The organism is Hymenobacter caeli, from assembly GCF_013294115.1.
GTDB lineage: Bacteria > Bacteroidota > Bacteroidia > Cytophagales > Hymenobacteraceae > Hymenobacter > Hymenobacter caeli.
In genome coordinates this window covers 112,864-341,472 of the sequence record NZ_JABSNP010000003.1, presented here as the reverse complement: position 1 = coordinate 341,472, position 228,609 = coordinate 112,864, and the positions used below count along the sequence as shown (strand labels likewise).

Annotated in this window: 194 protein-coding genes, 5 tRNA genes and 1 riboswitch (1 of these 200 only partly in view); of the genes, 73 read left to right on the top strand and 126 right to left on the bottom strand. The window is 64.3% G+C overall.

Features of this window, described 5'->3' with window-relative positions:
- Both HNP98_RS04950 and HNP98_RS04945 read left to right on the top strand, forming a co-directional pair.
- Nucleotides 1-210, top strand: partial view of a GNAT family N-acetyltransferase gene (locus HNP98_RS04950; protein ID WP_217425651.1) — the 3' portion only. It extends 327 nt beyond the left edge of the window; the window shows 210 of its 537 coding nt (coding positions 328-537); its start codon lies beyond the left edge, outside the window; the stop codon is at nt 208-210.
- Nucleotides 211-221: 11 nt separating this feature from the next.
- Nucleotides 222-1,169, top strand: coding sequence for a Ppx/GppA phosphatase family protein (locus tag HNP98_RS04945; RefSeq protein WP_173808923.1), 948 nt, complete (start codon nt 222-224; stop codon nt 1,167-1,169).
- A gap of 151 nt (nt 1,170-1,320) precedes the next feature.
- Here HNP98_RS04945 and HNP98_RS04940 read toward each other — a convergent pair whose 3' ends face one another.
- Nucleotides 1,321-2,406 (bottom strand): zinc-binding metallopeptidase family protein, encoded by a 1,086-nt coding sequence (locus tag HNP98_RS04940; RefSeq protein WP_173808922.1) that lies wholly within the window; start codon nt 2,404-2,406, stop codon nt 1,321-1,323.
- Nucleotides 2,407-2,685: 279 nt separating this feature from the next.
- Between HNP98_RS04940 and HNP98_RS04935 the strand changes: the two genes are divergently transcribed.
- The 3 genes from HNP98_RS04935 (at nt 2,686) to HNP98_RS04925 (ending at nt 6,325) form a co-directional block, all read left to right on the top strand.
- Nucleotides 2,686-4,152 carry a circularly permuted type 2 ATP-grasp protein gene (locus HNP98_RS04935; protein ID WP_173808921.1) on the top strand — a complete coding sequence of 489 codons (1,467 nt, stop codon included), beginning with the start codon at nt 2,686-2,688 and terminating at the stop codon, nt 4,150-4,152.
- Nucleotides 4,153-4,246: 94 nt separating this feature from the next.
- Entirely contained in the window at nt 4,247-5,182 is a 936-nt protein-coding gene (locus tag HNP98_RS04930) for an alpha-E domain-containing protein (protein ID WP_173808920.1), read from the top strand.
- 168 nt (nt 5,183-5,350) lie between these two features.
- Complete coding sequence (locus HNP98_RS04925) at nt 5,351-6,325, top strand: transglutaminase family protein (RefSeq protein WP_173808919.1); 975 nt, start codon at nt 5,351-5,353, stop codon at nt 6,323-6,325.
- A gap of 122 nt (nt 6,326-6,447) precedes the next feature.
- Here HNP98_RS04925 and HNP98_RS04920 read toward each other — a convergent pair whose 3' ends face one another.
- Entirely contained in the window at nt 6,448-7,809 is a 1,362-nt protein-coding gene (locus HNP98_RS04920; RefSeq protein ID WP_173808918.1) for a TonB family protein, read from the bottom strand.
- Nucleotides 7,806-8,237: a BlaI/MecI/CopY family transcriptional regulator gene (locus HNP98_RS04915; protein ID WP_173808917.1), complete on the bottom strand. Its 432-nt coding sequence runs from the start codon at nt 8,235-8,237 to the stop codon at nt 7,806-7,808. Before HNP98_RS04915 ends, HNP98_RS04920 begins: the two co-directional genes overlap by 4 nt.
- A 251-nt stretch (nt 8,238-8,488) precedes the next feature.
- Here HNP98_RS04915 and HNP98_RS04910 point away from each other — a divergent pair, with 251 nt between their 5' ends.
- Nucleotides 8,489-9,553: an Ldh family oxidoreductase gene (locus tag HNP98_RS04910; RefSeq protein ID WP_173808916.1), complete on the top strand. Its 1,065-nt coding sequence runs from the start codon at nt 8,489-8,491 to the stop codon at nt 9,551-9,553.
- Nucleotides 9,554-9,632: 79 nt separating this feature from the next.
- Here HNP98_RS04910 and HNP98_RS04905 read toward each other — a convergent pair whose 3' ends face one another.
- From HNP98_RS04905 to HNP98_RS04870, 8 genes are all read right to left on the bottom strand, one after another.
- Nucleotides 9,633-10,475, bottom strand: coding sequence for a murein L,D-transpeptidase catalytic domain family protein (locus HNP98_RS04905; protein WP_173808915.1), 843 nt, complete (start codon nt 10,473-10,475; stop codon nt 9,633-9,635).
- Nucleotides 10,476-10,648: 173 nt separating this feature from the next.
- Nucleotides 10,649-11,518, bottom strand: a complete 870-nt coding sequence (locus HNP98_RS04900; protein ID WP_173808914.1) for a murein L,D-transpeptidase catalytic domain family protein — start codon at nt 11,516-11,518, stop codon at nt 10,649-10,651.
- Between the two features lie 102 nt (nt 11,519-11,620).
- Nucleotides 11,621-11,917: a hypothetical protein gene (locus HNP98_RS04895; protein ID WP_173808913.1), complete on the bottom strand. Its 297-nt coding sequence runs from the start codon at nt 11,915-11,917 to the stop codon at nt 11,621-11,623.
- A gap of 94 nt (nt 11,918-12,011) precedes the next feature.
- Nucleotides 12,012-14,333, bottom strand: coding sequence for a TonB-dependent receptor (locus HNP98_RS04890; protein WP_173808912.1), 2,322 nt, complete (start codon nt 14,331-14,333; stop codon nt 12,012-12,014).
- A gap of 136 nt (nt 14,334-14,469) precedes the next feature.
- Nucleotides 14,470-14,865 (bottom strand): hypothetical protein, encoded by a 396-nt coding sequence (locus HNP98_RS04885; protein ID WP_173808911.1) that lies wholly within the window; start codon nt 14,863-14,865, stop codon nt 14,470-14,472.
- A 188-nt stretch (nt 14,866-15,053) separates the two neighbouring features.
- Nucleotides 15,054-15,722: a HupE/UreJ family protein gene (locus tag HNP98_RS04880; RefSeq protein WP_173808910.1), complete on the bottom strand. Its 669-nt coding sequence runs from the start codon at nt 15,720-15,722 to the stop codon at nt 15,054-15,056.
- A 12-nt stretch (nt 15,723-15,734) separates the two neighbouring features.
- A complete protein-coding gene (locus HNP98_RS22320; RefSeq protein WP_173808909.1) occupies nt 15,735-17,063 on the bottom strand; it encodes a tetratricopeptide repeat protein in 1,329 nt (442 codons plus the stop codon).
- A 185-nt stretch (nt 17,064-17,248) separates the two neighbouring features.
- Nucleotides 17,249-19,435 (bottom strand): DUF4331 family protein, encoded by a 2,187-nt coding sequence (locus HNP98_RS04870; RefSeq protein WP_173808908.1) that lies wholly within the window; start codon nt 19,433-19,435, stop codon nt 17,249-17,251.
- A gap of 381 nt (nt 19,436-19,816) precedes the next feature.
- Between HNP98_RS04870 and hscA the strand changes: the two genes are divergently transcribed.
- Nucleotides 19,817-21,691, top strand: a complete 1,875-nt coding sequence (hscA, locus tag HNP98_RS04865) for a Fe-S protein assembly chaperone HscA (protein ID WP_173808907.1) — start codon at nt 19,817-19,819, stop codon at nt 21,689-21,691.
- 105 nt (nt 21,692-21,796) lie between these two features.
- Nucleotides 21,797-23,011 carry an anhydro-N-acetylmuramic acid kinase gene (locus tag HNP98_RS04860; RefSeq protein ID WP_173808906.1) on the top strand — a complete coding sequence of 405 codons (1,215 nt, stop codon included), beginning with the start codon at nt 21,797-21,799 and terminating at the stop codon, nt 23,009-23,011.
- 356 nt (nt 23,012-23,367) lie between these two features.
- Here HNP98_RS04860 and HNP98_RS04855 read toward each other — a convergent pair whose 3' ends face one another.
- The 57 genes from HNP98_RS04855 to HNP98_RS04575 all read right to left on the bottom strand — a co-directional run bounded on the left by HNP98_RS04855 (nt 23,368) and on the right by HNP98_RS04575 (nt 67,472).
- Nucleotides 23,368-23,688 carry a hypothetical protein gene (locus HNP98_RS04855; RefSeq protein WP_173808905.1) on the bottom strand — a complete coding sequence of 107 codons (321 nt, stop codon included), beginning with the start codon at nt 23,686-23,688 and terminating at the stop codon, nt 23,368-23,370.
- A gap of 128 nt (nt 23,689-23,816) precedes the next feature.
- Entirely contained in the window at nt 23,817-24,443 is a 627-nt protein-coding gene (locus HNP98_RS04850) for a response regulator transcription factor (RefSeq protein ID WP_173808904.1), read from the bottom strand.
- A 39-nt stretch (nt 24,444-24,482) separates the two neighbouring features.
- Nucleotides 24,483-24,767 (bottom strand): ATP-binding protein, encoded by a 285-nt coding sequence (locus HNP98_RS04845; RefSeq protein ID WP_173808903.1) that lies wholly within the window; start codon nt 24,765-24,767, stop codon nt 24,483-24,485.
- Between the two features lie 597 nt (nt 24,768-25,364).
- Entirely contained in the window at nt 25,365-25,814 is a 450-nt protein-coding gene (locus HNP98_RS04840; RefSeq protein WP_173808902.1) for a hypothetical protein, read from the bottom strand.
- The gene (locus tag HNP98_RS04835; protein ID WP_173808901.1) at nt 25,811-26,131 is read right to left on the bottom strand and encodes an FtsB family cell division protein; all 321 of its coding nucleotides are present in this window, start codon (nt 26,129-26,131) and stop codon (nt 25,811-25,813) included. Before HNP98_RS04835 ends, HNP98_RS04840 begins: the two co-directional genes overlap by 4 nt.
- Nucleotides 26,132-26,227: 96 nt before the next feature.
- Nucleotides 26,228-27,499: a phosphopyruvate hydratase gene (gene eno / locus HNP98_RS04830; RefSeq protein ID WP_173808900.1), complete on the bottom strand. Its 1,272-nt coding sequence runs from the start codon at nt 27,497-27,499 to the stop codon at nt 26,228-26,230.
- Nucleotides 27,500-27,653: 154 nt separating this feature from the next.
- Nucleotides 27,654-28,439 carry a LytR/AlgR family response regulator transcription factor gene (locus HNP98_RS04825; RefSeq protein ID WP_173808899.1) on the bottom strand — a complete coding sequence of 262 codons (786 nt, stop codon included), beginning with the start codon at nt 28,437-28,439 and terminating at the stop codon, nt 27,654-27,656.
- Entirely contained in the window at nt 28,436-29,476 is a 1,041-nt protein-coding gene (locus HNP98_RS04820; protein ID WP_173808898.1) for a sensor histidine kinase, read from the bottom strand. The genes HNP98_RS04825 and HNP98_RS04820 overlap by 4 nt, the downstream gene beginning before the upstream one ends.
- 92 nt (nt 29,477-29,568) lie before the next feature.
- Nucleotides 29,569-30,861 carry an erythromycin esterase family protein gene (locus HNP98_RS22185; protein ID WP_173808897.1) on the bottom strand — a complete coding sequence of 431 codons (1,293 nt, stop codon included), beginning with the start codon at nt 30,859-30,861 and terminating at the stop codon, nt 29,569-29,571.
- 206 nt (nt 30,862-31,067) lie between these two features.
- Nucleotides 31,068-31,667 carry a 50S ribosomal protein L17 gene (rplQ, locus tag HNP98_RS04810; protein WP_173808896.1) on the bottom strand — a complete coding sequence of 200 codons (600 nt, stop codon included), beginning with the start codon at nt 31,665-31,667 and terminating at the stop codon, nt 31,068-31,070.
- Between the two features lie 183 nt (nt 31,668-31,850).
- Entirely contained in the window at nt 31,851-32,840 is a 990-nt protein-coding gene (locus HNP98_RS04805; RefSeq protein WP_173808895.1) for a DNA-directed RNA polymerase subunit alpha, read from the bottom strand.
- Nucleotides 32,841-32,935: 95 nt separating this feature from the next.
- Complete coding sequence (gene rpsD / locus HNP98_RS04800) at nt 32,936-33,541, bottom strand: 30S ribosomal protein S4 (protein ID WP_173808894.1); 606 nt, start codon at nt 33,539-33,541, stop codon at nt 32,936-32,938.
- A 26-nt stretch (nt 33,542-33,567) separates the two neighbouring features.
- Nucleotides 33,568-33,960: a 30S ribosomal protein S11 gene (gene rpsK / locus HNP98_RS04795; protein WP_035567868.1), complete on the bottom strand. Its 393-nt coding sequence runs from the start codon at nt 33,958-33,960 to the stop codon at nt 33,568-33,570.
- 87 nt (nt 33,961-34,047) lie between these two features.
- Nucleotides 34,048-34,425, bottom strand: a complete 378-nt coding sequence (gene rpsM, locus HNP98_RS04790; RefSeq protein ID WP_046246596.1) for a 30S ribosomal protein S13 — start codon at nt 34,423-34,425, stop codon at nt 34,048-34,050.
- Between the two features lie 102 nt (nt 34,426-34,527).
- The gene (rpmJ, locus tag HNP98_RS04785; RefSeq protein ID WP_044016053.1) at nt 34,528-34,644 is read right to left on the bottom strand and encodes a 50S ribosomal protein L36; all 117 of its coding nucleotides are present in this window, start codon (nt 34,642-34,644) and stop codon (nt 34,528-34,530) included.
- Between the two features lie 7 nt (nt 34,645-34,651).
- Nucleotides 34,652-34,870 carry a translation initiation factor IF-1 gene (gene infA, locus HNP98_RS04780; RefSeq protein ID WP_035567874.1) on the bottom strand — a complete coding sequence of 73 codons (219 nt, stop codon included), beginning with the start codon at nt 34,868-34,870 and terminating at the stop codon, nt 34,652-34,654.
- A 6-nt stretch (nt 34,871-34,876) separates the two neighbouring features.
- A complete protein-coding gene (gene map, locus HNP98_RS04775) occupies nt 34,877-35,659 on the bottom strand; it encodes a type I methionyl aminopeptidase (RefSeq protein WP_173808893.1) in 783 nt (260 codons plus the stop codon).
- Nucleotides 35,660-35,668: 9 nt separating this feature from the next.
- Nucleotides 35,669-36,985, bottom strand: a complete 1,317-nt coding sequence (gene secY, locus HNP98_RS04770) for a preprotein translocase subunit SecY (RefSeq protein WP_173808892.1) — start codon at nt 36,983-36,985, stop codon at nt 35,669-35,671.
- A gap of 16 nt (nt 36,986-37,001) precedes the next feature.
- A complete protein-coding gene (gene rplO, locus HNP98_RS04765; protein WP_173808891.1) occupies nt 37,002-37,448 on the bottom strand; it encodes a 50S ribosomal protein L15 in 447 nt (148 codons plus the stop codon).
- Between the two features lie 13 nt (nt 37,449-37,461).
- The gene (rpmD, locus tag HNP98_RS04760) at nt 37,462-37,641 is read right to left on the bottom strand and encodes a 50S ribosomal protein L30 (protein WP_173808890.1); all 180 of its coding nucleotides are present in this window, start codon (nt 37,639-37,641) and stop codon (nt 37,462-37,464) included.
- Between the two features lie 6 nt (nt 37,642-37,647).
- Nucleotides 37,648-38,139: a 30S ribosomal protein S5 gene (rpsE, locus tag HNP98_RS04755; protein ID WP_070744285.1), complete on the bottom strand. Its 492-nt coding sequence runs from the start codon at nt 38,137-38,139 to the stop codon at nt 37,648-37,650.
- A gap of 90 nt (nt 38,140-38,229) precedes the next feature.
- A complete protein-coding gene (rplR, locus tag HNP98_RS04750; RefSeq protein ID WP_068236383.1) occupies nt 38,230-38,580 on the bottom strand; it encodes a 50S ribosomal protein L18 in 351 nt (116 codons plus the stop codon).
- Between the two features lie 9 nt (nt 38,581-38,589).
- Nucleotides 38,590-39,144 (bottom strand): 50S ribosomal protein L6, encoded by a 555-nt coding sequence (rplF, locus tag HNP98_RS04745; RefSeq protein WP_173808889.1) that lies wholly within the window; start codon nt 39,142-39,144, stop codon nt 38,590-38,592.
- Between the two features lie 27 nt (nt 39,145-39,171).
- Nucleotides 39,172-39,570: a 30S ribosomal protein S8 gene (gene rpsH / locus HNP98_RS04740; RefSeq protein WP_068236389.1), complete on the bottom strand. Its 399-nt coding sequence runs from the start codon at nt 39,568-39,570 to the stop codon at nt 39,172-39,174.
- A gap of 322 nt (nt 39,571-39,892) precedes the next feature.
- On the bottom strand, nt 39,893-40,162 hold the full coding sequence (rpsN, locus tag HNP98_RS04735; protein ID WP_035567891.1) for a 30S ribosomal protein S14: 270 nt from the start codon (nt 40,160-40,162) through the stop codon (nt 39,893-39,895).
- A gap of 12 nt (nt 40,163-40,174) precedes the next feature.
- A complete protein-coding gene (gene rplE, locus HNP98_RS04730; RefSeq protein WP_173808888.1) occupies nt 40,175-40,729 on the bottom strand; it encodes a 50S ribosomal protein L5 in 555 nt (184 codons plus the stop codon).
- 15 nt (nt 40,730-40,744) lie between these two features.
- Nucleotides 40,745-41,044 (bottom strand): 50S ribosomal protein L24, encoded by a 300-nt coding sequence (rplX, locus tag HNP98_RS04725; protein ID WP_173808887.1) that lies wholly within the window; start codon nt 41,042-41,044, stop codon nt 40,745-40,747.
- A gap of 3 nt (nt 41,045-41,047) precedes the next feature.
- Nucleotides 41,048-41,416, bottom strand: coding sequence for a 50S ribosomal protein L14 (rplN, locus tag HNP98_RS04720; protein WP_046246583.1), 369 nt, complete (start codon nt 41,414-41,416; stop codon nt 41,048-41,050).
- 9 nt (nt 41,417-41,425) lie between these two features.
- On the bottom strand, nt 41,426-41,725 hold the full coding sequence (gene rpsQ / locus HNP98_RS04715; protein ID WP_173808886.1) for a 30S ribosomal protein S17: 300 nt from the start codon (nt 41,723-41,725) through the stop codon (nt 41,426-41,428).
- A complete protein-coding gene (rpmC, locus tag HNP98_RS04710; protein ID WP_173808885.1) occupies nt 41,725-41,940 on the bottom strand; it encodes a 50S ribosomal protein L29 in 216 nt (71 codons plus the stop codon). The genes rpsQ and rpmC overlap by 1 nt, the downstream gene beginning before the upstream one ends.
- Before the next feature lies 1 nt (nt 41,941).
- Nucleotides 41,942-42,370: a 50S ribosomal protein L16 gene (rplP, locus tag HNP98_RS04705; RefSeq protein ID WP_068236399.1), complete on the bottom strand. Its 429-nt coding sequence runs from the start codon at nt 42,368-42,370 to the stop codon at nt 41,942-41,944.
- A 117-nt stretch (nt 42,371-42,487) separates the two neighbouring features.
- Nucleotides 42,488-43,369, bottom strand: coding sequence for a 30S ribosomal protein S3 (gene rpsC, locus HNP98_RS04700; protein ID WP_217425650.1), 882 nt, complete (start codon nt 43,367-43,369; stop codon nt 42,488-42,490).
- Between the two features lie 5 nt (nt 43,370-43,374).
- A complete protein-coding gene (rplV, locus tag HNP98_RS04695) occupies nt 43,375-43,797 on the bottom strand; it encodes a 50S ribosomal protein L22 (protein ID WP_173808884.1) in 423 nt (140 codons plus the stop codon).
- A gap of 1 nt (nt 43,798) precedes the next feature.
- Entirely contained in the window at nt 43,799-44,077 is a 279-nt protein-coding gene (gene rpsS, locus HNP98_RS04690; protein ID WP_068191730.1) for a 30S ribosomal protein S19, read from the bottom strand.
- Between the two features lie 3 nt (nt 44,078-44,080).
- Complete coding sequence (rplB, locus tag HNP98_RS04685; RefSeq protein ID WP_173808883.1) at nt 44,081-44,908, bottom strand: 50S ribosomal protein L2; 828 nt, start codon at nt 44,906-44,908, stop codon at nt 44,081-44,083.
- Nucleotides 44,909-44,941: 33 nt separating this feature from the next.
- Nucleotides 44,942-45,229 (bottom strand): 50S ribosomal protein L23, encoded by a 288-nt coding sequence (gene rplW, locus HNP98_RS04680; protein WP_068236408.1) that lies wholly within the window; start codon nt 45,227-45,229, stop codon nt 44,942-44,944.
- On the bottom strand, nt 45,229-45,867 hold the full coding sequence (rplD, locus tag HNP98_RS04675) for a 50S ribosomal protein L4 (RefSeq protein WP_173808882.1): 639 nt from the start codon (nt 45,865-45,867) through the stop codon (nt 45,229-45,231). The genes rplW and rplD overlap by 1 nt, the downstream gene beginning before the upstream one ends.
- Nucleotides 45,868-45,879: 12 nt before the next feature.
- Complete coding sequence (gene rplC, locus HNP98_RS04670; RefSeq protein ID WP_173808881.1) at nt 45,880-46,500, bottom strand: 50S ribosomal protein L3; 621 nt, start codon at nt 46,498-46,500, stop codon at nt 45,880-45,882.
- A 239-nt stretch (nt 46,501-46,739) separates the two neighbouring features.
- On the bottom strand, nt 46,740-47,045 hold the full coding sequence (rpsJ, locus tag HNP98_RS04665) for a 30S ribosomal protein S10 (protein WP_035567915.1): 306 nt from the start codon (nt 47,043-47,045) through the stop codon (nt 46,740-46,742).
- A 49-nt stretch (nt 47,046-47,094) separates the two neighbouring features.
- Nucleotides 47,095-49,233, bottom strand: a complete 2,139-nt coding sequence (gene fusA / locus HNP98_RS04660; protein WP_173808880.1) for an elongation factor G — start codon at nt 49,231-49,233, stop codon at nt 47,095-47,097.
- 109 nt (nt 49,234-49,342) lie between these two features.
- Nucleotides 49,343-49,810: a 30S ribosomal protein S7 gene (rpsG, locus tag HNP98_RS04655; protein WP_035567919.1), complete on the bottom strand. Its 468-nt coding sequence runs from the start codon at nt 49,808-49,810 to the stop codon at nt 49,343-49,345.
- Between the two features lie 99 nt (nt 49,811-49,909).
- A complete protein-coding gene (rpsL, locus tag HNP98_RS04650) occupies nt 49,910-50,341 on the bottom strand; it encodes a 30S ribosomal protein S12 (RefSeq protein ID WP_068236417.1) in 432 nt (143 codons plus the stop codon).
- A 116-nt stretch (nt 50,342-50,457) separates the two neighbouring features.
- Nucleotides 50,458-50,778 (bottom strand): DUF3467 domain-containing protein, encoded by a 321-nt coding sequence (locus tag HNP98_RS04645; RefSeq protein WP_173808879.1) that lies wholly within the window; start codon nt 50,776-50,778, stop codon nt 50,458-50,460.
- 109 nt (nt 50,779-50,887) lie between these two features.
- Nucleotides 50,888-55,240, bottom strand: a complete 4,353-nt coding sequence (rpoC, locus tag HNP98_RS04640; protein ID WP_173808878.1) for a DNA-directed RNA polymerase subunit beta' — start codon at nt 55,238-55,240, stop codon at nt 50,888-50,890.
- Nucleotides 55,241-55,551: 311 nt separating this feature from the next.
- A complete protein-coding gene (gene rpoB, locus HNP98_RS04635; protein ID WP_173808989.1) occupies nt 55,552-59,454 on the bottom strand; it encodes a DNA-directed RNA polymerase subunit beta in 3,903 nt (1,300 codons plus the stop codon).
- A 255-nt stretch (nt 59,455-59,709) separates the two neighbouring features.
- Nucleotides 59,710-60,090 carry a 50S ribosomal protein L7/L12 gene (gene rplL / locus HNP98_RS04630; RefSeq protein ID WP_173808877.1) on the bottom strand — a complete coding sequence of 127 codons (381 nt, stop codon included), beginning with the start codon at nt 60,088-60,090 and terminating at the stop codon, nt 59,710-59,712.
- Nucleotides 60,091-60,157: 67 nt separating this feature from the next.
- On the bottom strand, nt 60,158-60,712 hold the full coding sequence (gene rplJ / locus HNP98_RS04625) for a 50S ribosomal protein L10 (protein ID WP_173808876.1): 555 nt from the start codon (nt 60,710-60,712) through the stop codon (nt 60,158-60,160).
- 15 nt (nt 60,713-60,727) lie between these two features.
- A complete protein-coding gene (gene rplA, locus HNP98_RS04620) occupies nt 60,728-61,426 on the bottom strand; it encodes a 50S ribosomal protein L1 (protein ID WP_173808875.1) in 699 nt (232 codons plus the stop codon).
- A gap of 18 nt (nt 61,427-61,444) precedes the next feature.
- Nucleotides 61,445-61,888 (bottom strand): 50S ribosomal protein L11, encoded by a 444-nt coding sequence (gene rplK, locus HNP98_RS04615; RefSeq protein WP_070744219.1) that lies wholly within the window; start codon nt 61,886-61,888, stop codon nt 61,445-61,447.
- A 117-nt stretch (nt 61,889-62,005) separates the two neighbouring features.
- The gene (nusG, locus tag HNP98_RS04610) at nt 62,006-62,569 is read right to left on the bottom strand and encodes a transcription termination/antitermination protein NusG (protein ID WP_173808874.1); all 564 of its coding nucleotides are present in this window, start codon (nt 62,567-62,569) and stop codon (nt 62,006-62,008) included.
- A gap of 13 nt (nt 62,570-62,582) precedes the next feature.
- Nucleotides 62,583-62,777, bottom strand: coding sequence for a preprotein translocase subunit SecE (secE, locus tag HNP98_RS04605; RefSeq protein ID WP_173808873.1), 195 nt, complete (start codon nt 62,775-62,777; stop codon nt 62,583-62,585).
- 62 nt (nt 62,778-62,839) lie between these two features.
- Nucleotides 62,840-62,910 (bottom strand) — tRNA-Trp (locus HNP98_RS04600).
- 117 nt (nt 62,911-63,027) lie between these two features.
- Nucleotides 63,028-64,218, bottom strand: a complete 1,191-nt coding sequence (gene tuf / locus HNP98_RS04595) for an elongation factor Tu (RefSeq protein WP_173808872.1) — start codon at nt 64,216-64,218, stop codon at nt 63,028-63,030.
- 161 nt (nt 64,219-64,379) lie between these two features.
- Nucleotides 64,380-64,451 (bottom strand) — tRNA-Thr (locus HNP98_RS04590).
- Nucleotides 64,452-64,543: 92 nt separating this feature from the next.
- Nucleotides 64,544-64,616 (bottom strand) — tRNA-Gly (locus tag HNP98_RS04585).
- A gap of 21 nt (nt 64,617-64,637) precedes the next feature.
- Nucleotides 64,638-64,717, bottom strand: a tRNA-Tyr gene (locus HNP98_RS04580).
- Nucleotides 64,718-64,886: 169 nt separating this feature from the next.
- Nucleotides 64,887-67,472, bottom strand: a complete 2,586-nt coding sequence (locus tag HNP98_RS04575; RefSeq protein WP_173808871.1) for a M1 family metallopeptidase — start codon at nt 67,470-67,472, stop codon at nt 64,887-64,889.
- A 97-nt stretch (nt 67,473-67,569) separates the two neighbouring features.
- Here HNP98_RS04575 and HNP98_RS04570 point away from each other — a divergent pair, with 97 nt between their 5' ends.
- From HNP98_RS04570 to frr, 4 genes are all read left to right on the top strand, one after another.
- Entirely contained in the window at nt 67,570-68,073 is a 504-nt protein-coding gene (locus tag HNP98_RS04570; RefSeq protein WP_173808870.1) for a biotin/lipoyl-containing protein, read from the top strand.
- Nucleotides 68,074-68,115: 42 nt separating this feature from the next.
- Nucleotides 68,116-68,370, top strand: coding sequence for a hypothetical protein (locus tag HNP98_RS04565; RefSeq protein ID WP_173808869.1), 255 nt, complete (start codon nt 68,116-68,118; stop codon nt 68,368-68,370).
- 40 nt (nt 68,371-68,410) lie between these two features.
- Nucleotides 68,411-69,214 carry a UMP kinase gene (pyrH, locus tag HNP98_RS04560; RefSeq protein WP_173808868.1) on the top strand — a complete coding sequence of 268 codons (804 nt, stop codon included), beginning with the start codon at nt 68,411-68,413 and terminating at the stop codon, nt 69,212-69,214.
- Nucleotides 69,215-69,311: 97 nt separating this feature from the next.
- Nucleotides 69,312-69,875, top strand: coding sequence for a ribosome recycling factor (gene frr, locus HNP98_RS04555; protein WP_173808867.1), 564 nt, complete (start codon nt 69,312-69,314; stop codon nt 69,873-69,875).
- Nucleotides 69,876-69,970: 95 nt separating this feature from the next.
- Here the strand turns inward: frr and nadD are convergent, their stop codons facing one another.
- From nadD to pnuC, 7 genes are all read right to left on the bottom strand, one after another.
- A complete protein-coding gene (nadD, locus tag HNP98_RS04550; RefSeq protein WP_173808866.1) occupies nt 69,971-70,531 on the bottom strand; it encodes a nicotinate (nicotinamide) nucleotide adenylyltransferase in 561 nt (186 codons plus the stop codon).
- The gene (gene gmk / locus HNP98_RS04545) at nt 70,528-71,112 is read right to left on the bottom strand and encodes a guanylate kinase (RefSeq protein WP_173808865.1); all 585 of its coding nucleotides are present in this window, start codon (nt 71,110-71,112) and stop codon (nt 70,528-70,530) included. The genes nadD and gmk overlap by 4 nt, the downstream gene beginning before the upstream one ends.
- Before the next feature lie 19 nt (nt 71,113-71,131).
- On the bottom strand, nt 71,132-71,428 hold the full coding sequence (locus HNP98_RS04540; protein WP_173808864.1) for a hypothetical protein: 297 nt from the start codon (nt 71,426-71,428) through the stop codon (nt 71,132-71,134).
- A 42-nt stretch (nt 71,429-71,470) separates the two neighbouring features.
- Nucleotides 71,471-72,115, bottom strand: a complete 645-nt coding sequence (locus HNP98_RS04535; RefSeq protein ID WP_173808863.1) for a sigma-70 family RNA polymerase sigma factor — start codon at nt 72,113-72,115, stop codon at nt 71,471-71,473.
- Between the two features lie 297 nt (nt 72,116-72,412).
- Nucleotides 72,413-73,450 carry a glycosyltransferase family 9 protein gene (locus tag HNP98_RS04530; protein ID WP_173808862.1) on the bottom strand — a complete coding sequence of 346 codons (1,038 nt, stop codon included), beginning with the start codon at nt 73,448-73,450 and terminating at the stop codon, nt 72,413-72,415.
- Complete coding sequence (locus HNP98_RS04525) at nt 73,447-74,211, bottom strand: glycosyltransferase family 2 protein (protein ID WP_173808861.1); 765 nt, start codon at nt 74,209-74,211, stop codon at nt 73,447-73,449. Before HNP98_RS04525 ends, HNP98_RS04530 begins: the two co-directional genes overlap by 4 nt.
- 91 nt (nt 74,212-74,302) lie before the next feature.
- Nucleotides 74,303-74,974, bottom strand: coding sequence for a nicotinamide riboside transporter PnuC (gene pnuC / locus HNP98_RS04520; RefSeq protein ID WP_173808860.1), 672 nt, complete (start codon nt 74,972-74,974; stop codon nt 74,303-74,305).
- 106 nt (nt 74,975-75,080) lie between these two features.
- On the opposite strand from pnuC, the gene HNP98_RS04515 reads away from it, so the two are divergent.
- Nucleotides 75,081-75,950, top strand: a complete 870-nt coding sequence (locus HNP98_RS04515) for an SDR family oxidoreductase (RefSeq protein ID WP_173808859.1) — start codon at nt 75,081-75,083, stop codon at nt 75,948-75,950.
- A 76-nt stretch (nt 75,951-76,026) separates the two neighbouring features.
- Here HNP98_RS04515 and ahcY read toward each other — a convergent pair whose 3' ends face one another.
- Nucleotides 76,027-77,346 (bottom strand): adenosylhomocysteinase, encoded by a 1,320-nt coding sequence (gene ahcY, locus HNP98_RS04510; protein ID WP_173808858.1) that lies wholly within the window; start codon nt 77,344-77,346, stop codon nt 76,027-76,029.
- A 101-nt stretch (nt 77,347-77,447) separates the two neighbouring features.
- Here ahcY and HNP98_RS04505 point away from each other — a divergent pair, with 101 nt between their 5' ends.
- From HNP98_RS04505 to metK, 3 genes are all read left to right on the top strand, one after another.
- Nucleotides 77,448-78,053 carry a hypothetical protein gene (locus tag HNP98_RS04505; RefSeq protein WP_173808857.1) on the top strand — a complete coding sequence of 202 codons (606 nt, stop codon included), beginning with the start codon at nt 77,448-77,450 and terminating at the stop codon, nt 78,051-78,053.
- A 68-nt stretch (nt 78,054-78,121) separates the two neighbouring features.
- On the top strand, nt 78,122-79,366 hold the full coding sequence (locus HNP98_RS04500; protein ID WP_173808856.1) for a class I SAM-dependent methyltransferase: 1,245 nt from the start codon (nt 78,122-78,124) through the stop codon (nt 79,364-79,366).
- A gap of 78 nt (nt 79,367-79,444) precedes the next feature.
- On the top strand, nt 79,445-80,707 hold the full coding sequence (gene metK / locus HNP98_RS04495; protein WP_173808855.1) for a methionine adenosyltransferase: 1,263 nt from the start codon (nt 79,445-79,447) through the stop codon (nt 80,705-80,707).
- Between the two features lie 81 nt (nt 80,708-80,788).
- On the opposite strand, the gene hpf is transcribed toward metK, so the two are convergent.
- From hpf to HNP98_RS04475, 4 genes are all read right to left on the bottom strand, one after another.
- Nucleotides 80,789-81,094, bottom strand: a complete 306-nt coding sequence (hpf, locus tag HNP98_RS04490) for a ribosome hibernation-promoting factor, HPF/YfiA family (protein ID WP_173808854.1) — start codon at nt 81,092-81,094, stop codon at nt 80,789-80,791.
- Between the two features lie 46 nt (nt 81,095-81,140).
- Nucleotides 81,141-82,019, bottom strand: coding sequence for a tyrosine-type recombinase/integrase (locus HNP98_RS04485; protein ID WP_173808853.1), 879 nt, complete (start codon nt 82,017-82,019; stop codon nt 81,141-81,143).
- 155 nt (nt 82,020-82,174) lie between these two features.
- Nucleotides 82,175-82,369: a 30S ribosomal protein S21 gene (rpsU, locus tag HNP98_RS04480; RefSeq protein WP_068236499.1), complete on the bottom strand. Its 195-nt coding sequence runs from the start codon at nt 82,367-82,369 to the stop codon at nt 82,175-82,177.
- A gap of 97 nt (nt 82,370-82,466) precedes the next feature.
- Entirely contained in the window at nt 82,467-83,606 is a 1,140-nt protein-coding gene (locus tag HNP98_RS04475) for an acyl-CoA dehydrogenase family protein (RefSeq protein ID WP_173808852.1), read from the bottom strand.
- Nucleotides 83,607-83,859: 253 nt separating this feature from the next.
- On the opposite strand from HNP98_RS04475, the gene HNP98_RS04470 reads away from it, so the two are divergent.
- The 6 genes from HNP98_RS04470 to HNP98_RS04445 all read left to right on the top strand — a co-directional run bounded on the left by HNP98_RS04470 (nt 83,860) and on the right by HNP98_RS04445 (nt 91,647).
- Nucleotides 83,860-84,753, top strand: coding sequence for a polysaccharide biosynthesis/export family protein (locus HNP98_RS04470; RefSeq protein WP_173808851.1), 894 nt, complete (start codon nt 83,860-83,862; stop codon nt 84,751-84,753).
- Between the two features lie 79 nt (nt 84,754-84,832).
- On the top strand, nt 84,833-87,325 hold the full coding sequence (locus HNP98_RS04465) for a polysaccharide biosynthesis tyrosine autokinase (protein WP_173808850.1): 2,493 nt from the start codon (nt 84,833-84,835) through the stop codon (nt 87,323-87,325).
- Nucleotides 87,326-87,342: 17 nt separating this feature from the next.
- Nucleotides 87,343-88,125, top strand: a complete 783-nt coding sequence (locus HNP98_RS04460; protein WP_173808849.1) for a tyrosine-protein phosphatase — start codon at nt 87,343-87,345, stop codon at nt 88,123-88,125.
- Nucleotides 88,126-88,129: 4 nt separating this feature from the next.
- Nucleotides 88,130-89,131, top strand: a complete 1,002-nt coding sequence (locus HNP98_RS04455; RefSeq protein WP_173808848.1) for an NAD-dependent epimerase/dehydratase family protein — start codon at nt 88,130-88,132, stop codon at nt 89,129-89,131.
- 178 nt (nt 89,132-89,309) lie between these two features.
- On the top strand, nt 89,310-90,707 hold the full coding sequence (locus HNP98_RS04450) for a tetratricopeptide repeat protein (protein WP_173808847.1): 1,398 nt from the start codon (nt 89,310-89,312) through the stop codon (nt 90,705-90,707).
- Nucleotides 90,708-90,816: 109 nt separating this feature from the next.
- On the top strand, nt 90,817-91,647 hold the full coding sequence (locus HNP98_RS04445) for a phosphosulfolactate synthase (protein WP_173808846.1): 831 nt from the start codon (nt 90,817-90,819) through the stop codon (nt 91,645-91,647).
- Between the two features lie 68 nt (nt 91,648-91,715).
- Here the strand turns inward: HNP98_RS04445 and HNP98_RS22315 are convergent, their stop codons facing one another.
- The gene (locus tag HNP98_RS22315; RefSeq protein ID WP_173808845.1) at nt 91,716-93,818 is read right to left on the bottom strand and encodes a T9SS type A sorting domain-containing protein; all 2,103 of its coding nucleotides are present in this window, start codon (nt 93,816-93,818) and stop codon (nt 91,716-91,718) included.
- Nucleotides 93,819-94,886: 1,068 nt separating this feature from the next.
- Here HNP98_RS22315 and HNP98_RS04435 point away from each other — a divergent pair.
- The 8 genes from HNP98_RS04435 (at nt 94,887) to HNP98_RS04400 (ending at nt 104,127) form a co-directional block, all read left to right on the top strand.
- On the top strand, nt 94,887-95,549 hold the full coding sequence (locus HNP98_RS04435; protein ID WP_173808844.1) for a DedA family protein: 663 nt from the start codon (nt 94,887-94,889) through the stop codon (nt 95,547-95,549).
- Nucleotides 95,550-95,592: 43 nt separating this feature from the next.
- Nucleotides 95,593-96,339 (top strand): shikimate dehydrogenase family protein, encoded by a 747-nt coding sequence (locus HNP98_RS04430; protein WP_173808843.1) that lies wholly within the window; start codon nt 95,593-95,595, stop codon nt 96,337-96,339.
- 387 nt (nt 96,340-96,726) lie between these two features.
- The gene (locus tag HNP98_RS04425) at nt 96,727-97,356 is read left to right on the top strand and encodes an RNA polymerase sigma factor (RefSeq protein ID WP_317171042.1); all 630 of its coding nucleotides are present in this window, start codon (nt 96,727-96,729) and stop codon (nt 97,354-97,356) included.
- A complete protein-coding gene (locus HNP98_RS04420; RefSeq protein ID WP_173808842.1) occupies nt 97,346-99,073 on the top strand; it encodes a hypothetical protein in 1,728 nt (575 codons plus the stop codon). Before HNP98_RS04425 ends, HNP98_RS04420 begins: the two co-directional genes overlap by 11 nt.
- Nucleotides 99,074-99,134: 61 nt before the next feature.
- The gene (locus HNP98_RS04415; protein WP_173808841.1) at nt 99,135-100,109 is read left to right on the top strand and encodes a hypothetical protein; all 975 of its coding nucleotides are present in this window, start codon (nt 99,135-99,137) and stop codon (nt 100,107-100,109) included.
- Between the two features lie 47 nt (nt 100,110-100,156).
- The gene (locus HNP98_RS04410) at nt 100,157-100,522 is read left to right on the top strand and encodes a DUF6970 domain-containing protein (protein WP_173808840.1); all 366 of its coding nucleotides are present in this window, start codon (nt 100,157-100,159) and stop codon (nt 100,520-100,522) included.
- An 83-nt stretch (nt 100,523-100,605) separates the two neighbouring features.
- Nucleotides 100,606-102,651, top strand: coding sequence for an excinuclease ABC subunit UvrB (gene uvrB, locus HNP98_RS04405; RefSeq protein WP_173808839.1), 2,046 nt, complete (start codon nt 100,606-100,608; stop codon nt 102,649-102,651).
- Between the two features lie 105 nt (nt 102,652-102,756).
- Complete coding sequence (locus tag HNP98_RS04400; protein ID WP_173808838.1) at nt 102,757-104,127, top strand: sigma-54-dependent transcriptional regulator; 1,371 nt, start codon at nt 102,757-102,759, stop codon at nt 104,125-104,127.
- Nucleotides 104,128-104,144: 17 nt separating this feature from the next.
- Here the strand turns inward: HNP98_RS04400 and kdpC (HNP98_RS04395) are convergent, their stop codons facing one another.
- From kdpC (HNP98_RS04395) to HNP98_RS22535, 4 genes are all read right to left on the bottom strand, one after another.
- Nucleotides 104,145-104,711: a potassium-transporting ATPase subunit KdpC gene (gene kdpC, locus HNP98_RS04395; RefSeq protein WP_173808837.1), complete on the bottom strand. Its 567-nt coding sequence runs from the start codon at nt 104,709-104,711 to the stop codon at nt 104,145-104,147.
- A gap of 208 nt (nt 104,712-104,919) precedes the next feature.
- On the bottom strand, nt 104,920-106,638 hold the full coding sequence (kdpA, locus tag HNP98_RS04390; RefSeq protein ID WP_173808836.1) for a potassium-transporting ATPase subunit KdpA: 1,719 nt from the start codon (nt 106,636-106,638) through the stop codon (nt 104,920-104,922).
- 25 nt (nt 106,639-106,663) lie between these two features.
- The gene (locus HNP98_RS04385) at nt 106,664-106,975 is read right to left on the bottom strand and encodes a hypothetical protein (protein ID WP_173808835.1); all 312 of its coding nucleotides are present in this window, start codon (nt 106,973-106,975) and stop codon (nt 106,664-106,666) included.
- 416 nt (nt 106,976-107,391) lie between these two features.
- Nucleotides 107,392-107,796: a hypothetical protein gene (locus tag HNP98_RS22535; RefSeq protein ID WP_246274967.1), complete on the bottom strand. Its 405-nt coding sequence runs from the start codon at nt 107,794-107,796 to the stop codon at nt 107,392-107,394.
- 2 nt (nt 107,797-107,798) lie between these two features.
- Here HNP98_RS22535 and kdpA (HNP98_RS04375) point away from each other — a divergent pair, with 2 nt between their 5' ends.
- From kdpA (HNP98_RS04375) to HNP98_RS04345, 7 genes are all read left to right on the top strand, one after another.
- On the top strand, nt 107,799-109,499 hold the full coding sequence (gene kdpA, locus HNP98_RS04375) for a potassium-transporting ATPase subunit KdpA (RefSeq protein WP_173808834.1): 1,701 nt from the start codon (nt 107,799-107,801) through the stop codon (nt 109,497-109,499).
- A gap of 106 nt (nt 109,500-109,605) precedes the next feature.
- Nucleotides 109,606-111,648, top strand: a complete 2,043-nt coding sequence (kdpB, locus tag HNP98_RS04370; protein ID WP_173808833.1) for a potassium-transporting ATPase subunit KdpB — start codon at nt 109,606-109,608, stop codon at nt 111,646-111,648.
- A gap of 162 nt (nt 111,649-111,810) precedes the next feature.
- A complete protein-coding gene (kdpC, locus tag HNP98_RS04365; RefSeq protein WP_173808832.1) occupies nt 111,811-112,377 on the top strand; it encodes a potassium-transporting ATPase subunit KdpC in 567 nt (188 codons plus the stop codon).
- A 126-nt stretch (nt 112,378-112,503) separates the two neighbouring features.
- On the top strand, nt 112,504-113,649 hold the full coding sequence (locus HNP98_RS04360; RefSeq protein ID WP_173808831.1) for a porin: 1,146 nt from the start codon (nt 112,504-112,506) through the stop codon (nt 113,647-113,649).
- Between the two features lie 310 nt (nt 113,650-113,959).
- Complete coding sequence (locus HNP98_RS04355; protein ID WP_173808830.1) at nt 113,960-115,927, top strand: KUP/HAK/KT family potassium transporter; 1,968 nt, start codon at nt 113,960-113,962, stop codon at nt 115,925-115,927.
- Nucleotides 115,928-116,100: 173 nt separating this feature from the next.
- Nucleotides 116,101-117,279: a sensor protein KdpD gene (locus tag HNP98_RS04350; RefSeq protein WP_173808829.1), complete on the top strand. Its 1,179-nt coding sequence runs from the start codon at nt 116,101-116,103 to the stop codon at nt 117,277-117,279.
- 102 nt (nt 117,280-117,381) lie between these two features.
- A complete protein-coding gene (locus HNP98_RS04345) occupies nt 117,382-119,142 on the top strand; it encodes a HAMP domain-containing sensor histidine kinase (RefSeq protein WP_173808828.1) in 1,761 nt (586 codons plus the stop codon).
- 196 nt (nt 119,143-119,338) lie between these two features.
- Here the strand turns inward: HNP98_RS04345 and HNP98_RS04340 are convergent, their stop codons facing one another.
- A complete protein-coding gene (locus HNP98_RS04340) occupies nt 119,339-120,043 on the bottom strand; it encodes an outer membrane beta-barrel protein (protein ID WP_173808827.1) in 705 nt (234 codons plus the stop codon).
- A 298-nt stretch (nt 120,044-120,341) separates the two neighbouring features.
- Between HNP98_RS04340 and HNP98_RS04335 the strand changes: the two genes are divergently transcribed.
- From HNP98_RS04335 to HNP98_RS04325, 3 genes are all read left to right on the top strand, one after another.
- Nucleotides 120,342-122,387, top strand: coding sequence for a KUP/HAK/KT family potassium transporter (locus HNP98_RS04335; protein ID WP_173808826.1), 2,046 nt, complete (start codon nt 120,342-120,344; stop codon nt 122,385-122,387).
- A 134-nt stretch (nt 122,388-122,521) separates the two neighbouring features.
- The gene (locus tag HNP98_RS04330; protein ID WP_173808825.1) at nt 122,522-123,844 is read left to right on the top strand and encodes a DASH family cryptochrome; all 1,323 of its coding nucleotides are present in this window, start codon (nt 122,522-122,524) and stop codon (nt 123,842-123,844) included.
- 104 nt (nt 123,845-123,948) lie between these two features.
- Nucleotides 123,949-124,980 carry a glycosyl hydrolase gene (locus HNP98_RS04325; RefSeq protein ID WP_173808824.1) on the top strand — a complete coding sequence of 344 codons (1,032 nt, stop codon included), beginning with the start codon at nt 123,949-123,951 and terminating at the stop codon, nt 124,978-124,980.
- Nucleotides 124,981-125,190: 210 nt separating this feature from the next.
- Here HNP98_RS04325 and HNP98_RS04320 read toward each other — a convergent pair whose 3' ends face one another.
- On the bottom strand, nt 125,191-127,521 hold the full coding sequence (locus HNP98_RS04320) for a sensor histidine kinase (RefSeq protein ID WP_173808823.1): 2,331 nt from the start codon (nt 127,519-127,521) through the stop codon (nt 125,191-125,193).
- Between the two features lie 101 nt (nt 127,522-127,622).
- Nucleotides 127,623-130,664, bottom strand: a complete 3,042-nt coding sequence (locus HNP98_RS04315) for a CheR family methyltransferase (RefSeq protein ID WP_173808822.1) — start codon at nt 130,662-130,664, stop codon at nt 127,623-127,625.
- 160 nt (nt 130,665-130,824) lie between these two features.
- Here HNP98_RS04315 and HNP98_RS04310 point away from each other — a divergent pair, with 160 nt between their 5' ends.
- Nucleotides 130,825-131,841, top strand: coding sequence for a chemotaxis protein CheB (locus HNP98_RS04310; protein ID WP_173808821.1), 1,017 nt, complete (start codon nt 130,825-130,827; stop codon nt 131,839-131,841).
- Between the two features lie 26 nt (nt 131,842-131,867).
- Here HNP98_RS04310 and HNP98_RS04305 read toward each other — a convergent pair whose 3' ends face one another.
- Complete coding sequence (locus tag HNP98_RS04305) at nt 131,868-134,519, bottom strand: PAS domain-containing protein (protein WP_173808820.1); 2,652 nt, start codon at nt 134,517-134,519, stop codon at nt 131,868-131,870.
- Between the two features lie 163 nt (nt 134,520-134,682).
- Here HNP98_RS04305 and HNP98_RS04300 point away from each other — a divergent pair, with 163 nt between their 5' ends.
- Together HNP98_RS04300 and HNP98_RS04295 are read left to right on the top strand one after the other, a co-directional pair.
- Complete coding sequence (locus tag HNP98_RS04300; protein ID WP_173808819.1) at nt 134,683-134,988, top strand: hypothetical protein; 306 nt, start codon at nt 134,683-134,685, stop codon at nt 134,986-134,988.
- 231 nt (nt 134,989-135,219) lie between these two features.
- Nucleotides 135,220-135,834: a DUF4468 domain-containing protein gene (locus HNP98_RS04295; protein ID WP_173808818.1), complete on the top strand. Its 615-nt coding sequence runs from the start codon at nt 135,220-135,222 to the stop codon at nt 135,832-135,834.
- 128 nt (nt 135,835-135,962) lie between these two features.
- On the opposite strand, the gene HNP98_RS04290 is transcribed toward HNP98_RS04295, so the two are convergent.
- Nucleotides 135,963-136,035: transfer RNA gene (locus HNP98_RS04290), tRNA-Gly, on the bottom strand.
- 96 nt (nt 136,036-136,131) lie between these two features.
- Between HNP98_RS04290 and HNP98_RS04285 the strand changes: the two genes are divergently transcribed.
- Genes HNP98_RS04285 through HNP98_RS04275 form a run of 3 tightly spaced genes read left to right on the top strand, consistent with a single transcriptional unit; the run spans nt 136,132 to nt 138,106 of the window.
- Nucleotides 136,132-136,404: a hypothetical protein gene (locus HNP98_RS04285; protein ID WP_173808817.1), complete on the top strand. Its 273-nt coding sequence runs from the start codon at nt 136,132-136,134 to the stop codon at nt 136,402-136,404.
- Nucleotides 136,405-136,453: 49 nt separating this feature from the next.
- The gene (locus HNP98_RS04280; protein ID WP_173808816.1) at nt 136,454-136,999 is read left to right on the top strand and encodes a GNAT family N-acetyltransferase; all 546 of its coding nucleotides are present in this window, start codon (nt 136,454-136,456) and stop codon (nt 136,997-136,999) included.
- Nucleotides 137,000-137,056: 57 nt separating this feature from the next.
- On the top strand, nt 137,057-138,106 hold the full coding sequence (locus HNP98_RS04275; RefSeq protein ID WP_173808815.1) for a hypothetical protein: 1,050 nt from the start codon (nt 137,057-137,059) through the stop codon (nt 138,104-138,106).
- Between the two features lie 150 nt (nt 138,107-138,256).
- Here HNP98_RS04275 and HNP98_RS04270 read toward each other — a convergent pair whose 3' ends face one another.
- The 3 genes from HNP98_RS04270 to HNP98_RS04260 all read right to left on the bottom strand — a co-directional run bounded on the left by HNP98_RS04270 (nt 138,257) and on the right by HNP98_RS04260 (nt 143,116).
- A complete protein-coding gene (locus HNP98_RS04270; RefSeq protein WP_173808814.1) occupies nt 138,257-139,075 on the bottom strand; it encodes a class I SAM-dependent methyltransferase in 819 nt (272 codons plus the stop codon).
- A 140-nt stretch (nt 139,076-139,215) separates the two neighbouring features.
- Nucleotides 139,216-141,411 carry a B12-binding domain-containing radical SAM protein gene (locus HNP98_RS04265; protein WP_173808813.1) on the bottom strand — a complete coding sequence of 732 codons (2,196 nt, stop codon included), beginning with the start codon at nt 141,409-141,411 and terminating at the stop codon, nt 139,216-139,218.
- Between the two features lie 238 nt (nt 141,412-141,649).
- Entirely contained in the window at nt 141,650-143,116 is a 1,467-nt protein-coding gene (locus HNP98_RS04260; RefSeq protein ID WP_173808812.1) for a hypothetical protein, read from the bottom strand.
- A 198-nt stretch (nt 143,117-143,314) separates the two neighbouring features.
- Here HNP98_RS04260 and HNP98_RS04255 point away from each other — a divergent pair, with 198 nt between their 5' ends.
- A complete protein-coding gene (locus HNP98_RS04255) occupies nt 143,315-143,656 on the top strand; it encodes a four-helix bundle copper-binding protein (protein ID WP_173808811.1) in 342 nt (113 codons plus the stop codon).
- Between the two features lie 208 nt (nt 143,657-143,864).
- On the opposite strand, the gene HNP98_RS04250 is transcribed toward HNP98_RS04255, so the two are convergent.
- The 3 genes from HNP98_RS04250 to HNP98_RS04240 all read right to left on the bottom strand — a co-directional run bounded on the left by HNP98_RS04250 (nt 143,865) and on the right by HNP98_RS04240 (nt 145,499).
- Entirely contained in the window at nt 143,865-144,434 is a 570-nt protein-coding gene (locus tag HNP98_RS04250) for a helix-turn-helix domain-containing protein (protein WP_173808810.1), read from the bottom strand.
- Nucleotides 144,435-144,438: 4 nt separating this feature from the next.
- On the bottom strand, nt 144,439-144,783 hold the full coding sequence (locus HNP98_RS04245; RefSeq protein WP_173808809.1) for a hypothetical protein: 345 nt from the start codon (nt 144,781-144,783) through the stop codon (nt 144,439-144,441).
- Nucleotides 144,784-144,905: 122 nt separating this feature from the next.
- Entirely contained in the window at nt 144,906-145,499 is a 594-nt protein-coding gene (locus HNP98_RS04240; protein WP_173808808.1) for a thioredoxin family protein, read from the bottom strand.
- Between the two features lie 217 nt (nt 145,500-145,716).
- Between HNP98_RS04240 and HNP98_RS04235 the strand changes: the two genes are divergently transcribed.
- Nucleotides 145,717-145,986, top strand: coding sequence for a hypothetical protein (locus HNP98_RS04235; RefSeq protein ID WP_173808807.1), 270 nt, complete (start codon nt 145,717-145,719; stop codon nt 145,984-145,986).
- 122 nt (nt 145,987-146,108) lie between these two features.
- Here HNP98_RS04235 and HNP98_RS04230 read toward each other — a convergent pair whose 3' ends face one another.
- On the bottom strand, nt 146,109-146,972 hold the full coding sequence (locus HNP98_RS04230) for a transporter (protein ID WP_173808806.1): 864 nt from the start codon (nt 146,970-146,972) through the stop codon (nt 146,109-146,111).
- A gap of 253 nt (nt 146,973-147,225) precedes the next feature.
- Nucleotides 147,226-148,593: an Nramp family divalent metal transporter gene (locus tag HNP98_RS04225; protein WP_380266612.1), complete on the bottom strand. Its 1,368-nt coding sequence runs from the start codon at nt 148,591-148,593 to the stop codon at nt 147,226-147,228.
- Between the two features lie 164 nt (nt 148,594-148,757).
- Between HNP98_RS04225 and HNP98_RS04220 the strand changes: the two genes are divergently transcribed.
- Nucleotides 148,758-149,744: a cation diffusion facilitator family transporter gene (locus HNP98_RS04220; RefSeq protein WP_173808805.1), complete on the top strand. Its 987-nt coding sequence runs from the start codon at nt 148,758-148,760 to the stop codon at nt 149,742-149,744.
- Between the two features lie 130 nt (nt 149,745-149,874).
- A complete protein-coding gene (locus HNP98_RS04215; protein ID WP_173808804.1) occupies nt 149,875-150,537 on the top strand; it encodes a hypothetical protein in 663 nt (220 codons plus the stop codon).
- Nucleotides 150,538-150,617: 80 nt separating this feature from the next.
- Here HNP98_RS04215 and HNP98_RS04210 read toward each other — a convergent pair whose 3' ends face one another.
- The 3 genes from HNP98_RS04210 to HNP98_RS04200 all read right to left on the bottom strand — a co-directional run bounded on the left by HNP98_RS04210 (nt 150,618) and on the right by HNP98_RS04200 (nt 154,003).
- Nucleotides 150,618-152,006: a PQQ-dependent sugar dehydrogenase gene (locus HNP98_RS04210; RefSeq protein ID WP_173808803.1), complete on the bottom strand. Its 1,389-nt coding sequence runs from the start codon at nt 152,004-152,006 to the stop codon at nt 150,618-150,620.
- 249 nt (nt 152,007-152,255) lie between these two features.
- Nucleotides 152,256-152,858, bottom strand: coding sequence for a DNA-3-methyladenine glycosylase (locus tag HNP98_RS04205; protein ID WP_173808802.1), 603 nt, complete (start codon nt 152,856-152,858; stop codon nt 152,256-152,258).
- A gap of 149 nt (nt 152,859-153,007) precedes the next feature.
- On the bottom strand, nt 153,008-154,003 hold the full coding sequence (locus HNP98_RS04200) for an aspartate-semialdehyde dehydrogenase (protein ID WP_173808801.1): 996 nt from the start codon (nt 154,001-154,003) through the stop codon (nt 153,008-153,010).
- Nucleotides 154,004-154,133: 130 nt separating this feature from the next.
- On the opposite strand from HNP98_RS04200, the gene HNP98_RS04195 reads away from it, so the two are divergent.
- The gene (locus HNP98_RS04195) at nt 154,134-156,695 is read left to right on the top strand and encodes a lamin tail domain-containing protein (protein ID WP_173808800.1); all 2,562 of its coding nucleotides are present in this window, start codon (nt 154,134-154,136) and stop codon (nt 156,693-156,695) included.
- Between the two features lie 169 nt (nt 156,696-156,864).
- Here HNP98_RS04195 and HNP98_RS04190 read toward each other — a convergent pair whose 3' ends face one another.
- Nucleotides 156,865-157,350: a peptide deformylase gene (locus HNP98_RS04190; RefSeq protein ID WP_173808799.1), complete on the bottom strand. Its 486-nt coding sequence runs from the start codon at nt 157,348-157,350 to the stop codon at nt 156,865-156,867.
- 177 nt (nt 157,351-157,527) lie between these two features.
- On the opposite strand from HNP98_RS04190, the gene HNP98_RS04185 reads away from it, so the two are divergent.
- Nucleotides 157,528-159,132: a DUF1800 domain-containing protein gene (locus tag HNP98_RS04185; protein WP_173808798.1), complete on the top strand. Its 1,605-nt coding sequence runs from the start codon at nt 157,528-157,530 to the stop codon at nt 159,130-159,132.
- Nucleotides 159,133-159,321: 189 nt separating this feature from the next.
- Complete coding sequence (locus tag HNP98_RS04180) at nt 159,322-160,536, top strand: DUF1501 domain-containing protein (RefSeq protein WP_173808797.1); 1,215 nt, start codon at nt 159,322-159,324, stop codon at nt 160,534-160,536.
- Between the two features lie 91 nt (nt 160,537-160,627).
- On the opposite strand, the gene HNP98_RS04175 is transcribed toward HNP98_RS04180, so the two are convergent.
- From HNP98_RS04175 to HNP98_RS04155, 5 genes are all read right to left on the bottom strand, one after another.
- The gene (locus HNP98_RS04175; RefSeq protein WP_173808796.1) at nt 160,628-161,419 is read right to left on the bottom strand and encodes an SDR family oxidoreductase; all 792 of its coding nucleotides are present in this window, start codon (nt 161,417-161,419) and stop codon (nt 160,628-160,630) included.
- Between the two features lie 13 nt (nt 161,420-161,432).
- Nucleotides 161,433-161,801, bottom strand: coding sequence for a cupin domain-containing protein (locus HNP98_RS04170; protein ID WP_173808795.1), 369 nt, complete (start codon nt 161,799-161,801; stop codon nt 161,433-161,435).
- A 112-nt stretch (nt 161,802-161,913) separates the two neighbouring features.
- On the bottom strand, nt 161,914-162,765 hold the full coding sequence (locus HNP98_RS04165; protein ID WP_246274966.1) for a hypothetical protein: 852 nt from the start codon (nt 162,763-162,765) through the stop codon (nt 161,914-161,916).
- Between the two features lie 141 nt (nt 162,766-162,906).
- Nucleotides 162,907-163,980 carry a glycosyltransferase family 61 protein gene (locus HNP98_RS04160; protein WP_173808794.1) on the bottom strand — a complete coding sequence of 358 codons (1,074 nt, stop codon included), beginning with the start codon at nt 163,978-163,980 and terminating at the stop codon, nt 162,907-162,909.
- A gap of 493 nt (nt 163,981-164,473) precedes the next feature.
- Nucleotides 164,474-165,634 (bottom strand): glycosyltransferase family 61 protein, encoded by a 1,161-nt coding sequence (locus tag HNP98_RS04155; protein WP_173808793.1) that lies wholly within the window; start codon nt 165,632-165,634, stop codon nt 164,474-164,476.
- Nucleotides 165,635-166,135: 501 nt separating this feature from the next.
- Here HNP98_RS04155 and HNP98_RS21505 point away from each other — a divergent pair.
- On the top strand, nt 166,136-166,672 hold the full coding sequence (locus HNP98_RS21505) for a TonB family protein (protein WP_217425648.1): 537 nt from the start codon (nt 166,136-166,138) through the stop codon (nt 166,670-166,672).
- Here the strand turns inward: HNP98_RS21505 and HNP98_RS04145 are convergent, their stop codons facing one another.
- A complete protein-coding gene (locus HNP98_RS04145) occupies nt 166,673-167,443 on the bottom strand; it encodes an alpha/beta fold hydrolase (RefSeq protein ID WP_173808792.1) in 771 nt (256 codons plus the stop codon). It lies immediately after the preceding gene.
- Nucleotides 167,444-167,700: 257 nt separating this feature from the next.
- Between HNP98_RS04145 and HNP98_RS04140 the strand changes: the two genes are divergently transcribed.
- Nucleotides 167,701-169,239: an aldehyde dehydrogenase family protein gene (locus tag HNP98_RS04140; RefSeq protein ID WP_173808791.1), complete on the top strand. Its 1,539-nt coding sequence runs from the start codon at nt 167,701-167,703 to the stop codon at nt 169,237-169,239.
- Between the two features lie 145 nt (nt 169,240-169,384).
- Nucleotides 169,385-170,554, top strand: coding sequence for a Gfo/Idh/MocA family protein (locus HNP98_RS04135; RefSeq protein WP_173808790.1), 1,170 nt, complete (start codon nt 169,385-169,387; stop codon nt 170,552-170,554).
- 8 nt (nt 170,555-170,562) lie between these two features.
- Here HNP98_RS04135 and HNP98_RS04130 read toward each other — a convergent pair whose 3' ends face one another.
- Both HNP98_RS04130 and HNP98_RS04125 read right to left on the bottom strand, forming a co-directional pair.
- Nucleotides 170,563-171,132 (bottom strand): DUF4136 domain-containing protein, encoded by a 570-nt coding sequence (locus HNP98_RS04130; RefSeq protein WP_173808789.1) that lies wholly within the window; start codon nt 171,130-171,132, stop codon nt 170,563-170,565.
- A gap of 157 nt (nt 171,133-171,289) precedes the next feature.
- On the bottom strand, nt 171,290-172,153 hold the full coding sequence (locus HNP98_RS04125) for an aldo/keto reductase (protein ID WP_173808788.1): 864 nt from the start codon (nt 172,151-172,153) through the stop codon (nt 171,290-171,292).
- Between the two features lie 166 nt (nt 172,154-172,319).
- Here HNP98_RS04125 and darT point away from each other — a divergent pair, with 166 nt between their 5' ends.
- Both darT and darG read left to right on the top strand, forming a co-directional pair.
- Complete coding sequence (gene darT, locus HNP98_RS04120; RefSeq protein ID WP_173808787.1) at nt 172,320-172,958, top strand: type II toxin-antitoxin system toxin DNA ADP-ribosyl transferase DarT; 639 nt, start codon at nt 172,320-172,322, stop codon at nt 172,956-172,958.
- Nucleotides 172,958-174,010, top strand: coding sequence for a type II toxin-antitoxin system antitoxin DNA ADP-ribosyl glycohydrolase DarG (gene darG / locus HNP98_RS04115; RefSeq protein WP_173808786.1), 1,053 nt, complete (start codon nt 172,958-172,960; stop codon nt 174,008-174,010). The genes darT and darG overlap by 1 nt, the downstream gene beginning before the upstream one ends.
- A 57-nt stretch (nt 174,011-174,067) precedes the next feature.
- On the opposite strand, the gene dxs is transcribed toward darG, so the two are convergent.
- Complete coding sequence (gene dxs / locus HNP98_RS04110) at nt 174,068-176,008, bottom strand: 1-deoxy-D-xylulose-5-phosphate synthase (protein ID WP_173808785.1); 1,941 nt, start codon at nt 176,006-176,008, stop codon at nt 174,068-174,070.
- A 338-nt stretch (nt 176,009-176,346) separates the two neighbouring features.
- Here dxs and HNP98_RS04105 point away from each other — a divergent pair, with 338 nt between their 5' ends.
- Together HNP98_RS04105 and HNP98_RS04100 are read left to right on the top strand one after the other, a co-directional pair.
- Nucleotides 176,347-179,394: a TonB-dependent receptor domain-containing protein gene (locus tag HNP98_RS04105; protein ID WP_173808784.1), complete on the top strand. Its 3,048-nt coding sequence runs from the start codon at nt 176,347-176,349 to the stop codon at nt 179,392-179,394.
- A 180-nt stretch (nt 179,395-179,574) separates the two neighbouring features.
- A complete protein-coding gene (locus HNP98_RS04100; RefSeq protein ID WP_173808783.1) occupies nt 179,575-180,666 on the top strand; it encodes a lysylphosphatidylglycerol synthase transmembrane domain-containing protein in 1,092 nt (363 codons plus the stop codon).
- On the opposite strand, the gene HNP98_RS22180 is transcribed toward HNP98_RS04100, so the two are convergent.
- Together HNP98_RS22180 and HNP98_RS04090 are read right to left on the bottom strand one after the other, a co-directional pair.
- On the bottom strand, nt 180,653-183,268 hold the full coding sequence (locus HNP98_RS22180) for an erythromycin esterase family protein (protein WP_173808782.1): 2,616 nt from the start codon (nt 183,266-183,268) through the stop codon (nt 180,653-180,655). The two genes, HNP98_RS04100 and HNP98_RS22180, sit on opposite strands and share 14 nt — an antisense overlap.
- Nucleotides 183,269-183,414: 146 nt before the next feature.
- Complete coding sequence (locus tag HNP98_RS04090) at nt 183,415-183,834, bottom strand: hypothetical protein (RefSeq protein ID WP_173808781.1); 420 nt, start codon at nt 183,832-183,834, stop codon at nt 183,415-183,417.
- Nucleotides 183,835-184,023: 189 nt separating this feature from the next.
- On the opposite strand from HNP98_RS04090, the gene HNP98_RS04085 reads away from it, so the two are divergent.
- From HNP98_RS04085 to HNP98_RS04060, 6 genes are all read left to right on the top strand, one after another.
- Complete coding sequence (locus HNP98_RS04085; protein WP_246274965.1) at nt 184,024-184,290, top strand: LysM peptidoglycan-binding domain-containing protein; 267 nt, start codon at nt 184,024-184,026, stop codon at nt 184,288-184,290.
- Nucleotides 184,291-184,444: 154 nt separating this feature from the next.
- Nucleotides 184,445-184,559: riboswitch (SAM riboswitch) on the top strand.
- A gap of 333 nt (nt 184,560-184,892) precedes the next feature.
- Nucleotides 184,893-186,275, top strand: coding sequence for an O-acetylhomoserine aminocarboxypropyltransferase/cysteine synthase family protein (locus HNP98_RS04080; protein ID WP_173808779.1), 1,383 nt, complete (start codon nt 184,893-184,895; stop codon nt 186,273-186,275).
- Nucleotides 186,276-186,374: 99 nt separating this feature from the next.
- The gene (locus HNP98_RS04075; RefSeq protein ID WP_173808778.1) at nt 186,375-187,406 is read left to right on the top strand and encodes a homoserine O-acetyltransferase family protein; all 1,032 of its coding nucleotides are present in this window, start codon (nt 186,375-186,377) and stop codon (nt 187,404-187,406) included.
- Nucleotides 187,407-187,503: 97 nt separating this feature from the next.
- Nucleotides 187,504-188,529: an aliphatic sulfonate ABC transporter substrate-binding protein gene (locus HNP98_RS04070; protein ID WP_173808777.1), complete on the top strand. Its 1,026-nt coding sequence runs from the start codon at nt 187,504-187,506 to the stop codon at nt 188,527-188,529.
- Nucleotides 188,530-188,573: 44 nt separating this feature from the next.
- Nucleotides 188,574-189,431, top strand: coding sequence for an ABC transporter permease (locus HNP98_RS04065; RefSeq protein ID WP_173808776.1), 858 nt, complete (start codon nt 188,574-188,576; stop codon nt 189,429-189,431).
- A gap of 1 nt (nt 189,432) precedes the next feature.
- A complete protein-coding gene (locus HNP98_RS04060) occupies nt 189,433-190,161 on the top strand; it encodes an ABC transporter ATP-binding protein (protein ID WP_173808775.1) in 729 nt (242 codons plus the stop codon).
- Between the two features lie 142 nt (nt 190,162-190,303).
- On the opposite strand, the gene HNP98_RS04055 is transcribed toward HNP98_RS04060, so the two are convergent.
- Together HNP98_RS04055 and HNP98_RS04050 are read right to left on the bottom strand one after the other, a co-directional pair.
- Nucleotides 190,304-191,272, bottom strand: a complete 969-nt coding sequence (locus HNP98_RS04055) for a threonine dehydratase (RefSeq protein WP_173808774.1) — start codon at nt 191,270-191,272, stop codon at nt 190,304-190,306.
- Nucleotides 191,273-191,683: 411 nt separating this feature from the next.
- On the bottom strand, nt 191,684-192,910 hold the full coding sequence (locus HNP98_RS04050) for a carboxylesterase family protein (protein WP_173808773.1): 1,227 nt from the start codon (nt 192,908-192,910) through the stop codon (nt 191,684-191,686).
- Nucleotides 192,911-193,112: 202 nt separating this feature from the next.
- Between HNP98_RS04050 and HNP98_RS04045 the strand changes: the two genes are divergently transcribed.
- Both HNP98_RS04045 and HNP98_RS04040 read left to right on the top strand, forming a co-directional pair.
- Entirely contained in the window at nt 193,113-194,015 is a 903-nt protein-coding gene (locus HNP98_RS04045) for a S66 peptidase family protein (RefSeq protein WP_173808772.1), read from the top strand.
- A gap of 63 nt (nt 194,016-194,078) precedes the next feature.
- Complete coding sequence (locus tag HNP98_RS04040) at nt 194,079-195,050, top strand: hypothetical protein (RefSeq protein ID WP_173808771.1); 972 nt, start codon at nt 194,079-194,081, stop codon at nt 195,048-195,050.
- A 34-nt stretch (nt 195,051-195,084) separates the two neighbouring features.
- Here HNP98_RS04040 and HNP98_RS04035 read toward each other — a convergent pair whose 3' ends face one another.
- The 3 genes from HNP98_RS04035 to HNP98_RS04025 form a co-directional block, all read right to left on the bottom strand.
- Nucleotides 195,085-196,107 (bottom strand): M28 family peptidase, encoded by a 1,023-nt coding sequence (locus tag HNP98_RS04035; protein ID WP_173808770.1) that lies wholly within the window; start codon nt 196,105-196,107, stop codon nt 195,085-195,087.
- 102 nt (nt 196,108-196,209) lie between these two features.
- Entirely contained in the window at nt 196,210-197,769 is a 1,560-nt protein-coding gene (gene cysS, locus HNP98_RS04030; RefSeq protein ID WP_173808769.1) for a cysteine--tRNA ligase, read from the bottom strand.
- Nucleotides 197,770-197,964: 195 nt separating this feature from the next.
- On the bottom strand, nt 197,965-199,182 hold the full coding sequence (locus HNP98_RS04025; RefSeq protein ID WP_173808768.1) for an endonuclease/exonuclease/phosphatase family protein: 1,218 nt from the start codon (nt 199,180-199,182) through the stop codon (nt 197,965-197,967).
- 219 nt (nt 199,183-199,401) lie between these two features.
- Here HNP98_RS04025 and HNP98_RS04020 point away from each other — a divergent pair, with 219 nt between their 5' ends.
- From HNP98_RS04020 to HNP98_RS04010, 3 genes are all read left to right on the top strand, one after another.
- On the top strand, nt 199,402-202,926 hold the full coding sequence (locus tag HNP98_RS04020) for a DUF7948 domain-containing protein (RefSeq protein ID WP_173808767.1): 3,525 nt from the start codon (nt 199,402-199,404) through the stop codon (nt 202,924-202,926).
- A 50-nt stretch (nt 202,927-202,976) separates the two neighbouring features.
- Nucleotides 202,977-203,741, top strand: a complete 765-nt coding sequence (locus HNP98_RS04015; RefSeq protein ID WP_173808766.1) for a creatininase family protein — start codon at nt 202,977-202,979, stop codon at nt 203,739-203,741.
- A 153-nt stretch (nt 203,742-203,894) separates the two neighbouring features.
- Nucleotides 203,895-207,452: a DUF7948 domain-containing protein gene (locus HNP98_RS04010; protein WP_173808765.1), complete on the top strand. Its 3,558-nt coding sequence runs from the start codon at nt 203,895-203,897 to the stop codon at nt 207,450-207,452.
- Between the two features lie 11 nt (nt 207,453-207,463).
- Here HNP98_RS04010 and HNP98_RS04005 read toward each other — a convergent pair whose 3' ends face one another.
- The 4 genes from HNP98_RS04005 to HNP98_RS03990 all read right to left on the bottom strand — a co-directional run bounded on the left by HNP98_RS04005 (nt 207,464) and on the right by HNP98_RS03990 (nt 217,024).
- On the bottom strand, nt 207,464-208,726 hold the full coding sequence (locus HNP98_RS04005; RefSeq protein ID WP_173808764.1) for a glycosyltransferase: 1,263 nt from the start codon (nt 208,724-208,726) through the stop codon (nt 207,464-207,466).
- Between the two features lie 190 nt (nt 208,727-208,916).
- A complete protein-coding gene (locus HNP98_RS04000) occupies nt 208,917-212,333 on the bottom strand; it encodes a TonB-dependent receptor (protein WP_173808763.1) in 3,417 nt (1,138 codons plus the stop codon).
- 229 nt (nt 212,334-212,562) lie between these two features.
- Nucleotides 212,563-214,125 carry a hypothetical protein gene (locus HNP98_RS03995; protein ID WP_173808762.1) on the bottom strand — a complete coding sequence of 521 codons (1,563 nt, stop codon included), beginning with the start codon at nt 214,123-214,125 and terminating at the stop codon, nt 212,563-212,565.
- A gap of 46 nt (nt 214,126-214,171) precedes the next feature.
- Nucleotides 214,172-217,024: a TonB-dependent receptor gene (locus HNP98_RS03990; protein ID WP_173808761.1), complete on the bottom strand. Its 2,853-nt coding sequence runs from the start codon at nt 217,022-217,024 to the stop codon at nt 214,172-214,174.
- 216 nt (nt 217,025-217,240) lie between these two features.
- On the opposite strand from HNP98_RS03990, the gene HNP98_RS03985 reads away from it, so the two are divergent.
- The gene (locus HNP98_RS03985; RefSeq protein ID WP_173808760.1) at nt 217,241-218,140 is read left to right on the top strand and encodes a YicC/YloC family endoribonuclease; all 900 of its coding nucleotides are present in this window, start codon (nt 217,241-217,243) and stop codon (nt 218,138-218,140) included.
- 387 nt (nt 218,141-218,527) lie between these two features.
- Entirely contained in the window at nt 218,528-219,043 is a 516-nt protein-coding gene (locus HNP98_RS03980; RefSeq protein WP_173808759.1) for a hypothetical protein, read from the top strand.
- Between the two features lie 112 nt (nt 219,044-219,155).
- Here HNP98_RS03980 and HNP98_RS03975 read toward each other — a convergent pair whose 3' ends face one another.
- The 4 genes from HNP98_RS03975 to ruvA all read right to left on the bottom strand — a co-directional run bounded on the left by HNP98_RS03975 (nt 219,156) and on the right by ruvA (nt 228,495).
- Entirely contained in the window at nt 219,156-219,572 is a 417-nt protein-coding gene (locus HNP98_RS03975) for a VanZ family protein (protein ID WP_317171041.1), read from the bottom strand.
- A 14-nt stretch (nt 219,573-219,586) separates the two neighbouring features.
- The gene (gene gcvH, locus HNP98_RS03970) at nt 219,587-219,967 is read right to left on the bottom strand and encodes a glycine cleavage system protein GcvH (RefSeq protein WP_173808758.1); all 381 of its coding nucleotides are present in this window, start codon (nt 219,965-219,967) and stop codon (nt 219,587-219,589) included.
- A gap of 182 nt (nt 219,968-220,149) precedes the next feature.
- Entirely contained in the window at nt 220,150-227,736 is a 7,587-nt protein-coding gene (gene sov, locus HNP98_RS03965) for a T9SS outer membrane translocon Sov/SprA (protein WP_173808757.1), read from the bottom strand.
- 153 nt (nt 227,737-227,889) lie between these two features.
- A complete protein-coding gene (gene ruvA, locus HNP98_RS03960) occupies nt 227,890-228,495 on the bottom strand; it encodes a Holliday junction branch migration protein RuvA (protein WP_173808756.1) in 606 nt (201 codons plus the stop codon).
- Nucleotides 228,496-228,609 lie beyond the last annotated feature (114 nt).

Sequence of the window (228,609 nt, the reverse complement as noted above, 5' to 3'; positions counted from 1 at the left end):
TGGGCGCGGCGCGGCGTGGGGCGGGCCCTTATCGGGGTGTGCGAGGCGGCGGCGGGCGCAGCGGGCTTCCGAAGTTTGGCGCTGGCCGCAACCTTGCCCGGCGAACCGCTGTACGGGGCCCTGGGCTACGCCGCCGGGGCGCGCTCCTTCATTCATTTTCCCGACGGGGAGCAGCTGGCCATTATCCAGATGCACAAAACGCTTACGTGAATCCCTTCCCCATGCACGCCCACCCCACCCGTCTCGCCCTCATCGACATGGGCACCAATACGTTTCACTTGCTGATTGTGGAGCTGCCCGCCGCGCCCGGCCAGCCGCCGCACGAGCTGCTGCGCACCAAGGCCGGCGTGCGCCTGGGCGAGGGCGGCATTAGTAAGGGCGAAATTGCGCCCGAGGCCTACGCCCGGGCCCTGCACACGCTGGCCGGCTTCAAGGAAGAAATGGAATTGCACGGCGTGACGCAGGTGCGGGCCACGGCCACCAGCGCCATGCGCGTGGCCCGCAACGGCCCCGCGCTGGTGCGCGACATCTCCGAGCAGTTCGGCATTGAGGTAGAGGTGATTGCCGGCGGGCGCGAGGCCGAGCTGATTTGGAAAGGCGTGCGCCAGGCCGTGCCGCTGGGCCCCGAGCGGCAGCTGATTATGGACATCGGCGGCGGCTCGGTGGAGTTCATCATCGCCAACGACCACGAGATTTTCTGGAAGCAGAGCTTCGAGATTGGGGCCCAGCGCCTGCTCGATTACTACTTCCCCGACCCCAGCGGCATCATCCTGGCCGGGGCCGTGGCCGGCGAGCAGGAGGCGCTGGGCCGGCAGCTGGCCCCGCTGGTGGCCGCCGTGCAGGCGCTGAAGCCGGTGGGCCTGGTGGGCGCATCGGGCAGCTTCGACAGCCTGGCCGACATGCAGCTCGGCCGCCTGCGCGCCGAAAAAGAGCTGCCGCCCTGCACCGAACTGGCCCTGGGCAGCTTCCAGCACAGCTACGCCCAGCTGCTCAGCCTGAACCACGCCGAGCGGCTGGCGCTGCCCGGCATCCTGCCCATGCGGGCCGACATGCTGGTGGTGGCCGCCGTGCTCATCGATTGGGTGCTGGGCATCAGCGGCATCACCCGCATCCGCACCTCAGCTTTCGCCTTGAAGGAAGGCCTGCTGGCGGAGATGCTGGCGGCGTAAACCTCACGAGACCCCCGCGGGGCGGGCCCCTCTCCTGCGGAGAGGGGTGCGTTCAATATGCCCGTTCAATTCACAACGGTCAGGTGCTGGCACTCCTCTCCGCAGGAGAGGGGCCCGCCCCGCGGGGGTCTCGTGAGGTTGCCCCGGGGCCCTACGCCGGCTTCGCCGCCCGGCACACCTTGTGGATGAAGGCCAGCTTGGGCACCACGGCCGGACCGATGACGAACGGGTACGGGTCGGGCTGGCCCATGCTGCGGTTGAGGCTGTTCATGGCGAAGGTGAGGGGCAGCCAGGCGGCCATGATGGGCTCGAAATCAACTTCTAAGTACGGGTCGGGGATGGTGGCGCGCAGGTGCTGGTCGGGGTCCACGCCGCGCGGGGCCACGCGCAAGCCGTAGGCGTGGGCCGTTTCCAGGGTGTCCATGATGTGCAGGTAGTGGGCCCAGGTTTCGGCCCAGTCTTCCCAGGGGTGGGTGGTGGCGTAGGCGCTGATGTGGGTCGCCATCCAGTCGGGCGGGGGGCCTTGGGCGTAGTGCTTTTTCAGGGCCTTGGCGTAGTCCTGCCGGTCGTCGCCAAACAGCTGGCGGCACTCCTTGAGGAAGGGCGTGTGGTCGATGAGGCGGTCCCAGTAGTAGTGGCCCACCTCGTGGCGGAAGTGGCCGAGCAGCGTGCGGTACAGCTCGTCCATCGACTTGCGGGCCATTTCGCGCTCGATGTCGTCGGCCTCGGCGATGTTGATGGTGATGAGGCCGTTGTCGTGGCCGGTGAGAATTTTTTCGCCGGGCTCGGGGCCCTCGTCGGCCTTGAAGTCGAACCAGAGGCCGGTTTTGGGCGCTACGTGCTTGCTCACCACGGGCAGGCCCAGGCGCAGCAGGCTGAACACCAGGCGGTGCTTGGCCACCTCCAGGCGCTGCCAGCGGCCCAGGTACTCGGGCTGGCTCAGGTCGGGGATGGTGCGGTTGAGGGCGCAGGCCGCGCAGAACGGCGTGGGGCTGCCCAGCGGCACCAGCCAGTTGCAGGCGTGGTAGCCGTGGTTGGCGCAGTAGGTGTAGCCGGGGGCCTTGGGCGGCGCGCCGTAGAGGTGCACCGCGCCCTCGGTGGGGGCCCCGGGCGTGGCCACCAGCGGCTCCAGGGCCAGCTTTTCGGCCTGGAAGCCCAGCGGGTAGTGGCACTTTTCGCAGCGGTTGTTTTCGAGGTAGAGCAGCTGGCCGCAGTGGCGGCAGGTGAAGAGCTTCATGACGAACGGGAAAAGGCGCGGCGGGCCGCGCGTAAAACCGACTGCGCTTACGGTTTTGCGCCGGGGCCCGCCGGGCACGGCGGCATTTTCTCGGGTTTTATTTTCCCAAGCTGGGCCGTCGTTTGGGGGGCCGCGGCCGCAATTATTACATCCTTTCCCGACTAGACCCACTTTATTTTGGGGCCCCGTGGCGAATTACTGGCCCCGCGTCGCTAGTTTGCCCCGCCGCTGGGGCCCCTTTGGCCCGGCGCGCTTGCTTTACCTAACCTCGCTCCGCTTATGTCGGCCAACGCGCTTCTTCGCTCTTACCAGGAACAGGCCCACGTGTGGGACGAGATGTTCAGCGCCGGGGGCATCCGGCCCGAATACCGGCAGTTTGTGGCCGCCCTGGCCAACCTCGAAGGCCAGGAAATGACCCGCAAAGACGAGCTGGCCAAGAAGCTCTTCATGAGCCAGGGCATCACCTTCACGGTGTACAGCGACGGCGAGGGCATCGAGAAAATCTTCCCCTTCGACATCATTCCGCGCATCATCAAGCACGCCGAGTGGACGACCATTGAGGCCGGCATTAAGCAGCGGCTCAAGGCGTTGAACATTTTTCTGAAGGACATTTACCACCAGCAGTTTATCATCAAGGACGGCATTATTCCGGCGGCGCTGGTGTACTCGTGCCCGCAGTTTCTGCGCGAGATGGTAAACGTGCACGTGCCCCACGACGTGTACACCCACGTGGCCGGCGTGGACCTGATCCGCGACCACGACGGCGAGTTTTACGTGCTGGAGGACAACCTGCGCACGCCCTCGGGCGTGTCGTACATGCTCGAAAACCGGAGCATCACCTACCGCATTTTCCCCGACCTGCTGCCTAAGAATAACGTGCAGCCGGTGAAGGACTACCCCGACCTGCTGCTGCGCAACCTGCTGGCCCTGGCCGACCGCCAGGTGAGCGAGCCCACGGTGGTGCTGCTCTCGCCGGGTATTTTCAACTCGGCGTACTTCGAGCACAGCACGCTGGCCCGCCTCATGGGCATCAGCCTGGTGGAGGGGCGCGACCTGCTGGTGCACAACCACTTCGTGTACATGAAAACCACCAAGGGCCTGGCCCGGGTGGACGTCATTTACCGGCGCGTGGACGACGAGTTCCTCGACCCGCTGGTGTTCCGGCCCGACAGCACCCTGGGCGTGCCGGGCCTGTACTGGGCCCACCGCAAGGGCAACGTGGCCATCGTGAACGCCATGGGCAACGGCGTGGCCGACGACAAGGCCGTGTACTGCTACGTGCCCGACATGATCCGCTACTACCTCAACGAAGAGCCGATTCTCAAGAACGTGCCCACCCACCAGCTGGCCGACGCCGAGGCACGCCAGCACGTGTTCGAGCGCATGGACCGCATGGTGATTAAGCGCACCAACGAGAGCGGCGGCTACGGCATGCTCATCGGCAGCGCGGCCACCGAGGAGCAGATGGACGACTTCCGCCGGGCCATCACCGCCGACCCGCGCAGCTTCATCGCCCAGCCCATCATCAGCCTCTCGGCCACGCCCTGCTACATCAACGGCACCCTCCAGCCCCGGCGCGTGGACCTGCGCCCCTACGCCCTGTGCGGCCCCTCGGGCATCGACATCGTGTCCGGCGGCCTCACCCGCGTGGCCCTGCGCGAAGGCTCGCTGGTGGTGAACTCCTCGCAAGGCGGCGGCAGCAAAGACACCTGGGTGCTGGGGCCCGCTTCCGAAGCTGTTAGCTGACAGCTATTAGCTATTGGCTTTCCTTTCAATGCCATTGAACCACCAATTTTGAATAGCTAACAGCCAACAGCTAATAGCTAACAGCTAATCAAATATGCTAAGCCGCGTTGCCGAAACCATTTACTGGCTGGCCCGCTACATGGAGCGCACGCAAACCATGTTGCAGGTCGTCCGCATCCACTACATCGCCAAGCAGGACGAGCAGCACTACCCCGGGTGGCAGGCGCTGCTACACAACTACGGCGACCTGAGCGACGAGGAAATCGAGGCCGTGGCGCCCTTCACGGCGCGGGTGCTGCACCACTTGCTGCTGGATAAGGGCAACGGGGCCTCGGCGTTCAACGCCATCGGGCAGGGGCGCGAAAACGCGCGCGCCGTGCAGGACCACATCAGCAAAGAGGTGTGGCAGAGCCTGAACGACTTTTACCACGTCATCCGCCAGCCCGAGGTGGCCCAGCAGATTCTGGCCGACGACCCCGTGTCGGGCATCGACGCGCTGCTGCGCCAGAACGTGCTGTACGTGGGCACGGTGCAGAACGCCATGCCGCGCGACGAGGGCTACACGTTCCTGAACATGGGCAAGTACCTGGAGCGGGCCCTGCAAACGGTGGCCATCTTGCAGCTGCACCGCGCCGCCCTGGTGCCCGACGCCGCCGAGGCCGCCGGGGGCCCCCAGGTGCGCTACCTGCTGCTGAGCCTCTACGGCTACGAGCAGTACGTGAAGACCTACAAGGGCCAGTTCAGCCCGGCCCACGCGCTGCACTTTGCGGTGCACGACGTCGATTTTCCGCACTCGCTGGCCTACGCCCTGGGCCAGCTCGTGCGCTTCGGCGAGCGGCTGCAAGGGCGCACCGTGCCCGAGCACTACGAGCAGGTGCGCTTCCTGCTGGGCAAGGTGAAAACCGACGTCGAATACCACCGCTTCGCCCCCGACGACGCGCCCGGCCTCGACGCCTTTTTGCAGCAGACCCGCCAGGAATTGCTCGCCGTGGCCGACGCCTTCGGCACGTATTACTTTGGACATTCTTGAGCCGTTAGCTATTAGCCGTTGGCTGTTAGCTTTTGTTCTACAGGAATTTAAGCCGTTTGCCTACTTGTTGCTAATCATTACGAAAAGCCTCCGTTTCATCTTCCAGGCGAAGTCAGCTGGCTATAAAAAAGCTAACAGCTAACAGCCAAAAGCTAACAGCTAAAAAGAATGCCTTCCTATAAAATCAAGCACCTGACGCGCTACGCCTACGGGGCCCCCGTGACCGACTGTACCAACCAGCTCATGATTTACCCGCTGGCCGACGACCGGCTGGAGGTGAAGAGCCAGGAGGTGGCCGTGACCGGCAGCCCCGACGTGGCCCTGTTCACCGATTACTTTGGCAACCAGGTGGGCGTGTTTTCGCTGGTGGCCCCCCACGCCGAGCTGCGCATCGAGTCGAACGTGGCCGTGGTGACGCACGCCATCCAGTTTCCGATGGACGAGGCCGACGCCCCCACCCAGTGGCGGCACCTGGCCGAGGTGGCCCACGAGGCGGCGTTCATCGACTTCCTGCACGTGGACAACCCGGCGCTGCAAACTGAAATCCGGGGGGCCCTGGTGGGCGTGGTGGACCTGAACGACAAGCCGCTGAAGAACGCGCTGGTGCTCTCGGAGTACGTGAACGAGCACTTCCAGTACGAGAAGGGCGTGACGAGCGTGGAAACCCCAACCGAGGAAATCTGGCGGCTGCGGGCCGGCGTCTGCCAGGATTTCACGCACCTGCTGCTGTTTCTGCTGCGCATGCACGGCATCCCGGCGCGCTACGTGAGCGGCTACGTGTGCCCCAAGGACGAGGGGGTGCGCGGCAGCGGGGCCACCCACGCCTGGGTCGAGGCCTACATCCCGTTCTACGGCTGGCTGGGGCTGGATTCGACCAACAACTGCATCGTGAACGACGGGCACGTGCGCATGGCCATCGGCCGCCACTTCGCCGACTGCACCCCCGTGAAGGGCACCTACAAGGGCACCGGGGCCCACACGCTGGAAGTATCCGTGCACATCGAAAACGGCCACCCCCTGCCCACCGACGCCTTCCCCGAGATGCCCGTGTACGTGCAGCAGGCCCCCTTGCCCAAAATCGCCGTCAACTCCTACCGCAAGTACACCGACTGGGAACAGCAACAGCAACAACAGCAGCAATAGGGCCCCCAGCCCGCCCCACAGTTATCCACAAAAGCAATGTGGATAACTGGATAACTCCTTAAAAACCGGGCCCCGGCGCTGCACAGCGCCGGGGCCCGGTTGGTTTTCGCAAAGCTGTTAGCCTATGGCTGCCTTGCGAATTGGACGGGGACGGTGAAAGCCACGTTCACCGGCTTGCCGCCTTGGTGGCCGGGCACGAAGGTTGGCAACTTAGCAACGGCCGCCACCACGGCCGCGTCGTAGGCTGGCCCTAGGCCCTTCGCGATTCTGGGTTCTACCACGGTGCCGTCTTTGGACACGACGAAGGTTACGAATACCCGACCATCTTTCTGGTCGGCCGCAGCAAGCGTTGGGTACTGTATACTTTTTTGGATGGCTTCTACAATGGCCGCATTACCGCCCCCACCGGGCAAGTGTGGCATTTCCTCTACGAATACGTAAACCTTCGAGCCATCCTTCAATTGGTTCATTTGCGCTGATGATTCCGACGAAGCGATGGGCGGCGGAGGTGGCGGGGGCGGGGCTAAGGCCCCGTTGTTGGGTTGGGTATCGGCGGCCGGCTGGCAGGCTACGGCCAACAGGCCCGCCACGACGGGCAGGGCTAGCCACTGCTTCCAGCGGCGCACGGGATGGGACGATTTTAACATAGCAATGCGGTTGAGGGTGAGGGAATGGGTGAAGGAATGCAGCAGCGGCAGCGGGGTTTCGGGCAGCGTGAAGCGGCGGGTGGCCAGCCGGGCCAGCAGCGTGGCGTAGGCCGTGGGCCCGGGCCCGGGCCCCGGGGCAGCGGGCGCGGCGGCGGTTTCGGCCAGGGCGGCGCGGTCGGCCAGCAACTCGTGGGTGAGGGCCAGGGCCCGCACCAGCGGGTAGATGAAGGGGTTGAACCAGAGCAGGGCGCGCCAGCTTTCCAGCCAAAGCACGTCGTAGGTGTGGCCCTGGCGCACGTGGGCCGCCTCGTGGGCCAGCACCTGGGCGGCCTCGGCGGGCACGAGGGCGGCCGTGTCGTCCCAAAAAATGGTGCGGCCGAACGAGCTGGTGGGCAGCCGGCCGCCCGTATTAGCCAGCGCGTAGCCCGGCCCGGCGGTGCGGGCCAGGTGGCGCGTGGCCCGGTGCAGCTGCATCAGCCGCCACGCCAAGCGGCCCAGGCCTACCGCCACACCGGCCACGTACAGCCAGACCAGCGGCGACACCCCGCCCCACTCGGCCGCCCAGCCGCTGGCCTGCACGTGCAGCGTGGGCAGCACGAACGAGGGCCCCGCCCCAGCTGCTGCGGCCCCCGGGGCCCCCGCAGCCGCGGCACCGCCCAGCCACCCCAGCGTGGGGCGCGGCAGCAACGGCAGCCCGGCCGCCAGCAGCGGCGCCAGCAGCAGGAACACGCGGTTGTAGCCGAAGCAGCGCTCGGCGCGCAGGGCCCCGCGGTACAGGGCCCAGGCCGCGCCCAGTCCCAGCATGGAGCCCAGCATCCAGGTCAGCAAGTCGTTCATGGCTGCGGGGTTTTGGAGGTGGCGGGGGCATCCGGGGCGGCGGGCGCGTCGTCGTCGGGGCCCCCGGCCTGGGCCTGGCGGAGCAGCGCGTCGAGGGCGGCGGCGTCGAGGTTTTCCTCCTGGGCAAAAAAGGAGAGCAGCCGGCTGAACGAGCCGCCGAAGTGCCCGCCCAGCAGCTTGCGCAGCGAAAAGCGGCGGTAATCGTCCTGCCCCACCAGGGCATGGTAGCGGTGCGTGCGCCCAAAGGCCTCGTAGCCCACGAAGCCCTTCTGCTCCAGAATGCGCACGATGGTGGACACCGTGGTGATGGCCGGCGCCGGGGCCGGCAGGGCCCCCTGCACGTCCTTGACGTAGCTGGGGCCCTCGCGCCAGAGGATGTGCATTACCTGCTCCTCGGCGCGGGTAAGTTCGGGAAAGGTGGGGTTCATCGGCAACACAAAAGAGTATGGCCTCAAATATCAACTAAATTCTTAGTTCATCAACTATAAAATTAGTTATTAAATGTAAAACACTGTCTGCTAAGCATTATATTTTCTTGCGCACCTTCCCGTGGGCAGGCTCCCGAGGCTTTTGTGGGGCACAGACCAAGGCAATAAGCCAGCATTTAACAGCACTGGGCCGGGAAGCACAGTCTCTCGGGGGCCCCTACCAAGCCTCCCCCCGCCTTTACCTTTGCGCCATGCCCACCTTCGCCTACAACGAGCTCTTTGCCTTTACAGAAAGCGTGTTCCAAGCCATCGGCTGCCCTGAGGCCGACGCCACGCTGGCCACCGAAACCCTGCTGGCCGCCGACCTGCGGGGCGTCGATTCGCACGGCGTGGCCCGGCTGGTGGGCTACGTGCGCCTCTGGGAGGCCGGCCGCATCAACGCCGCGCCCCGCGTGGCCGTCACCTACGAAACGCCCAGCACCGCCGTGGTGGACGGCGACGGCGGCCTGGGCCTGGTGGTGGGGCCCCGGGCCATGCGCGTGGCCATCGAAAAGGCCCAGCAGGTGGGCACCGGCTGGGTGTCGGTGAAGAACTCCAACCACTTCGGAATAGCAGGCTACCACGCCATGCTGCCCCTGGCCCACGACATGATCGGGGTGGCCATGACCAACGCCTCGCCCCTGGTGGCCCCCACGTATTCGCTCGATCGGCTGCTGGGCACCAACCCCATTGCCGTGGCCGTACCCGCCGGCGAGCAGCCCGATTTCGTGCTCGACATGGCCACCACCACCGCCGCCAACGGCAAGCTCGAAATTGCCCAGCGCAAGGGCCTGCCCCTGCCCGAGGGCTGGGCCCAAACCGCCGACGGCCGCCCCAGCACCGACGCCAACGCCGTGAAGGACGGCGGGGCCCTGCTGCCGCTGGGCGGGGCCACCGGCTCGCACAAGGGCTACGGCCTGGGCGCGGTGGTCGACATCTTTTCCGCCGTGCTCAGCGGGGCCAACTACGGGCCCTGGGTGCCGCCGTTCGTGGCCTTTTTGCAGCCCTCGGCCAACCCCGTGGGCCAGGGCCTGGGCCACTTCTTCGGAGCCCTGCGCGTCGATGCCTTCCGGCCCGCCGACGAGTTCAAGGCCCACATGGACAACTGGATAACTACTTTCCGCCAGGCCCGCGCCGTGGCGGGCCAGCACGTCCTCATCCCCGGCGACCCGGAGCGCGAAACCGCCGCCCACCGCTTGCTCGACGGTATCCCCCTGCTCGACGCCGTGGTGCAGGACCTGCAAGGCGTGGGGGCCAAGTTCGGCGTGCAGCTGTAGCCCACCGGCCTACGCCCAACGCAAAGGGGGCCCGGCGCAATGTGCGCCGGGCCCCCTTTTTCATTTAAAATCGGCTTGGTTAAGAAGCCGACGGCCCAGCCGTCGTCAGCGCCTGCACGGCCACGTGCTGGTCCAGAAATTTCGACGAGTAGCCGGCGTCCGACTTGTGGATGAACAGGCAGGTGCCGCCGTTCACGGCGGCGATGATTTGCGCGTACTGGTCCATCGGCAGGGCGGGACAGCCGAGGCTGCGGCCCAGGCGGCCGTTTGCTTTGATGAACTCCTCGCTCACGTAGTCGGCCCCGTGCATCACCACCGCGCGGGCGGCGGCGTTGGTGTTGAAGCCTTCGTCGAGGCCCGCGAGGCGCAGCGAATGGCCGTGCTTGCCCTGGTATTCGCGGCCCGTCACGTAGAAGCCCAGGCTGCTCATGTTGCTGGCGTCGGTGTTGGAAAAGGCCGTGGCCTGGTTCTCGCCCGAGTTGTGGCCGTGGGCCACCAGCGTGTGGAACAGCACTTGATGGCTGGCCAAATCCACCACCCACAGGCGCTTCTCGGTGCTGGGCAGGTCGAAATCCACCACGGTCAGCAGCTGCTTATCGGTGGCCAAGCGGTTGGTTTGCTTTAAGTTGAGGTAACCGGTCATGGCTTTCTCGAACACGTCGAACCTGAGGCCCTGGGCCCCGGGCCCTAGGGCATCGTAGGACTCGTGCAGCTTAGCGTTGAACAGCAGGGCTTTGGTGGGCGCGGCCGCCGCCCGGGGGGGGGCGAAATGGGCACTGCCCGCCAACGACTGGCTTACCGGAGCTGCGATGGGCGTGGCCAGGAAAAGGGCCGCCACAAAAGGCAGCGCCCGCCGAAAAGCCCGCTTGGTACGCCGCTGGCCCCGCTGGCGCTGCACAACACTAATCTGGTGCTTATCCATAGAATACGGCAATTAATTGAATAGCAAGCGTGAACAGCGGGTAAGTTGGGCCAATCTAATCGATTCGCCCGCCGCAAGTACGCCGAAACCTACGCAAAAATTGTGTTGGTGGAGCGACATAAACGTCAAAGTTCGGCGAAAGGATTCCCCTTGGCCCGCGGCGGCCCGGCGCATCAGCCCCAGCCGCGGGCCAGAAACCGCCGCCCCGCCGCCACCCCGTCGAGCCAGCGCGAGTGCAGGCCCGGGCCGCTGAGCAGCAGCGTGGTGCCGCCCTGCACCGTGCCGATGATGGCCTTGTACTGTGCGGGCGGCAGGGCCGGGCAGCCCCGGCTGTAGCCCAGGTGGCCGTGCTCGCGCACGTAGGCGGGGCTGGCGTAGTCGGCGGCGTGCAGCACCACGTAGCGGTTGTAGGCGTTGGCGTTTTCGCCCTTGTCGAGCCCTTCGAGCCGCCGCGAGTAGCCGTGGACGCCGTCGTAGCTGCCGGCCGTGCGGTAGAAGCCCAGCGAGGTGCAGGCCGACTGCTCTAAGTTGGAGAAGCGCCGGGCCCGCAGGTGGCCCGAGCCCTCGCCGTGGGCCACCAGGCTGCGGTGCAGCACGCGGGCATTTTTCAGGTCGAGCACCCACAGCCGCTCGGTGGTGTTGGGCAGGTCCATGTCGGCCACGGCCAGCAGGCCGGCGCGGAAGCTGGGGTCGGTGCGGCGCAGCGTGAGGTAGCCCACACAGGCCTGCTCCAGCACGGCGGGGCGCAGGCTGGCGGCGGCGGGGCCCAGGGCGGCGTGCAGCCGGGCAATGGCGCGGCGCAGGGTGTCGGGCACGTCGGCCAGCCCGGGCACGGGCGTAAGCACCAGCGAATCAGGCAGCGACGCAATTGGTGGCCAGGCCACCAGCGGCGGGGTCGGTTGCACCAGGGCCACCGGGCGGGCCGCCACGGCCGGCCCTACCGCCGCCCCCACGACCGGCGGCGCGGCTTGGTGCTGGCAGCCACTGGCCCCGGCCAGCAGCCCCCCCGCGAGGCCCGACAATAAAAAAAACTTGCGCATCATGCCCCTAAAGTAGCACCAGAACCAATTTTCGTCCCGGCCCAGGCATAAAAAAACCGGCCTGCCCAGGCCGGTTTTTTTAGGGTTGCCCGCGGGCCGCGCGGCTTAGTCGGCCCGCTTGCGCTGGATCTGGCGGCTGTTCTGGTTCAGCTCGCGGTTGATTTGGCGGTGTTCCTGGCCGGTAAGGCGGCCGCCGTTGGCGGCCCGCTCGGCGTGGGCCTGGGCCCGGATGCCCCGGTCTTGGGCCCGCAGGGTGCGGGCCTGGCGGCCGGTGAGCTGGCCGTCGGCGCGGCCGGCGGCGATGCGGTTGCGCTGATTATCAACGCGCTGGGCAACGGGGGCCTGGGCATGGGCGGCGCTGCACCACAGGCCGCCAGCGAGCAACAACAGATATTTTTTCATGCGTGAAAGAGGACAGTGGGTGGATTTCGGCGGTTGGATGCGGGACCCAAGGCCGGGTTTAACGGCCGGCCTAAAATCTCGGCCCGGCTCCCATCTAGAAAAAGATGCTGGCGTTGGCCCGCAGGTTGAAGGGGGTGCCCGGCGTGAAGGTTCGGTCGGTGACGGGGGCCATTTCGCCGCGCAGCTGGGTTTCGGTGGCGTACTGGGCCTCGTTCCAGTCCACGTCGAGCAGGTTTTGCACCGTGAGGCCGAACTGGTAGCGCGGCCGGGTGTAGGCCAGCACCGCGTCGACCACGAAGTAGGGCAGGGCCCGCACGGTGTTGTCCTCGTTGGCCGGGCGGCCGCCGAGGTAGCGGTAGCGCAGGCTCCCGCTCAGCCCGTTGGGCTGCTTGTAGGTAATGCCCGCGATGCTGGTGAAGACGGGGCCCAGCGGCACGTAGTTCTCGCCCGCCGGGGCGTCGAGCAGGCGGGCGTGGCTGTAGTTGCCGTCGAAATCCAGGAACAGGCGGCGGCTGAGCTGGTAGCGGGCCGAAAGGTCGAAGCCGAAGCGCTGGGTGGGCCCCACGCTCTCGGTGGTGCCCTCGTCGCCGGAATACACCAGCTCGTCCTGCAAGCGCAGGTACCAGAAGGCCGCGTTCACCACCAGGTCGGGCACGGGCTTGAAGGTGCTGCCCACCTCGGCCCCCGTGGCGCGGGGCAGCGCCTGGGCGGGGTTAATGCCGCGCACCACGCCGCGGGCGTCGTTGGAATGAAAGCCCAGCCCCGAGCGCAGAAACAGCTGCACGGCGGGCGAGGCTTGGTAGTAGAAGTTAAGCTTGGGCGACACGCGGGCCGCGTTCACGCGCCCCCGCAACGGCCCGAACGCCCCGGTTGAATCGGCAATCTGCCCCCGAAAGTCGAACACGAACAGGTCGGCCCGCACGGCGGCGTTCACCGTCAGGCGGTCGGTCAGCTCCAGGGTTTCGTCCAGGTAGGCATTCACGTTTTGCTCGTGCAGGCGGCCCAGGTCAACGGTATCCGTGACGGCGCGCTGGGTGGCGTGGCGCAGCCCCAGGCCCGAATCGTCGAGGCGGGTACCCAGGCCGAAGGTGGTGTGCAGGTTGCGGGTGCCGACGCGGTTGTCGCGGTCGTAGGTGCCGGTGTAGCCGTAGAGGTTGCGGCCCGTATCGGTCTGGTTAATCTCATCGCCGCCCACCGGGTTGTCCTTGTAAAAGGTGAAGTTGGAAAACAGGCTGAAGTTGTAGCGGGTGTAGTACACCTGCTGGCGCAGCACCGCGTCGTGGGGCAGGGCGGTGGTGAGCACGGCGTAGGCGTTGGCGCGGTTGGTGCGGCCGCCCTCGCTGGGGTCGATGCTGCCGAAGCGCGAAATGAGGCCCTCTTCCACGGCCCGGGTAGGAATTTCGCCGCTGGCGTTCCAGTTCGAGGTGAAGTACGAGCCGAACAGCGTCAGCGACGTTTTATCGGTGAGCTGCCCCGTGTACTTGGCCATGCCATTGAAGCGCTTGAAGCACTGGTCGTTCACAAACGGCGACGCGCTGTAGTAGTACTCGCTGGCCACGTAGGCATTTTCCGGCTTCTTGCTCAGCAGGTGGTGGCCGCCCAGCAGGTCGAGCATCACCAGGGCCCGGTAGGTATTGTACGAGCCGGCTTCTACTTTAACCTGGCTGTGGTCGAGGCCGGTTTTGGTGAGGAACTCGCCCGCGCCGGCCGTGGCCAGGTCGCCGAAGCGGGCCGTGTAGGGCCCCTTGTACACCTTCAGCGCTTCCACCGTTTCGGGTATCACGAAGTGGAAATCGGCGTAGCCCTGGCCGTGGGCCTGGCTCACCATGTTCACCGGCAGGCCGTCCACGCTCACGGCGAAGTCGGTGCCGTGGTCGGCGTCGAAGCCGCGCAGGAAGATTTGCTCGGCCTTGCCGCCGCCCGCGTGCTGGGCGATGAACAGGCCCGGCACCAGCCGCAGCAGGTCCTGGCCCGAGTTGATGGGCCGCAGCGTCTGGTCGATGTGGGTGATGGCGGCCAGGTTCTGGTTGAGGTCGCGCGGCTGGCTCACCGTCACCTCCGACAGGCTCAGCGAAGTGGCCGCCAGGGCCACCTCCACGCCCTGCGTTTCGCCGGCCACCAGCGTCACCGGCTGGTTGGTGGCCCGGCTGCCCAAGGCCCCCACCCGCAGGCTGTAGGTGCCGGCCGCCAGGTTGGACAGCCGGAACTGGCCCAGCGCGTCGGTGGCCGTGCCGCCGGGCTGGCCCACCAAGCCCACGCTGGCCCCCGCCAGCGGCTGGCCCGAGAGCGAATCCGTGACGGTGCCGCGCAGCGCGGCGGGCCGTTGGGCGGCCACCGGGCCCGCCCCCAGCAGCGCCCACAGGAGTACCAGCGGCCCGCTGGCCGCGAAAAATTTCCGTAAATAACCGAGTGTCATAACGCCGGAGAAAGGACGCCGGCCGGGCGCAAACAGCCCACGGGCGGCGTCGGGTGAGGAAAAAGTAAGGGCGGGGGCCCGCCAGCGCAATGGCCGGGGCCCCCAGCGCGTCCGTTAGCGGACGCGCGTCTCCTACTCATCCCCCGCGGGGCGGCTGGTATTCCCGGCGCTCAAACCCGGCCATTTCTGCCCCGGGCTTCCCCGCGGCCACCCGCGCCGGGTAGGCCCCCGGGGCCCGTGGGCCCCGGGCCAGCGCCTCGCCCAGGGCGCAGTGCACGTCGAGCCCTTTGAGCTGGGCCAGAAAGTGCAGGCCCGTGCCCGCGGGCCATTTCACCCGGGCCGTGGCCTGGTCGCCGTTGCACTGCTCGAAGCAGTCGAGGTGCAGGTAGTTGCGCTGCTGGCACTCGGGGCTGTGCACGTATGGGTGCGCCGCCGAAAAGCGCGGCACCTCCGGCCGGCTCGCCACGAGCCCCGCCCCCACCACCAAAAGGTAGTTGGCCAGCAGCAGCACGGCGAGGAGGGCGCGGAGCATGGGTTGAGGGGCTTGGTTGTTGGTGCTTGGTTGGTGGGGCTGGAGGACCTTAGGTCGTCATGCTGAGCGTAGTCGAAGCATCTCTACCGCTCACTAATCATGGGTTGCTGCTGTGGGAGAGATGCTTCGACTACGCTCAGCATGGCGACCTTCTTATTCTGTTGGTCGGGCATCAATAACCAAAAAAATCAAGTAAAAAACACGCGCTGCACCGTCCAGAAGGCAGCCACCAGGCCGATGGCGGCCGACACCGGCACCACCACCCGGGCGTGGTACCAGGGCTTGCCGGCGGCCCAGCGGCCAATGAGGGCCCAGGCCAGCAAAATCACGGTCACCTGGCCCAGCTCCACGCCCACGTTGAAGGAAATGAGCGAGCCGAAGTAGGCGGTGCGCGGCAGCCCCAGCCCCGTGAGGGCGCTGGCGAAGCCCAGCCCGTGCACCAGCCCGAACCCGAACACCACCGCCAGCCGCCACGGATTCAGCTTGCGGCTGACGATGTTCTCGATGGCCACGAACAGGATGGACAGCGCGATGACCGGCTCCACGATGGCCGACGGCGGCCGCACGAACCCGTACATGGCCAGCCCCAGCGTGATGGAGTGCGCCACCGTGAAGGCCGTGGCCTGCCAGAGCACCGGCCGCAGCCGCGGCTCCAGAATGTAGAGGCTGAGCACGAACAGGATGTGGTCGAGCCCGAGCGGCAAAATGTGGGTGTAGCCCAGCTGCAAGTACGTCCAGAACACCGCCGTGCGCGAGAGCTTGCTCAGGTCGGCGTCGATGACGTGGGCCGCGGCCGGCAGGGCCAGCAGCAACAGCGGCAGCAAGGGCAACAGGCGGCGGGCGGCGGGCGGGCGCATGGCGGCGGGGTCCTAGCGTTGGGCCAGGAGCTTTTCGCCCTCGGCGCTCACCTCGGGGTTGAGGTAGGGCGCGGTCTTCAGGGATTTTTCGAGCAAGGCGTGGCCCTCGGCGGCCTGGCCGCTCTTTATCAGGATGAGGCCGGCGCGGGCCAGCAGCACGGGGTTTTGGGAGCCGGTGCGGCGGGCCACTTTCATGTACTTGGCCGCGTCGGCGTACTCGCCGCGCTTGTAGTACACCCAGGCCAGGGTCTCGTTCACGTCGATGTTGTCGGGGCGGCGGGCGTACTCGATTTTGGCGTGCTCCAAGGCCTTGTCCAGCTCGTTGGTTTTAAGATAGGCGTAGGCCAGCTCGCGGTCGGCGTAGTGGCCCACGGCCTCGTTGCTGTTGGCCTGCTGGGCCGCGCTGGCCAGCATGTCGATGGATTCTTTGGCCATCTCGTTGGCCTCGTCGGGCTGGTTGTTCAGGCGGTACAAGTCCACCAGCTCGTCGGTGAAGGCGTAGTCCTTCACCTCGGCCCGCGCCTGGCGGAAGTCCTTGATGGCGGTGGCGTAGTCGTGGCGGGCGGCGGCCACCCGGCCCAGGCCGGCCGTGGCGTAGGCGTAGCCGGGGCGGTCGGCCAGCGCGTGCTGGTAGCAGGCCTCGGCGCGGGGCAAGTCGCCGCTCACCTCGTAGAGGTGGCCCAGGGCCACGCGGGTCCACTCGGTTTGCTCCATGCCGTCGAGGCCGGCCTTCACGGCGATGTCCATCGCCTGGATGGCCCCGGGCACGTCGCCCCGAATCTCGCGCAGGTAGCTCACCCGGGCGTAGGCCCCCAGGTCGGGGCGCACCTGGTTCATCTTGTCGGCCATCTGCACGGCCTCGTCGTAGTGGCCCAGCTCCACGTTGGCGTCCGTCAGCAGGCCGTACACGAAGCCGCTGTTGGGGTTGATTTCCTGGGCCTGCTGGGCCAGCGCCAGCCCCTGCGAGAAGTGGTGCTGGGTGAGGCTGATGGAAGCCTTGCAGGCCAGGGCCTCAAAGTTTTCGGGCTCGGCGGCCAGCACGTCGTCGAGCAGTTCCACGGCGGCGGCGTCGTAGTAGGGGTGGTCGCCGGTCACGCGACCTTCCTGCATGTAGGCCTGGGCCAGCAGCAGGCGGCTTTTCTGGTCCTTGGGGTTTTGGCGCAGCTTGGCCAGCAGGCCCTGGATGGCCCCCTTGGTGTTCAGCCACTCGCCGCCCAGCGCCAGGGTGCCGCGCCGCTCCTTCAGGTTGGGCAGGCGCAGCTCGGGCTTCTTGAAGACATAAATGGCCGCCACGAGGGCCCCGAATGCCAGCAGTAAAATGGGGTAGAGGTATTTTCTCACGGGATTGGAGCAGGAAATAGCGCGGCAGCCAGCACTAAAGCAGAACGGCTTGACGCTGCAAGTTGGCAACGATTGTGGCGATTAACATGAAGCCAGCAAAGCCCACGGGGCCGGGCCGTACCAAGAAAAAGCCGCCGTTGGGCCCCGCGGGGCCCAACGGCGGCTTTGGTTATTCCTATACGAACTTATTGGTGTACCAGATTGATGGACTGCAACAACGTTTTGCCGCTGTAGAGCGTGGCGATGTACATGCCCGGGGCCAGCTTGGCGCTGGGCTTCCACTGCACGTCGTGCGCGCCGAGGCCGTAGGCTTTGGACTCGACCACCGTGCCCACTTTGCGGCCGGTGTTGTCGTACACCACAATGCTGAGCGTGGCGGCGTTGTTCAGCTCGAAGTGGAAAGTGGTGTTGTCCACGAACGGGTTGGGGTAGGCCTGCGCCACGGCCAGGTTGGGCGACAAGCCCAGGCCCGACGGGCCGCGCTGGGCCAGGGCCACGCGCTGGGCGGTGGTGCCGCTCCAGGGCGTCTGCACGTAGGGGAAGGCCACCCGGAAGGTCGTGTCGTTCTTCTCGATGTTGGTGGTGAAGCCCAGCACGCCGCCCAACTGGGCCGTAACGGGGCTGGGCGAGGTGCCCACGGTGTAGTCGTCGTACCACAGGCCAATGGCGGCCAGCACGGCCCCGCCCACGGCTTGCAGCTCGATGCGGGTCACGTCGTCCTCCAGGCGGCGGCCGTTGGGGAAGCCGTCCATGTTCGGAATGAGCTGGTAGGCGTTGCTGGCGTTGAAGCGGGGGTCCGTCAGGCCGAGCACGGCGGCTTTAATCAGGCCCTCCGAATCGAAGTCAGCCGAGGTGCGCGAGGTGGGCGGCACGGCCATGTTCAGGCGCAGCATGTCGCCGAACGTGGGCAGGAAGTTGTTGATGAACGGCTTACCAGCGGTGAGCGGGTTGCCGCCGGTTTTGCCGGTGGCCAGCTGGTACGGAATCAGGTTGGGTACGCCGGTGTGGAAGATGGGCAGGATGTCCACCGAGCGGGGCTGCGCGGCCTGGAGCAGGTATTTGCCAAAGGCGGTGCTGTCGAGGGCCGTGCCGGTCACCGCCGCGCTGCCCTTGAGCGGGTACAGGCCCGGGGCCCCGTTGCGGAAGTCAAACCCGCCCGCCAGGCCCGAGGACGCCGGAAACAGGCCGGCCAGGGACTTGGTCTGGATGCGCAGCGGCGCGAAGCCGGGTACGGCCTGCCCGTAGTAAGTCTGGCCGGCGGGCTTGGGCGCGGCCCCGTTGGCGGGCACGTCGTCGGCCATGTACAGGCCCAGCTCGGGGTTTTTGGCCCCGGCGTCGTACTGCGCCACCTGGCCGTAGGGGTTGCCGGCGTTCCAGCCGTCCTTCAGGCCGACGGCCTGCACCACTTCGTTGTTGAGGGGCATGCCCAGGCGCGACACCTGCACGTAGTTGCCCGATTCCACGCGGGTACCGTCGGCGTTGATGGTGCGCATCGAGAGGCGGCTGGCCGAAGCCCACACGCCGATGGTGTAGGGCGAAATCGGCGAGGCCGCCGTGGTGCCCGCGGCCGGCGTGCCGGCCAGGACGTCGGTGGTGGCGGTCAGGGCGGGCGTGCCGGCCTTGGCCAGCATGGCCACCGGAATCTGCATCACGATGGAGTGCACGTTTTTGCGGGCCAGGCCGTCGCGGGCCGCCGTTTTGGAGCGGATGCCGCCCAGGTCGAAAATGCTGCCCAGGTCGGTGAAGAAGGCGTCGTCGGTCGGCCCGCAGAACACCTTCATGCCGTTGCCGGTCTCAATGGTGCTTTCGGCGTAGCTCTGGTAGTTGGTTTTGCCCAGGCCGGCCCCGTTGGTGATGGACGTGGGCCCGATGTTGGGGGCCGGCACCACCCCGGCCGCGATGAGCGTGGTGGGCGTGCCGCCGTTGAGAATCTGCTCCAGCTTATAAACGGTCTTCAGATTTTCCTTGCCCAGCCGCACCCGGAAAAACGTGGTCGGGTCTTCGTTGGTGCGGGTGAAGGTGAACCGGTACGTGATGTCGTCGCCGGTGGTGGCGGTGTTGTTCTTGACGTGAATCTCGTAGCGGATGTTCTCGCCGAACGAATTGAAGTTGGGCCCGCCCTGGGGCAGCTCGAACGGGATGTAGTTGGCCACAATCGTGACCGTGGCGTTGCCGTCGTTGGCCGCCGCGTCGGGCGAGCGGAAGGCGTAGAGGTCGGTGTTGTCGGCCAGCGGGTCGTCGGCAATCAGCGGGGCCTCGCGGTGGCTGGAGGCTTCGAGGGGGGCGTGGCCGCCGCTGCCCAGCAGCAAGCCGCCGGCAGCGGCCGCAACTGCCGTGAGCAGCAGCGCGGGGCGCGTTAGATTTTTTTTCATAAAAAAGTGAGGTAGAGGTGAAGAATGAGAAACAGGATTAAAAATTGAAAAAATATAACCAGGCAAACGATTGCCCCTGCTGATAACCAAGGCGTTAGCATTAGTTATCTTCCAGGCAAACATACGACAATGACAACTTTTAGGACGTACTTACCAATGTGAATAAATCTAGGCATTATTCAATATAATGGGCCAGTGTGCGCTGTGCGGCATTTGGCCATGCAAAAAAATAATACAATTCGCTGTTTTGGGCCGCGCGGGGGGCCGGCGCGCCCCTTCCCGGGCTGCCGGGGCCCGGCGTACTTTTGTGGGCTGCTCCGCAACGGGCGGCCTTGCTTCCTCGCCCTTATTCGCGCCGCCTCCGCCGCGGCCCCTTGCCTTATGGCCAAAGTTGCCATCAACCTCGCCACCGGGGCCCTCCAGCAGGAGGAGCTTATCGTCGGCATCGACCTGGGCACCACCAACAGCCTGGTGGCCTACGTGCACCCCGAAACCCGCCAGCCGCTGGCCATCAACGACCTGGGCCGCGGCACCGTTGTGCCCTCGGTGGTGCACTTCCCCGCCGACGGCAGCGCCCCCGTGGTGGGCACCGACGCCCAGGAATTCCTGCTCACGGACCCGCAACGCACCATTTATTCGGTGAAGCGCCTGCTGGGCAAAAGCTACCGCGACCTGGGCCCCCAGGCCGGCCAGCTCGGCTACCGGGTGATTGACGACAACGCCGAGGGCCTGGTGAAAATCCGCGTCGAGGACCGGTTTTACTCGCCCATCGAGCTGTCGGCCGCCATCCTGCGCGAGCTGCGGGCCCGCGCCGAGCACGCCCTCAAAACGCCCGTCCACCGCGCCGTCATCACCGTGCCGGCGTACTTCAACGACTCGCAGCGCCAGGCCACGCGCGACGCCGGCCGCCTGGCGGGCCTGGAGGTGCTGCGCATTGTGAACGAGCCCACCGCCGCGGCCCTGGCCTACGGCATCGGCCTGAGTCCCGACGAGGAGAAAACCGTGGCCGTGTACGACCTCGGCGGCGGCACCTTCGACGTGAGCATTTTGCGCATCCAGCAGGGCATTTTTGAGGTGCTGAGCACCAACGGCGACACCTACCTGGGCGGCGACGACTTCGACCGCGCCATTGCCGGGCACTGGCAGGCCACGGCCGGCCTGCCCGCCGCCTTCGCCACCGACCCGCCCCTGCAACAGCAGCTGCGCCTGGCCGCCGAAATGGCCAAGCGCTACCTCAGCCAGCACGACGACTTCGCGACCCAGCTCACCGACGCCGCCGGCGCGGTGCTGCCGGTCACGCTCACCAAGGCACGGTTCAACGACCTGGTGGGGCCCCTGGTGGCGCGCACCATCGCCGCCTGCCGCCAAGCCGTGGATGATGCCAAGCTGGACGTGGGGGCCCTGGACGCCGTGCTGCTGGTGGGCGGCTCGACCCGCGTGCCGCTGGTGTACGACGAGGTATCGAAATTCTTCGGCCAGCCGGCCAATAATTCGCTGAACCCCGACGAGGTGGTGGCGCTGGGCGCGGCCATCCAGGCCGACATCCTGGCCGGCAACCGGCGCGACGTGCTGCTGCTCGACGTGACGCCGCTCACGCTGGGCATCGAAACGCTGGGGGGCCTGCTCGACCCGATTATTCCGCGCAACTCAAAAATTCCGACCAAAGCCGGCCGCCAGTACACTACTAGTATAGACGGGCAGGTGAACCTGAAAATCGGCGTCTACCAGGGCGAGCGGGACCAGGTGAGCCAGAACCGCAAGCTGGGCGAGTTCGTGCTGAGCGGCATCCCGGCCATGCCCGCCGGCCTGCCCAAGGTGGACGTGAACTTCCTGCTGAACGCCGACGGCATCCTGCAAGTAGAAGCCATCGAGCTGCGCTCGAACACCCGCCAGCAAGTCGAAATCAAGCCCCAGTACGGCCTCACCGACGACCAGGTGGAACAGATGCTGTTGGACTCGTTGCTGAACGCCAAGGACGACGTGGCCGCCCGCCTCCTCATCGAAGCCCGCACCGCCGCCGAGCAGCTGCTCTACCAAGTCGGTAATTTCACTAAAAAGAACGGCGTGCACCTCACCGAAGACGAGTTGACCGCCACCGGGGCCCAGGTGCAGCGCGTGCGCGACGCGCTGGCCGGCACCGAACGCGACCCCATCCTCAAAAGCATGGACGAGCTGGACGAGTTGACGCGCCCCTACGCCGAGCGGGTGATGAACATTTCCATCCAGCAGGCCATGGCCGGCAAGAAGATTGGATAAAGACCGCAGTAGCGGGCAGACACGGCGCTTTCAAGCCCAACGCTAAAGTACATTCCGGCACAAAACTGTTTTTGTACTGGAATATTGGTTCTTAAAGGCGCAAGAATGAACGCAGCCATTGCCCGCCTCCACGAAATGGCCCAGCGGCCCAGCCGCCGCATCGTGGGGCTGATGTCGGGCACCTCGCTCGACGGGCTCGACGTGGCGCTGTGCCGCCTCACGGGCCACGGCGCGGCCACGCAATTGGCGCTGGAGCACTTTGCCACGGTGCCTTACGACGATGACGTGCGCCGCCGCATCCGGCAGGTGTTTGCCCGCGGGCAAGTTAGCCTCGAATATTTGACTTTGCTAAACCCCTGGCTCGGCCGCCTACACGCCCGCCAGTTACTCAATTGCTTGCGCACCTGGCAGGTGGCCCCGGCCGATGTGGACCTCGTGGCCAGCCACGGCCAGACCGTGTACCACGCGCCCGCCCATCAGCACCAGCAGGCCGATTTCGCGGGCCTGAGCGCCACCTTGCAGCTCGGCGACGGCGACCACCTGGCCCAAGGCACGGGCATCATCACCGTGAGCGACTTCCGGCAGAAGCACCTGGCGGCCGGCGGCGAAGGGGCCCCGCTGGCTACTTACGGCGACTATTTGCTGCTAAGCAGTTCCGCCGAGGAACGGCTGCTACTCAACCTGGGCGGCATGGCCAACTTCACGTACCTGCCCCGTGCCGGGGCCGACGCCCGCGCCGCCTTCAGCACCGACACGGGCCCCGGCAACACCCTGCTCGACGCCGCCGTGCGGGCCCACCGCCCGGGGCTGGCCTACGACGAAGACGGCCGCCTGGCCCGGGCCGGCCGCGCGCACCCCGGCCTACTGGGGGCCCTGCTCGACCACCCGTTTTTTACCGCCCCGTTGCCTAAAACCACGGGCCCCGAGCTGTTCAGCCCCGCCTACCTGGCCGCCGCCCAGGCCCAATCCGGCACCGCCGCCCTGGGCCTGGAAGACCTCCTGGCCACGCTAGTGGAGTTAAGCGCCGCCGGGGTGGCGCGGGCCGTGCGGCAGGTAGTCGCGCCCGGGGCCCCGCTGCCGGCTGTGTACACCAGCGGCGGTGGGGTGCACAACCCGGCGCTGCTGGGGGCCCTGGGCCGCCATTTGCCGGGAGCGGCCTTCGCCAGCACGGCCGTTTTGGGCGTGCCGCCCGACGCCAAAGAGGCCATTTTGTTCGCGGTACTAGCCAACGAAGCGGTGGCGGGCCAGCCGGTGGAGCTGGGGGCCGGGCGGCAGCGCGTACCGGCCGTCACGATGGGTAAAATCTCCTGGCCTGGGTAGCGTACCCGAGTTAAGGCTGCGGGGCCGGGGCCGGCGCAGGGGTCTCGGGCGCAGGAACGGGCGGCGCGAGAACCACGGGCGAAAGAGCCTCCACACGGTAGCGAGAATCGGCAATGGCGCCTGGGGTTCACGTAAGCGTTGTTGGTGCCGCCGTAGTTACTATGGGCCATGCCCAGCCAGCCCCTGGCCGCGGCCGGCCCGCGGCCCAGCGGCAGGCACACGGGGGCCCAGCTCCGGCAAGAATGATAGTTTTTTCTCAGCAGCGGCAGGGATAGAACGCCCGGGGCCCAGGGGAACAGGTGGGAACGGAGGCACCGCGCGGGCCCGCCGGACGGCAGGTCAAGCCGGGCAGCCGGTCAAGCGCAGGGGTTTACGGGCAGCAAGATGGGTGGCGCGGCCTGTTCGGCCGGCCCATCGCCGCCCAGCAGCACGGCCATGCGGACGCCGGCCGGCCCGGTGGTGGACACGCCGCCCATGCACAACGGCCCCGTGCCGGACCAAGTCCGGTACAAGCCATCGCTGGTGCCAGTGGCCGTGCCCACGGCCCGCAGCCGGCCAGCAACGCCGGCCGAGGCAGTTTCCCAAGTGGGCGTGCGGGACTGCCACGCCCAAGAGAAAACCGGCAATTCCCGCCTGGCCACCAGCCCTGCGGGAAAATGAGTAAGTTGTTGCTTCATAGGTAGTAGAAGAAAAATTATATCCCAACGCCCTGGCCAGGTCAACGCCTTGGGATGCACAAATATTCCTTTATTTATCGTAATCCACAATACCTACACTTAGGTAATTTTTCGGTCACTCCGCCCCTTTACAACCCATACTCATTGGCTGAGTGCACCAGTTCGGCCAAGCCATGCACGCCCAACTTTTGCATCAGGTTGCGGCGGTGGGTGCTCACAGTGAATTCGGCCAGCGAGAGCCGGTCGGCGATAACGCGGGTGGAGAGGCCTTCGCGCACCAAGCCTGCCATTTCACGCTCGCGGGCCGAGAGCTGGTGCAAGCGCAGCAGCACGTCGGCCGCCGGGCCACTGGCCCGCGGCCGCAGGTGGGCTGGAAAAACCACCTGTCCTGCGTGCACGGCCCGGATGGCGGCCAGCAGAGCGTCGGCCTCGGCCGACTTGTCGAGGAAGCCCTGGGCCCCCGCCGCTGCCACCTGCGCCACCAGCCCCGGCGAAGTGGCGCTGCTGAACACCAGCACCCGCAGCGCCGGCCACCCGCGGCGCAGGCGCGGCAGCAGGGCCAGCCCGTCGTGGGGCGGCGGCAGGTGCAGGGCGAGCAGCAGCACGTCGGCGGGTGGCGCGGGCACTTGCGCCAGCAAGGCCGCCCCGCTCGCAAACTGCCCCACCACGGCCAAATCGGGCTCTTGCCCGAACAGCGCGGCCAAGCCCCGCGTCAGGGCCGGGTGGTCGTCCACGAGTATCAAACGGCAAAGCATAAATGCGAAGTATTTATTAATCAGCAATAAACACCGTAATTATTTAGCACTGATTACTCCTTCGCCCTTAAGATATCGGCAGCTCGACACGAACAACCGCACCCTGGCCGGGCCGGCTATTGACCACCACCTGGCCGCGCAGGTAGCCGGCGCGGGCCTGTACGCCGCGCGGGCCCAGCCGCGGGCCGGGGGCGGGCCCTCGGCATCGAAGCCACGGCCGTCGTCCCACACGGTAAGGCGCAGGCTGGCGGGCTGGCGCAGCACTTCCACCCACACGTGGCGGGCCTGGGCGTGGCGGATGGCATTGTGCAGCAGCTCGGCCACGATGCGGGAGGCGGCGGAAGCGCCCCGTGAGCAGCCCGCTCAGCGCAACCACTTCCAGGGCCGGGCCCCAGGCGAGGAAGTTGGGGTTCATTGGGTGGATGTTGACCAGGCCGGTGTGGTTAAACAAAACACTCGCCGGTGCCAAAAAAGAAGCTGTAAGTGAAAGCTTAAAGCGCCGCCGCGCGGCCACCGTGCCCAGCAGCAGGCCCCCGCCCACAGCGCCCCCGCCCGTGCCCCGTGCCAGCCTGAGCGTAAGCATCGGGGCAATAAGCAAAATAATGCCCGAAAGGCGCGTCGTTCTTGTAGCGCAGAAACAGCGTATCGGCAGCGGGGGCCGGCGCAGGTGGGCCACCCGCTGCCAGCACCGCTGGCAGCAGCCACAACCAGCCAAGCAGCAAGGCACCGCGCATGGGGCAGGAAAGTCAAACGATGGTAAGCCTCCCCTGCAATACAGAATTATTGTAAGGTGTCTGAATGGATAGACAGGTTTCTGCCCCCTGCCAGCGGGCTGCTGCCCGGGGCCTTGCAAAAATCGACGACCGGATTTCCCCAATAATTTGTAGGTGAAACACCTTTTCTCTGGTACCCCTCCCCTACCTACCGGGGCCGCCGCACCACCACGCCGAACCCCAGCGGCCGGGTAGCCAGCGAGTCCCGAAACGTGACGTCGAGCAGCACGTGGGGCCCCGGCCCGGCCGAATCGGCGGCAAACCGGAACTGGTAGAACAACAGCGCGGGCTGCCCCTCGGGCAAGCGCCAGCCCAGCTTGTACAACTCGATGGCGAGGCCCCAGCGCCGGGCCTGCGCCCGCAGCGCCGCTACCTGGGCCACCACTTGCGGGGCCGACAGCACCGCCCCGGGGGCCAATGCGGCGCGGGTCGCACCGGGCGGGCGGATCAACGCTTGCCGCAGAAATTTACGGGCCAAGTGGGCTTGCGGGGGCCGCCGCGCCCGCAGGGGCAGGAACGCTCCGGGCATCCGGGCAGCCACGCCGCTCACAAAAAAGGCGGCCACCGCTACGGCCGCCGCCTTCAAAAACCACTTCACTTGCCTTCGGCGTCCTCGGGCACCATGATGAACAGGTCCTCGCCGGGGCGCTTCATCAGGTATTTCTCGCGGGCAAATTTTTCGAGCAGCGCGGGGCTACTCATCAGCTCGGCGCGGTCCTTCTTCACCGTCTCGATGTTGTCGAGGTAGTACTGCTTCTCGCTCACCAGGTCCTGGTATTTGCGGTAGATGTCCACCTGCTTGCCGATGTCGTTGGCATCAAACACCAGCATCCACACCACAAACGCCCCGCCCACAAGAAAATAAAAGCTGCGCACCACCCGCAGCACGGGCACCAGAAACCGGGGTATTTTCATGATCAATTTGCCGCTTAACGGGTCCTAAAGCTACGCAAAAGCCCCCGCTGTTTGGCACGGCGGGGGCTTATCAATTAACAGCCATAACAAGCAAATCTACATTTTGCGGCCGGGGAAATAGGCGATTTCGCCCAGTTCTTCCTCTATGCGCAGCAGTTGGTTGTACTTGGCCATGCGGTCGGAGCGCGAGGCCGAGCCGGTTTTGATTTGGCCGGTGTTCAGGGCCACGGCCAGGTCGGCGATGGTGCTGTCCTCGGTTTCGCCCGAGCGGTGGCTCATGATGGACTTGTAGCCGTTGCGGCGGCCCAGGCTCACGGCGTCAATCGTTTCGGTGAGGGTACCGATCTGGTTCACTTTGATGAGGATGGCGTTGGCAATGTGCTCGTCGATGCCCTTCTGGATACGCTCCACGTTGGTCACGAACAGGTCGTCGCCCACGAGCTGGATTTTCTTGCCCAGCTGCTCGCTCACCAGCTTCCAGCCGGTCCAGTCGTCTTCGGCCAGGCCGTCTTCGAGGCTGATAATCGGGTATTTGTTGGCCCAGTCGGCCCAGTAGCTCACCATCTGCGCGGGCGTCAGCTTGTCGCCGGTGCTCTTTTTGAAGTGGTAGTGGCCGTCCTCAAAGAACTCCGACGCGGCGGGGTCGAGGGCAATCATCACCTGCTCGCCGGGCTTGTAGCCGGCCTGCTCAATGGCTTGCAGCACAATCTGGATGGCCTCCTCGTTGCTCTGAATGTCGGGGGCAAAGCCGCCCTCGTCGCCCACGTTGGTGCTGTAGCCCTTTTTCTTCAGCACCGTTTTGAGGGTGTGGAAGATGTCGGTGCCCCAGCGCAACGCCTCGCTGAACGAGCTGGCGCCCACGGGCATCACCATAAACTCCTGGAAGTCAATCTTGTTGTCGGCGTGCGAGCCGCCGTTGAGGATATTCATCATCGGCACGGGCAGGGTGGTGGCGCCCACGCCGCCCACGTAGCGGTACAGCGGCATGCCGGCGTCCTGGGCGGCGGCGCGGGCCGCGGCCAGGCTCACGCCCAGGATGGCGTTGGCCCCGAGGTTGCCCTTGTTGGGGGTGCCGTCGAGCTCGATCATAATTTTGTCGATCAGGCCCTGCTCGTACACCGAGAAGCCCACCAGCTCTTCGGCCAGCGTGGTATTCACGTTTTCCACCGCTTTAAGCACGCCCTTGCCTTGGTACATGGCTTTGTCGCCGTCGCGCAGCTCCACGGCTTCGTGCACGCCGGTGCTGGCCCCGCTGGGCACGGCGGCGCGGCCCGTGGCCCCGCTGTCGGTGGTCACGTCCACTTCGATGGTGGGGTTGCCGCGCGAATCGAAAATCTGGCGGGCGTGAATTTGCGAAATGATGCTCATTAAAATGAGGTTTGGTTGGGGAGAAAGTTTCCAAAAACCCGCCCCGGTGGCCCCAATGCCCGCCGCGGCGCGTTGTGGCGGCAAGGTACTCATTCCGCTTTTAGCTCCCCACTGGGGCCCCACGCAACACGGTAAAATAATACGCGCCGGGCCTCTACCCTTCCAGCCACCGCCGGAACTCGGGCGTTTGGGCCGCGCTGGTGGTGAGCACCGCCGCGGGCTGGGTGCGCAGCTGCACCGCCAGCCGGTTGTTGAAGTAGGCCTCCACGCGCGCCACGAAGGCAATGTTGACCAGCTCGGAGCGGTTGAGGCGGCCGAAGTGGGCGGGGTCGAGCTGGCGCTCCACCTCGGCCAGGGTGCCGGCCAGCGGGTAGCGCGCGCCGGCCGCGTCCACGGCGAAGGCCACGCCCGCGTCGGCCTGCACGTAGGCCACCTCGGCCACGGGCAGCACGTAGAGGCCGTTGCACATCCGCACCGAAAACCGCTGCTTGTATTGGGGCCCCGGCGGCGGGTGCAGCGCCTGGGCCAGCGCGCGCAGCACCTCGGGGCTCAGCGTGGGGGCCCCGGCGCTGGCGCTGGGGCCACCGGCCAGCAGCTGGTACTTGTCCAGGGCTTCCCGAAACTGGGCGTAGTCGAACGGTTTGAGCAGGTAGGCAATGCCATTGCCCCGGAACGCGGGCAGCAGAAACTGGTCGTAGGCGGTGGTAAAAATGACCGGACACGTCACCCGAAACTGCTCGTAGAGCCCAAACACGTTGCCATCGAGCAACTCGATGTCGGAGAAAATCAGGTCCGGCATGGGGTGCGTTTCCAGCCAGGCCAGCGCCTTGGCCACGCTCCGTAGCACGGGCGGGGCCGGCGGGGCCAGCCCGGCGCGGACCAGAAAATCCACCGTTTGGCGGGCGGCCAACTCCTCGTCTTCCAGAATCAGGATGTTCATCGGGCAGCGGGCTTGGGGGGCCCCGGGGCCAGCGCCACCAGCGGCACGGCCACGGCAAAGGTGGCAGCGGTGGCCATCACGGCGATTTCCTGGCCGGCCAGCAGCCGGTACCGCTCGCGCAGGTTGGCCAGCCCCGTGCCCAGCGAATCGACGGCCGTGCGCTTGGGCCGGCGTGGGTGGGATACACTTAGGGCCCCAGCGGCGGCCCCGATGGTGATGCGCAGCGGGTCGTCGTCGTCGCCGGCGTTGTGCTTGATGGCGTTTTCGACCAGCAGCTGCACCGTGCCCGGCACCACCAGCAGCCGGTGCAGCTCGGCCGCCGCGGGCAGCTCCTGCCGAAATTCGTAGGCCGCCCCGAAGCGGTGGCGCAGCAGGTAAATGTATTCGTCCACGAATTGCAACTCCTCGGCCAGCGTCACAAAGTCGTCGTCCTTGTGGCGAATCAAAAAACGGTAGAGCGCGGCGAAGCGGGTCAGGTACTCGTGGGCCTCGGCCGGGTCGTGCTGGATGAGGCCCCGCAGCACGTTGAGGTTGTTGAACAGAAAGTGCGGGTCAATCTGGGCCTTGAGGTAGCGCAGCTCGCTCTCTGTTTGGGCCTGCCGCAGCTGCAACACCTTTTGCTGCGCCTCGAAGTAGCGCTTGCCGGTCAGCAGCACCGCCAGCAGGCCGTAGCTTTTGGCGTGGGCCACGGCCCCGAGCACCAGCCACGCCCCCGACAGTGGCGCCGCGTGCCCCAGCAGGGCCCCGTAGACGCTGACGTAAGCCCAGCCGCTCAGCCCCAAAAACAGGGGCAGTAGTGCCAGGCCCAGCCAGTGCCGCCGGTTCAGGAACAGCGGCAGCAGCCCGCCTACCAGCAGGCCCACCGTGGCCGTATCCAGCAGCACCGTGGCCCCCACCACCGGCAGCGTCCGGGCCCAGCCCCAGCCAGTATCGGCCCCGTACTGCACCAGCAGGATGGGCCCCACCACGAGCCAGTAGGCGGCCACCAGCCCCAGGTCCGAGCGCGAAAGCCGCGGCGCAGCAGGAAAAGCATTCATGCGAAACGGGTTGTTAATAGTGGCCAAGGTAGCTGGCGGCCAGCCTGGGGCCCCCAGCTAAGTTCGTGCACTAAGCCGGCGCAGCAGCTGTGCTACTGGCCGCGGCTGGTTACCGCCGCTTCTGGGGGCCCCAGCGGCGTCACGGGGCCCGAGCCGCGCACCAGCACCAGGTACTGCACGTAAGCCGTGGCCGGCAGCTCGGGGCGGAATTGCATCTGCTGCTCCAGCGGCATGCCCGGTGCGTAGCGCAGCTGAATGGGCTGGCGGGTAGCAGTGGCCCCCGGCGCGTCGAGCCGCACCAGCGTAGTGCTGCCCGGCGCGGTGCGCTGCTTCAGGTCGGCCAGGCCAGTTACCGTTACTAGGGGCCCGTCGTGGTTAAATTTGTCGGTGACGGTGTACGGCTGCCCCGCTGCCTGCCAGGGCCCCGGCAGGCCGTCCGTCGGGTACAGCATCCGGCACTCGCTGAATACGCACAGCACCGATACCACCTTGTCGTGCATCGGCAGCGCACGCTGCCGGATGCGGGCCGCCAAGTCCGAAAAGCCATTTTGCAGCGGGCTTTGCAGCACGTGGCCCAGGCCCCACATTCCGTATAGCTTCTCGTGGGCCAGCCGCTTCGTCTGCACCAGCGCCTGGAAATTGACAAAAATGTTGTCCTCCCGCCGCCCCGCCCGTAGGTCGTAGGCCGCATTCGCCAGCGCGTGGCGTAGGTCATCGCACCTAGCTTCGGGCCCCACACCGGCCAGCGCCCGCCGCGCCACCCCCATTAGCCCCGGGGCCCCCGGTTGCCGCAGCACCGCCACCACCGAATCGATGCGGCTGCGCGCCCCCGGCGCCAGCGGTGCCGTGCGCAGCAGCACCGCGAGGTAGTCAGCCGCCAGGGGCAAGTCCTGCAACGCATCGAGCCCAACGAACCGGATGCGCCGCGCCGCCGGCAGCGTCTGGTTCAAGGCCCTGATGCGTTGGATTTTCTGGTAGAACTCCTGGTTGGCCCACTGCGCCCGGCCGGCTACCCAACTCCTGAACACTAGCCGCAGGGTGCTGTCCTGACCCGTACGCAGGTACTCGTTCAGGTAATAGGCCTTGGCGCAATCCACTTCCGCCACGTAGGTGCGCACCCCTGCCCGGGCGTTCAGGTACTTCAGCAATGCAAAATCAAGCGCTTGGGGCCCCCGCACCCCGTGCGCCTCGCCCAGCAAAAATAACTGATTATCATAAAACACTTTATCAAACAGCGCAAACTTCTCCTTGCCCGCCTCAATGGTTTCCAGCGGTGCTCCGGCAAATACGGATTCCGCCGCAGCAGTTTGCACCCAGGCCCCTGGGGCCCCCGGTAGCAGCACGGCCCAAAGCAAGAGGTAACGCAGAAGCAAAATGACTTTCATAACGCAAAGCGGCCTAGCCGCGCAGAGTGTGATTGAATGCTTCAAAGCACGCCTACCCCGCCGCCGGCCCCGCCGCATAGTCCGCCAACCCACCGAAAATTCCGTTGAGCTGCCGCAAAAATCCCACGAGCTTCCTCGCCCAAAACCCAACAAAAAAAGGGATGCCCCGCGAGGGGCATCCCTTTTCAAAATCAAACCTCGAAAGCTTACGCGTCGGCCTTAGCCTCGTCGCGGCTCTCGCCATCCTTCACCGTTTCGGTGGGGGTATCTTCCGGGGCCGACTGCTGCACAGTAGCGTCAGGAGCTACGGCTTCGCCCGTCACTTCGGTAGCCGAAGTCACGGCAGCATCGCCGGCAACCGGCGCGGTACCACCCGAGCGGCGGCGCGACCGACGCGTCGTGGTAGCCTTCTCAGCACCGGCATTCTTGGCTTCAAGTAAGGTTTCGTTGTAGTCAACCAACTCAATTACGCACATTTCAGCGTTGTCGCCGAGCCGCGAATCGCTCAGTTTAATAATGCGGGTGTAGCCACCAGGACGGTTGGCAATCTTGCCAGCTACTTCACCAAATAGCTCCTTGATAGCTTCTTTTTCTTGCAATTGAGCAAACACCATCCGGCGCGAATGCGTCGTATCCTCTTTTGATTTGGTGAGCAGCGGCTCTACGTACTGGCGCAAGGCCTTAGCCTTGGCTACCGTCGTGGTTACGCGCTTGTGCAGGATAAGCGATGTAGCCATGTTCGATAACATCGCATGGCGATGGGCGGTAGTCCGGCCCAAATGGTTAATCTTTTTTCCGTGTCGCATGGGACTGAAAAGTAAATGTGCGCTTGCGGGCAACGACCACGGCGGGTCAAAACCTCATTAGAACCGCTGCCCCTCGGGCGCACTGGTCAAAAATGTAAAAAATCTGTAAAAAAGAAATGTGGAGGCGAAAGCTACGGTTGGTGACAAGCACGTCTCCACATTCTTACATCTCCACATCAACTGCTAGTCTTCCTCGAGCCGGTACTTGCTCAAGTCCATCCCGAACTCCAGACCGCGCTCTTCCACCAAATTCTCCAACTCGGTGAGGCTCTTCTTACCGAAATTGCGAAACTTCATCATATCCGCAATTTCTAAAGTCACTAGCTCGCCCATCGTCTTGATATCAGCAGCTTTGAGGCAGTTCTTGGCGCGCACACTCAACTCCATGTCTTCCAACGGGGTCTTCAGCATTTTGCGCATCTGCATGGTTTCCTCGTCAATGGGCTCGTCTTCCACCACGCGGGCGCCTACGGTAGCCATTGTGCTGTCCGAAAACAGCATAAAGTGTTGAATCAGGATATTGGCTGCTCCTTTCAGAGCTTCTTCCGGATGAATGGAACCGTCGGTCTGAATCTCCAGGATGAGCTTCTCGTAGTCGGTCTTTTGCTCTACCCGAGTATTTTCGATGCTGTATTTCACGTTCTTAATAGGCGTGTAAATAGCATCAATGGCAATTTGGCCAAATACGTGGTCAGTTTGCTTATTCTCGTCGGCCGGCACATAACCGCGACCCCGGTTGATGGTCAGCTCAAATTCCAGCTCTTTGCTGGGGTCCACGTGGCAAATCACGTGGTCCGGGTTCAGCACCTGGAAGCCACTGGCAAACTTGCTAATGTCTGCTCCCGAAAAAGTATCTTGGCCTTTCACGCGCACCGTAATTTTATCCGGAATGGCATCGCTCACTTTCTTGAGGCGCACCATTTTTAGGTTCAGGATGATTTCGGACATATCCTCAATCACCCCTTCAATCGTCGAAAACTCGTGCAGCACACTATTGGTGCGCACCGACGTGATGGCAAACCCCTCCAGCGACGACAGCAGGATGCGGCGCAGCGCGTTACCAATGGTCACGCCGTAGCCCTTCTCGAGCGGTTTAAATTCAAACGTCCCGGTGAAGTCGTCGGATTTCTCCATTACTACTTTCTCCGGCATCTGAAAAGCTAAGATTGACATAGATGAGGCGTTAAAAACGATTTAAAATGAGGAATGCATTACGCACGAATGCGGCCCGGCGATTTGCCAGGCCGCACCCAGTTGGCGCAGTGCAATTACTTCGAATACAACTCGACTATGAGCTGCTCCGTGATTTTCTCCGGAATCAACTCGCGCGACGGCGCATTTATAAATTTGCCAGCCAACTCTTTGCCGTCCCACTCTAGCCACGAGAACTGGCGCGAGTTGCGAACCGACAAGCTTGTAGTAATAGCTTCGAGCGATTTTGACTTCTCGCGTACAGCCACAATGTCGCCAGGCCGCAGGTGGTACGAAGGGATATTAACCACTTCGCCGTTCACCGTGATGTGCTTGTGGCCCACCAACTGGCGAGCAGCGCGGCGCGTTGAAGCAATACCCAACCGATATACTGTGTTATCGAGGCGGCCTTCCAGCAACGCCAACAAGTTGTCGCCAGTGATGCCGGGCAGCGAAGCCGCTTTATGGAACAAGTTCTCGAATTGTTTTTCGAGCATTCCGTACATGTACTTCACTTTCTGCTTCTCCATCAACTGCACAGCATATTCCGACTGCTTCTTACGGCGGCCGCGGCCGTGCTGGCCTGGAGGGTAATTTTTCTTGTTGAGTGCCTTGTCCGGGCCGAAAATCGGCTCGGCGAAGCGACGGGCAATCTTGGACGTGGGGCCGGTATAACGTGCCATGTTAGGATAAAATCAGGGGTGAATAATCAGACGCGACGGCGCTTGGGCGGGCGGCAGCCGTTGTGCGGCAGCGGCGTTACGTCGCGGATGGTCGTCACCTCGATGCCCACGTTACCCAGGGCGCGGATGGCCGACTCACGGCCCGAACCCGGGCCTTTCACAAACACTTCGGCTTTGCGCATACCCAGGTCGTGGGCCACTTTGCCGCAGTCACTCATAGCCATTTGGGCGGCATACGGTGTGTTCTTCTTTGAGCCACGGAAGCCCATTTTGCCGGCCGAAGCCCACGAAATTACTTGTCCGTTGTTGTTAGTGATGGAGATGATGATGTTGTTGAACGAGGCACGGATATGCACCTGTCCAACCTGCTCCACCACGACAACGCGCTTCTTAGCTTTGTCTTTTCTTTTTTGTGCCATTTGGTTATCGCGAAAAATGCAGGAGGTGTTGGGACTGGCAGCCTAGGTACGTTACCCGCGGCCACTAGCACCGATTCCCACTAGAGTTTATTTAGTTGCCTTCTTCTTGCCGGCCACCGTCTTGCGCTTGCCCTTGCGGGTGCGCGAATTATTCTTGGTGCGCTGGCCGCGCACCGGCAGGCCCTTGCGGTGCCGCAAGCCCCGGTAGCAACCAATGTCCATCAAACGCTTGATGTTGGTGGTCACCTCCGAGCGCAACACGCCTTCGGTCTTGTGCTCAGCAGCAATAATGGCGCGGATGGCCCCCGACTCCTCATCGGTCCAGTCCTTCACCTTCTTGTTGATGTCGACCCCAGCTTTCACCAGAATTTTCTGGGAGTTGCTCCGGCCAATGCCGAAGATGTAAGTCAGGGCGATTTCGCCGCGCTTGTTGTCCGGGATGTCTACCCCTGCGATACGAGCCATGTGGTTTAGTTATGTATTTGCGGACGGAAACCCGGCAGCAACTTGGAAGGCAGCCACCGCAGTGGCCAGTACCCAAGGCTCCGGGATTCTTAAAAATGTTTTTTAACCCTGACGCTGTTTGTAGCGAGGGTTCTTCTTATTGATGACGTACAGCTTGCCATTGCGGCGGACAAGTTTGCAGTCCACGCTGCGCTTTTTCACCGAGGTCTTGACTTTCATGACGGGGTTATTTGTAACGGTATTTAATTCGGCCCTTCGACAAATCGTAGGGTGACATTTCGAGCTTCACTTTATCCCCCGGCAGAATTTTAATATAGTGCATCCGCATCTTACCCGAAATGTGGGCAATCAACTGGTGACCGTTTTCCAACTCCACGCGAAACATGGCGTTGGAAAGGGCTTCGAGGATGGTACCGTCCTGCTCAATAGAGGCTTGTTTTGCCATAAAGGGCTACTGCAATGCTTTTTCGATGTATTCAAAAGACGTGAGAATCTCCGCCTTATCCTTTCTAACAACAACGGTGTGCTCAAAGTGCGCCGAGGGTTTGCGGTCCTTGGTGCGAATCGTCCACCCATCCGCTTCCTGCACCACATCCTTCTTGCCCAAGTTTACCATCGGCTCAATGGCCAATACTAAACCCGTTTGCAGCAGCGGACCGGCTCCCCGCTTGCCATAATTCGGTACTTCAGGTTTCTCGTGCAACTTAGCGCCTACGCCGTGTCCCACCAACTCCCGAACCACACCGTAGCCCAAGGGCCCCACATGGTTCTGAATGGCATAGCTAATGTCACCAACACGGTTGCCGCTCACCGCTTTCTCAATCCCTTTGTACAGGCTTGCTTTGGTTTCTCGCAACAGAACCAGTATTTCCGGGGACACCTCCCCGATTGGGTAAGTGTAAGCACTATCGGCGTGGTATCCGTTAAGAAAGACACCACAGTCAACCGACAAAATATCACCATTTCGCAACGGCTCATCCGTAGCGAAGCCGTGCACCACCACCGAATTAGGTGAAAGGCACAGGCTAAAGGGAAACTTATTGTAGCCTTTGAAAGAAGGGATGCCACCGTGGTCCCGGATAAACTCCTCGGCCCGCTGGTCAAGCTGCCGGGTAGTTGCTCCTTCTTTTACCAGACCCGCTACTTCCCCGTGAGCCTTAGCCAACACCTGCGCGCTAGCACGGATAAGATCAATTTCTTCTTCTGTTTTATATTGAATACTACCGCTTGCCATGATAACCGCTTACGAGGCCAAGGCCACGTTTTGCGACCGTCCCCGCACCCGGCCCGATTTCATCATGCCATCGTAGTGCTGCATCAGTAGGTAGCTCTGCACTTGGTTTACCGTATCCAGTACTACGCCTACCATAATGATGAGTGATGTACCACCGTAGAACGCTGAGAATGGACGAGTGACGCCCAACAACAATGCGATAGCCGGGAAAATGGCGATGGCTGCAAGTGCAATAGCGCCTGGCAATGTAATGCGGGTCAGAATCTCATCAATAAATTCCGAAGTATCGCGGCCCGGCTTGACGCCCGGCACAAAACCACCACTACGTTTCAAGTCATCGGCAATTTGATTAGGATTGACGCTGATTGCCGTGTAGAAATAGGTAAACACAACGATCAGAATTCCAAACGTTAAGTTGTATTGCCAAGAGGTGTAGTCCGAAAACTTGACTCCAATATAGCTGGCAAGGTCACTCTTATTTTGCCAAACAGAGGCAGCGATTGCCGGCACGAACATCAACGATTGAGCGAAGATGATGGGCATTACGCCAGCAGCATTTACTTTCAACGGGATAAACTGGCGCTGCGCATCAAGCTGTGTAGTACCACCTACTTGCTTGGCGTACTGCACTGCGATACGGCGAACAGCCTGCGTCAAGACGATTACGGCCATCACAACCAGGAAAAGCACAACCAGTTCCAGCAGAAATATCAACGACTTATTCACTCCCTTTGCAGCTGCCTCCCCGATGATGGCACCAGGTAGCCGTGACACGATGCCAATCATGATAATCATGGATATACCATTGCCAATCCCCTTATCGGTGATCTTCTCACCGAGCCACATACAAAACAACGTTCCCGCCGTGATGATAAGCATAGTCGAAATTGTGAAGAACGTGCCTGGATTGGTAATGGCCTCCGCGTTAATGGTGGCGATAAAACCAACCGATTGAGCCAGTACAATGGGTATCGTGAGGATACGAGTGTACTGGTTTATCTTCTTGCGACCTGATTCACCTTCCTTCTGTAGCTTCTGGAAATAGGGTACTGCAATTGTTAACAACTGCAGAACAATACTGGCCGAGATATAGGGCATGATGCCCAGCGCGAAAATGGAAGCATGACTAAAAGCGCCGCCAAGCAACGTGTCAAGAATGCCAAACAAGCCTGCCGCTCCCGTCTTCAAACGGGTTGGGTCAACGCCTGGCAGCACCACGTAAGAGCCCAGACGATAGATAGCAATGAAAAAAAGCGTATTGAGGATTCGCGTACGCAAATCCTCAATCGCAAAGATGTTTTTTATCGCGTTGATAAACTTATTCATTGCTTTTGATTGAGCTTTAGAGCGTTACCGCTTTGCCGCCCGCCTTTTCAATGGCTTCAATAGCCGATTTAGAAAAAGCGTGAGCATGAACCTCTAGAGCACTGGTGACTTCACCACGGCCCAGAACTTTGATTTTCGCGTTCTTCGACACCAACCCGTTAGCCACAAAATAAGCAGCGTCCAAGACAGTGGCCGACGTGCTTTCAACTAACGAGGCCAATACGTCTAAGTTGATGGCTTTGTACTCGATGCGGTTGATGTTGGTGAAGCCAAACTTGGGTACCCGACGTTGCAGGGGCATCTGGCCACCTTCAAATCCCGATTTGCGCTTGTAGCCTGAACGTGACTTGGCACCTTTGTGCCCTCGGGTCGACGTACCGCCACGGGTCGAGCCTTCTCCCCGACCAATTCGCTTTTGGTTCTTGGTAGAGCCAACGGCAGGTTTTAGATTACTAAGATTCATAACGTTCGGAGAACTACAGTTCGGTTACTTGCACCAAATGCTGCACACTTTTCACCATGCCCAAAATGGCTGGATTGGATTCGTGCTCAGCAGTGCTATTCATTTTGCCCAAGCCCAATGACTTCACGGTGCGCTTCTGACGCTCGGGGCGGTCAATGACGCTGCGCACGAGCTTTACTTGAATTTGTGCCATCGTCGATTAACCGTTGAATACGCGGGACAATGAAATACCACGTGCCTGCGCAATTTGCAGCGGGTCACGCATTTTAGCCAAAGCGTCAAAGGTAGCTTTCACCACGTTGTGGGGATTCGACGAACCCTTCGACTTAGCCAATACATCTTTGATGCCGGCGCTCTCAAACACAGCACGCATGGCACCACCGGCAATTACGCCGGTACCAGCAGCAGCCGGCTGCACCAGCACAAAACCACCGCTGTACTTGCCCTGCATCACGTGAGGCACGGTGTGCTTATACATCGGTACCTTCACCAGGTTCTTTTTAGCATCGTCAATGCCTTTGGCAATGGCGTCGGTTACTTCGTTAGCTTTACCAAGGCCATAGCCCACGGTGCCATTGCCATCGCCCACCACCACAATGGCAGAGAAGCTAAAGCGACGACCACCTTTCACTACTTTAGCGACGCGGTTTATGGCGACAACTTTTTCTTTGAAATCGGAGTCCGGGCCCATGCGGCTCGCTTCTTTGTTGCGGTCCCGGTCATTGCTGCGTTGACGGTCTCCGCCAGGACGATTATTGTCGCGTTCTTGCGCCATGATACTTTAGAAATTGAGGCCGCCTTCGCGGGCTCCTTCTGCCAATGATTTTACGCGGCCGTGATACAAGTAGCCTGAGCGGTCGAACACCACTTTCGAGATACCTTTCTCCTGAGCTACCACCGCCAACTGCCGGCCAACGGCAGCGGCCAGGGCCACGCCATTACCGCCTTCGGCAGTTACCTGTTTCGACGAAGCCGAAGCCAAGGTGCGGCCAGCCGTGTCGTCAATAATCTGAGCGTAGATTCCCGTGTTGCTACGGAATACCGACAACCGTGGTCGCTCGGACGTGCCAGCCACCTTGGTGCGGATGATGCGCTGGATCCGCTTTCTGCGGGTTGCTTTGTCAAAAGCCATGATGCGAAATTATTTAGAGGCTGTCTTACCAGCTTTACGACGGATAATCTCGCCCACGAAGCGCACGCCTTTGCCCTTATAGGGCTCAACCTTGCGCAGGGAACGAATCTTGGCAGCCACTTGGCCTAAAAGCTGGTTGTCGATGCTCGTAAGCGTCACAATTGGGTTTTTACCTTTTTCGGTGACGGCCGTAGCAGTCACTTCTTTCGGCAGGGCGATGTACACGTTGTGCGAGTAGCCGAGGGCCAACTCCAGCGTAGTACCAGCCAACGTGGCTTTGTAGCCCACGCCCACCAACTCAAGTTGCTTGGTGAAGCCGTTGCTTACACCGAGTACCATGTTGTTAATAAGGGAACGGTATAGGCCGTGCATTGCCTTATGACGCTTCTGCTCAGTGGGGCGGGTCACGGTGAGGGTACCGTCTTCAACGGCAACGGCAATGTCGCGGTCCACTTGCGTGGTCAGCGAACCCTTGGGGCCCTTTACCGTCACCGCGTTGTCTTTATCGACCGAAATAGCGACCCCGGTGGGAACAGCAATCGGCAGTTTACCAATACGTGACATAGTTCTATTAGCTATACAGGTTACTAATTAGTACACGAAGCACAGTACCTCGCCACCCACGTTTTCAGTTTTGGCTTCCTTTTCCGTCATCACGCCCTTAGAAGTCGAGATAATGGCGATGCCCAAACCGCTGAGCACCCGCGGTAGGTTATCGGCCGCAACGTACTGACGCAAACCAGGCGTCGAAACGCGCTGAAGCTTGGTGATGGCCGGAGCCTTGGTAGTCGGGTTATACTTAAGCGCGATTTTAATCGTGCCCTGTACTGCCGCGTCATCAAACCGGTAGCTCTGAATGTACCCTTTGTGATAGAGCACCTTCGTAATTTCCTTTTTGATATTGCTGGCCGGGATTTCTACCACCCGGTGGTTCGCCTTGATGGCGTTGCGCACCCGGGTCAGGTAGTCGGCGATAGGGTCAGTGTTCATTGAATGCTAGATGCGGCCGCTTTTTTCGGAGCGCAAAGATAAGAAAATTTCGCTGGGCTCCCGGTAGGACCAACGAAATTTCGGTTAAGACTACTTGGCTTGCCCGGCGACGGTGCAGCCAATGGTTTCTTTCGGCAACCTGCCAAAGGATTTGGGGCCTTCCCCAACTTTTCGGAGTGCAAAGGTAGTAGAAGTGCAGGACTTATGCAAAATTAAATCAAAAACAGTTGAACTGCTTTCTTGCCCGATTTAAATCAAAATTCCCAAGCTAACGCCTCAAAAAGGCCTTAGCTTGGGAACCGATGAATATCATTGACTGGTACTACCAACTCGACTTGGTTACACCAGGAATTTTCCCGGCGAGAGCCATTTCACGGAAACGCACGCGGCTAATGCCAAACTTGCGCATGTAGCCTCGGGGGCGACCGTCAATCATATCGCGGTTGTGCAGGCGCACGGGTGAAGCGTTTTTAGGTAGCTTGTCGAGACCTTCATAGTCGCCGGCAGCTTTAAGAGCCTTACGCTTCTCGGCGTAACGGGCCACGGTGGCAATGCGCTTGCGCTCCCGTGCTTTAATGGATTCTTTAGCCATGATGTCGGAAGATTAAGCTTCTTTTTTAGCGTTGGCGAACGGCATCCCGAATGCTTTGAGCAACTCATAGCTCTGCTCATCGTTCTCGGCGGTGGTCACGAAGGTGATATCCATGCCCGAGATGCTCTTGATTTTATCAATCGAAATTTCGGGGAAGATGATTTGCTCCTTCACGCCTAGCGTGTAGTTGCCGCGGCCATCAAAGCCTTTGTCATTAATGCCTTTAAAGTCGCGCACACGGGGTAGAGCCACCGTCAGCAGACGGTCCATGAACTCATACATCCGCTCACCGCGCAGGGTCACTTTTGCGCCGATAGGCATGCCTTCGCGAAGCTTAAAGTTCGACACCGAACGCTTGGCGATAGTTGGAACCGCTTTCTGACCAGTAATGGTCGTCAACTCTTCCACGCCGTTGTCCACGAGCTTCTTGTCAGCAACCGCCGCGCCAATGCCGCGGTTGATGCAGATTTTGGAGATGCGAGGTACCTGCATGATGCTCTTAAACTGGAATTTCTCCTGGAGCGCCGGTACTACCTCTTTTTGATATATATCTTTCAGTCGGGCCATGATACGAGGGGCTGATTAGGCCTTTTTCGTGGCCGATGCGCTCTTACGCACCCGCTCACCGGTTTTGGGGTCAATAGCCTGCACGTTACTTACGTGCATGGGCGCCTCCATCTTGGTGATGCCGCCCTGGGGCGACTTGGCGCTCGGCTTGTTGTGCTTGGTCACCAGGTTGAGGCCGTCCACGATTACGCGCTGGGTCACCCGATTCACCGATTTGATAACACCGGTTTTACCGCGCTCATCGCCGGCAATCACTTTAACGGTGTCGCCTGACTTCACATGCAGCTTGACGGGCAATTCTTTGTTAATAGCCATGGCTTACAGTACTTCAGGGGCCAGCGATACGATTTTCATAAACTGGCGTTCGCGCAACTCGCGGGCCACCGGCCCGAAGATGCGCGTGCCGCGCGGCTCGTCGTTATTGTTGAGCAACACGGCGGCATTGTCGTCGAAGCGGATATAGCTACCGTCTTTGCGGCGCACTTCCTTCTTCGTACGTACCACCACTGCTTTGCTCACGGTACCTTTCTTGGCGTTGCCGGAAGGAATAGCCGACTTTATGGCTACCACAATCTTATCGCCAACGCTGGCGTATTTCTTGCCCGTGCCACCCAGAACGCGGATGCAGAGCACTTCCTTGGCACCGCTGTTGTCGGCCACCGTCAGGCGGGATTCTTGCTGGATCATCGGTCTGGGTTATTTAGCGCGTTCAATGATTTCGACCAAGCGCCACCGCTTGATCTTACTCAGCGGACGGGTGCTCATGATGCGCACCGTATCGCCTTCGCCACACTCATTCTTCTCGTCGTGAGCGTGAAATTTGGTGGTCTTGGTCACAAACTTCCCGTACTTGGGGTGTTTCTGCTTTTCAACCACGGCTACCGTGATGGATTTTTCCATCTTACTGCTGGTCACTTTACCGACAATTTCCTTGCGCGCATTGCGGTCAGATGCGGGGTCGTGGGCCGGCAACAGTTTCTCTTGAGTTGGTTCCATTATTGAGCGGGGTTAATGGCCTGCTCGTTATTGCGGCGAGTCTGCTCGGTGAGCAAACGGGCAACATTTTTGCGGCTAGCCTTCAGACGGGAAGGATTTTCGAGCGGCGAGATGGCGTGGGCGAAACGCAATTGCTGGCCTTGGGCACGCTCGGTTTTAATTTGCTCTTTCAGCGCATCAGCGGAAAGGCCTTTGAGGTCGGTCTTGTTTTTCATGTTAGGCAGCGGCTTCAACGTAATCGCGGCGCACCACGAAGGTCGTCCGAACGGGCAGCTTCTGGGAAGCCAAACGGAGCGACTCCTTCGCTACTTCCAGCGTCACGCCATCCGATTCAAACATAATCTGACCTGGTTTTACACAGGCCACCCAATACTCCGGCGAGCCCTTACCCTTGCCCATCCGCACTTCAGCGGGTTTCTTGGTAATCGGCTTGTCGGGGAAAATGCGAATCCATACTTGCCCTTCGCGTTTCATGGCGCGAGTCATGGCAATACGGGCTGCCTCAATCTGGCGAGCCGTAATCCAAGACGTTTCCAGCGACTTGATAGCGAACGAACCGAAGTCGATGGAGCTGCCGCGGTAGGCTAGGCCAGTCACGCGACCCTTTTGCATCTTGCGATACTTGGTCCTTTTCGGTTGTAACATGAGAAATTAAATAAGAAAGAGAATACTAGAGAATTGCGGACCATCTCCGCAAAAACCTGTTTTGGGATGCTAGACCACGGGACCTAACATTCCGAAACAGTCTTTTAGTTTGCGGGACTAACGACGGGGCCCCCGACCAGCACCACCGCCTTGGGCGGGGCCATTGCGACGGGGGCCGTTGCTATCGCTACGGCCTGCACCACCAGCAGGAGCGCCACCAGCGGCGTTGCCGCCACGGTCACCACCACGGTCGCGGCGCGGGCCACGATCACCACCACGGTCACCGCGCTCACCGCGCGGGCCGCGGTCATCGCGGCGCCCGCCGACATCGCCGCCGGGGTTAGTCTGCTGCTGGTTCGGCGACAAATCGGGCTTGCCGAACACCTCACCGCGCATCACCCACACTTTAATACCTATTTTGCCATACACTGTCTGAGCTTCTGACAAAGCATAGTCAATATCAGCACGCAGGGTGTGCAGCGGCGTGCGGCCCTCTTTGTATTGCTCCGAGCGGGCAATTTCAGCGCCACCCAAACGGCCACCGCACTGAATCTTAATACCTTCAGCCCCAACCCGCATAGCGGCCTGGATGGACATCTTCATGGCGCGACGGAACGAAATACGAGCGGCCAACTGCTGGGCGATACTCTCGCCCACCAACTTAGCATCCAACTCAGGACGCTTAATCTCAAAGATGTTGATCTGAACATCCTTATTGGTGATTTGCTTCAGTTCGTCCTTGATTTTATCAACTTCCTGGCCGCCTTTGCCGATCACCACACCCGGACGTGCCGTGTTGATGGTGATGGTGATACGCTTGAGGGTGCGCTCAATCACAATGCGGCTGATGCCACCTTTCTGAATGCGGGCGTTGATGTACTTGCGGATTTTCTCGTCCTCCACCAATTTTTCGGCGAAGTCCTTGCCGCCATACCAGTTCGAGTCCCAGCCTTTGATGACTCCTAGACGGAAGCCAACCGGATTTACTTTCTGTCCCATATGATTTATGAGTTGGCCTCGGCCTGATTTTCAGTGGTGGCGGAATTGGCGGCTTGCGCTTGGGCGGCTTTGCTGCCAGCCTTTTCAATCATCGTGTCGATTTTCAACGTCACATGGTTGCTACGCTTACGGATGCGGTGGCCCCGGCCTTGGGGGGCGGGACGCAGGCGCTTCAGCTGCCGACCTTCATCAACGAAGATTTCGCTGATGTAGAGGTTGGCCTCTTCGATACGCTGATCTTCGTTGTGCTGCTGCCAGTTGGCCAAGGCCGAGAGGAGCAGTTTCTCAATCTTCTCGGCACCGCTGTTGGCTTCAAAGCGGAGCAGGCCAAGAGCCCGTGTCACTTTCTGGCCGCGGACCAAGTTGGCTACCAAGCGCATCTTGCGCGGCGAGGTAGGCACATTGCGGAGTTTTGCTACTGCTTCCATCTTAGCGCTTGCCTTTATCTTTTTTGGCGACGTGACCACGGAAGTTGCGTGTCGGGGCGAATTCACCCAGCTTGTGCCCTACCATGTTCTCGGTCACATACACCGGGATGAACTTATTGCCGTTGTGAACAGCGAAGGTGTGGCCCACGAAATCCGGCGAAATCATCGAGCGGCGTGACCAAGTCTTCACCACTGATTTTTTACCGGCCGTTTCGAGTGCCGTGACTTTCTTTTCCAGCCGGAAGTCAATGTACGGCCCTTTTTTGAGTGAACGTGCCATATATTACTTCTTGCCTTTGCGGCTCACAATCAGGTTCTCCGAATACTTATTTTTGTCGCGGGTCTTGTAGCCCTTGGCCAGCAGGCCGTTACGGCTGCGCGGATGGCCACCCGACGATTTACCTTCGCCACCACCCATGGGGTGATCAACGGGGTTCATAGCTACGCCACGAACGCGAGGACGACGACCAGCCCAACGATTCCGACCAGCTTTGCCCATCCGGACGTTCATGTGGTCACCATTCGAAACGGTGCCCACGGTAGCCATGCAGGTCACGAGCACCATGCGCATCTCGCCCGAAGGCAATTTCAGCGTGGCGTAACGCTCTTCGCGGGCCACAATCTGCGCGTAAGTACCGGCCGAGCGGGCCATGGCCGCGCCTTGACCGGGCTGCAATTCGATATTGTGAACAATGGTACCGAGAGGAATCTCGCGCAGCGGCAATGTATTGCCAACTTCGGGAGCGACGCCGGGGCCCGAAACCACCTGCGTACCAACCGTGAGGCCGGCCGGCGCAATGATGTAGCGCTTCTCACCGTCAGCGTAGCCGAGCAGCGCGATGCGGGCGGTGCGGTTAGGGTCGTACTCAATAGTCTTCACCGTGGCGGGCACACCAGCCTTGTCACGCTTGAAGTCCACGATACGGTACTGGGTTTTGTGTCCCCCGCCGATATAGCGGTTCGACATCTTGCCGGAAGAGTTCCGGCCACCCGATTTCTTGAGGGAAGTCATCAGCGACTTCTCCGGAGTTGACGTCGTTAGCTCGTCAAACGCCGGTGCAACGCGGAAGCGCTGCCCTGGGGTTGTGGGTCTGAGTTTTTTAAGTGCCATTACTAGCTAGTTGTGCTTTTGCGGCGGATAATGCTACAGGTTACCGTAGAAGTCGATGATGTCGCCTTCTTTAACGGTTACAATGGCTTTCTTGCCGTGAGCCCGACGGCCCGTGGCCTGTCCACTGCGGGTAGCCTTCGACTTCATTTTGCCAATAGTGCGCATCGTGTTGATGTCGGTCACCGTCACACCATATAGGGCCTCGATGTCCTTCTTGATTTGCACTTTATTAGCGGTGCGCTCCACCTCGAAGGTGTAGCGGCCTTTCTCGTTCAGGCCCGTGGCCTTCTCAGTTACGATCGGACGTTTCAGCGTGCTCATTATTCAGCGGTGCTATAGAGTTGAATCAACGAAGCCATACCGTCTTCCGAAATCAAGAGCGTATCCGTGTTCAGCAAGTCGTGGGTGTTGAGACCAACCGGCGTCGACACTTTTACTTTCTGCAGGTTACGGGCGCTGAGGATAACGTTTTTATTCACTTCAGCAGTGACGAGCATCGTCTTCTTGCCGTTGTTCAGCTTGAGGCCGGCCATGATGGCAACAAAATCCTTGGTGCGAGGAGCGTCCATGGCAATGTTTTCCACGAGGGAAATTTTACCATCTTTAGCCAGGCTTGATAGGGCCGAGAGACGGGCCACGCGCTTGGTCTTTTTGTTAAGCTTGAAGTTGTAGTCACGGGGCTGCGGGCCGAACATCCGGCCGCCGCCTACGAACACACCCGACTTCATGCTGCCGGCGCGGGCACCGCCCGTGCCCTTTTGCTTCTTGAGTTTCTTCGTGGTGCCGTGCACCTCGTTGCGCTGCTTGGACTTGTGCGTACCCTGGCGCTGGTTGGCCAAGTACTGCTTTACGTCCAGGTACATCACATGCTCATTGATGTCGAGCCCGAAAATGGCGTCGGACAGCGTAACCTTGCGGCCGGTGTCTTCGCCTTTGATGCTATATACTGCGAGTTCCATTGCTGCGTCGGGTTATTTCTCCAGGACCACGTAAGAATTCTTGGCACCGGGTATCGAACCGCTCACCAGAATCAGATTCTTGTCGGCCACCACGCGCATCACCTTCAGATTTTGAATTTTGACGCGGTCGTTGCCCATGCGGCCACCCATGCGCATCCCTTTGAATACGCGCGAAGGCCACGAGCACGCCCCGATAGAACCGGGGTGACGCAGGCGGTTGTGCTGGCCGTGGGTCTGGCCACCAACACCTTGAAAGTTGTAGCGTTTCACTACGCCCTGAAAGCCTTTGCCTTTGGATGTACCAACTACATCAATGAATTCGCCTTCTGCGAAGAGCGAAGCATCAATGGTATTGCCAGCAGCGTAGGTCGATTCCGCATCTAGACGGAATTCAACCAGTTTTTTCTTGGGGGTGGTACCGGCTTTAGCGAAGTGACCGGCCAGGGCCTTTGTCGTATTTTTCGCTTTTTTCTCGCCGTACCCAATCTGAACGGCGGTGTAGCCGTCGTTAGCGATAGTCTTAACCTGCGTCACTACGCACGGACCCGCTTCGATGAGCGTGCAGGGAATATTTTTCCCGTCCGGAGTGAAGAGGCTTGTCATACCGATTTTCTTACCGATGATGCCAGGCATTCTGTGAAGATTTATGTACACAAAAAGAAAACGGCCGAGTGCCGTTTTCGCTAAGGGAGTGCAAAGATAGAATTAAAGTCGGTATTTTCCCAATCTGGTGTACAAATAATTTCCAAATGAGGCACTTAGCTTTTAGTGGTCGCCTTCAGTTGATACGATATTGAACGTTAATCCCAGCAAAAAGCCCCGCCGCGACGAATCACAACGGGGCTTTTGGTTTAACACAATGAGTCCGGTCCTCAGACTTTGATTTCTACATCAACGCCGCTAGGCAGTTCCAGCTTCATTAGGGCATCCACGGTCTTCGACGAAGTCGAAAAGATGTCCACGAGACGCTTGTAGGTGCAGAGCTGGAATTGCTCCCGGCTCTTCTTATTTACGTGGGGCGAGCGCAGTACGGTGAACTTCTCCTTTTGCGTAGGCAACGGAATTGGACCGCTAACGATGGCACCGGTGGCCTTTACGGCTTTCACGATTTTCTCAGCCGATTTGTCTACGAGGTTGTGGTCGTAAGACTTGAGTTTGATGCGAATTTTCTGGTTCATTGGGGTTTTGGTCCGATTGACCAAGTTAGTGACCGGTATTAGGGGGATATTATTTGGAACCTTTTACTTTAGCAATAATGGCTTCGGCCATATTGCTGGGTACTTGCTCGTAGTGAGAGAACGTAAGCGACGCCGAAGCACGACCCGACGAAATGGTACGCAACGCCGTTACATAGCCGAAAAGCTCCGACAGTGGCACGTCAGCTTTAATCAGTTGGGCACCACCTTTAGTATCCATACCTTTCATCAGGCCGCGACGACGGTTCAAGTCACCGGTTACCGGGCCGGTGTATTCGTCGGGGCAAACCACTTCCACGCTCATGATAGGCTCGAGCAATTTCGGACCAGCCTGCCGAGCAGCTTCGCGGAAACCACCACGAGCAGCCAATTCAAACGACAATGCGTCCGAGTCAACATCGTGGAAAGAGCCGTGGTAAAGACGCACTTTCATGCCTTCAATTGGGAAACCAGCCAAAGGTCCCTGTTTCATAGCTTCTTCAAAGCCCTTTTGGATCGGGGCGATGAATTCACGCGGAATAACACCGCCTACAATGGCGTTGTCAAATTCAAAACCAGGCTTTTCCGGTTCAGTTTCCTTCGGACCAAGTTCAAACACGATGTCACCGAACTTACCGCGGCCACCAGTTTGCTTCTTGTACGTCTCGCGGTGGTCAACCTTCTTAGTAAGAATCTCTTTGTAAGCCACCTGCGGGGCCCCCTGGTTAATTTCCACTTTGAACTCGCGACGCATCCGGTCGATGATGATCTCAAGGTGTAGTTCACCCATACCACGCAACACCGTTTGGCCCGTCTCTGGGTCGGTGTTTACTTTCAGTGTGGGGTCTTCCTCAATGAGCTTGGCAATGGCCATGCCCATCTTATCTACGTCAGCTTGCGTCTTCGGCTCGATAGCGTAGCCTATTACCGGTTCAGGGAAGCTCATCGACTCAAGGACGATGGGGTACTTCTCTTCGCTCAGCGTGTCACCTGTTTTAATGTCTTTAAAGCCAACACCGGCAGCAATGTCACCCGCTTGGATCTTATCGATGGGGTTCTGCTTGTTGGAGTGCATCTGCATCAAACGCGAGATACGCTCCTTCTTACCAGTACGGTTATTCAACACGTAGGAACCTGCATCCAATACGCCGCTGTAGCAGCGGAAGAAGCACAGGCGACCAACAAATGGGTCAGTAGCAATTTTGAAAGCTAGCGCAGTGAACGGCTCCGAATTATCAGGGTGGCGCTCAATCTCAGCTCCAGTATCGGGGTCGGTGCCCATGATAGCGGGCATGTCCAAAGGCGACGGCAGGTAGGCCATTACAGCATCTAGCATAGTCTGTACGCCTTTGTTCTTGAAAGCCGAGCCACACATCACGGGCGAGAACTTCATGTCGATAACCGCTTTGCGGATAACAACCATCATTTCCTCACGGGTGATAGTGTCGGGGTCGTCGAAGAATTTTTCCATCAATGCGTCGTCGTATTCAGCAACGCTCTCAACAAGCTTCTGACGCCACTCAGCTACGGTTTCCACCAAATCTTCGGGCACAGGAATTTCGCTGTACGACTTGCCTTCGGTGGCGTCGTCCCACACAATGGCTTTACCGGTCAACAGGTCTACAGCGCCACGGAAGGTATCTTCCGCACCGATTGGAATTTGCAATGGCACTGGATTAGCGCCAAGCTTGTCCTTTATTTCGGCAACGGCCTTGAAGAAGTCAGCCCCCGCACGGTCCATCTTATTGACGAAGCAAATGCGCGGCACTTTGTACTTATCAGCTTGACGCCACACCGTTTCTGATTGTGGTTCAACGCCCGATACAGCGCAGAACAAGGCCACGGCCCCATCAAGCACGCGAAGCGAGCGTTCCACTTCCACCGTGAAATCCACGTGGCCGGGGGTATCAATCAGGTTAATTTTATACTGGTGCGTATCAGCAATGGGTTCACCTTTGATGTCGGTCGGGTAATTCCAAAAAGTGGTGGTGGCAGCCGACGTAATCGTAATGCCCCGCTCCTGCTCCTGTTCCATCCAGTCCATTGTGGCGGCACCATCGTGCACTTCCCCAATTTTGTGGGTTTTCCCGGTATAGTACAGAATACGCTCCGAAGTCGTGGTCTTACCGGCGTCGATGTGCGCCATAATCCCGATGTTGCGAAGGTACTGAAGTTCTTTATTGACGGCCATGATTGGGTTAGGATCTTAGATACTTGGGGCCTTAGGTTCTCGGCTTTTTAACAGAGCAATCCGTCAAATAAATCCGAGACCCTAAGACCCCAACTACCTACCAACTAATTTAGAATCGGAAGTGCGAGAAAGCCTTGTTGGCTTCCGCCATGCGGTGCGTGTCGTCTTTTTTCTTGACGGCGGCCCCTTCGCCTTTGGCAGCGGCGATGATTTCACCGGCCAACTTATCCTTCATAGTCTTCTCGCCGCGTCGGCGAGCGTACTGAATCATCCACTTGGCACCTACCGAAATGCGACGGTCGGCACGCACTTCAATCGGCACCTGGAAAGTAGCACCGCCCACGCGGCGGCTTTTCACCTCCACGGTCGGCATCACGTTGTTCAGGGCTTTGCGCCACATTTCGAGGCCACTCTCCTTAGTGCGCTGCTCCACGAGGTCGCAGGCATCGTAGAAAATGGTGTACGCCAGGTTTTTCTTCCCGTCGTACATCATGTAGTTCACGAAACGCGTCACCAGCGTCTCTTTGTATTTGGGATCGGGAAGCAGGATGCGCTTCTTCGGTTTCGACTTTCTCATTGGGATTTTTGGTATTGGGTAGCCGGTAGTCAGCAATCGGAATCAGGGGCTGACCCACAAGGTCCGACTGCTGACTACCAACCACCGACTACTCAATCACTATTTCTTCTTGCCGGGTGCAGCCTTACCACCTTTGCCGGCGGCTGCGGCGGGCTGGCCGGGCTTTGGCCGCTTGGCTCCGTACTTTGAACGACGCTGCGTACGGCCGCTTACCCCAGCAGTGTCGAGGGCACCACGGATGATGTGGTAACGAACGCCTGGCAAGTCTTTTACCCGGCCTCCGCGAATGAGCACGATGCTGTGCTCTTGGAGGTTGTGGCCTTCACCGGGGATGTATGCGTTTACTTCCTTACCGTTGGTAAGGCGCACACGGGCCACTTTGCGCATAGCCGAGTTCGGCTTCTTAGGCGTGGTGGTGTACACACGGGTGCATACGCCCCGACGCTGCGGGCACGAATCAAGCGCGGGCGACTTCGACTTTGTAGTCAAAGCTTCACGGCCTTTCCGTACTAATTGGTTGATGGTTGGCATTTAGCGAGTGATTAGCAGGAGCCGTTTGCTCCCAATTTTTTGGCTTGCAAAGGTAAGTTTTTTTCCTCGCAATAGCAAACGCAATGAAGGAGTTAATACTAAATAGGGGCCTCGGCTCACGCCTCCCCAACCGCGCCGCCGAAGCTTATCGGGTAGTTGGGACTGTCGCTGTGCACCTTAATCTGACCAAAAGACTGTTCGTAGCGCTCCACATTTTCGTTCAGGGCCGCCAGCAAGCGCTTGGCGTGTTCGGGCGTTACTACGATGCGCGACTTCACCTTGGCTTTCGGCATTCCCGGCATCATGCGGATGAAGTCAATCACGAACTCGCTATTGCTGTGCGCAATCAATGCCAGGTTGGCGTATTCTCCTTCCGCCATTGCTTCGGAAAGTTCGATGTTGATGCCGTTAGGGTCGGAATTTTGGTCGGGCTGCATACGAGTCTTTTAATAGCTAGGGCGTTCCCTTGCGGATGGTTTATATAAATAACGCAAAAAGCCGACCAGCTCACGCCGGTCGGCTTTTCTCATGCCACTTAGGACCACATTATTCGGCCACGGTTTCCCGCTTGCCGGCCCGCGAAGGGCGTTTAGCGGGCGTGGCTTCCTCGGCTGCCTTAGCGGCTTGCTGGGCCTCCATCTCGTCCTTGGTTTGCACCAGCTGGCGGGTGTATTCCAGCAAGCCGGTACCGGCCGGAATGAGGTGGCCAACGATTACGTTTTCCTTCAGGCCCAACAGCTCGTCGGCCTTGCCACGGATGGCAGCTTCCGAGAGAACCTTGGTGGTCTCCTGGAACGAAGCTGCCGAGATGAACGACTGCGTACCCAACGAGGCCTGCGTAATGCCTTGCAACGTGGGACGCGATACGGAAGGCTGGGCCTCGCGCACCTGCACCAGCTGCATGTCGCGGCGCTTCAAGCTGCTGTTCTCGTCGCGCAGGCGGCGGGCCGTCACAATCTGGCCAGCCTTAAGGGCCGGCGAATCGCCGGGCTCCGTCACCACCTTCATGTCGATGATGGTGTCGTTTTCCTCCATGAACAGGATTTTGTTGATTACCTGGTTCTCGAGGAACGACGTATCACCGGCATCCAGAATCACAACTTTCTGCATCATCTGGCGGACGACCACCTCGATGTGCTTGTCGTTGATTTTAACGCCCTGCAAGCGATACACTTCCTGAATCTCGTTCACGAGGTACTCCTGCACGGCCCCGGGGCCCTGAATGCTTAGGATGTCCGAAGGCGTAATTGCCCCGTCTGACAGCGGCATGCCGGCACGGATAAAGTCGTTGTCCTGCACCAAAATGTGCTTCGACAGCGGCACCATGTACTTCTTCTTCACGCCGTCTTTCGACTCGACAAATATTTCGCGGTTGCCACGCTTCACCGAGCCGTAGGTCACCACGCCGTCGATTTCCGAGACTACAGCGGGGTTCGATGGATTACGGGCCTCAAATAGTTCCACTACGCGCGGCAGACCACCGGTGATATCGCGGGTTTTGCCCACCATGCGCGGAATCTTGGCCAGAATGTCACCGGCTTTAATTTTCGCGTTGTTCTCGATGTTGATGTGCGAACCTACAGGCAGGCTGTAAGCCCGTTGCGCGTCAGCATCGGCCTTTTTGCCACCCTTAATGATAATAGACGGGTTCTGGGCTTTGTCCTTGCTTTCGATAACCACCTTCTCGCGGTGGCCCGTCTGCTCGTCCGACTCCTCGCGGTAGGTGATGCCCTCCGTGATGGCGTCGTATTGCGCGGTACCGTCAAACTCGGCCAGAATAACGGCATTGTAAGGATCCCAAGTACACAACTCGTGACCTTTCTCCACTTGCTGGCCTTCCTTCACGAGCAGGATGGAACCGTAAGGCACGTGGTTCGAAAGCAACACTTTGCCTGTACCGGTTTCCAGCACCCGGATTTCCCCCGAGCGGCCCATCACCACTTGGCCTTTCACGCCTTCAGTGGTGAGGGTATCCACGGTGCGGATATCCTCAAATTCAACCACCCCAGCAAACTTTGCCTTAATGCCGGCTTCAACGGCAATGTTCGAAGCGGTACCGCCCACATGGAAGGTACGCAGCGTGAGCTGGGTACCGGGCTCGCCAATAGACTGAGCTGCGATAACGCCTACTGCCTCGCCGCGCTGGACCATACGGCCCGACGACAAGTTGCGGCCGTAGCACTTGCCGCAAATGCCGCGCTTTGACTCACAGGTCAGCACCGAGCGGATTTCCACTGATTCAATGCTGGTCTGGTCGATGCGACGGGTGATTTCCTCGGTGATTTCACTGCCGGCAACCAGAATCATCTCATCGGTCCGTGGGTCCACGATGTCATGCACAGCCACCCGGCCAAGGATGCGCTCCGACAGTGGCTCCACGACGTCTTCATTGTCTTTCAGCGAGAAGGTCTCGATGCCCCGCAGGGTACCGCAGTCGCTTTGAGTCACAATTACGTCCTGTGCTACGTCGTGCAGACGACGGGTCAGGTAGCCGGCATCAGCCGTCTTCATAGCCGTGTCAGCCAAGCCTTTACGAGCACCGTGCGTCGAGATAAAGTACTCGATTACGTCCAAGCCTTCTTTGAAGTTAGACAGAATCGGGTTCTCGATGATTTCGCCTACAGAACCTTGCAGCGACTTTTGGGGCTTGGCCATCAGGCCACGCATCCCGCCGAGCTGGCGAATCTGCTCGCGCGAGCCGCGGGCCCCCGAGTGCATCATCATGTAAATGGAGTTGAAGCCTTGATTCTCCTTCTCCAGGCGGCCCATCAGGGTCTCCGTAATCTGGTTGTTGATGCGCGTCCAGATGTCAATAACTTGGTTGTAACGCTCGTTATTAGTGATCAGACCCATCTGGTAGTTCTGCGTCACCGCGGCCACGTCGGCCTGGGCTTGCGCAATCAACTCGTCTTTTTCCTTAGGAATGTTGATGTCCCCAAGGCCCATGCTCAGGCCGCCTTTGTATGCCGACTGAAAGCCAAGGGTTTTAATATCGTCCAGGAACTGCGCCGTGCGGGCCATGCCCGTGCGCTTGAACACCAGCGAAATAATTTGCTGGAGCTTCTTCTTGGTTAGCAGCTCATCCACAAAGCCTACTTCAGTAGGCACCAATTGGTTGAACAGCACGCGGCCAGCTACCGTCTCAATGACTTTGGTTACTAAGTCGTCGTTCTCGTCGCGGATCTCAGTACGCACCTTGATGAAGGCGTGCTTCGAAAGCTGGCCTTCGTTCAGGGCAATTACTACCTCCTCGTCCGAATAAAACACGCGGCCTTCGCCCTGGATTTTCTCGTCGTCGGTGCTGCGCTTGCCCTTTGTCACGTAGTACAGTCCGAGCACCATGTCCTGCGAAGGCACCGCGATGGGGGCCCCGTTGGCAGGGTTCAGGATGTTGTGCGAAGCCAGCATCAGCATGGAAGCCTCCAGAATGGCGGCCGGGCCCAGGGGCACGTGCACCGCCATCTGGTCGCCGTCAAAGTCGGCGTTGAAAGCCGTACACACCAGCGGGTGCAGCTGGATGGCCTTGCCTTCGATGAGGCGCGGCTGGAACGCCTGGATGCCCAAGCGGTGCAGCGTAGGGGCCCGGTTGAGGAGCACGGGGTGGCCTTTCAGCACGTTCTCCAGGATGTCCCAAACAACGGCGTCCTTGCGGTCCACAATTTTCTTGGCCGATTTCACCGTCTTCACAATACCGCGCTCAATGAGCTTGCGGATAATGAATGGCTTGAACAATTCGGCCGCCATATTTTTGGGCAGGCCGCACTCGTGCAGTTTCAACTCGGGGCCCACTACGATAACCGAGCGGCCCGAATAGTCCACTCGCTTGCCGAGCAGGTTCTGACGGAAGCGGCCCTGCTTGCCTTTAAGCATGTCGGACAGCGACTTCAGGGCCCGGTTGCCTTCGGCACGCACGGCATTCACTTTACGCGAGTTGTCGAAGAGCGAGTCCACGGCCTCCTGTAGCATCCGCTTCTCGTTCCGCAGAATCACTTCCGGAGCCTTGATTTCAATCAGGCGCTTGAGGCGGTTGTTGCGGATGATGACGCGGCGGTACAGGTCATTCAAGTCAGAGGTAGCAAAGCGGCCCCCGTCCAATGGCACCAATGGGCGCAACTCGGGCGGAATCACCGGCACCATGCGGATGACCATCCACTCGGGCTTATTCTCTACCCGGGTGGCGGCATCGCGGAAGGCTTCCACCACGCGCAGGCGCTTCAGCGCTTCCGCCTTACGCTGCTGCGAAGTTTCATGCGCAGCCGAGTCGCGGAGCGAATAGCTCAGCTCGTCGAGGTTGATGCGCTCCAGCAGCATCTGCAAAGCGTCGGCCCCCATCTTGGCGATGAATTTGTTGGGGTCCTCGTTGGGCAGCATTTGGTTTTCGCGGGGTAGCTTGTCGATGATGTCCAAGTACTCGTCTTCAGTCATGAAGTCGAGTTGCTGCACACCTTCCTCTGCCATTGCGCCAGGCTGCACCACTACGTAACGCTCGTAGTAGATAATCTGGTCGAGCTTTTTGGTAGGCAGGCCCAACAAGTAACCAATTTTATTGGGCAGCGACTTAAAATACCAGATGTGCGCTACGGGCACCACCAGTTCGATGTGGCCCATCCGCTCCCGGCGAACCTTCTTCTCGGTCACTTCTACACCGCACCTGTCGCAGATGATGCCTTTGTAACGAATGCGCTTGTATTTGCCGCAGTGGCATTCCCAGTCCTTCACCGGACCAAAAATCCGCTCGCAAAACAGGCCACCCATCTCGGGCTTGTATGTGCGGTAGTTGATGGTTTCAGGCTTCACTACTTCTCCCGTCGAACGCTCCAGAATTACTTCCGGGGATGCCAACGAGATAGTGACTTTTGAGAAGTCCTGTACTAATTTTTTATTTTTTGCGAAAGCCATTTGGTTAAATTATTAGCTGTTAGCTGTTTGGCTTTTAGCTGTTAGAGCGTATCTAACAGTTCGACGCTACGAAAAGTGCTCCACGGGTCGGACAGGTACGCCACGTAGTAGGTTTCCGTCAGGTCTCAGATACTCATAACCAACAAGCTTCCAATTCCTGTGGCTACCCTGACCTGTCTCGGGGCAGCTGTTTCGTACTGGATGCTTTCTAACCATTCTTTCAAAAACACGAATGGCTTCTGGTGACGGAAGCTTGAAACGGCTGGTTACCGATACTTATGCACCGGCAACCAGCTATTTCAACCAAAACTTTATTCTAACGTGATTTCGAGTGCCAGACCACGCAATTCGTGGATGAGCACGTTGAACGATTCGGGGATGTTCGGCTTGGGCAGTACGTCGCCTTTTACAATGGCTTCGTAAGCTTTGGCGCGGCCCACCACGTCGTCCGATTTCACGGTCAGGATTTCTTGGAGCACGTTGGAGGCACCGAAGGCTTCCAGGGCCCACACTTCCATCTCGCCGAAGCGCTGGCCCCCGAACTGCGCTTTACCCCCCAGCGGCTGCTGCGTGATGAGCGAGTACGGCCCAATGGAGCGGGCGTGCATTTTGTCATCAACCAAGTGGCCCAGCTTGAGCATATAAATCACGCCCACGGTTACCGGCTGGTCGAACTGTTGCCCGGTCAGGCCGTCGTGCAAGTAAGTCCGGCCGAAGGTGGGCAAGCCCGCCGCGGTCAACTCCGCTGATACTTCAGCTTCGGTGGCACCGTCAAAAATCGGAGTTGAGTAACGGCGGCCCAGCTTCAGGCCAGCCCAGCCCAATACCGTTTCGTAAATCTGCCCGATATTCATCCGGCTCGGCACACCCAACGGGTTCAGCACGATATCCATCGGCGTACCATCGGCCAGGAAAGGCATGTCCTCATCGCGCACGATGCGGGCCACCACCCCTTTGTTACCGTGGCGGCCGGCCATTTTGTCGCCCACTTTCAGCTTGCGCTTCTTAGCGATGTAAACTTTGGCCAGCTGCACAATACCTGCGGGCAGCTCGTCGCCTACTTCCAACGTGAAGCGGTGGCGTTTAAAGTGCGCCGTGATAGTGTTGCGGCGCTTGGCGTAGTTTTTCACCAGCGTCAGCAGCATGGCGTTCACGCGGGCGTCTGCTGTCCAGCCCTCCAAAATCAGGTCCTTGAACAGGTTCACCTCTTCCGGCACGGCGTAGTTGCTCTCGTCCTTGTAAGGGTTCTTCTCGGGAAAGAGGCCCTCATTAATATTCTTGCGGTTGAATTTGACGCCCTTGGCAATCATCTCCTCGCCGAAGCGGTGCTTAATGCCCTGTGACGTTTTGCCTTCGAGCAGCTGCACCAGCTTATCGACCATGATAGCCTTAATGCCGCGCAGTTCGTGGGCATACTTGTCTTTCAGGTCTTCCACTTCCTTCTTCGACTTGGCCCGTAGGTTTTTGTCTTTTTTAGGACGCGAGAAAAGCTTGGTACCAATGACCACCCCCTGCAAAGAGGGCGGCGCTTTAAGCGAGGCATCCTTAACATCACCGGCTTTATCACCGAAAATAGCGCGGAGCAGCTTCTCTTCTGGGGTTGGGTCCGTCTCGCCTTTGGGCGTGATTTTACCAATCAGAATATCGCCTTCCTTCACCTCAGCACCGAGGCGGATGATGCCATTGTCGTCGAGGTTACGCACGGCTTCCTCGCTCACGTTCGGGATTTCCGACGTCAACTCTTCCTCGCCGCGCTTGGTCTCGCGCACTTCCAACTCAAATTCCTCGATGTGAATCGAGGTAAAGATATCGTCGCGTACCACGCGCTCCGAGATAACGATGGCATCTTCAAAGTTGTAGCCCTGCCACGGCATAAAGGCCACCTGCATGTTGCGGCCCAGGGCAAGTTCGCCTTGGTTGGTGCCGTAGCCTTCGCACAGCGGCTGGCCCTTGGTCACCCGCTCACCACGCTTCACGAGCGGCGTCAGGTTGAGGCAAGTATCCTGGTTAGTGCGGCGGAACTTGATGAGGTCATAAGTGATGCGCTCAGCATCAAAGCTTATCATCACCTCGTCATCCGACAGGTCGTACTTAACGATGATCTTGTTGGCGTCAACGTAATCAATTACGCCCTCGCCTTCGGATACCACCAGCGTGCGTGAATCGGTCGCAATACGGCCCTCCAAGCCGGTGCCCACAATCGGGGCCTCGGGGCGCACGAGCGGCACGGCCTGGCGCTGCATGTTCGAGCCCATCAGGGCCCGGTTAGCATCGTCGTGCTCCAGGAATGGAATCAGCGAAGCGGCTACCGACACAATTTGGTTCGGGGCCACGTCCATATAAGAATATTCCTCGGGATTCACCACGGGGAAGTCACCTTCGAAACGGCCTTTTACCAAGTCCTGGGTCAGCTTGCCATCGTTATCGAGCAACGAATTGGCCTGGGCAATGTGGTGCGTGTCCTCCTCTTCAGCGGTTAGGAACTTCACATTGGAACTCATATCCACTTTGCCATTCTTCACGTCGCGGTAAGGCGTTTCGATGAAACCCATCGAGTTTACACGGGCGTGCACGCACAATGACGAAATCAAACCAATGTTGGGGCCCTCCGGCGTCTCGATAGTACACAGCCGGCCGTAGTGCGTGTAATGCACGTCACGTACCTCGAAGCCAGCCCGCTCGCGCGAGAGGCCTCCTGGCCCGAGGGCCGATACGCGGCGCTTGTGCGTCACCTCAGCCAGCGGGTTCGTCTGGTCCATGAACTGCGACAACTGGTTCGTACCAAAAAATGAGTTAATAACGCTGGACAACGTCCGGGCGTTAATCAAATCCACCGGCTTGAAATCTTCGTTGTCGCGCACGTTCATGCGCTCCTTGATGGTACGCGCCATGCGGGCCAGCCCCACACCAAACTGGGCGTAAAGCTGTTCACCCACCGTGCGCACCCGGCGGTTGCTCAAGTGGTCAATGTCATCAACAATGGCTTTAGAGTTAATCAAGCCAATCAGGTACTTCACAATCAACACGATGTCCTGATTGGTCAACACCCGTGAAGCCTGGCTCATGTCAATGGCCAACTTTTTATTGATGCGGTAGCGGCCAACTTCCCCAAGGTCGTAGCGCTTATCCGAGAAAAACAGCTTCTGAATGATGTCGCGGGCAGTCTCTTCGTCAGGGGCCTCCGTGTTGCGGAGTTGACGGTAAATCTGCTCTACGGCTTCCTTCTCCGAGTTGGAGTTGTCCTTCTGAAGCGTGTTGTAGATGATGGCAAAGTCAGCGATGTTGACGTTCTCGCGGTGCAGAATCACCGACTTCGCCCCCGCCTCCAAGATGGTGTCGATATCGGCCTCCTCAATCATCGAGTCGCGCTCCAGCAGCACCTCGTTCCGGTCGATGGAAACCACTTCGCCGGTGTCCTCGTCCACAAAGTCCTCCGTCCAAGTGCGAAGTACCCGGGCGGCCAGCTTGCGGCCAACGGCCTTCTTAAGGTTTTTCTTATCAGCCTTCACTTCCTCCGACAGCCCGAACAGGTCGAGGATGTCTTTGTCGGTGCCGTAGCCAATGGCGCGGAGCAGCGTCGTTACCGGGAATTTCTTCTTCCGGTCGATGTACGCGTACATCACGTTGTTCACGTCCGTAGCAAACTCAATCCACGAACCTTTGAACGGAATGATGCGGGCCGAATACAGCTTGGTGCCGTTAGTGTGCTTGCTCTGAGCAAAGAACACGCCCGGTGAACGGTGCAGTTGGGACACGATAACCCGCTCAGCTCCGTTGATGACAAAGGAGCCCTTTTCGGTCATGTACGGGATATTACCCAAAAACACTTCCTGCTCAATCGTCTCAAAATCCTCGTTATCCTTATCGTTACAGATGAGGCGTAGCTTAGCTTTTAGCGGTACTGAGTACGTCAGGCCCCGGTCAATGCACTCGTCAACCGAGTACTTGGGCGGGTCAACGTGATAATCAATAAAGTTCAGCACGAAATTCTCGCGCGAATCGGAAATTGGGAAGTTCTCGGCAAACACCTTGAACAATCCTTCGTTAGATCGATTCTCAGCGGCGGTTTCCAGCTGAAAGAAATCCTGGAACGACTGCACCTGCACATCCAGGAAATCAGGATATTCAATAACCTTTCTAATCTTTGCGAAACTGATTCGCTCAGCGGCGGCCGATTTCTGGAGCGCGGCCGTTTTTGCTTTCGGTGTAGCCAATGCGGAGGGGATTAAAAGATGGACACGGAAGCGTAAACAAGGGGTATCACCTAAAACAAGGTGAACGTTCAGCACTGTGAACCTATTGATTCACAACCCCAAGCAGTTCCATTAGATAGAATTGCTTGCTGACACAACGAAGCGCAAACCAAATGGCCTGCGCTCCGGCGATACTACAAACAGGAAAAGACCTGGCTAAGTTGCCAGGTCTAATCCTTATTTGAAGCGGGTGAAGTACAGCTTCAGGGGCTGCAATTATTTCACTTCTACTTCGGCACCAGCTTCCTCCAACTGCTTCTTCAGCGTGTCGGCCTCATCCTTTGTTACGCCTTCTTTCAGGGCCTTGGGAGCACCATCAACGAGTTCTTTGGCTTCCTTTAGGCCGAGGCCGGTTAGGTCTTTCACCAGTTTCACTACGGCCAGCTTGGCACCACCGGCAGCCTTCAGGATAACGTCAAACGACGTCTTCTCCTCGGGGGCCTCTTCGGCAGCGGCACCACCGCCCCCGGCCATCATCACGGGGGCAGCAGCAGCGGGCTCGATGCCGTACTCGTCTTTCAGAATACCAGCCAGTTCGTTTACTTCTTTCACCGTCAGGTTTACGAGCTGCTCAGCGAATGCTTTCAAATCTGCCATTTCAGTAGATTATTAAAAAAGGGGTTGTTGAAAATTGAAATTGAAGGGCGAAAAATGAGAGTGGCGACTAAACGGCAGCCTCTTCTTTTTCGGAAAGCGTTTTAAGAATACCAGCCAGTTTGTTACCGCCGCTTTGCAGCGCCGAAATAACATTTTTGGCGGGCGATTGCAGCAGGCCGATAAGTTCACCGAGCAACTCCTGCTTGCCTTTGAGGGTGGTCAGGCCCTCAAGCTGATCCGAACCCACGTAGATGCTGGCATCCACGTAAGCGCCTTTCAGCACGGGCTTGGGCGTCACGTTGCGGCCGTAAGCCTGCGACTTGTAGAAGTCGCGCAACAGCTTAGCGGGGGCTGAGCCGCTCTCCTGCGAGAACAGAACGCCCGACTGGCCTTTCAGCGCGGCGTCCATCTCGGAGGTGTCGTGGCCGAGCGTATCCATTGCCTTGCGAATAAAGGTGTTCTTGTACACCTTGTATTCCATGCCCCGGTTGAAGCACAGACGACGGAATTCGTTGATTTTTGCCACCGACATCACCGAAGCATCGACAATGTAGAACGAGTTGTGCGATTGGAACTTCTCGCTCAACTCGTCCACGAGGGCTTGTTTTTCTTCCCTATTCATGGGTGAGTCGTTTAATTAGTTAGCGGAAGTAACCTGGCTGTCAACCGGCACACCGGGCGACATGGTGCTGCTCAGGGTAATGCTCTTAATATAAGTACCCTTCGAAGAAGAAGGCTTCAAACGGCCCAAGGTCTGAATGACCTCCAGCGCGTTCTCGGCCAGCAGCTTCTCATCAAACGATACTTTGCCTACCGAGCAGTGAATGATGCCGGTCTTATCAACTTTGAAGTCGATTTTACCTGCTTTCACCTCCTGCACCGCCTTGGCCACATCGGTCGTTACTGTGCCCGACTTAGGGTTCGGCATCAGGCCCCGGGGGCCCAATACGCGGCCTAGCCGGCCCACTTTAGCCATTACGGCCGGCATGGTGATGATGACGTCGATGTCGGTCCAACCCTTCTCAATCTTCGAGATGTAGTCGTCCAGACCCACGAAATCAGCACCAGCGGCGAGGGCTTCGGCTTCCTTGTCGGGGGTCACGAGGGCTAGTACGCGCACCACTTTGCCGGTACCGTGGGGCAGGGTAGCCACGCCGCGTACCATTTGGTCGGCTTTGCGGGGGTCCACACCCAGGCGAACGTCAATGTCAACCGAAGAGTCAAACTTGGTGTAGGTAATATCCTTCACCACTTTCGCGGCTTCCAGCAGGCTGCGCACCTGCGTCAGGTCATGTTTGGCAAGGGCATCCTTGCGCTTTTTAGTGATTTTTGCCATGTGCTTTTCTCCGTTTAATTATTCAGCAAAAGGAGAATCGCCCTTGACGGTGATGCCCATGCTGCGGGCCGTGCCGGCCACTTGCTTCATGGCCGACTCTACCTTGAAGGCATTCAAGTCGGGCATCTTCGTTTCGGCAATGGTGCGGATTTGATCCCACGTCACCGAGCCTACCTTATTACGGTTAGGCTCTTTCGAACCACTCTGCAATTTAGCTGCTTCCATGAGCAGCACCGGCGCAGGAGCAGTTTTCACCACGAAGTCGAACGACTTGTCGGTGTACATGGTGATTAACACGGGGCAGATTTGGCCGGCCTTATCCTGGGTGCGCGCATTGAACTGCTTGCAAAACTCCATGATATTGAGGCCTTTGCTACCAAGTGCAGGTCCTACCGGCGGCGATGGGTTCGCTGAGCCTCCCTTTATCTGCAGGCGCAGATAACCTCTAATTTCCTTGGCCATTTGATTTATAAGGCTGCGGCGCACGCGTCGTAACTCGCGGTTGCCTCAGTTTTTGAATACTCCTGTTGGAAGCCCTGCCGACCCGGAGCCAATGGCCAGCATGGTTGTTTTAAATTCTTAAATCTCTTTTTCTACTTGCGTGTAGTTCAACTCCATTGGCGTGCTACGGCCAAAGATTTTAACGATAACGTTAAGCTTTTTACGCTCTTCAAAGATCTCGGATACGGTGCCGGACATACCAGCAAAACCGCCATCCATGATTTTTACCAGCTCGCCCACCACATAAGGCTTGTCGAGGGTAGCAACCTGCTCTTCGGCCTCGTCAACGATGCCAAGGATGCGGTTCACTTCGGAAAGGTGCAATGGGACTGGCTTGTTATTGGCAGCGTCCTTTTTGTCCTTATCGCCCAGGAAACCAATTACGCCCGGAGTGCTGGTAATGATGTGATCTACTTCACCGTGGCCAAGATCGGCGTGGATGATGATATAACCCGGGTAGAGGTTGCGTTCCCGCACCCGCTTCTTGCCGTTGCGCATCTCAAACACCTTCTCTACCGGAATCAGCACCTGGGGTACCAACTCGGTGAGGTTGTGCCGGCCTAGCTCGGTTTCGAGATAGTTTTTAGCTTTTTTCTCCTGGCCGCTCACAGAGCGCACCACGTACCATTTCAATTCGCCCATCTTCTAGCGTTGATTAGCGAAACGACTGATAAAAAGCGGTCAAGCTTTTATTGAAGGCAACGTCCATGACGCCAACGATGGCCGCGAACACCAAAGAACCGAGCAGCACGAGGCCAGCACTTTTTTGCAATTCAGCGGCTGTGGGCCACGTCACGCTATAGCGCATTTCCTCGGCGGTGGCGCGGAAGTAATTGGTCAGCTTGTCCATTGGAAGGGGTGCCGGATAGACCGGCAAAAATGAACCAAATGCGAGGCAACCGCCTCAAAATGCACGAGTGGAGAGATTCGAACTCCCATCAAAGGTTTTGGAGACCTCTATTCTACCCTTGAACTACACTCGTATCAAATCCTCCCCGTAGCAATATTTCACTAATGGGAGTGCAAAGGTACTAAAACCTAACGACAAAACAAATCCGCCCCCGCGGGCGCGGAGGCGGATTACATTTTTAGTCTGTTGACTAGTCGAGCACTTCCGTCACCTGACCAGCACCCACCGTGCGGCCACCCTCGCGGATAGCGAAGCGGAGGCCTTTTTCCATTGCCACCTTATTGATCAGCTCAACCGTGATGGTGATGTTGTCGCCGGGCATTACCATCTCCACGCCCTCGGGCAGAGTGATGATGCCGGTAACGTCGGTGGTGCGCAAATAAAACTGCGGACGGTAGTTATTGAAGAACGGGGTGTGGCGGCCGCCCTCCTCTTTCGAGAGAACATACACCTCGGCCTTGAACTTCTGGTGGGGCGTTACCGAGCCGGGCTTGCAGATTACCATGCCGCGACGGATATCGTCCTTTTCAATGCCGCGGAGCAGCAGGCCCACGTTGTCGCCAGCTTCGCCGCGGTCCAGGATTTTGCGGAACATCTCCACACCCGTTACAGTCGACTTGAGACCAGCTTTGGCACCCATGCCGAGGATGTCTACTTGCTCACCCGAGTTGATGATGCCGCGCTCGATACGACCGGTAGCCACAGTGCCACGGCCCGTAATCGAGAACACGTCCTCTACCGGCATCAGGAAGGGCAAGTCGGTCAGACGAGCAGGAATCGGAATGAACGAATCAACGGCTTCCATCAACTCGTTGATTTTCGGTACCCAGTTGGCGTCACCGTTCAGGCCACCAAGGGCCGAACCCTGGATGATCGGAATGTTATCGCCGTCGAAGTCATAGAACGAAAGCAGCTCACGGATCTCCATTTCCACCAGCTCCAACAGCTCGGGGTCGTCCACCATGTCCACTTTGTTCATGAACACCACCAGCTGAGGCACGCCTACCTGACGGGCCAGCAGGATATGCTCGCGGGTTTGGGGCATGGGGCCGTCGGTGGCGGCCACCACGAGGATGGCACCGTCCATTTGAGCGGCACCCGTTACCATGTTCTTCACGTAGTCGGCGTGGCCGGGGCAGTCGACGTGGGCGTAGTGACGGTTAACTGTCGAGTACTCTACGTGCGAGGTGTTGATGGTAATACCGCGCTCTTTCTCCTCGGGAGCATTATCAATTGAGGAGAAGTCACGCTTTTCGGCCAGGCCCTGGTTTGCCAACACCATCGTGATTGCAGCCGTCAGGGTCGTTTTGCCGTGGTCAACGTGGCCGATGGTGCCGATGTTTACGTGCGGCTTGGACCGGTCGAAATTTTCTTTAGCCATTGTAAAGAGTTAAAAAAGAGGTGGTGAAGTTGTAAGAAAAACAAGGCCCTACGGCAAGAAAGCGAAACTCAGCCCCCAAAATTTCAGGAAAACTGCGCGTCGCTTGCTTGGTTTGAAACCTGCCTGCTGGCGAGTGAACCAACGGGGCTTGCATTAATGTGAGCCATTTATGGGATTTGAACCCATGACCTCTTCCTTACCAAGGAAGTGCTCTACCACTGAGCTAAAACGGCTTATTTGTAAATTAACGACTATCAACTGGTCATTTCCAGCGGCTACCGAGCAAAAATACTCATTAATTGCTGGCCACGGCCGGTTGCAAGAGAGCGGGAGACGAGGTTCGAACCCGCGACCTGCAGCTTGGAAGGCTGCCGCTCTACCAACTGAGCTACTCCCGCAGGTGATAATCATTGTAAAAGTGGGGGTAACAGGACTCGAACCTATGAACCCGAAGGAGGTGAGTTACAGTCACCCGCAATTGCCGCTATGCGATACCCCCAATTCTGAAGCGAGCAGGCCGGTTGCCCATGCGCGGTTTTCCTTTATTTGTAGACTACCTAATAGGTAATCTTTCGTAAGGAAGCGCAAAATTACTGCTTTTCTTTTACGAGGCAAGGGGTAGAGGCAAAAAAGGTCGTTCTTTTTCAACCAACCATGGGCAACTCATTCTACATCAAATTATAAAAAGCTTTCAACCGGTCGTCTGTTTCCTCGGCTTTGATCTTTTGAAGCGTGGCCTTGAGCGCGGGCATGCTGGGCAGAAGCTGTACAAGACCCTTATAAGCCCCTAAGCGCACGTCGTAGCGGGGCGCGTGACGGGCGTAATCTTCGAGAATATTACGGCCTTTATCGCACTCGATGGGCGGGATGTTGGCCATTAGGGCCCCGAAAGACTGCAAGTAGCTGTACAAGTCGCTCTCGGCCACGTCGGGTAAGCGGCGCAGGAACCATGCATACTGCTCGAGGGCCCCGTTGCGGGCGTAGTAGTCGGCTAGGCCCAGCAACAGCACGCCGCTGGTGGTGTTTTCGAGCGCAGTAGCTTGGGTCCGGGCATTAATGCTGGGGTTTTTGGCTAGCGTTGCAAGGGCAGCAGCGGCCACGGTGTAGGAGCTGTCGCTGAGGGCAGCCAAATAGACAGTGCCGTAGTTGCCATTGGGGAAACTGGCCAAAGTGGCCAGCGCCTGGGCCCGCACCTGGGGGTTGACATCGGTGGTGGCGACGCGCAACACGGCTTGGCGCACGGCATTGGTTTCCGGGCCCCGGTAGCGGCGGAGGTGGTCGAGCGCGGTGCGCCGCACGGCCCAAAACTTGTCGGTCAGGGCGTTGCGAAACAAAGTGCTCACCGGCAGCTCGGCGGTTTTGTTTTGGAGCAGTTCCATCGCATCCGCTTTTTGCTGGTAGCCCCGGGCGTGGTCGAACTGAAAGATCAACTCGTCCTGGGTACGCTCTTCATCGATTTGGGCCAGCAATTGCCCCTCGCTGTCGAATTTCACCAAGCTGGGGCGGTCGGCGGCAGGAAAAGTGAACGTCTGATTGGCTTTGGTAACGGCAAGGCGGTAATCAACGGGGCGTTCCTTTTGCCACACCGTCACGGTTACCGGCAAGCGGTACACGGGTTGGTACAGGGTGTCCTGCACTTGCTGCACGCGCAGTGTAACGGCCCCGTCGGTGTAGCCGTGGCTGATGCGCAGTTCGGGGTGCCCGCGCTGCAAAAACCACTGGTTGAAAAACCACATCAAATCTTCGCCCGTGGTTTCCTCAAAGGCCGTGCGGAGCTTAGATATTTCGACGGCCGACTGCTTGTTTTGGACGAGGTAACGGTTAAGTGCGGCGAAGAAAGCGTCGTCGCCCACGTACTTTCGCAGCATGTGCAGCACCCGCCCACCCTTGGCGTAGGAGTGGCGGTCGAACAAGTCTTCCCGCTCCTGGTAGCGGGCGCGGATGAGGGGCTCGCGCTTGCTTTGCGCCTCGTCGAGGTAGCTGGCCAGCTTGGTTTCCTGCACTAAGGCAGCTTCGTCGGCCCCGTATTTCTGTTCCGCCCACAGGTATTCGGCATAGTCAGCGAATGACTCGTTGAGGGGCAGGTTGCCCCACGACTTGCAGGTAACGTAGTCGCCAAACCAGTGGTGAAATACCTCGTGAACGATGATGGACTCGTTGCCGGCGTAGGTGGCGTCGAGCAGTTCGCGAAGCGTCACTTGCACGTTGGTGCCGTGCGTCACGGCGGTGGTGTTTTCCATGGCCCCGCTCACGTAGTCGCGCACCGCCACTTGGGCGTATTTATCCCAAGGGTAGTCCACGCCTAGCTTTTTTGAAAAGAACTCCAGCATCTCGGGGGTGTGACCAAACACGGCGCGGGCGGTACCCGCGTACGGCGGCTCGACGTAGTAATCGACGGACTTGCCGTGCCACACGTCGCTCACCACAGCGTAATTGCCCACTACCAACGTGGCCAGGTAGGGCGGTTGGGCCTGGCTTTGCCGCCAAGTGTCGGTGCGGGTACCATCGGGGTTGAACTTAGAAGAAATAAGCGAGCCGTTGGACAGGGTTTTGAATTGGTTTTCCACGGTCAGGCTTATTTCCTGTGTCATGCGCTGGTTGGGCCGGTCGATAGTGGGAAACCAGCAGGAATTAGATTCCGTCTCGCCCTGGGTCCAGATTTGTCGGGGCTTATTTTTTTCCAAGCCCAACGGATTGATAAAGTACAGACCCTTCGCCGCCGTGATGGCGGCCGACCCCCCGGCGGGCAACTCGTTAGGCTTGGCCACATAAACAATGCGCACTTGGTAGGCCTCGGTGCGCGGGTAGGCCCGGTCGAGGGTGAGCGTTAGTTGGCGCTTGTCGTAGCTGTACACCAAGGGTTTCACCTTGCGCTCACCCACCAGTTCCACTTTTTGAATGTCGAAGCCTTTAGCATCGAGTACTACTTGGCTTTGGGAATAAAAGTGCGAGCGGAGCGTGAGAATGGCCGTGCCCAGCAGGTACTGCTTCTTGTAGTCGAACCGCACGTCGAGTTTGGTATTCGTCACCTCGGTGAGAATAGTGGCGGCGGGCCGCAGCGGGGCCGTGGACGGCAGCCACGAAGGCACCGCTGTAGCGGCCGCGGCCGGCGCGGCCACTACAGCGGCGGGCCCCCGGCGGCGCGGGGCGGGGCGGGCGGCACCGACTGCCCCCCCGCTCCCGGCCTTTTGCCCCCAAACCACTCGCGGACTGGCCAGTAGCAGACCCAACAGGCCCGTAAGCAGATACTTCATAGCGGCGATAAAGGACGGAAAATCGCTGGAATTTCCGAAATAATTTGGGATTTGGGCTACCTTTAACCCCGCTCCCGCCCCACTTGCTCCGTTTTCCATGCTTCACATCAGCACCGATCCCGACCACATTTGGGAGGTTGACTACCGTACACCCACCGCTTTGCACCTCAACGGCCAGCCCTTCGCCTGGGATGTAGCCGCGTTGGGTCCCGGCCGCTTTCAAGTGCTGTACGGCGGCCGCTCATACGAAGCCGAAGTGGTGAGCGCCGATTACATCGCCAAGCAGTTCGTGCTGAAAATCAATGGTCAGCGCTTGGAGTTAAGTGCCAAAGACCGGTTTGATCTGTTATTGAAGCGCCTCGGGCTGAGCGCCGCCGCTGCGGTGCAAGTTAACGAGTTGAAAGCTCCTATGCCCGGCCTCATCGTGGACGTGCGGGTGCAGCCTGGGCAGGCTGTGCTCAAGGGTGACCCACTGCTGGTGCTGGAAGCCATGAAGATGGAAAATATCCTGAAAGCGCCAGCCGACGGCACGGTGAGTGCCATCAAAGTGAATTTGCGTGACAATGTGCAGAAAGGGCAGCTACTGGTGCAGTTTTCGTGACTCGCGCACGGCAGTGTCCACCACCCCTACTTCCAACCGCCAATGACCACCAAGGAACAATCCAAACAGCTGGGAGAAGTAATGGAGGTGTTGCGCAAACAAGACCGCACGGCAGAAGAAATTGCGCGAATGCGGGAGGGCCAAGGTGAACTGAAGACCCCAGTAATACGGGTGGAAAACCGTTTAGAAGATTTGGGCCGCAACGTGCCTGGGTCACGTCGCGGCACGGGAAAACACCAGCAAGAGACAACAGGAGGCCTAATGCAAATCACCGACTTGATTTGCGGCTTGAGGTGAGCGACCTATCGAATAACCCATTTTTAGCACACCGCATATTTTGAATTTCCAACGTATTCTCCTCAAGCTCAGCGGCGAAGCGCTGATGGGCCAGCAACAGTACGGCATTGATGCCGAGCGGCTGATGCAATACGCTTCAGAAATAAAGGCCGTGGCCGCTACGGGCGTGCAAGTGGCCGTGGTGATTGGCGGCGGCAACATCTACCGGGGGGCGCAAGCCGAAGCTTTTGGCCTGGACCGGGTGCAGGGCGACTACATGGGCATGCTGGCCACGGTCATCAACTCCATGGCCCTGCAAAGCGCCCTCGAAAAGCTCGACGTGAGCACCCGGCTACTCTCGGGCCTTACCATTCAGCGGGTGTGCGAGCCTTACATCCGGCGGCGGGCTGTGCGCCACCTGGAGAAAGGCCGCGTGGTAATTTTTGGGGCCGGCATTGGCTCGCCCTACTTCACCACCGACTCGGCGGCTTCGCTGCGGGCCATCGAGATTGAAGCAGACGTGGTGCTAAAGGGCACCCGCGTGGACGGCATCTACTCGGCCGATCCAGAGAAAGACCCCGCGGCGGTACGCTTCCCGTCCATCAGTTTCGATGAGGTAATTGCTAAAAACCTGAACGTAATGGACATGACGGCCTTCACGCTCTGCAAGGAAAACAACCTGCCCATCATCGTTTTCGACATGAACACCCCCGGTAACTTGGCCCGCCTACTGGCCGGCGAGCCCATGGGCACCTTGGTGAGCATGGACGGTACCGCCAACGCCCGGGCCCCCAAAACCCCGCTGCTCGACCCCAAACACAGCGCTTTGCAACCTTTAGTGGGCAACCAACCGGAACAGGCTTGAAAGATTCAGGCTATCGGGCGCTGAGTTTTAACTACTTTTTTAGCTCTGCCCAGCCCGCCTTCAGTACTCAACCTTTAAAAATTTAATAAGCCAGAAGATGGACGAAGAGATTCAGTTTTACCTCGACGACGCCGTAGAATCGATGGGCAAGGCCCTTTCGCACGTAGGCGTGGAAATGGGCCGCATCCGGGCCGGTAAAGCTTCGCCGGCCATGCTCGAGGGCCTCAAGGTAGATTACTACGGCACGCCAACGCCCATCGGTCAGGTGGCCAATATTTCGGCCCCCGACGCCCGCTCGTTGCTCATCAAGCCCTGGGAGAAAAACATGGTGAGCGAGGTAGCCAAGGCCATTAAAAACAGCGACTTGGGGTTGAACCCGGTTTCGGATGCCGATGGCGTGCGGCTCAACGTTCCGGCCATGACCGAAGAGCGCCGCCGCGACTTAGTGAAGCAAGCTAAAAACGAGTCGGAAGCCGGAAAAATACGGATGCGCGGCATCCGCAAAGACGTGAACGAAGCCCTGCGCAAGCTGTTGAAAGACGGCGCTTCGGAAGACGCCATTAAAAGCGCCGAAGAGAAAGTACAGAAGGCCACCGACAGCTACATTACGGAGGTAGAAAGAGCCTTTAGCAAGAAGGAATCAGAGATTATGACTATCTGAATAGGTCCAGCCATCTCCTTAAAAAGCCCCGCCCGCTCCGCGCAGGCGGGGCTTTTTGTTTGGACGGCCGGTTAAACAACGCCCGCGCTGGCCAGCTACTTGAGCAATTCGGCCTCGACGGCGGCGGGCACGAGGTAGCGAATGGAACGGCCGGTGCGCAGGCTTTCGCGGACGTAGGTGGCGGAAATGTCCAGCAGGGGCGCGGCCAGCACCCGGGCCCGGGGGAAAGCAGCCACGTCCACGGGGGTGCTGCCAAAACGGGGGTAAACGTAGATATCGATTTCGGCCAGCAGACGAGCGGCTTCTTGCCAGCGCGGCAACCCGGCGAGGTTGTCGGCCCCCATCAGCAGCACAAAATCGGTGGCGGGGTGGCGCTGGCGCAGGGCGTCGAGTGTGGCAATGGTGTAGCTGGGGCGCGGCAGGCCAAACTCAACGTCGTCGGCCCGCAGGCGCGGGTTGCCGGCGATGGCCAGCTGCACAAGGCGCAGGCGTTCGGCGTCGGGCAGCAAGCCGGCAGCAGCCTTAAATGGGTTGTGGGGCGTGACGACTAACCAGACTTCGGCCAGGTCGGTGCGGGTGGCGAAGTACTCGGCCAAAATGAGGTGGCCGATGTGCACGGGATTGAATGAGCCGAACAGCAGGCCCACGCGGCTCATACAGCGTCGGGGTCCGCGGTGATGAAGTCGCGCACCAGCTTCTCCGCCTGGTCGCTGGCCTGGTCGAGGTCGTCGTTGACGACCGTTACATCAAAACGGTCTTCAAAGGCCAACTCAAAAGCGGCCTTGTAAAGGCGCGACGAGATGCTGGACTGGGAGTCAGTGGCGCGGGCTTGGAGGCGTTCGCCCAACGCCTCGATGGATGGCGGGCGCACAAACACGGCCAAGGCGCGGTCTTTATAGAATTCCTTGATGCTGAGGCCACCCTTCACGTCTACGTCGAGGATGGCATGCTGGCCGCTGGCCCAAATGCGCTCAATCTCTGATTTCAGGGTGCCGTAGAAAGCCCCTTCGTACACTTCCTCCCACTCCACAAATTCATCGTGGCGAATTTTCTCCTGAAAATCCTGTGGGGTAATGAAGTAGTAGTCCTTGCCATTGACTTCGGCCCGGCCGCGACGGTCGCGGGTGCAGGCTGAAATGGAAAAACTGAGTTTGGGCACCCGCTGCATCAGCCGGTGCACAATGGTAGTCTTTCCGGCCCCGGAAGGCGCCGAGAACACGATGATTTTGCCTTGCATCGCGCAAAGCTAGCGGCTTTTAGGCCATTTCAGCGCGTACGCGCGCCATGATGGACTGCGGAAGGCCATCAGGGCTGGCCTTACGGCTGAGGCGAGCATTGAGGAAACCGATGAAAACGTGTTGCTTCTTAATGTCGTCGAAGCAAGGCGAGCAATCGGTGCCGTGGTCGTACAAAAAATCCTCGTCCTCGGCCGTGACGGGCTGGCCGTCGGCGATTTGTTCTAGAACAGTGTTCACGCGTTCGCAGTCGGGGCCGCTGGCGGGTAAAACAGCGGGAGCCGACGTATTGGTGGAAATAGTAGCAGCTGGGTTCATAACCTGAAGCGTGAGGGAAGAAAAGTAGACCTGTTATGTGGGCTAATCATTCTCATCGTCGGGAAGTTCCGCTGCCGCTTGCAATTCGTCGTGGCCATAGCCCATTGATTGGGCGTAACGCTCAAGTTTATCTTTGAGGAAATTGCGGGCCCGGTGCAAGCGCGAACGTACCGTACCAATCGGAATATCAAGCACTTTAGCCATTTCCTCGTAAGTAAAGCCTTCCAGGTCGCAGAGGATGATAACGGTGCGGAAATCGACGGGCAAAGAGTTGAGGGCCCCGGCCACCTCGTCGCCGATTAAATCGCGCGCCGACTGCTGGCGCATATCGGACGACGAGGCCCCGATTTCGCCCTCGGCCTCCACGTCGTCAGGGTTGTAATAACCCTCTATTTCACTATAATCGACTTTGGCGGGCTGCTTGCTTTTCTTACGGAAATCGTTAATAAACGAATTTTTCAGAATACGGAAGAGCCAAGCCTTGGCGTTGGTGCCGGGCTCGAAGTACTCAAAAAAGCGGTAGGCTTTGAGGTAGGTCTCCTGCACGAGGTCGTTGGCATCGTCCTCGTCGAGCGTTAGGCGGTAGGCAAAGTTGTAGAGCGGGTCAATGATAGGCATCAACTCGGCCTGGAAGCGCCGGTCTTTTTCCTCTTTGCTCAGTTTGACCCGTTCGGGAGAATCGCTCATAAAAAAGGTCGGATATATAACTAAAGTGCAACCTACAAAAGAGCCAACAGAAAGAACCGTAGCCATTGCATAAGCAACAACGGCCGCTAAAGTTGCAGTTGTTGAGCGCTGCCCCGCGTCCCGATGACTTTCGGCGTGTTCCAGCCAAACGCAAAGTTGCTTCAACCCGCTGGAAACGCCGAAACGGACCCAGCAAGCAGCTTTACACGAAGGAACGCGGTGGACGGCCGGATGTACGGGTGGCAGCGGGTCCCGGGTTGCGCCGGGCCTGCCGTGGCTCGCCAATGGCTGGTGCTATTACCCCAGGAGCAGGGGTTGCCAAGCCGTTACCCGCGCCGCCACGGCCGCCGCCTCAATGGCCTTGATGCAGGTGCAGGCGGCCGGCTGGGCACGGCAGTCCTGGCAGTTGGGCCGGTCGAAGACCAGGTACTCGGCCCGGGGCCCCAGGGGGCCCCAGCGGCCGGGGTGCATGGGCCGGATGGGCGGGTACAGCCCCAGCGCGTGGCGGCCCAGCGCGGCGGCTAAGTGCAGGGGCCCCGTGCTGCCCGCCACAATGCCGTCGGCGGCAGCCAGGAAGGCCAGGAATTGCGGCATGGCCAATTGCCCGGTGAGGTCGGCGGCCAGATAGGGCGTGTTGGCGGTGAGCCAGTCGGCCAGCTCGGCGCCCTCGGTGGCCGTGCCGGTAACGAACACGCGGTGGCCGGCGGCGTGCAGGCGCTGCGCCAAGTGGCCAAAATTGTCCAGGCCCCACTCGCGGGCGCTGCCGCGGCTGCGCGGGTGCAGCACCACGTTGAGCTGGCCGGGGCGGCGCTGGGCCAGCAGCAGCTGCCACGGGGCCCCCAGCGGCGCGGGGGCCCGCAGGCGCACTGAGTCGGCCACGGCGGGGAGGGCCAGGGCGTCCGCGCTGCCCAGGGGCTTGAGGAGCTGCAGGTTGAGCTGGGCTTCGTGCAGGGGCGAGTGGCGGCGGCTGAGGGCCACCAGGCGGTTGCAGTTTAGCCAGTGCCACCAGCGGTTGCGGGTACCGATGCGCACCGGGATGCCCGCCCGCCGGGCCAAGATGGCCAGGGCCCGGTTGGGGAACACGTGGACGATGACCAGGGCCCCGTACGCCCGCAGGGCCCCTACTTGCGCGGCCACGGGCAGCTGTTGCAGCGCGTCGAAGTCCAGCACTTCGTCCACCCACGGGCAGGCGGCGGCCACCGGCGCGGTGTAAGCGCGGCCGATGAACACCACCCGGCACCCCGGAAACAGCTGTTTCAGGCGGCCGGCCACGGGCAGGGTCAGCACCACGTCGCCGATGGCGTCGGTGCGGGAAACGAGGAAGGTGGGGTTCATGCTTCGGCGCGTTCGGTGCGGGTTTTCAGCTTCGCGAATTTTAAAAATACGCCCCAGGCCGAGAGGCTGGCGATGCACAACCCGGCAAACCCGTCGAGGAAACCCAGCCGCAGGAAGTAGCCGTGGACGAACTTCCAGAACGGCTTGAGCAGCAAGTGAAACAACGTGACGCGCGTTTGGCCGCGCAGGGCCCGCTCCTGGGCGGTGATGCTGGTAAACTTATTTAACTGGCTGACGTGCTGCGCAATGGAATGGTACGAGTAGTGCAGTGCATCGCCGGCCAGGGCCCCGGTGGTGCGGCCGGGGGCCACTTCGTAATGCTCGTGCAGCAGCAGGCCTTCCCAGCGACCCAGGCGGCGGTCGTAGAGGCGCAGCTTACGGTCAGGGTACCAGCCGCCGTGGCGCACCCAGTGGCCGCAGTAGTTGGTGAGGCGAGTCAGGGCGTAGGCCGCGTGCTGCCAGTCGGCCTTGGCCTGGCGGATGCTTTGACGCAGCTCGTCGGTCAGCACTTCGTCGGCATCGAGCTGCAGCACGTGGTCGAAGCGGGCCTGGGCGGTGGCAAAGTTCTTTTGTTCGACGTAGCCGGCAAAGATGTGCTGCACCACGCGGGCCCCGTGCGCCCGGCAGATGGCCACTGTATTGTCGGTCGAAAATGAATCGACTACCAGTACTTCATCGGCCACGTCGGCCAGGGCACCCAGGCAGCGGCCGATGTTGGCCGCTTCGTTGAAAGTGATGACGACGACGGAGAGCGAGACCATTTATTTTAGCTGTTAGCTGAGAGCTGTTAGCTGGTAGCCTTTTAGAATGAGTTTATCAGTCAGAACCAAAAAAGCTAACAGCTAATAGCTTTCAGCTAACGGCTTGGTAAGAGCGGAACTCACGCGTCCAGTGGTAGGCCCCGTAGGCCGCCACCGCGCAGAATAATCCGTACTCGACGCCCACGAACTTGATGCCTTTCAAGAAGTAGACGTAAGTGAGCACCACGTCGGCTAGCAGCCACACGTACCAGCTTTCTACTTTTTTGCGCATTAGCAGGAACGTGGCCGCGATGCTGAGCACCGTGGTGAACGAATCGAGGTAGGGAAATGCGCTGGGCTTGCTGAATACCAACGGCAGCCACGTGTGCAGGCGCTGGGCCAAGGCTCCCAGCGCGGCCGTGGCCACGGCTGCGCCGCCGCTGGCCAGCAGCAGCACGCGGCGCGGGGTGTAGGTGATGCGTAATTCCTGCTTCTGGCCGGCCTCGCGCGGGGCGGGGTGCGTCCACTCCCACCACCCAATCAGGCTGGTTACGAAGAAAAACACTTGTAAAAATGTGTCTGGGTAAAGCTGCACCTGAAAAAACAGGAAAAACGACAGCACGATGCCCACCAGACTCAGCGGCCAGCTCCACACGTTAGCCCGGGCCGAAAGCCACACCGCCACGGCCCCCGTTACCACCCCAAAAAATTCGAGGTAGCTCATGGGATACCCAAAACCGGGCACCGTAAAAAAGATGGTTTCGACGCTAAAAAAATCGGACATGGGGCAAAGCTAAACACCCACCCGCCGCCCGAGCCGGCAAAATATTCCGGGCGCTGGGCCGTCGTGTCGCGTATAAGTGCACGGCAATCACCTTTTGTTCTCTTCCATGTCCGATTTGCAAGACAAAATCATTCTCATCACCGGGGCCACATCCGGCATCGGCAAGGTTACGGCCCACGAGCTGGCGCGGCGCGGGGCGCACGTCGTGCTGCTGGCCCGCAACCGCGCCAAAGCTGCCAGCACCCGCCAGGAAATCATCGACGCCACCGGCAACCCGCACGTCGACACGGCCCTGGCCGACCTCTCGGTGCTGCAACAGGTGCGCGACGTGGCCGCCGAAATCAATGCCCAGTACCCGCGCCTCGACGTGCTCATCAACAACGCCGGCCTCATGTTTGGGGCCCAGCGCGAAGTATCGGCCGACGGCTACGAGATGACGCTGGCCACCAACCACCTGGGGCCCTTTCTGCTCACGAGCCTGCTGTTCGATTTGCTCCGCAAAAGCCCCGCCGCCCGCGTCGTCAACGTGGCTTCGATGGCCTACCGCTTCTCCAAGCCCACGCTCGACGATTTTCAGTCGGAGCGCAGCTACTCGCCCATTTGGGAGTACGGCAACACGAAGCTGTTCAACATCATGTTCACGCAGGAGCTGGCCCGGCGGCTGCGCGGCCACGGCATCGCCAACGTGACGACCAACGCGCTGCACCCCGGCGCGGTGGCCACCAACTACGGCAAGCAGTCGGGCGGCTGGCTTTCGGCTGTGCTGGAACTGGGTCGCCCGTTCATGATTTCGCCCGCGAAAGGGGCCGAAACCAGCATTTTTCTGGCCACTGATGCCCAAGCCGGCACCGTGAGCGGCGGTTATTTTTCCAAGAAAAAAGCCGAGCCAGTAAAGAGCAGCTTCAATACGCCTGCCAACGCCCAGCGCCTGTGGGCGATGAGCGAGCAGCTGACGGGCACCCAGTTTCTAGATTAATAGCTGGGGCCCTATTCCACAAAAACCCCGCCCGGCATTGCGCCAGGCGGGGTTTTCTTTACCGGTAACGGGCGGCTTAGTAGCGGTACAGGTCCGACTTGAACGGGCCTTCCACCGTCACCTTGATATAATCGGCCTGGTGCGTCGTTAGCTCGTCCAGCTCCACGCCGATTTTGGCGAGGTGCAGGCGGGCCACTTTCTCGTCCAGGTGCTTGGGCAGCGTGTATACCTGGTTGGCGTACTGGTCGTTGCGCTCCCACAGCTCGATCTGGGCCAGCACTTGGTTGGTGAACGACGCCGACATCACGAACGAGGGATGGCCGGTGGCGCAGCCCAGGTTCACGAGACGGCCTTCGGCGAGGATGATGACCTCTTTGCCGTCGATGTTGTAGATGTCCACCTGCGGCTTCACCGTGTCTTTGGTGTGGCCGTAGTTGCCGTTCAGCCACGCCATGTCAATCTCGTCGTCGAAGTGGCCAATATTGCACACGATGGCTTTGTCCTTCAGGCTGCGGAAGTGCTCCTCGGTGAGGATGTCGCAGTTGCCGGTGGCCGTCACCACGATGTCGGCTTCCTTTACAGCGTTGACCAGCTTCTTCACGGCGTAACCGTCCATGGCCGCTTGCAGGGCGCAGATGGGGTCGATTTCCGTCACGATGACGCGGGCCCCGGCGCCGCTCAGCGAGGCCGCGGTGCCTTTTCCTACGTCGCCGTAGCCGGCCACCACGGCCACTTTGCCGGCCATCATCACGTCGGTAGCCCGGCGAATGGCGTCCACGGCCGACTCTTTGCAGCCGTACTTGTTGTCAAATTTCGACTTCGTTACCGAGTCGTTCACGTTGATGGCGGGAAAAGCCAGCGTACCGTTTTTTACCCGCTCGTAGAGGCGGAGCACGCCGGTCGTTGTCTCTTCCGACACGCCTTTGATGCCGGCAGCCAACTCGGGGAACTGGTTCAGCACCATGTTGGTGAGGTCGCCGCCGTCGTCCAGAATCATGTTCAGCGGCTGGCGCTCCTCGCCGAAGAACAGCGTCTGCTCGATGCACCAGTTGAATTCTTCCTCGTTCATGCCCTTCCAGGCGTATACCGGGATGCCAGCGGCGGCAATAGCCGCTGCGGCGTGGTCCTGGGTCGAGAAAATATTGCACGACGACCACGTCACCTCAGCGCCCAGCGCCTTCAGGGTTTCGATGAGCACGGCGGTTTGGATGGTCATGTGCAGGCAGCCGGCAATGCGGGCCCCCTTGAAGGGCTGCTGGGCACCGAACTCCTCGCGCAAGGCCATCAGACCAGGCATTTCGGCTTCGGCGAGGCGGATTTCTTTGCGGCCCCACTCGGCCAGCGACATGTCTTTTACCTTGTAGGGAACGTAGGTGTTCGTCTTGGTTTCTACCATGATAGAGGTTAATTTGGTATGGTCGTGTTCAACCGCAAAGATATGAAATTGTTTGGTTGGCGTGGCCGGAGGGCCAGGGGTGGGGGACCTATCTTTGCCTGATGCAACCTTTTCTTCAGGCCTTGTTATCGGCTCCTCGCCTGGCCGTGCTGGCCGCCTCCTTGGCTTTCGTGGGCCCGGCCTGCGCCCAGGCCCCGGCCACTATTCGCCTCCAGCCCGACGACCTGGCCCGCGGCCTGAGCGGGCCCCAGCACAACTTTTACTTCCTGCCTCCCGGCGTAGAGGGCGAGAACTACGTGAACGCCGGCTTTTTTGGCCAGAAGCTGCGCCCCTACCTGGGCACCAACGCCGATGCCCTGAGCAACCTGGCCGACTACCGCCGCCAAAAAACCTTTTTCCTGGCCGACCGCCTCGTGGCCGTGGGGGCCTTGGGCCTGTACGGGGCCGAGGTGTTCGCCAAAAACGGCGAGACGCAGTATTTCAACGGCACCCAGCAAGTGGCCGCCGGCCTGTTCGCGGCCAGCATTTTGGCCACTATCGTCATCAACCGCCACACCAACGAGCACTTGCAGCGGGCCGTAACGGCCTACAACAACGGGCTGCCTGGCACCCACGGCAGCTGGTGGCGCCAGTTGCCGCCTAGCACCATCGGGCTGCGCCCGGCGGCCACGGGCCACCCCCTGCTGGCCGTAGGCTGGGCCCTGTAGTAGGCCCTTTGGGTGGGCAGCAGGCATTTTTTGCGCCGCATGCGGCGTTTTTTCGTATACCCGGTCCCATGGAATTCCCCTTGCCCGAGGCGGCCCGTCGCTACGTGGCCGCCCACTTGCACGACGACCCTGCCCACTTGGCCCTGCAAGCCCGCCGTCACCCCGGCCTGCCCGTACCCGAGCTGGTGCGCCAGATTCAGGCCCGCCAGAAGGCCCAGACCAAGCTGCCAACCTGGGCCGCCAACCCCGACCTCATCTTTCCCCCCGCCCTCTCGGTCGAGCAGGCTTCGTCGGACCGCACGGCGGCGTTCAAGGCCGGCTTAGTGAGTGGCGAGCGGCTGGCTGACCTCACCGGTGGCTTCGGGGCCGACGCGGCGCACTTTGCCACCCGCGTGACGCAGGTTGATTACGTGGAGCGCAACGCCCAGTTGGCGGCCGTGGTACGGTACAATTTCCAGCTGCTTGGCATTGAAAACGTGGCCGTGCGCCACGCCGATGCCCTAGCATTTCTCAAGGAGACGCCGCACCACTACGACTGGATTTACCTCGACCCGGCCCGGCGCGACACCGCTTCGCGCAAGATTTTTCGACTGGCCGACTGCGAGCCCGACGTGTTGCGCCTGCTGCCCCTGCTGTTGCGCAAGGCCGACCATGTGCTGCTGAAAACGTCGCCCATGCTCGACATCGAGCAGGCCGTGCAGGAGTTGCAACACGTGCGTCGCCTCTGGGTGCTGGCCCTCGACAACGAAGTAAAAGAAGTGCTGTACGAGCTGGGCCCCGAGCCCGCCGTGGACCCCGAGCGCTTCGCCCTGAACCTGCGCCGCGACGGCACCCGCCAGGAATTTCGCCTCAACCGGGCCCGCGAGGGCCGTGCCGTGCCCCGCTACGCCGAGGCCCAGCAGTTCCTTTACGAGCCCAACGCGGCGGTGCTGAAGGCCGGGGCGTTTCGCAGCGTGGGCACGGCGTTCGAACTGTTAAAGTTGCACCAGCACAGCCACCTGTACACGTCTGGCACGCTGCGGGCCGACTTTCCGGGGCGCATCTTCCGGGTGCTGGCGGTGGAGAAGGCCGACGGCCCAACCCTGAAGGCGCACCTGGGCCCCGAGGCCCGCGCCCACGTCACAACCCGAAACTTTCCCGATTCGGTGGCCGATTTCCGGCTCCGCACCGGTATCCGCGAAGGCGGCGACACATACCTTTTTGCCACCACTGACCTACGGGGTCGGCCCGTGGTGCTGGTGTGCGCGAAAGCCGTACTGCCCAACATAAACGGTACGGAGGCCGCAGGCGTGGCTTCGGGCGGCGTGGCGTAGTTTTGCTCTCCGTCCGCGGGCCGGCTTTGGCCGGGGCCCCGGCCGACGTTTTCGCTTTTTTTCCTCTCTCCCTGCTTTATGCCCTACCTGTTCACCTCCGAATCGGTTTCGGAAGGCCACCCCGATAAAGTCGCAGACCAAATTTCTGACGCCATCTTGGACGAATACCTGCGGCAGGACCCGGCCGCCAAAGTGGCCTGCGAAACCCTCGTGACCACCGATTTTGCGCTGGTAGCCGGCGAAATCAAGTCCACCGCCCGCGTCGAGGCCGAACCCATCGTGCGGGCCACCATCCGCCGCATCGGCTACGACAAGTCCGAGTATTTGTTCAATGCCGATACCTGCGAGGTGATGAACCGCCTGCACGAGCAGTCGCCCGACATCAACCAGGGCGTGGAGCGGGCCACGGCGGAAGACCAGGGGGCCGGCGACCAGGGCATGATGTTCGGCTACGCCACCCGCGAGAGCGACAACTACATGCCCCTGGCTCTCGACCTGTCGCACCGCTTGCTGCAAGAGCTGGCCGCCATCCGGCGCGAAGGCCGCGACATGCCCTACCTACGCCCCGACGCCAAGAGCCAGGTTACCATCCGCTACGCCGATAACGGCACTCCGGAAGCCATTGACACCATCGTGGTGAGCACCCAGCACGACGAGTTCGATGCCGATGAGGCCACAATGCTGGCCAAAATCAAAGCCGATGTGCGGGCCGTTCTGGTGCCGCGCGTAGTGGCCGGCTTGGGCCCCGAGGTGCAGCACCTCTTCACCGACCAGATTACTTACCACATCAACCCCACGGGTAAGTTCGTCATCGGGGGGCCCCACGGCGACTCGGGCCTCACGGGCCGCAAAATCATCGTGGACACATACGGAGGTAAAGGGGCCCACGGTGGCGGCGCCTTCTCGGGCAAAGACTCCAGCAAGGTGGACCGATCGGCGGCCTACGCCGCCCGCCACATTGCCAAAAACTTGGTGGCCGCTGGCGTGGCCGACCACGCTCTCGTGCAAGTGGCCTACGCCATCGGCGTGGCCCAGCCGGTGGGCGTGTTCGTGGATACCTATGGCAGCACCAAGGCCCAGGGCCCCGACGGCCAGCCCCTCGCCAACGGCGAAATTGCCCGCAAGGTGCAAGACCTCTTCGACTTGCGTCCCTACGCCATCGTGCAGCGCCTAGGCCTGCAAAACCCCATTTTTGGCGAAACCGCTGCCTACGGCCATATGGGCCGCCAGCCCGGCACGAAGCAGGTTGCCATGCCCAACGGCGAGGTGAAAACCTTCGAGACCTTCACCTGGGAAAAGCTCGATTACGTCCCCAAAATCAAGGAAGCTTTCGGACTGTAAAGTCCGCCGGGTTTTTCACCAAACAAGGGGCCCCGGCTGATAGAATCAGCCGGGGCCCCTTGTTTGGTGAAAAACCCGCAATTAATGGGTCTGGATAAGGGTCTTCTCTTTGTGCTTCACAATCTGGCGGCGCAGGTTTTCGGCGGCGGCGTCGGTGGCGGCTTCGAATGAAGCAGCGTCCTCCTCGCTAAACAAGGTGCCGCCGGGCACCAGCAGCTTTATCTCGACGGTTTTATTGGCCGCGCCGTCTTTGTTGTTGACTCGCAAAATGACCTCTCCGCCGGTCACTTTATCGTAAAACGTCTCCAGCTTGTTGAGCCGCTGCTGGATAAAATCGAGCAGCTTTTTGTCGGCAGTGAAATGCACCGCATTCATCTGAACTTTCATAGAGCGAAGAAGAAGCTAAGGGTGAACGAATTGGGAAAAACCCGCGCTAGGCCCGCGGGTGGGCTTGGTCAAATACGGATTTGAGGCGGTCCACGGACATATGCGTGTACACTTGGGTGGCGGCTAGGCTGGCGTGGCCCAGCAGCTCTTTGATGGCATTGAGGTCGGCCCCCTTGCCCAGCAGGTGCGTGGCAAAGGCGTGGCGCAGCGCGTGCGGGTGCTGCTGCCCCGCCGACGTGGTAACGGTGCTCAGGTAAAGCTTCACGGTGCGGTACACGTGCTTTTCGTAAAGCGGCGCGCCCTTGTCGGTGAGCAGCAGGGGCCCGGGCACGGGGCCAAACTCGTGGGCGCGGCGGGCCTGGTATTGCTCCAGCACGCGCAACAGCGTGGGGTTGAGGGGCACGAGGCGCTGCTTGTTGCCCTTGCCCGTCACGCGCACCGTACCACTAGCTAAGTTTAGGTCGGCCGCCTCAATGCCCAGCAGCTCCGACAGGCGGATGCCCGTGCCGTAAAGCAACTCCAGCACCAGTTGGTCGCGCTGCCCAGTAAACGAATCTTCGAACCGAAACGAATTAAGCAGTCCATTCAGGGCCGCTTCGGGCACAAAATCAGGCAGCTTCCGGGCCATTTTGGGGGCCTTGATGCGTAGCATGGGGTTGGCTGCGATGCTGTTGGAGCGCAGCAGAAACTTGTAGTACGAGCGCAGGCAGGCAATTTTGCGGTTCACCGTGCGCGGGTCCAGGTCCTGCTGCATCAGGGCCACCACCCAGCCCCGGATGGTGTGGTGCGTGGCGTGGGCCGGGCCGGCCGCGTCGCCTTCCGCCCGCAGGTAGGCGGCAAACTGGCCCAGGTCGGTGCGGTAGGAGAGCAGCGTGTGGGGGCTGTAGCGCCGCTCAAACTGTAAAAAATCGAAAAACGCTTCCATCTGGACACCAAAAAGCCCGGCCTGTGGGACCGGGCATCCAAAGTACCATTTTTTTCTTCACCGGCCCAACACCTCTCCAACGGACGCAAAAAAACCGGCTGGCCAGCGCTTACGCGCTAACCAGCCGGCCTATCATCCGCAAAACACCGGGCGGGCTACTCGTTGGGCGTGCCGTAGGTAGCCAGCTTGTACACAGCCTTCTGCTTCAACTTGCGGTCGGTCACGCTCGGCTTTTGGAAGAAGGTGCGGCGACGCAACTCTTTCAACACACCGGTGCGCTCAAACTTCTTTTTGAAGCGCTTTAAGGCGCGGTCAACGGACTCGTTGTCTTTGATTTGGATGATGATCATGTCGGGGGTTACGGGAAAATGTCAGGCGGGAAGCCGATTAAATCGGGCCGCAAAGATAAGCAGAATTTTTACCCGGGCAAAGCTGCTTACCGCAATGCTACTTCAATAAAGTGCGGGCAATCACCAATTTTTGAATTTCGCTGGTGCCCTCGCCGATGGTGCAAAGCTTGGCGTCGCGGTAGAACTTCTCGACCGGATAATCCTTGGTATAGCCGTAGCCGCCAAAAATTTGCACGGCTTCGTTGGCCACGCGCACGCTTACCTCGGAGGCGTAGAGCTTGGCCATGGCCGATTCGCGGTTCACGTTTAGGCCAGCGTCTTTCATTTCGGCGGCGCGGTAGGTAAGCAGGCGGGCGGCTTCGATTTCGGTGGCCATGTCGGCTAACTTAAAAGCAATGCCCTGAAACTGGCTGATGGGCTGGTTGAACTGCTGGCGCTCCTTGCTGTACTGAATGGCCGCCTCCAGGGCCCCTTGGGCGATGCCCAGGCTGAGGGCCGCAATGCTGATGCGCCCGCCATCGAGCACTTTCAGCGACTGCACAAAGCCCTCCCCTACCGCGCCGATGACGTTGGCGGCCGGCACCCGGCAATCGGTGAAAATCATTTCCGTGGTTTCGGACGCCCGCATGCCCAGCTTGTTTTCCTTGCGGCCGGCGGCGAAGCCCGGCGTGCCGCGCTCCACGATGAAGGCCGTCATGCCGTGCGAATCGCCGACTTCGCCGGTGCGGGCAATGACCACGGCCACGTCGCCCGATTTGCCGTGGGTGATGAAGTTCTTGGCTCCGTTCAACACGAAGGCGTCGCCGTCGCGCACGGCCGTGGTGCGCATGTTACCCGCGTCGGAGCCCGTGTTGGGCTCGGTGAGGCCCCAGGCCCCCAGCCACTCGCCCGAGGCCAAGCGGGGCAGGTACTGTTGCTTCTGCGCCTCGGACGCGTGTTGCAAGATGTGACCCGTGCAGAGCGAGTTGTGCGCGGCCATGCTCAGGCCGATGCTGCCATCGATACGGGCCAGCCCGGCAATGGCCGTCACGTACTCGGGGTAACCGAAGCCGGCCCCGCCGTACTCGGTGGGCACCAGCACGCCCATCAGCCCCAACTCGCCCAGCCGGCTGAACACGTCGCGGGGAAACTCCTGGCTCTCGTCCCACTCCATGATGTGCGGCTGGATGTACTGGGCCCCGAAGTCGCGCACCATCTGCGCAATCAGGGTTTGGTTTTCGGTGGCTACGGCTTCCATACGGGAAAGGGAATGGGGGTGGGATTGAGCTAATTATAAAGCAGTCTAAGAGCCTACTAACTAACGGCAGTTCGTATTCTGCAAAAGTACACCTTTACTCGCTGAAAGCGTTGGGGTTGGTGCAGGTTCGCAGCTTATAACCCGCAATACATAGGGCAAACGTGTTACTTTTGAGGCTTTTCGGGCGCAATTCGGCCGTGGCCGAACGCAAAATCCGCAATTTTTTATTCTCAATTCGCCTCATTTGGTCTGCATGCCCACTTCTGTTTTTGGTCGTCACGGACGGCTTTGCCTCGGATACCTGCTGACCCTGCTGCTATTTTCCTCGTGCGCTTCGACGCGCTACTACAACCAGCGCACCATGTTCCGGCTGACGGACGACAAAGGCCGGGCCGTGGATACGGCCCGGCTGCGCGTGGCTGTGAACCGGACGGCCCGCAACTACCTCATCCAGCCCAACGACTATCTGAACATTCAGGTGAACACCAACAAGGGGGAGCGTATTCTGGACCCCAACGGCGAATTGCAGTTTGGCGGGGCCGGGGGCGGGGCCGCACCCGTTGCCCGCACCGCCACAACTACCGGAGCCGGGGCCCGGGGGGCCACTACTTTTCTGGTGCAAGCCGACGGCACCGTCACCTTGCCCCTGGTGAACCGGGTACGGGTGAGCGGCTTTTCGCTGCTCCAGGCCGACAGCGTGCTGAAGGCCAGCTACAGCAAGTACTACATCGAGCCTTTTGTGATGACCCGGGTCACCAACAATCGCGTCATTTTGTTAGGGGCCCAGGGCGGCCGGGTAATTCCGCTTGAAAACGACAACATGAACCTGCTGGAAGTGCTGGCTCTGGCGGGCGGCGTGGACGGCGGCGGGGGCGGCGGCAGTAGCCTATACCGATACGGAGGGCGGGCAGACAATATCCGCATCATCCGGGGCAACTTGAAATACCCGCAGATAGAGCAGATAGATTTGACTACCATTGCCGGCATGCGCCGTGCCAGCTTACAGGTGGAGCCCAACGATATCATTTATATTGACCCCATCCGGCGGCCGCTGCTGGAAAACCTTACGGACTCCGCTCCTATTCTTGGCTTCGCGGCCAGCATTACTTCCCTGGTTATCACAATCGCCTATTTAGTCATCCGCTGATACTCAGCGCAACACATCCTGTCCACCTGTTTTATTTCTTTCGCTTTATCTCTACTTAAATCCTAGAACAATCATCGCAATGGCTGTAAACGAAAATGCGGAGCTGGAGGCCCTCATCCGCAACGCCATCGACGGGGGCACGGAGCCGCCGGTGGCTACTACCGCCGGCGGGGTGGCCGACGAGGAAGCCGACGGCGGACTGGACCTGTCCACGCTGGGCCTGGTGGCCCGGCGCAGCTTGCTGTGGCTGCTGCTGCTCATTGCCCTGGGTGGCACGGCGGCGTGGTTGTACCTGCGCTATACAAAGCCGATCTACAAATCCATATCGGTGCTCAAGATTGACCAACGCAGCGAAGCCGGGGTGGTGGGCCTGGGGGGGCAGCTTCCCGCGGCGGAAGCCCCAAGAGCTTCCAGTAAGCTGGCGGGCGAAGTACAGCTCATCAAATCGGAAATTATTTACAAGCAACTACGCGACTCGTTGGGGCTTGACGTGAACTATTACGTGCAGGGCACCGTGCTGGAGAGCGAGTTGTACGGCATCGCGCCTTTTCACGTCGACTACACGGTTAAAGACAAAGAGGTTTATAATCAGAAGATAAGCTTAGCTTTTACAAGTCCTACGCGCTATACCATCAGCTGCAAAAGTGTCGCAGATTTGAGCGGTGAGTACGCGTTGGGCCAACGCGTATCGCTGCCTGGGCTGGACTTGGTCGTGTTACCGACGCGCTACTTTAGCACGGCGGCTCGCGAGGCGCAGTACCATTTCACGATTCAGGACGAGGGCACGGTAAACGCCTATTTGGAAAAAAACCTGGCGGTCGACATCATGAGTCCGGACGCCAACACTATCCAGATTTCTTTTACAGACTACAGCCCTGGTAAAGCCCGGCGTATCGTCAACAAAGTAGATACCGTGTACCAGCGGGCCAAGGTGTTGCGCGAGCAGGAAACTACCGCCCGGACGCTGCACTACCTCGACCAGCAACTCGACGTGAACTACGACAATTTGAAGCGGGCCGAAAACCGTTACCAGGGCTTCGTGGAAAAAACCAAGACTTACGACGTGAAGTCGGAAGTGGCCTCCAGCGCCGCGAAGGCCGAAGCCCTGGACGAGCAGCAATTGAAGCTAAGTCAAAACAGCGACGTATTAAACGACGTGGCGCGGATGGTTCGGCAAAGCCACCTAACGCGCAGCCAGGATGAAACCGTGGAAGAAAGCATTCCGGGCCTCGGCGACATCAACGACCCCATTCTGAGCCAGTTGCTAAACCAACTCAACGACTTGCAGTGGGAGCAGGAGCGGCTGAGCCGTTCTTACAAGCCCACCACGGAGGCCGTGCAGCAGCGCGACGCCCGGCTGACCTACATATTGGGCAGCGTCGACCGCCAGCTGGGGCAGGCCCGCCGGGCCCTCCAAAAGAAAATTGCCTTGCTCGAAAAACAGCAGGGCGTGCTGGCGGCCAAGCAGCAGGATTTGCCCAGCCGCGCCACCGAGCAAGCCCGTTTGCAGCGCCCGCTGGCCTTGGCCGAAGGCACCTACACCATGCTGATGGGAAAGAAGGTAGACTTCAACATCCAGAAGGCCGGCACCACCGCCGACTTTCAGATTCTGTTTCCCGCGTCGGAGCCCCAGTCGCCCATTTCGCCGGTGCGCCTCATCGTGTACGCCATCGGGCTAGCCGGTGGGTTGTTCATGGGGCTGGGCCTGGTTGCCGTGCGCTACCTGATGCACAATACCATTACCTCTACCCGCGAGTTGGAGCGCAGCACCACTGCCGCGGTGCTGGGCGTGATTCCGACTTACGACAAAGAGAAGATGGAGGTGTCGCGTTTGGTGGTGAACGATAACCCCAAATCGGCCATTTCCGAAGCCATTCGCTCCATCCGAACCAACCTGGACTTCATCAGCTCGGCCAAAAAGAAGCGGCTCATTTCGGTGACGTCCACCATCTCTGGGGAGGGCAAAACGTTCGTTACGGTGAACCTGGCGGGCATCATCGCCATGTCGGGCCAGCGCGTGATTGTGCTGGACCTGGATATGCGCAAACCCAAGGTAAATTTGGCCTTTGGGGCCGAAAACATCAAGGGCATCAGCACCATCCTCATCGACCGGCATTCGGTGCAAGAGTGCATCCAGCGCACCTCGATCGAGGCCTTACAATTCATTTCGGCGGGGCCCACGCCGCCCAACCCGTCGGAGCTGATTCTCAGTCCTCGGTTCGATCAAATGCTGGCTGAGCTGTACGAAAGCTACGACGTGGTCATCATCGACACACCCCCGGTGGGGCTTGTTACCGATGGCATCCTGATTATGCGCAAGGCCGACATTCCGATTTACATCGTGCGGGCCGACTATTCCCGCAAGGCGTTTGTTAAAAACATGAACCGCCTGATGCGCACCAATAACCTCACCCGGATGTGCACCGTCCTCAACGACGCGCAGTCGAAAGGAGCCTACGGGTACGGGTACGGCTACGGCTACGGCTACGGCGGCGGGTACGGCCAGGGCTATTACGAAGACCCTGCTGCCCCGCCCACGCTGGCGCAAAAAATAGGGCGCCTGTTTAAGTAAGTTCCCTTTTGCATTTGATGAGTACTTTCTGGCAACGGCTTTTCAGTGGCCCGGCCGCCCCCGCCGCGGAGGTTCCCGCGTTGGCGGGGGCCCTGGCCGCGCTGGGTAGCGACATGCACTCGCACCTGCTGCCGGGCCTCGATGACGGCGCAGCCACCCTCGGCGATTCGCTGGCGCTGCTGCGCGAGCTGCGCACGCTGGGCTTCCGGCGGCTCGTGATGACGCCCCACATCATGGGCGACTTTTACAAAAACACGCCCGAGACCATCCGGGCGGCCTTGGCACTGCTGCGCGAAGCCGCCGCCGCCGCCGGCCTGGGCGACGTGGCCCTGGAATGCGCGGCCGAGTACTACCTCGACGAGTTCCTGGGCCGGAAGCTAGAAGACGGCACCGAAATGCTGACCTTTGGCGGGGCCCAACGCTACCTGCTGTTTGAAACTTCGTACCTGAACGAGCCCCTCAACTTGTTCGAAATCATTTTTGAGATGAAGGCCCAGGGTTACCGGCCGGTGCTGGCCCACCCCGAGCGCTACACCTACCTCCACGGCCGGTTTGCCGACATCGAGAAGCTGCGCCTCGACTACGGCGTGCTGCTGCAAATCAACCTGAATTCGCTGGCCGGCTACTATTCGCCCGCCGCCCAAAAAATTGCTGAGCAGCTCATCGACGCGCATTTGGTTGATTTTGTGGGCACCGACACCCACCACCTGCGCCACACCGCCACGCTGGGCCGCAAAACCCTGGCTACGCCATATTTCCGCAAGCTGCTGGACTTGCCCCTCCTCAACCAAACGCTCTGATTTGATGGTTTTTGTTACGGGGGGCACGGGGCTGGTGGGGTCGTTTTTGCTGCGGGCGCTGCGGGCCCGGGGCGTGGCCGTGCGGGCCCTGCACCGGGGCCCGGTGCCGGCCGGGGCCGCCCCCGGGGTGGAGTGGCTGGCCGGCGACCTGCTCGACACCGACCTGCTGCGGGCGGCCCTCACGCCCGACGTCACGCACGTGTTCCATTGTGCGGGCCTGGTGTCGTACGCGCCGCAGGACGTGAACCTGCTCCAGCAAATTAACGTGGAGGGCACGGCCGCCGTGGTCGATGCCTGCCTGGACCGGCCGGGCATCCGGCTGGCGCACGTGTCGTCGGTGGCGGCGCTCGGGGGCCCGGGGCCCCCGAGCGCCGCGGCCGGGGGGCCCCGGGCGGTAACCGAGGCAGCGACCTGGGACTTGGGCGCGGCCCACCCCGCCTACGCCGCCAGCAAGTATTTGGGCGAGCTGGAAGTGTGGCGCGGCGCGGCCGAAGGCCTATCCACGGTCATCGTGAACCCGTCGGTGGTGCTGGGGCCCGGCGACTGGCACCGCAGCAGCACGCGGCTGCTGCGCTACGCCCACGAGCAGCACCGCTTTTACACCCAGGGCCTGCTCAACTTCGTGGACGTGCGCGACGTGGCGGCCCAGCTGCTGGCCCTGGCCTTGGACCAGCCCACCGTGCGCGACCAGCGCTTTATCCTGAGCGCCGGGGCCCTGCCCCTGGCCGAATTTTTCCGGCAGGCGGCGGCGGCGCTGGGGCGGCGGCCGCCCACGGTGGCCGTGCCCGACTGGGCAGCAGAAGCCATCTGGCGCTTCGAGCACGTGCGGGCGGTACTGACGGGGGCCCGGCCGCTCATCACGCGCGATACGGCCCGGGCGGGCCGCCGCCCGGTGGAGTACGTCAGCACCCGGGTGCAGCACACCACCGGGCTAGCTTTCAGGCCGTTGGCCGATACCATTGCGTGGTGCGCGGCGGCATTAGCGAATCCGGCGGCTACGGCGTAGCTTGCTGATGCGCTAGGGCCATGTCCGCCGCAGGTAGTTTTTACGTTAATCGCACGGATTTCGGAGATTATTGTTAGTAATATTGGTTAACATCCGGGGCCTACCGGCTGCACCGCGCCCGGCCCCGACGGCCGGGCCGGCTCGTACCAGCCCCGGCATTAGCGGCGACAGTATGCGAATGAACGAACATTATGAAAACCACCGGGCCGTGCTTGACACCGTTCGGCGCTTCGAGCAGATGCAGGCCCGCCAGGAGCCCGTTTTCTTCGACTTGGAGGATTTTGAATTAATCATTGACCACTACGTAACGAGCGCCCGCTTTGAGCAGGCGCTGCAGGCCTGTGACGCCGCCCTGGGCCAGTACCCCTTCTCGACGGAAGTGCTTATTGACCGCGCCCAGGTGACGGCCATGCGCGGCGATTACACCGAGGCCGAGCGCCAGATTGACCACGTGGCCACCATCGACCCCACCAACGCCGACGTGGCCGTGACGCGGGGCATCATCAGCACCCAGCGCGGGCAGTTTGCCGAGGCCGTGGCCTTCTTCCTGGCCGGCCTGGAGCAGGAGCCCGAGCGCGACGACATCCACTTCAACCTGGGCCTGGCGTTCCAAAGCTGGCAAAAATTTAAAAGCGCGGCCAAGCACTACAAGCAAAGCCTGCGCCTGAACCCCGACAACGAGACCGGCGTGCAGGAGCTGCTGCACTGCCTGGAAATCAGCGACCGCCTGGAGGCCCACGAAGATTTTTTCCAGCGCTTCACCGACGACGACCCGTACTCGGCCGTGGCCTGGTATAACCTGGGCCAGTATTGGTACCGGCGCGAAGAATTTACCAAGGCTGCCGAGGCGTTTGACTACGCCATCGTTATCAGCGCCGATTTTTACGACGCCCACCACTGGCTGGCCGACACGTTTGTGTGCCAGGAGCAGTTCAGCAAGGCCATCGGCGAATTTGAGCTGAGCTACCCCCCCGGCGAGCCCACCGACGAGGCCCTGTGCAACATCGGCGAGTGCTACGAGAAGCTGCGCGAGTGGGACGCCGCCCGCCGCTACTACCGCCAAGCCCTGGAGCTGAACCCCGAGATGGACGAAGCCTGGTTTGGCCAGGGCGTGCTAATGCAGGAGCAGGAGCGGTGGATGGAAGCCATCCATTTCTTCCGCAAAGCCACCGAGCTGTACGCCGACAGCGGCGAGTACTGGGCGGCGCTGGGCGCGGCCGAAAACCAGGTGGGCAACGTGGTAAGCGCCCTCGAAGCCTACGAGAAAGCCACCGAGGTAGCGCCCGAGGAAGCCCAGGGCTGGGTAAACTGGAGCGCCATTCTGTACGAGCAGGGCCACTTCGCCGAAGCGGCCGAGCTGGTGCAGCACGCCGTGGAGCTGCACCCCCACGAGGCCCATTTCCACTACATGCGCTGCGCCTACCTGCTATCGGATGGCCGGTTGAAGGAAGCCTACCAGGCCCTTGAAACCGCCCTGGCCCTGAATTACGACCAGCACACGCTGCTGTTCGACTACTTCCCGGAGCTGCGCCGCCAGCCGGCGTTGCTGCGCCTCATCGACCAGCACCGCTCGTAGGCCGGGGCCGTTTTAGGGTTAATTTTGCGCCTGCCTGCCCTCCGGGGCGGGCAGGCTTTTTTATTGTTAACTGCCGTGCTTGCGGGCCAACGCAACGCTTTTTTTGCCCATGAACTATTCGCTGAACCAACTTCCCGAACGCACCGCCAAGCCCCGCGAGCAAGGCTACACCATGGTGATGGACAAGGGCTTGAGCCTGCGCGAGGTGGAGGATTTCCTGGAAGTGGGGGCCGCCTGCACCGACGTGGTGAAGCTGGGCTGGGCCACGTCCTACGTGGTGCCCAACCTCAAGCGCAAGCTGGAAATTTACCGGGCGGCCGACATCCCGGTGTACTTCGGGGGCACGCTGTTCGAGGCCTTCATCATCCGCAACCAGTTCGACGATTACCGCCGCCTGCTCGACCAGTACGGCATGGAATACGCTGAGGTGTCGGACGGCAGCCTCGACCTCGACCACGACCGTAAGTGCGAGTACATCCGCGAGCTGAGCCAGTCGGTACGGGTGCTGAGCGAGGTAGGCAGCAAGGATGCGGAGAAAATTATCCCGCCCTACAAGTGGATTTCGCAGATGGAGGCCGAGCTGGCCGCCGGAGCCGTTAAGGTTATCGGCGAGGCCCGCGAGGGCGGCAACGTGGGCTTGTTCCGCAGCACCGGCGAGGTGCGCTCGGGCCTGGTGGAGGAAATCCTGACCAAAATCCCGGGCGAGAAAATTATCTGGGAGGCCCCCCAGAAAGCCCAGCAGGTGTGGTTCATCAAGCTGCTCGGGGCCAACGTGAACCTGGGCAACATTGCGCCCAACGAAATCGTGAGCCTCGAAACCATCCGCCTGGGCCTGCGCGGCGACACCTTCACCCATTTCCTCGACATGGACGCCGTGGACCCCATGTTCCGCCCCGTGGCCAAAACGGGCAAGCCCGGCACGTCCATGCCGCGCGGCTAAAGCCGGAGGCTACAATGCAAAAAGCCGCTCCCTTTGCAGGGAGCGGCTTTTTTTGGTTTGAAAGAAGCTTATTGCTTCACCACTTTCAGGTTGGTGGTTTTGCCCGTGGGCGCAACGAAATGCAGCACGTAAATGCCGCTTTTCAGGTCACTCACGCCGTCCAGGGCCAGGGTACTGGTGCCGGCGAGGGCGGAAAACGCTTGCTCCCGCACGGTGCGGCCGGTCAGGTCGCTGATGCGCACCAGGGCCGGGCCGGCCGACGGGCTCACTAACTCCAGGCTCAGGCTGCCGGTGAACGGGTTGGGGTAGGCCGTGGCCGGGTTGGCGGCGATGGTGCCGTCCATCTGCACCGCGCGGGGGCCGAAGTAGGCCACCTTGCCGTCCAGGTCCATCTGCTGGAGGCGGTAATAGCGGGTACCAGCGGCGGTGGTTTCCGCGTCGGTGAAGCTGTACTGCAAAGCCTTGGTGCTGTTGGTAGCTTGGCTGGCCACGAAGCCCACGGTGTGGAAGGTAATGCCGTCGGCCGACTCCTGCACGTAGAATCCCTTGTTGTTGGTTTCCGTGGCCGTGGCCCAGGTCACGAGCACGCTGCTGTTTTTGCGCACGGCGGCAAAGCTGGTCAGCGTAACGGGCAGCGGGTTGTTCTTGTCGCCCAGGGTGACGGTGTTGATGGGGCCGCTGTAAGATAGAATCGTAACCGTGTGGTTAGTCAAATCCACGGTGCCGCCCAGGGGCACGAACGGCACGGCGTTGTTGGCCGTGCGGAACATGACCAGGTTGGGCTCCGGGTTACCGTTCAGCTCGTTAGCCGAGTTGAGGTAGTGGAACACCACGTCCGACGTCGTGTTGTTATTCACATCGCCCGTCACCCCATACTGGCGCTTAATGCCTTTGGCGCTCGTGCCCACTGGCCCGGTGAACGGGTCGCCCACGGTGCGGGTAATTGAAACATTAGGGGTTGGGATGTCGCGGTTGGGCGTAATGTCAATGCCGATGTTGCCAAACGTCTGCTTGATGTTGGCCTGTAGTGGGCGGTCCGCTTTCGTACTACCTTCGATGTAAGCGGTATTTGTTTCGCCGGAGAGGATACCAGAATCTTTCAAGTCCACAATAGAGGTCTGGGAAGTATTCAGGCTACCGTCGGCCAACACGGTGCGTACAATTGCATTAATACCCGAAGCAAAGACGAACGTGTTGGGTGCATTCAGCGAGTTGTAAACGGCTTTTACCCCTGTTCCTTCGATGCGAATGTCAGTGATAATGGTATTTCCGAATATTTTTTGGTTGCCCCCAGTGAGCGTATTGACTCCGTTGACGTTGCTGGCCGTTTGGGCGTCGCCAGCGAATACCACCGTGGAGTTCGTCTGTGGGTTAGCAATTCCGTTGCTGCCACTGTTGCCCGCTAGCAGCCCACCAGCGGTGTTATTTAAGTCGCCGTAGATGCGTAGCGTGGCGCCCACGGGCTGGTTGCCGGTAGCGGTTACGGGGCCCACGCGCACCAGCGCCCGGGTCGAGTTATTAGCTCCGTTGAGGGTCAGGTTCTGCACCTCGTACAACGCGGTGGGGCTATCCAGAATCGGTGTGCTGGTAGTCGGATTGGTTTCGTCCTTAGCCGGAATAATGGCGCTGGTGTTGCGGTTTGGCACCCCATTGCTCCAGTTAGCAGCATCCAGCCAGTTGTTACTAGTGGTGCTTATCCAGGTGGTGGAAGCAATCGGACTGCCGGTGGTAGTAAATTGGGCAGTGTAGTATTTGCTGTTATTGTCGTCCGAAATAAGAACACTCGTTCCGTTGGAGGTCGTCACATCCGCGTTGAAATACACCTGCACGTTAAACGTACCAGCCCCCGCGCCTGCGGCCTGAATGCTGATAAGGTTTTGCTGTGCATCGGTGAGCGAGTACCTAGTGGCTCCATTGGCGGTGGTGCCGGGGTTGAGCACCAGACTGGAGAAGGGAGCGTTGCTAGTGGTGCCGTTCTTAAACACGCGATAATTCAGTCGCGCTTGCGTTACCTGGTCGCCGTTGCCGGTGGTAATGGTCGCCGACCCTCCATTTAAGTAGAGTTTGCCCAGGTTCACGTCGTACGAGCCCAGGTTAGCGCCGTCGAACAGCGGCGAGCCGCCCGAAGAAGCTCCATAGGTGGTATTGTTGGCCGTAGTGTTGGGACTCACAACAATGCTAGAGTTGCTAATACCGGTGGTGATATTGCGGGTACCGGTGGCGGTGAATACCGATTTGCGCCGTTGTGAAACAATGGCAGGGATTGCATCGCCGTTATCATCCTGCCCTTCGGCACTCACGCCAATATCAAAACGGTAGCTGGTGCCGGTGCCAGCAGTGGTAGCCAAGGCGAGGATGTCCTGAGCAGCGTTACTGAGCGAAAAAGTCCGGGTTTTAGATACTGCATCATAGCTAACCGATGTCAACTGTACCGATTGGGTAAGTCCTGGATTTGGGGTGGTTGACAGCGTACCAGGAGCTACAACAAAATTGACAAACGCTTTAATATAGTTTTCATTCGGGGCTTCAACTATCTGTATAGCACCGCCTTGGAGCAGTAACCGACCAGCGCTTACGTCAAGTGAGCCAAAATCAGTGTTTGCAAAAACGCCGGTTCCGCCAGTGGTGGAAACAGCATCATACGTACTGGTAGAGGCCGACGCGGCACTAGTGCCCGAGGCGACGATAACGTTCCGAAAATTGACGGTTGATGCCTGGCCCATTACCGATTGCACCGGGCCGAGCCCTACCAGCAGTGCCAGCAACGATATAAAAAAGGTCGTGGGTTGCGAAGTGCTCCACAGCCTTTGAATAAGAGTAAAATGTTTCATGATTAACGGGTAAAAGTGTTTCGAGTAAGTTGTATGTCAAGAAGAAATATTTGCAATATTAATCATCTTATTCGGGGCGCATATACGCATCATCATACCCAGCGTTCGGGTTTTAAAATGAATCTTTGAAAAATGATTTGTTTGTTATAGTACAGCCCCGAACTTGTTGTTTTAAGCCTATTTAACTTATTTGAGGGCTGCGTGCACTATGCCGCAAGGCGTGGGGTTTGCCCTAGCCTACCGGGGTTTGGCACTACCCTATACTGCCGAGCTTATTCTGGGCGGGCAGCGGGGATGGGCCAAGCAGGGTGCAACGACTTGGCCCGGGGCCCCCGGCAGGCTGCCGCAGGGGCAGCCCGGCGCTTTGCGCCCGGCAGGGTTTCTTTGTGGGCATTCTTTCTGCCCCGCATGGAAATCGTCAAACACTTCTTCGACCTGCTGCTGCACCTCGACAAAACCCTGGTGGACGTGGTGAGCACCTACGGCACTTGGACTTACCTGGTGCTGTTCCTCATCGTGTTCACCGAAACGGGCATCATCGTGTTTCCCTTCCTACCCGGCGACTCGCTCCTGTTTGCGGCGGGGGCCCTGGCGGCGCGGCCCGAAACCGGCCTGAGCGTGTGGGTGCTCATCCCGCTGCTGATTGCGGCGGCCTTCACCGGCGACAACGTGAACTACGCCGTGGGCGACTACCTGGGGCCGCGGGTGTTCCAGCACGATTTCCGGTTTTTGAAGCGCAAGTACCTCGACCAGACCCAGGCGTTTTACGCCAAGCACGGCGGTAAAACCATCATCATGGCCCGCTTCGTGCCCATTGTGCGCACGTTCGCGCCGTTTGTGGCGGGCGTGGGCACCATGAAGTACCGGCACTTTGCCTCGTACAGCATCGTGGGGGCCGTGCTGTGGGTGGCGCTGCTCACCACGGCCGGCTACCTGTTCGGCAACATCGAGGCGGTAAAAAAGAACTTTGAGCTGGTGGTATTGGGCATCATCGTGCTGTCGGTGCTGCCGCCGCTGTGGTCGTTTATGAAAGGCAAGCTGGGCCCCCAGCCGGCCACCGGGCCGCGCTAGCCCGCCGCTGCCCTGCTTGCCCGCCCCTTCACTTCCCTGCCCCATGCGTGAGTTCGGACTCATCGGCCGCTCGCTCGGCCACTCGTTTTCGCAAACGTATTTCGCCCAGAAGTTTTACAGCCTGGGCCTCACCGACTGCCGCTACGACCTGTTCGAGCTGCCCACCGCCGCCGGCCTGCCGGCCCTGCTGCGGGCCCACCCGGACCTGCGCGGCCTCAACGTGACGGTGCCGTACAAGGAAGAGGTGTGGCCCTACCTGGACGAGGTGACGCCCTCGGCGGCCCGGGTGGGGGCCGTGAACGTGATTGACGTGCGCCCCGACGGCCGCCTGGTGGGCCACAACACCGATTACGTGGGCTTCCGCGAGTCGCTGCGGCCGTTTTTCCCGCTGCGGGGGGCCGCGGCCCGGGCCCTGGTGCTGGGCACGGGCGGGGCCGCCAAGGCCGTGGAGACGGCCCTGCGCGATTTGGACATCCCGTACTGGCTGGTGGGCCGCCGCCCGCTGGGCCCCGGCCTCACCTACGACGACCTCACGCCCGCCGTGGTGGCCGGGCACCCGCTCATCGTCAACGCCACGCCGCTGGGCACGTTTCCCCGCGTGGAGGAGGCCCCGGCGCTGCCCTACGCGGCCCTCACGCCCGGCCACTACCTCTACGACCTGGTGTACAACCCCGCCGAAACGCGGTTCATGGCCCACGGCAAGGCCGCCGGGGCCCAGGTAAAAAACGGGTTCGAGATGCTGTGCCTGCAAGCCGAAGCCGCCTGGGACATCTGGAACCAGGCCAGCTGAGCGTTACCGCTTGCCCTCGTTGCCGGGCGTGCCGCCGGCTGTTGCAGTGCGGCCGCGAGCAGCACCGGGCGGAAGCTGCGCCTTGACGGGAACAGGAGTGGCGGGCAAAGGCGCGGCTGCGCCCGGCTGAACGGTGCCCCCGGGTGGCTGCTGCGGGCACGGCCGGTGGCCTGCCGGGGCGTCGTTTTTTGCCGGCGGCCCGCTTAATTTTAACGCCGGCGGCGGGGCTTGCAACCCTTGGGGGCCGCCGGGGCCTCTCGTGCGTAGCCCACGGCTTCACTGGTCCTTCCACCCTTGCTTGCGCCCTATGCCGGACGTTTTTTCTTGCACCATCAGCGCCGTTGCCGTTACCGGGCACCGGGCCGGGCCGCTGCCCCGACATCGCGCGTGAGCGCCGCCGCCTGGCCGGCCAGCGGGGCCGACGAAACTGCTTTGCCCCGCCTGACGGTGAGCCGCACCGCCCGCGCCGCGCCCACCGAAGACGAGCTGATTGCCGGCTGCCTGGCCGGCCAGCAGCTGGCCCAGAAGCAGCTCTACGACAAGTACGCGGCCCGCATGATGGCCGTGTGCCTGCGCTACGCCCAAACCACCTTCGAGGCCGAGGACGTGCTCCAGGAAGGTTTCCTGACCGTGTTTCGGACGCTGGGCAGCTTCCGGCGCGAGTGCCCGCTGGAGTTCTGGATCCGGCGGGTGATGGTGAACGCCGCCCTGCGCCAGCACCGCCGCAACGCCCCGCTGGTGGCGGTGAGCGACGCCGAATACCCGGCCGCGCTGGCCAGCCCCGAGTTCACGCTCAGCAACTACAACTTCCAGGAGCTGCTGGCCCTGGTGCAGGAGCTGGCCCCGCGCTACCGCATGGTGTTCAACCTGTACGCCATCGAAGGCTACACCCACCGCGAAATCGGCGAGCTGATGAGCATCAGCGAAGGCACCAGCAAATCGCAGTACTCGCGGGCCCGCGCCATTCTTCAAACCAAACTGGAGCGCCTGAGCGCCCCGCCCCGTTATGATTCCTAACAACTTCACCCCGCCCCCCCCGGACGCCGAGCCACCCAAGGGCAGCCTGGAAGAGCTTTTCCGCCACCACCTGGCCGACGCCAAGGCCACGCCGCGCCCGCTGGTGTGGGAACAGCTCGACAACGCCCTGCTCGTGCGCCAGAACGAAACCTACCGCCGCCGCCTGGTGGCCACCCGCTGGGTAGCCGCCGCCAGCCTGCTCGTGGCCTCGTTTGCCGGGGCCGACTGGTGGGCCCGGCACGCGCTACCGGCCCCGGCGGCCACCGTGGCCACGAGCCCGGCCGGCGCGAACGGACGCCCCGGACGCACCCCAGCCGATGCGGCCGTGGCCACCGGGTTGCCGCCGGCAACGGCCCCTGACCGAACTGCTCCCAGGGCAGCGGTGGGCGGCGGGCTGGCCCTTTCGGGCCCCGCCGGCTCGGTTGCCGCCGGCTCGGTTGCCGCCGGCTCGGTTGCCGCCGGCTCGGTTGCCGCCGGCTCGGATGGGCCTAAAGACGCAGTCACTCTGAGGGCCAGCGCCGACGACGGCACCCGCTCACCCGGCCGTCCGGGCTTTGTGCCCAGTGTCGCCGCTACCCGGCCGGCCGGTTCTGTTTCTTCTCAGGCGAGTTCTCTCCGGGCGAATGAGGCGGCAGCGCCGGGCCAGCTTACGAGCATGGCCGGTAGCAATAGCGCGGCGCAGGCCTCCAACCAGGCCAGCCGCGGCAGCGCCGCTGCGGGAGCAGCCGGGGCGTATAGCAGCGGGGCTTACGCTGCCCCCACCGCTTACGCCAGTGCCGGCAATGCGCTGACGGACGGCCCTATTGCCGTTGCCAGGGCCGAAGCCAGCGGCGCGGCCGGCCCCCGCGGAGCGTGGGTCTCGCTGGCCCTGCGGCCGGCAGCGCTGGCCCCGGCCGCGCCCGGCCCCGCGCTGCCGGCCCGCCTGGCGGCGGCGGCGGCGGTGCCCAACGTGGCGGCGCTGCCGCTGCGCCGCTGGCAGTTCGGGGCGAGCTACGCGGCCGGCGTATTCCATCCCAACGCGGACTTTTCGCAGGATGCTGCCCCCACGGCTACTGCCTACGCCTATTCGCCAGCAGCCCTGCGCACCAGTTCGCAGACGCTTAACAACCGGGCCGCCGCCGAGTACCGCGCGAACCTGCGCGGGGGCCTCGACCAGCGCGTGTCGCTGCGGGCCACGCGCCTGCTGGGCGGCCACTGGGCCCTGAGCACCGGCCTGGAGCTGGGCCAGCACGAGGCACAGTCGGCCACCACCACCAGCTTCGTGGGCGAGCAGCTGGCCGATTACGCCTTTGCCGCGACCCCGCCCGCCACCTTGCGCACCACCTCTTTCCGCTACCGCACGGCGGGCGTGCCCGTGGCCGTGCACTACGCCAACCCCGTGAAGCGCGGCTGGAGTGCCTACGGCCGCCTCGGAGCCGCGGTGAGCGCCTTGTTCAACGTGCGCTCGGAAGTGGCCGGCGAGCCCGAAGCCACCAAAACCTATTCCCTCACCACCGGCTCGCCCTACCGGCGGCTGCTCACCACGCTGCGCGGCGGGGCGGGGGCCCAGTACCGCCCCGCCACGGGCCGCTGCACGCTCTCGGTGGGCCCCACGGCCGAGTTGGGCGTGCTCTCGCTCAATGCCCAGCCCATGCAGGATTTCGTGCGCCAGAGCCGGCCTTACAGCTTTGGGCTGGAAGCCACCGTGGATTTTGGGGGCACTGTGAAGATGCCGTAGCCCTGCCACCGGCCCACTTTCTCTGACCATCCCACTGCTTATGAATCGTCATCTACTCCCGTTGCTTCTGGTAATCATCTCGTTGGCGGGGCTATGCCGGCTGGGCTTTGAGGTGGCGAGCCGCTGCCGGGCCTCCGCGGCCCTGGGCCCGGTAAACCCCGTGGTGGGCGACGCCAGCTTCGTGGCCCGTTTCGGCCGGGGCCCCACGGACGAAACGCCGGACGTGCTGCGCATCCAAACGCACTTGGCCTATGCCGAGCAGCGGCTGCGCCAGTGCACCCCGGAGGCCCTGCCGGCGGCGCTGCGCCAGCGCCGGGCCCACCTGCTCGATTTGCTGCACGCCTATTGGCAGGCGGGTGTGTTTCCGCGGAACGCGGCCCCCGACGGGCAGCGCCACCCCTGCTTCATCGACGGGGCGGGGCGCATCTGTGCCGTGGGCTACCTCGTGGAACAAACCGCCGGCCGCGCCGCCGCCGAGTGCATCAACCGGCGCTTTCAGTACAGCAATTTGCTGGATATGCGCGACGACGCCCTCGGCCGCTGGGTGGCCCAAAGCGGCTTAAGTCTGGCTGACTGCGCCCTAATCCAGCCCACTTACGGGCCGGTGTACACCCCTGTGGCTAGCGGCAACAACATTCCCAACGGCTACGGCACCGCCTCGGCCGTACTCGGGGGCCTCAACCTGTCGGCCCTGGCCTTGAGCAGTTCGGACGCGGGCCGCCAGGCGGGCCGCTGGCTGCCGTGGCTGACGATGGCCAGCGGCACCACCCAGCTCGTGCTCGGAGCCACCCGGTTTCCCGCGGCCCCCGAGGCACGCATCAACGGTACACCGCCTACCAACGAATCGCAAAAAATCCTGTCGATGGCCAACCTCGGCGTGGGCACGGCCACGGTGCTCTTCGGGGCCTGGAACCTGCTGCACCGGCCGGCGACTACTGCCCAGGGCCCCCGCACCAGTTGGAACGTGGGGCCCGCCCCGGCCGGTGTTGGGCAGCACGCCGACGGCATGAGCTTGTTTCTGGCCCGGCGCTTTTAATGGGTACCCGCGGCCGCTTATTCAACGTCTCATTGCCGTTTCTCACCATGCGTAAACTTCAACCCTTCTGCTGGGCTTTGCTGAGCATTTTGCCCCTGGTGGCTTCCCAGTGCCGCGAAACGGCCAGCGAGCCGGGCCCCAACTGCGGGGCCAGCATCCAAACCAAAATCGCCGAACTACAGGCGCAGCCCAAAGGCAACCCGGCCTACGAAATATGGCAATACACTTACCACGGCCAGAAAGTGTACCTGGTAACGTCTTCGTGCTGCGACCAATATATTACACTCTACGACGAGTGCCTGAACGTGCTGTGCGCCCCGAGCGGCGGCATTACCGGCCGGGGCGACGGACGCTGCCCGGAGTTCTACCAGCTCTCTACCAACCGGCAGCTGGTGTGGCGCGATCCGCGCTAGCCACTTTTATCGAAATGCAGAAACCACGGCGGCGCGTTTTGGGTTAAGTTAGCTGGCCTTTTCCGGCTTGCTTTCCTCCCCGCATGGACTACCAGCTCACCTCCGAATTCAGCCCCACCGGCGACCAGCCCACCGCCATCGCCAAGCTCGTGGCGGGCGTGAACGGCGGCGAGCACGCCCAGGTGCTGCTGGGGGCCACCGGCACCGGCAAAACCTTTACGATGGCCAACGTCATCGCCGAAACCGGCAAGCCGGCCCTCGTGCTGTGCCATAACAAAACGCTGGCCGCCCAGCTCTACGGCGAGTTCAAGGCGTTTTTCCCCAATAATGCCGTCGAGTACTACATCAGCTACTACGACTACTACCAGCCGGAGGCCTACATCGCCAGCACCGACGTCTTTATCGAGAAAGACCTGGCCATCAACGAGGAGATTGAGAAGCTGCGGCTGCACTGCACCTCCACGCTGCTCAGCGGCCGGCGCGACGTGATTGTGGTGGCCTCGGTGTCGTGCATTTACGGCATCGGCAACCCCGAGGAATTCGCCAAAAACGTCATCTTTATGAAGCCGGGGATGCGCTACACGCGCAACAACCTGCTCTACCAGTTCGTCCAGATTCTGTACTCGCGCACGGAAGTGGAGTTTTCACGCGGCACGTTTCGGGTGAAGGGCGACACGGTGGACGTGTTTCCGGCCTACGCCGACTTCGCCTACCGCCTCTACTTTTTCGGCGACGAGATTGAGTCGGTGCAGAAAATTGATCCGGTGAGCGGCAAGAAGCTGAGCGACGAGCCCAACGGCGTGGCCCTGTACCCGGCCAACCTGTTCGTGACCGGCAAGGAGACGCTGCAAACCGCCATCCACCAGATTCAGGACGACATGGTGGCCCAGCACGCCTACTTCGAAAAAGAGGGCCGCGACGTGGAAGCCAAGCGCATCCAGGAGCGCACCGAGTTCGATTTGGAGATGATTCGGGAGCTGGGCTACTGCTCGGGCATCGAGAACTACTCGCGCTACTTCGACCAGCGCACGCCGGGGGCCCGGCCGTTCTGCCTGCTGGATTACTTCCCCAAAGACTACCTGCTGGTGGTGGACGAGAGCCACGCCACGATGCCGCAAATCCGGGCCATGTGGGGCGGCGACCGCAGCCGCAAGACGGCCCTTATCGAGTACGGCTTCCGCCTGCCCTCGGCCCTCGACAACCGGCCCCTGACCTTCAACGAGTTCGAGAGCATGTACCAGCAGGCCGTGTTCGTGAGCGCCACCCCGGCCGACTACGAGCTGGCCCAGGCCGGCGGCGTGGTGGTGGAGCAAATCATTCGCCCCACGGGCCTGCTCGACCCCATCATCGACCTGCGCCCCAGCTCGAACCAGATTGACGACCTGCTCGACGAGGTGGACGAGCGGGTGAAGATGGGCGACCGGGTGCTCGTGACGACCCTCACCAAGCGCATGGCCGAGGAGTTGAGCAAGTACATGCTGCGCCTGGGCATCAAGGTGGAATACGTGCACTCCGACGTGAAAACCCTGGACCGAGTGGAAATTCTGCGCAAGCTGCGGCTGGGCGAAATCGACGTGCTCATCGGCGTGAACCTGCTGCGCGAGGGCCTCGACCTGCCCGAGGTGAGCCTGGTGGCCATCCTCGACGCCGACAAGGAAGGCTTCCTGCGCGACCAGCGCAGCCTGATTCAGACCATGGGCCGGGCAGCCCGAAACGACCGCGGCAAGGTCATCCTCTACGCCGACCGCATGACCGGCTCGATGCAGCGGGCCATCGACGAAACCAACCGCCGCCGCGCCACCCAGGCCGCCTACAACGAGTTGCACGGCATCACGCCGCGCACCGTGCGCAAGAGCCACGCCCAGATACTGGGCCAAACCGACCTGGCCGACTACCGCACCTTGGAGCCCCAGGCCCAGCCCGTGGGCTACGGCGACGCCGGTGCCGCCCTGGCCCTGGCCGCCGAGCCCGTGGTGGCCATGATGACGCGCCCCGAGCTGGAAAAGCTCATCAAGCAGACCGAGAAGCAGATGGAAGCCGCCGCCAAGGAACTCGACTTCCTGCAAGCCGCCAAGCTGCGCGACGAGCTGGGGGCCCTAAAAGGCGTGCTGAAAGGCAAGCGGGACTGAGTCCGGTTGGTAAGTTGCGGGGCCCCGCACCGTTTGGTGCGGGGCCTTTTTGCGCGTTGGCCGGCCCGTTTCACCGTCCTTTGCAGCCTACTTTTCTGCCCGCCCATGCCCACCGGCACCATTTTGCTGATTGACGACGAAGCCCAGCTGCGCACCGTGGTGGGGCGGCTGCTGGAGCTGGAGGGCTACGTCGTGCTGCAAGCCCCCGACGCCCGGCGCGGCCTCCAGCTGTTGCAGGAGCGGGCCGACGAGGTGCTGCTGGTGCTGAGCGACGTGAAGCTGCCCGACGGCCACGGCGTGGAGCTGCTGCCCCGCTTCAAGGAAAAGGCCCCCTTGGCCGAGGTGGTGCTGGTGACGGCCCACGGCACCGTGCCCGACGGCGTGCGGGCCATGAAAGCCGGGGCGTTCGACTACCTCACCAAGGGCGATTCCGACGACCAGCTGCTGGTGGTGGTGGAGCGGGCCGTAGAAAAAGCCCGCCTCCAGCGCCGGGTGGCCGACTTGGAGCGGCAGGTGGCCAGCACCCAGTCCACGTTCGACGCCATTGTGGGCCACGCGCCGGCCCTGGAGCAGGCCAAGCACCTGGCCCGCCAGGTAGCGCCCACCGACGCCACGGTGCTGCTCGGGGGCCCCACGGGCGCGGGCAAGGAGCTGTTTGCCCAGGCCATCCACGGGGCCAGCGGGCGGCGGCAGAAGGCCTTTGTGGCCGTCAATTGCAGCGCCTTTTCGCGCGAGCTGCTGGAGTCGGAGCTGTTTGGCTACAAGAAAGGGGCCTTTACCGGGGCCCAGGCCGACAAGAAGGGGTTGATTGAGGAGGCCAACGGCGGCACGCTGTTCCTCGACGAGATTGGGGAGCTGGAGCTGGGCTTGCAGGCCAAGCTGCTGCGGGTGCTCGAAACCCAGGAGTTCCTGAAAATCGGCGACACCCGGCCCACCCGGGTCAACGTGCGCCTGATTGCCGCCAGCAACCGCAACCTGCGCCAGGAGATAGAGCTGGGCCATTTCCGGCCCGACCTGTACTACCGCCTGGCGGGCTTCGAGGTACTGGTGCCGCCCCTGAGCGCCCGCCGGGCCGACATCCCCGCGCTGGTGGCGTTTTATTCGCGGCAGCTGGCCGCCAAGCTCACCCGCCAGCCCCTGGTGCTCACCGACGAGGCCCTGCAAGCCCTGCAACGCTACGGCTGGCCCGGCAACGTGCGCGAGCTGAAGAACGTGTTGGAGCGGGCCGCCATCCTCACGCCCGCCGGCCAGCCCCTGGCCCTCGACGGCCTGCCGGTGGAAGTGCAGCTGGCCGCCGCCGAGCCCGCCGGCCCCGTGCCCGCCGGCGACGAGCGCAGCCTGCGCCGCGTGGAGGAGCAGCACATCCGACGCCTCCTGCTCGAAACCCACGGCAACAAAACCGAAGCGGCGCGGGTGCTGGGCATCGGCCTCACCACGCTCTACCGCAAGATTCAGGAGTACGGGTTGGGCGAGTAGGGCCCGGGGGCCGGGCGCTAGCGGCCCGCCGGCAGCGCGTCGAGCGCCAGGTTGAGCTGGAGCACCCCCACGTGGGCCGGGCCCACGAAGCCCAGCCAGGGGCCCGCCGTCTGGGCTTGCACCAGGGCCGCCACCCGGGCAGGGGCCAGGCCGCGGGCCCGGGCCACGCGGGCCACCTGCACGAGGGCCCCGGCGGGCGAGAGGTCGGGGTCGAGGCCCGAGCCGCTGGCCGTGAGTAGCTCGGCGGGCACCTGGGCGCGGGTCACGCCGGGGTTTTGGAGGAGAAAGGTGTCGAGGCGGGCCTTGGCGACGGCTAGAAACGCGGGGTTGGTGGGGCTCAGGTTCGAGGCCCCGGTGGCGGCGGCGTTGTAGTCCACGGCCGAGGGCCGGCCCTGGAAATAGCGGGCTCGGGTAAATTTCTGCCCGATATAGCGGAAGCCCACCACCCGGCCCTGGGCCACCACCGGCGAGCCCGCCGCCCGCTCGGGCGTGAGCTGGGCAAAGGCCCAAATCAGCCCCGGAAACGCAAACCCAAACAGGAGCAGCAGCAAGCCGCTCAGCAGCACCGGACGCAAGAAATTCATATTTTTAAGGTGGAGATTATTCGGTGTGAGAATGTGGAAATTGAGGCCGTTCAGGGAACATCAAATCCAACTAAGCCGTCATGCAGAGCGCAGCGAAGCATCTCTACTGCTCTACTAATCCAATCGATTGGTTTACTAACGCAGTAGAAATGCTTCGCTGCGTTCTGCATAATCGTCCGTTAATAATCTACCAGCCAACGACAAAGACTTACCGGCCGCCAAAATACTCGGCCAGGGGCCCCAGCGTGAGGGCCGGAAAAAACAGGAGGGCCCCCAGGACGCCGATGACCACCAGCAGCAGCACCGCGAACGTGGCCGACTCCAGCCGGATGCCGCCCAGGCTGGGCGGGGTGGGATTTTTGGCCAGCAGCCCGGCCGCGATAATCAGGGCCCCGACGATGGGCACGAAGCGCCCGCTGAGCATGGCGAGGCAGGGCGTCAGGTTCCAGAACGGGTTGTTGCTGCCCAAGCCCCCGAAGCCCGAGCCGTTGCCGGATGCCGCCGAAATGAACTCGTAGAGCATGGTGCTGAAGCCGTGGGCCCCCGGGTTGCTGAGCCACTTGAGGGCGTCGGCGGCGTGGGGCGTGGTGGCCCACAGCCAGGCGGCGAGGCCGGTGCAGGCCAGCACCACCACCGGCTGAGCCACGGCCACCAGCGTGGCGGCCTGCATCTCGCGGGCCTCCACCTTCTTGCCCAGCAGCTCGGGCGAGCGGCCCACCATCAGGCTGGCGATGAAAGCGGTGATAACGATGTAAATGAACATGTTAAGGAAACCCGTGCCCACCCCGCCGAAAAAGGCGTCGATTTGCATCAGCAGCATGAACGGCACGCCCGTGAGCGGCGCAAAGCTATCTTGGGCCCCGGCAATGGTGCCGGCCGGGATGGCCATGTTGATGCCCGCGTAGGCGGCGGTGTGGTACACGCCGAAGCGCACTTCTTTGCCTTCGAGCTGGTTGCCGCCCGGGGCTTCGGCCAAGCCCAGCGCCGTGAGGGCCGGGTTGCCGCGCAGCTCCACCCACACGGCCGGCGCGGCCAGCAGCAGCAGGCCGGCCGTCATCACCGCGAACAGTATGGCCGCGAAGCGCCGCCGGCGCAGGTAGTAGCCCAGCATCACCACGAAGGCCATAGGCAGGAGCATGACGGCCACGTGGTGCACGGCAAACGTGAAAAACGTGGGGTTCTCGAACGGGTGGGCGTCGTTGGGTCCAAAGAAGCCGCCGCCGTTCGAGCCCAGCTCCTTAATGGACATCATGGCTGCCACCGGGCCCCGGGCCACGGTGGCGGCCGTGCCCTCCAGGGTAGGGTGGTGGGCGGCTCCCGCAAAGGTCATCGGCACTCCGCCCAGCTCGAACAGCACCGAAAATACTAGGCACACGGGCAGCAGGATGCGCACGCAGGAGCGCACCAAATCCTGGTAGAAGTTGCCCACGTGGCCCGCAGTGTCGGTGCCGCCCAGGGCCCGCACCACGGCGATGCCGGCGGCCAGGCTGGTGCCGGCGCTCACGAACTGCAAAAACGTGAGCACCGCCATTTGAGCAAAGTACGAAGCCCCGGTTTCGCCCGAGTAGTGCTGGGCGTTGGTGCTGGTGAGGAAGCTCACGGCCGTGTGCAGGGCCTGGGTGAGCTCCATCGCCGGGATGTGGTCGGGGTTCCAGAAGGGCAGCCGGTTCTGCACCAGCAGGATGCCCACGGCCCAGACAAGCCACACCAAGTTGATACCCAGCAGGGCCCCCACGTACTGCCGCCAGGTCATGGCCCGGGTGGGCTTCAGGCCGGTGAGGCGGTAAAGCGCGTTTTCGAGGGGGGCCAGCACGGGGTCGAGCCAGGTGGCCTCCCCACCGTACACGCGGGCCATGTAGCGCCCCACGGGCAGGGCCAGCGCGGCGGATAGCCCAAATAGCAACCCAACATTCAAGGTATTCAGCATAAAGCAGCGAAGCGGTTTTTAACTTTTATAACCGACAGAAGCGGTCCGGCAGGTCACCGTTGAACTCGGCGTGGGCAATCCACAGCTCGAAGGCGGGCAGCGACAGGTGCTCCATCATGTACTCGCGCATGGAGATGCCGCGCAGCTCCAGCGCGAAGCGCAGAAAATTCCGTTCGGTTTGGGCCACGGCGAAGCCTTTGGCTTGGAACTCGGCCCGCTCGGTGGGGTTGAGCTGCCGGAGCCAGTCGAAGAAATCGGTGGCGGTAAGCTGGGCGCGGGTGGCCTGGGCGTAGTAGCCGCGAGCCGCCTGACTTATTTCGGTGAGTTGGTCGGGCATTGAGGGCAAGGAGTGGCGGAGCGCGGGCGGGTGGCCGGCGGATGTCAACGCCGGGGGCCAAGACGATGCCAACCGCACAAACTGGCCCCTAAGCGCTGCATTCGCCGTTCGTTCCCGCGGGCCCCCCTTTCATAATGGTAGGACCCCTACCATAATGGGGCGTTGGCCGTGCGACGGCCGGTACCCCGGCGGTAGTGATTGCGGCAACCAACCCATGCGCCAGCTCAAGCCGGCCCGCTCTTACTGGGCCTGCGTGCACCAGCCCGGCGCCGTGCTGCCGTAGGGCCCTAAGCGCCTGGGCAAGCCTACCATTTTGACAAACGCCCTACCAAAATGGAGTGGTGCTCACTGCCAGGGCCCGGGCAATAAAGCGAAACTATAATTTTTTATTTTACTGTAAAACAACAGTATAGCACTTAAAAAAAGCTGGGCAATTCCACTTGGGCGCGGCTTTGGCAACCCGCCGCCACAGCTGTCACCCTGTTTTTCCGACTAACACCTTCCCCATGCCCCCGCTCCTGATGCTCCCCCTCCTCGTCGCCACCGGCATTGCCGGCTTTTGGCTCTTTTACAAATCCGTGGACTTTTTTGACCACATCTAGCCCCGCGCTGCCATGATGATTGCCCTGTTTGCCCTTGCGCTGGCCACGTTCGGCTACCTCTGCTACGTGCTGCTTCGGCCCGAAGAGTTTTAATCCGGGGCTTACGGACCCGGTGATGCGCTGCTGCGCAGGCACCGTGCGCGAGGCGAAAGCCAGCACGCCCGCCCCGCCTTCACCACCGGTACTTCCAGCCCTCCAAGTTTCTAAGTTTCTTTTCACCCATGTCTCAAGAAATACTCGCCATTATTGGCATTTTCCTGGTTACGGTGCTGCTGGCCATTCCGCTGGGCCGCTACCTGGCCATTATCTACCGGGGCGACCGCAGCTGGTCCGATTTTATGGGCCCCGTGGAGCGCGGCATTTTCCGGCTCAGCGGCATCAACCCCGAGCGCGAAATGACCTGGCAGCAGCACCTGGTGGCGCTGCTCACCATCAACCTGGGCTGGTTTTTCTGGGCCATGCTCATCCTCTGCACCCAGGGCAGCCTGCCGCTCAACCCCGACCACAACCCGTCGATGTCGGTGGACCAGGCTTTCAACACCGCCATATCGTTCCTGGTAAACTGCAACTTGCAGCACTACTCGGGCGAGTCGGGGGCCACGTACCTCTCGCAGCTCGGGTGCCTGATGTTCCTGCAATTCGTGACGGCGGCCACCGGCATGGCCGCCTGCGTGGTGGTGTTCAACGCCCTGCGCGAAGGCACCCACGACAAGCTGGGCAACTTCTACAGCTACTTCGTGAAAAGCATTACCCGGGTGCTGATGCCGCTCTCGCTCATCGTGGCGCTCGTCGTGGCCTTCCAGGGCTCACCGATGACGTTCCAGGCCAAGATGCCCGTCGTGACGGTGCAGGGCGACTCGGCCGTGGTGAGCCGGGGCCCCGCCGCGGCCATGATTGGCATCAAGCAGATGGGCACCAACGGCGGCGGCTACTTCGGCGTCAACTCGGCCCACCCGCTCGAAAACCCCACCGCCTTCTCCAACGCCGTCGAGGACTTCAGCATCCTGCTCATTCCCATCGCCATGGCGCTGGCCTTCGGCTACTACCTGCGCCGGCCCCGCCTGGGCTGGATGGTGTTCGGGGTGATGACGGCCGGCTACCTGCTGCTGCAAGTGCCCACCGTGTACCTCGAAATGCACGGCAACCCGGCCATCACCCGCATGGGCGTCGACCAGCACCTGGGCTCGCTCGAAGGCAAGGAAATGCGCCTGGGGGCCCCCGCCTCGGCGCTGTGGGCCATCCAAACCACCGTCACCAGCAACGGCTCGGTCAACGCCATGCACGACTCGCTCACGCCCATCTCGGGCATGAACGCGCTGCTCGGCATGATGACCAATGCCTTCTACGGCGGCGTGGGCGTGGGCTTCCTCAACTTCTTCGTGTTCATCATCGTGGCCGTGTTCATCTCGGGCCTGATGGTGGGCCGAACGCCGGAACTGCTGGGCAAAAAAGTAGAGGCCCGCGAGATGAAAATCGCCGTCATCGTCGCCCTGCTGCACCCGCTGCTCATCCTGGCCGGCACCGCCCTCTCGGCCCACCTCTTCGCCGGCGACCCCAAGGAGTACGCCGGCTGGCTGAACAACCCCGGCTACCACGGCTTCAGCGAGATGCTGTATGAATTTTCCTCGGCCTCGGCCAACAACGGCTCGGGCTTCGAGGGCCTCGGCGACAATACGCCCTGGTGGAACATCAGCACCGGCATCGTGCTGCTGCTGGCCCGCTACCTGCCCATCATCGGCCCGGTGGCCATTGCCGGCCTGCTGGCCCGCAAGAAGTACATCCCCGAGTCGGCCGGCACGCTCAAGCTCGACACCGCCACGTTCGGCGTCATGGTCTTCTTCGTGATTTGGATCATCGCGGCCCTGGCCTTCTTCCCCGCCCTGGCCCTGGGGCCCCTGGCCGAGCACTTCTCGCTGTATTAGTATTTGAGCTATTAGCTGATAGCTATTGGCTGTTAGCTTTCTCTTTCTTCTTAGGTCTTTATTTCAGAAGCTAATAGCTAACAGCTATCAGCTAATAGCTTAAAAAATGGCTACTCAACAATCCCTTTTTCAACCCGCGCTGGTCGGCGAGGCCATCAAACAGGCTTTCGTCAAGCTCGACCCGCGCAAGATGTTCCGCAACCCGGTGATGTTCACCGTGGAAATCGGCACCGTGGTGATGCTCATCGTCACGCTGGGCCTGCTCGTGAAGCCCGACGCCACCCAGGGCGGCTTCGGCTACAACTTCACGGTGTTCTTCGTGCTGTTCCTCACGCTGTTGTTCGCCAACTTCGCCGAGGCCATTGCCGAAGCCCGCGGCAAGGCCCAGGCCGAAAGCCTGCGCAAAACCCGCGAAGAAACCCCCGCCCGCAAGGTGGACGCCGCGGGGGCCATCACCTCGGTTAGCTCTTCGCAATTGACCAAAGGCGACTTTTTCCTGGTGGAAGCCGGCGAAATCATCCCCACCGACGGCGAGATTGTGGAGGGCCTGGCCACCATCGACGAGTCGGCCATCACGGGCGAATCGGCCCCGGTTATTCGCGAGTCCGGCGGCGACAAGTCGTCGGTGACGGGCGGCACCAAGGTACTCTCCGACCGCATCAAGGTGGTGGTGACGACGGCCCCCGGCGAGTCGTTCCTCGACAAGATGATTGCCCTGGTGGAAGGCGCCTCGCGCCAGAAAACGCCCAACGAAATTGCCCTCACCATCCTGCTCGCCGGCTTCACCCTGGTGTTCGTGATTGTGTGCGTCACCCTGGCCCCGTTTGCCAAGTACTCGAACACGCCCATCGCGGTGGCCTCGTTCATCGCCCTGTTCGTGTGCTTGATTCCGACCACGATTGGGGGCCTGCTCTCGGCCATCGGCATCGCCGGCATGGACCGGGCCCTGCGGGCCAACGTCATCACCAAGAGCGGCAAGGCCGTGGAAACGGCCGGCGACATCGACGTGCTGCTGCTGGATAAAACCGGCACCATCACCATCGGCAACCGCAAGGCCACCCACTTCTGGCCCGCCCCGGGCGTGCAGCTACAGGAGTTCGTGCAGGGGGCCGTCCTCAGCTCGCTCACCGACGAGACGCCCGAGGGCAAGAGCATCATCGAGCTGGCCCGCGACAACAAAGTGGACCCGCAGGCCCTGCAACCCCAGCTGGCCGGGGCCGAGTTGATTAAGTTCACGGCCGAAACCCGCAGCTCGGGCGTGACGCTGGCCGGCGGCACCCGCCTGCGCAAGGGCGCGGCCGACGCCATCCGCCGCTTGTCGGAGGCGGCCGGCCACGCCTACCCCCCGGAAGTGGCCGAGCGGGTGGCGGCGGTGGCCAGCAACGGCGGCACGCCGCTGGTGCTCAGCGAGAACGACCGGGTACTGGGCGTGGTGGAGTTGCAGGACATCATCAAGCCCGGCATCCAGGAGCGGTTCGAGCGCCTGCGCAAGATGGGCATCAAAACGGTGATGGTGACCGGCGACAACCCGCTCACGGCCAAGTTCATCGCCGAGAAGTCGGGCGTGGACGACTTCATCGCCGAGGCCAAGCCCGAGGACAAGATGCAGTACATCCGCGCCGAGCAGCAGAGCGGCAAGCTGGTGGCCATGATGGGCGACGGCACCAACGACGCCCCCGCCCTGGCCCAGGCCGACGTGGGGGTGGCCATGAACTCGGGCACCCAGGCCGCCAAGGAAGCCGGCAACATGGTGGACCTCGACAACGACCCCACCAAGCTCATCGAAATCGTGGAAATCGGCAAGCAGCTGCTCATGACGCGCGGCACGCTCACGACCTTCTCCATCGCCAACGACGTGGCCAAGTACTTCGCCATCGTGCCGGCCCTGTTCATGGTGGCCATTCCCGGGCTGCGGGCCCTCAACGTGATGGGGCTGCACTCGCCGCAGTCGGCCATCCTGAGCGCCGTTATTTTCAACGCCCTCATCATCCCGGCACTGGTGCCGCTGGCCCTGCGCGGCGTGAGCTACACGCCCATCGGGGCCTCAGCCCTGCTGCGCCGCAACCTGCTGGTGTACGGCCTGGGCGGCGTGGTGGTGCCCTTCATCGGCATCAAACTCATTGACCTGCTGGTGGGTGTGTTTGTGTAGGTTTTTCTAGCTGTTAGCTACTGGCTGTTAGCTGTTAGCTTATGTTCAACGAGCGTTTTCCTTACAGAGCCAGCAGTTGATGGCCAACAGCCGTTGACTCGTATTCAATTTGATTTTTCAAAAAAGCTAACGGCTAACGGCTGACAGCTAAAAGCTAAAAAGATGAAATCTAACATTCTTCCTGCCCTGCGCCTGTCTTTGGTACTGCTGGTGCTGTGCTGCGTTATTTACCCGGCCATTGTGTGGGCCGCGGCCCAGCTGGCCCCCGGCCACGGCGAAGGCGTGCAGCTGAGCCAGAAAGGCCGCGTAGTGGGCTTTGCCAACGTGGGCCAGAAGTTCAGCAAGCCCGGCTACTTCAACACCCGGCCCTCGGCCGTGGACTACAACGCCCAGGGCTCGGGCGGCTCCAACAAGGGGCCGAGCAACCCCGAGTACCTGGCCCAGGTGAAGGCCCGCCTCGACACCTTCCTGCTCCAAAACCCCGGCGTGAAAGCCGCCGACGTGCCCGCCGAGCTGCTGACGGCCAGCGGCTCGGGCCTCGACCCGCACCTCTCGCCCCAGGGGGCCCTGGTGCAGGTGGCCCGCGTGGCCAAGGCCCGCGGCGTGGCCCCGGCCCGCCTCACCGCGCTGGTGAACGCCAACACCGAGGGCGGCACCCTGGCCCCCCAAGTGGTGAACGTGCTGCGCCTGAACCTGGCCCTGGACGAGCTGGCCCCGGCCAGCAAGTAGTCTTTTAACCTCATCAGGGGTCCACTGGGGGCCCCGTTTTCAACCGCCTGGCTCCCACACGTTACCCGCTGGGGCCCGGGCAAAGCCACTATTGTATTCCGCCGGCTACGGCTCGGCATCCTTTCAATGCGTAAATTTCTAACCTTCGGCCTGGCTTTCGCTGCCAGCAGCGCTGCCCTGGCCCAAACCACGCCCACCACCGACCCCGCCCTGGCCGTACCGCCCGCGGCGGCCCCCGCGCCAGCCACGCCCGGCCCGCTCACCTTCTACGGCTTCGTGGATGGCTACTACGGCATCGACTTCCACCACCCCGACACGCAGGTGCGGCCGAGCTTTCTCTACTCGCACAACCGCCAGAACGAGTTCACCGTGAACCAGGGCCTGATTGGGATGCGCTACGACGACGGCAAGGTGCGCGGGGCCGTGGGCATCCACGCCGGCTCGTACGTGACGGCCAACTACGCGGCCGAAGACCCGGTGTTCAAGCACATCTACGAGGCGTACGCCGGCTTCCGGCCCTTCGACAAGGCCTGGCTCGACTTCGGCATCTTCGGCTCGCACATCGGGTTCGAGTCGGCCATCTCGAAAGACAACTGGACGCTGACCCGCTCGCTGATGGCCGAAAACTCGCCGTACTACGAGGCGGGGGCCCGGTTTACCTACGAGGTGGGCCCCAAGCTGACGCTGACCGCGCTGGCGCTGAACGGCTGGCAGAACATCCGCGAGAACAACCAGGCCAAGGCCGCGGGCACTCAGATTCAGTGGAAACCCACCGACAAAATCCTCATTAACAGCAGCACGTTCTACGGCAACGAGCAGCCTGCCGACGTGGCCACGCGCCGCCGCTACTTCCACGATTTCTACATCACCTACGCCGCCACCGACCGGCTGAGCCTGGCCGCGGTGTTCGACGTGGGCAAGCAGCAGGCCGCCCGCCCGGCCGGCGACAACGGCAACAAGTACGACACCTGGCACACCGGCGCGGCCTTCGTGCGCTACAAGCTGGCCGACAAGTGGACCACCGCCCTGCGCGGCGAGTACTACAAAGCCGAGCGCGGCGTCATCATCAACTCCTTCGCGCCCGTGGTGGGGGACGGCGACGCGTTTATCCGCGGCGGCTCGCTCAACTTCGACTACGCCCCCACCGGCAACGTGGTCGTGCGCCTCGAAGGCCGGGTGCTGAACGCGCAGAACAACATCTTCGCCGAAGCCGACGGCGTGAACCACAGCACCTACGGCAACCTGACGTCGAGCATCGCCCTTTCTTTCTAGACCGCGGGTTGCATTTATTTTCCGGCTCTGAACGGGGCAGCGACGCAAAGATGCGCCGCTGCCCCGTTCTGTCGGTATTACGAACAGCCTCTAAAGCCAACCCATTGAAGCAGTTTTTGACCCCGCTACACCGGGCGCTCCGGGCCGGCGACGCGGCAACGGAGCCGACCGCTTTAGCAGTCGGTGGGCGCTACCCGCGGGCTTGCGCGGCCGGCGGCGGCGACGGCTGGAAAAACGACCCGTTTATGATGGCCCTGGGCGTGGGGTGCGGTTCTAAGCCGTTGCCGCTGCCTGCCCGTACTTAGCGTCTATGACGAATAGCACCGCCCTTGCTCCCACTGCTGCCCACCAATCGCTGCACAGCCGGGCCACCACGGCCGGCACGCTCATCGCGCTGGGCATCGTGTACGGCGACATCGGCACTTCGCCGCTGTACACGGTGCGGGGCGTGTTCGTGAGCCGGCCCGTGACGGAAGAAGTGGTGCTGGGCACGGTGTCGGCCGTCATCTGGACGCTCACGCTGCTCACCACGGTGAAGTACGTGTTCGTGGCCATGAAGGCCGACAACCACGGCGAGGGCGGCATCCTGTCGCTGTATGCGCTGCTGCGGCGGCTCAAAGTCAAGTGGCTGTACCTGCCGGCCATCATCGGGGCGGCGGCGCTGCTGGCCGACGGCATCATCACGCCGCCCATTTCGGTGTCGTCGGCCATCGAGGGGCTGCGCATCCTCAAGCCCGACCTCGACACGGTGCCCATCGTGCTGGTCATCATCGTGGGGCTGTTCGCGTTCCAGCAGGCGGGCACGGCCATCATCGGCAAGCTGTTCGGGCCGGTGATGCTGGTGTTTTTCAGCATGTTGGCCGTGCTCGGCGTCACCCACCTGGTGCAGGAGTGGAGCATCCTGCGGGCCCTGAACCCGTACTACGCCGTGCACATGATTCTGACGGTGCCCGGGGCCTTCTGGCTGCTGGGCTCCATCTTTTTGTGCAGCACCGGGGCCGAGGCCCTGTACGCCGATATGGGCCACGTGGGCCGCTTCAACATCTACGTGTCGTGGACGTTCGTCAAAAGCTGCCTGCTGCTCAACTACCTGGGCCAGGGGGCCTGGCTGCTCCGGCACCTGGGGGCCCCGCTGGGCGAGCGGAACCTGTTCTTCCTGATGATTCCGGCCTGGGGCCTGCTGCCGGCCATCATCATTTGCACGATGGCCACAATTATTGCCTCGCAGGCCCTCATTTCGGGCTCGTTCACGCTCATCATCGAGGCGCTGCGGCTCAATTTCTGGCCCAAGGTCAAAATCTCCTACCCCACCGAGCTGCGCGGCCAGGCCTACGTGCCGTCGCTGAACTGGATTTTGTGCGCCGGCTGCATCGGCGTGGTGCTGCACTTCCGCGAGTCGGGCCGGATGGAGGCGGCCTTCGGCCTGGCCGTGACGGTGACCATGCTGATGACCACCGTGCTGCTGGCCTACTACCTGCGCCTGCACCGCCGCAACGTGGTGCTCATCGGCCTGCTGCTGGCGGTGTACTTCACCATCGAGGGCTCGTTTCTGGTGGCCAACCTGCGCAAGTTTTCCCAGGGCGGCTGGCTGAGCGTGCTGCTGGGCACGGCCCTGCTGGGGGTGATGGTGAGCTGGATTCAGGGCCGGCGCATCCGCAACCAGCTGGCCCAGTTCACGCCCCTGGCCGACTACCTGCCCCTGCTGGAAAAGCTGAGCGTGGACCAGTCGGTGGCCAAGTTCGCCACCCACCTGGTGTACCTCACCAAGTCGGACGACCCCAAGCAGGTGGAGAACGGCATCATCCACAGCCTGTTCCGCAAAAACCCCAAACGGGCCGACCTCTACTACCTCATCCACGTGGTGACCACCGACGACCCCTACACCAAGACCTACCACGTGACGCACATCCTGCCCGACAACCTGATGCGCATCGAGTTCCGCCTGGGCTTCCGGGTGGACCACGCCATCAACTACATGTTCCGGCAGGTGCTCACCGACCTGGTGAAAACCGAGGACCTCGACATCACCTCGCGCTACGAGTCGCTGCGCGGCCAGGACATGACCGGCGACTTCCAGTTCGTCATCCTCAACCGCACCCTGCCCTACCAGGGCCAGCTGCGGACCTGGAAAAGCGCCGTGCTGCGCGGCTACGGGGCCCTGCGCTGGCTGGGGGCCAGCGAGCAGCAAAGCTTCGGGCTCGACAACTCCTCCTTCACCATCGAAAACGTGCCCCTGGCCCTGCCGCCCCGCCCCGAGTTGCAACTCACCCGGGACTGAGTAGGTGGGGAAAGAATATTTTGTACTAAAAAGAACGTCATGCTGAGCTTGCCGAAGCATCTCTACCGCGTTACTAATTATGATTACTGCCGCAGTAGAGATGCTTCGACAAGCTCAGCATGACGTTCTAAAGTAGGTTAAACAAATTCCTAATTCCTCTTCAATTAGCAACCATGCCCACCACCTTGCCTACCGACGACGACCAGCGCGACCAATCGGCCGAGCGGTTCCTGCGCCTGGTGCAGGAGCGGCGGCGCGGGCGGCTCAAAATTTACGTGGGCCTGGCCGCCGGCGTGGGCAAAACCTACCGCATGCTGCAAGAGGCCCGCGAGCTGGAGCAGCACGACGTGAACGTGCTCATCGGCTACGTGGAAACCCACGGCCGGGTCGGCACCGTGGCCCAGCTCGACGGCCTGCCCGTGATGCCGCGCAAAAGCGTGTTTTACAAGGGCCGGGCCCTGGAGGAAATGGACCTCGACGGCCTGCTGAAGCGGCGGCCGGCGGTGGTGGTGGTGGACGAGCTGGCCCACACCAACGTGCCCGGCTCGCGCAACGAAAAGCGCTGGCAGGACGTGGAGGAGCTGGTGCGGGCCGGCATCTCGGTGATTACGGCCTGCAACGTGCAGCACCTGGAAAGCCTGCACGACCAGGTACTGAAAATAACGGGCACCGCCGTGGCCGAGCGCGTGCCCGACCAAGTGTTCCAGCACGCCGACGAGGTGGTGAACGTGGACCTGACCGTGCCCGAGCTGCGGGCCCGCCTGGAAGACGGCAAAATTTACGACCTGGCCAAGGTGCCCACGGCCCTGGCCAACTTCTTCCAGCCCGAAAACCTGCTGCAGCTGCGGCGCCTGGCGGCCCGCGAAGTGGCCCAGCTGCTGGGCCGCCAGGTAGAAAACGACGCCGGCGGGGCCCCCGCCGTGGCCGCCCAGCGCCGCAACGACGACCGCCTGCTGGCCTGCATCAACACCAACGACGCGGCGGCCAAGGAAATCATTCGCAAAACCGCACGCCTGGCCGACCGGTTCGGGGCCGCCGTGTGGTACGTGCTCTACGTGCAGACGGGCCGCGAAAGCGCCGACCGCATCGGCCTGGCCACCCAGCGCCACCTCATCAACAACCTGCAGCTGGCCACCGAGCTGGGGGCCCAGATTTTGCGGGTGAAGGACGACGACATCGTGGCGGCGGTGCAGCGGGTGGCGCAGGAAAAAAATGCCACCCTGCTCGTGTGCGGCGTAACCAGCCCGAAGAGCGGCTGGGAGCGCCTCACCCGCCGCGGCGTCACGGCCGACCTGGTGCAAACCGTGGCCCGCTCCTCGCCCGAGCTGGACATTTTTTTAGTAACCTATTGATTATCAGTTATTAATTACGAGTTATGAGTTATGGGTTGCGACAATCCGCAACCTTTTGAAGACAACTCATAACCCATAACTCATAACCCATAATTTACCCTCATGAACCTAAAAACCAAAATCACGCTCGGGTTTCTGGCGCTGCTGGTGCTGCTGGGCAGCATCGGCGGCTATGCCTACTACACGGTGCAGGGCCTGAGCACCAACTCGCGCAACATCCTGACGGCCAATTTCTACTCCATCGAGCTAGGCCAGCAGATGCTGCAAGCCCTCGACCGGATGGAGGTGGACCCGGGGGCCCCGGCGGCCTCGCCGCGCTTCCAGCGGGCCCTCACCAGCGAGGCGGGCAACATCACCGAGCCCGGCGAGCGGGTCCTGGTCGACTCGCTCACGCAGGCCCTCGACAAGTTTCAGCGCCAGCCGGCCGTGCCGGTGCTGGAGCAGCTGCGCACCCAAACGCACCGCATGATTCGGCTGAACACCGAGGCCCTGAAGCGCAAGAACGTGCAGCTGGGGCAGCAGGCCACCGGCGCGGGGCGCAACCTGCTGCTGGCCGCCACGCTGGCCGTGCTGCTGGCCATCTTGCTGGTGGCCAGCGTGCCCGAGGCCGCCGTGATGCCCCTGCGCAAGCTCACCGCGGCCCTGGACCACGCCACCGGCAACGACTTCAAAACCACGATTCCGGTCGAGAGCCCCGACGAGTTCGGGCGGGTGGCGCGGTCCTTCAACCGGATGCTGGTGCAGCTGCAAGAATACCGCAGCTCGACCTCGGCCGAGCTGGTGACCGAGCGCAACCGGGCCCGCAGCGTGGTGGACGGCCTCGACGAGGGCCTGCTGCTGCTCGACGAGAACCGTCGCATCCTGCTGGCCAACCCCGTGCTGTGCGAGCTGCTGGGCCTGCCCGTGGCCCAGCTCGTGGACCAGCTGGCCGCCGACGTGGCCCAGCGCAACGACCTGCTGGCCACCATGCTGAAGCCCCTCGACGCGCCCCGCCGCGACGCGGCCGTGGCCGAAGCGCCCCTGCTCACGGTGGCCCAAAAGGGCGAGGAAGTGTTCTACCGCCTGGCCGTGCAGGACCTGGTGAGCTTCAACGAGGCCAGCGACAAGACCGAGTTTGTGGGCCAGGTGCTGACGCTGCGCAACGTGTCGGACTTCAAGAAGCTCGACCAAGTGAAGTCGAACTTCCTGGCCACGGTGTCGCACGAGCTGAAAACGCCGCTCTCCAGCATCAACATGAGCCTGAAGCTGCTGCAAACCGACAAGCTCGACGCCGAGGAGCGCACGCGCGTGACCGACGGCATCCGGCGCGAAACCCAGCGCCTGCTGCGCCTGGTGGGCGAGCTGCTCGACGTGTCGCGCCTCGACTCGGGGGCCGGCATCCAGCTCGACTTCGGGGCCACCCCGCTCCCCGACGTGGTGCGCTTCGCCACGGCCACCGTGCAGGCCCAGCTCGACAACAAGCAGCTCCAGCTGGCCACCGACCTGCCCACCGACCTGCCGGCGGTGCGCGCCGACGTGGAGAAAACCACCTGGGTGCTCATCAACCTGCTGGCCAACGCCATCCGCTACTCGCCGGCCGGCGGCACCCTGACCGTGCAGGCCGTCCGCGCCGGGCAGTTCGTGCAGCTCACCGTGCAGGACCGGGGCCCCGGCATCGCGGCCGAGTACCACGAGCGCATCTTCCAGCGCTTCGCCCAGATTCCCGACAAGGCCGGCTACGCCGGTGGCTCGGGCCTGGGCCTGAGCATCGCCCGCGAGTTCATCACCGCCCAGGGCGGCCGCCTGTGGGTGGAGAGTGAGCTGGGCAGCGGCAGCGCGTTCCAGTTCACGCTGCCCGTAGCGGGGGGGAGAGAGAATGGGTGAATGAGTGAATGAGTGAATCATTCACCCCCCTTGGCAGTGGTATAGAGCGAGGTGGTCCGGCGAATGGCCCGAAGGGCTTCGTCGGGCCACTCTGGCATTTGAACAGCGGCCCCGGGGCCTCGTCAGAGTGGCCCGACGACGGAAAAAGTCGCCGGACCACCCCGGTTCAGACCACCGCCCATTCTCTCATTCACCCCTACCGCGACAGCCCGTAGCTCAGGTACACCTCGGCGGTGCGGGAGTAGATATTGTTGTTGGACAGGTACACCCCGGAGGTGTTGAACTGCTCGTTGGCGTTTTCGTGGTAAAGCTTGCTCAGGCTCAGGTCGTAGCGGGCCCCGAGGCGCACGTTGCCCACGCGGCCCTCGAGCCCGCCCACGCCGCCCACGGCCAGGCGGTTGTAGCGGCCGCTCAGCGCGGCGTTGGTGCCGTCGTGGGCCACGTTCTCCAGCAGCGACACCTGGGGCCCGAGGTGGAAGCTGAGGTTGGGCGTGAGGTTGCCCACGAACAGAATGGGTAGGTCGAGGTAGTCGAGGCGGGTGTTGTAGGCCGAGGCGTTACCCAGGGTGGTGCGGTAGCCTTTGCGGCTGTAGAGCAGCTCCACCTGCACCGAGGCAAACGCGTTGAACCCGTACTGCCCGTAGGCCCCCACCAAAAACGACTGGTGGCTTTGCGCCCCGGGCAGCGCTCCGGTGCCGTTGCCGTAAATCTGCGACAGCGCGTAGCCGCCCTTCAGGCCGAAGCCGGTGTTGTGCGAGGCGTTGCCCTGGGGGTAAAGGTCGTCGACGGCCGCGGCGGGCGGGGCCGGCTTGGCCGGGGCATCGGCGGCGGGGGTGGTTTGGGCCCGGGCAGCCGGGGCGGCGGCCGCGCCCAGCAGCAGGGCGCACAAAATCTTTTTCATGAACGGCAAAAATGACGGTAAGGCTGGCCCGGACCCGCCGGGCCAGCGCACAAGTAACGCCCTACTCCCAGCCCTGCAAGATGAAGCCCCGGCCGCCAATCGGCCAACGGCCCCGAAGCGCCGACCAACGCGGCGAAAATCCGGCGGCTGGCGCCCCCGGCCCGGGCGCTGCCGCTTGCCGGATAACTTTGCGCCCGCCGGCCCGAACCAACCGCCGGGCGCAGTAGTTTGGGTCCGACTTTACCGGCGCACGGCCGTACGCAAAAGCCGGACGGCCAATTGCTTTTATGAATTTACAATGAGTATTGCTACGCTGCTGCCCACCGAAGACGACATTCACCGCCGCCGCATCACGGTGGCGGGCCTGCTCGTCACGCTCGGTATCATTTTCGGCGACATCGGCACCTCGCCGCTTTACGTCCTCCAAACCATCGTCGGCGACCGGCCGGTGAGCGAGCTGCTGGTGTACGGCGGCGTGTCGGCCGTGTTCTGGACGCTCACGCTCCAGACCACCATCAAGTACATCATGCTGACGCTGGAAGCCGACAACCACGGCGAGGGCGGCATTTTCTCGCTGTTTTCGCTGGTGAAGAGCCGCGGGCGCTGGCTGCTGTTCCCGGCCATCATCGGGGCGGGCACGCTGCTGGCCGACGGCATCATCACGCCGCCCATCTCGGTGACGTCGGCCATCGAGGGCCTGAAAATCCTCTACCCGGCCCTCAACCAGGAAACCATCGTCATCGTGGTGCTGGTCATTATCAGCCTGTTGTTCGGGTTTCAGCAGTTCGGCACCAAGGTGGTGGGGGCCTCGTTCGGGCCCATCATGCTGGTGTGGTTTTCCACGATTGGCACGCTGGGCCTCATCCAGATTGCGCACCACCCGGGCGTGCTGGCCGCCCTCAACCCCGTGTACGCCATCCGGCTACTCACCGAGTACCCCAAGGGCTTCTGGCTGCTGGGGGCCGTATTTCTCTGCACCACCGGGGCCGAGGCCCTGTACTCCGACCTGGGCCACTGCGGCCGCAAAAACATTCGCACCTCGTGGGTTTTTGTGAAAACCGCACTGGTGGTCAACTACCTGGGCCAGGCCGCCTGGACGATGGGCCACCTGGGCCACGCGCTGGCCGGCAACCAGAACCCGTTCTTCATGATTGCCCCGAAGTGGGGCCTGGTGCCGCTCATCATCCTGGCCACCATGGCCACCATCATTGCCTCGCAGGCCCTCATCTCGGGCTCGTACACGCTCATTTCGGAGGCCGTGAGCCTGCGCTTCTGGCCCAAGGTGCGGGTGCTGTTCCCCACCAATGAGCGCGGGCAGATTTACGTGCCCAGCATCAACTGGCTGCTGTGGTTTGGGTGCGTGTGCGTGCAGCTGCACTTCCAAACCTCCGAGGCCATGACGGCCGCCTACGGCTTCTCCATCACGGTGGCCATGCTGATGACCAGCCTCTTGCTCTCGCAGTACCTGCGGGGCGTGAAGCACTGGGCCGTGCCGGTGGTGGTGGGCATCATGCTGGTGTTCTTCACCGTCGAAACCTCGTTCCTCATTGCCAACATCACCAAGCTGCTGAACCGGCTGGGCATCCTGGTTTTCGAGTGGGGCCTGATTTTCATGATGTACCTGGGCTACAAGGGCCGCGAAATCAAGAACCGCCTGCTGAAAACCGTGCCCGTGGCCGGGAGCGTGCCCACGCTCCAGGAGCTGAGCGACGACGGCTCGGTGCCCCGCTACGCCTCCAACCTGGTGTACCTCACCCACAGCAAAACCCCCGGCGAGCTGGAAACCGAGATTCTGTACTCCATCATGCGCAAACAGCCCAAGCGGGCCGACCGCTACTGGTTCGTGAACATGAGCATCCTCACCGACCCCTACTCGACGCGCTACGACGTGGAGGAGCTGGTGCCGGGCGTGGCCTACAAAATCAACTTCCGGCTCGGCTTCCGGGTGCAGCCCCGCCTGAACCTGCTGTTCCGCCGGGTGCTGGAGGAAATGGCCCAGCGCGGCGAGCTGGACATCACCTCGCGCTACGACTCGCTGGCCCGCCACCACCTGCCCGGCGACTTCCGCTTCGTAGTACTCGAAAAAGTGCTGAGCTACGACAACGAGCTGACCTGGCAGGAGCGGTTCTTCATGAACGGCTACTTCTTCATCAACCGCGTCGCCATCTCCGACCAGCAGCTTTTCGGCCTGGATACCAGCGACGTGGCCGTGGAGAAAGTGCCCCTCACCATCAAGCCCGCCGCCGCCACCCGCGACCTGCAGCGCGACCCGCTTGAGCAGGCCCAGGGCCCTGCGGAGGCCGAAATGGTAACCGTCGGCGTGGGCGCGGCGCAGCCCGTGTAGTGTCCCCCGCTTTTATTTTTTAGGAACGGCCTGCGGTTAGCGGGCCGTTTTTGTTATTGCCCCGCCGGGCCCGGCGCGATTCCCAAGCGAGTGCGCAGCGGTCATTTTACTACCCCCAAACCCGTGCTTCCCGCATGAACATCCTGTACTGGCTGCGCAACGACCTGCGCCTGCACGACAACGAACTCCTGGCCGCGCTGCCCGCCGACGCCGGGGCCCTGCTGCCCGTGTACTGCTTCGACCCCGCCGCCCTGGGGCCCGACCCGCTCCTGGGCCTGCCCCGCACCGGGCCCCACCGCCTGCCCTTCCTGCTCGAAACGCTGGCCGATTTGCAGCGGCAGTACGCGGCCCTGGGCTCGGGCATCCACTTCGTGGTGGGGGCCCCGGCCACCGCGCTGCCCCGCCTGGCCCAGGCCCTGGGCGCGGCCGCAGTGTGGACCAGCGCCGAGCACGCCCACGAGGAAACCACCGCCGAAACGGCCCTCGCCGCCGCCCTGGGCCCCGCCGTGCCCCTGCGCCGCTTCGAAACCCTGGCCCTGCTGCACCCCCAGGACCTGCGCGTGGCCGTGCGCGACCTGCCCCTCTCGTTCAGCAAGTTCCGGTACGACGTGGCGGCGGCCGCGCCGGTGCGGCCCCCGCTGCCGGCCCCGCGCCGGCTGCCGCCGCTGCCGGCCGGCTTCGCGCCCGCGCCCCTGCCCACCGCGGCCGCGCTGGCGGCGGCCCTGGGCCAGCCGGCCCTGGCGGCGGTGCCCCGCGACGCCCGCTCGGCCCGGCCGGCGCTGGGCGGCGGCGAAACCGCCGCCCTGGCCCGCCTGCACGACTTCGCGGTGGCGCGCCGCCTCATTGCCCGCTACGACGACACCCGCAACGAGCTGCTGGGCGAGGCCTACAGCACCAAGTTTTCGGCTTGGCTGGCCAACGGCAGCCTCTCGGCCCGGCAGGTGTGGGCGGCCATCGGGGCCCACGAGGCCAGCGCCGCAACCGGGCCCCGGGGCAAGGGCCCGCAGCAGCTGCGCCTGGAGCTGCTGTGGCGCGACTACTTCCGGCTGCTGGCCCGCCGCGCCGGGGCCGACTTCTTCCGCTGGGCGGGCCTGCGCGGCCAGGCCCCCAAGCCCACCCGCCCCGACCGCGCCGCCTTCGACAAATGGACCCAGGGCCGCACCGGCAACCAGTTCGTGGACGCCAACATGCGCGAGCTGGCCGCCACGGGCTTCATGAGCAACCGCGGCCGCCAGAACGTGGCCAGCTACCTCGTGCACGACCTGGGCCAGGACTGGCGCTGGGGCGCGGCCTGGTTCGAGCACCAGCTCGTGGACCACGACCCGGCCCTGAACTGGGGCAACTGGAAGTACATTGCCGGCACCGGCACCGACGTGCGCGACTCGGCCTTCGACCTGGCCCAGCAGGCCAAGCGCTACGACCCGCAGGGCCGCTACGTGCGCACCTGGCTGCGGTAGGCGTTGCCGGGGAAGTACCGGCGGGGCCGGGGCCCGCGCCGGGCGGCTCCGCGGCGCGACTTTTACCCCCGCAATGCTACCCACCCCCCCCAACCCCTTCGCCCATGAAGCCTTTCCGCTTGCTACTTGCCGGGGCCGCTGTTTTGTGGCTGGCCGCGGCCGGCCACGCCCAGGCCCCGCCCATCGACCCGCAGGCCACGCCGGAAGCGCGGCAGCTACTGGCGTACTTGTACAAGATTCAGGGCCACAAAACGTTGTCGGGCATCCACAACGTGCTGGGGCGCATGTCGGCCAGCAGCGACAAGGTGCACGAGCTGACGGGGAAGTACCCGGCGGTGTGGGGCGGCGACTTCGGCTTTGCCGACTCTACCCACGACATCGACAACATCAAGTACCGGCCGCTGCTGGTGCCCGAAATCAAGCGGCAGCACGCCCGCGGGTCCATCATCGTGCTCAGCTACCACCAGGCCAACCCGGCCATCGGCGAGCCCTGCCCGTTCGAGGGCGGCATCATCAGCAAGCTCACCGACGCGCAGTGGCAGGAGCTGCTCACGCCCGGCACGCCGCTTTACCAGAAGTGGGCCGCCCAGATGGACTTGCTGGCCGGCTACTTGCGGCGGCTGCAAGACGCGCGCATTCCGGTCATTTTCCGGCCCTACCACGAAATGAACGGCGGCTGGTTTTGGTGGGGGGCCCGGCCGGGGCCCACCGGCTACGCGGCCCTCTGGCAGCAGCTCTACGCCTACTACACCGGGCACCACCAGCTCCACAACATCCTCTGGGCCTGGACGCCCGACAAGCCCACGCCGGGCGTGGAAGCATTTTTTCCGGGAATTGATAAAGTTGATTTGCTGGGCACCGACATCTACCCCCGCAAAGACAGCGCCGCCGCGGTGTTCCCGCAGCGCTGGTACGAAACAATGCACCGGCTGGCCGCCGGCAAGCCCCTGGGCCTCTCCGAGCAGAGCCAGCTGCCCACGCCCGCGCAGCTGCGGGCCCAGCCCTTCGTGTGGTTCATGTCGTGGGGCAGCGGCGGGCTGCTCAAAGCCAACAGCGAGGCCGACGTCAAGCGCGTGTACGACGACCGGCGCGTGGTGAGCACCGACCAAGTGCCCGCCCGGCTGCGCGGCCAGTAGCGGGGGCTGGTTTTAGTTGCCAGTTGCTAGGGCCGTTTCAGCGTTGATGTACAGGCCGGCAACCGGTGGCGCGAACTTTGTAGTTCGCGTCCCCACGCCCGATGGATGACGCGAACGGCATGAGGATGTGAACGGCGCGGGAACGCGAACCACAAAGTGCACGCTACTATTCGCACTACTCCCTGACAACGAACAACTAACAATTGCCAACTAACTTGCCACTGGCAGGGTGATGAACACGCCCGTGCCGTGGCCGGGCCGGCCTTGCACGGACAGGGTGCCGCTCAGCGAGACCACCCGGGTGCGGATGCTGGCCAGCCCCAGGCCCGAGCGGGCGGCCGGGCTTTCGGGGTCGAAGCCCACGCCGTTGTCTTCCACGCTCAGGTGCACCTCGGGGCCCTCGCGGGCCACCTGCACGAACACCTCCCGGGCCTGGGAGTGCTTCATCACGTTGTTGAGCAGCTCCTGCACTACCCGGTACACGGCCGTGGCCAGGGCCGGGGCCAGGGGCGCGTCGAGGCCGTGCAGGTTCAAATCGACGGCCAGCTGGGCGGCGGGGACGCGCTTGGCCAGCTCGCCCAGGGCCACGGCCAGGCCAAAGTCTTCCAGAATGCCCGGCGTCAGCTCGAACGAGAGCGTGCGCGTGGCCCGGATGGCCTCGTTGACCAGGCCCTGGCCGGCCCGCACCGGCTCGGAAGTCGGCAGGCCGTCGAGGTGCAGGCGGGTGGCGTAGAGCAGCTGGCCCACGCCGTTGTGCAGGGCCTCGGCAATGCGGCGGCGCTCCTCCTCCTGGGTGGTGAGGATGGCCGCCAGCACTTCCTGCTGCCGCTGCTGCTGCTGCCGGGCGGCCCCCTGCTTGAGCAGCTCCGACTCGGTGACGTCGAGCGAAAACCGGACCCCTTCGCGGTAAATGGGGTCCCAGAAGCTGTAGGTGAGGAAGTAGGCGGGCCGCTCGGGGGTGCCCAGCGCCGCCAGGTGGCTGTCGCCCCGGCCCGCCAGCAGGCGCCGGAAGGACTCGGCTTCGCCCGGAAACACCTCGGCGGCCACCCGCCCCACCAGCTCGCCATCGGCCAGGCCCAGGCGGCGCAGGCCGGCCCCGGCCGAGCTGCGGTAGCGGCCTTCGGGGCCGAAGCGGGTCAGGATGACGGGCAGGTTTTGCAGGATGTGGTCGAGCAGGCGGTTTTTGTAGCGCAGCTCTTCTTCGGCGGCGTACAGGGCCGTCACGTCGCGCAACACGCCGGCAAAGCCCGTGAACTGGCCCTGCGCATTGGCCACCGCCCGCCCCGCCGCCGACACGTGGTGCACCGAGCCGTCGGGCCACACCACCCGGTATTCGATGGTGAGCGGGACGCGGGCGGCAATGGCCGCTTTGGCGGCCGCCCACACCCGGGGGGCGTCGTCGGGGTGCAGGCGCTCGCCCAGCATTTGCACCGGCACCGGCACGGGGGCGGGGTCGAAGGCCCGGCCGAACACGGCCTGCGCGCGGGCGTCCCACACCAATTGCTTGCTGGCAACGTCCCAGGCAAAAACGCCGGTGTCCGAGGCTTCCAGCGCCAGGTTCAGGCGGGCTTCGTTTTCCTCGAGGCGCTGCTGGCCGAGCTTGCGCTCGGTGACGTCGCGCAGGGCCACGTGCAGCAGCGGCTCGCCCGCCACCAGCACCGGGTTGAAGGACAGCTCGTCCCAGCGCGGCCGGCCGGCCGCGTCGTAGCGCCGCCACTCGTGGCGGTGCCAGCCGTGCGCCCGGGCTTCGTGGGCGCAGTGGTGCAGCGCCTCCCGCAGCGGGCAGCCGTCGGGCTGGTCGTCGGGCCAGAACCCGGCCAGGTGGCGGCCCAGCACTTCTTTTTTTTCGGTGGCCCCCAGCAGGCGCAGGGCGGTGGCGTTGGCGTCCACCAGGCACAGGCCGCTCAGCAGCACCAGGCCGTCGTGGCTCTGCTCGAAGGTGGCCCGGAAGCGGGCTTCGCTGGCGGCCAGCGCGTCGGCGGCCGCGCGGCGGGCCGTCACGTCGGCCAGGGCCAGGCGGCAGGCCAGGGGCCCGGTGGGGTCGGCGGCGGCGGCGGCCACCGCGCCCTCGAGCTGCACGAACTGCGGGGCGGCCCCCGCGGGGCGGTGCAGGGCCAGCTCGCAGGTGCGGCGCACGCCCGGGGCCGCCCACAGCCCGGCCAGGAACTGGGCCAGCGCGGCGCGCCCGGCCGGGGCCACGAACAGGGCCAGCCGCCGCCCCAGCAGCTCCTGGCGCGTGGCCCCCAGCAGCTGGGCGGTGTACAGGTTGAGCTGGGCCAGGGTGCCGTCGGGGGCCAGGGTGCAGTAGCCTACGGGCGCGAAGTCGTACAAATCCACGTACTGGGCGCGGCTGGCTTCGGCGGCGGCCTGGGCCAGCAGCAGCTCTTCGTACTGCATTTCCAGCTCTATCTGGTGGGTTTGCAGCTCCTGCACCAGGCGCTGGGCGTCGGCGGGCGCGGGCGGCACGCTGGCGGCCAGCCGCCGCCGCTCGGCGCGGGCCCGCAGGTCTTGCAAAGCCGCGTAGGGGTCGGGGCGGTTCATGGGCGGGGGCGGAGAAGAATGGCCTTGTGCGGAAACAAGCCCACTATATAGCTACCTGCTGGCCAACGCAAAACACCGCCCCGGGGTTGGGGCGGGCCCGCCTACCCGGCTTCGTCGAGCACCTGCACGCCCAGCAGCACGCGGCCGGTGGGCTGCCCCTGGTGCAGCAGGCGGCGGCCGTAGAGCACGGCGCGGCGGCGGCCCAGGCCGGCGAAGTCGGCCGTCAGCACCAGGTCGTCGAAGTGAGCGGTGGGGTCGGCGGCGGGGTCGAGCAGCCCGGCCAGCTGGGTCAGCAGCGCCGGCTGGTTCCAGGCCCCGCCGCCGATGGCGGCCAGCGGCTGGCCGCGCAGCGCGGCCGCCGGGGCCCCGAAGGCCGCGGCGAAGGCCTCGTTGGCCAGGTACACGCGCAGGTCGGCGTCGAGGGCCACCACGGGCTGGAGCACCGTTTCCTGGAGGCTTTTGGTGAACTCGGCCGTGTCCTGGAGCTGCGCTTCGAGGCGCTTGAGGGCCGTGATGTCGGTGAAGGTGACGACGGCCCCGTTGATGTAGTTGTCGAGCGAGCGGTAGGGCAGGATGCGCATCGTGTACCAGCCGTCCTGCGTGGTCTGGATGTTCACCTCCACGGGCACGAGGCGCTCGAGCACCCGGCGCACGTCGCGCAGCAGGTGCTCGTAGCGCAGGCTGGAGGCAAAGTGCGCCAGGGGCCGGCCCACGTCCGAGGGCAGCAGGCTGACGATGCGGCCCGCCGGCGGCGTGAAGCGCTTCACCACCATGTCGTTATCCAAAAAGATAATGGCGATTTCGGTGGCGTCGAGCAGGTTCTTCATGTCGTTGGCCGCCTGGCTCAGCTCCTCGGTTTTGGCCAGGTACTGCGTGTTCAGGGTCAGCAGCTCCTCGTTCAGGCTCTGCAGCTCCTCCTTGTTGGTCATGGCCTCCTCGTTGGTGCTTTGCAGCTCCTCGTTGGCGCTTTGCAGCTCTTCGTTGGTGCTTTTCAGCTCCTCCAGGCTGCTTTCCATCTCCTCCACGGTGGTGTGCAGGCGGTACCGGGTGTACTGCAGCTCCTTGTCGAGGGCGGCCACCGCGGCGTCGCGGTCCGGGCCGGCGGGGGCGGCGTAGTCCTTGGCCCGGCGCACCCGGCGCGGGGTGGGCAGGTCTTCGAACACCACCAGCAGCAGGCCGGCCAGGGCGTCGGGGGCGGCCAGGGGCCGCACCGTGAGGCGCAGCAGCTGCCGGCCGGCGTCGGTTTGCACGTGCGCTTCGTCCAGCACCACGGGCTCGTGGGTGTCCAGGGCCCGGTGCACGGCCCCGCGCAGGTCGAGGCGCAGCTCCTCGCGGGCCATCTCGAACAGGTTCAGGCCGCTCAGGCCGGGGGCGGGCTCCAGGTACTTGCCGGTGCGCCCGTTCACGTACTGGATTTCGCCCTTGGCGTTCACGACCACCGCCGGCGGGGTGTAGCCGTCGAGCAGGGTTTTCTGGACCAGGGCGGCGAGGGGGCCGCCCACGCGGTGGGCAAGGGAGGCGGGGGAGGGCACGGCGGGGGGCGCGGCCGGGGCCTGGCGCGTCAGGGCGAAGGGGAAATTGAGCAACCGCGTGGGCGACGCCGAGGTTTCGAGGCGCCGCGAGATTTTCCACTTCGCGTCCAGGGGCTGGAACAGGTCGTGGAAGCCGGTCAGGTTTTCGCTGGGGCCCAGAAACAGCAGGCCCCCGGGCAGCAGGGCGTAGTGGAACACGGGCAGCAGCTGCTTTTGCAGCTCCGCGCTCAGGTAGATGAGCAGGTTGCGGCAGCACAGCAGGTCGAGCTTGGTGAAGGGCGCGTCCCGGTTGAGGTTGTGCAGGGCGAACACCACCACGTCGCGCACTTCCTTGCGAATCTGGTAGCCGCCGCCCTCGGCCTTCAGGAAGAAGCGGGCCAGCCGCCCGGGGCTCACGTCGGCGGCGATGTTGGCGGGGTAGAGGCCGGCGCGGGCGAACTCGATGCCCTCGGCCGAAATGTCAGAAGCAAAAATCTGGAGCTTGAGGCGGCGGGTGGCGCTCACCGCGTCCAGGCCTTCGAGCAGGGTCATGGCCAGCGAGTAGGCTTCTTCGCCCGTCGAGCAGCCCGGGGCCCAGACCCGCACGGTGGCGTGGGGCTCTTTGCGCAGCAGCAGCGGCCGCAGCTGGGCCAGGAGGCTGGCGAAGGCCTCCGCGTCGCGGAAAAACTTCGTCACCCCAATCAGCAGCTCGTGGAAGAGCTGGTCCACCTCGGCGGAGTTTTCCTGCAAGTAGCGCACGTAGTGCGGAAACTCCTTGATTTGGTGGGCGTTCATGCGGCGCTCGATGCGCCGGAACATCGTGTTGCGCTTGTAAAAGCTGAAGTCGTGCCCGGTTCGGTTGCGGATGAGCAGGAAAATTTTCTGGAGCGCGTGGGCCGGCCGCGCGTCGGCCCCGGCCAGGGGCTCGCGCGGGGCGCGGGCCGCGAGCGGCCGCGCCACGTAGTCGAGCAGCTGGGCCGGCAGCTGGGCCGGGGGCAGCACGAAATCGACGAACTCGGTGGCCAGCGCGGCGCGGGGCATGGCGTCGAAGGCGGCCGTGTCGGGGGCCTGGGCCATCACCATGCCGAAGTTTTCCATCACCAGCTTCAGCCCCAGGCTGCCGTCGGAGCCCAGACCCGAGAAAATGATGCACACGGCCCGCTCGCCGGCGTCCTTGGCCAGGGTCTGGAGGAAGAAGTCGATGGGCAGGTGGCGGCCGGCCGGCTGGCTGGGCGGCAGCAGGTAGAGGCAGCCGTGCAGCAGGCTCAGGTCGTGGCCGGGGGGCCCCACGTACACGTGGTTGGGGCGCAGGCGCAGGCCGTCGGCGGCCTCGGCCACGGGCAGGGCCGTGCAGCCTTGCAGCACCTGGGCCAGCAGGCCGGGGGCGCCGGGCCCCTGGTGCGTGACGACCACAAACGCCGGGCCGCCGTCGATGGGCAGGTAGGCAAAAAACTGCTCCAGGGCTTCGAGCGAGCCCGCCGAGCCGCACAGCGCCACCACGGCGAACCTGTCGGGGGGCCCGCTGCCGGCCCGCGGCCGGGGCGTCACCGATTCGGCCGCGACGGGGGCCACGGCGGCCGGGTCGGGGCCGGCCCCGGGGGGCCCGTCGGCAAACGGTGCAAAAGGAGTCATGGGGGCAATAAAGTAAGCCCAACCGCAAAAACTGGCGGGATTGGCCCACAAATTTGCAAAGAAACGGCCACCAAACCGACCAGCTGTACGTATCTCCGGCTGGTTTGATTTACCCATCGGGGGCAGCCGCGGGTACCGTTTCATTTATTTCTCCTTCCCCGTGGCCGCTCCCTCGCACCTCATCGTTATCGGTACTTCGGCCGGCGGCATGCCGGCCCTCGCGCGGCTGGTGGCCCAGCTGCCCGCCGCGCTGCCCGCCGCCGTGCTCGTGGTGCAGCACCTTTCGCCCGACGCCGACGCCGAGGGCATCGTGGCCCGGCTGGCCGCCCGCACCGCCTTGCACTGCCAGGTGGCCGGCCACGGGGCCCCGCTGCTGGCCGGCCACCTCTACCTGGCCCCGCCCGACCGCCACCTGCTGGTGAAGGACGACCAGGTGCTGGTGACCAAGGGCCCGCTCGAAAACAGCTACCGCCCCGCCGCCGATGCCCTGTTCCGGGCGGCGGCCGTGGCCTTCGACTCGCACACGATTGGGGTGGTGCTCACCGGCATGCTGCACGACGGCACCGCCGGCCTGGAGTTTGTGAAGCGCTGCGGGGGCACGGCCGTGGTGCAGGACCCCGCCGAGGCCGAGTTTCCCAGCATGCCCGAAAGCGCCCTGCGCCACGTGGCCGTCGACTACGTGATGCCCATTGCGGGCATGGGGGCCCTGCTCGTGGAGCTGGTGGGCCCCGCCTGCGCCGCGCCGGCCAACCAGCTGGACATTCCACCCGATTTAAAAATAGAAGCGGCCATTGCCGAGCGCGTCGTGGGAGCTACCAACCAAGCCAGCAAACTCGGGCACCTGGTGCCCCACACCTGCCCCGACTGCGGCGGCAACCTCTGGAAGGTGACCCACGGCCGGGTGCCGCGCTTCCGCTGCCACACGGGCCACGCCTACACCGCCGACGCGCTGCTGGCCAGCTCGCGGCGCAGCATGGAGGAAACCATGTGGGTGGCCCTGCGCATGATGGAAGAGCGCCGGCACCTGCTGGCCAGCCTCGCCGCGCACGACGACCGCTACCAGACGGCCCGGCAGGACGAGCGCCTCGAAGACCTGAAGGTGCACATCAACCGCATCCGCGAATACCTGCTCGACGGCCAGGAAGACGCCCAGGAAGACGCCCCCGAAGCCGCGTAGGGCCGCCGCCCCGGCCGGCCCCGCGCCTACTGCCCCCCCAGGTACACCCGGAACGTGGTGCCCTCGCCCACCTCGCTTTCCACCTCGAGGCGGCCGCCGTGGCCCTGCACGATGCGGTTGACGAGGTAGAGGCCCACGCCGGTGCCCTCGGTGTGGGTGTGGAAGCGGCGGAAAAGCTGGAACAGCTCGCCCTGGTGGCGCCGCACGTCGAAGCCCAGGCCGTTGTCTTCCACCAGCAGCACCGGGGCCCCGTCCTGCACCCACAGCGAGAGGCGGACGCGGGCGGGCCGGGCGGGGTCGGCGTACTTGAGGGCGTTGCCGAGCAGGTTGAGCAGGACGATGCGCAGGTGGGCCCGGGGGTACGACACGGTGGGCCGGGCGCTGAAATCGGTGGTGACGCGGGCGCGGGCGGCCAGCACCTGGGGGTGCAGGGTGGCCAGCACTTCTTCGGCCAGCTCGGCCAGCGGCACGGCCTCGGCCGGGTTGGCCCCCTGCTGCACCTGGCCCACGTCGGCCAGGTCGTTGATGGTGAGCGTGAGCTGGCGCAGGGTGCCGTCGATGAGGTCCAGCAGCAGGGCCGCGTCGGAGCCCGCGGCGGCCGGCGCGGCGCGGCGCAACTCCTCAAACAGCCCCGTCAGGTTGTTGACGGGCTGCTTGAGGTCGTGGCTGGCGGCGTACACGAAGTTGTCGAGGTCCTGGTTGATGCGCTGGAGCTGGCGGTTGGCGGCCCCCAGCTCCTGGTTGCCGGCCTGCAGCTCCTGGTTGGTGGCGGCCAGCTCCTGGTTCAGGCGCTGCACCTGCTCGCGGGCCACTACCTGGTCGGTCACGTCGGTGGCCAGGGTGAAACACCCCGCCACGCGGCCGTCCTGCACGTCGGGCAGGTAGGCGGTGCGCAGGTGCCGGACGGCGCCGGCGGAAAACGTCATCTGGGCGTCGAACTCGGTGTGCTCGCCGGCCAGGGCCCGCTCCAGGTAGCCCCGCACGCTTTCGTAGCGCCCGTCGGTGGCGATTTCCGCCAGGGGGCGGCCGAGCAGGTCCGCCGGCTTCTGGTCGAACCAGGCCTCGTAGGCGCGGTTCGCGAACTGGAACCGCTGCTGCTGGTCGAGGTAGCCGATGAGCACCGGCAGCGCGTCGGTAATGACCCGCAGCTGCCGGGCGCTGGCCTCGCTGGCCTGGCGGGCCCGCACCTGCGCCGTCACGTCGAAGGCAAACACCAGCACCCCGTCGACGCGGCCCTGCTCGTCGTAGCGGGCCTGCTGGATGTAGTCGAGGTAAAAATCTTCCAGGGGCCCGCCCTCGTGCCGGGCCACCGGCACGCGGATGGCGGCTTCCTGGTGGGTTTCGCCGGTGGCGTACACCCGGCGCAGGGTGTGCCACACGGACTGGCCGGCCAGCTCGGGCAGGGCGTGCAGCAGGGGGCGGCCGGCCAGGCGGCGGCCCGGAAACAGGGCCCGGTAGCCGGGGTTCACCAGCTCAAACACCAGTTCGGGCCCGTCGAGGATGCAGACGGCGGCCGGGGCCTGCATGAACAGGCGGTGCAGGCGGGCCCGCTGGTGCTCGGCTTCGGCCCGGGCCGCCTGCAGCTGGGCGGTGCGGTCGGCCACGCGGGCCTCGAGCTGCTGGTTCAGCTCGCGCAGGGCCTGCTGGGTATGAAACAGCTCGACGTTGTTGGCCCGCACTTCCTCGTTGGCGGCTTGCAGCTCTTCGTTGGCGGCGGCCAGCTCCTCGTTGGCGGCTTGCAGCTCTTCGTTGGTGGCGGCCAGCTCCTCGTTGAGCTGGTTGGTCTGCTGCTCCTTTTCTTCCACCAGCTGGCGGGCCCGCACCTGCTCGGTTACCTCCATGGCCACGTTAACCACGCCCAGCACCGACCCGTCGGCCGCGTACAAGGGCTGGTACACGAAGTTGTAGTACGTGGTCGTGAGCCGGCCGTCGCGCCGCAGCCGGGCCGGCACCTCGTTGCCCACGAACGGCACCCGGGTTTCCAGCACCCGGCGCAGCAAGTCGTCGAAGCCCTGCCCGCGCAGCTCGGGCACGGCTTCGAGCAGGGGGCGGCCCAGCACCTGGGCCGGGGTGTAGTCCCACAGGGCGGCCAGGGCCCGGTTGGCGGCCGTAACGCGCAGCTCGGGCCCCTCGAACAGCCCGATGGCCACCGGGGCCTGGTCGATGAGTTCCCGGAGCTGGTTGCGCTCGCCCGCGGCGCGGGCGGCCTGCTCGCGGGCGTCGGCTTCGCTTCGGGTCGGTTCAGCGGGCGGGCGCGGGTCGGCTTCGGGGCCGGCGAAGCTCACCAGTAGCCCCTGCCCCACCCGGCGGGCGGCCAGGCAGTGGTAGGGATTGGGGCCGGCGGGGCCGGCGGGCGGGGAGCGGAATTCGCGCGCCCCCGGCTGCCCCGCCTCGAACACGTCGCGGCACAGCTCAAACGCCCCGCCGGGCGCGGTGCCGGGCCCCAGTCCGCGGGCGGCGGGGGTTGGGCGGGCCGGCAGCCCCAGCCGGCGCTGCGCCGCCCCGTTGAGGAGAGCGAAGGCGAACTCCACGATTTCGCCGCCCGCCCCCCGCACGGGCTTGCACAGGGCAAGGCCGGTCGGCGCGGCGTCGAACAGGCCGGCCAACAGGCCATCGAGCGGAAAATCCGCCAGTACGTCGGCGGAAAAGACCGGGGCAGCAGCGGCAAAATCGGCCATGGGCAACGTCGGGGGTTGGTGAAGAGCAGCGCGGGCACGGCCCGCCGGTTGTTTTTCCGTTAACCGGCCGGGCCGCCATTCGTGTACGCGCCCGCCCCGGCCAAGTGTCCCAATACTGGCACGAAGTTCCGAACTTTGTTGTCGTACACAACAAATGCCTGCCATGAAGCCCCCCAAATTCCACGAAGGCCAAGCCGTGGTGTGCGTGAACGACGATTTCAGCGTGCTGCTGGCCCAAAACCCCCACATCCGCGTGCCCCGGTCGGGCCCCACCTACCACGTGCGCGAGCTGTACGCCGTGGGCGCGGCCTGGGGCCTCACGCTGGCCGAAATCGACAACCAGGGCGTGGCCCCCGGCTACCCCGAGGCCAATTTCCACCAGGACCGGTTTGCCCCGCTGGAAATGATGCCCGACGAGGCCCTGGCCGAGCTGCTGGCCGAGTCGCTGGAGCTGCAGCCCGCCCGGTAGCCGGTGGGCCCCGCCCCGCTTGCCACGCGCCCTCGCCGCCCAGCGAAAACCGGGTTAAGACATAGAAGGGTTAAGAAGCTGCTTGAGTTAGCTGAGGAGTAAGGCCATTTTATTAACTCCAACGGCTTCTTAGCAGTGGCCGGTTATTCGTCGCCGGTTTTGGGGCCAGCTTCCGTGGGGAGCGCGCGTTACGCGTGCAGCACGGTTTGCGCCGAGGCTGTATTTTGGGCCATGAAATACGCCTTCGTCCTCTTGCTGTTAATCGGTGGCTGTCCGCGGGCCGGGCGGGCACAAGCGCTCTTGCCCGATACGCTGCGCTACCAACAGGTGGTGCCGGTGCCGGGCCGCTCGGCGGCGGACCTGTACGCCCGCGCCCGCGAATGGGCCGTCCTCACCTTCGACGACGCGCACCAAGCCGTGCAGCTCGACGATTCCACGCGCCACCTGCTGCTGGGCAGCGGCTACACCCAACTGCAAGTGCGCCGGCCCAACGGAAAACCCGGCCCAAGCGCGCTGCTCTGGTGTCGGTTCCGGGTCGAAGCGCGCGCGGGCCGCTACCGGGTTGAATTGTCGGGGTTTGGCGAACCCTACAGCTTTTCCAGCCCGTCGGATTCCCGCCTATCGCCGGGCGAACTCAACCTGTGGGTGCGGTCCGGGTACGCCACGCAAGCCCTGAGCGAACGGCACTACCGGCTGAGCAGGGGGTTCGCTGGCATTTGGTACCCGAACAGCTCGTACCCGAGCCTTGAGTTGGAAAAACGAGTCAGAGCGGCCCTGGACGAGGCGGCGCAAGCCCTTCTCGCGGGGCTTCTCCAGATCGAAACGGCACCCCCAGCCACCTGGTAAAAGTTCGCTCACAGAGGGGCAGGGCCTGGATACCGGGTTCAAAAGGACACTTATAAAGTATGCCCTACCGTATGCGCCAAAAGCAAAACAGCCCCGCAGATTTGCATCTGCGGGGCTGTTAAGCAATGAGCGAGAAACGAGGTTCGAACTCGCGACCCTCAGCTTGGGAAGCTGATGCTCTACCAACTGAGCTACTCTCGCGGGGGTTGGCTGGGGCAAAAGTACGGCGGGGCGGGCAATTGGCAAGCCCGGCCCGGCAAAGAACCCGCCCCGGCCGGGCGGCGTATGTAACAGCCTATGGCCAATGTCATGCTGTCGCCGGCCACGCGCCGCTTGTTGGGTTGGATGTTTCTGTGGACGGGCCTGCTGCTGGGGCTGGGCCAGCTCATCCGGCTCGGCATTGCCGCCTACGCATGGTCGCGCGAGGGCATCGAAGGCAGCCTGGAGGTGGGCCTGGTGCTGCTGTACCTGCTGGGCTTGGTGGGGGCCGGCCTGCTGGTGCGCTACGGCCGGCGGCTGCTGCGCGGCGGCCGCCTCGAAGACGGGCCCGCCAAGGAAACCATCCTCTGAAGCCCCGGGGCGGGGCATTTGGCCGCCGGGCCCGACCTTTGCCCGCCTTATGTCTTCTCCCCTCCGCATTGCCCTGGCCAAAGCCAACGCCGCCACCGCCGCCCAGCTGGCCGAGCTGGGCCGCCAAACGTTCCACGACACGTTTGCCGCCACCAACACGCCCGCCGACATGGCCGCCTACCTGGCCGCAAACTTTGGCCCTGAGTTGCAGTTGGCCGAGTTGCAAGACCCCGCCAACACCTTTCTGCTGGCCCACGTGCAGGGGGCCCTGGTGGGCTACGCCAAGCTGCGCGAGCCCTCGGCCCTGGGCCTGCCCGACGGCCAGGACCCCACCGGCCGCCTCGAAATCGAACGCCTTTACGTGGCCGAAGACTGGCTGGGCACCGGCCTGGGCGCGGCCCTGATGCGCGCCGTGCTGGCCCTGGCCGAACAGCTGCACCATTCGGCCGTGGTACTGGGCGTGTGGGAGAAAAACGACCGGGCCCGGGCCTTTTACCAGCGCTTCGGCTTCCGCCAAATCGGGCAGCACCCCTTCCAGCTGGGGCAAGACCTGCAAACCGACCTGATTATGCGCAAGGGCCTGGCCGGCCGCTGACGCGGCGCCCCCCCGCGCCGGACCGGGCCTCTCGGCGGTCCGTGCCTACTTTTGGCCGTGCCTGAATCTTCCTTGACACGCTTGTATGCCCGCGCCCGGCGGGGGGCCCGGTGGCTGGCGCTGCTGGCCGCCGCGCCGTGGCTGCCCGCCTGCCAGCCCGCCGCCGACCGCGCCGCCCCGCCCCCGCCGCCGGTGGGCCACTACGCGGGCACGGCGCAGCTAGCCGGGCTGGCCCTGCCCGTGGCCCTGGAGCTGCGCCACCCCGCCCCCGGCCACTACACCGCCGAGCTGACCGGGGCCCCGGCGCTGCGCTTCGTGGCCGACACCGTGGCGTTTCTGAACGGGCAGCTGCGCCTCGTGCGCCCCGGCCGCCCCGGCGAAGTGCTGGCCCTGGCGCTCGACGGCGACTTCTGGCGCGGCACGCTGCGCCTCGATTCGGCACGGGCCGCCGTATTGCTGGTGCGGCGCGGCCCGCCCACGCCCACCGCGTACCGCGTAGAAGAAGTGCCGCAGGCCCAGGGCTCGGCCTGGCTGTTTGCCCCGGCCGACGTGCAGACGGTGGGCCCCGGCCTGGCCCTGCTGCCCGATGCCGTTACGGGCCCCTCGGCCGCCACCTGGGCCGACGCCCTGGCCCGCGAAGGCCTGGCGGTGCTGCTGCTGCCCGCCGCCGACTCGGCCGGCCCCGCCACCGCGGCGGCCCAGCTGCGGGCTGCCCGCCGCCTGCTGCGCAACACCGCCGGCGTGGATACCGCCAACCTCGGCATTTGGGCCACCGGCCCCCGCGCCGACGCCGCGGCGCTGGCCCTGGCCGCCCCTTGGGGCCCCAGCATGGCGTTCTTCATTGTGCAAAACGCGCCCGCCGCTGCCGCCAGCCGCGACGCCTACCGCGCCCTGGCCCGCCAAAAGCTGCCCGTGCTGGGCCTGTACGGCGGCAGCGGAACCAGCAGCGCCGCGGCCGCCGCCAGCTTGCGCGGGGCCCTGCGCAGCCCCGCCGTGCGCACCTACCGCACCGCGGGCCCCGACTTACTGGTGCCCGGCCCTGGGGGCCCCACCTTCGCCCCGGGCCTGCCCGATGCGGTGGTGCAGTGGCTGCCCCGCCCGCAGTAGGGGCCCCAAAGTCGTTTCAGAGCGAGTGCGATGTAGCGCGAACTTTGTAGTTCGCGGCTCTCGCTTCGTCCTGCCGGTTCATCGTTGGGCGACTGTTCAGAGCCGCGAACTACAAAGTTCGCGCTACATCGCACTCGCTCCAGCAATGCGCTATTGCGGCAGCTCCACTGTTACGCGGTGGGCCAGCGGTGGGGTCCAGGGGTTGGGCGGGGCAGCGGGCAGCGGGTGCGGACTGTAAATAGCGCACAGCGAATGACTTACCTGATACAGGTGCCCGGCGACGGCGACGGGCAGGCCGGCGAGCAGGCCGGCCAGTACTTCCCAGCGCGGGGCCCCGGGCTGGCGGCTGGCGTCGTGCCACACCACCACGGTTGCGGGGCCCACGAGGTGCGCGAACACGCGGGCCGTGTCGCGGCGTACGGCGTCGTGGTGGTGGTCGCCGTCGATGAAAATCAAGTCAAATAGCCGGCCCAGGCCGGCGAAATCGAAGGTTGCGGAGTTGCCGTGCAGGTGCGTCACGTTGGGCCAATCTTTCGAGAAAAACCCGTGCGAGTCGATGTACTCATCTGGCAAGCCCAAAGCCCGCATCTCGGTGGCCGAGAGGTTGAGGGTGTGGACCGACGCGGCTACGGCGGCCACGTTGGCCGCACTTTCGCCCCGCCAGGTCCCGATTTCAAAGTAGCGGCAGCCGGGGCGCTGCCGGGCCAGGCCGCGCAGCAGGGCCAGGTCGGTGGGCAGCGAGCCGCCGTCCTGGAAGGCGAAGGGGGCCACGGTGTCTGCCCCGCCGGGGGGCAGAAAGTGGCGCAGCGGCACCACGGGCAGGCCCAGGGGCCCCACGCCCCAGCGGGCGGCGTGGGCCAGGGCCTGCCGCTGCCAGGCGGCGGTATCGGCGGCCAGCACGCTGTTCAGCAGCCAGGGGTTACGGGCCAGGCGGCCCAGGGCCCGCAGGGTTTTGGTGATGCGCGACATGAATGGGCGAAGCTAGCAGGATGAAGCGCGAACTTTGTGGTTCGCGTCGCTGCCCGGCTTGGCGTTGCGCGGTCACCGGCAGGACGAAGCGAAGGCCGCGGGCTACAAAATTCGCGCTACAGACGCGCTACCGGCCCAAGCTACAGCAGCAGCAGGCCTTTTTCGCGCAGCAGCTGCCAGGCGGGGCTGAGGAGGAAGGCGTCGAAGGGGCCCGCGGCGGCGGGAAAAGTGGCGGCGGCTTCCTTGAGCAGCACTTTCGTGTCGTAGTCGTGGCTGAGCTGCACCAGCAGCTCGTGCAGCCAGCGGCCGGCGGCTTCGGGCGCTTTCACCTCGAAATCCTCGGCTTGCTCGTAGCAGGTGAGGACGGCGCGGGTGCCTTTTTTGCCGGCCTCCACGCGCAGCTCGGGGGCGTTGCCGAGCCAGAAAAGGCGCTGGTTTTGCTTGGCGAAGTCGGGCTTCTCGGGGGCTTGCAGGGCCTGGGCCACCAGCTGGCGCGGGGTGGTGGTTTTGGGCGTTTTGAAGTCGAACCAGAAGCCCAGCGGCTCCTCCAGGGCCACGCCGTGGAGGTAGTTGTAGAGGCTTTTGGCCAGGCCGGGGCCGAAGGCTTCGTGGTCGGTGCCGAGGGGGTCGTCGTGCCAGAGGTCGTTCCAGGCGAAGCCGGCGGGCTCGGGGCCCACGGCGGCCACCTGGTACTTGGCCGGGTTTTTCCCCACCGGCGAGTGGGCCGTCATCGAGAAACGGTGCCAGTAGCCGCTCTGCACCACGCCGGCGGCAAACAGCTGCCGCACAACTTCCAGCGAATCAACGGTTTCCTGAGCCGTTTGGGTGGGGAAGCCGTACATCAGGTAGGCGTGCACCATGATGCCGGCCCGGGTGAAGCCGTCCGTGACGCGCGCCACCTGGGCGAGGGTGACGCCCTTTTCCATCAGCGCCAGCAGCCGGTCGGAGGCCACTTCCAGGCCCCCCGAAATGGCGATGCAGCCCGAGGCGGCCAGCAGCCGGCAGAGGTCGGGCGAGAAGGTTTTTTCGAACCGGATGTTGCCCCACCAGGTGATGGCCACGCGCCGCCGGAGCAGCTCCACGGCCAGGTCGCGCAACGCGAGGGGCGGGGCGGCCTCGTCCACAAAGTGGAAGCCGGTCTGGCCGGTCTGGGCGATGATTTGCTCGATGCGGTCCACGAGCAGGGTGGCCGGCGCGGTTTCGTAGCGGCTGATGTAGTCGAGCGTGACGTCGCAAAACGAGCAGCGCTTCCAGTAGCAGCCGTGGGCCACGGTGAGCTTGTTCCAGCGGCCGTCGCTCCAGAGGCGGTGCATGGGATTCAGCACTTCCAGCACCGAGAGGTAGTCGGTGAGGGGCAGGTCGGAGTAGTCGGGCGTGCCCACCTCGGGGTGCGGCACGTCGGGGTGCGGGTGGTTAACGTACTGAATATCACCGGATTCGCCGCGCGAAAACGTGCGTTGCAGCTCGCCCTGCGGGATTTTGCCGGCCCAGAAATCGAACAGGCGCAGCCAGGGCCCCTCGCCGTCGTCGAGGGTGAGGTGGTCGATGTAGTCGAAAAAGCGCGGCTCCTGGATGGTGCGCAGCTCGGTGTTGGGGTAGCCGCCGCCCATGATGGTACGCGTCGCGGGGCGGGTTTGCTTGATGCGCTGGGCCAGGCGCAGGGCCCCGTAGAGGTTGCCGGGAAAGGGCACGGTGAAGCCCACCACGTCGGGCTGCGTGCGCGCCAGCAGCGCGTCCAGCTCCTCCAACAGCAAGGAATCCAGCAGGTTGGCGGGCGCTTGCAGGGCCTGGTGCAGGGGCTCGAAGCTGGTGGCGGAGAGGGCCAGCTTTTCGGCATAGCGCGAGAAGCCGAAGTGGGGGCCCACGGTTTCCTTGATGAGGTCGGCCAAATCCTCCAGGTACAGCGTGGCCAGGTGGCGGGCCTGGTCGGTGAGGCCCATGGTGCCGAAGGCGGTTTCGAGGTCGGCCACGTTGTCGAAGCGGCTGGCTTCGGGCAAGAAGCGGCCGTGGCAGATGCGCGGGGCCAGGGTCAGGTCCTTGTTTTGCAAGAAGCGCACGACCGGCGCCACGGTGGCCAGGTAGCGGTTCTGGAGCCGCAGCATCCTTTTCGCGTTGTCGCTGAGGGCGAAGTCGCCGGCTTCGATTTCGGCAAAAACCCGCTTCAGCCCCTCCACCGAAAACAGGCGCAGCACCAGCGCCAGGCCCAGGTCGGCCTGCGCCACGTCGTAGCCGCGGCCCTTCAAAAACCCCTTGATGTAGGCCGTGGCCGGGTAGGGGGTGTTGAGCTGCGTGAGCGGCGGGGTGATGAGCAGGATTTTGGGAGCAGCGAGCGACACGGTAGCCTTCAACCCGGCCAGGGGCCCCCGGGTTCAGTGGCCGCAAAGGTCGGGCAGGAATGGCGGGCGGTGGTGGCGGGCGGGAACGGGCCGGGCTGCCGGCTTTTCGCCGGCTGCCCGGTAATCGCTGCCTTGTAGCAATGGGTGCCCGGGGGTCCTAAACGGCCGTTCAACTTGGCGCATTGGCGCAACGATCAGCGGGCAGCCGGCGAAAAAGCCGGCAGCCCGCCCCGTGCGGTTACATTTTCATGCCGCTCATTTTGCCCATGCTCATCCAGGGCGCGTTCAGGCGCACGTACACCGAGGCCGAGAGGGGCACGTCGCCGTGGAGTGAGCGCAGCGCGGCGGCCGGCACGTAGCCGGTGAGCTGGCCACCGATGTGCACCTCGGGGCCCCGAAAGTCGTCGGCGGTGAGGCGGTAGCTGGCCCCCAGCGTGAGGGCGTGCACGTTGAAGACCGAGAAGATGGGCTGGTCGGCGGGGCCCTGCAAGTAGTAGCCCAGCTCCTCGCTGTCCTTCTGCACGAACTCGTAGCGACCATAAAAAGTGGGGCGGCCCAGGGTGAGGTTGGTTTCGGCCAGCACGGCGTGCTCGGGGTGGGCGGTGTGGCCCTCGTTCATGCCCCAAACGAGGGCCGAGGCGATGTAGTGGCGGGCATCGCCGAAGTTGTGGCTGTGCAGGATGCTGGCCGTGGTGCGGGTCACGTTCTCGTCGGGGTGCAGGTCCTCGGGGCTTTTGATGAAGGCGCGGCTCACTTGCAGGGCCAGCTCGCGGCTGGGGTTCCAGTTCAGGCGGGCGGCCCAGGAGTCGGCCCGGGGCTTGTCGAAATTGTAGCGGTGCTCGTCGGGCTCGCGGCCGGTGAAGTTGCTGCCTTCCAGCTTAAACTGCTTATAGCGCACGCCCAGCGTGGCCACCCCGAAGGCGATGTGCGTGGCGTCGGTCCAGTGGTGCGAGAGGGGCGCGTCGGGGTTGGGCATGGCCGAGAGGCGGTGCATGAAGGCCACCGGCCCGATGGCCGGCTCGCCGGGGTAGCCCAGGTACAGGCTCACGTCCACGTCGTGGCTCACGGCGTGGGTGTAGCCCACGCTCAAGCCCGAAACCAGGTCGTGCGGGTGCTGCTTGTCGATGAGCGGCTGGCCCTGGTAGCTCTCGCCGGTCTGGAACAGCAGCGGGTAGCCGCCGCGGGTTTCCGTCAGCGGGTCGAGCGACATCATCAGCGTGAGGTTCAGCAGGCCGTGGGTGCCCACGTTGCGCTGGGCCATGGCCATGCCCCAGTTGGGGCCGTCCACGGCGCTGGCGTGGCCGCGGCCGTTGCCGTGGTTGAAGTTCTGGCTGGTGTAGCGGCCGTAGGCCCCGCCGTGGGCCATCACCATCCAGGGGCCCTTGTGGGTCATCCACATATACATGGGCGTGGCGTCGGGCTGCCAGCTGGTGGCCGAGCCGTTGCGGTTCATGGGCAGGTTGCGCGAAGTAGCGGCCGACATGGTATAGCCACTGGGTTCGCCCGTCATTCCACCCTCAAGCACTCTGGTATTCGCCTGGTGGTGAGCTGTATAGGTTGGCACGGTGGGCATCGGCATGCTCATGCCCGGCATGGTGGTTTGGGCGCGGGCGGGGGCTGTACCGAAGGCCAGCAGCCCGGCGGCCGTCAGCAAAGTAGCCGTGCATTTAGCGGCCCGGGGCGCAGCAAGTAGCGAGATATTCATGGCGTTAAAACGCCGGGGCTCCCCGCTGGGTTTGCGGGCAAACCTACACTATTCGGCGCTCCGCCAACAGCATTATGGGACAGGCCCCGAATGGTGTTGGGTTTTAGCAGAATCCTGCACGGCCCGCCCCGGGCCGCCCCCGTAAAACCTATTAACCGGCACGTGCCGGTTTTCCACACTACTTATCCACCATTTCCGATGGCCATTTCCACCGCCCCCCGTCCCGCCCACCAAGACGTGCTCGATGCCCTCGCCCGCTGCGTGGCCGCCTGCGAGCACTGCGCCACCGCCTGCCTTGGCGAAGACAACCTCCAGATGATGGTGCCCTGCATCCGCCTCGACCGCGACTGCGCCGACATCTGCCGCCTCACCGCCGCCTTCATCGCCCGCGGCTCCGACCACGCCCCGCACATTCTCAAGGAGTGCATCGAAATCTGCCAGAAGTGCCACGACGAATGCGCCCAGCACCAGCACGCCCATTGCCAGGCCTGCGCCGCCGCCTGTCAGGCCTGCCTGGAAGCCTGCAAATCGTACAAGTAGTTCAGGCGGTGGTCTAAACCGGGGTGGTCCGGCGACTTTTTCTGTCGTCGGGCCACTCTTACTACCGCGTCTCCGGGCATCGTAAGAGTGGCCCGACGAAGCCCTTCGGGCAATTCGCCGGACCACCCCGCTATAGTCAATAACCCTATAAAAAGGGGCCCCTGCCAAACCGGCAGGGGCCCCTTTTTGTAGGCATAAAACCGGTACGCTACAGCGCGTCCAGCGACACGCGGGCGGGCAGGGCCAGGCGGCGGAACTCACTGACGGAGTGGCCCGTGACCTGGCGAAACTGGTTGCTCAGGTGCTGGCCCGAGCTGTAGCGCATCTGGTCGGCAATCTGGTTCAGGGTAAGCTCGCCGTAGCTGAGCAGCTCCTTCACGTGCTCGATTTTGAGGCGGATGAGGTACTTCTCGATGGTGAGGTTGGCGGTGCGCGAAAATACCTTGCTCAGGTGCGAGTAGGTGGCGGCCAGGCGCTCGGTGAGGAAGGCCGACGTGGTGAGCGGCGAGCGGGCCGTGCGCAGGTGGTCGAGGTAGTCGGCGAGCAGGGCCTTGATTTGCTCGGTGAGCTGCTCGGCGCGGCCGCGCAGCAGCTCGAAGCCGGCAGCTTCGAGCAGCGGGGCCACGGTTTCGGGGTCGGCGGGGGTGGCGGCGTCCAGCTCGGCGGTGCCCAGGGTCACGGCTTTGGGTTTGTAGCCGGCGCGCTCCAGCAGGTTGTGCACGGCTTCGACGCAGCGGGGGCACACCATGTTTTTGATGTATAGCAGGTTCGTAGACATAGAGCTAGCGTGTTGAAGGCCGCCTTGCGGCGGCGGTGGAAGATGCGGAAAGAACGGCCCCCCGGGCCGGGGCCGGAGCCGGGCGGGGGCGCCGGGCCGCCGGCGCGGGCGACGCCGAGGCCCAGCCGCGCCCGAACCAGTGCCCGGTGGCCCAGTTCACGAACGGCACCACGGCCAGGAAGGTGACGGCCAGCAGCCAGAAAAACACCAGAAACGCCGGGGCCAGCCGGCCAAAGAAATGGCCGTCGGCCCCGAACACGTAGCCCACCAGGGCCAGGGCCAGCCCCAGGCTGGCGGCGGCCAGCACCCCCACCCGCCGCCACGGCCAGGTGGCCAGAAAACGGGGCATACGTGGGCGCGACGGCTGGGGCATGGGGAGGGAATGAGCAGGTGAAATTAACGGAAATTTCTAAGAACCGCGGGGGCCCGGGCCGGTGCAACGCCCCCGGGCCCCGGAATAGTGCCCGGAGTCTATGCCAACAAGGCCAGCAGCTCGCGCTGCAACGACTGGCCCTGGTCGGCGGCGTACCACTCGTTCATCTGGCGCACGATGGCGGCCGTGGGCTGCGCGGGGTCGGCGTGCAGGCGCTGGGCCAGCGCGTGGGCTTCGGCCGGGCGGGGGCCCCACTCGGCCACGGTTTCGCCGGTGGCCGCGTCCTGCATCACCAGCTTGGGAATGCTGTTCTTGCCGTCGGTTTGGTGGGCGGCCATAAAATCGGGGTGGTCGGAGCGCAGCAGCACGTGCAGGGCCACGCGGCCACCGCTGCCCTCGGCCAGGTGGGCCAGCAGGGGCAACTCGTGGGCAGTGTCGCCGCACCAGGCCTCGGCCAGCACCAACCAGCGCTGGGGCGCGGCCAGGTGGCGCAGGCGCTCCACCAGGGCGGGCAGCAGCGGCAGGGCGTAGGCGTGGTCGAGGTGCTGCTGGTTTTGCTCGGTGAAGCGCACCAAGGCGGGGCCCTGGTCGGGGCCGGTGGTGCGGTGGGCGGCGGCCAGCGCGCCCACCAGGGCCCGGAATTCGGCGTAGGCGTGGGCCGGGGCGGGCAGGGCGGCCATAGAATCGGACATCGCAAAAAGAGGAAAGGCGGAGAAACCGCGGGAAACCAAAGCCGCAGCGAACGGCCCGCGGCCCACGCGGCCGCCTTCCTTTAACCCAACTCCCGGCCAGAGGTTACGTTTACCGGCGCACCGGGCCGGGCCGGCCCGTAACTTTGCCCGCGCCGCGCCCAAACGCGGCCCCCGGCCCCGGGCTTTTCCGCGGCCGCTTCTTTATTCTCCTGCCCCCATGACGACCCTTCTCCGCCCCTTCCTACTGGCCACCGCCGTGGCCGCCGGCCTCGGCCTCAGCGCGTGCAGCGACTCCCACAAGTACGGGTCCACCAACGTGGAAGACGGCTCCAACAAGCACATCGACGGCGAGCAAAACAACGTGGGCGGCGACTCGGCCGTGGCCGGCCTGCGCCGCCCCGGCACCGGCACCCCCAGCCAGGAGCAGGGCTACGACAGCGCCGACGTGCGCACGGACCGCAACCACGACGGCAAATCCGATAAGTAGCCCATCATTTAACAACTATCATTTAACAACTGGCCTGCAAAGCCCTGCGCAATGGCTTGGCTTACCGCTGGTTGTCAGCTGGTTGTTGAATGTTGAATGATAAATGATAATTGTTAAATGGATTAGCGACGGAAGCTCAGGCCCAGGAAGTATTCGCGGTCCACGGAGTGCGTCACGGGCAGGTGGGTGCCGAAGTCGAGCTGCACGTTGTCGCTCACGTCGAGTTGGAAACCCGTGTTCACGGAGCTGCGCCACGACGCCTGGCGCACGTCCCAGTAGCCCACCAGCTCCGCAAATGCCTGCACCGCTTTCGTGAACTGGTAGTCGGTGGTGAAGGTGGGCGTGAGCTGGAGGTAGCGGCTTTGGCCGTCGCGGTCCCAGTACACTTCGGCGGCGAGCTGGCCGCCGATGCTCCAGGGCTTGGTGATTTGAAACACGGCGGGCAGCACGGCCCCGTACTCCACGGCTCCGTCGCCGCGGGGGCCCCCGGTGGGCAGTGTCACATAGCCAATCAGGCCCAGGGCCCAGCGGCTGTCGTCGTCGCCCACCAGCGTGTGCTTGAGGCGCAGCGTCACGTCGCCGAAGCCCCGGTACAATTCGTCCTGGCTGGGGTCGGCGTCGTCGGCGTTGTGGGTGTAGGTATACGAATCGACGCCGAGCTGCAGGTCGGTGCGGTCGCTCAGGCCAACCTTGCCCAGCGCGTGGTTCACGTACCAGTCGTGGCCGTGGGCGGTGCTTTCGCGGCGGGTCAGCAGGCGCAGGGCGTCGGTTTCGTACTGCAAGTGGCCCGCGTCCACCGAGTACGGGCTTTCAGTGATGCCGGGGCGGTCGGGCACCATCGGGCGCATGTATTTTTTGGGCGTGGGGTTGAACAGCGTGTACTTGCTCTTATCGACATTAATGGTGTCGTTCTGCAAGTTTTTTTGGGCGGCGGCCGGGCCAGCCAGGGCCAGGCTCAAGCCCAGACAGGCGTAGAAACGGGGCATTGAACAGGTATTAAATTTGCCCTGCATACGCAGCGCGGGCCCCGGCGGCCGAGGCCCTCGAAACGGCACCACCAGCAGCGCGCTCAGGTTGCGGCCGAAGCTATGGATGCCCAGGCGGCCGGTGGGCGCGGCGCGGTAGTACTCGAAGTGTTTCAGGCGCTTGGGGCGGGCCCGGCAGGCCGCGTCGAACAGGCCACCGGCTTACCGCGCCAACCCAACTGGCCCAGCCGGATGTTGCTCACGCGCCGGGGCCCTACCCCACCGCTGTCTGCCAGAGCAGGTACACGTTCAAAACCAGGATGATGCCCGACACAACCCAAGCGGTAACCTGCACCGCGGGGCGGTTGGCAAACACGCCCATTTTCAGCTTGTCGCCGGTGAAGAGTACCAGCGGCACCACCGCGAAGCTGAGCTGCAACGAGAGGACGACCTGGCTGAGCACCAGCAGCTGCCCGGTGCCCCGCTCGCCGTACAAGATGGTGACAATCAGGGCGGGTACCACCGCGATGAGCCGCGTGATGAGGCGCCGCACCCAGGGCTTGAGCTTGAGGTCGAGGAAGCCTTCCATCACAATCTGGCCGGCCAGCGTGCCGGTCAGGGTCGAGTTCTGGCCCGAAGCCAGCAGGGCCACGGCAAACAGCGCCGAGGCCGCGCCCGCGCCCAGCACCGGCGTGAGCAGCTTGTGGGCGTCGGCGATGTCGGCCACGTTGTCGTGGCCCTTGCCGTGGAAGGTGGCGGCGGCCACCACCAGGATGGCCGCGTTCACGAAAAACGCCAGGAACAGCGCCACCGTCGAGTCGATGGTGGCGAACTTAATGGCCGTGCGCTTGGCGGTTTCGTCGGGCCCGAAAGCCCGGGTTTGCACGATGCTGGAGTGCAGGTACAGGTTGTGGGGCATCACGGTGGCCCCCAGGATGCCGATGGCCACGTAGAGCGTGCCGGGGCTGGTCACGATTTCGGGGCGGGGCAGCAGCCCCCCGGCCAGGGCCCGCCAGTCGGGGTGCGAGGCGATGATTTCGTAGAGAAAACAGAAAAAAATCAGCAGAATCAAGCCCCCAACCAGGCTTTCGATGAGCCGAAAACCCTTGTGCTGAAAAAACAGCACCACCAGCACGTCCAACGTGGTGAGCACCACGCCCCAGGCCAGCGGCAGGCCGAAGAGCAGGTTGAGCGCGATGGCCGAGCCGATGACCTCGGCCAGGTCGCAGGCGGCGATGGCGATTTCGCACATCGCCCACAGCCCCAGGCTCACGGGGCGCGAGTAGTGGTCGCGGCAGGCCTGGGCCAGGTCGCGGCCCGTTGCTATGCCCAGCTTGGCGGCCAAGTGCTGCAAAAACATGGCGAATCCGCTGGAAATCAGCACCACCGATAGTAGCGTGTAGCCGTAGCGGGCCCCGCCGGCCAGGTCGGTGGCCCAGTTGCCGGGGTCCATGTAGCCCACGGCCACCAGCAGGCCGGGGCCCCAATAGGCCCGGAACTTGCGCCAGAACGAGGCCCCCGCTTCGGGCACCGCAATGCTGCCGAATACCTCGCTCAGCGAGTTGGCGCGGCGGGCGTGCCGCCAGCCCGGCGGCGCAGGAGCGGGGGCAACGGGCGGCGACAAGGGAGCGGTGGCAGACACAGAAAGCCGGTTATTAAGACAGAACAAAGATAAGGTAATTTTTAGACTAATCTAAAAATTTATTATTCATCGTCTAAAATACGACTGCCTTGCCGGAAAGTTTCGGCCCGCGCGGTACCGGCGGAGCCCGGGGGCCCGACCTTTGCCGCCCCCGTTGCCCGCCCATGCCCCCCCTTGCCCAAACCAAAACCCGCCTCGGCCTGCTTTCCCTCGCGGTGAGCGTGGTGCTGGTGGCCGTCAAGTTCTACGCCTACCACCTCACCCGCTCGCAGGTGGTGCTGACCGACGCGCTGGAGAGCATCATCAACATTTTCACCAGCGGCTTCGCCCTGTACAGCCTGTACCTGGCCGGCCTGCCCAAAGACGAAAACCACCCCTACGGCCACGGCAAAATCGAACACCTGTCGGTGGGCTTCGAGGGGGCCCTGATTTTCATTGCCGGGGCCTACATCCTGTACTCGGCCACGGGCAGCCTGCTGCACCCGCACCCGGTGGCCCGGCCCGACTGGGGCGTGGCGCTGCTGGCGGCCACGGCGGCGGCCAACCTGGGGCTGGGCCTGTACCTGGTGCGCCAGGGCAAGGCGCTGCACTCGGTGGCCCTGGTGGGCGACGGCCAGCACCTGTACATCGACGCCCTGACGTCCATCGTGTCGGCGGCGGCGCTGGTGCTGGTGGCGGCCACCGGCGTGCTGCGCCTCGACGGCGGCGCGGCGCTGCTGCTGGGCGGCTTCATTTTGGCCAACGGCGGGCGCATGGTGGGCCGCTCGGTATCGGGCCTGATGGACGAAACCGACACGGCCGTGGTCACGGAGGTCATCGCCGAGCTGCAGGCCCACCGCCGGGCCCCCTGGATTGATGTGCACAACCTGCGGGTGCAGCGCTACGGGGCCAACCTGCACATCGACTGCCACATGCAGATGCCCTACTACTTCAGCCTGGAGCACGTGCACACCGAGCTGCACGACATCGAGGAGCTGATTCGGGAGAAGTTTGCGGTGGAAGTGGAGATGTTCGTCCACGCCGACCCCTGCACGTTTGCCGCCTGCTCGCTCTGCCGCATGGCCGACTGCCCGGTGCGCGTGCACCCCTTTGAGCACGAGGTGGCGTGGGACCTGCACAACGCCGTGCGCAACGAGCGGCACCGGCTGTAAAACAGTCATTTTATGAGCGGCGGAAGGACGTTTCACGCGCCCAAAGGCTAGTAGCAGCCAACTATTTACGGTACGTTTGCAACCGAACCGGTCACCAACGGCTCTTGTGCTACAACCTTTCCACTTCTTCATGAAAATCTACTTTTACGCCGCCTTCCCCGCTTTACTGGCGGCGCTAGGCCACGCACCCGGGGCCCAGGCCCAGGTTGAACGCGCGACGCCGCAGGAAGCCATAGCCCCCACGCCGGCCCCGGCGCGGCCCTTTCAGGTCGCCTACCTGCGCCTCGGCCTCGGCACGACCTTCGACGCGGCCAAATTTTACCGCTGCACCCGCCTTGCTGTGGAATACGCCCCGATGCTGACGCGCCAGGTGGGCCTGGCCGGGCGCTTGGTGGGGGTGGCCGGCAAGCCCGCGGCCACGGGCCTCTACGGGCCTTGGGTGGACCAGCTGCCGAACCAGAACTACAGAGCCAGCCACGCGGAGGGCGAAGTGCTGTTCTACCCTTTTGGCAATGCTAAACGGGTGCGCTTTGCGGTCGGAGCCGGCGGCTTCGCTGGCTACTACAAGAAAAATGATTTTGATTTTGTGAACGTGGTAGAAGGTCGCGTTGTCGACTACCGCCTGGCCTCGTACCAAGGATTCTACGGTGGCTACCTGGGCTCGATTAACCTGGACGTGGCCCTGGGCCAACAGCAGCGCTGGCTGGTGGGCCTGAAAATAGCCCAGCAAAAGGGCACCGGCGGCGTAACCGACGTGCCCTCCGAGACCCTCACGCTGGCCCGCCGCCTCTGAGCGGCCACGGAGCCGGGCAGCATTGCGCGTGTTGAGCCGGTGGCTGCGCTTTCCACTTGAGCCAACTTCCACCCCTCCCCCTACTCCACGCTCAGCGGCCGGGTGGCGGTGCCGGTGGCCGTGGCCACGGCCACCAGGTAGCTGCCGGCGGGCAGGCCGCTCAGGTCGAGGGTGGCGGTGAGGCCGGCCACGGCCTGCTCGCGCAGGCGGCGGCCCAGCAGGTCGCAAATGGTGACGTGGGCCCCCGGGGCGGGCAGGCGCAGGGTGGCCTGCTGGCGGGCCGGGTTGGGGAAGAGGTCGAAGCGGACGGCCGCCGCGTTGCGGGTGGCGGTGGGCATGTAGGCCAGGTTTTCAAGCACCAGGATGCGGTCGTCGGCGGGGGCGGGGGTGCCGCGGCCGTCGCGGTTGCTGGTGCCCACGTACACCCGGCCCTGGGGCGAGACGCACAGGCTGCGCAGCCGGCCAAAGCCCGTCAGGAACTCGTTGCGGGCCGTAATGGCCTGGCCAGCAGCGTCCAGGGGCAGCTGCACGAGGCGGCTGCCGCCCAGGGCCGCCACCAGCAGGCTGCCGCGCCAGCCCGGAATGGCGGGATGGTCGTAGTACTGGAGGGCGGCCGGGGCGATGGTGGGCGTCCAGGTGGTGAGGGGCTCGCGCACGTTGTTGGCCGCGCAAAAAGCCAGTTCGGCGGGCAGGTTGCAGTAGCCTTCCACGGTGGGCCAGCCGTAGTTGCGGCCCGCCTCGATCTTGTTGATTTCGTCGTCGTTGTTGGGGCCGTGCTCCGAGCTGTAGAGGCGGCCGTTGGCCAGCTGCACCAGGCCCTGGGGGTTGCGGTGGCCGAAGGTGTAGAGGTAGCTGCCGGGCGTGGGGTTGTCGGCCGGCACGGTGCCGTCGAGGTTCAGGCGCAGGATTTTGCCGTTGAGGGAAGCACGGCTCTGGGCTTCGGGCTGCTGCTGGGCGTCGCCGGTGGTCATCAGCAGGGTGCGGTCGGGCAGGACGAGCAGGCGCGAGCCGCTGTGGGTGGTGGTGGCCCCGATGCCGCCCAGCAGCACCAGCGGGGCGTCGAGGGTGCCGGCGCTGGCCGAGTACGTGAAGCGCACGAGCTTCTCCTTCAGGGCCCCCTGGTCGGTGTAGTTGTACACCACGTACACGTAGGGCTGGGCGGCAAAGTCGGGGTGCAGGGCCAGGCCCAGCAGGCCGCTTTCGGTGTTCTGCGTCACGTCGGCAATGGTGAGCAGCGGCAGCACCGCGCCGGTGGCGGGGTTGATGCGGCTGATGCGCCCGGCCCGCTCGGTGGCCCAGAGAAAATCGTCGGGCCCCCAAACCAGCTCCCAGACGGTGGCCAAGTTGGGCGTCAGGGCCGACACCGTAACCGTGGTGGTGCCCACCGTGAAGGTGCCCACCACCGGGGCCTGGGCGCGGGCGGCGAGCAGGCCACCGGCCAGCCCCGCGGTGAGCAGAAGTTTTTTCATCCTGCAATAATAGCAAATATTATCACAATAATTATTTACCCGTCAGACATATAGGCTAGCTTAATTATAGACACACTTTAGGACAGGCAAATGACGTTGGCTTCAAAACGAAGTAGTCTAGCGACTTTTCCATCGTTGGACCCCTGTTAATTACTGCTCGGAATTGCTGTTCAATCGCCGGCGTAACTCGCCAGCGAGAAAAGTCGCCCGACCATCCTCAACTGCTAACCACGGCTCCGGCACCACAAGCTATTTTGCCGGGCTGGTCCACTTGCTGTCGCGCACGCGGAAGCGCCAGGGCAGCCCCGCCGCTTCGGGGCCCGCGTAGGCCAGGCCCACGCGGGCGCTGGCCCACACGTCGGCACCGGCCACCGTTTCGCCGTGGTCCTCGAACCAGAGCACCTCGCCGTCGAGGGCCGTGCCGCTGAGGGCCGGGGTGATGCCCAGGGCCTGGGTGAGCACGCCGGGGCCGGCGGTGAGGGCCCGCGCGGGGGCCCCCAGGCCGCGGCGGCGCAGCATCTCGTCGAGGCCCACCAGCGGCTCGATGGCCCGAATCAGCACCGTGTCGGGGTGGGCCGCGTCGTGGGTGGCAATGTTGAACAGCGCGTGGCGGTCGTACACGGTGTAGATGTAGGCACGGCCCCCGGGCGCATACAAGGCGCTGGCCTGCTGCCGTTTGCGTTGCAGGTGCAGGGTCATCGAATGGTCGCCTTCGTGCCGGTAGGACTCGGTTTCGACCACCCGGCCGGCCGTCACCACGCCGTTCAGGTTGGTGTACAGGTGCTTGCCCAGCAGCTCGCGGGCAATTTGCAGCACGTCGGGCCGCTGGTAAAACGCCAAGGGTAGCTTCATGCCCGGCAGTACGGGCCGCGGGCCCCCGGCGGCCGTACTGCCGGGCCAGACCGCAGCGCGAGCTTTGCAGCTCGCGGCGCTCACTTTGTCCTGCCGGTTACCGTTCGGCGACCGGGCGGCGACGCGAACTACAAAGTTCGCGCTACGGCTTAGCCCACCAACTTGTTGGCCACCAGGTATTCGGCGATTTGTACGGCGTTGGTGGCCGCGCCTTTGCGCAGGTTGTCGGCCACTACCCACAGGTTGAGGGTGCAGCCCTGGGTTTCGTCGCGGCGCAGGCGGCCCACCAGCACGGCGTCGCGGCCGTGGCTGTCTTTGGGCATGGGGTAAAGGTTTTGGCTGGGCTCGTCCACCAGCTCCACGCCGGCGGTGTGGCGCAGGATGGCCCGCACCTCGGCCAGGGCAAACTCCTGGCGGAACTGCACGTTCACGGCCTCCGAGTGGCCGCCCATCACGGGGATGCGCACGCAGGTAGCCGTGACCTGGATGCTGTTGTCGCCCATAATTTTCTTGGTTTCGTGCACCATTTTCATCTCCTCTTTGGTGTAGCCGTTCTCCTCGAACACGTCGATGTGGGGCAGCACGTTCAGGTCGATGGGGTGCGGGTAGGCGGGGTTGCTGGCCACCCGGCCGGCGCGCTCCTCCAGAAGCTGGTCCACGGCTTTTTTGCCGGTGCCGGTCACGCTCTGGTAGGTGCTCACCACGATGCGGTGGATGCCGTAGGCCTTGTGCAAGTCGTTCAGGGCCACCACCATCTGAATGGTCGAGCAGTTGGGGTTGGCAATGATTTTGTCATCCGCCGTGAGGGTGCTGGCGTTGATTTCGGGCACCACGAGCTTCTTGGTGGGGTCCATGCGCCAAGCCGAGGAGTTGTCGACCACGGTGGTGCCCGCGGCGGCGAAGCGCGGGGCGTGCTCTTTCGACACCGAGCCGCCGGCCGAGAAAATGGCAATGGCGGGCCGGGCCGCGATGGCGTCGTCCATGCTCACCACGGGGTAATCTTTACCTTGAAAATGCACCAGCTGGCCCACCGATTTGGCCGAGGCCACGGGCAGCAGTTCGGTGAGGGGGAAGTGGCGCTCGGCCAGCACTTTCAACAGCTCGGTGCCCACCAGGCCGGTGGCACCCACAATGGCAAGTTTCATGGAGGTAATCAGGGATGAAAGCGCGGGCGCGGGGCCCGGGCGGCGGCAAGTGTCGCCGGAGTAGGGGTAACTTGGGAGCAAAGAAAACCCTTCCGGCGCGTTAATGAAGCAACTGCTACTTTTTCTCCTCTTGTTGCCACTCACGGGCCGCGCCCAGCTGCGCGACGACTTCACCGACGGCAACTTCACCCAGAACCCCACCTGGACGGGCACGGCCAGCGCCTTCACCGTGAATGCCCAGCTGCAATTGCAAAGCAACGGGGCGGCCGTAACCGGCACCCGCCTCCAGCTGGCCGCGCCCTGCCGCGCCAGCACCGGCACCACCTGGGAATTCTGGGCCAACCTGCGCCTGGCCACCAGCGCCAGCAACCTGGCCGACGTGTGGCTGATGGCCTCGGGGCCCGACCTGGGCAACGCCGCCACCAGCGGCTACTTCGTGCGCCTGGGCGGCACCGCCGACAACCTCACCCTGTTCCGCAAAGACTCGGCAAAGACGGCCGTGGCAATCATCACGGGGCAGGCCAACACGCTGGCCAGCAGCACCAACAACCTGGTGCGCGTGCGCGTGACGCGCAGCACCGCCAGCCGCTGGACGCTGGAGCGCGACCTGGCCGGAGGCCGCAGCTTCGTGGCCGACGGGGCCCCGGCCACCGACGCCGCCTATCAGCGCAGCGCCGCCGCGGGCGTGGCCCTGCTGTACTCGTCGGCCAACGGCAAGAGCTTTTACTTCGACGATTTCAGCGTGGTGGACGCCACCCCGCCCCTGCTGCTGCGGGCCACGCCGCTCGATGCCCGCCGGGTCGAGGCCGTATTTAACGAGGCCGTGGACCCGGCCACGGGGGCCCGGGCGGCCAGCTACCGCCTGCAAGGCGGGGCCGCGCCGGTGGCGGCCGAGATTCTGGCCAGCAACCCGGCCGTGGTGCGCCTCACCTTTGGGGCCGATTTGGCGGCGGCCAACGTGCTGGAGGCGCGGCAGGTAGCCGACCTGTTCGGCAACGTAGCCGCGGGGCCGCTGGCGGCCAGCTTCGCGGGGCTGCCGGTGGCCCCGGGGTTTGGCGACTTGGTTATCACGGAGATACTGGCCGACGAAACGCCGGTGGTGGGCCTGCCCGAATCGGAGTTTGTGGAGATTTTCAACCGCTCGGCCACCCAAACCCTTAGCCTGCGCGGGGTGCGGCTGGGCAAGACGGGCACCGCCGCCCAGGCCTTTTTCCCTGATACGGCGCGGCTGCTACCGGGCCAGTATGCGGTGGTGTGCGGCAGCACCCGGGCGGCGCAGTTTGCGCCGTTCGGCAAGGTGTACGGGCTCACCAACTTCCCCGCCCTGAGCAACGGCGGCGACCAGCTGGTGCTGCGGGGGCCGGCCGGCCGGGTGCTGTTCGAGGTGACGTATTCCGACGCCTGGTACCGCGACGCCCGCAAGCAGGCCGGCGGCTGGAGCCTGGAAATGATTGACGCCAATAACCTCTGCGCCGGGGCCGATAACTGGACCGCCAGCCCCGACCCCAGCGGCGGCACCCCCGGCCGCGCCAACGCCGCCCGGGGCCCCCGCCCCGACACCGCGCCTCCTACCTTGCTCCGCGCCGTGGCCGTGGACGCCCGCACCATCCGCCTGTTTTTCTCCGAGAAGCTCGACAGCGCCGCCGCGGCCAACCCCGCCCGCTACGCCCTGGGGGCCCCCGCGCCCGCCGTGGCCCGCGCCGCCCCCGTGGGCCCCGATTTCCGGGTGGTGGACCTGACGCTCGCCGGGGCCCTCGCGCCCAGCCGGCCCACTACTTTAACCGTGCAAGCCGCCACCGACTGCGCCGGCAACGCCAGCGGCCCGCTGCAAGCCGCCGAGTTTGCCCTGCCCGAGGCCGCCGCGCCCGGCGATGTGGTGGTGAACGAATTGCTGTTTAACCCGCGCGTGGGGGCCGTGCGCTTCATCGAACTACTGAACCGCAGCCAGAAATACGTTGATATAAAGGGTTTTCAAGTGGGCGATGGCGGGGCCGGGCTGCCCATCAGTCCGGGGCCCTACGTGCTGGCCCCGGGGCAGCTGGTGGCCCTAACGACCAGCCCAGCCACGGTGCAGGCGCAGTACCCCACCAGCGCCGACGCGGCCGCACTGCTGGCCGTGGGGGCCCTGCCCACCTGGCCCGACGACGCCGGCCTGGCCACGGTGCTGGATGCCGGCGGCCGCGAAATCGACCGCTTCGCCTACAATAAAGGCCTGCACCTGCCGCTGCTCAGCAGCCAGGACGGCGTGTCGCTGGAGCGCATCCGGGCGCAGGGGCCCAGCCTGGGCAGCAACTTCCACTCGGCGGCCGGCGCCGTGGGCTACGCCACGCCCGGCCGCCCCAACTCACAGGCCCAGGACGCGCCCGGCGGTGGCCAGGAACTGACCGTGACGCCCGAAGTCTTCACCCCCGACGACGACGGCCAGCAGGACTTCACCACCCTCAACTACCAGCTCGACCAGCCCGGCTACGTGGGCTCCGTGACGGTGTACGACGCCGTGGGCCGCCTCACCCGCCGCCTGCTGCGCAACGAAAGCCTGGCCACCGCTGGCTTCGTGCCCTGGGACGGCCTCGACGACGGGGGCCGCAAGGCGGCCGTGGGGTACTACATTCTGCACGTCGAGCTGTTTCGGCCGGCCAGTGGCGAACGGCGCGAGTACAAGAAAACGGTGGTGCTGGGGGCCCGGTTTTAGCGGGCTGGGTACTTGGCGACCATCTAAGTTTCAAGCAAAAAAAATGGTCATGCTGAGCGCAGCCGAAGCACCTCTACCGCTAACAATCATAATCGATTAAATTACTGCCGCAGCAGAGATGCTTCGGCTGCGCTCAGCATGACCGTTCTTTTCTTTGCCCCACCCAGCGTTACGGCCGCCATTTAAACGACTTGTCGTCGATGGCCCGCATGGTGCAGAGCACGCCGTTCAGGTGGTCGTATTCGTGCTGCAACAGTTCGGATAGGCCGCCCGTCATGTGCCAGGTCTGCGGCTGCCAGTTTTCGTCCAGGTAGTCGATGGTCAGGTGCGCGTGCCGCTTCACTTTAACCAGTAAATTGGGGAAGCTCATGCAGTCGTCCCACAGTTCGAACAGCTCGTCGCTCAGTTCGCGGAGTTCGGGGTTGATGAAGACCACGGGCCGGTCGATGTTCAGGTAAATCAGCCGCTTCATGATGCCCAGCTGCGGGGCGGCAATGGCCCGGCCGAACTGGTACCGGGCCCGTATTTCCTCCATGACGCGGTGCAAATCGGCCACCCAGCCCGCCACCAAGGGCCGCTCGGCGGGCAAAACCGGCGCGCACGTTTCGTAGAGGCGCGGGTCGCCCAGCTGGAGCAAATCGGCTAGTGTTTTCATGAATTTTAGTGGTCGCCGGCGCTGATTTCGCCCTGCTGCGGTCAATTTAGCCCCCGGCGAAGCGAATGCCGGACTGCTCCCCCTCGGAACCCGTTCTGGTGAGCAAAGCCTGGCCCGGCGTCCAGGCTATTTCCGCGCACCTTTTAAACCCCGCTCCTCGGCCCGCATCTTACCGGCATGGACACCACCCAGCAACTCCAGCACTTGTATTGGCGCGCCGGCTTCGGGCCCCGGCCCCAGGACGTGGCCGCCGGCCTCAGCCCCCGCAAGGCCCTGCGCCAATTGCTGCGCGACTCGGAAACCTTCGTGCCGCTCGACGCGCCCGCCATGCACTTCACCGACCCGATGGGCGCGGTGATGGCCGTGGCCCCTACGCCGCCCGTGCCCGCCCCGGCCAGGAACCCGGTGCCCACCGGCATGGTCACCACCCCCGACCAGGCCACGGCCACCATGAGCGGCCGCCCCGCCGAAGCCGCCCCGCCGGCCCCCGTGGCCGCGCTGCCCGCCCGCCAGCCCTACCGCATGGGCCCCGGCGGGGTGCCCCGGCTGCGCCGCGCCGACCTCACGCCCGAGCAGCGCAAGATGCAGAACCAGGGCTTGCGCGAGGCGTTCGTCAACATCTCGACGGCCTGGATGGACCGCATGGCCACCTCGCCAGCCCAGCTGCGCGAGAAGATGACGCTGTTCTGGCACGGCCACTTTGCCTGCCGGGTGCGCCAGCCGGGCCCCGCCCTCAGCCTGCACAACACCACCCGCCAGCACGCGCTGGGCAAGTTCCCCGACCTGCTGCTGGCCGTGAGCCAAGAGCCGGCCATGCTCGAATTCCTCAACAACCGCCAGAACCACAAGGGCCACGCCAACGAAAACTTCGCCCGCGAAGTGATGGAGCTCTTCACGCTGGGCCGCGGCAACTACTCGGAGCAGGACGTGAAGGAGGCCGCCCGCGCCTTCACCGGCTGGAGCTACGACGGGCAGGGCAATTTCAAGTTCCGGCCCCTGGACCACGACGAGGGCCCCAAAACCTTCCTCGGCCGCACCGGCAACCTGCGGGGCGAAGACGTATTGGCCATCATCCTGGAGCAGCCGGCGGCGGCGACCTTCCTCACCACCAAGCTCTACCGCTTTTTTGTGAACGACACGCCCGACCCGGCCCGCATTGCGCCGCTGGCCGACGCATTTCGGCGGAGCGGCTACGACATCCAGGACCTGCTGGAGCGCATGTTTTCGGCCGACTGGTTTTACGACCCGGCCAACGTGGGCACCCACCTCAAGAGCCCGGTGGAGCTGCTGGCCGGCATCCGCCGCACCTTGGGCGTAAAGCTCGACAACGAACGGCCGCTGCTGGGCTACCAGAAGGCCTTGGGCCAGACGCTGTTCGAGCCGCCGAACGTGGCCGGCTGGCCCGGCGGCCGCAACTGGATCGACTCGTCGTCGCTGCTGCTGCGCCTGCAAATCCCGGCCATCCTCTTCAAAAACGCCGACTTCGCCGTGGCCCTCAAGCAGGATGAGAACGACATCGCCCCCAACCTCACCCGCGCCGACCGCACGGTGAAGCCCACCGCCGGGGCCCACCTGCCGCTGGGGCCCCTGCAACAGCTGCTGGGGGCCACGCCCGCCCCGGCCCAGCCCGCCCGCCTCAGCGAGTTCCTGCTCCAAACGCCCATCCGGCCCGAAAACCTGGCCCTGGTGCAGCAAGCCGCCGCCCAAAACCCCATCCCCGCCGAGGCCCTGCGCAACACGCTCATCAGCCTGATGAGCCTGCCGGAATACCAGCTCTCGTGAGGGCCCGCCTGGCCCGGGCTGCCGGCTTCTCGCCGGCTGCCCGGTGACCGCTGCATCGTATGAGCCGCCCCCCGGATTCTCTGGGGCCCCCATGCGCCACCCAACGATTCAACAATTAGCGGGCAGCCGGCGAAAAAGCCGGCAGCCCGCCCCCTCTACCTCCGCCCCGCTTTTATAACTATCCCAACTATGCAACGCCGCGAATTCCTCCAGACCTCGATCCTCGCCAGCACGCTGCTGTTTGTGCCCAAGATGCTCCACGCCCTCGACCGGGGCCCCGGGCTGGCCCGGCTGGCCGACGCGCCGGGGGCCCGCCGCCTTATTGTGGTGCAGCTCGGCGGCGGCAACGACGGCCTGAATACCGTCATCCCGTACCAGAACGACCTGTACTACCAGGCCCGGCCCACGCTGGGCATCAAGGAATCGGAGGGGATTTTGGCCTTGGATAAGGGGCTGGGCTTCCACCCGGCGCTGAAGGGCTTCAAGAGTCTCTACGACCAGGGCTACCTGGCCGTGCTCAACAGCGTGGGCTACCCCAACCCCGACCGCTCGCACTTCCGCTCGATGGACATCTGGCAGACCGGCTCGGGCAGCGCCCAGAACCTGAGCACCGGCTGGCTCGGCCGCTACCTCGACTCGGGGGCCCCCGGCTGCCAAAACCCCTACAATGCGCTGGAAGTGGACGACACCCTGAGCCTGGCTATGAAGGGCACCCAGCGCAAAGGCCTGGCGTTCAAGAACCCCGACAAGCTCCACCAGCTCACCCAGAACCGCCTGCTGAGCCAGGTGAGCCGCGAAACGGGTTCCGACCACCACCACGCCCAGGTGGATTACCTCTACCAAACGCTGGCCGAAACGGCCTCGTCGGCCGACTACCTCTACGACAAGTCGAAGGTGTACAAATCGGCCGGGGCCTACCCCAACTCGGAGTTCGGCAAAAACCTGAAAACCACCGCCGAGCTGATTAACTCCGGTGTGGAGTCGCGGGTGTACTACGTGGCCCTCAACGGCTTCGATACCCACGTGCGCCAGCACGAGCAGCAGCAAAAGCTCTTCACCGACCTCGGCGACGGCCTGGCCGCCCTGGCTGACGACCTGCAAAAGAACGGCCAGTGGGCTAACACGCTGGTGCTGGTATTCTCCGAGTTTGGCCGCCGCGTGGGCCAGAACGCCAGCAACGGCACCGACCACGGTACCGCCAACCCGGTCTTTCTCATCGGCGGCAGCCTCCAGCAAAAAGGCGTCCTCAACGACGCCCCCGACCTGGCCAACCTCGACCAGGGCGACCTGCGCCACCAAATTGATTTCCGCGGCATCTACGCCACCGTCCTCAAAGACTGGCTCGGCGCCGACGACACGAGCATTCTGGGGACAGATTTTGAGCGGATGCGGGGGTTGGTGTAGGGCAAGCAATGATTGAATGGGAGAATGGTGGAATGGGAGAATGCCTGTTAGCCAAAAGCCTCATTCTCCCATTCCACCATTCCCCATTCAATCAAAGCAGTCCCTTAATCCACCCGCCGTCCACCGGGGTGGAGGTGGCGGTGATGTAGCTGGCGCGCGCCGAGCACAGAAACGCGGCCAGGGCCCCAAACTCGCGCGGCTCGCCGAGGCGGCGCATGGGGATTTCGTTTTCCCAGCGGGCCTGGGCCTCGGCGGTCGCGATGCCGTCGCGGGTGGCAATGGCCTGGGCCAGGTTTTCGACGCGGGCGGTGCGGGTGTAGCCGGGCAGGATGTTGTTCACGGTGATGCCGAACGGCGCCACTTCGGTGGCCAGCGTGCGCGCCATGCCCGTCACGGCCGCCCGCAAGCTGTTGGACAGCATCAGGTTATCCACCGGCTGCTTCACGCTGATGGACGTGATGTTGAGGATGCGCCCCCAGCCCGCGGCCTTCATGCCGGGCAGCACGGCCCGCGTCAGCTCCACCACGCTGGTGAGCAGCAGGCGCGTAGCGGCGTCCCACATTTCGGGCGTGAGGCCGTCGAACCCGCCGGCCGGGGGGCCCCCGGCGTTGGTCACCAGCACGTCGACGCGGCCGAAGCGGGCCAGCGCGGCGGCCACCACCGCGGCGGGAGCCCCGGGCGCGGCCAGGTCGGCGGGCACGGCCAGCACCGGCACGCCGCTGGCGGCTTCGATGGCGGCCGCCGTGGCCCGTAGCTCGTCTTCGCCGCGGGCGCAGAGCACCAGCGAAGCGCCTTCGGCGGCCAGCTCTTCGGCCACGGCGCGGCCCAGGCCCTTGCTGGCGGCGGCCACCAGCGCAATTTTGCCTTTTAAGCCTAAGTCCATAATTTACAGATGGTTATCGCAGGTAGGCATCGGTTTTATCGATCCAATCCTGGCGGGGCGGGCTGAAGATGTCCACGTCGAGCGTGTCTTCCAGGGCCTCGGCCGAGTGCGGCACGTTGGACGGAATGTGCAGCACCTCACCAGCGCGCACGACGATTTCTTGGGCTTGGTCGTCGCCGAGGTGGAAGCGCAGGGCCCCTTCGAGGATGTAGGTAATCTGCTCGTTTTCGTGGTGGTGCTTGGGCACCAAGGCCCCCTTTTTGAGGTACACGTGGGCGAGCATCGTCTTATCGCCGGTGATGAAGCGGCGCGAAATCAAGTCCGTCATGCGCTCCTCGGGCATGTCGTCCCAGCGGTAGTGGGTCACCTGGTCAGTGGTCATGGCAACAGCAAGTTGGTAAGTAACAGAATGGGCCCGCCGCGCCCCGGTCCGTGGAGGACTGGGGCGCGGCGGGCCGAAAGTAGTGCAAATAGTTGCGGGGCCCCGGCCTTGTTTACAGGGGGAAATTGAAGCCGAAGGCGTAGATGGCCTGGGCCGAGCTGAATATGTGCGTCACGCGGCCCACCTTGTCGGGGCCGATGCGCGTGAACGTATAGTCGGCAACGGCCCCTTGCAGGTCGCCTTGCAGGAAAAAGTGCTTGTAAATGTCAAACCGCAGGCCGGCGCTGCCGCCAAACACCATGCCCTGGTAATGGAAAGGGTCTTTCTGGTAGGCCCCGTAGATGGTGGAGATGGTGTACGTAATCATGGGCCCCAGGCCCACCTTGCCGATGGCGCTGAGCTGCAAGTGCCTGCCTACCAATAGCTTGCGGCGCTTCACCAGGTTCACCATCAGGTAGTTGTTGCCGTTGGTGTGCTGGAGGTGCACAAAATCGGGCGTCACCAGCGTGTCTTTGTCGATGTAGTGGCCCCGGAGGTTGCCGCGCACGTGAATCACCTGGTTGTCGTCCACCACGTACTTCAAGTGGTTCCAGCTCACCTCGATGCCCAGGTCGTGCTGGTCGTTGAACATGTAGCCCAGCGTGGCGTCGTACTGCGGCACGGTCAGGGAGTTGAACTTCCAGAAATCGCTCATGCTGGGGTGGTCGCTGGCATGGGCGTTCACGAGCGTGAAGTCGTAGTTATCGGTCGTGGTGTTAATAAAGTGAATGTCCGAGCGCGAGTACCAGTCGCGGTTGTAGCCCCAACTGAAGTAGAGCGTGCCGCGGTGCTTGGCGCTGGGCGGCAGCAGGGTGGTGGCATTGGCCGGGGCCGGGGCGTCGGGGGTAGGGGGCATGCCCGTCTGGGCCCACGCCGGCGCAGTGCCGCCCAACAGCAGGGCGGCCAGCAAGTAGCGAAGTTTCATCAAAAACGGAATAGGATAGAAAATCCGGCGCGGCCCAGCAGCGGAGCCCGACGGCTGATAAATTTCGGCCCAAAGATAAGCGCGCCCGTGCCTATGGCCGGGGTTTTTTAGCCTTAACCACTAATGAATTGGGCCACGCCGCTAAGCGTGAACCGTGATACCGGCCAGGCCAGCGGCTTTTGCCAGGGCGGCGACCACGCCGCGCTCGACGTCGGCCACGGCCACCCGGATGTTTCTCTCGATCGGCGGGAGCTGCCCCCCGCCGGCCGCCGGCTGGTAGCAGGCCGAGTAGCCCACCCCGGCCAGCTGCGCCAAATAAAGGAAATAGTCGGGCGCGTAGTCGGGCGCGAAAATCTCGAACAGGTGGGCCCCCGGCTGGCACCAGATGATGTTTGAAAACGAGGCCCCGTGGGGCCCCACGATGAACGACGCATGGTGGTAAAGAGTCAGCTGCTCGGCCAAGGTGCGCGGTTTATCTTCCATTACGGTGAACCCGTACTTTCCCAGCATGGCCACCAGCTCGGCCTCGTTCTCGATGCGGCGGCGGCCCGCCCGACTGACGTAGAGGCGGGCGTGTTTTTCGGCCGGCTCCTGGATGAGGGGGGCCAAGCAGTTGCGCAGCAGCTCCACATCCGTTGGGCTGGGGTAGTAGAAGTCCCCGTTATTGGCCAGTAGGCAGGTGGCCGCCCGCACGTTGTACAAGCGGCTGTCGCGGATGCACTCGGGTCGAAAGCCCATCACCGCCAAGAACTCTTGCTCATACGAGGTGCCCAGCAACGGGTAGGCCACGGTGGTTTCGGCAAACGACTGCTCCGGCATCGCCTGCTGGATGCGGCACAGCTTGGCCGCGAGCATAAATAAGAAGTCGTAGTACCCCCAAATGAAAACGGGGTCTTGGTAGTGGGCGAAGGGAGCTACCAGCACATCGGCCACTAGCACGGACCGTTTTTCCAGCCGAAAACTGTCGCGGATAACCTCGTCCGTGTGGTAATCGGTGCACAGCACATTTTCACCCATTTGTACGCCGCCGTTGCGCAGCAGGCGGGCCGGGGGCCCGCCCGCGCAGTACCAGGCATGGCCCGGCTGGATGCTGACTGTCCTGCCGGGAAAACGGCATTGAGTGGGGTCCACGGCGTCGTACACAGCCGGCAGCGCCGCTTGCTCGGCGGGCTGACACAGCCGCGCATAGGGTGCCAGGTAAGCCGTGGTTTGCATTTTAGTAAGAAAGCGGCGTCCAGCCAGCCGGGCGATGCGCACAAAAGTCTCTTTACCAACTGTTTTGAAGTAAGTAACAAGTTTTCCCATGAGCTAACTTGGTGATGGTTTTCACCCTTTCCCAGCACGACTCACTGCTGCGGCCTGGTCCGTAAAGGAGCGTCACAAAGCTATAAAGCAGGTAATTACTTTGTTTATTTTTTAATCCTGGTTTTTTTAACCTCCTCCCTTGCAGAAGCCATAACCGCCGCGGCACCGGGTCGAAGATCTCAACCAATTAGCCCCGGCAACCTGTCCCGATTTGTTCCCTTTCAAACACTGCGTTGGCCAAGGCCAACATTGCTCGGCGAGTTTCGGCGGGCTGCTCCAGGTGCGCGAGGCGGCCTGTTCTTCGGGAACAGGGCCGTGCTCAGGGCAAGCACACCAAGTCGCCGAAGGGCGCGGCTACGTCGTGCCGGCCAACTGCTAATCAGAAATAATAAGCCGACGCGGGCTAGCGCGTTGGCATGGCCAGGGCGGCTTTTGCCAGGGCGGCGACCACGCCGCGCTCGACGTCGGCCACGGCCACCCGGATGTTTCTCTCGATCGGCGGGAGCTGCCCCCCGCCGGCCGCCGGCTGGCAGCAGGCCGAGTAGCCCACCCCGGCCAGCTGCGCCAGGTAGAGGAAGAAATCGGGCGCGTAGTCGGGCGCGAAAATCTCGAACAGGTGGGCCCCCGGCTGGCACCAGATGATGTTTGAAAACGAGGCCCCGTGGGGCCCCACGATGAACGACGCCCGGTGGTAAAGAGTCAGCTGCTCGGCCAAGGTGCGCGGCCGGTCCTCCATCACGGTGAACCCGTGCCTTTCCAGCATGGCCACTAACTCGGCCTCGTTCTCGATGCGGCGGCGGCCCGCCCGACTGACGTAGAGGCGGATGCGTTTTTCGGCCGGCTCCTGGACGAGGGGGGCCAGAGCGTTGCGCAGCAACTCCACATCCTTGGGGCTGGGATAATACCACGAGCCGGCGTTGGCTAGCAGGCAGTTCGCGGACTGCACGTTGTACAAGCGGCTGTCGAGCACGTGCGCAGGCGAAAACCCCAGCAAGGATAAAAATTCCCGCTCGTAAGTCGTTCCAAAGAGCGGGTAGGCCACCACGGCGTCGGAAAACGCCAGCTCTGGCACCGCCTGCGCCATGCGACATAGCTTGGCCGCAATTAAAAACATGAAATCGTAATACCCCCAAATAAAAACGGGGTCCAGGTAATGGCTAAACGGGGCCACCAGTGCCCTGGCTTCCACCACTGTCCGTTTTTTAATTTTAAGGCTGTCTTTCAGTACATGATCCGTGAAATAATCGGTACAGAGTACGTTGCCGTCGAGCCACACGCTCCCATTGCGCAGCAGCGCGGCGGGCGGCTTGCCGTCCCGGGTGTGGTACCACGCGCGGCACGGGCGGGTCGCCGCGTCTTTGCGCTGGAAGATGCACTGGCCCGGGTCCACCGCGTCGTACACATCGGGAAGCTCAAACAGTTCGGCGGGCCGGTGCACCCGCTCGTGGGGCTTCAGGTAAGCCACGGTCTGCGCCTTGGTAAGCAGGTGGAAGCCGGCCAGGCGGGCGAATTGCTTCACAAGCCCCTTGGCTTCGTTTTTCAGTGCTGTAACCAAGCGATTCATCGGCGTAGCCAGAAATGGTTTTGGATTTTCCTGTGTTCGCTGCCTCCCGCCCCTACCAGGCGTTTCCACGACTCATTTGCTAGAAATTGGCACTTTGCACCAGTAATTTATAAGCAATATAATAATATTTATGAATTTAAAATGTTTAGAAGATTGTGCAAGGGTTTATAAAACGTCTGGTCCTTCTGGCGTCCATGCGTAAAAGCAGGATGGTAGAGCAAGTTTTTGAATAGATTTATACCTTGTCTTGTTGGCTTCATTCATCACTTCTTGCCCATTGCCGTTCCCTTGGGCCAGCCGGGGGCAACGGCACTGGGCCATTGCACGGCTACTGCGTAAGTACTTCGGTACCGGCAGCAGCTCGACATTGCTGTGAGCAAACGCCTGTAAACAATTTTTATTCTCAAACGCCGCCCGCCAGCTCAAACGCCAGCGCCACCCGGCCGGGTGGCGCTGGCGTTTGAGCTGGCGGGCGGCCAACAAGCCAGTGGCCTCCGCATCTTGCCGCCCCCGAAGACCGCGGCCAAGGCCCTGGTGAACGCCGCCGCCACGGCCCAGGACTACCTGCGCGCCCACCTGCCCAATTGGCAACCCGGTACGCCCGACCCGCGGGCCGGGGCCGGCCAGGTTGCTAAAGTGGTGTTGGCCCTGAATTTTACCGCGGCTCCTGCGGCCCAGCCCTATGCCTACGCCGACCAGCAGCCGGTATTTGCCGAAATGCCAACCTCAGAAAAGGCCCGCGCTGAACCCAAGCCTGTTTATTCTACCCGGGACTTGATAAGCCAGGTTCAGCGGCAAACCCGCTACCCCAGGGCCGCCCTGGTCAACCAAGAGATGGGCGTGGCATACGTGTACTTTGAAGTGACCGAAACCGGGGCCATCGAGCAAATGCAAGTGGTGGGTCCCGCCAGTCCATCGCTCGACGAGGAAACCCTGCGCGTGCTCAGGACGATGCCCGCCGCCGCGTCGCCCGCGCTGCTGCGCGGCCAGCCGGTGCGCGTATACTACGTGCTGCCCATCACGTTCCGGATTCAATAATCACCCCCCAAACACCGCGCTGGCCAGGGCCAGCACCGCCCGGCGGGTCTCGTCGGGCTGCTCCAGGTAGGCCAGGTGGCCGCTGCCTTCCAGGAACAGGGCGGCGGCCGTGGCGGGCAGCGCCGCTTGGCGCACCGAGTCGTCGAAGGGCACGGCCACGTCGTGCTTGCCGGCCACGGCCAGGACCGGGAAAGCGGCGCGGGCCAGCACGGCGCTGCGGTCGGGGCGGGCGGCCATGCCGCGCAGGGCCCCGGCGAAGGTGGCGGCCGGCGTGGCCTTGCCGATTTCCTCGAGCAGCTCGCGGGCCTCGGCCAGCCGGTCGCGGTTGGCGGGCGCGAACAGCGGCCGCACGAAGCTGTCCATGAACTTGGCCACGCCGTGGCGCTCCACGAAGCCGATGTTTTTCTCGCGGTTCAGGCGCTTCTCGTCGGTGTCGGGCAGGGCCGTGGAGTTGATGAGGGCCAGGCCGGCCACGCGGCTGGGGTAACGCTCGGCCAGGGCCAGGGCCACGTAGCCGCCCATGCTGTGGGCCACGAGCAGCACCGGGTCGGCGGCGCCCTTGTCGGTGAGGTACTGGGCCACGTAGCGCGCCTGGGCTTCCATGCTGAAATCGGGCACGGGGGCCCGGTTGGTGCCGTGCCCGGGCAGGTTGGGGGCCAGCAGGCGGTAGTGGGCCGGAAAGGACCGGGTGAAATCGGTCCACACCTCGCGGCTTTCGGCAAAGCCGTGGAGGAACACGAGGGTGGGCGGGGAAGTAGCGGGAGCGGCCATACCGGCAAATGTAAACGCCGGGCCCGCTGCCACGTTTGGGGCCGGTGGCCGGCGCACGGGGCCGGAAACTGGCCGTGCGGGGCAGTTGGAAATAATATTTCCGCCAACGCTACCGGCCCTTTCGGGGCCCATCCGGGGGCCCCGGCCCAGGCAGCAAGCACATTAGCCGTTCCACGGGGCCCAGGGCCGGCCTTCCCGGCGGCAAACCTGGCCCTACCTTCCCCGGTAGTACACCGTCCCACCTCCCCCAACACACCATGCCCAAAATCGTCTCGCCACAAGTGGAGTTCAGCTTCCTGCTGCGACAGGTCAAAGAGCACGCCCCCGAAATCTTCGACCAGGAAGGGCGTTTCCTCAACCTGCTCGAAGGCCGCTGGCAGGAGCCCGGCCAGCCCCGCGCCTTCCACTCGCCCGTCGACGGCTCCGAGCTGGGGGCCCTGCCCCTGCTCAGCCAGGACGTGGCCCTGCGGGCCGTGGCCGCCGCCAAGGCCGAAGCCCCCGCCTGGGCCGCCACCGACCTGGCCGAGCGCCAGCGCCGCGTGCGCGACTGCCTCGACCAGCTCACGCCCCTGGCCGACCTCATCGGCAAGCTGCTGATGTGGGAAATCGGCAAGACCTACGCCCTGGGCTTCAGCGACATCGACCGCGCCATCGACGGGGCCCGGTGGTACGTGGACCACATCGGGCCCATGCTGCAAGGCCGCCAGCCCATCGGACTCGTGAGCAACATTGCCTCCTGGAACTACCCGTTTTCGGTGCTCTTCCACGCCGTGCTGGTGCAGGCCCTGGCCGGCAACGCCGCCATCGCCAAAACGCCCACCGACGGCGGCTTCATCTCCCTGAGCCTGGCCTTTGCCATCGCCCGCCGCTGCGGCCTGCCCGTGTCGCTGGTGAGCGGCCCTGGGGCCGCGTTGAGCCAAGCCCTGGTGCAGGACGCGCACGTGGACGCCCTGAGCTTCGTGGGCGGCCGGGTGGGCGGCCGCTACATCGCCGACGGCCTCACCCAGCAGCACAAGCGCTACATGCTGGAAATGGAGGGCGTGAACGCCTACGGCGTCTGGAATTTCTCGAACTGGGACCTGCTGGCCCAGCACCTGCGCAAGGGCTACGACTACGGCAAGCAGCGCTGCACGGCCTACGTGCGCTTCGTAGTGGAGCGCCGCCTGTTTCCGCAGTTCCTCGAAACGTACCTCGGCGTCATCAAGAGCCTGAAGGTGGGCAACCCCACGCTGGTCGACGGCCCCTACGACCCGCTGCCGGAGCTGGCCTTTGGGCCGGTCATCAACGCCCGCCAAGCCGAAGACCTCGACCGCCTCTACGCCAACGCCCTGCAAACCGGGGCCACCCCCCTCTACGACGGCCAGCTCGACGATGCCCTGTTCCTGCCTGGCCAGGACCGCAGCGCTTACCGCGCCCCCCGGGCCCTGGTGGGCCTGCCCCGCCAGAGCGAGCTGTACTACAAGGAGCCCTTCGGCCCCATCGACAGCGTGGTGCTGGTGGACCGCGTGGAGGAGTTGGTGGGCGAGATGAACATCTCGAACGGGGCCCTGGTGGCCGCCGTCGTTTCGGACGACGCGGCCTGGGCGGCCCGCACGGCCAAGGAAATCCGCGCCTTCAAGGTGGGCGTGAACGCGCTGCGCTCGCGCGGCGACCGGGCCGAGGCGTTCGGCGGCCTGGGCGAGTCGTGGAAGGGGGCCTTCGTGGGCGGGGCCCTGCTGGTGGAGGCCGTCACGCAGGGCTACGCGCCCGTGCTCGGCAACTACCCCGACGCCACGCTGCTGCCGGAGAAAATCTAGCGGCGGGCCAACGTACTATTTACGCGGCGGCTCCGGCAACGGGGCCGCCGCGTTTTCGTTTCCAGCTCAGCCGCAGCTACCTTCCCGGCGCGGCCCGTTGCCACCGCCCCGGGTGGTTTTGTTGGTCCCAAAAATTATTTCCGCCATGAAAAACGCCCCCGGCTTCCTGCCCTCCCGCCGCAATTTTGTGCGCACCCTCTCGCTCGGTACAGGCGCGGCCCTGGCCGGCACGGCCGCCCTGGCGGGGCCCCTGCGCCGGCTGGCCGGGGGCCCCGGCGCTGACCGCCAGCTGGGCGTGGCGCTGGTGGGCCTGGGCGGCTACAGCGCCGGGCAGCTGGCCCCCGCGTTGCAGCAAACCAAGCGGTGCCGGCTGGCGGGCATCGTGACGGGCACGCCGGCCAAGGCGGCGCAGTGGAAGCAGCAGTACAACATCCCCGACCAGAACATCTACGACTATAAAACCTTCGACCGGATAATCGACAACCCGGCCATCGACATCGTGTACGTGGTGCTGCCCAACGCTTTGCACGCCGAGTACGTGGTGCGGGCGGCGCAGGCCGGCAAGCACGTCATCTGCGAGAAACCGCTGGCCACGTCGGCGGCCGATGCCCGGCGCATGATTGCCGCCTGCCAAAAGGCCGGCAAGCAGTTCAGCGTGGGCTACCGGCTGCATTTCGAGCCCCACAACCTGGAGATGATGCGCCTGGGCCAGCGCGAGGTGTTCGGCCCGGTGCGGCACCTGCTGGCCGATAACGGCTTCCGGCTGAGCACCCCCAGCTGGCGCGTGAACCGGGCCTTGAGCGGCGGGGGCCCGCTCATGGACATGGGCATTTACTGCGTGCAGGGCTGCCTCTACACCAAGGGCCAGGTGCCGGTGTCGGTCACGGCCAAGTTCATCCCCAACCCCGACCCGCAGCTGTTCAAGAACGTGGAGGCCGGCATCGACTGGCAGTTCCAGTTTGCCGACGGGGCCACGGCCGACTGCCGCACCCGCTACACCGAAAACATGACCGCCCTGCTGCGCGCCGAAAGCCCCAAGGGCTGGGCCGAGCTGGCCCCGGCCTTCGGCTACGGGGGCCTCCGGGGCCGCACCAGCCAGGGCCCCATGAACCTGCCCAACCTCAACCAGCAGGCCACCCAGCTGGACGATTTCGCCGACTGCATCCTCCGCAACCGGCCCACCCGCGTGCCCGGCGAGATGGGCCTGCGCGACGTGCAGCTGCTCGAAGCCATCTACCGCGCCGCCGAAACCGGCCAAAAGGTATCGACCAAGGAAGTGCAGCAGCTCATCGACCACACCAACGCCGGCAAGTAGCCGGGGCCCTAGCGCGCCTGCCCCGGAAACTTCGCAAACGCCTCGGCCACGCCCTTGTCGATTTGGTGCGCCGCTTTGTCGGGCTTGCGCGAGAGGACGCGCGTGGTGGTGCCCTGCCAGATTTGCTCCTGGCGGGCGGCGTCCACCACGTCGATGGTGGCGGTGCCCTCGCGGTACTGGCCGATGGGCACGTTCTGGGCCTGCCAGTGGTAGCTGCGCTGGCCGATGTAGTACGGGGCCCCGTCGTTCAGGTAGTTGGTTTCGCGGGTTTGCACCATCTCCTTGCTGCTGATGCCGATGTTCACCAGCAGGTCGGGCCGGGCGGCGCGCCGGTAGCCACGGGCCTCCATTTCGTGCGCCACGGCCCGCTTCAGTTCAAAAACGTTCGCGCCCAAATCCGAAGAAGCCGAATCGTGGCGGGCCGTTTCCTCCACGAGGTTGTAGGTTTTGTAGCGTGTGAAATCGACGTTTGGTTTTTGATCGGTTTGCACGGCCTGCCCCCACGAAGGCGAGTTGGCCGCCAGCCTCAGGGCCAGCGCGAGCAACGGTTTTTTCAGTAATTGGAAAGAGAAAGACATGGCAAGGAACAGTTGGAATGAGTGGGGTAGAATCCCGGAACGTGCACCTGCCCAACGCAGCCAGGAAAGAATTCATTTCCCGGGCGACCCAAGCACTAAAAGGGGGCCCGCAACCGTAGTCACGGGGCCCCCTTTCGTGGCAGGCTAATACCAAAATTTAGGCGGCTTTGATTCTATCCAGCGCCGCCATATCGTCCGGTATAAGTTGAATGTCAACGGTTTTCATGTTTTCTTCCAGGTGCTTCACTTTGGAAGTGCCGGGGATGAGCAGGATGTTGGGCGAGTGGTGCAGCAGCCAGCTCAAGGCAATCTGCTGCGGGGTAGCGCCGTGCTTCTGGGCCACTTGGCCGAGGGCCGCCAGGGCCTCCTTATTGCCGCCCGCGAGCGGGTACCACGGAATGAAGGCGATATTGTTGTCGCGGGTGTAGTCGAGCACTGGCTCCCACTTGCGGTTGTCGACGCTGTACATGTTCTGCACCGACACGATTTCCACGAACTCCTGGGCCTTCTTAAGCTGGTCCACATCCACTTCCGACAGGCCGATGTGCTTGATGTAGCCGTCCTGCTGGGCCTTTTGCAGGAACTTCAGCGTGTCCTCGAACGGCACGTTGGGGTCGATGCGGTGCAGCTGGTACAGGTCTATCTGGTCGAGCTTCAGGCGCTTGAGGCTGCCGTGCAGCACCTCCTCCAGGTGCTTGGGGCTGGCGTCGACGGGCCACTGGTTGGGGCCCGTGCGCAGCAGTCCGCCCTTGGTGCCGATGACGAGGCCCTTGGCGTAAGGGTGCAACGCCTCGGCAATCAGCTCTTCCGACACGTTGGGCCCGTAGCTGTCGGCCGTGTCAATGAAGTTTACGCCCAGCTCCACGGCCCGCCGCAGCACGCGGATGGACTCGTTGTGGTCGGCCGGGGGCCCCCAGATGCCGTCGCCGGTGATGCGCATAGCCCCGTAGCCCAGGCGGTTCACGGTAAGGTCGCCGCCGATGGTGAACGTGGCGGGGTACGTTGCGGTGGTGGTTGCCATTGTTGAAATCTTAAAATGAGCGCCCGGGCCAGGTTTGACCGGGGCATTCGGTTAAGACGTTTTATTGGCGGCTATGTTTTACCGGCGGCCCTGCGGGTGGTAGGCCAGTGGGGACCCAACGTATTACTTTTAGCCCATCCCCTTTTCAATTTATCAAGGTAGCATAATGGCCACGCCTCCTGCCGAAGTTTGGTTGTTCCGTATCCTCCATGCTGATAACGTGGCCTATGCTTTACGTCATGGCTTATTCACCCGCAGTCATCCGTTGCACGATCCTAACTATATTTTTATTGGCGATGCAACACTAACCACTGCCCGGCACGAATATCACATCCCAATGGTCGGTGCTGGCAGTTTGGGTGACTATGTACCTTTCTATTTTGGGCCGCTTTCGCCAATGCTACTGAATATCAAAACGGGTTGGCGTGGTGTGACGCAACGCCCGCAACGCGACATAGTATACTTTTGCTGCCGCTTGGCTGATGTACAGGCATGTGGCCAGCCGGTAATTTTTACTGATGGCCATGCCAAAACCCGTACCTCCCGCTTCTTCCGCAACTTAACCGATCTAGATCAACTAGATTGGCCCGTTATCAAGCTTCGCTACTGGCCTGACGCAGAAGACAACGACCGTCAGAGGCGCAAACAAGCCGAATGCTTAGTTTGGGAACACGTTCCGCCGAATTGCGTCAGCCACATCGTCGTATTCGACGAAGCCCAGCGAGCTTTCGTCGCTGGCCTGTTACAGGCCATAGGCCACCGCGCTGCTCTGCACGTAGAAGCTGCTAAGTTTTATTTTCACTGATGATAACCTACCACACCGGCAATCTACTCGACGCCCCAGCGCAAGCGCTGGTCAATACTGTCAATACCGTCGGGGTTATGGGAAAGGGCGTGGCGCTGCAATTCCGTGAACGGTTTAAACAGAACTACGCAGCCTATCTAAAAGCCTGCAAGCAAGGCGAACTATCCCCCGGGCACCTGCTAGCGGTGGAGGAACTGACGGCAAATGGCCCGCTGCTAATTATTAATTTCCCTACCAAAACCGACTGGCGCCGTAAGTCTACCTATGGCTACGTCGAAGCTGGCTTGCGCGCCCTGGCCGACCTTATCGGGCAGCGTCAACTAACCAGCGTAGCACTGCCTCCGCTGGGTTGCGGCCACGGGGGCCTCGATTGGGAGCGGGTCCGTCCTTTGATTGAGCAGTACCTGGGCGGGCTGCCCACCACCAACGTGTTGGTGTACGAACCAAACGCGCAGGTCAAAGCCCTGCTCCAGCAAAAGCCTGCTGCCACCGGCCGCCTTACCCCGGCGCGGGCCATGCTGCTCTATAGCCTTTTCGCTTACGAAAGCCTGGGCGAAGAAGCCAGCATATTCGCGGCCAATAAGTTAGCTTATTTCTTACAGCGGCTAGGCGAACCTTTAAAATTACAGTTCAAAGCCCATCATTACGGCCCTTATTCTCCGGCCGTGCAGCACGTGCTCTATAACCTCAACGGCAAGTACATACAGGGCTTGGAGCAAAACGAAGCAAAAGCATTTGAGCCGCTGGCTCTGAACTACGGTTACTTTGAAGAGCTTGGCGCGTACATCGCCCAGCACCTCAGCCCGGAGCAACAGCATCGCCTCAACAGCTTACTAATGCTCATCGATGGTTTTCAATCTTCGTTATCATTGGAAGTATTGGCATCGGTGGATTTTTTGCAAACGAACGAGCCGAACCAAAGCATTGGCCAACTACACGCTGGATTGCAAACTTGGTCAGAGCGGAAACGCCGCTTAATATCTCCCTACCATGTGCAGGTAGCTTACGAGCACTTGCAGCGCTACAAACACCAGGAATCACTCTTTACTTAGCAGCAGCTTAAAAACAGGGCCCCGCAGCATCCGCTGCGGGGCCCTCCCTATTTAACCCTACCGCAGCGCCAGCGCCGCGTCCGGCACCTTGGCGGCCAGTTCGCGCACGGCCTGGGCGATGCCGGCGGCGTCGAAGCCGCATTCTTTGTAGAGCTGGTCCTGGGTGCCGTGCTCCACCACCCGGTCGGGGATGCCGAGGCGGCGCAGGGGCAGGTGCTGGCCCTGGTCGGTCAGGAATTCGAGCACCGCCGAGCCGAAGCCGCCCATCAGGCAGCCGTCCTCCACCGTTACGAGGGCGCGGTAGCGGCGGGCCACGGCCAGCAGCAGCTCCTCGTCCAGGGGCTTGCAGAAGCGCAGGTCGTAGTGGCCCACGTCGAGGCCCTCGGCGGCGAGGGCGGCGGCGGCCTTCGCGGCGTAGTTGCCGATGTGGCCGATGGTGAGGAGGGCCACGCCGCCGGCCTCGCCCTCGTGCACCACGCGGCCCGTGCCCACGGCCACGCGCTGGAGCAGGGTGCGCCACTCGGGCAGCACGCCCTCGCCGCGCGGGTAGCGGATGCTGAAGGGGCCCGCGTTTTCGGGCAGCTGGGCGGTGTACATCAGGTTGCGCAGCTCCTGCTCGTTCATGGGGGCCGCCACCACCATGTTGGGGATGCAGCGCATGTAGGCCAGGTCGTAGCAGCCGTGGTGGGTGGCCCCGTCGGCCCCGGCGAAGCCGGCGCGGTCGAGGCAGAACACCACGTGCAGGTTTTGCAGGGCCACGTCGTGGACCACCTGGTCGTAGCCCCGCTGCATGAACGAGGAGTAGATGTTGCAGAACGGCACCAGGCCCTGGGTGGCCAGGCCGGCCGAAAACGTGACGGCGTGCTGCTCGGCGATGCCCACGTCGAAGGCGCGGGTGGGCATGGCGGCCATCATCAGGTTCAGCGACGAGCCCGAAGGCATGGCCGGCGTCACGCCCATTATTTTGTCGTTGGCCTGGGCCAGCTCCACCAGCGTGTGGCCGAACACGTCCTGGTACTTCGGCGGCTGGGGCGCGGTGGGGATTTTAGTGTAAATCTCGCCGGTAATCTTGTCGAACAGGCCCGGCGCGTGCCACAGCGTTTGGTCCTTCTCGGCCAGCGCGTAGCCCTTGCCCTTCACCGTCACGCAGTGCAGCAGCTTGGGCCCCGGAATGGCTTTGAGGTCGTTCAGCACCTCCACCAGGTGCTGCACGTCGTGCCCGTCCACGGGCCCGAAGTAGCGGAAGTTGAGGGCCTCGAACAGGTTGCTCTGCTTCATCAGGGTCGCCTTCATGGCGGCCTCCACTTTGCGGGCAATCTGCCGGGGGTTGGGGCCGAACTTGCTGAGCTTGCCCAGCACGTTCCACAGCTCGTCGCGCACCTTGTTGTAGGTGCGCGAGGTGGTGATGTCGGTCAGGTACTCTTTCAGGGCCCCCACGTTGGGGTCGATGCTCATGCAGTTGTCGTTGAGCACGACAATCATGTTGTTGCCGATGGCCCCGGCCTGGTTCAGGGCCTCGAAGCTCATGCCGGCCGTCATAGCCCCGTCGCCAATCACGGCAATGTGCTGGCGGTCAAACTCTTTCTTGTAGTCCGAGGCCACCGCCATGCCCAGCGCCGCCCCGATGCTGGTGCTGCTGTGGCCCACGCCAAAGGCGTCGTACTCGCTTTCGCTGCGCTTGGGAAAGCCCGACATGCCCCCGTAGCGCCGGTTGGTGGGGAACCGGTCGCGCCGGCCGGTGAGGATTTTGTGGCCGTAAGCCTGGTGGCCCACGTCCCAGACCAGCTGGTCGTAGGGCGTGTTGAAGACGTAGTGCAGGGCCACCGTCAGCTCGACCACGCCGAGCGAGGCCCCGAAGTGCCCGCCGTAGATGCTCACCGTGTCGATGATGAACTCGCGCAGCTCGGTGCTGACCTGCACTAATTGCCCGGGGGCAAGCTTTTTAAGATCGTCGGGCGAGTTTATTGCCGCCAGGAGCGGGCCGGGTTCAACTGTCATCGGGGCAAGCATCGGAGTGGGAGGCGGTAAGCAACCGCCGGGCCCGCGAAATGATTGGCTGGCCAGTGGTAAAGGTACGGCGCGGCCGCTCAGGCGGTTCTCGGCGGCGCGGCCATTCAAGCCGTTTTAAAAGCCGCGCCGGATGCGGCTTCCGGGTCGGGGCATCGGGGCCCCGGTAGCCGGTTCCGAAAACCGCTGGGGCTGCTACGGGTTAGTGGCAGCGGGCAAAACCCGCTTCGTCGGTACAATCCTGCTCTTTATCGGTGATTTTCAAAATAACTACCCCCCCAAGCAACCTTTTGCCGTAGGCTACGCACTTTGGAGGCTATCCTAAATTTATGAAACCCAGAACTCTTACCACTACCCTGCTGCTGGCCACGGCCTTAGCGGGCACCGCTCACCTCGGCTACGGCCAACAGGCCCCCGGCCGGCCGGCCCTGCCCGGGGCCCCCACCCGCGTGGCGGGCCGCCTCACGGGCACCATCACCGACGGGGCCAACGGCAAGCCCGTGTCCTACGCCTCGGTGGCGGTGCTCAACGCCGCCGGCAGCCCCGTGAACGGGGGCGTGTGCGGCGACGACGGCAAATTCGTGCTGCCCGGTATTCCGCCCGGCACCTACACCATCAAAATCAGCTTCCTGGGCTACCAGGATTTCACCCGGGCGGGCGTGGTGGTGCCGGCCGACGGCGGCGCGGTGGCCCTGGGCACGCTGCCCCTGGCGGCCTCGGCCCAGAAGCTGGGCGAAGTGGTGGTGGTGGCCCAGAAGCCGCTGATTGAGGAAAAGGTGGACCGCACGGTGTACAACGCCGAAAACGACCAGACCACCCGCGGCGGCGACGCCACCGACGTGCTCAAGCGCGTGCCCCTGCTGAGCGTGGACCTCGACGGCAACGTGAGCCTGCGCGGCTCCTCCAACATTCGGGTGCTCATCAACAACAAGCCCAGCACGATTGCCGCCAACAGCATCGCCGACGCGCTGAAGCAGATTCCGGCCGACCAGATTAAGAGCGTGGAGGTGATTACCTCGCCCTCGGCCAAGTACGACGCGGAAGGCTCAGGCGGCATCATCAACATCGTGACCAAGCAGAATAACCTGCGCGGCGGCCAGCTGGGGGCCGACCTCAGCGCCGGCACCCGCTCGGCCAACCTGGGCCTGAACGGCAGCTATCGCACCGGTAAGATGGGCTTTTCGCTCGGCGGCTTTGGGCGGGCCGGCTACAACACGCCGGGCAGCTTCAGCAACAACCAGACGACGTACACCGACCTGTCGCACGCCAATAGCTCGACCACCACCCAGTCGGCCGACACGCGGCAGAACCAGGTGTTCGGGCGCTACACGCTGGGCTGGGACTACGACATCGACAAGCACAACTCGCTGGCGGCCTCGGTGAGCTACGGCACCCGCAACGCCAAAAACTACCAGGACGCGCTGCTCACCAACACGTACCGCGACAGCCTGGGCACGCGCCTCAACCGGCCCTCGACGCTGCGCAACGTGACCACCAACGACCAGTCGGGCACGGTGGACGCCAGCCTGAACTACACCCACACCTACGAGGTGGAGCAGCGCGAATTCAGCGTGCTGACGCTGTTCAGCCGCAACAACCGCGTGTACGACTTCAACAACGACATCTACTCGGCGGGCGACGGCCGCACGGGCACGCTGGGCAACAACAACAAGAGTTACAACCAGGAGGTGACCGTCCAGCTGGACTACCAGACGCCCCTGGCCAAGAACCAGCTGCTGGAGTTCGGGGTGAAGGACATCAAGCGCACCGTGAACAGCGACTATTCTTATTCGGCCACCGGCCAGCAGGTTATCACGCAGCCCAACAACTCGTTCAACTACAACCAGAACGTGGGCTCGGGCTACGTGGCCTACACCATCGGCCTGCCCAAAGGCTTCACCCTGAAGCCGGGCGTGCGCTTCGAGTACACCACCATCACGGCGGATTTTGGCCAGGGCTCGCTGGCCGACATCCCCGACTACGGCGTGACAGTGCCCAGCGTGAACCTCTCGCGCAAGCTCGCCAACGGCAACGTGCTGAAGCTGGCCTACAACCGCCGCATCCAGCGCCCGTCGCTGCAATTCCTGAACCCCAACGTGCAGGCCTCCAACCCGTTGATTCAGACCCAGGGCAACCCCGGCCTGGCCCCCGAGTACACCAACAACTACGAGGTGGGCTACAGCACGTCGTTCAAGCAGGCCAACCTGAACTTCTCGGGGTTCATGCGCAACACCACCGGCTCCATCCAGTCGGTGCGCTCGCCCATCGACGCGGTGAACACGCCGCTGGGCCTCACCTACTACCCGGGGGCCGTTTTTATTACTTACCAGAACGTGGGCAAGGAAGACGCCTACGGCGGCAGCGTGTTCGTGAGCAAGAACTCGGGCAGCAAGTTTAGCATCAACGGCGGGGTGGACACATACTACGCCGTGCTCGACAACCGGATTTCCGACCCGACTTACACCGCCCGCAACGAAGGTTTTGTGGCGAGCGGCCGCTTGTTCGGCTCCTACGCCCTCACCAAGGTGTGGGGCTTGCAGGCCTTTGCCTTCTACCGCGGGCGGCAGGTGCAACTCCAGGGCTTCCAGAGCGGCTTCGGCATTTACAGCCTGAGCGTGAAGCGCGACTTCGCCGAGAAAAAGGGCAGCATCGGCTTCGGGGCGGAGAACTTCTTTACGAGCGGCATCAACATCCGCAACGACATCACCAGCCCGCTGCTGGTGCAGAACAGCGTCAACGTGCTGCACAACATGAGCTTTAAGGTGAACCTGAGCTACCGCATTGGCAAGCTCACGGTGGACCAGCGCCCCCGCAACCGCAAAGGCGTGCAGAACGACGACCTGAAAGAAGGCGGCGACAACGGCGGCGGCGGCGGCGGCGGCGGCGGCGGCGGCGGCGACGCTGGGGCCGGCGGCCAGGGCGGTGGCCAAGGCGGCCAGGGCGGCGGCGGCCAGGGCGGCCGGCCGGCCGGTGCCCGGCCCGGTGGGGCCCCGGGGGCCTACCCCGGCGGTGCCCGGCCCGCGGGGGCCCTTGGCGGGGCCCCCGGTGCGCGCCGCGACTCGGCGGCTACCCGCACCGATACTACCCGCACCGCCCCGGGCCAGGCCCCGGCCAACGGCACGGCCCGCCCCGACAGCACCTCGGGAGCCGCGCCCGCGCTGGCCCCGGCCCCGGGCACGATTCCGGGCGCGGGCACGCCCGCCGGGCTGCCGGCCGCGCCGGCCCCGGCCAACGCGCAGCCCACCAGCCCGGCCCTGCAGCCCGCCACGCCGGCCCCGGCCGCCCCTGCCACCACCGTGCCGGCGGGTACGCCTTCGCCGGGCACCACCTCGCCGGGCGGCGTCACGCCGGCGGGCAGCCCCGGCGGGCGGCCGTAGCCTTTGGGCCCAGCCAAACCCCTACTTCCCAAAAAAAGCTGACAGCTAGAAGCTAATGGCTAATAGCTTCAATGAAATGCCCTGCCGCGGTTGGCCCCGGCAGGGCATTTTGTTTGGTAACGGCGGGGGCCCATCCGGCCCGCGCCGGGGCCCGTACTTTTGACGCACTACTCCCGCCCTATGCCCGCCCTTTCCCCCACGCCCCCCCCCGCCGACGCCGGCCGGGACACCGCCCTGCTGCGGCAGCTGCGGCCGTCGCGCATCGTAGTGCCGGCCGCCATCGGGCTGGGCGTGGTGGGGTTTTTGTTCTGGCGCTCGTACCGGCCCGGCGACCTGGCCCCGCTGCTGCACGCCAAATGGCAGTGGCTGCTGGTGACGCTGCTCGTGCTCTGGGCCCGCGACCTGGGCTACATCTACCGCATCCGCCACATCACGGAGCGGGCCCTGAGCTGGCGGCAGTCGTTCGCGGTGATTGTGGTGTGGGAGTTTGCTTCGTGCGTGCTGCCCTCGGCGGCCGGGGGCACGGCGGCGGCCCCGGTCATCCTCACCCGCGAGGGCCTGCCACTGGGCAAAGCCCTGGCCTATACCATCGTCACGGCCCTGCTCGACAACCTGTACTACGTGCTGATGGTGCCGCTGGTGGTGGCCCTGGCCGGCGGGGCCCTGTACCCGCACGGGCTGCAATCGGCTTTCGTGCAGTCGCTGCGGGTGCTGTTCGTGCTGAGCTACGTGGCCGTGTCGGCCTACGCCGGGCTGCTGCTCTACGCCCTGTTCGTGAACCCGCGCTCGGTGCGGCGGCTGCTGGTGCGGCTGGCCTCGGCGCGGGGGCTGCGGCGGTTCCGGCGGCAGGCCTACGGCCAGGGCCAGCAGATGGTGCTGGCCTCGGCCCATTTGCGCGGCGCGGGGGCCCTGTACTGGTGGCGGGCCTGCCTCAGCACGGCGTTCGTGTGGACGGCCCGCTACGCCATCGTCGGCTGCCTCATCGCCGCCTTCGCCCCCATGAATGCCGACCTGTTCCTGTTCATCTTCGCCCGCAACATCACCTACAAAGTCATTCTGCTGCTGGCCATTACGCCCGGCGGCGCGGGCATTGCCGAAGGCGCGTTCCCCACGTTTTTTGGGCACTTCATGGGCACGGCTTCCATGACGAGCTTCCTCGTGCTGCTCTACCGCATCGTGACGTACTACTTCTACCTCGCGCTGGGCGTGGCCTACCTGCCGCGCTGGGTGGCCCGCACCTTCGGCCGGCCGGCGGGCCCTACCGCTTCGTAGCCGGGGCCGCCAGCGCCCCGCCGGGCCGCGGGTAGCTGCTCCAGAATTCGGGCCGGTAGGGCTGGGCAGGGGCCCCAGGCGCTCCGGGCGTGCCACCCGCTTTGGGCAGCGCGGGCGGCGGGCCGGCCGTGGGCAGCGGCTTGAAAAACTGCTCGACGGCCACCTGGTAGTAGAACGGGTGCCGGCCCGGTCCCCGGCCGGCGCTCAGGCCCTGGCCCGCGCTGCGGCGGGCGTAGTAGCGGCCGTCGCCGGCCGAGACGTAGTCCACCACGTGGGTGGTGCGGCCGGCGGTGAGCACCGGCGCAAGCGGGCCCGCCGCGGCCCCCGCCTTGCCGGAGCGCTTGCGGGCCGCGGCGTTGGCGGCCGCGGTGTCGGCCTGCCACAGCGCCTCGTAGCGCAGCACGGCGTAATCGCGCGCGCGCACCAGCAATTGGCCCTGGTAGCCGCTCAGCAGGGAGGTGCCGGTGCTGCGGCGGTCGGCCTGCTTGGCGCTGAAGCTCAGCACGTACACCGCGTCGGGGCCCTGGCCGCGCACGCTGTCGAGCCGGAGCGTGAACCGCCGCAGGTTGCGGCCCACGAACAGCGGCGAAATCCGCAGGGGGTCGGCCGAGGCGGCGGTCAGGCCCGGCCCCGCGGCGTACGGGTCCGGGTCCGGGGCCCCGCGCTGGGCCAGCACGTGCTGCTGCTGCACTTCCAGGGTGGGCTGGTCTTTGCCCGCCCCCGGCGGCCCCGGCACAAAGTGCCGGTAGCCGGCCGGCACCCGCAGCCGGCCCACGGTTTCGGCCTCGTAGCGCAGCGTGTCGAAGTTGCTGACGCGGCGGTGCGCGTACACCTCCGTGGCGTAGTCCTGCTGCTCGTAGTTGGTGGGCGCGGCCTTGATGACGCGCTTCATGATTTCCAACGGGCTGGGCGGGGCGCTGACGACCCGCGCCTCGTCCAGGGCGTAGGCCGCCGGGGCCAGCGGCACCGTCAGCTCCTCGTTGCCGCGCGGCGACTTGACCACGGCCGTGGCATAGCCCAGGCTACTGATTTGCAGCGCCGTGGGCCCCGGCAGCTCCAGCGCGAACCGGCCCTGCGCGTTGGCCGTGGTGCCCTTGCCCTGCCCCGGCACCACCACCGACGCGTAGGGTACCCCCGCCCGGCTGCGCTGGTCGAGCACCTGGCCGCGCACCAGGCGCACCCCCGACACGTCGGGGGCCGCCGCGGCCGCGTGCACCAGGGCCCCGCCCCGGCCGGCGGCGGGGTTGCGCGAGCCAAGCGGCGCGGCGCGGGCGGCCACGGCGGCGGCGGCGGTGTCGGCCGCAACGGCCGCGGCAGCTGTCGTGTCGGGGGCCCCGGCGGCGCTGTCGGGCGGGGCCACGTGCGGCGGGGCCACGTTGCGAAAAAACAAAAACCCGTCCACTACCTCGCTCCAGGGCCCGGCCAGTGGCTGGTAGTCAAAAGCGTACGTGGTGAGCTGCAGGCCGGGCGCGTCGTGCTTCAGGCTGACGAAGGCGAGGGGCCCGGGGGACCGGGCCAGCAAGTCGGCCTCCAGGGTACCGGGGGCGGGCGGGGGCACGGGCACGCCCCCGCTGCCCGCCGGCCCGTGGGTGCCCCCGCCGGCCAATGTGCCCAGAATATACACTTGGTTGGGCCCCAGGGCGGCTTTCACCGCCCGGCCCATCGGCTGGAAATTGCGCAGCTCCTCGCTACCGAGCACCTCTACATGGTTGGCGAAGTGCGGCAGGGCCCCCCAGCAGATGACCTTTTCGGCCGGGTGCTGGCGCAGGTACCACAGCAGGTTGTCGGCCATCTGGGCGTCGCGCGGGTTGCTATCGACGGCGCCGGATTTGGCGTTAGGGTGGTGGGCGGCATAGTCGCGGGCCAGGGCCCCCAGGCTGCGCAGGCACTGCTGCCAGAAGGCCGCCTCGGCGCGGCGCGCGGCGGCGGGGGCCCCGGCGGCGCGGCGCAGCAGCCGGTCGGCCGCGGCCAGCTGCGCTTCGAATTCGGCCAGGGGGTGGCCGGCCGGGAAGGCATAATGCCCGGCCAGGGAGTCCACCACGTCGCCCACCAGCTCGTAGTTCACGGCGTCGGCCCCCTTTTCGGGCTCCAGAAAATCCTCCAGGTCGTCGGCCAAATCGTCGCTGTAGTCGCCGCTCAGCTGCGGGTCGAAGCCCATGACGCGCAGGCCGTCGGGGCCCACCAGCGGCACCACAGCCCGGAATTCCTGGGTGCCCATCCACACCGGAAACACGCTGCTCGCCAGGTTTTTGGCCACCGACTTGCCGGCCGCGATGCCCTGCTGAGCCTTGTGCAGCTCAAAGAAGCCGCTCTCCATCGCCAGCGTCGTGAAACCCATCCGCTGCTGCAAAAACGCCACCAGCCGCGCTTTAGCCGCCAGCACGTTGCCCTCGCCGTGGGTGGGCTCGCCCAGGAACACCACCCGGGCCCCGCCAATTTCCGCCCGCAGAAATTCCAGCTCGGCAAACGTGGTGTCGGACGGGCTCAGGCTGCGCAGGGGGCGGGCCGGCACCGGCGCGGGGCCGGGCGCTGCCGGCTGGGCCCGCGCCGGCATTACCGCGCCCGCGCACAGGGCCCACAGCAGCAATCGAATCAGGGTCATGGCGAAAATGAAAAATTAAGGCCGCAAAGTACCAACGCAACGCCCCGCCTTTTGCGCATTCCGCGCCCCGGGCAAACCCAAAAAAAGCCCCGCGCCGAGTAGGCGCGGGGCTTTGGTAGCGGTGGTGCGGCCCCGGGGGCCGTGCCTTATTGTTTCTCCAGCATCAGCTTGGCGCCGCTGGTACCCACCAGCGTCAGCTTGTCGTCGGTAAGGGTTTCCACCGTAAACTGGTTGCCGGCGGTGGCCCCCTGGGGGGTCATCATGATGGTTTTGCCGGCCTGGTCGAAGGTGTACTTGCCAGAAGTGGATTCGGTGGGGCTCGTCATGGTGTAGTTACCGTTGGCGAAAATGCGCAGCTCCTCCTGCTTTTGCTGGTCGGTCTGGCTCATTTTTTCGCCGGTGGCGCTGGTTTCCTTGGCGGTTTTCCACACCTTGCTGTCGGTGCCGTACAACATGTTCACGGCTTCTACTTTGCCTTTATCGTTGCCGCAGGCCACCACGAACAGCGAAAGCAGCAGCACGAAGCTGGCTAGAAAGGAACGGGCAACCAGTTGGGAGTTTTTCATGAAAGGTGCAATGGTAAAGAATGGGTGTTGAGGCGCTGGCACGTGCCGGCCGTCCTGCTTACGGAACCGTAAATAAATAGTTTATTCGACAACTTCTATGCTTGTGGCCCGTAAGAACCGCCAATTGCCGGGGCCCGCTACCCGGCCGCCCTCTTTCACTTAAAACCCCACCCCCACGCCATGGGCTTGATGGATTTCCTAAACACCGAAGGCGATAAAAAGCCCGTTGAGACGACGCCCGCCGCCGGGGCGGATGCCTCGTTCGCCAGCACCGACGCCCCCGCCGATGCCAACACCTACACGGTGGTGAGCGGCGACTCTCTCTCAAAAATCGCCAAGCACCAGTACGGCGACGCCAGCAAGTGGCACCAGATTTACGAGGCCAACAAGGACCTCATCGGCAACAACCCTGACCTCATCGAAGTGGGCCAGGTGTTGGTGATACCTAGTAACTAGGTACTTTTTTGCAGAAAAAAGGCTGAAAACGCCCGGTCCCTTGGTCCGGGCGTTTTTGCGCCCGCGGCGGTAAAACTTGCGGAGGCGAAAACTTTGCTCCTATCTTTGCGTTTACCAACCCGGTACGCTCCCCCTCGCGGCGGTGCAGCGTTTCATTTTATACAGAAGCGGCGAGAGATTAGGCTCTGTGACCCGCTGGCAACCTTCGACCGCGCGAAAGGTGCCACGTCCTACCCCCTCGGCTGCGGCCCCGGCGGGAAATATGAACGGATTGCCATGACCCACCCCCTCTTCTCCCTCCCGACCCTCCCCGCCCAGCCGGCCTTGCCGGTGTTGGGCTTTTCGGCGTTGGCCGCCGGCCGAATGCGGATGGGTTGTTGGGGCCCGTGTTGTTGCGGCTAGGCTGGTGACGCGGGTACGCCCCGCCATTTCCTGACCTTTTTTGGTAGCGGCCGGCCGGCTGCCCCGGTTGCCGGGGCCCGGCCAGTTCCCCCTCAACTACACGGGCTTACTCTGATTTCCGGCGTAGCCGGTGGGCCCCCGGGACCCTTTCTTCCCCTCTTTTTCTGCAAGTTCTCACGGTTTCCACCCCTTCATCTCATATGTCCGCTCCCCTGCACTTCGAAACCCTGCAACTCCACGCCGGCCAGCAGCCCGACCCCGTCACCGGTTCGCGCGCCGTGCCCATTCACCAGACCACCAGCTACGTGTTCAAGAACGCCGAGCACGGGGCCAACCTGTTTGCCCTGAAGGAGTTCGGCAACATCTACACCCGCCTGATGAACCCCACTACCGATGTGTTCGAGCAGCGCATCGCGGCCCTCGAAGGCGGCGTGGCGGCCTTAGCGGTGGGCTCGGGCCAAGCGGCCCAGTTTATTGCCCTCAACAACATCCTCAAGCCGGGCGACAACATCGTGTCCAGCTCCTACATCTACGGCGGCACCTACAACCAGTTCAAGGTGGCCTTCAAGCGCATCGGCATCGAGGCCCGCTTCGTGGACGGCGACAGCGCCGAGGGCTTTGAGAAGCTGATTGACGAGAATACCCGGGCCCTATACGTGGAAACGATTGGTAACCCCAGCTACAGCGTACCCGATTTTGAGGCCATTGCGGCCGTGGCCAAGAAGCATGACCTGCCGCTGGTGGTGGACAACACTTTCGGCGCGGGCGGCTACCTGTTCCGGCCCCTGGAGCACGGCGCCAACATCGTGGTGGAGTCGGCCACGAAGTGGATTGGCGGCCACGGCACGAGCGTGGGCGGCGTGATTGTGGACGGCGGCACCTACGACTTCGGCAACGGCAAGTACCCGCAGTTCACCGAGCCCAGCGAGGGCTACCACGGGCTGGTGTTCAACGACGTGTTCGGCAAGGGCAGCGCGATGGGCAACATCGCCTTCATCATCCGGGCCCGGGTGGAAGGCCTGCGCGACTTCGGCCCCTCCATCAGCCCGTTCAACTCGTTCCTGCTGCTGCAAGGCCTCGAAACCCTGAGCCTGCGCGTGGAGCGCACCGTGGAAAATGCCCTGCGCGTGGCCCAGTGGCTGGAGCAGCGTCCCGAGGTGGCCCACGTGAGCTACCCCGGCCTGCCCGGCAACGCCCACCACGCCACCGCGGCCAAGTACCTCAAGCGCGGCTTCGGCGGGGTGCTGTCGTTCACGCTGCACGGCAGCAAGGAAACGGCCACGGCCGTCATCGACAACCTCAAGCTCATCAGCCACTTGGCCAACGTGGGCGACTCCAAGACGCTCATCATCCAGCCCTCGGCCACCACGCACCAGCAGCTGAGCGAGGAGGAGCAGCGCATTGCCGGCGTCACCCCCACCTCGCTGCGCCTGTCGGTGGGCATCGAGCACTTCGACGACATTGTGGCCGACCTGGGCCAGGCCCTGGCGGCCGCCACCCTGGCCGCGCCCAAGGGCGACGCCGACACCGACGACGCCATCCTGGAGCCCCAGGCCGAGCACGCCCAGCCGCTGGAAGTGTAAAGCCCTTTTCGGTGCTTGATTGTTGGGGCCTGGCGAACGGCTCGCGGCCGGTTGGCAGGCCCCAACAATCAAGTATTATTCTTCAAGGTATCGTTTTCCATGCCCGAACACTTTTTTCAGTTACCCGAGTCATTCCCGCTGGAAAGCGGCGCTGAGCTAACCGGCGGCCAGGTGGCCTACCGCACGTGGGGCCAGCTCAACGCGGCCCGCGACAACGCGGTGTGGGTGTGCCACGCCTTGACGGCCAACGCCGACGTGCTGGACTGGTGGCCGGGCTTGTTCGGGCCGGGCTGCTTTTTCGACCCGGCGGACTGGTTCATTGTGTGCGCCAACGTGTTGGGTTCGTGCTACGGCAGCACCAGCCCGCTCAGCCCCGACCCGGCCACGGGCCGGCCGCGCTACCAGGATTTCCCGCTGCTCACCATCCGCGACCTGGCGGGGGCCCACGAGGCCCTGCGTCAGGAGCTGGGGCTGGCCCGGATTCATACGCTGATGGGCGGCTCGCTGGGCGGGCAGCAGGCCCTGGAGTGGGCCGTGGCCCAGCCGGAAGCCTTTGACCACCTGGTGGTTATTGCCACCAACGCCCGGCATTCGGCCTGGGGCATCGCCTTCAACGAAGCCCAGCGGCTGGCTATTGAGGCCGACCCTACCTACCACGCCAACGAGCCCGGCGGCGGCGACGAAGGCCTGCGGGCCGCCCGCGCCATTGCGCTGCTCAGCTACCGGGGCTACGACGCCTACGCCGCCACCCAAACCGAGGCCCCCGACGATACCCGCCTGCGCGACTACCGCGCCAGCACCTACCAGCGCTACCAGGGCGACAAGCTGGTGGCCCGCTTCGACGCCTACAGCTACGTGGCCCTGAGCCGGGCGATGGACACCCACCACCTGGGCCGCCACCGCGGCGGCGTGCCGGCGGCGCTGGCTGCCATCCGGGCCCGCACGCTGGTAATGGGCATTTCTTCGGACGTGCTGTTTCCCGTCAGTGAGCAGCGCGAGTTGGCCCAGGGCATTGCCGGGGCCCGGTACGGCGAGCTGGAATCGGGCTTCGGCCACGACGGCTTCCTGCTGGAAACCGTGCAAATCGCGCAGCACCTGGAGCGCTTTTACGTGCCGGTGCTGGCACAATGAGTAAAATGTAGAACGGAGTGGCACTCCGTTTTAACGTCCGGCCCCAACGGAGTGCCACTCCGTTTTACAGGGCTCCGGCATCTTTCCTTTCTTCGATATGAACAACTTCTTTTCGTCGGCCCGCCGCGGGCCGCTAACCTTTTTGTGCAGCATACTGGCCCTGGTGGGGCTGCTGGCCGGCTGCGGCGGAAACGGCAGCCCGGTGGGCACCGCTCCCGAAACCGTTCGCCTCGACTACGCCTACTACAACCCGCTGAGCCTGGTGCTGAAGCAGCAGGGCTGGCTGGAAAAGAACCTGGCCAAGCAGAACATCAAAGTGGAGTGGGTGCTGAGCCAGGGCAGCAACAAGGCCCTGGAGTACCTGAACGGCAAGAGCATCGACTTTGGCTCGACGGCCGGAGCGGCGGCCCTGGTGGGCCGGGCCAACGGCAACCCGCTGAAAGCCATATACATCTTCTCGAAGCCCGAGTGGACGGCGCTGTGCGTGGGCCCTAAATCGACCATCGCGACGGTGGCCGGCCTCAAGGGCAAGCGCGTGGCCGCCACCAAGGGCACCGACCCGTACATTTTCCTGCTCCGGGCCCTCGACCAGGCCGGGATGAGCGAGAAGGACATCGAGCTGGTGCCGCTGCAACACCCCGACGGCCGCGCCGCCCTCGAAAAAGGCGACGTGGACGCCTGGGCCGGCCTCGACCCGCATATGGCCAAGGCCGAGCTGGAGGCGGGCGCGAAGCTCTTCTACCGCAACCCCGAGTTCAACAGCTACGGCGTGCTGAACGTGCGCGAGGAGTTTGCCCGGCAGCACCCGGCCCTGGTGGCCGCCGTGCTGCAAGCCTACGAGCAGGCCCGCGCCTGGGCCAAGCAACACCCCGCCGAGTTGCAGCAGACGCTGGCCACTGCGGCCAACCTGAGCCCTGAGGTAGCGGCCAAGCAACTTGCGCGCACCGACTTGTCCATCAGCCACTTCGGGGCCGCGCAGCTGGCCACCATCGCCGCGGCCGGCGACGTGCTCAAGAAAACCGGCACCATTGAGGCGGGCGTGGACGTGGCCAAAACCCTGGCCGCCCTTGTGGACCCGCAGTACGTGGACAAGCTGCCCGCCGCGCCGGTGGCGGTGCGGTAAGACCAGGGTCCGCCGCAAATTTCTATTATTCAATTCCGCTATTTATGTCCAACTCCACGCTGACCCTGCCGTCGCTCACGGTTCGCACTGCGGCCCCGGCTGCCCGGCCCCCGGCGGCCCCGCGTCCGCCGCGGCGCTGGCAGTGGCCGCTGGGCGCGGTGCTGCCCCTGGCGCTGCTGGCGCTGTGGGAAATCCTGGCCCGCGCCGGCACGCTGCCGCCCAACCTGCTGCCCGCGCCCTCCAAGGTGCTGGCCACCATTGCCGGGCTGGCCCGTACCGGCGAGCTGTGGCACCACCTGGGCCTGACGCTGGCCCGGGTGGGGGCGGGCTTCGTGCTGGGCAGCGCGGCGGCCACGGCGCTGGGGGCCCTCACGGGCTACGCGCCCCTGGCCCGCCGCCTGCTCGACCCGCTGCTGCAAGGCGTGCGCAACATCCCGTCGCTGGCCTGGGTGCCGCTGTTCATCCTCTGGATGGGCATCTACGAAACCTCGAAAGTGGTGCTGATTGCCGTGGGCGTGTTCTTTCCGGTGTACCTGGGGCTGATGAGCGGCGTGCAGGGCGTGGACCGCAAGCTGGTGGAAGTGGGCCGCATGTACCGGCTTTCGGGGCTGGCGCTGGTGCGGCGGGTATTCCTGCCGGCCACGCTGCCGGCCTACCTGGTGGGCCTGCGCAACGGCCTGGGCCTGGGCTGGATGTTCGTGGTGGCCGCCGAAATCATGGGGGCCACCAAGGGCCTGGGCTTCCTGCTGGTAGATGGCCAGATGACCGGCCGGCCCCAGACCATCCTGGCCGCCATCCTGCTTTTCGCCGTCCTGGGCCGCACCACCGACGCCGGCCTAGCTTGGCTCAGCCGCCGCCTGCTGCGCTGGCAGGACACGCACGGGGCCAACGGGAATAACTGACATGCTCCGCATCGAACACGTAGGCAAGCAGTTTGGGCCCCAGGTGGTGGCCCTGCACGACGTGAGCCTGCAAGTGGCCCCGGGCGAGATTGTGGCGTTGGTAGGGGCCAGCGGCTGCGGCAAGAGCACGCTGCTGCGCATCGCGGCGGGGCTGGAAACGCCCGGTACCGGCCGCGTGCTGATTGACGGGGCCCCGGTGGCCGGGCCCCACCCGGCCGTGGGCTTCATCTTCCAGGAGCCGCGCCTGCTGCCCTGGCTCACGGTATGCCAGAACGTGGAGTTCGGCATCGCCGGCTTGCCCGCCGCTGAGCGCACCGAGCGCAGCGCGGCAGCCCTGGCCCGGGTGGGCCTCAGCGACTTTGCCGGGACGTGGCCGCGGCAGCTCTCGGGCGGCATGGCGCAGCGGGCGGCCATTGCCCGGGCCCTGGTGGCGCGGCCGGGCCTGCTGCTGCTCGACGAGCCCTTCAGTGCCCTCGACCCGTTTACGAAAATGGACTTGCAGGACCACCTGCTCGACATCTGGGCCGACGACCGGCCCACCCTCGTGCTCGTGACCCACGACCTGGAAGAAGCCCTCGTGCTGGCCGACCGCGTGGTGGTGCTGCGCAGCCGCCCGGGGCGCGTCCACCAAACCTTCGCCGTGGACCTGCCCCGCCCCCGCCGCCGCACCGCTCCCGACTTTCAGGCCCAGAAACAGCTGCTGCTGGAGGCGCTGGGCGTGGCGGCATAGGAAGTTTTTTGGGCCGTTGCAGGCGGTTATGGCTACTACGGTACCCGGGCGCACGGGGATGCAAGCCCAGCCGTTTCACCGCTCTCTGAACTACCGGCTGGATTATTCCCAAGGCTTGACCCGGAAACTCCGGGGCCGCCGCTTACCCGGCCAGAATTTGCTGATAGACGTCGCGGTCGATGTTGGCCCCGCAGAGGATGAGCGCGACTTTCTGGCCGCGCACGGCGGCTTGCTCCGGCGCTTGCAGCAGGGCGGCGAGGGGGGCGGCCCCGGCTCCTTCGGCCATGTTGTGGGTGTCGGAGCAGTAGTGCCGCACGGCGGCGGCGACCTCGGCCTCGCTTACCGCCACGATTCGCTCGGCCCCCGCGCGGATGACCGCCAGCGCCGCCGCCGCCGGCACCCGCACGGTCAGGCCGTCGGCGATGGTGGGCGGGCCGGGGGGCGGGGCGGTGCTCACCACCCGGCCCGCCGCCACCGACAGCGCGTAGGCGGGGTAGTTTTCGTGCACCACGCCCACGACGCGGGTCGCCAGGCCCAGCGCATCGCGGGCGCCGACCACCCCGCAAATGCCCGACCCCAGGCCGATGGGCACGTACACCGTGTGGAGGTCGGGCACGGCCCGCAGCAGCTCGAGGGCGTAGGTGCCGACGCCGGCCACCAGCGCGGGCGCGAACGACGGCACGAAGGCCAGCCCTTCCGCCGCGGCCACTTCTTCGGCGTGGGCCCTGGCTTCGTCAAAGTCGCGCCCGAAGGCCCGCACTTCGGCCCCGAAGCCGCGCATCGCAGCATTTTTCTCCGGGCTGTTGCCGTGCGGCACCACCACAACCGCCCGCAGGCCCAGCCGGCCCGCCGCCAGCGCGATGCCCTGCCCGTGGTTGCCCCGCGTGGCCGTAATCACGCCGGGTACGGCGGGCTGCCGCGCCCGCAGCTCGTGCAGGTACACCAAGCTGCCCCGCACTTTGAAGGCCCCGGTGGGCGTGTGGTTTTCGTGCTTCACCCACACCTCGCAGCCGGCCCGGGCGCTCAGCAGCGGCCAGCGAATCTGGGGCGTGGGCGGCATCGTAGCGTACACGATGCGGGCGGCGGCTTCGAGTTCGGCCAGGCTTACCATGGGGTGCGCTTATGATTTGGGCGGTGGTCTAAAACGGGGTGGTCCGGCGAATTGCCCGCAGGGCTGCGTCGGGCCACTCTTACCCAAAAACAGCAGCTCCGGGCCACCGTCAGAGTGGCCCGACGACAAAAAAAGTCGCCGGACCATCCCGCTTAAGCCCACCGCCATAGCTTGGAAAAGGCAACCTCATGTGGCAGCGGCTTGAAAACACGCCTTCCGAAAAAGCGAAACTTGAAAAATACCCCGCCGGGCGCAGCGGCCAGCAGGGCCAAAAACCGTACACTTCCCAAGGCACATCCAAGAAGCAACCCTGTGTTAACCGGCCTTCCTTAAAGCAATTAACTGCTTTGGGGCCCTGAAAATCCCGTCGCGACACCGCTTGGCCCCACGCGCCCGCAGCGCACCCCGACGCTACTCAAACACGATGCGCAGCGGGGCCTGCCCCGGGAAGCGCAGCATGTACACGCCGGCCGTGAGGGCCCCGCGGGCCAGGCGCAGGTCGGCGGGGCGGGGGTAGAGGCGGCGGACTACGCGGCCGGTCATGTCCAGCAGCTGGGCTTCGCCGAGCTGGTGCCAGGCAGCGGGAATCACCAGCTGCACGGCGTCCCGGGCGGGGTTGGGGTAGGCCTGGGCCAAGGGGCCGGCGGTGGCGGCGCGGGCGGCCAGCACAGTGCCGGTTTGCCGCAGCAAGGGCCGCAGGAAGTCGCGGATGGTCCAGAAGGCGGTGTCGGCGTAGGCGGCGTTGTTTTCGAAGGGGATGTGGCCCGCGCCTTTGAGCGTGCGCAGCGTGTTGGTAATGCCCAGGGCCGCGGCGCGGGGGTGGAGGCGGCCGCTGCCATAGACGTACTTGGGCGGCAGGCCCGCCCCGATTTTGCCCTGGAAGTAGGGCACCGTCATGTCGGCCGTGCCGTGCACGCTGCACAGCGGGGCGTTGCCGGCCTCGATGTAACTCGGGCTTTGGGTGGCCCCGCTCAGGTTGAGCACGGCCAGCGGGAGGCTGCTGTAGCCGGGGCTGCCGCTCTGGCCTTCCACGCCGCCCAGGCTGGCGATGTTCACGTAGGCCGGCACTTCGCTGTCTTTGTCCAGGTAGCCGACTTCGAGGGCCGCGAAGGCCCCGGCCGACGAGCCGCCCACGGCGATGTAGGCGGGGTTGACGCGGTAGGTTTTGGCGGTGGCCGCGTCCCGGCGGAAGAAGCGCACGGCCGCTTTCAGGTCCTGGCCGCCCCGGATGGCGGCCTGCGCCAGGCCCACGGTGTCGGTGAGCACCGGGAAGCCCGTGAGCGGGAAGCCCAGCCGGTACTCGATGCTGGCCGTGACGTAGCCCAGCCGGGCCAGCCGGGTGCACACGGCCACCATGTAGGCGTCGGTTTTACTGCCGATGTAAAAGCCGCCCTGGTGGGCGAAAATGATGACCGGCCGCCGCTTCACCGTGTCGCCCTGCGGCTGGTAGATGTCCATCAGCAGCGACTGGGTACTGCCCGTGTAGGTAGTGGCCGAGCCGTAGGCCACGCCACTCGTCACGTCCACGTTGGCAAACACGGGCTGGTAGTAGCGGGCCCGGGTGGTATCGATTTGGGCGGCGGCGGGCCCGGCGGCGGCCAGCAAAAGCAGCGCCAGCAGGAGTAAGGTTGTTTTCATGGCGGCTAGAAATACGCTTTAAGTACGGATTAATTTAACTTTTAAGGCTTGGCGGCGGTCAGCGGCGGCGGCGTCCGCAAATTCGCTCCTACGCGCTGAAAAACTGCTGATTTTTTGATGAGCGCCGCGCCGCTTCCCATTTGCCTGCTCGTTTGGGCCCGTTGCCCCGTTGTTACTTGCGGGCCCGTTTTAAGGTTTGCTTATGCCCATTATTTTTCCGCCGCCGCTGCAAGCGGGCCAGCGCGTGGCCCTGGTGGCCCCCGCCCGCCACGTGCCGGCCGCCGACCTCGCCCCCGCCCTGGACGTGCTGACCAGCTGGGGCCTGGAAGTCACGCTCGGCGAGAGCATCGGCCCCGCCCACCACCAGTTTGCCGGCGACGACGCGCTGCGCCGCCGCGACTTCCAGCGCCAGCTCGACGACCCCAGCAGCCGGGCCATTTTCTGCGCCCGGGGCGGCTACGGCACCGCCCGCATCGTGGACGGGCTCGCCTTTACGGCCTTTGCCCGGCACCCCAAGTGGGTGGTGGGCTTCTCCGACATCACCGTGCTGCACTGCCACTTGCTGCGCCGGGGCTTCGCCAGCCTGCACGCGCCAGTACCGGTGCTGTTCCGGCAGCCCGGCGGCGAGGCGGCCCTCGAAAGCCTGCGCCGCGCTTTGTTCGGCGAGGCCGACGCGGGCCTGGCCGCCCCACCCCACCCGCTCAACCGCCCCGGCACGGCCACCGGCGAGCTGGTGGGCGGCAACCTGAGTTTGCTGCACACGCTCACCGGCACGGGCTCGCAGGCCAGCTTTGCGGGCCGCATCCTGTTCATTGAAGACCTCGACGAGTACCGCTACCACCTCGACCGGATGCTGCTGCACCTGCACCGCAGCGGGCAGCTCGCGGGCCTGGCCGGGCTGGTGGTGGGCCACTTCTCGCAGCTGCGCGACAACGCCGTGCCCTTCGGCCAGTCGGCCGAGGAAATCATCGATTCTTACGCCCGGCTCTATAGTTTCCCGGTGGGCTACGGCTTCCCCGTGGGCCACGAGGCCGACAACCGGGCCCTGGTAGTGGGCCGGACGGCGCGGCTGACGGTGGACGCCGGCGGCTCCTGGCTGAAGTAATTCGTTTCCATAAGTTGTTTTAAAACAATAGCTAAAGATTACTTCCTCCCCAAAATACGCCCCATGCCGGTTCGGCTCGCCTTCGTTTCCGCTATAATCTGGCTGCTGTGGGCCCCCGTTGCCCGCGCCCAGCCGGTGCACAAGCACGTTCTGCGTCTTGAAAAATCCACTACCGCAACAGCGGTCGAGGACTTTCCTGGCAAACGCACATTCTACCAAATCGACGCGGCCACCGCCCCGGCCCGGGGGCTGCTGGTGCTGCTGCCGGGCCGGGGCGAGCCGGCCCGGGACGTACTGAGCGCCACGAGTCTGGCGCAGCAGGCGGCCGGGCGGGGGTTTGTTGTGTTGCTGATTGGGCTGAACGACCGCATCAGCTTGGACGCCTCCGGCACGCGCTTCCTGGATGCGGCGATTGGGCAGGTAGTGCGGCAGCGCCCGGCCCTGGCCCGCCGGGTGGTGGTCGGGGGGTTTTCGGCCGGCGGCCAGCTCGCTTTTGCCTACGCGGAAAAGCTGGTGCGGGACAGCATCCAACGGCCCTGGCGCGTGCGGGCCGTGCTGGGCGTCGATCCGCCGCTGGACTTGGCCGAGCACTGGCACCGGGCGCAGTACCACCTGGAGCACCAGGACTGCACCGCCTTCCGCGCCGGCGACCAGCGCATCCTGAGCGAATTAACCCACGAGCTGGGAGGGTCGCCGGAGCAATTCCCAGAGGCCTACCGCAGCCGTTCCGCTTTTTTGCGCAGCGACCCGGGCGGCGGTGAAGCCCAGTGGCTCAAGGCTTTGCCGGTACGCTTGTACTGCGAGCCCGACCTGGCCTTCTGGCAGCAGTCGTGCCCGGCGCTGCAACCGCTGGACTTGAACGCCTACGGGGCCACGGCCCTCGTTGCCGGCCTCCAGCGCCAGGGCAACACCCGGGCCCAGTACATTGAAACGACGGGCAAGGGCTACGCAGGCAAGCGGCGGATGCCCCACTCCTGGAGCATCGTCGATGCCCCCGACTGCGCCGCGTGGCTGCAACGCTGCATCGCAGAATAGGCCGAACCTTCTGGTGGGAGATGGGGCCCCGGCCTCAATCCACGTACAGGGTTTGCAGCAGCGTCTGGCCCACGGCTTTCATCGTTTTGCGGTCAATGATGGCCATGTTGTCGGTGGTGGCATGGTGGTAAGCGGGGAAGTACTCCGGGCCGGCCCCGCGTGGGTGGTCGTAGATGTCGAGCGTGGGGATGCCGGCCTTGTTGGTGTACACGTGGTCGTCGAGGATGCCGCCCGTGTCCTGGAAGCGAAAATAGTCGGAGTAGCCGATGCGGGCGGCGGTGTTCCAGATTTTATCCAGGGGGCCCCGGGCGTTGGTGCGCGAGGTTTCCTCGCGGGTGAAGCTGCCGCCCTTGGCCCCCACCATGTCGAGCAGCACGCCGTATTCGGCCTTGTAGCCGGCGGGCAGCAGGTGGGCGGCCCAGTACTGCGAGCCCAGGCACCACGACGAGCTGCCGCCGCCCTCGTTCAGCTGGTCTTTCACGTCGGCCTGGGTGGTGTCGTCGTGGCCCCAGTCCTCGGCGTCGAAGAAGATGAAGTCCACGCCCACGGCGGGGGCCAGGCTGTCGGGCTGCTGGCTGAGCACGCGGGCCATTTCAAGGGCCGTGGCCACGGCGCTGGCCCCGTCGGAGGCCCCGTCCATGGGCGCGTTTTTCTTCGCCTGGTCGTTGTCGGCAAACGGGCGGGTGTCCCAGTGCCCGAAGATAGCCACCCGGCGGGCCGCCTGGGGCTGGAACTGGGCAACGATGTTGCGGCCGTGGATGTTGGTGCCGTCGAACGTCATGGCGTCAAACGGCTGCTCCAGCACCTTCAGCTTATAGCTTTTTAGCTTGGCCACCAGCCAGTTGCCGCAGGCCGTGTGGGCCTTCGAGTTGGGCACCCGGGGCCCGAACGCCACCTGCCGGGCCGTGAAGGCGTAGGCCGAGTCGGCGTTGAAGGCCGGGGCCTTGGCCAGCGGGGCCTCAGGGGCCTCGGCGGTGCCGGCGTCGGGGGTTTTGCTGGGGCAGGCGGTGAGCAGCAGGAGGCCCGCCAGGGCGGCCAGGGGAAGGCGAAGGTTCATGTTTTTAGCTATTAGCTGCCAGCTGTTAGCCGTTAGCTCTGGGTAGTAGGGGCTATAAATTCTTGGCTAGCAGCTAAAGGCTACAAGCTGATAACTAACCACTTAATCTTCGCTGTAAGCCCACTCCACGCCGGCCTTGGTGTCTTTGATGACGATGCCCTGGCCCTTGAGAGCGGCCCGGATAACGTCCACCTTGTCGTAGGCTTTGTCGGCCTTGGCTTCGGAATAAAAGCCCAGGGTGAGGGCTAGCAGCTCCTCCGCGTTGGCGCGGGGCTCGTCGCGCAGGCCCAGCACGCCGGTCACCAGGGCCCGGTAGGCCGCCGCGGCGGCCGCCAATGCGGCGGCCGATACGGCAGCCAGGGCGGCGGGCGTGGTGGCCAGCGCGTTGAATTTGCGCAGCAAGTTGAACAGCGCCGCGACGCTGCGGGCCGTGTTCAGGTCGTCGTCCAGGCCCACCCACAGGTCGGTGGTGAGCTTGGTTAGCTCGGCATCTTCTTTTGGTGCCTGGTGCCCGGTGCTTGGTGCTTGGTTGCTGGTGCCCGGTGCTTGGGGTGCCGCCCCGTTTGCCAAGTGTTCATTGCTCACTGCCAATTTATCCAGCAGGCGCAGGCCGTTCATGAGTTTGCGGTAGCCTTTGCGGGCGGCTTGCAGGGCGTCGTCGCTCACGTCCACCGGCGAGCGGTAGTGGGCTTGCAGCAGGAAGAAGCGCACCACCATCGGCGAGTAGGCCTGGCTGAGGCCCCCGGTGGGCCCGGCAAACAAGTTGGTGAGGGTGATGAAGTTGCCCGTCGACTTGCTCATCTTGGCCCCGCCCACCGTTATCATGTTGTTGTGCATCCACACGCGGGCCTCGTCGGTGTGGCTGTGGCTGCCCTGGCTTTGGGCAATCTCGCACTCGTGGTGCGGAAACATCAGGTCCAGGCCGCCGCCGTGGATGTCGAATTCGGCCCCTAAGTACTTGCGGCTCATGGCCGAGCACTCGAGGTGCCAGCCGGGGAAGCCGGCGCCCCAGGGCGAGGGCCAGCGCATGATGTGCTCGGGCGAGGCCTTCTTCCAAAGGGCAAAATCGAGCGGGCTGCGCTTCTCGTCCTGGCCGGCCAGCGTGTCGCGGGTGCCGGCGAGCTGGTCCTCGACGCTGCGGTTCGAGAGCTTGCCGTAGCGCCCGGCTTTGTCGTGCTGCGCGTCGTATTTGGGCACGTCGAAGTACACCGAGCCGTTCACCTCGTAGGCCAGGCCGTTGGCAATGATTTCCTCCACCATCCCGATTTGCTCGGTGATGTGGCCGCTGGCCTGGGGCTCGATGTCGGGGGGCAGGCAGCCGAGCTGGGCCATGTGGGCGCGGTAGCGGTTGGCGTAGTGCTGGGCCACCTGCATGGGCTCGAGCCGCTGGGCGCGGGCAGCTTTTTCGAGCTTGTCCTCGCCCGTGTCGGCGTCGCTTTCGAGGTGCCCCACGTCGGTGATGTTGCGCACGTAGCGCACGGTGTGGCCCAGGTGGCGCAGGTAGCGCGTGAGCACGTCGAACACCACGGGGCCCCGGGCGTTGCCCAAATGGGCCTCGCTGTACACGGTGGGCCCGCACAAATACACGCCCACTACGGGCGGCTGAACGGGTGCGAAAGGCGCTTTGGCGCGGGTGAGGGTATTATAAAGCGTCAGCGACATGAAAATCAGGAAATCAGAAAGCGGGCAACCGGGCCCGGGGCGTATCGTTTCGTTCGGGCGGTGGGCGGCGCAAAGTTCGGCAATTTGAGCGGTACCACTTGACCCCACTCCCGGCCCCTCCCCGGTGGGGAGGGGTGCGTTCAACGATTCAGGCACTCGCACCCCTCCCCACCGGGGAGGGGCCGGGGGCCGCGCCTACCGCAGCTGATATACTGCTTCCACCGGAAAATGGTCGGACCACAAAATCTCGCGGTGCACGCGGCAGCCCAGCACCCGCCACTGCGCGGAGGCAAACTGCTGGTCGATGCGCAGGCCGGGCAGGCGGCCGTGGTAGGTGGCCCCCAGGCCGAGGCCCACGGTGGCCCAGGCGTTTTGCAGGGTGCCGGCCAGCTGGTCGTAGGGGTACGAGTAGGGCAGGTCGTTGAAGTCGCCGGCCAGCAGCACGGGGTAGGGCGAGCGGCGCACGCGGGCCAGCACGGTGTCGGTTTGCCAGGCGCGGGCCACGGCCCCGTTGCGGAAGCGGCGCAGCAGGCCGGGGGCCTTGTCGCGCAGCCCGGCCTCGGTGGTGGAGGCGGCCACGATGTCGCCCTCGGCCAGGCTCATGCTTTGCAGGTGCAGGTTGAAGACGCGGATGGTGTCGGGCCGGGCGCGGCCGGGGGCAGCGGGGCGGGCCAGGTCGGCCCACATGGCGTGGTTTTGGGTGAGCTTGCCGAACGGAATAACGCCGCGCCGCACGATGGGAAAGCGGGAAAAAATGGCCAACCCGAACTCCGCCCCAACGCTGTTGGTGAGGCTCGTGGACACGAACCCGTGCCGGCCACTGCCCGCCCCCAGCCGCTCGGCGCTGCGGAACACCGGCCCGTTCTCGTGCGAGCCGCCGGGCTCGTTGTAAAACTCCTGGAGGCAGAGCACGTCGGCCGGGCTCGCGGCCAACCAGCGGATGAAGGCCTTGGAGGACGCAAAGTCGGGGTCGCGCAGCTGGGCGTACACGTTGAAGATGCGCACGTTGGCCGAGAGCAGCCGCACCCTTTGGGGATTAGGGACGAAGGAGGAGGGGTGAGGGGGGACGGGCGGAAGGGAAGAGACTTTTTTCTCCGTCACCCCCTCGTCTCTCCTCCCTAATCCTTTGTCCAAAAAAAATTCCTCGTCCACCACTCCAAAGTGCAGGGCCAGGCCGCGCTGCACGTGGGGCCAGCACAGGGCCAGGGCCAGGGCCGGCAGCAGGGCCACGCGCCAGCGGCGGCGCAGCCAGTACAGCGCCAGCAGGGCCGTGAGGGCCAGCGCCCCGGGCACCGTGAGGGCCCCGAACACGGCCGGCCACCAGGTGCCCGCCGGCACCCGCTCGCAGGCAATGGCCGCCACGAGCCAGGCCAGCGCCAGCAGTGTAATTTTGAAAGCAAACGAACGGCGCACAACGCGGGAGCTAAGGAGCCGCAAAGGTACCCTGAGCCGCGCGGGGCCCACACGAAAGCCCAAGGCCGCGCGTTAGCAGCGGCGGATTGCTTCGCTAAAGCCGTTTAGAAAATGCCATTGAGCGTCGTGCTGAGCTTGCCGAAGCACAACGCTCGAATTGATTTCAGCGACTTCCTGATTCTAAAAGCTGCGCTTTATATTTCAGTCCTTCTGTTTGTCATGAAACAACTTTACTTTGCTTGCCGGTGGGCCCTGTTATTGGGGGCCCCAGCGCTGGCCCCGGCCGCCCCCCGTCCCGCCCTGGGGCCCCGGGCCGTGCCGGCGGCGGCCACCCTCGAATTCATCGAAAACAAGGGCCAGTGGGACGCCCGCGCCCGCTACGCGGCGGCGCTGCCCGGCGGCCGGCTGTTTCTGGAAAACGCGGCCCTCACCTACCTCTTCGTAGACCCCGCCGTGCTGCACCGCCACGGCGCGGCCCCGGCCGCGGGCGAAGCTGCCGGGCCCCCCGCCCCCCGCGACCAGCTGGCCGCCCACGCCTACACCGTGCACTTCGAAGGGGCCAGCCGCCAGGCGCGGCCGGTGGCAGAGCAGCCCACCGGCGAGGTACGCAACTACTTTCACGGCCCGGACGCCCGCCATTGGGCCAGCGGCGTGGGCGGCTTCCGGCGGGTGCGCTATGCCGGGCTGTGGCCGGGCATCGACGCGGCGGTGTACGAAAGCGGCCAGACCCTGGAGTACGACTTCGCCCTGGCCCCCGGGGCCGACGCGGCCCGGGTGGCCCTGCGCTACGAGGGTGCCCCCGTGGCCCTGGACGCGGCCACCGGCGAGCTGACCATCAGCACCGCCGTGGGCCGCGTGACGGAGCAGGCCCCCCGGGCCTGGCAGACCGACGCCCAGGGGCAGCGCCAGCCCGTGGCCTGCCGCTACGCGCTGGCCGGCGGCACGGTGCATTTTGCGCTGGGGCCCTACGACCACGCGCGGGCCCTGACCATCGACCCGACGGTAATTTTTTCGTCCTTCACCGGCTCGCTGACGGACAACTGGGGCTTCACGGCCACCTACGACGCGCAGGGCAACCTGTACTCGGGCGGCATTGCCTTCGGGCCCGGCTACCCGGCCACGGTGGGGGCCTACAAAACCACGTTCAGCGGGGTGTGCGACGTGGCCCTTATCAAGTACAACACCCAGGCCACGGGCCCAGCGGCGCGGGTCTGGGCCACGTACCTGGGCGGCAGCAGCAGCGAGTACCCGCACAGCCTGGTTACCAACGCCTTGGGCGAGCTGGTGGTGATGGGCAGCACGTCGTCCCTCGACTTCCCGACCACGGCCGGGGCCCTGGGCCGCAAGTTTGGCGGGGGCAGCTACTTCGAGCCGTTCCTCACCAACCTCAGCGAGTACACCATGCCCAACGGGGCCGATTTGTTCGTGGCCCGCCTCAGCGCCGACGGCCGCGCCCTGCTGGCCAGCACCTACCTGGGCGGCAGCGCCAACGACGGCGTGCAGGCCCCCGTGCTCAATGCCACGGGCGCGCAGCAGCTGACGGCCAACTACGGCGACGTGTTCCGCAGCGACGTGCTGCTCGACGGCGCGGGCAACGTGTTCGTGGCCGCCAGCACGGCCTCAGCCAACTTCCCCGGCCTGGGTGCGGGCTTCAACGGCACCTACCGGGGCGGCCCCACCGACGCCGTGGTGTGCAAGCTGCCGCCCGACCTGAGCGCCGTGGCCTGGGCCGGCCTGCTGGGCGGCAGCGGGGCCGACGCCGCCTACTCGGTGCAGCGCGACGACCAAGGCCGGGTGTACGTGTGCGGCGGCACGCTCAGCCCCAACTTCCCTACCACCGCCGGGGCCTACCGGGCCGCGCGGCCGGGGGGCGTCGACGGCTTCGCGGCCCGCATCAGCGCCGACGGCCGCACCGTGGAGCGGGCCACCTACGTGGGCACCGCCGGCTACGACCAGGCCCAGTTCCTGCAGCTCGACGCGGCCGGCAACCCCTACCTGCTGGGCCAGACGCTGGGCGGGGCCTTCCCCGTCACGGCCGGCCTGTACACCAACCGGGGCGGGGCGCAGTTCATCCAGAAGCTCAACGCTGACCTCACCAGCAGCTTGTACAGCACCGTGTTCGGCAGCGGCACCGGGCCCAACCTGGTGCCCACCGCGTTTCTGGTCGACGACTGCGAGCGTATTTACGTGAGCGGTTGGGGCGGCTTCATCAACCAGGCCACCGGGCCCTACCTGGGCGGCACCACCGCGGGCCTGCCCACCACGGCCGACGCGGTACAGACCCGTACTGACGGCTCCGACTTTTATTTGGCCGAGTTCTCGCCCGGTTTGGCGGCGCTGGAGTACGCCACGTTTTTTGGCGAGCAGGGCGGCGAGGGCGAGCACGTGGACGGCGGCACCTCGCGCTTCGACAAGCGCGGCATCGTGTACCAGGCCGTGTGCGGCGGCTGCCAGGGCACCCAGGGCTTCCCGGTGCCGCCGGGGGCCAATACCTACACCAACCGCAACGGCAGCACCAACTGCAACAATGCGGCTTTTAAGATGGACTTCCAGGCGATAACCGCCAGCGCCGGGCCGCGCCGGGCCCTGTGCGCCAGCGCCGCCCCCGTGGACCTGCCCGGCACGCCCGCCGGCGGCGTGTGGAGCGGGCCCGGCGTGCAGCGCACCGCCGCCGGGGGCTACCAGTTCGTGCCCGCCGCGGTGGGCCCGGGGGCGTTCCTCATCACCTATACTGTGGCCACGAGCGGCTCGTGCGTGGCCACGCTGCGCGTGCGCTACCAGGTGGCCCCGGCGCTGGTGCCCGCGTTTGCGCCGGTGCCAGCGCAGTGCGTGAGCGGCCCGGCCGTGATGCTGGCGGCCACGCCGGCCGGGGGCACGTTCAGCGGGCCGGGCGTGAGCGGCAACACGTTTTCGCCCCAGGCGGCGGGGCCGGGCACCTTCACCCTGAGCTACACCGTGGCCGACTCGCTGGCCTGCGGCGCGGCCACCCAGCAGGTGGTGGTGGGCAGCGGCCTCGCGGCCCGTGTGCGGCCCGACACCACGCTGTGCGCCAGCCAATTGCAGCCCTTCCAGCTGCGCGGCAGCCCGGCCGGCGGCGTGTGGAGCGGGCCGGGCGTGAGCCCCACCGGCCTCTTCACCCCGCCCAACACCCAGAACCGGGGCGGTACCTTCGACCTCGTGTACACCGTGGCGCAGGGGCCCTGCCAAAGCGCCGCCACCCGCCGCGTGGTGCTGGCCCCCGCCAACCTCGCCGACGTGCCCCTGAACCTGCCCGTGTGCGCCGCCGCGCCCCAGTACGCCGGCCTCGCGCCCTTCGACTGCCCCCTGACGCCGCAAATGGCCGGCGGCACCTACCTCTGGGACTTCGGCGACGGCAGCCCCCCCAGCACCGAGGCCGCGCCCACCCACCGCTACGCCCAGGCCGGCACCTACCGCGTTAAGCTCACGGCCCGCTACGGGGCCTGCGACGTGACCACGCAGTTCGCGCCCCTGGAAGTGGGCGACGTGTTCGTGCCCAACGTCATCACCGCCAACGACGACGCGCTCAACGCCACCTTCCAGCCGCGCTTCAGCTGCCGGCCGGCCAGCCTGAAGGTGTTTTCGCGCTGGGGCCAGGAGGTGTACGCCACCGCCGACTACCACAACGACTGGGACGCCCACGGCCTGGCCGCCGGCCTCTACTACTACCTGCTGCGCGACGCCGACGACCGCCAGGTGAAGGGCTGGGTGCAGGTGGTGCGGTAGCGAAGCCCCTGTGCCCTAGCGGCCTGCACGACCATTTTCTTCCGTTTCCGATGAGCCCGCGTCCTTACATTCTGGCCGAAACCACTTGGCCGGCCGTGCTGGCCGGCGCTTTCGAGGTGGTGGTACTGCCCTGGGGGGCCACCGAGGCCCACAACCGCCACCTGCCCTACGCCACCGACAACGTGCAGTGCGACTACGTGGCCGCCGAAGCCGCCCGGCTGGCCTGGGAGCAGGGGGCCCGGGTGGTGGTGCTGCCCACCGTGCCCTTCGGGGTGAACACCGGCCAGCTCGACATCGCCCTCGACCTGAACCTGAACCCGAGCACCCAACTGGCCGTGCTGCGCGACTTGGTGCGGGTGCTGGCCCGCCAGGGCTTCCCCAAGCTGCTGGTGCTGAATGGGCACGGCGGCAACGACTTCCGGCAAATCCTGCGCGAGCTGCAAGCCGAGTTCCCCGCCGTGTTCTTGTGCACCGCCAACCTGTTCCACATTGTGGACCGGAGCCAGTTTTTTGAGGCCCCCGGCGACCACGCCGACGAGATGGAGACGAGCATGATGCTGCACCTCGCGCCCCACCTGGTGCGCCCCCTGGCCGAGGCCGGCCCGGGGACCACCAAGCGGTTCCGCCCCCGGGCCCTGCGGGAGTGGGCCTGGGCACAACGCGCCTGGAGCCAGGTAACGGCCGACACGGGCGCGGGCAACCCCGCAGCAGCCACGGCCGCCAAAGGCGCGGCGTTTCTACAGGCCCTCACCGCTGAGCTGGGGCAGTTTCTGGTGGAGCTGGCCGCCGCCGACCCGCACGACTTGTACGAGTAGGGCCGCGGGCGCGGCGGCATTTCGCTGCGGAGCCCGGCCGGAGCGGCAACGGCAGGCGGGACAGGCCAAAGATTAGCCGGGACCCGTTTTGCCCGTTGCGGCCTGGCAGCCCTATCTTTATCAGTTGCGGTAACTGTTCCCGACAACCATCCTGTGAAAACACGTTTTACGCTCCTGGGCCTTGCGCTGCTGGGGCCCCTGGCCCGCGCCGCGCCCGCTCACAAGGCCAACGCGGCCCCCGCGCCCACCCTCGAATTCATCGAAAACAAGGGCCAGTGGGCCGCGCCGGCCCGCTACGCGGCGGCCGTGCCCGGCGGCCGCCTGTTTGCCGAAGCCGACGGCCTGCGGTTTGCGCTGTTCAGCGACGTGGACCTGCCCGGCCACCGCACCCACCCGGCCGGCGAAGCGCCCGTGCGGGCCCACGCCCTGGATTTGCACTTCGAGGGCGCGGCTCCGGCCCGCCTCACCGCCGAAACCCGCACCGCCGAGCGGCGCAACTACTTCCTGGGGGCCGACGCCGCGCACTGGGCCCGCGACGTGCGCGGCTACCAGCAGCTGCGCTACGCCGGGCTGTGGCCGGGCGTGGACGCGCGGGTGTACGAAAACGCGCAGCAGCGGCTGGAATACGATTTTGAGGTGGCCCCCGGGGCCGACGCGGCCGCCATTGGCGTGCGCGTGGCCGGGGCCGACGCCGTGCGCCTGGCCCCCGACGGCCGCTTGCAAGTGCAAACCAGCGCCGGCACGCTCGAAGAGCTGGCCCCGCAGGCCTGGCAAACCGATGCCCAAGGCCAGCGCCAGCCCGTGGCTTGCCGCTACGCGCTAACCGGCGCGGTGGCGCGTTTCGTGCTGGGGCCCTACGACCACCAGCGGGCCCTGACCATCGACCCGACGGTGGTGTTTGCCACTTACACCGGCGCGCTGGGCGACAACTGGGGCTTCACGGCCACCTACGACGCGCAGGGCAACCTGTACTCGGGCGGCATCGCCTTCAGCCCCGGCTACCCGGTGAGCCCGGGGGCTTTTCAGACCTCCTTTAGCCAGGTATGCGACATGGCCCTCATCAAGTACAACGTGGCGGCTACCGGCCCGGCGGCGCGTGCCTGGGCCACGTACCTGGGCGGCAACGCGGCCGATTTCCCGCACAGCCTGGTGGTGAACAGCCGCGGCGAACTGTTGGTACTGGGCAGCACGGGCTCGGCAAATTTTCCGACCACGGCGGGGGCCCTGCAACGCACGTTCGGCGGCGGGGCCCCGGCCGACCCGCTGGGCGACGGCGTCTATTCATACACCGGGCTGCCCGGGGGCTCCGATTTGGTTATCAGCCGCTTCAGTGCCGACGGCGCGAACTTGCTGGGCAGCACCTACCTGGGCGGCACCGGCACCGACGGCCTGCTGCCCTTGGACGTCGCGAGCACCGCGCCCCAGTTGGCGCACAACTACGGCGACCCGTTTCGGGGCGACATTGAGGTGGACGCGGCCGACAACGTGTACGTGGCCTCGTGCACGTCGTCGCGCGATTTTCCGGCCGCGCGCGGCTTCCAGAGCGCCTACCGGGGCGGCACCTCCGACGGGGTGGTGTGCAAGCTCAACCCCGGCCTGACGGCGCTGCTCTGGGGCAGCTACCTGGGCGGCAGCGCCTCCGACGCGGCCTACTCGCTGCAAATAGCGCCCGGCAGCGGCGAGGTGTACGTGGCGGGCGGCACCCTCAGCCCCGACCTGCCGGCCACCGCGGGGGCCCTGAACCCGGCCGCCCAGGGCGGCGTGGACGGCTACGTGGCCCGCCTCAGCGCCGACGGCACTGCGCTGCTGCGCACCACCTACTTGGGCACCAGCGCCTACGACCAGACGCAGTTTGTGCAGCTGGGGGCCGACGGCGGGGTGTACGTGCTGGGCCAGACGCTGGGGGCCTACCCCACCACGCCCGGCCTGTACCGGAACGCCAACGGCCGGCAGTTCATCCACAAGCTCAGCGCCGACCTGGGCCGGACGCAGTTGGCCACGGTGTTCGGCAGCGGCCGCGCCGTGGTGGACCTGGTGCCCACGGCGTTTTTGGTGGACCGCTGCGACCGGGTGTTCGTGTGCGGTTGGGGCGGGTTTGACAACACAAACCGGTACGGGGGGTACCCGTACCTGGGCGACAACGACGGCTCGCTGACCACCGGCTTGCCCGTGACGCCCGACGCCTTGCAGCCCACCACTTCGGGCTACGGCTTTTACCTGGCGCAGTTTGCCCCCGGCCTGGGGGCCCTGGGCTACGGCACATTCTACGGCAGCAGCAACGAGCACGTGGACGGCGGCACCTCGCGCTTCGACCCGCGCGGCGTGGTGTACCAGGCCGTGTGCGGGTGCCGCTCCTACACCGGGTTTCCCATTCCGCCGGGAGCCAACACGTATTCGCCCGTCAACGGCAGCTCCAACTGCAACAACGCGGCGTTCGTGCTCAACTTCCAGCCCAACCTGGCCCGGGCCGGCCCCGACGAGGACGTGTGCGTTTCCGCCGGGCCCCTGCCCCTGGTGGGCAGCCCCGCCGGCGGGCTGTGGAGCGGGCCCGGCGTAAGCGGCTCGGTGGCCACAGGCTTCTTTTTCACCCCCGGCCCGGCGCTGCTGGGGCCCCAGGTGCTCACCTACGTGGCGGCCAGCACGGCGGCCTGCTCCACCACATCGACGCGGCGCGAAACGGTGACGCCCACGCCGGCCCTGGTGCTGACGCCGCTGCCGGCGGTGTGCAGCACCAAGGCCGGGCCGCAGCTGCTGACGGCCACGCCGGCGGGCGGCACCTGGAGCGGCCCCGGCGTAAGCGGCTCGGTGGCCACGGGCTTCTACTTCGATGGCCGCACCACCGGCGCGGGCGCGTTTGTGCTCACGTACGCCCTGCCGGCCGGGCAGTGCGGCACCCAGGCCACGCTGCCCGTATCCGTGCCCGCCCCCGTGCCGGCCCAGGTGCCGGCCGATACGCTGCTCTGCCCCGATGCCGCCAGCTTCCGGCCCTTCGCCCTGCGCGGCACCCCGGCGGGCGGCACCTGGGCCGGGTACGGGGTGAGCGGCTCGCTCGCCACGGGCTTTTTCTTCACCCTGCCGCCGGATTCCAACCCCACGCCGGGCTTCTTTTACGACGTGTATTACAGCGTGAGCACAGCCGGCGGCTGCGACAGCCAGGCGCGGTTCCGCATCGGCGTGGCCGCGCAGCCGGTGCCCACGGCCGCCTGGGCCCCCGTGGCCTGCCCCGATGCCCACCAGGTGCCGCTCGATGTGCATTTTACGCTCAAGGCCACCAGCAATTTCCCGCCTTCTTACAACGTTCCCACGCCGCCCTACACTCTGCAGTGGGACTTCGGCGACGGTACCCAAAGCACCGACGCCAACCCCACGCACACCTACGCCGCGGCGGGCCGCTACCAGCCCACGGCGCACCTGCGCTACAACAACGGCCGCTGCGAGACCACCGTGGCCCTGGCCCCCGTGGAGGCCACCGACAACCCGTTGCCCAACATCATCACCCCCAACGGCGACGGCCTGAACCAGACCTTCCGCCTGCCCGCCAGCTGCGCGCCCCGCCTCCAGATTTTCTCGCGCTGGGGCCAGCCGGTGTTCGAAGCCGCGGCCTACCGCAACGATTGGGCCGCCGCGGGCCAGCCCGCCGGCCTCTACTACTACCTGCTCGAATATCCCGACGGCCGCCGCGTGAAAGGCTGGCTGGAAGTGGTGAAATAAGTAGCTGTTGGCTACCCGTTTTTAGCAACTGACGCCGCAACGCCGGGCCCCGGTGCAGTGCGCCACGCGGGGCCCAGCACCTGCCGGTACAGCGCCCCGAAGGCCTCGCCCACGGCCACGGGGGCGCAGCGCTGGTCGGCATCGGCCCGCAGTTGCGCCGGGTCGAAGCGGGCGGTGCCGGCCAGCACGGCGACCAGGGCGGCTTCCAGGGCGGCTTCGTCGTCGGGGGCCACGAGCAGGCCGAAGGCGTTTTCGGGCTGAAACAACTCGGGCACGCCGCCGGTGCGGGTGGCCACCACGGGCCGGCCGCAGGCCCGCATTTCCAGCAGCACCACCCCAAACGTTTCGGCCCGGCTGAACGACACCAGCGCGGCGGCCCGCTGCATTTCGGCGGCCACCGCCGCGTGCGGCAGCTTGCCCAGAAACGCCACGGTGCCGTCGGCCAGCAGCCCCAGCCCGGCGGCGTAGCGGCGCAGGCGGGCTTCGTCGGGGCCGTAGCCGGCTATGCGCAGCCGCAGGCCGGGCCAGGCCGGGCGCAGGGCCGCCACTACCCGCAGCACGCCCGAGAGGTTTTTCACCGCGTCGTGAAACGCGGCCACGTGCAGCAGGGTGCCCCCGGCCGGCGCAGGGGCCCCGGGCGCGGCCGGCCGGAACAGGTCGGTATCGACCACGTTGGCAATAACCGCCGCCCGCGCCGGCCGGGCCCCCAGCGCCGCCAGCGCTTCGGCCAGGGCCCCCGACACCGTGTGCAGGGCCCCCGCCCGCCGCACCACCAGCCGCGTAAGCTGCCGCCGCCACCAGCCGATGCCCGCCGCCCGCGCCGGCAGGTACAGCGTCCAGTGCTCGGTGAGGAGGTACGGGATGCCGCGTGTCAGGCGCAGCCAACACGCCAGCAGCCCCGTGCGCAGCAGCACGTGGGCGTGCACCAGGTCGGGGCCGGCCCCGCCCCAGTGCCGGCGCACGGCCCGCCACCCGCGCCGCTGGCAGGCCAGCCACAGGCCCAGTTTCAGCAGTTTGTCCAGGGGGCCCCAGCCGGTGGGGCGGGCGCGGTAGTAGTAGCGCCAGGTGGGCACCGGGCCGCCCAGGTCCGCTTCTTCCGCGATGAGCCCGGGCAGGGGGCCCCGCGCCACGGCCGCAAACACCACCGCCGACGCCACCGGCCCGCCCCCCGGCCCGCCGTGCGCCGCAACGGCCGCCACGTGCCGCGCCACGAAGTCGCCGTCCTGGTCGTCGTAGCGGTGGGGGTACCACTTGGGCAGGTGCAGGATGCGCAAGGTCAGGACTTGGTTGGTGGTAGCTAGTGTCTGGCAGTTGTTACGGCACAAAGTAACGCTGGCACTCGCCGCGGCGGGCCGGCCGGGTACCGACCACCGGGGCCACCCGCCACCAAAAAAGCCGCCACTCCCTGGGGAAGTGGCGGCTTTGCCAGTGCGGCCGGAACCGCAGCGTGTTTTGGCAGAAGGCTTAGAACGAGTAGCGCAGGCCCAGCTGGCCCTGCCAGCGCGAGGCCAGCTGGTCGATGGAATACGTGGCCGGGGCGCTGTACTGGAACGCCGCGCGGTTGAAGGTGGCGGCGTTGTAGGTGGTCGAGAGGTTGCCGCCCGCGTCGGCGAAGGCCACCTGCGAGAGGCCCACGCCCAGCGTCGAGTTGAAGGTGTTCGGCACGAAGTACTGGCGGCCCCAGTTCTTGTTGAGCAGGTTGCCCACGTTCTGGATGTCGAACGAAATCTGGATGCTGTGGCCGCTGGCCACCACGCCGGCGGCGTTGGGCGAGAGGTTGCCCAGGCGGGCCTCCAGCATGAAGCGCACGTCGGCCTGGTCGTTCCAGGGGGTGCGGGCGGCGTTGCGCTCGGCGTACTGGCCGCGGCGGTTTTTCAGGTAGGGGTCGCTGTCAATGAAGCTGCTCAGGGCCGCGTACTGGGCCCCCGAAGCGTCAACGGCGAAGCCAGAGGCGTTCACGGTCTTGGCCACGGTGTTCACCAGCACGATGTCGGCCGCGCTGCCCGGGATGTAGGCCAGCTTCACCTGCTGCTGGCCGTCGCCGTAGAAGTTGTTGTTGTACACGTAGGTGTAGGGCAAGCCGCTGGCGAAGGTCAGCACCGACGTGACGAAGCCGGTGAACCGCTCGCCGATGTTCTGGTGCAGGTTCAGCGAGCCCACCACGCGGTGGCGCAGGTCGAAGTTGGAGTAGGCCAGGGCCGGGTTGTTCGAGTTCAGGGCCGGGTTCAGCTGCCAGTTGCTTTCCGGCGAGTTGCGGATGCCGTTGCTGATGTCCTTGCTCACGCCGTAGGTGTAGGCCGCCGTCACGTCCAGCACGTTGGCGAACGACTTGCCCAGCGAGCCCGTGAACTGGTAGCGGTAGCCCTGCTGCGTGTTGGTGAGGAAGTAGGCGTTCGAGAAGGCCGTGTTCACCTTGGTGGCGTTGGTGGTGGTGCCCGTGGCGTTCGGGAAGGGGGCGGCCACGTAGTAGGGCGTCTCGCTGGGCTTGTTTTGCCCCAGCAGCAGCGGCGAGGTGGCGTCCACCAGGTTGATGTTTTCGAAGCGCACGTCTTCGAGCACCTTCGTGTACAGGGCCTCCACAGAGGCGCGCACGCCGCCGGGCAGCTTCAGGTCGAGGGCCAGCGACGAGCGCCACACCTGCGGCATCTTGAAGTGGTTGTCAATCAGGTTCACTTCCTTGGTGGTCTGCGACGAGGCCGGCAGCTGCGCATAAATCTGGCCCGGGTCCTGGTTGAGCAGGTACTTGGTGCCCGCGCCGGTGCCCGCCGCCTGGCCCGGGGCCCCAATGGTACCCCGCTGGATGTTGTTCAGGTCCGTGGCGCCGTAGTTCACGCCGTTGTTGTAGAAGGCGTAGCCCAGCCAGGCAAACGGAATGCGGCCCGTGAACAGGCCCGAGCCGCCGCGCAGCACGATGCTCTGGTCGCCCTTGGCGTCGAAGTTGAAACCCAGGCGGGGCGAAATCTGCACCTGCCCGAAAATGTTGTTTTGCAGGTCGGACCAGGCCGTGTGCTGGTAGGTTTGGTTGAGCGTGTGGGCGTCGTTGGTCGGGTTGTTCACCAGGGCCGTGTTCAAGGCTGGCGCGGTTGGCAGCGAGGTCAGGTCGAAGCGGATGCCGGGCGTTACCTTGAACCGGTCGCTGATGGTCCACTCGTCCTGCAAATAGGCCGAGTACAGGTTGATGTTGAACGAGGCCGACGGGTTGTTGTAGTTGTAGTCGTAGCTGTTGTCGCCGAGGTGGAACGTGCCGCGGATGCGGTTGGGCTGGTCGGCCAGGAAGTCGGACACGTTGTTGTACTCGATGCGGCCGTTCCACGAGTTGATGAAGCCGTAGTCAATCTTGTACAGCTCGTTGTGGGTGCCCAGCGTCAGGGCGTGGGCCCCGGTGTAGAAGGTGACGTTGTCGGTAATCTCAAACGTCTTGGTGCGGGTGTTGAAAATGCTCGCCTCGCGGTCCGAGCCCAGCAAAATCTGGTTCGAGCCGAGGTAGCCGTTGGCCGCGTTGGGGCCCACGTTGTTAATCTGCACGTACGGGAACACGTTGGCCTGCCCGCCCAGCAGCGTGCGGTAGTCTTTGATGTCGGTGTAGCCCAGGATGAGGTTGTTGGAGAGGTTGTTGGTGAAGTTCGACTTCACTTCCAGCACCGTCGAGTTTTGCAGGTTGTTCTGCACGAAGTCCTGCGAGCCAAACTTGAACAGGCTGCTGGAGCGCTCCAGGTTGGTGGCCTCCGACTTCACGTAGTTGTGGCGCAGCGCGACGCTGGTCTTGTCGTTCACGTTCCAGTCGATGCGGCCAAAAATCTTGTCGCTGTTCGCGTAGATGTTGTAGTCGCCGTAGTCGCCCACGTTGTAGTTGTACTTCGTCTGCACGTCGGCGGCAATGGCCTGGGCCAGGCCCACCGACACCGGCGAGCCGGGCGTGCCGGCCGCGTAGAACTGGGGCTCGTTGCGGCGGGCAATTTCGCCGTTGACGAAAAAGAATAGCTTGTTTTTGATGATGGGGCCCCCGAGGCGCAGGCCGGTTTGGTAGTCGTGGTAGGCGGAGCCGATTTTGGTGCTGGCCCCGTCGATGCTGGTGCCCGTGATGCCCTGGTTGCGGCCGAAGCCGTAGAGGGAGCCGTGGAAATCGTTGGTGCCCGAGCGGGTCACGGCGTTGATGGAGCCGCCGGTGAAGTTGCCCAGCTTCACGTCGAAGGGGGCCACCTGGGCCTGGATTTCCTGGATGGCGTCGAGCGAGATTGGGTTGGCGCGGGCCGAGCTGCCGGGCAGGCCGCTGGTGCCGCCCTGCCCGCCCAGCGAGGGCGAGAAGCCGATGGCGTCGTTGTTCACGGCCCCGTCGAGGGTGATGTTGTTGTAGCGGAACGAGGTGCCGGCAAACGAGTTGTTCGAGTTGCGCGGGTCGAGGCGGGTGAAGTCCTGGATGCTGCGCGAAATGGTGGGCAGCTGCTGGATGGCGGCGCGGCCCACGTTGGTGCCGGCCCCGGTTTTGGTGGCTTCGGTGTTGCCCACCACCACCACTTCGTTCAGCTGCTGGGCCTCGGTCACGAGCACCACGTTCAGGCGGGTGGTGTTGCCCAGGGTCAGAAACACGCCGCCCACGGTCTGGTCCTTGTAGCCCACGTAGGTCACCGTCACGCTGTAGGGCCCACCGGGGGCCAGGTTCGGGATGTTGAAGCGGCCGTCCAGCTCGGTGCCGGTGCCGCGCTTGGTGCCGGTGCCCACGTTGGTGGCCACCACCGTCACGCCAATCAAGTCTTCGCCTTTGTCCGACGTCACCTTGCCGCTAAGGGCGGACGTGGTCACCTGGGCGCGGGCAATTGTCGTCGTCCAGGCCAGCAGCACGAGCAAAAGGCCGCGAAAGAAAACAGTACGGTTGGGGAGCATAAAATGCGGGGTTGGTTTCGGACACAAAGTTCCGACCCGCCTTTGGCTGATTTCAGGAATCGATATTGCTTAATCGTTGTGTTATTAACACAAGGTTAATTTATTGATAACCTTCCCCACCCATTAATTCATCAAATATTCACGCTTTGCGTTCGTGGTGCCACCGCCTTGGTTCGGCTGCTAAACCCCTCCCGCGGCCCCGAGCGGCGGGAGGGGTTGGCCTATTGGCCTAGTAGTTCGTATTCTGGGGGTCAAAGTTCGTCCAGCCGGCCGTCCAGTTATCGGCGGTGGCCCCGGTGCCGGCGAAGGCCCCGACGTAGGCGACTTTGGTAAAGAAGGCATCGCTCACCTTGGCGTCGGCGAAGCTGGCGGCCACGGCGGGGGTGCTGGTGGTGCCGTTGTAAACGATGGGCGACGTGGAGGAAGGCAGAAAGCTCGGCGAGGTCAGGTTGAAGGGGTTGAGCAGGCGCACGGCGTCCGAAGTGCTGTATTTACGGTTCGCGTTGGCCGACGCGAACAGCCACGTCAGGGGCCCCACCGCCGTACCGAAGGCGCTGGAGTCGGCGCTCATCGTGTTGGTGGGGGTAAGGCTGCCGGCCCCGCCGGCCCCGGCGATGTAGATGACGTCCTTCTGGCCGCCCTTGGAGTTGGAGCCGGTGGGGGAGCCCGCCACGATGGTGTTTTTGATGGCCAGGGCCCCGCTGGCCACGTTGGCCCCGGCTTTGGTGCCGTCGATGAGGACGCCGGTCGGCCAGCCCATCACCACCGAGTTGAACAGGCTAATGGCCGAGTTGCGGCGGATGTGCACGCCGGCCACGTACTGCGAGCTGATGCCGCCCGTGCCGCTGGGGTTAATCAGGGGCCCCACCAGGGTCACGTTGGAGAACACGGCGCTGGTTTTGGGGGTATTGTCGGTGTTGTTGGCGTCGTTGTCGGACTCGAAGCCCTTGGAGCCGGACTGGTCGGCCGCCAACGGGTCGCGCAGGCTGACCAGGAACTGCAACTTGCCCGAGAAGCCGCTGTCGGTGTCAAAGTCGTCGTCGAAGCCGCGGTGGGCCACCAGGTACTTGGCGTTCACCGTGCCGCCGAACCACTCGTACGAATCGTCGCCGGAGTACGAAACCTGGATGTGGTCGATGGTGGTCCCGTTGCCCACTCCGCACAGGGTCAGGCCGTTGATTTCGTTGTTGGGCGAAAAGGCCACGCCGCCGAACTCGATGCGCACGTACTGCAAGGTGCCGGAATTGTCGGCCACGGCCGCCGTGTTCGTCGGGTCGGCGCTGCCGTAGCGGGTGGTGGGGCCCCCTTCCACTTGGGGCTTCACGCCGTTCACCACGGTGTTCACCGGGGCGTTGCCGCACAGAATCACGCCGCCCCAGTCGCCGTAGTTGCGCGCGCCCTTGGGTTGGTTGGAGGTGAAGACAATGGGCTTGGCCACCGTGCCGATGGCGATGAGCTTGGCCCCGGGCTCGATGATGAGCGAGCCCTTGGAGTCCTTGTCGCCCTTGATGAGCGTGCCCGCCTCAATGGTGACGGTGGCCCCGCTGCGCACGTACACGTAGCCTTGCAGCAAGTACTGGTTGGCAGCCGTCCAGGTGGTATTGGTCGTGATTTCGCCCTGCACCGCTACGACGGGCGCGGTATTGGTTGAGCCGGTACCGGTACCGGTACCGGTGCCCGTGCCGCCATTGGGGGCCGCGTTGGGAGCGGGCGTAATGTCCTGGGGTTGGCAAGAAGCCAGGCCGAGCAGCAGCGCGGCCACGAAGCCCAGCGAAAGCGTATTCTTTTTCATAAAAAGGGATGGTGTAAACCGGTTGGCGCGGAGGCGGGTATGCAGGCTAAGGCAGCGGCGTGGTGGCCGCCGCGCGGGGTTGCAGCGTGAAGCGCAGGCCCGCTGTGTAGTAGGTGCCGCGGCGGTAGTTGGCCAGCGACTGGTCGCTGGTGGTGTATTTTTTGTCGCGGTTGTAGTCCTGCACCAGGTTCACCGGCTGGTTGAACAGGTCCTGCACGCCGGCGTTGAAGGAGAGGCGCGGGCCCACGGCCTTGGTGAGGGAGAGGTCCACCGTCTGGCGGGGCCGCTCCACCACGTCGGGGTACTGGTCGCTGCCGGCAAACAGGATGCGGGGCCCGAACACGTTGTAGAGGGCCGTCACCTGCCACGAATTGTCCGGCGTCTGGAAGTAGAGGCCGCCGTTGACGACGTAGGGCGACTGGCCCTGGAGGGCGCGCTTGTTGTCCCAGGCGGCCACGTTGTCGCCCAGGCTTACCTGGCTTTTGATGAGCGAGGCGTTGGCCACGAGCGAGAAGTTCTTCAGCCCCGAGGTACCAAAGGCCTCGTCGAGGAAGTTCAGGCTCTTCTTCACGTCCACCTCCACCCCGTACACGTAGGCGCTCGGGGCGTTGGTGAACGTGTAGGCCAGGTTGGTGGTCAGCACCACCACGTTCTCGATGGGGTTGGTGAAGTGCTTGTAGAAAGCCCCGATGTGCACCAGCTCGCCCGCCGACGGGTACAGCTCGTAGCGCAGGTCGAAGTTGTCGATGGTGGCCACCTTGAGCGGCGTGGTGGGGTTGAGGTACAACGAGCCGTAGTTGAGCACGTTAAAGTCAAAATCGTAGTAGAAGAACGGGGCGGCCTCGCGGAACTCCGGCCGGTTCAGGCTGCGGCCGTACGAGGCGCGCAGCAGGTTGCGGTCGTTGAAGTTGTAGGTCAGGTTGGCCGAGGGCAGCACGAAGTTGGTCGGCGCGTTCAGCGCCACCGGCACCCCGTTCAGGCCGGTGCTGATGCGCTGCACGTTGCGCTCGTAGCGGGCCCCGGTGAGGAGCTTGAACTTGTCGGTGAACGGGATATTGAACGAGAGGTAGCCGGCCTCCAGCTCGTTGGAGGCATCGTAGAGGTAAGTCGAGTTGATGTCCTCGTCCACCCGGAAGCCGCCGGGGCCGATGTTGGCCGGGGCGAAGATGTTGCCCACGTTCTCGTGCAGCAGGTTTTGCTCGGCCCCGCTGTTGAGCGAGTAGCCGAAGGCGCGGGCCCGGAAGCTGCGCTTGCGGTACTCGAGGTAAGTGCCGGCGGCCACGTCCACCGTGCGCCCGGCCACCACCGCCTTGTGCTTGAGGTTGGCGTTAAGGGTAAAGCTGTTCTCGTTGAGCTTCTGGTAGAGCCGGCCGGCATTGTTCACATCGGCCTGCCCGGGGCCCGGCGTGAGCACGGTTTGCACCGGGGCCCCACCGTTGGCACCGGGGCTCACGCCGTAAGAGACGCGGCGCAGATCCGGCTCGTTGCGGGCCGAGTAGCCGTAGCCCGCCACCCAGTCGAAGTGGGTTTTTTCCTGGTTGAAGGAATGGTCGCCGGCCAGCTGGCCGGAGTAGGTGGTACGCCCCTGGTAGCCCAGCAGGTAGCTGTTGCGGACCTGCTCGCCGGTGTTGTCGAAGCCCTGGCGGGTGACCACCTGGTTGCGCGACTGCTGGTTGAACAGGTTGCGGAATTCCAGCTTGTCGCCGCCGGGCAGCACGAGGCTGAAGTTCTGGATGGCCCCCAGGCGCACGTTCTGGGTCGATTGGTCGTCCTTGAAGTTGTCGGTGAGCGCGCCGCTGCCGTCGAACAGGTTGCGCTCGACGTGGTAGCGGGTGTAGGTGTTGGTGTAGTTGACCGACGTGATGCTGCCGACGGTGAGGCCCTTGATTTTGATTTGGTCCATGTAGGCCGCGTTGAAGCGGATGTCGGGCATGGCCGTCGTCTTGTAAAGGCCGAAGGTGTTGTTGAGCTGCTTGGCGTAGAAGTCGCGCTCGTACTGCTGGTAGGCCGTGCTGAGGGGCGGCATGCCGTTGGGCAGGTCGCGCCGGGTGGCCCCGAAGCCGAAGGCGTCGCCCTGCTGGGGCTTGTCGGTGAAGAAGCTGGAGCCGGTGGTGCCGTCGCGGAAGCCCGCCGAGTAATTAACCGTCAGCAGGCGCTCGTTGATGACCGGCTTGCGCAGGTACACCTTCACCAGGCCCCCGGCAAAGTCGCCGGGCAGCTCCGGGGAGGGGTCTTTGAACACCAGCACCCGGTCGATGAGCGAGCTGGGCACCACGTCGAAGGAGAAGGACTTGCGGTCGGTTTCCGAGCTGGGGGCCGTCACGTCGTTGAGCCACACCGTATTGTAACGGTCGCTCAGGCCCCGAATCTGGATAAAGCGGTTGTCGACGATGGTTACGCCCGGGATGCGGCGCACCACCTCGGCCGCGTCGCGGTCCTGGGTTTTAACGATCTGCTCGGACGAAATGCCGCTAACCACGACGCTGGCCGCCTTGATTTCCGAAATCACTGAGATTTCGGTGTTGGTGCGCCGCGTCCCGTTCACCACCACCTCGGTGAGCTGCTGGTTATCGGCCGACAGTTTGCCATCGATGACCGTGGGCTTGCCGGCCACGACGGCTACTTTTTGAATGGTCGTGGTTTTGTAGGAAACCGACGAGACAATCAGGGAGTACTCGCCGACCGGCACTTTGTCGAGGGAGAAGCGACCCTCGGCGTCGGTGGGCCCGGCGATGGCCGTATTGGCCAGCCGGACGGTGCCGCCGATGATGGCCTCCTGGGTACTGGCGTCGCGGAACGTGCCCTTGATGCTGCCCGTGCCCTGGGCAAAAACCGCCGTTTGTACGCTCAAAAGCAGCAGAAAAACGACGGTGGTGAGTTGCTTAAAGTTGTCCCTCATATGGGGACAAAATTACCGGCGCTGTATTAACTCATCGTTTCTTCATCATTTCTAAAGTGTTAATGCAGGTTTTTTCGACTGCAACAATCGCCGCGGCCCCCGCCAAGCCGTGAGTGCGGAGCTGCTGGGCCCGGCCCAGGCCGGACCAGTACGCATGCCTTTCCTTTGCAGCCAAACCGCTGCCGGCATCATGGCCAGTGGCCACTCCCGCTTCCCATGCTTATTTCCATGACCGGCTACGGCCAGGCCCACCGCGAAACCGCCGCCTACGCCGCCACCCTCGAGCTGAAGTCGCTCAACTCCAAAACCCTCGACCTCACCCTGCGCCTGCCGCGCTTCCTGCTGCCCCACGAGCTGGAAATCCGCAACGCCGTGGCCAAGGCCCTGCTCCGCGGCAAGGTCAACCTGAGCCTCGACTTCGTGCGGCCCGCCGCGGCCCGCGCCGCCGCCGTCCTTAATAAAGAGGCCCTCGTGGCCGCCTACCACGAGCTGGCGGCCGTGGCCCAGGGCCTGGGCCTGCCCACCGGCGAGGCCACCCTGCTGGCGGCCCTGCGCCTGCCCGGCGTGGTGCCCAGCCCCGCCGAAACCCGCGACGCCGAGCCCGCGGCCGACGACGTGGCCTGGGCCGAGCTGCTGCCGCTGCTGCACGAGGCCCTGGCCGCCATGCAGCAGTTCCGCCGCGACGAAGGGGCCACGCTCACCGCCGAGATTCTGGGCTACGTGGCCACCATCCGGCAGCAGCTGGCCGCCGTGGAGCAGCACGACCCCCAGCGCATCGCCCACGTGCGCCAGCGCCTGCAGGCCCACCTGGCCGAGCTCACCAACCACGAGCAGTTCAACCCCACCCGCTTTGAGCAGGAAGTGCTCTACTACATAGAGAAGCTCGACATTGCCGAAGAGAAGGTGCGCCTGGCCGCCCACCTCAGCTACTTCGAGCAGGCCGCCCACCAGCCCGACGAGGCCGTGGGCAAAAAGCTGGCCTTCCTGGCCCAGGAGATGGGCCGCGAAATCAACACCATCGGCTCGAAGGCCAACGACGCCGCCGTGCAGCACCTGGTGGTGGGCATGAAAGAGGAATTGGAGAAAATAAAGGAGCAGTTGAACAACATCCTGTAGGCCCGCCCGGCCCGGTTTCCAACCAGAGCCGGAAAATCAATGAAGTGAAAAATATATTTGCACTATTCCAGATAAATATTGTATGTTCAATATATTATTTATTGTTGCTTAACCAATTTATTATTAAACTTTTTTATTAGCCCCTCAACCAACATAGGCCAAATATGTGCGTACGGGCCATATTTACTCCTGCAATGATAGTGAAGCCAAATACTGCTCATGGCTTTACCGCTCGGGAGGCGCGCCAAAAATAATTTTTTGCTTTGGTAGGAATTTGTAATTTTACCACAAGAAGCCCCCATAGTTGAGCGCGCTTCACCCCCATTTTAGCTTCACTTGAACTCGCCCGTCTATATGAAACCAACAATTTTACTCTGCCTTCTGGGTTTGCTGCTGACGGCCGCCCGGCCCGCATCCGAGATCGAGCTAGTGAAAAAACACGTGCTCAGCGAGCGGGTCGAAATCCTCATCCCGAAAGGGTTCGAGGTGATGAGCGAGCAGCAGATGGACTTCGCCTACGCCAAGGCCCAGAGCCGCCCCAGCGTCATCTTCACCAACAACAACCTGGTGAGCCTGGCCTTCAACTACTCCGACAACGACGCCGACCAAGACATGGTGGACGTGTACGCCGCGACGTTTGCCAAAACCTACCACAAGCAGTACAAGGACGCCAAGTGGTTCGGCGAAGGCGTCAAGAACATCAACAACCACAAGGTGGGCTACCTCGAGTTCATGAAGCCCGAGATGGGCCACGAGGTGTACACGCTAGTGTTTTTCACCGACGTGCAGAGCAAGCTCATGATTTGCACCTTCAACTGCGCCGACCGCCAGAAGCCCGAGTGGGAGCCGGTGGCCAAGCAAATCATGCTCTCGGTAAAAGCCAACAACGAAGCCGGCAAATAACCCGCCGGCCTGAACGCAAAAAGCCCCTCCGTCGGCAACGGAGGGGCTTTTGCGTTGAGGCGCGGTTGCGGGGGGCCGGGCTGCCCGATTGGGCGGGCCCCGGCGCGGGCGGCTACACCCAGCGGGCCAGCGGCGGGCGGCGGGCCAGCCCGGCGGCCAGCGCCAGCACCAGCACCGCCCCGATGCTGTCGCTGAGCAGGTCGGACCATTCGGCGTGGCGGCCCTGGTGCATCACGTATTGCAGCACCTCGATGAGGGCCCCGAAGGCTACGCAGCCGGCCAGCACCACGGCCCCGGCCCGCCGGGCCAGCGCCGGCCAGCGGCGCTGCCGCCGCAGCGAAAACCAACTCAGGGCCGCCAGCACGGCAAACACGCCCGCGTGGGCCGCCGTGTCGAAGGAAAGCAGCTTCCAGGCCGGGGTGGCCGGCATGTCGACGGCCGGCGTGAGGGTGAGCACCAGGATGACGCCCGTCCAGAACAGGGGCAGCGCGGCGTAGGGCCGGCGGCCCGGGGGTGCGGTACTCGGCACGAAGCAGCGCGGCGTTAGGCCCCCACCAGCTCGCCGTAGGCCTCGGCCGACAGCAGGCCCCCGATTTCGGCGGGGTCGGCAATGGCCAGCTTCACCATCCAGCCGTCGCCGTAGGGGTCGGCGTTCACGGTTTCGGGGGCGTCGGCCAGCTTGGCGTTCACTTCCAGCACGGTGCCGGTGAGGGGGCTGAACAGGTCGGACACCGTTTTCACGGCCTCCACCGTGCCGAACACGGCGTGCTGGGCCACGTCCTGGTCGAGGGTATCGATGTCAACGTACACGATGTCGCCCAGCTCGCGCTGCGCGTGGTCGGTGATGCCGACGTAGGCCACGTCGCCTTCCACGCGAATCCATTCGTGGTCTTTGGTGTAGTAGAGGGTGGTGGGCAGGGTCATCTTTTTTTGTGTTATGAGTTAGAAGTTATGGGTTATGAGTTTCAGCAACGGGCACTGGTTGCCAGAACGCGGCGCTCCCAACTGGCCCCCAAAAGTAGAGCCGGCAGCCGTAGCCCACCGGGCTTCTGCTCAATATTGCAACAGCTCCTAACTCATAACCCATAACTCATAACCCATAACTCCTACTGCGTCAGACTGTAGCGCAGCTGGAAGCCGCCCTCGGTGTTGGCGTTGCGGAAGGCGTTGCTCACGCGGGGCGTAGTGATGGTTTGGGTGAAGTAGAACTGGAAGTTCAGGCGGGTATTGAGCAAGTAGTCGATGGTGGGCCGCAGCTGGTACGTGCGCGAGCCGTTCACAATCTGGCTGGTGGCCGTGCCCACGCTGGCCAAGGGGCCACCGGCCACGACATCGGACGGGTCCACCGAGTTGAGGATGCTGCGCTGGATGGTGATGTTGTCGTTGATGCTCAGGTTGAAGCGAGCGGTGAGGTTGTTTTTCAACACTATCTGCTCGCCGCCCGAGCGGAAGGGCAGCTTGAGGCCCGCCGCCGAGTAGCCAAAGCCTATTACCAGGGCCGTGGTGTGCAGCTCGGTCACCTGGGCGTTGGTGATGTTCAGGGCCAGGGCGCGGTCGGTGCGGTACTCCACGTTGCCGGTCAGCTTGTTGAGGGTCGTGAAGTTCACGCCAATCAGCGGGGCCAGGTGCTCCACGATGCTCACCTGCCCGATGAGGTAGTACGGAATGTACTGCCCGGTGGCGCTGACGCGGTTGGCGAAGTCCAGGTTGTTGTCGGTGTAGAGCGTGGAGGTGGTGTAGGTGCCCACGCTGTAGGTCGAGTTGTAGGCGTGGTTGAGGGTGAACGAGGAGAAGTAGTTGCGGAAGAGCGGCAGCTGCGACAGCCCGTTGTACTGCACGTTCCAGTTGGGAATGGGCAGCTGGTCGAAGAGGTTGAACTTCTGAGCCTGGTAGCCGTCCGACGTCCGCCCGTGGTAGGCATCGATAAAGGCCGGAATCAGCACGTCCTGCGAGTTATAGCTGTACTTGCCCGCCAGGTTCGGGTTCTGGAGGTTGGCCGCGGCTTGCAGCTGTTGCTGGATGGGGCCCCGGTTGAGCACGAACAAGTTGAAGGCCTTGGAAACTTCGCCGTTGGCGCTCAGGTCGTTGAAGAGCGTATTGATGGTGATGGTGCTGGTGCTGAACGAGCCCGAGCCCAGCGACTGCACGGGGGCCAGCATCTTGCGGCCGAGGCCGTCGAGCACCGGCTGGAGCGTCAGCGTGTCGAGCTGGTTGCGGTAGTAGGCCTCGTTGTTTTCCACCTTCGCCCGCCGCGCGTCGAGCTGGATGTTGAAGTCGCGGAACGGCTCCAGGGTAGTGCGCAGCGCCAGGTTTTCGGTCAGCAGGCTGCTCAGGGGCGTGTTCAGGTACTCGCTGTCGCCGGTGTACCAGCCGTTCACGTTGGCGTAGTCGTAGAGGTAGCGCAGGTCGTACTGCTTGCCGATGACGAACGGGATGCCCGGGGCGATGATGCCCGGGCCCCGGAAGTTGGTCAGGCCGAAGGCCGTGGTGCCGGGCAGGTAGCCGGGCAGCAGCGTGCCGCTGGAGCGGGCGTAGGTGAAGTTGAGCGAGCGGGCCGTCATCAGCGAGCGCAGCACGGCCTTGGCGGCCCGCACCAGCACGGGGGTGGTGTCGCGGGGAGCGGCCGTTTCGGGCTTGGGGCGGGTGCCGTCGGCCCCGGGCGGGGGCGGCGCGGGGCGCGGCGGCGGGGGCGGCGCGTTGTTGATGATGTTCAGGAACTTCACCTTGTTGTAAAGCTTCACCAGGTCGATGCGGCCGTTGGCGCTCAGCTCGGCGTTGTTCTGGATGGTGTTGCCCAAGCGCAGGGGCACGGTGGCGGTGTCGGTGGGGTCAACGGAGTTGGGGTGCAGGGGCTGGCGCAGGGCCGTGGAGGCCGCCTGCCAGGTGTAGTGGGCCGCGTAGCGGGCGTCGGCGCTCAGCCAGTCGGTAAGCGGGAACTTGTCGAGCGGCAGGCGGTAGGTAGCGGCGATGGTCTGGTTGAAGTTGACGGTGCGGCCCCCGGCCAGCAGGTTCTGGTTGATGAGCGTGCGGTTATTGATGGCCTCCTGGCTGCTGCCCACGGCGCGGCCCTGGCCCTCGTCGATGATGCCGCGGTTGGTGGCGGTGTAGTCGATGGTCAGGGCCTTGGTCGGGGCCCAGCTCAGGTCGTAGATGCGGTTGATGTAGAACGACTTCTGGTACACGCCCGGGATGCCGAACGTGGTGGGCACGTCGCCGGGGTTCACCACCCGCTGCAAAAACCGCTCGTTGTAGCGCCGGTCCAGGTCGATGCGGAAGGCGAAGCGCGAGGGCAGCGGCGTGAAGTTCACCTGCTGCAAAAACTTCAGGTAGGGGTTGTCGAAGGCCTTGAACTTGGCAAACGGCAGGTAGTTCTTGGGCGTGGTCTGGAAGGCGTAGGCCGCCGCCGCCGTAAAGGAGCGGGTGTAGTCGCTGGAGGTGCGCACGTCGGAGTGCTGGCGCTCGGCAATGGAGTAGCTCAGGGCCACGTTTTCAATGTCCCAGGGCTTGGGCTGGCGGGGCGGGGCCGCGGGGCCGCCGCCGGCGGGCGGGGCGGCCACTACCCGCTCCTTGCGCACGTTCAGCAGGGCCAGGCTGCGGGTGGTGGTCATGTCAATCACCTTCTTGCTGTACTCGGCCCGGGCGTCGGCGCTCGTGAATTTCTCCAGGCTCTGGGCCAGCTTGGTGTCGGGGTCGAGGGGGTCGTACTGGGGCGAGCGGCGCTCGGCCCCCAGCTGCACCAGCACCGGCACGCGCAGGTGCAGCTGGGCGGGCAGCAGCTTGTCGGCGGCGATGGTGGCGCTCAGGTCGCCGCGGGCCACGTCGTCGAGCGAGCGCTGCTGGGCCTTGTCCTGCAAGCCGCCGAAGCCCACGCTGGTGTAGTTGCCGGTGGCGGTGAGGGTGGCCAGGTCGGCAAACTTCACGTTCAGGCGGGCGTTGGCGGCAAAGCCGGCGTCCTGCTCGAAGTCGAACACCCGCAGCTCGTCGGCCCACAGCGTCACGTTCTTGTTGCCGGTGTCGGCCGAGCCGGGCATAACCGGGTTCAACACCCCAATCATGCAGCCCTGCACGGCCGACAGGTCGGGGTTGCCCACCACTGTAATAGTGGCCTGGTTGGCCAGCGTAACCGTGAAGGGCACAGTCAGGTTGAGCGGCACCTGCTTGTTGCGGTTCGACTTGGCATCGATAAAATCCTGAAACGCCAAGTCGATGTTGTTCACGTCGGGCCAGATGTCGGCCTGGAGCGTTTTACCCCTGTCCGTCAGCTTGAGGGGCAGCGAGTACTCGTAGTAGTTCTGGGTGTAGTCGGTGCCGATGCGGATGAAGGCCCGTACTTCGCCGCTGCGCGTACCGTTGATATCGTCGGTTTCGCCGTGCAGGTACATGCGCAGGTGTTTGTAGCGCAGCATGTTCACGGTCAGGTTCTTGTAGGCCGCCTTGGCGTAGCCTTTGCGTAGGCCCGTCACTACCAGGCGCAGGCTTTGCTCGTTTTGGATGCGGGCCACGGCCGAGCTGCCGTACTCGGTGTCGCGCGTGATGTTGGGCGGCGTCACGTAGGGAATGGTCCCCGAAGTAAGGGTACCGCCCGGCCCGGACGTGGAGGCGCTGCCCGGCGTGGGGCCGTTCTCTTCGATGCTCACCGTCGAAACGCTGAAGGCGTCGGCGTCGGTTACGGTGTTCACCGGCAGGTTGCTCTGGGCCTGGGCAATGGGGTAGTTGTAGCGCCGCCACTGGTTGGCCACGAACTGCGGCTGCACCATGCGCAGCACCGCCGGCTGCTGCCAGCCGGTCATGTACATCCGAATGAAGCGCACGGATTTGTAGCCGAGCGGGTCCACTGCGCTGTTATCGGTCACCCCGTTCACCACTGTGCGGGTGGGCTGGCGCACCGGAATGCGGAACTGGTACCAGGTCACGGTTTCACCGTTGCTGCCCGTAATGGGCGGGGTCGTCACCTTGTCCACGATGTAGTTCTGGCCCACCGCCAGCGGGTTGGTGCTGGTGGCGGGCCCCAGCGGAATGGTGTACTCGTGGTAGCTCTCCACGTCCTGAATCACGTTGTCGCGGTTCAGGTCTTCCTTGTCGGGGTAGGCCGTGGAGGTGAACTGGCTGGCCTCGGGCGAGTTGTTTTCGTAGCCGTTGTAGTTTTTGTAGCGGCCCAGAATCTTGACGTTGTTCTGGTCGTACACCGGGTCGAGGTGGTAGAGGAAGTCGTCGGCCGAGGGGTCGGAAAACGCCCCGTAGCCGGCCGGAAAGCCCGGGAACACCCTCTCGGCCGCGTCGTTCAGGCCGTCGAGGCCCACGTCCTGGGCCGCCCGCCCGCCCGGCGCGGCGCTAAAGGCATCGGTCAGGAACTGCGCCGTGCCCACCTGGCCCCAGATGGTGGGCGTCACCAGGCCGGCCGTGCCCGCCTGGTCGGGCGTGGGCAAGCCGTTCTCGAACTCGTGCTGGTTGTTGTCGCGCAGCAAGTCCTCGCTCACGTTGCCCAGGTTGATGACCAGCCGGCCGCCGGTGGTGTTGCTAACGGGCTTGTTGCGCAGGTCGGGGTCGGAGTCGCTAATTCTGCCGTTGCGGGTGGTAATAAACGGGTCCAATAGCCAAAACTCCAGGTACTCGATGTTAGCGTTATCAAAGTCCGTATCGAAGGTAATGGCCCGCGAAATGCCGCCGAAGCGGTTTTCTGGTAGATTGACTCCGAAATTACTTGCGAAGTGCCGGCCATCGGCGTCGATGTTCGGCGTGTAGTTGTAGGGCCCCCGCTCGCCGGGGAAGTAGGCCATGTCGAAGGTGTACTCATAGCCGTTGCCCGTGGCCCCCAGGTCTTTGTTCGGGAATACCTCGTTGCGCGGAATGCCCCGGGTGTAGTGGTTGCTCAGCGAAGAATCGGTGAGGCCGATGTTGGCCGGCACGCTGGGGCCCCCGGTGTAGTAGGTCTGGTCCACGGTGTACCAGGCCAGCTTGGCCCGCTGGTAGTTCACGCTCAGGTCGGTGGCCCGGGAAATGGCGGAGGGCGTGGTGGCCAGCCGCCAGGCCGGAATGGCCGTCAGGCCCCCCAGCGTGTAGGGCGTGCGGGCGTTCTCGAAGTCGTCGATGTAGCTCACCCCGTTCTCGCCGCTGCCCAGCTGCGAGCGGCCCGGCAGCAGCTTGGCAAACTCGCCGCTGAAGGCAATGGTCGAAATCTCCTTGGTGGAGTAAAACGGCAGCCGGTCGAGCAGCTTGGTAAGCACCCGGCTGTCGCGGCGGAAGCTGCCGTCCAGGCCCACGATGCTGTTGTTGGCCGGCTCGTCGCCGATGTTCACCCGATTGATGCCCGGGGCCTGGTTTTCGAGCAGGTACAGGGCCGTGCCGCCCAGCGTCACGTCCTTGTCGAGCTTGTAGTCGAAGCGGGCCCCCAGCAGGCGGCGGGGCTGCACCTGCACCAAGGCGTTTTTCTCGAACGTGACCCGCAGCTCGTTGGCCGAGGCCAGGTAGGCCGGGTTCAGCACCTTCACCTTCGCCTGGTCGTAGAACACCTGGTAGTCCACGCCTTCGGTGAGCAGCGTCGAGCCCGAAAACACCCGCACCGAGCCCTGCGCCACCCCGATGCCGGGCAGGTTAATCTCGTCGGTGGTGGTGCCCTGGTAGCGCCCGCGCAGGTAAAACTTGTCCTTTTCCTGGCGCTGCTGGGCGTCGCTCTGGGTTTGGTTGTACAGCTCTTCGTACACGTACTTGGGCAGCAACACCCGGTCGTTGGGCACGTTCAGGGTGTCGAACTGCGCCCGCAGGTAGTCGCCGAACGGCTGCACGCTGGGGAAGATGAGGCGGCCCAGCTCGGGGTTGACGGTGATGCCGGGCAGGAAGTCGAAGTTGCCGTCGGGGTTGCGGTCGTTGTTGGGGTTCACCCGGTCCAGGCCCAGCACCTGGATGATGGGCACGTTCTGAATCTTGGACCCTTCCTTGAGCGAAATCAAGTCGACGCCCGTCACGTCGTCCTTGTAAATAATCTGGAACTGGAAGTTGTCGCGGTTGAGCTGGGTGGTGTTCAGGGAGTAGATGTTTTTCATCATCAGGTCCCAGGTCGGCGTGTTGCGCGTGGGGGGCCCGGGGGGCGTCAGCGGGTCGGGCCGGGCCGCGGGCAGCGTGCCCACGCCGGGGTTGCTGGCCCGCAGCAGCTTGAGGAACACCACCTGGTCGGGGGCCACGCCGGTGTAGTCCTGCGAGATTTCGCCCACCTTGTAGGTCTGGCCGTTGTAGGTGTAGGAGTAGCCCACGCCCAGCACCTGGTCGGGCAGCAGGGGCACGTTCAGCGAGAGGTAGCCCAGCTCGGCGTTGAAGGTGTACTCGTTGGGGTCGAGCTTGCGGGCCCGCACCCGCTCGTAGTCCAGGTTTTTGGCCAGGCCCAGAGTGCCGCCGAGGTAAGAGTCCACGGTGAGGTCGTTGCGCGACTGGCCGGCGGCGGCCACCAGCTGGCCGTACTCCAGGTTGGCGTTGTTGGCGGCCGGCGTGCGCTGGCTGGGGTTGCGGCCGGCGTTGAAGAACTTCTGCTGGTACACCCGCACCGGCTCGGCCAGGTCCATCAGGGCCACCACGTTGCGCAGGCTGGCGGTGGTGCGGTTGTCGTTGGTGATGTACACTTCCAGCTGCGTCACCTGCACGCCGCTCTGCACCGTGGGCAGGGTGCGCAGGGCCACGTCGTAGCGCTCGCGGAAAAACTGCGACAGGAAAAAGTGCTTGTCTTTCTCGTACTGGCTGGCTTTCAGCTCGAACTGCCGGCTCTGGGCCCCGTTTTGCACGCGCACCTCGTCGGCGGTGCCGCGCACGGTGGCGGCCACGGCCGTCACGCCCAGCCGCCCGAACTGCATCTGGGCCTTGGCCCCGAACAGGTTTTGGCCGCCCTGCACCAGCGAGTTGCCCAGCGGCAGGCTCACGTTGCCCAGGTCGAGCTTGCGCAGGATGTCGGTTTCCTGGCCCGAGTAGTCGAACTTCATCTGGTTGTCGAAGTCGAACGAGGCCTTGGTGTCGTAGTTGAAGGCCAGCTTGAGCTTCGTCCCGACCTGCCCGGTCAGGTTGATGTTCATGCTCTGGTCGAAGATGAAGTCGCCCACGCTTTGCTGGCGCAGGGTCAGGGCCGGGTTTTCGTTGGTGTTGAACTTGGCCCCGGCCTTGATGGTGACGGCCCCCGACGGGCGGATGTCGACGTAGCGGCCCCCGAAAATCCGGTCGCCCACGGGCCCCAGGTCAATCTTCGGAATCAGGCGCTGGGCCTGCGGCGTGCCCGCCGTCACGGCCGGCCCCGTCACGCCGCCCCGGGCCCGCTCGCGGTAGTAGTTGCGGATGGCCTCGCGCTGCTGAAACTCTTCGTATTCCTTGAACGTAAGCCGGCTCGGGTCGCGGTAGTTGATGTCCGGGCCCACTTTCTCCTGCACGTCGAAGTTTTTGAGGCTGTCGTCCACGGCCACCTTCAGCTGCACGTTGGGGGGCAGGGGCAGCACCAGCGGCGAGCGCCGCTGCGGCCCAAACGGGCTGCCCGGCCGGTCGTGCGGGGCCACCCGGGGCCGGCGGCTGGGCCGGTACACGGTGTCGGCCGGGGCCGGCCGGGCCCCCAGGGGCCACGGCGTGGCGGGGTGCCGCACCAGCGGGCCGGCCTGCGCCCACCACGCCAGCAACGACGCCACCACAACCACCGACGGAGAGAGTAATTTACGGCCGAATTTCAAGGGTAAAGTTGGAGAGCGGCCACGGGCGGCGGGCCAGCGGCCGCCGCAGCGGCCCCCGCCGCCGAACGGGCAAGAGAGTAATTATCCACCGGGCACCTCGCCGGCCCAAGAGCTTGCCACCGGCGCTGTCCGCCAAAAGCTCTCCCGTTGGGCCTAATGCGACTTCAAAGCAAACTTAATCATTTCCTCTACCGTGAGGCCGGGGCCGTGCTTCTGAGCAATCAGGTCCAGGTTCTTCTCGGCGGCGGCGCGGGCGAAGCCCAGCGTTACCAATGCCTGCAACGCCTCGGCGCGTTGCGTATTGTGCTGGCGGGCCAGCGGCACGGTGTCCACGCCGGCCTTGGCCAGCAGCTCGTCCTTGCGGAACTTGTCTTTTAGCTCCAAAATCACGCGCTGGGCCGTTTTGGGGCCCACGCCTTTGATGCTCTGGATGGCCCGCACGTTCTCGTTCACGATGGCGTCGCGGATTTCGCCCACGCTCAGGCTGCTCACCATCACGATGCCCGTGCCCGGCCCGATGCCCGACACCGAAATCAGCTGCATGAACAGCGCCTTTTCGCTCGGGTCGAGGAAGCCGTACAGCGTCTGCCCGTCTTCCTTGATGTGCTGGTAAGTGTAAATTTTGGCCGGCGAGCCTTCGGCCGGCAGTTTGGAAAACGTGGCCAGCGAAATGCGGACTTCGTAGCCCACGCCCCCCAGGTCCATGATGGCCTGGGTAGCGTCTTTGTAGGCCAGCTTGCCGTCGAGGTAAGCAATCATAAAGCGGTCGGGTGGGAAAGGAGGACGCCGCAAAGGGTTTTGCGCATTCCAAATTTACTGGGTTTTGTGCAAAGTCGGGCCGAAGGCCCGGGGCCGCAACCCGCCGTGCCGCGC

What these genes read in the sequence shown, in the direction of transcription:
- HNP98_RS04945 (WP_173808923.1), top strand. Translation starts at nt 222, where the DNA reads ATGCACGCCCACCCCACCCGTCTCGCCCTCATCGACATGGGCACCAAT.
- HNP98_RS04940 (WP_173808922.1), bottom strand. Translation starts at nt 2,406, where the DNA reads ATGAAGCTCTTCACCTGCCGCCACTGCGGCCAGCTGCTCTACCTCGAA.
- HNP98_RS04935 (WP_173808921.1), top strand. Translation starts at nt 2,686, where the DNA reads ATGTCGGCCAACGCGCTTCTTCGCTCTTACCAGGAACAGGCCCACGTG.
- HNP98_RS04930 (WP_173808920.1), top strand. Translation starts at nt 4,247, where the DNA reads ATGCTAAGCCGCGTTGCCGAAACCATTTACTGGCTGGCCCGCTACATG.
- HNP98_RS04925 (WP_173808919.1), top strand. Translation starts at nt 5,351, where the DNA reads ATGCCTTCCTATAAAATCAAGCACCTGACGCGCTACGCCTACGGGGCC.
- HNP98_RS04920 (WP_173808918.1), bottom strand. Translation starts at nt 7,809, where the DNA reads ATGAACGACTTGCTGACCTGGATGCTGGGCTCCATGCTGGGACTGGGC.
- HNP98_RS04915 (WP_173808917.1), bottom strand. Translation starts at nt 8,237, where the DNA reads ATGAACCCCACCTTTCCCGAACTTACCCGCGCCGAGGAGCAGGTAATG.
- HNP98_RS04910 (WP_173808916.1), top strand. Translation starts at nt 8,489, where the DNA reads ATGCCCACCTTCGCCTACAACGAGCTCTTTGCCTTTACAGAAAGCGTG.
- HNP98_RS04905 (WP_173808915.1), bottom strand. Translation starts at nt 10,475, where the DNA reads ATGGATAAGCACCAGATTAGTGTTGTGCAGCGCCAGCGGGGCCAGCGG.
- HNP98_RS04900 (WP_173808914.1), bottom strand. Translation starts at nt 11,518, where the DNA reads ATGATGCGCAAGTTTTTTTTATTGTCGGGCCTCGCGGGGGGGCTGCTG.
- HNP98_RS04895 (WP_173808913.1), bottom strand. Translation starts at nt 11,917, where the DNA reads ATGAAAAAATATCTGTTGTTGCTCGCTGGCGGCCTGTGGTGCAGCGCC.
- HNP98_RS04890 (WP_173808912.1), bottom strand. Translation starts at nt 14,333, where the DNA reads ATGACACTCGGTTATTTACGGAAATTTTTCGCGGCCAGCGGGCCGCTG.
- HNP98_RS04885 (WP_173808911.1), bottom strand. Translation starts at nt 14,865, where the DNA reads ATGCTCCGCGCCCTCCTCGCCGTGCTGCTGCTGGCCAACTACCTTTTG.
- HNP98_RS04880 (WP_173808910.1), bottom strand. Translation starts at nt 15,722, where the DNA reads ATGCGCCCGCCCGCCGCCCGCCGCCTGTTGCCCTTGCTGCCGCTGTTG.
- HNP98_RS04870 (WP_173808908.1), bottom strand. Translation starts at nt 19,435, where the DNA reads ATGAAAAAAAATCTAACGCGCCCCGCGCTGCTGCTCACGGCAGTTGCG.
- hscA (WP_173808907.1), top strand. Translation starts at nt 19,817, where the DNA reads ATGGCCAAAGTTGCCATCAACCTCGCCACCGGGGCCCTCCAGCAGGAG.
- HNP98_RS04860 (WP_173808906.1), top strand. Translation starts at nt 21,797, where the DNA reads ATGAACGCAGCCATTGCCCGCCTCCACGAAATGGCCCAGCGGCCCAGC.
- HNP98_RS04855 (WP_173808905.1), bottom strand. Translation starts at nt 23,688, where the DNA reads ATGAAGCAACAACTTACTCATTTTCCCGCAGGGCTGGTGGCCAGGCGG.
- HNP98_RS04850 (WP_173808904.1), bottom strand. Translation starts at nt 24,443, where the DNA reads ATGCTTTGCCGTTTGATACTCGTGGACGACCACCCGGCCCTGACGCGG.
- HNP98_RS04835 (WP_173808901.1), bottom strand. Translation starts at nt 26,131, where the DNA reads ATGAAAATACCCCGGTTTCTGGTGCCCGTGCTGCGGGTGGTGCGCAGC.
- eno (WP_173808900.1), bottom strand. Translation starts at nt 27,499, where the DNA reads ATGAGCATCATTTCGCAAATTCACGCCCGCCAGATTTTCGATTCGCGC.
- HNP98_RS04825 (WP_173808899.1), bottom strand. Translation starts at nt 28,439, where the DNA reads ATGAACATCCTGATTCTGGAAGACGAGGAGTTGGCCGCCCGCCAAACG.
- HNP98_RS04820 (WP_173808898.1), bottom strand. Translation starts at nt 29,476, where the DNA reads ATGAATGCTTTTCCTGCTGCGCCGCGGCTTTCGCGCTCGGACCTGGGG.
- HNP98_RS22185 (WP_173808897.1), bottom strand. Translation starts at nt 30,861, where the DNA reads ATGAAAGTCATTTTGCTTCTGCGTTACCTCTTGCTTTGGGCCGTGCTG.
- rplQ (WP_173808896.1), bottom strand. Translation starts at nt 31,667, where the DNA reads ATGCGACACGGAAAAAAGATTAACCATTTGGGCCGGACTACCGCCCAT.
- HNP98_RS04805 (WP_173808895.1), bottom strand. Translation starts at nt 32,840, where the DNA reads ATGTCAATCTTAGCTTTTCAGATGCCGGAGAAAGTAGTAATGGAGAAA.
- rpsD (WP_173808894.1), bottom strand. Translation starts at nt 33,541, where the DNA reads ATGGCACGTTATACCGGCCCCACGTCCAAGATTGCCCGTCGCTTCGCC.
- rpsK (WP_035567868.1), bottom strand. Translation starts at nt 33,960, where the DNA reads ATGGCACAAAAAAGAAAAGACAAAGCTAAGAAGCGCGTTGTCGTGGTG.
- rpsM (WP_046246596.1), bottom strand. Translation starts at nt 34,425, where the DNA reads ATGGCTCGTATCGCAGGGGTAGACATCCCGGACAACAAGCGCGGCGAA.
- rpmJ (WP_044016053.1), bottom strand. Translation starts at nt 34,644, where the DNA reads ATGAAAGTCAAGACCTCGGTGAAAAAGCGCAGCGTGGACTGCAAACTT.
- infA (WP_035567874.1), bottom strand. Translation starts at nt 34,870, where the DNA reads ATGGCAAAACAAGCCTCTATTGAGCAGGACGGTACCATCCTCGAAGCC.
- map (WP_173808893.1), bottom strand. Translation starts at nt 35,659, where the DNA reads ATGGCAAGCGGTAGTATTCAATATAAAACAGAAGAAGAAATTGATCTT.
- secY (WP_173808892.1), bottom strand. Translation starts at nt 36,985, where the DNA reads ATGAATAAGTTTATCAACGCGATAAAAAACATCTTTGCGATTGAGGAT.
- rplO (WP_173808891.1), bottom strand. Translation starts at nt 37,448, where the DNA reads ATGAATCTTAGTAATCTAAAACCTGCCGTTGGCTCTACCAAGAACCAA.
- rpmD (WP_173808890.1), bottom strand. Translation starts at nt 37,641, where the DNA reads ATGGCACAAATTCAAGTAAAGCTCGTGCGCAGCGTCATTGACCGCCCC.
- rpsE (WP_070744285.1), bottom strand. Translation starts at nt 38,139, where the DNA reads ATGGGCCCGGACTCCGATTTCAAAGAAAAAGTTGTCGCCATAAACCGC.
- rplR (WP_068236383.1), bottom strand. Translation starts at nt 38,580, where the DNA reads ATGGCTTTTGACAAAGCAACCCGCAGAAAGCGGATCCAGCGCATCATC.
- rplF (WP_173808889.1), bottom strand. Translation starts at nt 39,144, where the DNA reads ATGTCACGTATTGGTAAACTGCCGATTGCTGTTCCCACCGGGGTCGCT.
- rpsH (WP_068236389.1), bottom strand. Translation starts at nt 39,570, where the DNA reads ATGAACACTGACCCTATCGCCGACTACCTGACCCGGGTGCGCAACGCC.
- rpsN (WP_035567891.1), bottom strand. Translation starts at nt 40,162, where the DNA reads ATGGCTAAAGAATCCATTAAAGCACGGGAGCGCAAGCGCATTGCCACC.
- rplE (WP_173808888.1), bottom strand. Translation starts at nt 40,729, where the DNA reads ATGGCCCGACTGAAAGATATATATCAAAAAGAGGTAGTACCGGCGCTC.
- rplX (WP_173808887.1), bottom strand. Translation starts at nt 41,044, where the DNA reads ATGGCTATTAACAAAGAATTGCCCGTCAAGCTGCATGTGAAGTCAGGC.
- rplN (WP_046246583.1), bottom strand. Translation starts at nt 41,416, where the DNA reads ATGATCCAGCAAGAATCCCGCCTGACGGTGGCCGACAACAGCGGTGCC.
- rpsQ (WP_173808886.1), bottom strand. Translation starts at nt 41,725, where the DNA reads ATGGAACCAACTCAAGAGAAACTGTTGCCGGCCCACGACCCCGCATCT.
- rpmC (WP_173808885.1), bottom strand. Translation starts at nt 41,940, where the DNA reads ATGAAAAACAAGACCGACCTCAAAGGCCTTTCCGCTGATGCGCTGAAA.
- rplP (WP_068236399.1), bottom strand. Translation starts at nt 42,370, where the DNA reads ATGTTACAACCGAAAAGGACCAAGTATCGCAAGATGCAAAAGGGTCGC.
- rpsC (WP_217425650.1), bottom strand. Translation starts at nt 43,369, where the DNA reads ATGGGACAGAAAGTAAATCCGGTTGGCTTCCGTCTAGGAGTCATCAAA.
- rplV (WP_173808884.1), bottom strand. Translation starts at nt 43,797, where the DNA reads ATGGAAGCAGTAGCAAAACTCCGCAATGTGCCTACCTCGCCGCGCAAG.
- rpsS (WP_068191730.1), bottom strand. Translation starts at nt 44,077, where the DNA reads ATGGCACGTTCACTCAAAAAAGGGCCGTACATTGACTTCCGGCTGGAA.
- rplB (WP_173808883.1), bottom strand. Translation starts at nt 44,908, where the DNA reads ATGGCACTTAAAAAACTCAGACCCACAACCCCAGGGCAGCGCTTCCGC.
- rplW (WP_068236408.1), bottom strand. Translation starts at nt 45,229, where the DNA reads ATGAGCACGCTGAAACGTCCGATCGTAACTGAGAAGGCCACGGGCCTG.
- rplD (WP_173808882.1), bottom strand. Translation starts at nt 45,867, where the DNA reads ATGGAACTCGCAGTATATAGCATCAAAGGCGAAGACACCGGCCGCAAG.
- rplC (WP_173808881.1), bottom strand. Translation starts at nt 46,500, where the DNA reads ATGCCTGGCATCATCGGTAAGAAAATCGGTATGACAAGCCTCTTCACT.
- rpsJ (WP_035567915.1), bottom strand. Translation starts at nt 47,045, where the DNA reads ATGAACCAGAAAATTCGCATCAAACTCAAGTCTTACGACCACAACCTC.
- fusA (WP_173808880.1), bottom strand. Translation starts at nt 49,233, where the DNA reads ATGGCCGTCAATAAAGAACTTCAGTACCTTCGCAACATCGGGATTATG.
- rpsG (WP_035567919.1), bottom strand. Translation starts at nt 49,810, where the DNA reads ATGAGAAAGTCGAAACCGAAGAAGCGCATCCTGCTTCCCGATCCCAAA.
- rpsL (WP_068236417.1), bottom strand. Translation starts at nt 50,341, where the DNA reads ATGCCAACCATCAACCAATTAGTACGGAAAGGCCGTGAAGCTTTGACT.
- HNP98_RS04645 (WP_173808879.1), bottom strand. Translation starts at nt 50,778, where the DNA reads ATGCAGCCCGACCAAAATTCCGACCCTAACGGCATCAACATCGAACTT.
- rpoC (WP_173808878.1), bottom strand. Translation starts at nt 55,240, where the DNA reads ATGGCTTTCGCAAAAAATAAAAAATTAGTACAGGACTTCTCAAAAGTC.
- rplL (WP_173808877.1), bottom strand. Translation starts at nt 60,090, where the DNA reads ATGGCAGATTTGAAAGCATTCGCTGAGCAGCTCGTAAACCTGACGGTG.
- rplJ (WP_173808876.1), bottom strand. Translation starts at nt 60,712, where the DNA reads ATGAATAGGGAAGAAAAACAAGCCCTCGTGGACGAGTTGAGCGAGAAG.
- rplA (WP_173808875.1), bottom strand. Translation starts at nt 61,426, where the DNA reads ATGGCAAAAATCACTAAAAAGCGCAAGGATGCCCTTGCCAAACATGAC.
- rplK (WP_070744219.1), bottom strand. Translation starts at nt 61,888, where the DNA reads ATGGCCAAGGAAATTAGAGGTTATCTGCGCCTGCAGATAAAGGGAGGC.
- nusG (WP_173808874.1), bottom strand. Translation starts at nt 62,569, where the DNA reads ATGGGCGAATTGAAATGGTACGTGGTGCGCTCTGTGAGCGGCCAGGAG.
- secE (WP_173808873.1), bottom strand. Translation starts at nt 62,777, where the DNA reads ATGGACAAGCTGACCAATTACTTCCGCGCCACCGCCGAGGAAATGCGC.
- tuf (WP_173808872.1), bottom strand. Translation starts at nt 64,218, where the DNA reads ATGGCTAAAGAAAATTTCGACCGGTCCAAGCCGCACGTAAACATCGGC.
- HNP98_RS04575 (WP_173808871.1), bottom strand. Translation starts at nt 67,472, where the DNA reads ATGAAGTATCTGCTTACGGGCCTGTTGGGTCTGCTACTGGCCAGTCCG.
- HNP98_RS04570 (WP_173808870.1), top strand. Translation starts at nt 67,570, where the DNA reads ATGCTTCACATCAGCACCGATCCCGACCACATTTGGGAGGTTGACTAC.
- HNP98_RS04565 (WP_173808869.1), top strand. Translation starts at nt 68,116, where the DNA reads ATGACCACCAAGGAACAATCCAAACAGCTGGGAGAAGTAATGGAGGTG.
- frr (WP_173808867.1), top strand. Translation starts at nt 69,312, where the DNA reads ATGGACGAAGAGATTCAGTTTTACCTCGACGACGCCGTAGAATCGATG.
- nadD (WP_173808866.1), bottom strand. Translation starts at nt 70,531, where the DNA reads ATGAGCCGCGTGGGCCTGCTGTTCGGCTCATTCAATCCCGTGCACATC.
- gmk (WP_173808865.1), bottom strand. Translation starts at nt 71,112, where the DNA reads ATGCAAGGCAAAATCATCGTGTTCTCGGCGCCTTCCGGGGCCGGAAAG.
- HNP98_RS04540 (WP_173808864.1), bottom strand. Translation starts at nt 71,428, where the DNA reads ATGAACCCAGCTGCTACTATTTCCACCAATACGTCGGCTCCCGCTGTT.
- HNP98_RS04535 (WP_173808863.1), bottom strand. Translation starts at nt 72,115, where the DNA reads ATGAGCGATTCTCCCGAACGGGTCAAACTGAGCAAAGAGGAAAAAGAC.
- HNP98_RS04530 (WP_173808862.1), bottom strand. Translation starts at nt 73,450, where the DNA reads ATGAACCCCACCTTCCTCGTTTCCCGCACCGACGCCATCGGCGACGTG.
- HNP98_RS04525 (WP_173808861.1), bottom strand. Translation starts at nt 74,211, where the DNA reads ATGGTCTCGCTCTCCGTCGTCGTCATCACTTTCAACGAAGCGGCCAAC.
- pnuC (WP_173808860.1), bottom strand. Translation starts at nt 74,974, where the DNA reads ATGTCCGATTTTTTTAGCGTCGAAACCATCTTTTTTACGGTGCCCGGT.
- HNP98_RS04515 (WP_173808859.1), top strand. Translation starts at nt 75,081, where the DNA reads ATGTCCGATTTGCAAGACAAAATCATTCTCATCACCGGGGCCACATCC.
- ahcY (WP_173808858.1), bottom strand. Translation starts at nt 77,346, where the DNA reads ATGGTAGAAACCAAGACGAACACCTACGTTCCCTACAAGGTAAAAGAC.
- HNP98_RS04505 (WP_173808857.1), top strand. Translation starts at nt 77,448, where the DNA reads ATGCAACCTTTTCTTCAGGCCTTGTTATCGGCTCCTCGCCTGGCCGTG.
- HNP98_RS04500 (WP_173808856.1), top strand. Translation starts at nt 78,122, where the DNA reads ATGGAATTCCCCTTGCCCGAGGCGGCCCGTCGCTACGTGGCCGCCCAC.
- metK (WP_173808855.1), top strand. Translation starts at nt 79,445, where the DNA reads ATGCCCTACCTGTTCACCTCCGAATCGGTTTCGGAAGGCCACCCCGAT.
- hpf (WP_173808854.1), bottom strand. Translation starts at nt 81,094, where the DNA reads ATGAAAGTTCAGATGAATGCGGTGCATTTCACTGCCGACAAAAAGCTG.
- HNP98_RS04485 (WP_173808853.1), bottom strand. Translation starts at nt 82,019, where the DNA reads ATGGAAGCGTTTTTCGATTTTTTACAGTTTGAGCGGCGCTACAGCCCC.
- rpsU (WP_068236499.1), bottom strand. Translation starts at nt 82,369, where the DNA reads ATGATCATCATCCAAATCAAAGACAACGAGTCCGTTGACCGCGCCTTA.
- HNP98_RS04475 (WP_173808852.1), bottom strand. Translation starts at nt 83,606, where the DNA reads ATGGAAGCCGTAGCCACCGAAAACCAAACCCTGATTGCGCAGATGGTG.
- HNP98_RS04470 (WP_173808851.1), top strand. Translation starts at nt 83,860, where the DNA reads ATGCCCACTTCTGTTTTTGGTCGTCACGGACGGCTTTGCCTCGGATAC.
- HNP98_RS04465 (WP_173808850.1), top strand. Translation starts at nt 84,833, where the DNA reads ATGGCTGTAAACGAAAATGCGGAGCTGGAGGCCCTCATCCGCAACGCC.
- HNP98_RS04460 (WP_173808849.1), top strand. Translation starts at nt 87,343, where the DNA reads ATGAGTACTTTCTGGCAACGGCTTTTCAGTGGCCCGGCCGCCCCCGCC.
- HNP98_RS04455 (WP_173808848.1), top strand. Translation starts at nt 88,130, where the DNA reads ATGGTTTTTGTTACGGGGGGCACGGGGCTGGTGGGGTCGTTTTTGCTG.
- HNP98_RS04450 (WP_173808847.1), top strand. Translation starts at nt 89,310, where the DNA reads ATGAACGAACATTATGAAAACCACCGGGCCGTGCTTGACACCGTTCGG.
- HNP98_RS04445 (WP_173808846.1), top strand. Translation starts at nt 90,817, where the DNA reads ATGAACTATTCGCTGAACCAACTTCCCGAACGCACCGCCAAGCCCCGC.
- HNP98_RS04435 (WP_173808844.1), top strand. Translation starts at nt 94,887, where the DNA reads ATGGAAATCGTCAAACACTTCTTCGACCTGCTGCTGCACCTCGACAAA.
- HNP98_RS04430 (WP_173808843.1), top strand. Translation starts at nt 95,593, where the DNA reads ATGCGTGAGTTCGGACTCATCGGCCGCTCGCTCGGCCACTCGTTTTCG.
- HNP98_RS04420 (WP_173808842.1), top strand. Translation starts at nt 97,346, where the DNA reads ATGATTCCTAACAACTTCACCCCGCCCCCCCCGGACGCCGAGCCACCC.
- HNP98_RS04410 (WP_173808840.1), top strand. Translation starts at nt 100,157, where the DNA reads ATGCGTAAACTTCAACCCTTCTGCTGGGCTTTGCTGAGCATTTTGCCC.
- uvrB (WP_173808839.1), top strand. Translation starts at nt 100,606, where the DNA reads ATGGACTACCAGCTCACCTCCGAATTCAGCCCCACCGGCGACCAGCCC.
- HNP98_RS04400 (WP_173808838.1), top strand. Translation starts at nt 102,757, where the DNA reads ATGCCCACCGGCACCATTTTGCTGATTGACGACGAAGCCCAGCTGCGC.
- kdpC (WP_173808837.1), bottom strand. Translation starts at nt 104,711, where the DNA reads ATGAATTTCTTGCGTCCGGTGCTGCTGAGCGGCTTGCTGCTGCTCCTG.
- kdpA (WP_173808836.1), bottom strand. Translation starts at nt 106,638, where the DNA reads ATGCTGAATACCTTGAATGTTGGGTTGCTATTTGGGCTATCCGCCGCG.
- HNP98_RS04385 (WP_173808835.1), bottom strand. Translation starts at nt 106,975, where the DNA reads ATGCCCGACCAACTCACCGAAATAAGTCAGGCGGCTCGCGGCTACTAC.
- kdpA (WP_173808834.1), top strand. Translation starts at nt 107,799, where the DNA reads ATGTCTCAAGAAATACTCGCCATTATTGGCATTTTCCTGGTTACGGTG.
- kdpB (WP_173808833.1), top strand. Translation starts at nt 109,606, where the DNA reads ATGGCTACTCAACAATCCCTTTTTCAACCCGCGCTGGTCGGCGAGGCC.
- kdpC (WP_173808832.1), top strand. Translation starts at nt 111,811, where the DNA reads ATGAAATCTAACATTCTTCCTGCCCTGCGCCTGTCTTTGGTACTGCTG.
- HNP98_RS04360 (WP_173808831.1), top strand. Translation starts at nt 112,504, where the DNA reads ATGCGTAAATTTCTAACCTTCGGCCTGGCTTTCGCTGCCAGCAGCGCT.
- HNP98_RS04355 (WP_173808830.1), top strand. Translation starts at nt 113,960, where the DNA reads ATGACGAATAGCACCGCCCTTGCTCCCACTGCTGCCCACCAATCGCTG.
- HNP98_RS04350 (WP_173808829.1), top strand. Translation starts at nt 116,101, where the DNA reads ATGCCCACCACCTTGCCTACCGACGACGACCAGCGCGACCAATCGGCC.
- HNP98_RS04345 (WP_173808828.1), top strand. Translation starts at nt 117,382, where the DNA reads ATGAACCTAAAAACCAAAATCACGCTCGGGTTTCTGGCGCTGCTGGTG.
- HNP98_RS04340 (WP_173808827.1), bottom strand. Translation starts at nt 120,043, where the DNA reads ATGAAAAAGATTTTGTGCGCCCTGCTGCTGGGCGCGGCCGCCGCCCCG.
- HNP98_RS04335 (WP_173808826.1), top strand. Translation starts at nt 120,342, where the DNA reads ATGAGTATTGCTACGCTGCTGCCCACCGAAGACGACATTCACCGCCGC.
- HNP98_RS04330 (WP_173808825.1), top strand. Translation starts at nt 122,522, where the DNA reads ATGAACATCCTGTACTGGCTGCGCAACGACCTGCGCCTGCACGACAAC.
- HNP98_RS04325 (WP_173808824.1), top strand. Translation starts at nt 123,949, where the DNA reads ATGAAGCCTTTCCGCTTGCTACTTGCCGGGGCCGCTGTTTTGTGGCTG.
- HNP98_RS04320 (WP_173808823.1), bottom strand. Translation starts at nt 127,521, where the DNA reads ATGAACCGCCCCGACCCCTACGCGGCTTTGCAAGACCTGCGGGCCCGC.
- HNP98_RS04315 (WP_173808822.1), bottom strand. Translation starts at nt 130,664, where the DNA reads ATGACTCCTTTTGCACCGTTTGCCGACGGGCCCCCCGGGGCCGGCCCC.
- HNP98_RS04305 (WP_173808820.1), bottom strand. Translation starts at nt 134,519, where the DNA reads ATGGCCGATTTTGCCGCTGCTGCCCCGGTCTTTTCCGCCGACGTACTG.
- HNP98_RS04300 (WP_173808819.1), top strand. Translation starts at nt 134,683, where the DNA reads ATGAAGCCCCCCAAATTCCACGAAGGCCAAGCCGTGGTGTGCGTGAAC.
- HNP98_RS04295 (WP_173808818.1), top strand. Translation starts at nt 135,220, where the DNA reads ATGAAATACGCCTTCGTCCTCTTGCTGTTAATCGGTGGCTGTCCGCGG.
- HNP98_RS04285 (WP_173808817.1), top strand. Translation starts at nt 136,132, where the DNA reads ATGGCCAATGTCATGCTGTCGCCGGCCACGCGCCGCTTGTTGGGTTGG.
- HNP98_RS04280 (WP_173808816.1), top strand. Translation starts at nt 136,454, where the DNA reads ATGTCTTCTCCCCTCCGCATTGCCCTGGCCAAAGCCAACGCCGCCACC.
- HNP98_RS04270 (WP_173808814.1), bottom strand. Translation starts at nt 139,075, where the DNA reads ATGTCGCGCATCACCAAAACCCTGCGGGCCCTGGGCCGCCTGGCCCGT.
- HNP98_RS04260 (WP_173808812.1), bottom strand. Translation starts at nt 143,116, where the DNA reads ATGAATATCTCGCTACTTGCTGCGCCCCGGGCCGCTAAATGCACGGCT.
- HNP98_RS04255 (WP_173808811.1), top strand. Translation starts at nt 143,315, where the DNA reads ATGGCCATTTCCACCGCCCCCCGTCCCGCCCACCAAGACGTGCTCGAT.
- HNP98_RS04250 (WP_173808810.1), bottom strand. Translation starts at nt 144,434, where the DNA reads ATGTCTACGAACCTGCTATACATCAAAAACATGGTGTGCCCCCGCTGC.
- HNP98_RS04245 (WP_173808809.1), bottom strand. Translation starts at nt 144,783, where the DNA reads ATGCCCCGTTTTCTGGCCACCTGGCCGTGGCGGCGGGTGGGGGTGCTG.
- HNP98_RS04240 (WP_173808808.1), bottom strand. Translation starts at nt 145,499, where the DNA reads ATGTCCGATTCTATGGCCGCCCTGCCCGCCCCGGCCCACGCCTACGCC.
- HNP98_RS04235 (WP_173808807.1), top strand. Translation starts at nt 145,717, where the DNA reads ATGACGACCCTTCTCCGCCCCTTCCTACTGGCCACCGCCGTGGCCGCC.
- HNP98_RS04230 (WP_173808806.1), bottom strand. Translation starts at nt 146,972, where the DNA reads ATGCCCCGTTTCTACGCCTGTCTGGGCTTGAGCCTGGCCCTGGCTGGC.
- HNP98_RS04220 (WP_173808805.1), top strand. Translation starts at nt 148,758, where the DNA reads ATGCCCCCCCTTGCCCAAACCAAAACCCGCCTCGGCCTGCTTTCCCTC.
- HNP98_RS04215 (WP_173808804.1), top strand. Translation starts at nt 149,875, where the DNA reads ATGAAAATCTACTTTTACGCCGCCTTCCCCGCTTTACTGGCGGCGCTA.
- HNP98_RS04210 (WP_173808803.1), bottom strand. Translation starts at nt 152,006, where the DNA reads ATGAAAAAACTTCTGCTCACCGCGGGGCTGGCCGGTGGCCTGCTCGCC.
- HNP98_RS04205 (WP_173808802.1), bottom strand. Translation starts at nt 152,858, where the DNA reads ATGAAGCTACCCTTGGCGTTTTACCAGCGGCCCGACGTGCTGCAAATT.
- HNP98_RS04200 (WP_173808801.1), bottom strand. Translation starts at nt 154,003, where the DNA reads ATGAAACTTGCCATTGTGGGTGCCACCGGCCTGGTGGGCACCGAGCTG.
- HNP98_RS04190 (WP_173808799.1), bottom strand. Translation starts at nt 157,350, where the DNA reads ATGAAAACACTAGCCGATTTGCTCCAGCTGGGCGACCCGCGCCTCTAC.
- HNP98_RS04185 (WP_173808798.1), top strand. Translation starts at nt 157,528, where the DNA reads ATGGACACCACCCAGCAACTCCAGCACTTGTATTGGCGCGCCGGCTTC.
- HNP98_RS04180 (WP_173808797.1), top strand. Translation starts at nt 159,322, where the DNA reads ATGCAACGCCGCGAATTCCTCCAGACCTCGATCCTCGCCAGCACGCTG.
- HNP98_RS04175 (WP_173808796.1), bottom strand. Translation starts at nt 161,419, where the DNA reads ATGGACTTAGGCTTAAAAGGCAAAATTGCGCTGGTGGCCGCCGCCAGC.
- HNP98_RS04170 (WP_173808795.1), bottom strand. Translation starts at nt 161,801, where the DNA reads ATGACCACTGACCAGGTGACCCACTACCGCTGGGACGACATGCCCGAG.
- HNP98_RS04165 (WP_246274966.1), bottom strand. Translation starts at nt 162,765, where the DNA reads ATGAAACTTCGCTACTTGCTGGCCGCCCTGCTGTTGGGCGGCACTGCG.
- HNP98_RS04160 (WP_173808794.1), bottom strand. Translation starts at nt 163,980, where the DNA reads ATGCAAACCACGGCTTACCTGGCACCCTATGCGCGGCTGTGTCAGCCC.
- HNP98_RS04155 (WP_173808793.1), bottom strand. Translation starts at nt 165,634, where the DNA reads ATGAATCGCTTGGTTACAGCACTGAAAAACGAAGCCAAGGGGCTTGTG.
- HNP98_RS04145 (WP_173808792.1), bottom strand. Translation starts at nt 167,443, where the DNA reads ATGGCCGCTCCCGCTACTTCCCCGCCCACCCTCGTGTTCCTCCACGGC.
- HNP98_RS04140 (WP_173808791.1), top strand. Translation starts at nt 167,701, where the DNA reads ATGCCCAAAATCGTCTCGCCACAAGTGGAGTTCAGCTTCCTGCTGCGA.
- HNP98_RS04135 (WP_173808790.1), top strand. Translation starts at nt 169,385, where the DNA reads ATGAAAAACGCCCCCGGCTTCCTGCCCTCCCGCCGCAATTTTGTGCGC.
- HNP98_RS04130 (WP_173808789.1), bottom strand. Translation starts at nt 171,132, where the DNA reads ATGTCTTTCTCTTTCCAATTACTGAAAAAACCGTTGCTCGCGCTGGCC.
- HNP98_RS04125 (WP_173808788.1), bottom strand. Translation starts at nt 172,153, where the DNA reads ATGGCAACCACCACCGCAACGTACCCCGCCACGTTCACCATCGGCGGC.
- darT (WP_173808787.1), top strand. Translation starts at nt 172,320, where the DNA reads ATGGCCACGCCTCCTGCCGAAGTTTGGTTGTTCCGTATCCTCCATGCT.
- darG (WP_173808786.1), top strand. Translation starts at nt 172,958, where the DNA reads ATGATAACCTACCACACCGGCAATCTACTCGACGCCCCAGCGCAAGCG.
- dxs (WP_173808785.1), bottom strand. Translation starts at nt 176,008, where the DNA reads ATGACAGTTGAACCCGGCCCGCTCCTGGCGGCAATAAACTCGCCCGAC.
- HNP98_RS04105 (WP_173808784.1), top strand. Translation starts at nt 176,347, where the DNA reads ATGAAACCCAGAACTCTTACCACTACCCTGCTGCTGGCCACGGCCTTA.
- HNP98_RS04100 (WP_173808783.1), top strand. Translation starts at nt 179,575, where the DNA reads ATGCCCGCCCTTTCCCCCACGCCCCCCCCCGCCGACGCCGGCCGGGAC.
- HNP98_RS22180 (WP_173808782.1), bottom strand. Translation starts at nt 183,268, where the DNA reads ATGACCCTGATTCGATTGCTGCTGTGGGCCCTGTGCGCGGGCGCGGTA.
- HNP98_RS04090 (WP_173808781.1), bottom strand. Translation starts at nt 183,834, where the DNA reads ATGAAAAACTCCCAACTGGTTGCCCGTTCCTTTCTAGCCAGCTTCGTG.
- HNP98_RS04085 (WP_246274965.1), top strand. Translation starts at nt 184,024, where the DNA reads ATGGATTTCCTAAACACCGAAGGCGATAAAAAGCCCGTTGAGACGACG.
- HNP98_RS04080 (WP_173808779.1), top strand. Translation starts at nt 184,893, where the DNA reads ATGTCCGCTCCCCTGCACTTCGAAACCCTGCAACTCCACGCCGGCCAG.
- HNP98_RS04075 (WP_173808778.1), top strand. Translation starts at nt 186,375, where the DNA reads ATGCCCGAACACTTTTTTCAGTTACCCGAGTCATTCCCGCTGGAAAGC.
- HNP98_RS04070 (WP_173808777.1), top strand. Translation starts at nt 187,504, where the DNA reads ATGAACAACTTCTTTTCGTCGGCCCGCCGCGGGCCGCTAACCTTTTTG.
- HNP98_RS04065 (WP_173808776.1), top strand. Translation starts at nt 188,574, where the DNA reads ATGTCCAACTCCACGCTGACCCTGCCGTCGCTCACGGTTCGCACTGCG.
- HNP98_RS04060 (WP_173808775.1), top strand. Translation starts at nt 189,433, where the DNA reads ATGCTCCGCATCGAACACGTAGGCAAGCAGTTTGGGCCCCAGGTGGTG.
- HNP98_RS04055 (WP_173808774.1), bottom strand. Translation starts at nt 191,272, where the DNA reads ATGGTAAGCCTGGCCGAACTCGAAGCCGCCGCCCGCATCGTGTACGCT.
- HNP98_RS04050 (WP_173808773.1), bottom strand. Translation starts at nt 192,910, where the DNA reads ATGAAAACAACCTTACTCCTGCTGGCGCTGCTTTTGCTGGCCGCCGCC.
- HNP98_RS04045 (WP_173808772.1), top strand. Translation starts at nt 193,113, where the DNA reads ATGCCCATTATTTTTCCGCCGCCGCTGCAAGCGGGCCAGCGCGTGGCC.
- HNP98_RS04040 (WP_173808771.1), top strand. Translation starts at nt 194,079, where the DNA reads ATGCCGGTTCGGCTCGCCTTCGTTTCCGCTATAATCTGGCTGCTGTGG.
- HNP98_RS04035 (WP_173808770.1), bottom strand. Translation starts at nt 196,107, where the DNA reads ATGAACCTTCGCCTTCCCCTGGCCGCCCTGGCGGGCCTCCTGCTGCTC.
- cysS (WP_173808769.1), bottom strand. Translation starts at nt 197,769, where the DNA reads ATGTCGCTGACGCTTTATAATACCCTCACCCGCGCCAAAGCGCCTTTC.
- HNP98_RS04020 (WP_173808767.1), top strand. Translation starts at nt 199,402, where the DNA reads ATGAAACAACTTTACTTTGCTTGCCGGTGGGCCCTGTTATTGGGGGCC.
- HNP98_RS04015 (WP_173808766.1), top strand. Translation starts at nt 202,977, where the DNA reads ATGAGCCCGCGTCCTTACATTCTGGCCGAAACCACTTGGCCGGCCGTG.
- HNP98_RS04000 (WP_173808763.1), bottom strand. Translation starts at nt 212,333, where the DNA reads ATGCTCCCCAACCGTACTGTTTTCTTTCGCGGCCTTTTGCTCGTGCTG.
- HNP98_RS03995 (WP_173808762.1), bottom strand. Translation starts at nt 214,125, where the DNA reads ATGAAAAAGAATACGCTTTCGCTGGGCTTCGTGGCCGCGCTGCTGCTC.
- HNP98_RS03990 (WP_173808761.1), bottom strand. Translation starts at nt 217,024, where the DNA reads ATGAGGGACAACTTTAAGCAACTCACCACCGTCGTTTTTCTGCTGCTT.
- HNP98_RS03985 (WP_173808760.1), top strand. Translation starts at nt 217,241, where the DNA reads ATGCTTATTTCCATGACCGGCTACGGCCAGGCCCACCGCGAAACCGCC.
- gcvH (WP_173808758.1), bottom strand. Translation starts at nt 219,967, where the DNA reads ATGACCCTGCCCACCACCCTCTACTACACCAAAGACCACGAATGGATT.
- ruvA (WP_173808756.1), bottom strand. Translation starts at nt 228,495, where the DNA reads ATGATTGCTTACCTCGACGGCAAGCTGGCCTACAAAGACGCTACCCAG.